At 41.8% G+C, this 230686-nt stretch carries 203 protein-coding genes, 1 tRNA gene and 1 pseudogene (2 of these 205 running past the window's edge); 101 read left to right on the top strand and 104 right to left on the bottom strand.

Annotation, left to right across the window (positions count from 1 at the left end; translation table 11 throughout):
- The 3 genes from GSQ19_RS13470 to GSQ19_RS13480 form a co-directional block, all read left to right on the top strand.
- Nucleotides 1–91: the 3' portion of an AMIN domain-containing protein gene (locus GSQ19_RS13470; RefSeq protein ID WP_011318447.1), read on the top strand. 620 nt of this gene lie to the left of the window's left edge; the window shows 91 of its 711 coding nt (coding positions 621–711); its start codon lies off the left edge, out of view; the stop codon is at nt 89–91.
- Between the two features lie 86 nt (nt 92–177).
- Nucleotides 178–1389: an RNA-guided endonuclease InsQ/TnpB family protein gene (locus GSQ19_RS13475; protein ID WP_011318448.1), complete on the top strand. Its 1212-nt coding sequence runs from the start codon at nt 178–180 to the stop codon at nt 1387–1389.
- 202 nt (nt 1390–1591) lie between these two features.
- A complete protein-coding gene (locus GSQ19_RS13480; RefSeq protein ID WP_011318449.1) occupies nt 1592–3994 on the top strand; it encodes a beta strand repeat-containing protein in 2403 nt (800 codons plus the stop codon).
- A 404-nt stretch (nt 3995–4398) separates the two neighbouring features.
- Here GSQ19_RS13480 and GSQ19_RS13485 read toward each other — a convergent pair whose 3' ends face one another.
- From GSQ19_RS13485 to GSQ19_RS13510, 6 genes are all read right to left on the bottom strand, one after another.
- Nucleotides 4399–5514: an LptF/LptG family permease gene (locus GSQ19_RS13485; protein ID WP_041456100.1), complete on the bottom strand. Its 1116-nt coding sequence runs from the start codon at nt 5512–5514 to the stop codon at nt 4399–4401.
- 171 nt (nt 5515–5685) lie between these two features.
- Entirely contained in the window at nt 5686–6414 is a 729-nt protein-coding gene (gene lptB, locus GSQ19_RS13490) for an LPS export ABC transporter ATP-binding protein (RefSeq protein WP_011318451.1), read from the bottom strand.
- Between the two features lie 28 nt (nt 6415–6442).
- Entirely contained in the window at nt 6443–6940 is a 498-nt protein-coding gene (locus GSQ19_RS13495; RefSeq protein WP_011318452.1) for an LptA/OstA family protein, read from the bottom strand.
- 288 nt (nt 6941–7228) lie between these two features.
- Nucleotides 7229–7621: a DUF309 domain-containing protein gene (locus GSQ19_RS13500; protein WP_041456102.1), complete on the bottom strand. Its 393-nt coding sequence runs from the start codon at nt 7619–7621 to the stop codon at nt 7229–7231.
- Entirely contained in the window at nt 7618–7983 is a 366-nt protein-coding gene (locus GSQ19_RS13505; protein ID WP_011318454.1) for a ferredoxin thioredoxin reductase catalytic beta subunit, read from the bottom strand. The genes GSQ19_RS13500 and GSQ19_RS13505 overlap by 4 nt, the downstream gene beginning before the upstream one ends.
- A gap of 220 nt (nt 7984–8203) precedes the next feature.
- Entirely contained in the window at nt 8204–9364 is a 1161-nt protein-coding gene (locus tag GSQ19_RS13510) for a DUF58 domain-containing protein (RefSeq protein WP_011318455.1), read from the bottom strand.
- A 152-nt stretch (nt 9365–9516) separates the two neighbouring features.
- On the opposite strand from GSQ19_RS13510, the gene pgsA reads away from it, so the two are divergent.
- Nucleotides 9517–10035 (top strand): CDP-diacylglycerol--glycerol-3-phosphate 3-phosphatidyltransferase, encoded by a 519-nt coding sequence (gene pgsA / locus GSQ19_RS13515; RefSeq protein WP_011318456.1) that lies wholly within the window; start codon nt 9517–9519, stop codon nt 10033–10035.
- 221 nt (nt 10036–10256) lie between these two features.
- Here the strand turns inward: pgsA and GSQ19_RS13520 are convergent, their stop codons facing one another.
- From GSQ19_RS13520 to GSQ19_RS13550, 7 genes are all read right to left on the bottom strand, one after another.
- Nucleotides 10257–12065 (bottom strand): HTTM domain-containing protein, encoded by a 1809-nt coding sequence (locus GSQ19_RS13520; protein WP_011318457.1) that lies wholly within the window; start codon nt 12063–12065, stop codon nt 10257–10259.
- Nucleotides 12066–12215: 150 nt separating this feature from the next.
- Complete coding sequence (locus tag GSQ19_RS13525; RefSeq protein ID WP_011318458.1) at nt 12216–13157, bottom strand: hypothetical protein; 942 nt, start codon at nt 13155–13157, stop codon at nt 12216–12218.
- A gap of 8 nt (nt 13158–13165) precedes the next feature.
- Nucleotides 13166–14629, bottom strand: a complete 1464-nt coding sequence (locus GSQ19_RS13530) for an MBOAT family O-acyltransferase (RefSeq protein ID WP_011318459.1) — start codon at nt 14627–14629, stop codon at nt 13166–13168.
- Nucleotides 14630–14745: 116 nt separating this feature from the next.
- On the bottom strand, nt 14746–15132 hold the full coding sequence (locus GSQ19_RS13535) for an acyl carrier protein (protein ID WP_011318460.1): 387 nt from the start codon (nt 15130–15132) through the stop codon (nt 14746–14748).
- On the bottom strand, nt 15101–16909 hold the full coding sequence (locus tag GSQ19_RS13540) for an acyl-CoA dehydrogenase family protein (RefSeq protein WP_011318461.1): 1809 nt from the start codon (nt 16907–16909) through the stop codon (nt 15101–15103). The genes GSQ19_RS13535 and GSQ19_RS13540 overlap by 32 nt, the downstream gene beginning before the upstream one ends.
- Before the next feature lie 10 nt (nt 16910–16919).
- The gene (locus tag GSQ19_RS13545; protein WP_011318462.1) at nt 16920–18728 is read right to left on the bottom strand and encodes a fatty acyl-AMP ligase; all 1809 of its coding nucleotides are present in this window, start codon (nt 18726–18728) and stop codon (nt 16920–16922) included.
- Nucleotides 18729–19253: 525 nt separating this feature from the next.
- On the bottom strand, nt 19254–19589 hold the full coding sequence (locus GSQ19_RS13550) for a hypothetical protein (RefSeq protein WP_011318463.1): 336 nt from the start codon (nt 19587–19589) through the stop codon (nt 19254–19256).
- Between the two features lie 132 nt (nt 19590–19721).
- Here GSQ19_RS13550 and ygfZ point away from each other — a divergent pair, with 132 nt between their 5' ends.
- Nucleotides 19722–20705, top strand: coding sequence for a CAF17-like 4Fe-4S cluster assembly/insertion protein YgfZ (gene ygfZ / locus GSQ19_RS13555; RefSeq protein WP_011318464.1), 984 nt, complete (start codon nt 19722–19724; stop codon nt 20703–20705).
- Nucleotides 20706–20821: 116 nt separating this feature from the next.
- On the opposite strand, the gene GSQ19_RS13560 is transcribed toward ygfZ, so the two are convergent.
- Both GSQ19_RS13560 and GSQ19_RS13565 read right to left on the bottom strand, forming a co-directional pair.
- A complete protein-coding gene (locus tag GSQ19_RS13560; protein ID WP_011318465.1) occupies nt 20822–21496 on the bottom strand; it encodes a class I SAM-dependent methyltransferase in 675 nt (224 codons plus the stop codon).
- 172 nt (nt 21497–21668) lie between these two features.
- Nucleotides 21669–22541: an S-methyl-5'-thioadenosine phosphorylase gene (locus GSQ19_RS13565; protein WP_011318466.1), complete on the bottom strand. Its 873-nt coding sequence runs from the start codon at nt 22539–22541 to the stop codon at nt 21669–21671.
- A gap of 183 nt (nt 22542–22724) precedes the next feature.
- On the opposite strand from GSQ19_RS13565, the gene GSQ19_RS13570 reads away from it, so the two are divergent.
- The 5 genes from GSQ19_RS13570 to GSQ19_RS13590 all read left to right on the top strand — a co-directional run bounded on the left by GSQ19_RS13570 (nt 22725) and on the right by GSQ19_RS13590 (nt 28383).
- A complete protein-coding gene (locus GSQ19_RS13570; protein ID WP_011318467.1) occupies nt 22725–22928 on the top strand; it encodes a hypothetical protein in 204 nt (67 codons plus the stop codon).
- 618 nt (nt 22929–23546) lie between these two features.
- The gene (locus tag GSQ19_RS13575) at nt 23547–25436 is read left to right on the top strand and encodes a transketolase (protein ID WP_011318468.1); all 1890 of its coding nucleotides are present in this window, start codon (nt 23547–23549) and stop codon (nt 25434–25436) included.
- Nucleotides 25437–25552: 116 nt separating this feature from the next.
- Nucleotides 25553–26398 (top strand): DUF2382 domain-containing protein, encoded by an 846-nt coding sequence (locus tag GSQ19_RS13580; RefSeq protein WP_011318469.1) that lies wholly within the window; start codon nt 25553–25555, stop codon nt 26396–26398.
- Between the two features lie 365 nt (nt 26399–26763).
- A complete protein-coding gene (locus tag GSQ19_RS13585) occupies nt 26764–27699 on the top strand; it encodes a DUF2382 domain-containing protein (protein WP_011318470.1) in 936 nt (311 codons plus the stop codon).
- Between the two features lie 138 nt (nt 27700–27837).
- Nucleotides 27838–28383: a DUF2382 domain-containing protein gene (locus tag GSQ19_RS13590; RefSeq protein WP_011318471.1), complete on the top strand. Its 546-nt coding sequence runs from the start codon at nt 27838–27840 to the stop codon at nt 28381–28383.
- 214 nt (nt 28384–28597) lie between these two features.
- Here the strand turns inward: GSQ19_RS13590 and GSQ19_RS13595 are convergent, their stop codons facing one another.
- The 4 genes from GSQ19_RS13595 to GSQ19_RS13610 all read right to left on the bottom strand — a co-directional run bounded on the left by GSQ19_RS13595 (nt 28598) and on the right by GSQ19_RS13610 (nt 32185).
- A complete protein-coding gene (locus tag GSQ19_RS13595; RefSeq protein WP_011318472.1) occupies nt 28598–29605 on the bottom strand; it encodes a glutathione S-transferase family protein in 1008 nt (335 codons plus the stop codon).
- Between the two features lie 11 nt (nt 29606–29616).
- Nucleotides 29617–30297, bottom strand: coding sequence for a hypothetical protein (locus GSQ19_RS13600; protein WP_011318473.1), 681 nt, complete (start codon nt 30295–30297; stop codon nt 29617–29619).
- A 14-nt stretch (nt 30298–30311) separates the two neighbouring features.
- Nucleotides 30312–31409 (bottom strand): heat-inducible transcriptional repressor HrcA, encoded by a 1098-nt coding sequence (gene hrcA, locus GSQ19_RS13605; RefSeq protein WP_011318474.1) that lies wholly within the window; start codon nt 31407–31409, stop codon nt 30312–30314.
- 416 nt (nt 31410–31825) lie between these two features.
- Complete coding sequence (locus GSQ19_RS13610; RefSeq protein WP_011318475.1) at nt 31826–32185, bottom strand: rhodanese-like domain-containing protein; 360 nt, start codon at nt 32183–32185, stop codon at nt 31826–31828.
- A gap of 210 nt (nt 32186–32395) precedes the next feature.
- On the opposite strand from GSQ19_RS13610, the gene GSQ19_RS13615 reads away from it, so the two are divergent.
- The 5 genes from GSQ19_RS13615 to cysE all read left to right on the top strand — a co-directional run bounded on the left by GSQ19_RS13615 (nt 32396) and on the right by cysE (nt 37775).
- Nucleotides 32396–34051, top strand: a complete 1656-nt coding sequence (locus GSQ19_RS13615; RefSeq protein ID WP_011318476.1) for a DUF3352 domain-containing protein — start codon at nt 32396–32398, stop codon at nt 34049–34051.
- A gap of 315 nt (nt 34052–34366) precedes the next feature.
- Nucleotides 34367–34960 (top strand): Uma2 family endonuclease, encoded by a 594-nt coding sequence (locus GSQ19_RS13620; RefSeq protein WP_011318477.1) that lies wholly within the window; start codon nt 34367–34369, stop codon nt 34958–34960.
- A gap of 33 nt (nt 34961–34993) precedes the next feature.
- A complete protein-coding gene (locus GSQ19_RS13625) occupies nt 34994–36037 on the top strand; it encodes a WG repeat-containing protein (protein ID WP_011318478.1) in 1044 nt (347 codons plus the stop codon).
- Between the two features lie 370 nt (nt 36038–36407).
- Nucleotides 36408–36896: a hypothetical protein gene (locus GSQ19_RS13630; RefSeq protein ID WP_011318480.1), complete on the top strand. Its 489-nt coding sequence runs from the start codon at nt 36408–36410 to the stop codon at nt 36894–36896.
- A gap of 117 nt (nt 36897–37013) precedes the next feature.
- Nucleotides 37014–37775 carry a serine O-acetyltransferase gene (gene cysE, locus GSQ19_RS13635; RefSeq protein ID WP_011318481.1) on the top strand — a complete coding sequence of 254 codons (762 nt, stop codon included), beginning with the start codon at nt 37014–37016 and terminating at the stop codon, nt 37773–37775.
- Nucleotides 37776–38017: 242 nt separating this feature from the next.
- Here the strand turns inward: cysE and GSQ19_RS13640 are convergent, their stop codons facing one another.
- A complete protein-coding gene (locus GSQ19_RS13640) occupies nt 38018–38602 on the bottom strand; it encodes an Npun_F5749 family FMN-dependent PPOX-type flavoprotein (protein ID WP_011318482.1) in 585 nt (194 codons plus the stop codon).
- A gap of 394 nt (nt 38603–38996) precedes the next feature.
- Here GSQ19_RS13640 and nrdJ point away from each other — a divergent pair, with 394 nt between their 5' ends.
- The 16 genes from nrdJ (at nt 38997) to GSQ19_RS13720 (ending at nt 59651) form a co-directional block, all read left to right on the top strand.
- Nucleotides 38997–41294 carry a ribonucleoside-triphosphate reductase, adenosylcobalamin-dependent gene (nrdJ, locus tag GSQ19_RS13645; RefSeq protein ID WP_011318483.1) on the top strand — a complete coding sequence of 766 codons (2298 nt, stop codon included), beginning with the start codon at nt 38997–38999 and terminating at the stop codon, nt 41292–41294.
- A gap of 126 nt (nt 41295–41420) precedes the next feature.
- Complete coding sequence (locus tag GSQ19_RS13650; RefSeq protein ID WP_011318484.1) at nt 41421–41639, top strand: ssl0294 family protein; 219 nt, start codon at nt 41421–41423, stop codon at nt 41637–41639.
- A gap of 249 nt (nt 41640–41888) precedes the next feature.
- Nucleotides 41889–44450, top strand: coding sequence for a TonB-dependent receptor domain-containing protein (locus GSQ19_RS13655; protein ID WP_011318485.1), 2562 nt, complete (start codon nt 41889–41891; stop codon nt 44448–44450).
- A 66-nt stretch (nt 44451–44516) separates the two neighbouring features.
- Nucleotides 44517–45707, top strand: a complete 1191-nt coding sequence (locus GSQ19_RS13660) for an MFS transporter (RefSeq protein WP_011318486.1) — start codon at nt 44517–44519, stop codon at nt 45705–45707.
- 284 nt (nt 45708–45991) lie between these two features.
- Nucleotides 45992–47434 (top strand): cytochrome ubiquinol oxidase subunit I, encoded by a 1443-nt coding sequence (locus tag GSQ19_RS13665; RefSeq protein ID WP_011318487.1) that lies wholly within the window; start codon nt 45992–45994, stop codon nt 47432–47434.
- A gap of 238 nt (nt 47435–47672) precedes the next feature.
- The gene (gene cydB, locus GSQ19_RS13670; RefSeq protein WP_011318488.1) at nt 47673–48686 is read left to right on the top strand and encodes a cytochrome d ubiquinol oxidase subunit II; all 1014 of its coding nucleotides are present in this window, start codon (nt 47673–47675) and stop codon (nt 48684–48686) included.
- Between the two features lie 229 nt (nt 48687–48915).
- Nucleotides 48916–49161 (top strand): ATP-binding cassette domain-containing protein, encoded by a 246-nt coding sequence (locus GSQ19_RS13675; protein WP_185479682.1) that lies wholly within the window; start codon nt 48916–48918, stop codon nt 49159–49161.
- A 184-nt stretch (nt 49162–49345) separates the two neighbouring features.
- Complete coding sequence (locus GSQ19_RS13680; protein ID WP_011318489.1) at nt 49346–49846, top strand: hypothetical protein; 501 nt, start codon at nt 49346–49348, stop codon at nt 49844–49846.
- 263 nt (nt 49847–50109) lie between these two features.
- A complete protein-coding gene (locus tag GSQ19_RS13685) occupies nt 50110–50772 on the top strand; it encodes a tetratricopeptide repeat protein (RefSeq protein ID WP_158647765.1) in 663 nt (220 codons plus the stop codon).
- Nucleotides 50773–50819: 47 nt separating this feature from the next.
- The gene (locus GSQ19_RS13690; protein ID WP_153228376.1) at nt 50820–51026 is read left to right on the top strand and encodes a hypothetical protein; all 207 of its coding nucleotides are present in this window, start codon (nt 50820–50822) and stop codon (nt 51024–51026) included.
- 518 nt (nt 51027–51544) lie between these two features.
- Nucleotides 51545–51829, top strand: coding sequence for an RNA-binding regulator (rbp, locus tag GSQ19_RS13695; protein WP_010998162.1), 285 nt, complete (start codon nt 51545–51547; stop codon nt 51827–51829).
- Nucleotides 51830–52692: 863 nt separating this feature from the next.
- Complete coding sequence (fbp, locus tag GSQ19_RS13700) at nt 52693–53742, top strand: class 1 fructose-bisphosphatase (protein ID WP_011318491.1); 1050 nt, start codon at nt 52693–52695, stop codon at nt 53740–53742.
- A gap of 206 nt (nt 53743–53948) precedes the next feature.
- Nucleotides 53949–55094, top strand: coding sequence for a transaldolase (tal, locus tag GSQ19_RS13705; RefSeq protein WP_011318492.1), 1146 nt, complete (start codon nt 53949–53951; stop codon nt 55092–55094).
- Nucleotides 55095–55236: 142 nt separating this feature from the next.
- Nucleotides 55237–56766: a glucose-6-phosphate dehydrogenase gene (gene zwf / locus GSQ19_RS13710; protein ID WP_011318493.1), complete on the top strand. Its 1530-nt coding sequence runs from the start codon at nt 55237–55239 to the stop codon at nt 56764–56766.
- A gap of 157 nt (nt 56767–56923) precedes the next feature.
- Nucleotides 56924–58300 (top strand): glucose-6-phosphate dehydrogenase assembly protein OpcA, encoded by a 1377-nt coding sequence (opcA, locus tag GSQ19_RS13715; RefSeq protein WP_011318494.1) that lies wholly within the window; start codon nt 56924–56926, stop codon nt 58298–58300.
- 289 nt (nt 58301–58589) lie between these two features.
- On the top strand, nt 58590–59651 hold the full coding sequence (locus tag GSQ19_RS13720; protein WP_011318495.1) for an NF038130 family PEP-CTERM protein: 1062 nt from the start codon (nt 58590–58592) through the stop codon (nt 59649–59651).
- 202 nt (nt 59652–59853) lie between these two features.
- Here the strand turns inward: GSQ19_RS13720 and GSQ19_RS13725 are convergent, their stop codons facing one another.
- From GSQ19_RS13725 to GSQ19_RS13735, 3 genes are all read right to left on the bottom strand, one after another.
- Entirely contained in the window at nt 59854–61110 is a 1257-nt protein-coding gene (locus GSQ19_RS13725) for a DUF3086 domain-containing protein (protein ID WP_011318496.1), read from the bottom strand.
- A gap of 188 nt (nt 61111–61298) precedes the next feature.
- Nucleotides 61299–61685 carry a DUF3119 family protein gene (locus GSQ19_RS13730; protein WP_011318497.1) on the bottom strand — a complete coding sequence of 129 codons (387 nt, stop codon included), beginning with the start codon at nt 61683–61685 and terminating at the stop codon, nt 61299–61301.
- A 124-nt stretch (nt 61686–61809) separates the two neighbouring features.
- On the bottom strand, nt 61810–62601 hold the full coding sequence (locus GSQ19_RS13735; RefSeq protein ID WP_011318498.1) for an MlaE family lipid ABC transporter permease subunit: 792 nt from the start codon (nt 62599–62601) through the stop codon (nt 61810–61812).
- A 390-nt stretch (nt 62602–62991) separates the two neighbouring features.
- Between GSQ19_RS13735 and GSQ19_RS13740 the strand changes: the two genes are divergently transcribed.
- The 3 genes from GSQ19_RS13740 to aroH all read left to right on the top strand — a co-directional run bounded on the left by GSQ19_RS13740 (nt 62992) and on the right by aroH (nt 65297).
- Nucleotides 62992–63288 carry a hypothetical protein gene (locus GSQ19_RS13740; RefSeq protein ID WP_041456112.1) on the top strand — a complete coding sequence of 99 codons (297 nt, stop codon included), beginning with the start codon at nt 62992–62994 and terminating at the stop codon, nt 63286–63288.
- Nucleotides 63289–63949: 661 nt separating this feature from the next.
- Complete coding sequence (gene sppA / locus GSQ19_RS13745) at nt 63950–64771, top strand: signal peptide peptidase SppA (RefSeq protein ID WP_011318500.1); 822 nt, start codon at nt 63950–63952, stop codon at nt 64769–64771.
- A 112-nt stretch (nt 64772–64883) separates the two neighbouring features.
- The gene (gene aroH, locus GSQ19_RS13750) at nt 64884–65297 is read left to right on the top strand and encodes a chorismate mutase (protein WP_011318501.1); all 414 of its coding nucleotides are present in this window, start codon (nt 64884–64886) and stop codon (nt 65295–65297) included.
- A gap of 38 nt (nt 65298–65335) precedes the next feature.
- Here the strand turns inward: aroH and GSQ19_RS13755 are convergent, their stop codons facing one another.
- The 3 genes from GSQ19_RS13755 to crtR all read right to left on the bottom strand — a co-directional run bounded on the left by GSQ19_RS13755 (nt 65336) and on the right by crtR (nt 67711).
- Nucleotides 65336–66106, bottom strand: a complete 771-nt coding sequence (locus tag GSQ19_RS13755; protein ID WP_011318502.1) for an SDR family oxidoreductase — start codon at nt 66104–66106, stop codon at nt 65336–65338.
- Nucleotides 66107–66182: 76 nt separating this feature from the next.
- Nucleotides 66183–66773: a Crp/Fnr family transcriptional regulator gene (locus GSQ19_RS13760; protein ID WP_011318503.1), complete on the bottom strand. Its 591-nt coding sequence runs from the start codon at nt 66771–66773 to the stop codon at nt 66183–66185.
- Between the two features lie 17 nt (nt 66774–66790).
- The gene (gene crtR / locus GSQ19_RS13765; protein WP_011318504.1) at nt 66791–67711 is read right to left on the bottom strand and encodes a beta-carotene hydroxylase; all 921 of its coding nucleotides are present in this window, start codon (nt 67709–67711) and stop codon (nt 66791–66793) included.
- 488 nt (nt 67712–68199) lie between these two features.
- On the opposite strand from crtR, the gene pyk reads away from it, so the two are divergent.
- A complete protein-coding gene (gene pyk, locus GSQ19_RS13770) occupies nt 68200–69969 on the top strand; it encodes a pyruvate kinase (protein WP_011318505.1) in 1770 nt (589 codons plus the stop codon).
- 695 nt (nt 69970–70664) lie between these two features.
- On the opposite strand, the gene GSQ19_RS13775 is transcribed toward pyk, so the two are convergent.
- Nucleotides 70665–71363 (bottom strand): M23 family metallopeptidase, encoded by a 699-nt coding sequence (locus GSQ19_RS13775; RefSeq protein WP_011318506.1) that lies wholly within the window; start codon nt 71361–71363, stop codon nt 70665–70667.
- A gap of 555 nt (nt 71364–71918) precedes the next feature.
- Here GSQ19_RS13775 and GSQ19_RS13780 point away from each other — a divergent pair.
- On the top strand, nt 71919–72305 hold the full coding sequence (locus tag GSQ19_RS13780; RefSeq protein WP_011318507.1) for a hypothetical protein: 387 nt from the start codon (nt 71919–71921) through the stop codon (nt 72303–72305).
- A gap of 76 nt (nt 72306–72381) precedes the next feature.
- Here GSQ19_RS13780 and GSQ19_RS13785 read toward each other — a convergent pair whose 3' ends face one another.
- The 7 genes from GSQ19_RS13785 to GSQ19_RS13815 all read right to left on the bottom strand — a co-directional run bounded on the left by GSQ19_RS13785 (nt 72382) and on the right by GSQ19_RS13815 (nt 78877).
- On the bottom strand, nt 72382–72963 hold the full coding sequence (locus GSQ19_RS13785) for a hypothetical protein (protein WP_011318508.1): 582 nt from the start codon (nt 72961–72963) through the stop codon (nt 72382–72384).
- A 2-nt stretch (nt 72964–72965) separates the two neighbouring features.
- On the bottom strand, nt 72966–73340 hold the full coding sequence (locus tag GSQ19_RS13790; RefSeq protein WP_197992832.1) for a hypothetical protein: 375 nt from the start codon (nt 73338–73340) through the stop codon (nt 72966–72968).
- Nucleotides 73341–73411: 71 nt separating this feature from the next.
- Nucleotides 73412–74671, bottom strand: a complete 1260-nt coding sequence (locus GSQ19_RS13795) for a glycosyltransferase family protein (protein WP_011318510.1) — start codon at nt 74669–74671, stop codon at nt 73412–73414.
- Nucleotides 74672–74911: 240 nt separating this feature from the next.
- On the bottom strand, nt 74912–76402 hold the full coding sequence (locus tag GSQ19_RS13800; protein ID WP_011318511.1) for a protein kinase domain-containing protein: 1491 nt from the start codon (nt 76400–76402) through the stop codon (nt 74912–74914).
- Between the two features lie 103 nt (nt 76403–76505).
- On the bottom strand, nt 76506–77051 hold the full coding sequence (locus GSQ19_RS13805; protein ID WP_011318512.1) for a GIY-YIG nuclease family protein: 546 nt from the start codon (nt 77049–77051) through the stop codon (nt 76506–76508).
- A 148-nt stretch (nt 77052–77199) separates the two neighbouring features.
- The gene (locus GSQ19_RS13810) at nt 77200–78465 is read right to left on the bottom strand and encodes a glutamate-5-semialdehyde dehydrogenase (protein ID WP_011318513.1); all 1266 of its coding nucleotides are present in this window, start codon (nt 78463–78465) and stop codon (nt 77200–77202) included.
- A 4-nt stretch (nt 78466–78469) separates the two neighbouring features.
- Complete coding sequence (locus tag GSQ19_RS13815) at nt 78470–78877, bottom strand: hypothetical protein (RefSeq protein ID WP_010998134.1); 408 nt, start codon at nt 78875–78877, stop codon at nt 78470–78472.
- Between the two features lie 455 nt (nt 78878–79332).
- Here GSQ19_RS13815 and GSQ19_RS30260 point away from each other — a divergent pair, with 455 nt between their 5' ends.
- A complete protein-coding gene (locus GSQ19_RS30260; RefSeq protein ID WP_263435191.1) occupies nt 79333–79455 on the top strand; it encodes a hypothetical protein in 123 nt (40 codons plus the stop codon).
- Nucleotides 79456–79561: 106 nt separating this feature from the next.
- Here the strand turns inward: GSQ19_RS30260 and GSQ19_RS13820 are convergent.
- The 3 genes from GSQ19_RS13820 to psbZ form a co-directional block, all read right to left on the bottom strand.
- Nucleotides 79562–79633: transfer RNA gene (locus tag GSQ19_RS13820), tRNA-Gly, on the bottom strand.
- A gap of 235 nt (nt 79634–79868) precedes the next feature.
- Nucleotides 79869–80441 (bottom strand): 6,7-dimethyl-8-ribityllumazine synthase, encoded by a 573-nt coding sequence (ribH, locus tag GSQ19_RS13825; RefSeq protein ID WP_011318514.1) that lies wholly within the window; start codon nt 80439–80441, stop codon nt 79869–79871.
- Between the two features lie 195 nt (nt 80442–80636).
- On the bottom strand, nt 80637–80825 hold the full coding sequence (psbZ, locus tag GSQ19_RS13830; RefSeq protein WP_011318515.1) for a photosystem II reaction center protein PsbZ: 189 nt from the start codon (nt 80823–80825) through the stop codon (nt 80637–80639).
- A 254-nt stretch (nt 80826–81079) separates the two neighbouring features.
- Between psbZ and GSQ19_RS29735 the strand changes: the two genes are divergently transcribed.
- Nucleotides 81080–81268, top strand: a complete 189-nt coding sequence (locus tag GSQ19_RS29735) for a site-specific integrase (protein WP_197992833.1) — start codon at nt 81080–81082, stop codon at nt 81266–81268.
- An 87-nt stretch (nt 81269–81355) separates the two neighbouring features.
- Nucleotides 81356–84034 carry a hypothetical protein gene (locus GSQ19_RS13840; RefSeq protein ID WP_011318516.1) on the top strand — a complete coding sequence of 893 codons (2679 nt, stop codon included), beginning with the start codon at nt 81356–81358 and terminating at the stop codon, nt 84032–84034.
- Between the two features lie 90 nt (nt 84035–84124).
- Here the strand turns inward: GSQ19_RS13840 and GSQ19_RS13845 are convergent, their stop codons facing one another.
- Nucleotides 84125–84283 (bottom strand): type II toxin-antitoxin system RelE/ParE family toxin, encoded by a 159-nt coding sequence (locus tag GSQ19_RS13845; protein ID WP_197992839.1) that lies wholly within the window; start codon nt 84281–84283, stop codon nt 84125–84127.
- Nucleotides 84280–84537 carry a type II toxin-antitoxin system ParD family antitoxin gene (locus GSQ19_RS13850; RefSeq protein ID WP_011318517.1) on the bottom strand — a complete coding sequence of 86 codons (258 nt, stop codon included), beginning with the start codon at nt 84535–84537 and terminating at the stop codon, nt 84280–84282. The genes GSQ19_RS13845 and GSQ19_RS13850 overlap by 4 nt, the downstream gene beginning before the upstream one ends.
- Before the next feature lie 345 nt (nt 84538–84882).
- Here GSQ19_RS13850 and GSQ19_RS13855 point away from each other — a divergent pair, with 345 nt between their 5' ends.
- Nucleotides 84883–87597, top strand: coding sequence for a CBS domain-containing protein (locus GSQ19_RS13855; protein ID WP_011318518.1), 2715 nt, complete (start codon nt 84883–84885; stop codon nt 87595–87597).
- A 287-nt stretch (nt 87598–87884) separates the two neighbouring features.
- On the opposite strand, the gene sbcC is transcribed toward GSQ19_RS13855, so the two are convergent.
- Nucleotides 87885–90911, bottom strand: coding sequence for an exonuclease subunit SbcC (gene sbcC, locus GSQ19_RS13860; protein ID WP_011318519.1), 3027 nt, complete (start codon nt 90909–90911; stop codon nt 87885–87887).
- Between the two features lie 645 nt (nt 90912–91556).
- On the opposite strand from sbcC, the gene GSQ19_RS13865 reads away from it, so the two are divergent.
- From GSQ19_RS13865 to GSQ19_RS13875, 3 genes are all read left to right on the top strand, one after another.
- The gene (locus GSQ19_RS13865; protein WP_224311678.1) at nt 91557–93851 is read left to right on the top strand and encodes a PAS domain-containing hybrid sensor histidine kinase/response regulator; all 2295 of its coding nucleotides are present in this window, start codon (nt 91557–91559) and stop codon (nt 93849–93851) included.
- A 170-nt stretch (nt 93852–94021) separates the two neighbouring features.
- Nucleotides 94022–94717 carry a hypothetical protein gene (locus GSQ19_RS13870; protein ID WP_011318522.1) on the top strand — a complete coding sequence of 232 codons (696 nt, stop codon included), beginning with the start codon at nt 94022–94024 and terminating at the stop codon, nt 94715–94717.
- A gap of 335 nt (nt 94718–95052) precedes the next feature.
- Nucleotides 95053–96297, top strand: coding sequence for an S-layer homology domain-containing protein (locus GSQ19_RS13875; RefSeq protein ID WP_011318523.1), 1245 nt, complete (start codon nt 95053–95055; stop codon nt 96295–96297).
- Between the two features lie 48 nt (nt 96298–96345).
- Here GSQ19_RS13875 and GSQ19_RS13880 read toward each other — a convergent pair whose 3' ends face one another.
- Nucleotides 96346–97710, bottom strand: coding sequence for a GAF domain-containing sensor histidine kinase (locus tag GSQ19_RS13880; RefSeq protein WP_011318524.1), 1365 nt, complete (start codon nt 97708–97710; stop codon nt 96346–96348).
- 280 nt (nt 97711–97990) lie between these two features.
- Between GSQ19_RS13880 and GSQ19_RS13885 the strand changes: the two genes are divergently transcribed.
- Entirely contained in the window at nt 97991–98308 is a 318-nt protein-coding gene (locus tag GSQ19_RS13885; RefSeq protein ID WP_011318525.1) for a DUF3155 domain-containing protein, read from the top strand.
- A 522-nt stretch (nt 98309–98830) separates the two neighbouring features.
- On the opposite strand, the gene GSQ19_RS13890 is transcribed toward GSQ19_RS13885, so the two are convergent.
- Entirely contained in the window at nt 98831–99361 is a 531-nt protein-coding gene (locus GSQ19_RS13890; RefSeq protein WP_011318526.1) for a cofactor assembly of complex C subunit B, read from the bottom strand.
- 53 nt (nt 99362–99414) lie between these two features.
- Entirely contained in the window at nt 99415–99762 is a 348-nt protein-coding gene (locus tag GSQ19_RS13895) for a PadR family transcriptional regulator (protein ID WP_010998120.1), read from the bottom strand.
- A 798-nt stretch (nt 99763–100560) separates the two neighbouring features.
- On the opposite strand from GSQ19_RS13895, the gene GSQ19_RS13900 reads away from it, so the two are divergent.
- The 10 genes from GSQ19_RS13900 to rpsN all read left to right on the top strand — a co-directional run bounded on the left by GSQ19_RS13900 (nt 100561) and on the right by rpsN (nt 106646).
- Nucleotides 100561–101139 carry a DUF3611 family protein gene (locus GSQ19_RS13900; protein ID WP_011318527.1) on the top strand — a complete coding sequence of 193 codons (579 nt, stop codon included), beginning with the start codon at nt 100561–100563 and terminating at the stop codon, nt 101137–101139.
- 100 nt (nt 101140–101239) lie between these two features.
- On the top strand, nt 101240–102520 hold the full coding sequence (gene serS, locus GSQ19_RS13905; protein ID WP_011318528.1) for a serine--tRNA ligase: 1281 nt from the start codon (nt 101240–101242) through the stop codon (nt 102518–102520).
- A gap of 162 nt (nt 102521–102682) precedes the next feature.
- A complete protein-coding gene (locus GSQ19_RS13910) occupies nt 102683–102994 on the top strand; it encodes a DUF433 domain-containing protein (protein WP_011318529.1) in 312 nt (103 codons plus the stop codon).
- A complete protein-coding gene (locus GSQ19_RS13915) occupies nt 102995–103345 on the top strand; it encodes a DUF5615 family PIN-like protein (RefSeq protein ID WP_011318530.1) in 351 nt (116 codons plus the stop codon).
- 115 nt (nt 103346–103460) lie between these two features.
- Nucleotides 103461–103643 (top strand): hypothetical protein, encoded by a 183-nt coding sequence (locus GSQ19_RS13920; RefSeq protein WP_011318531.1) that lies wholly within the window; start codon nt 103461–103463, stop codon nt 103641–103643.
- Nucleotides 103644–103647: 4 nt separating this feature from the next.
- Nucleotides 103648–103893 carry a hypothetical protein gene (locus GSQ19_RS13925; RefSeq protein WP_011318532.1) on the top strand — a complete coding sequence of 82 codons (246 nt, stop codon included), beginning with the start codon at nt 103648–103650 and terminating at the stop codon, nt 103891–103893.
- On the top strand, nt 103886–104269 hold the full coding sequence (locus GSQ19_RS13930) for a type II toxin-antitoxin system VapC family toxin (protein WP_011318533.1): 384 nt from the start codon (nt 103886–103888) through the stop codon (nt 104267–104269). The genes GSQ19_RS13925 and GSQ19_RS13930 overlap by 8 nt, the downstream gene beginning before the upstream one ends.
- A 141-nt stretch (nt 104270–104410) precedes the next feature.
- A complete protein-coding gene (rseP, locus tag GSQ19_RS13935; RefSeq protein WP_011318534.1) occupies nt 104411–105505 on the top strand; it encodes an RIP metalloprotease RseP in 1095 nt (364 codons plus the stop codon).
- Complete coding sequence (gene nth / locus GSQ19_RS13940) at nt 105502–106173, top strand: endonuclease III (RefSeq protein ID WP_011318535.1); 672 nt, start codon at nt 105502–105504, stop codon at nt 106171–106173. The genes rseP and nth overlap by 4 nt, the downstream gene beginning before the upstream one ends.
- Before the next feature lie 170 nt (nt 106174–106343).
- Nucleotides 106344–106646 (top strand): 30S ribosomal protein S14, encoded by a 303-nt coding sequence (rpsN, locus tag GSQ19_RS13945; RefSeq protein WP_011318536.1) that lies wholly within the window; start codon nt 106344–106346, stop codon nt 106644–106646.
- A 55-nt stretch (nt 106647–106701) separates the two neighbouring features.
- On the opposite strand, the gene GSQ19_RS13950 is transcribed toward rpsN, so the two are convergent.
- Complete coding sequence (locus GSQ19_RS13950; protein ID WP_011318537.1) at nt 106702–107031, bottom strand: hypothetical protein; 330 nt, start codon at nt 107029–107031, stop codon at nt 106702–106704.
- Nucleotides 107032–107138: 107 nt separating this feature from the next.
- On the opposite strand from GSQ19_RS13950, the gene aat reads away from it, so the two are divergent.
- Nucleotides 107139–107714, top strand: a complete 576-nt coding sequence (gene aat / locus GSQ19_RS13955) for a leucyl/phenylalanyl-tRNA--protein transferase (RefSeq protein ID WP_011318538.1) — start codon at nt 107139–107141, stop codon at nt 107712–107714.
- Between the two features lie 150 nt (nt 107715–107864).
- Nucleotides 107865–108104 (top strand): hypothetical protein, encoded by a 240-nt coding sequence (locus GSQ19_RS13960; RefSeq protein WP_011318539.1) that lies wholly within the window; start codon nt 107865–107867, stop codon nt 108102–108104.
- Nucleotides 108105–108315: 211 nt separating this feature from the next.
- On the opposite strand, the gene GSQ19_RS13965 is transcribed toward GSQ19_RS13960, so the two are convergent.
- Nucleotides 108316–109173 (bottom strand): PD-(D/E)XK nuclease family protein, encoded by an 858-nt coding sequence (locus tag GSQ19_RS13965; RefSeq protein WP_011318540.1) that lies wholly within the window; start codon nt 109171–109173, stop codon nt 108316–108318.
- A gap of 105 nt (nt 109174–109278) precedes the next feature.
- On the opposite strand from GSQ19_RS13965, the gene GSQ19_RS13970 reads away from it, so the two are divergent.
- From GSQ19_RS13970 to GSQ19_RS13990, 5 genes are all read left to right on the top strand, one after another.
- The gene (locus GSQ19_RS13970) at nt 109279–110706 is read left to right on the top strand and encodes a phosphoglucomutase/phosphomannomutase family protein (protein ID WP_011318541.1); all 1428 of its coding nucleotides are present in this window, start codon (nt 109279–109281) and stop codon (nt 110704–110706) included.
- A gap of 60 nt (nt 110707–110766) precedes the next feature.
- Entirely contained in the window at nt 110767–111039 is a 273-nt protein-coding gene (locus tag GSQ19_RS13975) for a LapA family protein (RefSeq protein WP_041456704.1), read from the top strand.
- Between the two features lie 124 nt (nt 111040–111163).
- Nucleotides 111164–113143, top strand: a complete 1980-nt coding sequence (locus GSQ19_RS13980; protein WP_011318543.1) for a DUF262 domain-containing protein — start codon at nt 111164–111166, stop codon at nt 113141–113143.
- 64 nt (nt 113144–113207) lie between these two features.
- A complete protein-coding gene (locus GSQ19_RS13985; RefSeq protein ID WP_011318544.1) occupies nt 113208–113408 on the top strand; it encodes a type II toxin-antitoxin system HicB family antitoxin in 201 nt (66 codons plus the stop codon).
- A 9-nt stretch (nt 113409–113417) separates the two neighbouring features.
- Complete coding sequence (locus tag GSQ19_RS13990) at nt 113418–113648, top strand: DUF433 domain-containing protein (RefSeq protein WP_011318545.1); 231 nt, start codon at nt 113418–113420, stop codon at nt 113646–113648.
- 40 nt (nt 113649–113688) lie between these two features.
- Here GSQ19_RS13990 and GSQ19_RS13995 read toward each other — a convergent pair whose 3' ends face one another.
- The 6 genes from GSQ19_RS13995 to GSQ19_RS14020 all read right to left on the bottom strand — a co-directional run bounded on the left by GSQ19_RS13995 (nt 113689) and on the right by GSQ19_RS14020 (nt 121399).
- Nucleotides 113689–114369, bottom strand: coding sequence for a hypothetical protein (locus GSQ19_RS13995; RefSeq protein WP_011318546.1), 681 nt, complete (start codon nt 114367–114369; stop codon nt 113689–113691).
- A 259-nt stretch (nt 114370–114628) separates the two neighbouring features.
- Nucleotides 114629–115357, bottom strand: coding sequence for a Uma2 family endonuclease (locus GSQ19_RS14000; protein WP_185478750.1), 729 nt, complete (start codon nt 115355–115357; stop codon nt 114629–114631).
- A 433-nt stretch (nt 115358–115790) separates the two neighbouring features.
- A complete protein-coding gene (ndhD1, locus tag GSQ19_RS14005) occupies nt 115791–117368 on the bottom strand; it encodes a photosynthetic/respiratory NAD(P)H-quinone oxidoreductase subunit D1 (RefSeq protein ID WP_011318549.1) in 1578 nt (525 codons plus the stop codon).
- 262 nt (nt 117369–117630) lie between these two features.
- The gene (locus GSQ19_RS14010) at nt 117631–119721 is read right to left on the bottom strand and encodes an NAD(P)H-quinone oxidoreductase subunit 5 (RefSeq protein WP_011318550.1); all 2091 of its coding nucleotides are present in this window, start codon (nt 119719–119721) and stop codon (nt 117631–117633) included.
- Nucleotides 119722–119917: 196 nt separating this feature from the next.
- The gene (locus GSQ19_RS14015; RefSeq protein ID WP_011318551.1) at nt 119918–120304 is read right to left on the bottom strand and encodes a thioredoxin family protein; all 387 of its coding nucleotides are present in this window, start codon (nt 120302–120304) and stop codon (nt 119918–119920) included.
- A gap of 378 nt (nt 120305–120682) precedes the next feature.
- Nucleotides 120683–121399, bottom strand: coding sequence for an NnrU family protein (locus GSQ19_RS14020; protein WP_011318552.1), 717 nt, complete (start codon nt 121397–121399; stop codon nt 120683–120685).
- A 372-nt stretch (nt 121400–121771) separates the two neighbouring features.
- On the opposite strand from GSQ19_RS14020, the gene GSQ19_RS14025 reads away from it, so the two are divergent.
- Entirely contained in the window at nt 121772–122785 is a 1014-nt protein-coding gene (locus GSQ19_RS14025; RefSeq protein ID WP_011318553.1) for a LysR family transcriptional regulator, read from the top strand.
- A gap of 729 nt (nt 122786–123514) precedes the next feature.
- Here the strand turns inward: GSQ19_RS14025 and GSQ19_RS14030 are convergent.
- A complete protein-coding gene (locus tag GSQ19_RS14030) occupies nt 123515–124234 on the bottom strand; it encodes a Crp/Fnr family transcriptional regulator (protein WP_011318554.1) in 720 nt (239 codons plus the stop codon).
- 382 nt (nt 124235–124616) lie between these two features.
- Here GSQ19_RS14030 and GSQ19_RS14035 point away from each other — a divergent pair, with 382 nt between their 5' ends.
- Complete coding sequence (locus tag GSQ19_RS14035) at nt 124617–125420, top strand: DALR anticodon-binding domain-containing protein (RefSeq protein ID WP_224311680.1); 804 nt, start codon at nt 124617–124619, stop codon at nt 125418–125420.
- A gap of 338 nt (nt 125421–125758) precedes the next feature.
- Here the strand turns inward: GSQ19_RS14035 and GSQ19_RS14040 are convergent, their stop codons facing one another.
- The 8 genes from GSQ19_RS14040 to GSQ19_RS14075 form a co-directional block, all read right to left on the bottom strand.
- Nucleotides 125759–126574, bottom strand: a complete 816-nt coding sequence (locus GSQ19_RS14040) for a Cof-type HAD-IIB family hydrolase (protein ID WP_011318556.1) — start codon at nt 126572–126574, stop codon at nt 125759–125761.
- A gap of 65 nt (nt 126575–126639) precedes the next feature.
- The gene (locus tag GSQ19_RS14045) at nt 126640–127404 is read right to left on the bottom strand and encodes an energy-coupling factor ABC transporter ATP-binding protein (RefSeq protein WP_041456124.1); all 765 of its coding nucleotides are present in this window, start codon (nt 127402–127404) and stop codon (nt 126640–126642) included.
- Between the two features lie 42 nt (nt 127405–127446).
- Nucleotides 127447–128097, bottom strand: a complete 651-nt coding sequence (locus GSQ19_RS14050) for an energy-coupling factor transporter transmembrane component T family protein (protein ID WP_011318558.1) — start codon at nt 128095–128097, stop codon at nt 127447–127449.
- A complete protein-coding gene (locus GSQ19_RS14055; protein ID WP_011318559.1) occupies nt 128090–129010 on the bottom strand; it encodes an energy-coupling factor ABC transporter permease in 921 nt (306 codons plus the stop codon). Before GSQ19_RS14055 ends, GSQ19_RS14050 begins: the two co-directional genes overlap by 8 nt.
- A gap of 278 nt (nt 129011–129288) precedes the next feature.
- Nucleotides 129289–130113 carry an energy-coupling factor ABC transporter ATP-binding protein gene (locus tag GSQ19_RS14060; protein ID WP_011318560.1) on the bottom strand — a complete coding sequence of 275 codons (825 nt, stop codon included), beginning with the start codon at nt 130111–130113 and terminating at the stop codon, nt 129289–129291.
- 120 nt (nt 130114–130233) lie between these two features.
- Complete coding sequence (gene cbiQ / locus GSQ19_RS14065; RefSeq protein ID WP_011318561.1) at nt 130234–131034, bottom strand: cobalt ECF transporter T component CbiQ; 801 nt, start codon at nt 131032–131034, stop codon at nt 130234–130236.
- Nucleotides 131031–131333, bottom strand: coding sequence for an energy-coupling factor ABC transporter substrate-binding protein (locus GSQ19_RS14070; protein ID WP_011318562.1), 303 nt, complete (start codon nt 131331–131333; stop codon nt 131031–131033). The genes cbiQ and GSQ19_RS14070 overlap by 4 nt, the downstream gene beginning before the upstream one ends.
- Nucleotides 131320–132060 carry an energy-coupling factor ABC transporter permease gene (locus GSQ19_RS14075; RefSeq protein WP_185478952.1) on the bottom strand — a complete coding sequence of 247 codons (741 nt, stop codon included), beginning with the start codon at nt 132058–132060 and terminating at the stop codon, nt 131320–131322. The genes GSQ19_RS14070 and GSQ19_RS14075 overlap by 14 nt, the downstream gene beginning before the upstream one ends.
- A gap of 692 nt (nt 132061–132752) precedes the next feature.
- On the opposite strand from GSQ19_RS14075, the gene GSQ19_RS14080 reads away from it, so the two are divergent.
- The 4 genes from GSQ19_RS14080 to GSQ19_RS14095 all read left to right on the top strand — a co-directional run bounded on the left by GSQ19_RS14080 (nt 132753) and on the right by GSQ19_RS14095 (nt 136639).
- Complete coding sequence (locus GSQ19_RS14080; protein ID WP_011318564.1) at nt 132753–133769, top strand: multicopper oxidase domain-containing protein; 1017 nt, start codon at nt 132753–132755, stop codon at nt 133767–133769.
- Nucleotides 133770–133964: 195 nt separating this feature from the next.
- On the top strand, nt 133965–135002 hold the full coding sequence (locus GSQ19_RS14085; RefSeq protein ID WP_011318565.1) for a ComEA family DNA-binding protein: 1038 nt from the start codon (nt 133965–133967) through the stop codon (nt 135000–135002).
- Nucleotides 135003–135154: 152 nt separating this feature from the next.
- The gene (locus tag GSQ19_RS14090) at nt 135155–135589 is read left to right on the top strand and encodes a ferritin-like domain-containing protein (protein WP_011318566.1); all 435 of its coding nucleotides are present in this window, start codon (nt 135155–135157) and stop codon (nt 135587–135589) included.
- A gap of 102 nt (nt 135590–135691) precedes the next feature.
- On the top strand, nt 135692–136639 hold the full coding sequence (locus tag GSQ19_RS14095) for an FTR1 family iron permease (RefSeq protein ID WP_011318567.1): 948 nt from the start codon (nt 135692–135694) through the stop codon (nt 136637–136639).
- Between the two features lie 49 nt (nt 136640–136688).
- On the opposite strand, the gene GSQ19_RS14100 is transcribed toward GSQ19_RS14095, so the two are convergent.
- From GSQ19_RS14100 to GSQ19_RS14120, 5 genes are all read right to left on the bottom strand, one after another.
- The gene (locus tag GSQ19_RS14100; RefSeq protein WP_011318568.1) at nt 136689–137612 is read right to left on the bottom strand and encodes an ABC transporter substrate-binding protein; all 924 of its coding nucleotides are present in this window, start codon (nt 137610–137612) and stop codon (nt 136689–136691) included.
- Between the two features lie 754 nt (nt 137613–138366).
- The gene (locus GSQ19_RS14105) at nt 138367–139824 is read right to left on the bottom strand and encodes a dihydrolipoyl dehydrogenase family protein (protein ID WP_011318569.1); all 1458 of its coding nucleotides are present in this window, start codon (nt 139822–139824) and stop codon (nt 138367–138369) included.
- Between the two features lie 108 nt (nt 139825–139932).
- A complete protein-coding gene (cobD, locus tag GSQ19_RS14110) occupies nt 139933–141036 on the bottom strand; it encodes a threonine-phosphate decarboxylase CobD (protein WP_011318570.1) in 1104 nt (367 codons plus the stop codon).
- 26 nt (nt 141037–141062) lie between these two features.
- The gene (locus tag GSQ19_RS14115) at nt 141063–141347 is read right to left on the bottom strand and encodes an HU family DNA-binding protein (protein ID WP_010998076.1); all 285 of its coding nucleotides are present in this window, start codon (nt 141345–141347) and stop codon (nt 141063–141065) included.
- A gap of 547 nt (nt 141348–141894) precedes the next feature.
- On the bottom strand, nt 141895–143403 hold the full coding sequence (locus GSQ19_RS14120) for a cobyrinic acid a,c-diamide synthase CobB (RefSeq protein ID WP_011318571.1): 1509 nt from the start codon (nt 143401–143403) through the stop codon (nt 141895–141897).
- 212 nt (nt 143404–143615) lie between these two features.
- Between GSQ19_RS14120 and GSQ19_RS14125 the strand changes: the two genes are divergently transcribed.
- Nucleotides 143616–145841 (top strand): glycoside hydrolase family 10-like protein, encoded by a 2226-nt coding sequence (locus tag GSQ19_RS14125; protein ID WP_185478883.1) that lies wholly within the window; start codon nt 143616–143618, stop codon nt 145839–145841.
- 108 nt (nt 145842–145949) lie between these two features.
- Here the strand turns inward: GSQ19_RS14125 and GSQ19_RS14130 are convergent, their stop codons facing one another.
- The 3 genes from GSQ19_RS14130 to GSQ19_RS14140 all read right to left on the bottom strand — a co-directional run bounded on the left by GSQ19_RS14130 (nt 145950) and on the right by GSQ19_RS14140 (nt 151079).
- On the bottom strand, nt 145950–146645 hold the full coding sequence (locus GSQ19_RS14130) for a hypothetical protein (protein ID WP_011318573.1): 696 nt from the start codon (nt 146643–146645) through the stop codon (nt 145950–145952).
- Nucleotides 146646–146976: 331 nt separating this feature from the next.
- The gene (locus tag GSQ19_RS14135; RefSeq protein WP_011318574.1) at nt 146977–147648 is read right to left on the bottom strand and encodes a rhomboid family intramembrane serine protease; all 672 of its coding nucleotides are present in this window, start codon (nt 147646–147648) and stop codon (nt 146977–146979) included.
- Between the two features lie 311 nt (nt 147649–147959).
- Nucleotides 147960–151079 (bottom strand): plasmid replication protein, CyRepA1 family, encoded by a 3120-nt coding sequence (locus GSQ19_RS14140; RefSeq protein WP_011318575.1) that lies wholly within the window; start codon nt 151077–151079, stop codon nt 147960–147962.
- 500 nt (nt 151080–151579) lie between these two features.
- Here GSQ19_RS14140 and GSQ19_RS14145 point away from each other — a divergent pair, with 500 nt between their 5' ends.
- The 3 genes from GSQ19_RS14145 (at nt 151580) to GSQ19_RS14155 (ending at nt 153583) form a co-directional block, all read left to right on the top strand.
- Complete coding sequence (locus GSQ19_RS14145; RefSeq protein WP_011318576.1) at nt 151580–151891, top strand: penicillin acylase family protein; 312 nt, start codon at nt 151580–151582, stop codon at nt 151889–151891.
- A 509-nt stretch (nt 151892–152400) separates the two neighbouring features.
- Nucleotides 152401–152562, top strand: a complete 162-nt coding sequence (locus GSQ19_RS14150) for a DUF2256 domain-containing protein (protein ID WP_010998064.1) — start codon at nt 152401–152403, stop codon at nt 152560–152562.
- A gap of 64 nt (nt 152563–152626) precedes the next feature.
- Complete coding sequence (locus GSQ19_RS14155) at nt 152627–153583, top strand: isoaspartyl peptidase/L-asparaginase (protein WP_011318577.1); 957 nt, start codon at nt 152627–152629, stop codon at nt 153581–153583.
- A 140-nt stretch (nt 153584–153723) separates the two neighbouring features.
- On the opposite strand, the gene glmU is transcribed toward GSQ19_RS14155, so the two are convergent.
- The 3 genes from glmU to GSQ19_RS14170 form a co-directional block, all read right to left on the bottom strand.
- Nucleotides 153724–155079: a bifunctional UDP-N-acetylglucosamine diphosphorylase/glucosamine-1-phosphate N-acetyltransferase GlmU gene (gene glmU / locus GSQ19_RS14160; RefSeq protein ID WP_011318578.1), complete on the bottom strand. Its 1356-nt coding sequence runs from the start codon at nt 155077–155079 to the stop codon at nt 153724–153726.
- 121 nt (nt 155080–155200) lie between these two features.
- On the bottom strand, nt 155201–156445 hold the full coding sequence (locus tag GSQ19_RS14165) for a response regulator (RefSeq protein WP_011318579.1): 1245 nt from the start codon (nt 156443–156445) through the stop codon (nt 155201–155203).
- Nucleotides 156446–157063: 618 nt separating this feature from the next.
- Nucleotides 157064–157975, bottom strand: coding sequence for a tRNA (5-methylaminomethyl-2-thiouridine)(34)-methyltransferase MnmD (locus GSQ19_RS14170; protein WP_011318580.1), 912 nt, complete (start codon nt 157973–157975; stop codon nt 157064–157066).
- 98 nt (nt 157976–158073) lie between these two features.
- Here GSQ19_RS14170 and GSQ19_RS14175 point away from each other — a divergent pair, with 98 nt between their 5' ends.
- Nucleotides 158074–158892, top strand: a complete 819-nt coding sequence (locus tag GSQ19_RS14175; RefSeq protein ID WP_011318581.1) for a sulfurtransferase — start codon at nt 158074–158076, stop codon at nt 158890–158892.
- Nucleotides 158893–158938: 46 nt separating this feature from the next.
- Here the strand turns inward: GSQ19_RS14175 and GSQ19_RS14180 are convergent, their stop codons facing one another.
- Nucleotides 158939–160294, bottom strand: a complete 1356-nt coding sequence (locus GSQ19_RS14180) for a hypothetical protein (RefSeq protein WP_011318582.1) — start codon at nt 160292–160294, stop codon at nt 158939–158941.
- A 243-nt stretch (nt 160295–160537) separates the two neighbouring features.
- On the opposite strand from GSQ19_RS14180, the gene GSQ19_RS14185 reads away from it, so the two are divergent.
- Nucleotides 160538–161557 (top strand): FecR domain-containing protein, encoded by a 1020-nt coding sequence (locus tag GSQ19_RS14185; RefSeq protein WP_236577839.1) that lies wholly within the window; start codon nt 160538–160540, stop codon nt 161555–161557.
- 296 nt (nt 161558–161853) lie between these two features.
- Here the strand turns inward: GSQ19_RS14185 and GSQ19_RS14190 are convergent, their stop codons facing one another.
- Nucleotides 161854–163725, bottom strand: coding sequence for a hypothetical protein (locus GSQ19_RS14190; protein WP_011318584.1), 1872 nt, complete (start codon nt 163723–163725; stop codon nt 161854–161856).
- A 699-nt stretch (nt 163726–164424) separates the two neighbouring features.
- Here GSQ19_RS14190 and GSQ19_RS14195 point away from each other — a divergent pair.
- Both GSQ19_RS14195 and GSQ19_RS14200 read left to right on the top strand, forming a co-directional pair.
- On the top strand, nt 164425–165651 hold the full coding sequence (locus tag GSQ19_RS14195) for a succinate--CoA ligase subunit beta (RefSeq protein WP_011318585.1): 1227 nt from the start codon (nt 164425–164427) through the stop codon (nt 165649–165651).
- Between the two features lie 127 nt (nt 165652–165778).
- Nucleotides 165779–166660, top strand: a complete 882-nt coding sequence (locus GSQ19_RS14200; protein WP_011318586.1) for a succinate--CoA ligase subunit alpha — start codon at nt 165779–165781, stop codon at nt 166658–166660.
- On the opposite strand, the gene GSQ19_RS14205 is transcribed toward GSQ19_RS14200, so the two are convergent.
- From GSQ19_RS14205 to GSQ19_RS14215, 3 genes are all read right to left on the bottom strand, one after another.
- Nucleotides 166657–167538, bottom strand: coding sequence for an aspartoacylase (locus GSQ19_RS14205; protein WP_011318587.1), 882 nt, complete (start codon nt 167536–167538; stop codon nt 166657–166659). The genes GSQ19_RS14200 and GSQ19_RS14205 overlap by 4 nt on opposite strands.
- Nucleotides 167539–168020: 482 nt before the next feature.
- The gene (locus tag GSQ19_RS14210) at nt 168021–170084 is read right to left on the bottom strand and encodes a S9 family peptidase (RefSeq protein WP_041456129.1); all 2064 of its coding nucleotides are present in this window, start codon (nt 170082–170084) and stop codon (nt 168021–168023) included.
- A gap of 40 nt (nt 170085–170124) precedes the next feature.
- Complete coding sequence (locus GSQ19_RS14215; protein ID WP_011318589.1) at nt 170125–170883, bottom strand: hypothetical protein; 759 nt, start codon at nt 170881–170883, stop codon at nt 170125–170127.
- 272 nt (nt 170884–171155) lie between these two features.
- Between GSQ19_RS14215 and hemE the strand changes: the two genes are divergently transcribed.
- Both hemE and GSQ19_RS14225 read left to right on the top strand, forming a co-directional pair.
- Nucleotides 171156–172208 carry a uroporphyrinogen decarboxylase gene (gene hemE, locus GSQ19_RS14220; protein WP_011318590.1) on the top strand — a complete coding sequence of 351 codons (1053 nt, stop codon included), beginning with the start codon at nt 171156–171158 and terminating at the stop codon, nt 172206–172208.
- A gap of 225 nt (nt 172209–172433) precedes the next feature.
- Nucleotides 172434–173393 carry an NAD-dependent epimerase/dehydratase family protein gene (locus GSQ19_RS14225; protein ID WP_011318591.1) on the top strand — a complete coding sequence of 320 codons (960 nt, stop codon included), beginning with the start codon at nt 172434–172436 and terminating at the stop codon, nt 173391–173393.
- 8 nt (nt 173394–173401) lie between these two features.
- On the opposite strand, the gene GSQ19_RS14230 is transcribed toward GSQ19_RS14225, so the two are convergent.
- The 4 genes from GSQ19_RS14230 to GSQ19_RS14245 all read right to left on the bottom strand — a co-directional run bounded on the left by GSQ19_RS14230 (nt 173402) and on the right by GSQ19_RS14245 (nt 176195).
- Nucleotides 173402–173980: a Uma2 family endonuclease gene (locus GSQ19_RS14230; protein ID WP_011318592.1), complete on the bottom strand. Its 579-nt coding sequence runs from the start codon at nt 173978–173980 to the stop codon at nt 173402–173404.
- A gap of 83 nt (nt 173981–174063) precedes the next feature.
- Nucleotides 174064–174912, bottom strand: coding sequence for a sulfite exporter TauE/SafE family protein (locus GSQ19_RS14235; RefSeq protein ID WP_011318593.1), 849 nt, complete (start codon nt 174910–174912; stop codon nt 174064–174066).
- 2 nt (nt 174913–174914) lie between these two features.
- Entirely contained in the window at nt 174915–175448 is a 534-nt protein-coding gene (locus tag GSQ19_RS14240) for a rhodanese-like domain-containing protein (RefSeq protein WP_011318594.1), read from the bottom strand.
- Nucleotides 175449–175493: 45 nt separating this feature from the next.
- Entirely contained in the window at nt 175494–176195 is a 702-nt protein-coding gene (locus GSQ19_RS14245) for an MBL fold metallo-hydrolase (protein ID WP_011318595.1), read from the bottom strand.
- Nucleotides 176196–176316: 121 nt separating this feature from the next.
- Here GSQ19_RS14245 and GSQ19_RS14250 point away from each other — a divergent pair, with 121 nt between their 5' ends.
- A complete protein-coding gene (locus GSQ19_RS14250; protein WP_011318596.1) occupies nt 176317–176691 on the top strand; it encodes an ArsR/SmtB family transcription factor in 375 nt (124 codons plus the stop codon).
- Between the two features lie 225 nt (nt 176692–176916).
- Nucleotides 176917–178506: a B12-binding domain-containing radical SAM protein gene (locus tag GSQ19_RS14255; protein ID WP_011318597.1), complete on the top strand. Its 1590-nt coding sequence runs from the start codon at nt 176917–176919 to the stop codon at nt 178504–178506.
- A gap of 103 nt (nt 178507–178609) precedes the next feature.
- Here the strand turns inward: GSQ19_RS14255 and msrB are convergent, their stop codons facing one another.
- The gene (msrB, locus tag GSQ19_RS14260) at nt 178610–179104 is read right to left on the bottom strand and encodes a peptide-methionine (R)-S-oxide reductase MsrB (RefSeq protein ID WP_011318598.1); all 495 of its coding nucleotides are present in this window, start codon (nt 179102–179104) and stop codon (nt 178610–178612) included.
- 266 nt (nt 179105–179370) lie between these two features.
- On the bottom strand, nt 179371–180564 hold the full coding sequence (locus tag GSQ19_RS14265; protein ID WP_011318599.1) for a site-2 protease family protein: 1194 nt from the start codon (nt 180562–180564) through the stop codon (nt 179371–179373).
- A gap of 506 nt (nt 180565–181070) precedes the next feature.
- Here GSQ19_RS14265 and GSQ19_RS14270 point away from each other — a divergent pair.
- Nucleotides 181071–181565: an NUDIX hydrolase gene (locus GSQ19_RS14270; RefSeq protein ID WP_011318600.1), complete on the top strand. Its 495-nt coding sequence runs from the start codon at nt 181071–181073 to the stop codon at nt 181563–181565.
- A gap of 223 nt (nt 181566–181788) precedes the next feature.
- Nucleotides 181789–182616 carry an alpha/beta fold hydrolase gene (locus tag GSQ19_RS14275; RefSeq protein ID WP_011318601.1) on the top strand — a complete coding sequence of 276 codons (828 nt, stop codon included), beginning with the start codon at nt 181789–181791 and terminating at the stop codon, nt 182614–182616.
- Here the strand turns inward: GSQ19_RS14275 and GSQ19_RS14280 are convergent.
- Together GSQ19_RS14280 and GSQ19_RS14285 are read right to left on the bottom strand one after the other, a co-directional pair.
- On the bottom strand, nt 182604–183428 hold the full coding sequence (locus tag GSQ19_RS14280) for an SDR family oxidoreductase (protein ID WP_011318602.1): 825 nt from the start codon (nt 183426–183428) through the stop codon (nt 182604–182606). The two genes, GSQ19_RS14275 and GSQ19_RS14280, sit on opposite strands and share 13 nt — an antisense overlap.
- A gap of 93 nt (nt 183429–183521) precedes the next feature.
- On the bottom strand, nt 183522–184409 hold the full coding sequence (locus GSQ19_RS14285; protein WP_011318603.1) for a pantothenate kinase: 888 nt from the start codon (nt 184407–184409) through the stop codon (nt 183522–183524).
- 109 nt (nt 184410–184518) lie between these two features.
- Here GSQ19_RS14285 and GSQ19_RS14290 point away from each other — a divergent pair, with 109 nt between their 5' ends.
- From GSQ19_RS14290 to GSQ19_RS14300, 3 genes and pseudogenes are all read left to right on the top strand, one after another.
- Nucleotides 184519–186243 (top strand): diflavin flavoprotein, encoded by a 1725-nt coding sequence (locus GSQ19_RS14290; RefSeq protein ID WP_011318604.1) that lies wholly within the window; start codon nt 184519–184521, stop codon nt 186241–186243.
- 163 nt (nt 186244–186406) lie between these two features.
- A pseudogene (locus GSQ19_RS14295) lies at nt 186407–186556 on the top strand (DUF2887 domain-containing protein); the annotation flags it as partial.
- Between the two features lie 350 nt (nt 186557–186906).
- On the top strand, nt 186907–188619 hold the full coding sequence (locus GSQ19_RS14300; protein WP_011318605.1) for a diflavin flavoprotein: 1713 nt from the start codon (nt 186907–186909) through the stop codon (nt 188617–188619).
- A gap of 139 nt (nt 188620–188758) precedes the next feature.
- Here GSQ19_RS14300 and GSQ19_RS14305 read toward each other — a convergent pair whose 3' ends face one another.
- Nucleotides 188759–189502, bottom strand: coding sequence for a hypothetical protein (locus GSQ19_RS14305; protein ID WP_011318606.1), 744 nt, complete (start codon nt 189500–189502; stop codon nt 188759–188761).
- Nucleotides 189503–190098: 596 nt separating this feature from the next.
- On the opposite strand from GSQ19_RS14305, the gene GSQ19_RS29740 reads away from it, so the two are divergent.
- Nucleotides 190099–190263, top strand: coding sequence for a hypothetical protein (locus GSQ19_RS29740; RefSeq protein WP_010998029.1), 165 nt, complete (start codon nt 190099–190101; stop codon nt 190261–190263).
- A gap of 167 nt (nt 190264–190430) precedes the next feature.
- On the opposite strand, the gene argH is transcribed toward GSQ19_RS29740, so the two are convergent.
- The 6 genes from argH to trmD all read right to left on the bottom strand — a co-directional run bounded on the left by argH (nt 190431) and on the right by trmD (nt 196255).
- Nucleotides 190431–191816: an argininosuccinate lyase gene (gene argH / locus GSQ19_RS14310; protein ID WP_011318609.1), complete on the bottom strand. Its 1386-nt coding sequence runs from the start codon at nt 191814–191816 to the stop codon at nt 190431–190433.
- Between the two features lie 131 nt (nt 191817–191947).
- Nucleotides 191948–192154, bottom strand: a complete 207-nt coding sequence (locus tag GSQ19_RS14315) for a hypothetical protein (RefSeq protein WP_011318610.1) — start codon at nt 192152–192154, stop codon at nt 191948–191950.
- Between the two features lie 98 nt (nt 192155–192252).
- Nucleotides 192253–193041, bottom strand: a complete 789-nt coding sequence (gene larB / locus GSQ19_RS14320; RefSeq protein ID WP_011318611.1) for a nickel pincer cofactor biosynthesis protein LarB — start codon at nt 193039–193041, stop codon at nt 192253–192255.
- 88 nt (nt 193042–193129) lie between these two features.
- Nucleotides 193130–194917 carry an ABC transporter substrate-binding protein gene (locus tag GSQ19_RS14325; protein WP_011318612.1) on the bottom strand — a complete coding sequence of 596 codons (1788 nt, stop codon included), beginning with the start codon at nt 194915–194917 and terminating at the stop codon, nt 193130–193132.
- An 81-nt stretch (nt 194918–194998) separates the two neighbouring features.
- A complete protein-coding gene (gene ispF / locus GSQ19_RS14330; RefSeq protein WP_011318613.1) occupies nt 194999–195496 on the bottom strand; it encodes a 2-C-methyl-D-erythritol 2,4-cyclodiphosphate synthase in 498 nt (165 codons plus the stop codon).
- A gap of 24 nt (nt 195497–195520) precedes the next feature.
- On the bottom strand, nt 195521–196255 hold the full coding sequence (gene trmD / locus GSQ19_RS14335; protein WP_011318614.1) for a tRNA (guanosine(37)-N1)-methyltransferase TrmD: 735 nt from the start codon (nt 196253–196255) through the stop codon (nt 195521–195523).
- Between the two features lie 563 nt (nt 196256–196818).
- Between trmD and GSQ19_RS14340 the strand changes: the two genes are divergently transcribed.
- Together GSQ19_RS14340 and cphA are read left to right on the top strand one after the other, a co-directional pair.
- A complete protein-coding gene (locus tag GSQ19_RS14340; RefSeq protein WP_011318615.1) occupies nt 196819–197682 on the top strand; it encodes a cyanophycinase in 864 nt (287 codons plus the stop codon).
- Between the two features lie 172 nt (nt 197683–197854).
- Entirely contained in the window at nt 197855–200560 is a 2706-nt protein-coding gene (gene cphA / locus GSQ19_RS14345; RefSeq protein ID WP_011318616.1) for a cyanophycin synthetase, read from the top strand.
- A 70-nt stretch (nt 200561–200630) separates the two neighbouring features.
- Here cphA and tatA read toward each other — a convergent pair whose 3' ends face one another.
- Together tatA and GSQ19_RS14355 are read right to left on the bottom strand one after the other, a co-directional pair.
- Nucleotides 200631–200801 carry a twin-arginine translocase TatA/TatE family subunit gene (gene tatA / locus GSQ19_RS14350; RefSeq protein ID WP_011318617.1) on the bottom strand — a complete coding sequence of 57 codons (171 nt, stop codon included), beginning with the start codon at nt 200799–200801 and terminating at the stop codon, nt 200631–200633.
- Nucleotides 200802–201003: 202 nt separating this feature from the next.
- Nucleotides 201004–202395 carry a serine/threonine protein kinase gene (locus GSQ19_RS14355; RefSeq protein WP_041456135.1) on the bottom strand — a complete coding sequence of 464 codons (1392 nt, stop codon included), beginning with the start codon at nt 202393–202395 and terminating at the stop codon, nt 201004–201006.
- A gap of 76 nt (nt 202396–202471) precedes the next feature.
- Between GSQ19_RS14355 and cbiT the strand changes: the two genes are divergently transcribed.
- A complete protein-coding gene (gene cbiT / locus GSQ19_RS14360) occupies nt 202472–203074 on the top strand; it encodes a precorrin-6Y C5,15-methyltransferase subunit CbiT (protein WP_011318619.1) in 603 nt (200 codons plus the stop codon).
- A gap of 134 nt (nt 203075–203208) precedes the next feature.
- Nucleotides 203209–204096 (top strand): phosphatidate cytidylyltransferase, encoded by an 888-nt coding sequence (locus GSQ19_RS14365; protein ID WP_041456708.1) that lies wholly within the window; start codon nt 203209–203211, stop codon nt 204094–204096.
- A 93-nt stretch (nt 204097–204189) separates the two neighbouring features.
- Here GSQ19_RS14365 and GSQ19_RS14370 read toward each other — a convergent pair whose 3' ends face one another.
- Entirely contained in the window at nt 204190–204903 is a 714-nt protein-coding gene (locus GSQ19_RS14370; protein WP_011318621.1) for an LmeA family phospholipid-binding protein, read from the bottom strand.
- Between the two features lie 275 nt (nt 204904–205178).
- On the opposite strand from GSQ19_RS14370, the gene GSQ19_RS14375 reads away from it, so the two are divergent.
- The gene (locus tag GSQ19_RS14375; protein ID WP_041456710.1) at nt 205179–205967 is read left to right on the top strand and encodes a pseudouridine synthase; all 789 of its coding nucleotides are present in this window, start codon (nt 205179–205181) and stop codon (nt 205965–205967) included.
- A 78-nt stretch (nt 205968–206045) separates the two neighbouring features.
- Nucleotides 206046–206846: a helix-turn-helix domain-containing protein gene (locus GSQ19_RS14380; protein WP_011318623.1), complete on the top strand. Its 801-nt coding sequence runs from the start codon at nt 206046–206048 to the stop codon at nt 206844–206846.
- Nucleotides 206847–207066: 220 nt separating this feature from the next.
- On the opposite strand, the gene malQ is transcribed toward GSQ19_RS14380, so the two are convergent.
- Nucleotides 207067–208584, bottom strand: coding sequence for a 4-alpha-glucanotransferase (gene malQ, locus GSQ19_RS14385; RefSeq protein WP_011318624.1), 1518 nt, complete (start codon nt 208582–208584; stop codon nt 207067–207069).
- A gap of 202 nt (nt 208585–208786) precedes the next feature.
- On the opposite strand from malQ, the gene GSQ19_RS14390 reads away from it, so the two are divergent.
- Together GSQ19_RS14390 and GSQ19_RS14395 are read left to right on the top strand one after the other, a co-directional pair.
- Nucleotides 208787–209218: an NUDIX domain-containing protein gene (locus tag GSQ19_RS14390; RefSeq protein ID WP_011318625.1), complete on the top strand. Its 432-nt coding sequence runs from the start codon at nt 208787–208789 to the stop codon at nt 209216–209218.
- An 84-nt stretch (nt 209219–209302) separates the two neighbouring features.
- Nucleotides 209303–209701 carry a RidA family protein gene (locus GSQ19_RS14395; RefSeq protein ID WP_011318626.1) on the top strand — a complete coding sequence of 133 codons (399 nt, stop codon included), beginning with the start codon at nt 209303–209305 and terminating at the stop codon, nt 209699–209701.
- A 149-nt stretch (nt 209702–209850) separates the two neighbouring features.
- Here the strand turns inward: GSQ19_RS14395 and GSQ19_RS14400 are convergent, their stop codons facing one another.
- Together GSQ19_RS14400 and GSQ19_RS14405 are read right to left on the bottom strand one after the other, a co-directional pair.
- The gene (locus GSQ19_RS14400) at nt 209851–211260 is read right to left on the bottom strand and encodes an FAD-dependent oxidoreductase (protein WP_011318627.1); all 1410 of its coding nucleotides are present in this window, start codon (nt 211258–211260) and stop codon (nt 209851–209853) included.
- Nucleotides 211261–211341: 81 nt separating this feature from the next.
- Entirely contained in the window at nt 211342–212715 is a 1374-nt protein-coding gene (locus GSQ19_RS14405; RefSeq protein ID WP_011318628.1) for a cysteine desulfurase-like protein, read from the bottom strand.
- 160 nt (nt 212716–212875) lie between these two features.
- Between GSQ19_RS14405 and GSQ19_RS14410 the strand changes: the two genes are divergently transcribed.
- On the top strand, nt 212876–213919 hold the full coding sequence (locus tag GSQ19_RS14410) for an aromatic ring-hydroxylating dioxygenase subunit alpha (protein WP_011318629.1): 1044 nt from the start codon (nt 212876–212878) through the stop codon (nt 213917–213919).
- Here the strand turns inward: GSQ19_RS14410 and GSQ19_RS14415 are convergent.
- On the bottom strand, nt 213907–214155 hold the full coding sequence (locus GSQ19_RS14415; protein WP_011318630.1) for a hypothetical protein: 249 nt from the start codon (nt 214153–214155) through the stop codon (nt 213907–213909). The two genes, GSQ19_RS14410 and GSQ19_RS14415, sit on opposite strands and share 13 nt — an antisense overlap.
- A gap of 197 nt (nt 214156–214352) precedes the next feature.
- Entirely contained in the window at nt 214353–215564 is a 1212-nt protein-coding gene (locus GSQ19_RS14420; protein ID WP_011318631.1) for an RNA-guided endonuclease InsQ/TnpB family protein, read from the bottom strand.
- Between the two features lie 97 nt (nt 215565–215661).
- On the opposite strand from GSQ19_RS14420, the gene moaA reads away from it, so the two are divergent.
- Nucleotides 215662–216648: a GTP 3',8-cyclase MoaA gene (moaA, locus tag GSQ19_RS14425; protein ID WP_011318632.1), complete on the top strand. Its 987-nt coding sequence runs from the start codon at nt 215662–215664 to the stop codon at nt 216646–216648.
- Nucleotides 216649–216682: 34 nt separating this feature from the next.
- Nucleotides 216683–217351, top strand: a complete 669-nt coding sequence (locus GSQ19_RS14430) for a Uma2 family endonuclease (RefSeq protein ID WP_011318633.1) — start codon at nt 216683–216685, stop codon at nt 217349–217351.
- 64 nt (nt 217352–217415) lie between these two features.
- Here the strand turns inward: GSQ19_RS14430 and GSQ19_RS14435 are convergent, their stop codons facing one another.
- On the bottom strand, nt 217416–218606 hold the full coding sequence (locus tag GSQ19_RS14435) for a DNA double-strand break repair nuclease NurA (protein WP_011318634.1): 1191 nt from the start codon (nt 218604–218606) through the stop codon (nt 217416–217418).
- A 116-nt stretch (nt 218607–218722) separates the two neighbouring features.
- Nucleotides 218723–219508, bottom strand: coding sequence for an HAD family hydrolase (locus GSQ19_RS14440; RefSeq protein ID WP_011318635.1), 786 nt, complete (start codon nt 219506–219508; stop codon nt 218723–218725).
- 184 nt (nt 219509–219692) lie between these two features.
- Between GSQ19_RS14440 and hflX the strand changes: the two genes are divergently transcribed.
- The 3 genes from hflX to gshB all read left to right on the top strand — a co-directional run bounded on the left by hflX (nt 219693) and on the right by gshB (nt 222975).
- On the top strand, nt 219693–221432 hold the full coding sequence (hflX, locus tag GSQ19_RS14445) for a GTPase HflX (protein WP_185478754.1): 1740 nt from the start codon (nt 219693–219695) through the stop codon (nt 221430–221432).
- A 186-nt stretch (nt 221433–221618) separates the two neighbouring features.
- Nucleotides 221619–221879, top strand: coding sequence for a glutaredoxin 3 (gene grxC, locus GSQ19_RS14450; protein WP_011318637.1), 261 nt, complete (start codon nt 221619–221621; stop codon nt 221877–221879).
- Nucleotides 221880–222000: 121 nt separating this feature from the next.
- Nucleotides 222001–222975, top strand: a complete 975-nt coding sequence (gene gshB, locus GSQ19_RS14455) for a glutathione synthase (protein WP_011318638.1) — start codon at nt 222001–222003, stop codon at nt 222973–222975.
- Nucleotides 222976–223251: 276 nt separating this feature from the next.
- On the opposite strand, the gene ftsZ is transcribed toward gshB, so the two are convergent.
- From ftsZ to GSQ19_RS14470, 3 genes are all read right to left on the bottom strand, one after another.
- Nucleotides 223252–224538: a cell division protein FtsZ gene (ftsZ, locus tag GSQ19_RS14460; protein WP_011318639.1), complete on the bottom strand. Its 1287-nt coding sequence runs from the start codon at nt 224536–224538 to the stop codon at nt 223252–223254.
- A gap of 75 nt (nt 224539–224613) precedes the next feature.
- A complete protein-coding gene (locus tag GSQ19_RS14465; RefSeq protein ID WP_158647766.1) occupies nt 224614–224952 on the bottom strand; it encodes a hypothetical protein in 339 nt (112 codons plus the stop codon).
- 783 nt (nt 224953–225735) lie between these two features.
- The gene (locus GSQ19_RS14470) at nt 225736–226581 is read right to left on the bottom strand and encodes a cell division protein FtsQ/DivIB (protein ID WP_011318641.1); all 846 of its coding nucleotides are present in this window, start codon (nt 226579–226581) and stop codon (nt 225736–225738) included.
- A gap of 351 nt (nt 226582–226932) precedes the next feature.
- Here GSQ19_RS14470 and GSQ19_RS14475 point away from each other — a divergent pair, with 351 nt between their 5' ends.
- On the top strand, nt 226933–228264 hold the full coding sequence (locus GSQ19_RS14475; RefSeq protein ID WP_011318642.1) for an ATP-binding protein: 1332 nt from the start codon (nt 226933–226935) through the stop codon (nt 228262–228264).
- A 270-nt stretch (nt 228265–228534) separates the two neighbouring features.
- Nucleotides 228535–230686 carry the 5' portion of a WD40 domain-containing protein gene (locus GSQ19_RS14480; RefSeq protein WP_011318643.1) on the top strand. 2834 nt of this gene lie beyond the right edge of the window, so the window shows 2152 of its 4986 coding nt (coding positions 1–2152); its start codon is at nt 228535–228537; its stop codon lies off the right edge, out of view.

A 230686-nucleotide genomic window follows, 5' to 3' on the forward strand; every position in this document is an offset into this window, starting at 1 on the left:
CAACGCTAATTCTTCTAATCCTCCAGTCCCTACCCTACCTAACTATCCAGTGATTGAGTTTGGTCAACCTTTACCTAAGTTCCCTAACTGACCGAAAAGAATGGGATACAAGCCCCGTCCTTATAGGACGGCTTTAATTTGTGTTATGTTAGTTGCCGTAGATGTTTTCCACGTCAAATGGTAGTTCTAGAGTTTAAGGCTAAAGGGAAAACAACTCAATATGCAGCTATCAACGAAGCGATAAAAACTGCTCAATTTGTCCGCAACAAGTGTATCCGTTTTTGGATGGATAACCGAAGTGTCGGACAGAAAGATTTATATCGCTACAACACTGCGTTAAGAGCTGAATACTCCTTTGTCAAAGACTTAAACTCTCATGCCTGTCAGATAGGAGTAGAAAGAGCCTATAGCTCTATAGCTAGGTTCTACGACAACTGCAAGAAAGGCATTTCGGGGAAAAAGGGATATCCTAAGTTTAAGAAAAATAACCGTTCGGTGGAATATAAAACCTCTGGGTGGAAACTATCTCAAACAAGAAAACAGATCACCTTTACCGACAAAAAAGGAATTGGCAAGCTGAATCTCAAAGGAACCTGGGATTTAAACTTCTACCAATTAGAACAGATAAAACGGTTGAGGTTAGTACGTCGTGCAGACGGGTATTATGTGCAGTTTTTAGTTAGTGTAGACAACAAAGTAGAAACACAACCAACTGGTAAAACAATTGCCTTAGATGTTGGCTTAAAAGAATTCTACACAGACAGTAATGGACATAGTGAACCTAACCCAAGATTTTATCGCACAGGAGAAACACGTCTCAAGTTTCGACAAAGATGTGTTGCTCGTAAACACAAAGGCTCTATCAACCGTCAGAAGGCCATTAATAAATTAGGGCGAGTACACCTCAAAATAAGTAGACAACGTGAAGAACACGCTAAAAGAGTAGCGCGTTGCGTTATCCAGTCTCACGACTTGGTAGCCTATGAAGATTTGAGGATTAAGAATTTAGTGAAAAATCACTGTCTCGCTAAATCTATTAATGATGCTGGTTGGTATCAATTCAGAAAATGGTTGGAGTATTTCGGGGTGAAGTTTGGCAGAATCACTGTTGCGGTTAATCCTGCTTATACATCGCAAGAATGCTCTAACTGTGGTGCAGTAGTCAAAAAATCTCTATCAACAAGAACTCATGTTTGTGAATGTGGATTTGTGCTGGATAGAGATTGGAATGCTGCTATTAATATTCTGAAATTAGCCTTGAGTACGGTAGGGCATACCGGAACTTGGGTCATAGACCCGAACGCTTCAGGAGATTCGACCTCTACTCATGCTGGAGAAATCCTGTATGAGCAAGTTGGGTCTATGAATGAAGAATCTTCGCCCTTATAGGGCGGAGAGTGTCAACAATTAAGTAGTTATACAAAGCGATCGCCTTACAAAAATAATATCTAAAAATATTGCGCTACAAGTATATTAAAAATTGTAAAAATTACTAATATACTTGTAGTATGTGGTTTCTACTTACGTGGTATATTGATTCTGTCCGTACCCAAAATATTTGGGTAAAATTATTATAAGTCTATAAGTACGAATGGCAGAACCCAACAATACGCTAGCTCAAGCCACAAATCTAGGACGCATTCTTAACTCGCAAACCATCTCAGATTTTGTCGGAACTACGGATACTAATGATTTCTTCACCTTTAACCTGGGATCTCGTAGTAGCTTCAATCTAACTCTGAATGGTCTATCAGCAGATGCTGATGTGCAGTTGCTCGATAGCACTGGTGGATTGATTACTAGTTCTAGTAATGGTGGTAGCTTGTCTGAATCCATCACCCAAACCCTGAACACAGGCAACTACGCTATCCGGGTTTTCCAGTTTTCGGGTAACACCTCTTATAATCTCAATCTTTCGGCTTCACCTTTTGATTTTGCTGGTAACAGCACCGCCGCAGCGCGTGACATTGGCCCTGTTGGCGTTCAATCATTTTTCCAAGATGCGGTAACCAGCTCTGACACAACTGATTTCTACCGCTTGGCTATTAATCCTAACAGCAGCCTCAGCATCACATTAGATAACTTAGCGGCTGATGCTGATTTAAGCCTGCTCAACGCTAGTGGTACAGTCATCAGAAGTTCTAGCAACGGTGGCACTACCGCAGACTCAATTAGCTTGAGTGCGTCTGAAGTCAGAGCCAACGGCACTACTTATTTCGTGCGAGTGAATCAGTTTAGTGGCAACACTGCCTACAATCTGACCATAAACGGTAGTCTACCAGACTTAGCCGGCAATAGCACTGCTACTGCTCGCGATCTTGGAAACTTGAACGGTACTCAGGAGTTTATAGATTTAGTCAATAGCGCTGATACTAACGACTTCTATCGATTTACTGTTGGGCCTAATAGCAACTTAACTGCACGATTAGATAATCTAGCTGCCAATGCTAACCTACAAATATTAAATGCTACCGGCACAGTTATTGGTTCTTCATCTGCTGGAGGCACAGCAGCCGACCAAGTTACCCTGAATAATTTAGCTGGTGGTCTTTACTTTGCTAGAGTATTGCAATCCAGTGGAGATACTTCTTACAGATTAAATCTGTTTGCTACCCAACCAGACTTTGCTGGTAATACTACTGGAACTGCTCTCAACTTCGGCACACTCAATGGCACCAGAGTATTTAATGACGAGGTGAGACCCGGAGATATTAACGATTTCTACAGGTTTGATTTGACCGGTGGCAGCACCGTTAATTTGACACTAAATGGGTTAACAGCAGATGCAGATTTGCGCTTGTTAAATAGTGTTGGTACCGTCATTGCTAGTTCTCTTGGTCTTGGTACCATTGCTGAATCTATCAACACATTTTTATTAGCAGGAACCTACTTTGCCCAGGTTAGCTCCTTTAATAATGCTAGCACTCTCTACAACCTGAGTTTATCTTCCAACCTAGTCCCCACAGTTGACCTTGCTGGCAATACTCCTGGCACAGCCCGTAACATTGGCCCTGTTGGTGTTCAATCATTCTTCCGCGACAGAGTATCCAGCACAGACAGTAACGATTACTATCGCTTTACCATCAACCCCAACAGTGGACTCAACATCGTCTTAAATGGGCTAAGCGCTGATGCTGACTTGCAGCTATTGAGAGCCGATGGTACTACTCTTGTGAGAAGTTCCTCCAACTCTGGTACTACTGAAGATACGATTACTCTGACTGCTGCTGAAGTGAGAGCCAACGGCACTGAGTATGTTGTGCGGGTTAACTCCTTTAATGGTGCTAACACTGCCTATAATCTGAGTATCAACGGTAGCTTACCCGATGTTGCAGGCAACAGTACTGGTGCAGCTCGTAATCTTGGAAACTTGAACGGTCGTCAGGAGTTTATAGATTTCGTAAATGGCGCTGATACTAATGACTTCTATCAATTTACTGTTGGGCCTAATAGCAACCTGACTGCTCGGCTAGACAATCTAGCTGCTGATGCTGATATTGAAATACTGAATAGTGCTGGCACAGTCATTGGTTCTTCACGTCTTAGTGGTAATGCTGCCGACCAGGTTACTCTGAATAACTTAGCTGGTGGTCTTTACTTTGCTAGAATCTTGAGATTTGGAGATACGTCTTACAGATTGAATCTGTCTGCTACCCAACCAGACTTTGCTGGTAATACTCTTGCCACTGCGCTGAACTTTGGTGAACTCAATGGTAGTAGAACGTTCAATGACGATGTGACATCCACAGACCTGCGCGATCTCTATCGTTTTACTATAGGTAATACCAGCACTTTAAGTGTGAATCTCAGTGGATTAACAGCAGATGCGGATATTAGCCTATTAGATAGTGCGGGTACATTTATTGTTGGTTCCTCTAATGCTGGTACCAGTCCTGACTTCTTTACCAGAAGCTTGACACCTGGAACTTACTATGTATCAGTTGACAGATTTAGTGGTGATACTCTCTACAACTTGCGTTTAGTCGCGGCTTAACATCACAAACCGAGAGGTGGTTTCTTTCTCCCCTCTCCAGTGTCTATAAAAAACTTACGTCTAATGTTAATTAAATTGTGAAACTCTGGTTATTGGTTCAAAATCTAGAATTTTGAACCAGCTTCAAAACCACAATAGAACCAGTAACTCGTTTAATCAACATCAGGCGTAATTTTGAATTCGGAGCATAAAGCCTGCGGCATAGCTTCTCCTGTCGGGGAGGCTGCGCCAACGCTTAACACGTAGCGTCTCCCAGAGAAGCGACGTAAAGAATTTGCAGTGTGTGATGGTAAGGACTATTCAGGAGATCAAAAACATTGGCGATAATGTCGGCAGGCTTAGGCAATGCCTATGTGATTGTAAGGTTTGGAGAGGGGTTGTCAATCTCTCAAATTCTCGTTAGTTTAGCGTTGAGCAACCCGCACTAATAAGAAGATTCCTACTCCTAGTCCAATAAAGTTTGGTAGCCACGCGCCGATAAAGGGAGAAAAAACACCAGCTTGTCCTAAAGCGCCAGTGATAAAACCCAGTAAGTAGTAAGAAAAAATTACTATGACACTAATACCAAAACTAGTGCCTTTGCCTGTGCGTTGAGGTATGGTTCCCATCGCTGCACCTACCAAACCAAATACTACACAAACAAAAGGCAAAGCAAATTTTTGTTGGATTCTTACTTCCAGTTTACGAATTTTTTGGCGATCGCCACCAAGGCGTTCAATATTTAGCTGGTCTAAAGCTTGGGCAATATTCATTTCCCCATAATCGCGGCTTTGTTCTGCCAAACTTAAGGGTGTACGGGGTAGTTTGAGTTGTTGCTTTTCAAATCGGAGAATATTACGATAAGAGCGATCGGGTGCTACTAAATAAATGGTACCGTTATAAAAATCCCAGATGCTTTGTGCGCCGTTCCACTCAGCAGATTCTGCGACGACAATTTGATTTAAACCATCTGTTGAACGGTCGATGATAGTTAACCCTTTCATCTGTTTTCCGTCAAACTGGTCGGCATAAAACAGGCGGGTTAATATTCTGTTCTTTGTCCCATCTTTCTCTTGTATATCCCGATATTCAGGGTAAAAAATATTCTGTTGTTTGAGTTTGGGCTTATCTGATTTCAGGGCTTTGTCTAAAGTGAGAGTTGCTTGGTAATTTGCTGCTGGGGCAATTTGCTCGTTAAATAAAAATGTCAACCCTGTGACGACAAAACTCAACATTACCGCCGTCATCACCATGCGATAGACACTCACCCCACAACCACGCAAAGCAATCAACTCACTTTCGCTTGATAGACGACTATAAGTCATCAAAGTCGCCAACAGCGTAGACATGGGGAAAGCCAACACGATGAAATTAGGCAGTTTTAATAAGAAAACCTGCACCGCAATACTCACGGGTAGTCCAGACTCTACAACTCTTCTGACTAACTCAAATACAGCGTCAATCGTCACACCAATGGATGAAAAAGCCCCAACACCAAACAAAAATGTCGGCAGTAATTCGCTAGTCAAGTAGCGATCCATAATTGTAAAAGGCAGCAGCGAATGAAAGCTGTAAAAAGACGAGAGTTTCTTGGCTACCATAATTTGATTAGTCAGTTGTTAGAGACGCGATTCATCGCGTCTGTACAGTTGTTAGAGACGCAATTAATCAAGTCTGTACAGTTGTTAGAGACGTAATTAATCGCGTCTGTACTAAACCTGAAAATTATCACCTAAGTAATATTGACGGACAAGTGGATTATTGTACAGTTCATCAGCATTGCCGTAGGCCAGAATTTGCCCTTCACGGAGGATATAGGCGCGGTCGGTGATAGCTAAGGTTTCTCTAACATTATGGTCTGTAATTAAGATTCCCATGCCGCGATCGCGTAATTGTGCGACAATTTGTTGAATCTCGAAGACTGCGATCGGGTCAACACCAGCAAAGGGTTCATCCAAAAATAGAAATTTTGGACCTTCTCCCCCAGCCGCTAAAGCCCTTGCTAATTCCGTTCGTCGTCTTTCTCCCCCAGATAGTTGGATACCTTTACTTTTAGCAACTTTTTCTAAGCGGAACTCCCGCAGTAAAGTGTTGAGTCGTTTTGCCCACTCCCAACGCGGCACATTAGTTTGCTCAAACACCAAGAGAATATTATCTTGTACTGAAAGTTGGCGAAAAACGCTTGCTTCCTGAGCTAAATAGCCAATGCCCAATCTTGCCCTTTTGTGCATAGGTAAGCCAGTAATATCTAAACTATCTAGCCAAACTCGCCCCTGATTGGGTTTTTCTAAACCTGTAGCAATGTAGAACGTCGTCGTTTTACCAGCCCCATTGGGGCCTAGTAAACCAACTATTTCACCCTGAGCGACAGAAAGATTAACGCGATTGACAATTACTCTCTTGCCGTAAGACTTGTGAATATTTTCTAAAACAATTTTCACTATGCCTGTGTTGTCTTGTTGGTTGATGCTAATTGGAACGTCGTAATGCTGGTGTTGCGGGAGCCGGTGCGTTAGATTGGCTACCTTGCTCTGCATCATCCACCATATAAATGGATTCTACCTGGCGATTGGATTGGGGTAGGGCCACAAATCGCCCTTCATCAATCAAGTATGTTACCTTTTCTGCGCGGATACTATTGCCACCTTGCTGCAAAATATAGACATTACCACTAAAATCAATGCGGCGTTCCTTACTGAAATATTGTGCTTGAGCAGATGTCGCCTGAATTTGACGAGCTGGATACAACATCTGCACATTACCACGAGCAGTTATCACTTGATTTTTTGCATCGTATTCTTGAATATCAGAGCGAATCGTAAGCGGGCGATTTCCTCCTGGTGTTTGCGCTGTAACGCTCGATAATTGGTTAGGCAAGGCTACCGTACCTAATAAAGCCGCAGGTAGTAGCAAAGCTAATCCCAGACGGCGCATTTTCGACAGAGGTAATTTATAGCAGGGCATCATAGGAATTTAATATTCGGGATCTGGCTTGTATACTAATTATCTCAAGTACTTTCTCCTAAAATATAATCTCCTATCAGGAGTAGCATGAGATAGTCGCTAGCTGAAATCTTGACGCTACGTTAAAGTTTAAAGTTTCGTCGATATTCAGAGACGCGATTCATCGCGTCTGTACAATATAGATCCATTACTATAGAGATTCGTTGCGTCTGTTGTCTCTTCGCACACATAAAAAATTAGGGAAGAAGAAGTTTTTCGTTCCCCAAATTTTTATTACTATCATTTGATTAACTAATTATTTGTTACCGTAATTGTCGGTAATGACAGAGCGAGGCTTTCACTGAGATTGCTAGCGTTGATCTTGTCTGCACCCAGTTCTTGTAGTGTTTTTAACAAGCCCACGCTCTGGTTTAGTAACTCATCTACGTTAATATTGCCATAAACCGAAGGGTAACGTCGCAGGCGATTGCTGCCTTCCCCAAGCAAAATTACAGCTCCTCGCCAGTTGCGATTGCCCAAATGATAAAGACCCACAGCAATTTGTAAGATACCTTGATAGAAGGTTTTTTCTGGTTCGCTGGCTTCAATCCATAAGGCCTCTAAGGTGTCATGACAGGCGTAGAACTGTCCAGCGTTAAATTGTTCTACACCTTGCCAAAACTCGGTGGGCATGGTTTCACTCATGCCATACTGTCTCGTACTTCTTTAATAGTTTCCAGCGAAATTTCTTGTTTTTCACCAACAAAGTCGCTCTCCGGTGTGAGGAATAGCATACAATGGCATTCCTTACGCTCTCTCATTGGTACGCAAGGACAGTTCCAGTATGTAGCTTTTACTTCAGCTTCTTTGTCTTCGTAGTGGCGACAAGGACACAAAGGCGCGCCTAATTCGTCTTTATGCTTGGCTAATCCTTCAATCACGACTGCGGTCACAGATGGTTCAGAACAGAAGAAAGTGCCAGTGCGTTTGGCATATTGTTCTGAAAAATGGCGCATCGCCTCTAGACTTTTATCGCTGGATTTTGTGTTAGCTTCTGATGAAATCATGGGGATCGGCGGCTGATTATTTAAATATTTCTTTGCATTGTACCTCAGCCTCAGTAGAGTATTGCTGGGGATTTTTCCCCAAGTTTATTTTTGGGATATGATTTATATTTTTCAAACATGGCTATGGGGAGAAGGGATGGGATCAAAGAACTGCTAGGCATGAAAGATATTTCAATTGTCAGCATTCATTGAAATTTTGAATCGTTAAAATACAATTTCATCATAAATGTAAGGGCTGTTGTAACTGGAGTTGGAGGGGCTTTTCTTGCTCTAGAATGATGCCTGGGTAATCTTTGTTAATTACTACTTGTTCTTTGTGAGATGATATGTCTTGCCATAAGACCCACCGACTACCTTGAGGTAGACTAGAAAGATTAAGAGAGTTTTGGGTTAACCAAATCCAAGGTGAGTTTGGTGGTTCACAATTGGTAGCTTCTTCTAGAAATTTGGTTGCTGCTAGTGTTTCCAAAACGAGACGTTCTCCTTTGATTAACCCTGTCGATGCAGTCCAAATCTGCACTTGCAATTGTTGACGCTGTGCGTAAAAGTACAAAGATGCTGCGGTAATTACTGCTTGTTCAAAATTTTCTGCTGACCAATTACCAGCACTATCTAGGGCGATAATAATCTCCTGTCCACTGGTCACCATTTCTAACTCCCGTACCCGTAATTCTCCATAACGAGCGCTAGTCCGCCAGTGAATCAACCGGGTGGGGTCGCCAATACGATAGGGACGGAGCGATCGCACTAATCCAGATGAGGCTGTCTGCAATGGTTGACCACGATATTCACTCCTTTGGCTTTCTTCTTGTCCCAATTCATCAACTAAAGGACAAGTTGTTAAAGGTAATACCGTCGGATAGACGATGGCTGTGGCATCACACTGACGCTGACGACGACACCAAAACAATCCTAAAGGCGCACCCGTTCCCAATTCTACGGTATGCCAGCGATAGATGCCCCGGTTCTGGGTAGGTTGGTAGTGTACCCAACGGTAACTATCTTGACTAGCAATTGTTTCCACTCCTTGTTTGATGGGTTTACCTAAAACAAATGGTAATAGATCCTCAACTTGCAACAAACTTACGGATTGCTTAGTGGGATTGTGGATCTCCAATTCTAAAGTTAAGTCATCCCCAGCTGATACAGGTTGGATAGGATAGCGAGTTACAGATAGACCTGTGAGCGATCGCGGTGGTAAAACAGCTGCAATCCCTAATAATGCAAAACTAACACCGCTAATGGCATACAACCAGCCAGCCATTGTATTAATCGCTGCACCAAAAAAACAAACAGCAACTCCCACTAGTACCCAGCCGGTGTATGCAGGGGCGCTAGCACGGATTTCTAACCAGTCAGTGATGGGTTTAATGATTTTCATGTTTCTTTTTTAACCCAACACGGATAGAAATGGGGAGTAGGGACTAGGGAAGCAGAGGGTAAGAAATAATGACTATGGACTAATGACTGTTGACTAATGACTAACGACTATGGACTAATGACTAATTAATATAAACTTCCTCACCCGAATTCATGACTTTACCCAACTGGATTACCTTCTCTCGTCTTCTTGGTGTGCCATTTCTGCTGTATGGTTTGTACGACTCTACACCACAGGCTAGGTGGGTATGTGTGGCAATTTTTTTAGTTGCTGCTTTGACTGATTGGTTAGATGGTTATCTAGCGCGGAAACTTAACCAAGTTAGTGATTTGGGTAAATTTCTTGATCCATTGGTAGATAAGTTTTTAGTGTTAGCGCCGTTATTGGTGTTGGTGGAGTTAGGGAAAATTCCGGCTTGGGGAGTGTTTTTGATTTTAGCGCGGGAATTGGCGATCGCTGGTTGGCGCGTTAATCAAACGACAATTACAGGGGCGAATATTTGGGGTAAGTTGAAAACTGTGAGTCAGATAGTAGCGATCGCTCTTTTAATTGCACCGCTATCATCAGATTGGCAACAAGTATCCTTAATTGCCTTTTGGCTTTCTGTGGCTTTGACATTAATCTCTGGCGGAATTTATCTCTGGCCGCAAAAAGTCAGTCAGGCTTCCTAGAATATATAGCCGTAGCCAGATAGATTAGGACATCAATTCAAAATACCCTGCGGGAAGGCTACGCCAACAAAATTCAAAATCAACGCTTTCAAGTCCGTCAACCGTCAACGGTCAACAGTCAACAACTATAGTTCTTGTATATTCGTTTGAACATTGAGAATATCTGTAGTGTTGGTAATGGTAAAAACCAATTACCCATTACCAACCAAATAATTAATAAATTATTGAGAACAAGACTGTTGCCAAGTTTGTTTTTTCTCAACATTTTGCTGTTTACCTGGCGGTACAGTACGCTCACTCATGAAGTAAATATCAAAGCTTTTCAGACTTTGCCCATTAGTATGTTGAGCATTCCAAGTACGGCACAGATATTTTCCGTAGAATGGGTAGAGCTTTTTACCGATCGCCCGATTCAAATTAATAAAATATGTACGCCATTGCATATTTTGGTAAATGGCACTTCGTAAGCCCAAGTCTGGTTTATCCCAACTTAATGGACTTCCTCCCCGGAAAATATCCACCTCAGTTCCATCTTGCAAACGACCTGGAATTACGTGCCAACCGTCATCTCTGGGGGGTGCGGGTGCAAAGATACTCCAGGATTGGTCTAGGCGTGTAGCCCGGCCGATAAATTCTGTACTTTGCCAAACTTTGCGCTTGAAGGCATCAGGCGAGTAACTACTGATATTCCAGACAAAAGTGTACAACAGCAATAGCAGCGCCAAAATATTCAGAATCCGTGATGAGCGTATCTGTATTGGTTTAAATTTAAAGGGTTTGGTGAAATTACCTGCAATTTTGCGGTTAGAAGCAATTATTTCATAAAATTTTGTACCTACTGCCATGACTGGTTTCCATGTGAGTAGGGGAACCAGAAAGCGGAATATAGGGGAGAGACTAACGATGTAGGCTATTCCCTCAAATTTGAAATGTCGGTTTCCCTGCCAATCTTCCACTACCCAGGAATTGTAGGTTTGCATATCAGTATGGATATCTGGGTATTCTTGCGCCATCAGTAACGGCGTTCCTGGCAAAATCAGCAGTGTCCGTAAAAGATGCACTACTTTTTTACAAAAACCACAATCAGCATCGAAGTAAATCGTTAAGCCTTGACGTTCTGGTGTTTGTAGGCGCTTGTGCAGACCATTCCAAAAGGAACTGGGGAGGAAGGTTAACCAACTGAAGATGCTTAAGAATGGGAAAATCCCCAAGTTCAAAGTTAAGCCAAATCCTGCGTGCAGCAAGATGAAGGTAGTAACAGCACACATCCGAAAGAAGCTGTTACGGAAGGGAATAAACAGCAGTAAAGGCCCTACCCATTCCAGCACCAAGGTAACGTAGGTAAACAGGGTTAATAGTGGTGGAAAGTTGAGCAGGAAGTGGCCTAGAGGAGTGGTGTATTGGTCAAAACTGAGAGAATAGTAAACAGCACTACCATCAACCCAGACTGGGCTTTTGGTTTTGAAGGCGGCAGAGAATATATAAATAAAGCACTGCTGGCAAATTAAGGCAAAAGTAGCCCCAGAAACTATCCTTTCTGGTAACTTGCGAGTATTAGTATTCAAAGCGCTTTCAATGGAGTAACTAGCGCCCAGAGGTAGAAACATTGCCCAAAACATCAGCGCACGCAACACATCATCGGCGGCAAAAATCAGTGCCGGATTCCGGTTGTGGAGGGAGATAAGCAAAACCCAAGAGGCAATGGTGGCAATCCGCGTGCGATATCCCACTAGCATTAAAAGCGCCATCACAGCCGCAATGCCAAACAACACCTTCTGGAAGATGGGTTCGCCACTAATAGCGTGGAGTGACCAGTGCCAAGGTTTGCTGATGTCTGCTAGTAAGATGCGGGGCATAACGCCTGCATCGGTGTAGTGGGCAATGTAGTCGCTGAAACGAATGCCCAAATCAGTCAGAAGAATTAATGAGATACCGATACGAAAAGCCGCTAGCGATCGCAAATCCAGCCCAAATACATCATCTAGCTTTTTTGTCAATATGTTTCTAGATATTCCTTCATTTGCAGCCATAATTATAAAGTGTGGAGTTAAGAGTTATTGGTCAGAGACGCGATTAATCGCGTCTGTACAATTGTCAGAGATGGGATTAATCGCGTCTGTACAATTGTTAGAGATGCTATTAATTGCGCCTGTTGTCTCCCCTGCACCTCTGCCTGCGGCTTAATTACGAATAATCTTCAGGGCTTTGAGTTGTTCTACTAACTCTGTGGTGCGGGTGCGGCGACCTGGAGGATTGAGGTGATAGTGGGTGTCGGCAAACAAACTCGAATCTGTTTTTACGTTCAAGGTTTGTTTGTCGTAGAGTACAGGGGCAATTTCACCTAGTTTCTCCGCAGTTTTGCTGATGTTACTAAGGGTTTCGGTATCAGGACTGGCGTAAATCCATGAAAGACCAAGAACTAAGGTTGCGCCTTTGGCTTCGACTTCTTTTTTAAATTGGCGAATACGTCGTAAAGCGTGGGGAGAGACAGAATCTTTTATTTTTAGTTGCCACCAAGCTGACTTGAGGCGCTGTTTCATCACTGTGGGGTCTCCATTAGCAGTGATGGGGTCGGAGTAATAACCAGTGAAGCGGCCTTTTTCTACTAAATCTACAGATGACTTGGTGACAGCTTTCAACGTGGGAACACCAAGCAACATGATATCTTGGGCTAGTTGTTTGGCAGGAACACCCCCAAGTCCTGGCTTACCAATGGCTACACCAAACTGACCAGAGCGATCGCCAAATCCATCTTTATCATTTAATATGAGATACTCCGGTATGAGTACGACAATATCCCCTTTTTTAATGCTGTCTGCAACACTGGGGAGAATAACATCTAAGCCGACGGGGCCATCTGTGGCCATGTTGAGAGTCGAAATGCCTAATTGTTGCTGCATTAATCCGGCGTCTACGGTGTAGTGCGCCCCAGAACCCCCGACAATCAAAATCCTTTGGGGCGCTTGGACAACACTTGCGATCGCTTTTTTCTGCTCATACATCATCCTTAGCCAACTGAGTTCGCCCCCATAACGGGCATTGTATAAGTAACCGACACCCCAGGCTAAAGCGGCGATCGCCAACCAACTGTTAAGCTGTAGAAATTTTTTCAGAGCAGCCATATAATTCCTTAGAACTCAAAGTAGATAAAGGGCGATGGTGTATTCGCAGCTAGTAAGACGGTTAAAGCCAACAGCACCCGCGAAACCCAGGGGGAGAGTAACAAGTCATATTCACATTCCCGTTGTTGCCAGACTCCAATGTGTTCCATGAGTAACAAGGTGATGGCTAATGCTAGGGTAAAACCTAGTGCGATCGCTTCGTTACCACTGAAGAAGCTCATGGCTTCGCCAAGATTGGCTAGGGAATAAGTCCAAGGATTCAGGATTGTTTGCAACTTCTCCAATAGTCTTGGTGTCTTGGTTTCCATGAAAAACAGACATCCCAAGATTACTGAACCAAAGGTTAATGCCCAAGAAATAAACTGGGGCATGAGGAACCGTTGCTGTCCCACAAGTTTGTAAAAAGGTCGTCCGGCGTAACGTATAATTAATAACAATAGTCCGTGGTAAGCACCCCAGAAGACGAAGTTCCAGGCGGCTCCATGCCAGAATCCCGAAAGGGTGAAGGTGAGAAATAGATAAAATGGGGCCCACTGTTTGTTCTTACCCATGAGCGGCAAGAAGACATAATCCCGAAACCAAGTGCTGAGGGTGACGTGCCACCTACGCCAAAACTCGTTAATGCTTTGGGATGTGTAAGGAGCCAAAAAGTTAATAGTTAAGTTAACACCTAAAAATTTTGCTAAACCCAGAGCAATAAAACTATAGCCGCCGAAATCAAAGTAAATTTGTAATGTAAATAAGAAGGCAAAGAACCATACCAACCAAGGGTTTTGGGTTTGCTCTAATTTGATATAAGGTGAAATATTATCTGCTAGGACAAATTTCATGAATAGTCCTAGAGACAACCAGCGAAAGCCTGCTTCAAAGTTGTCGTATGTAAATTTAAAGCGGAATGACTCAATTTGGGGAAACAAATCACCCCGGCGTTCGATGGGGCCTGCTACTACTTGGGGGAAGAAGGAGACGAAATTAACGTAATCTAATGCGCCAATGGCACGTTTTTTGCGGCTGGTGTAAGAGTCAACAACAAACGCCACCATCTGGAAGGTGTAAAAAGATAAGCCTGGGGGGATGGAACCCATACCGGGAATACTCTTGGATTGCCAATTGGCGGCTAATCCTGGTACTAACAACCCTAAAACGTCTTCGACAAAAAAGTTGAGGTATTTGAAGTAAGCCAGGATGACAATATCTATAACTATGACAGTTGTGGCGATCGCTTTAGCTTTCCATCCCTGTTGACGCAACATCAACCACACCATGACGTAGTTGAAGATGATTTCACAAACAAAAATGGCAAAACTAGAACGAGAAGCGTTGACAAACAATAGCAAAGACATAGCCGCTAAGCCGATGGCATCAAAGGAACCTTTCCACAGGTTCAAGGACTTAGCAACATACCGGACTGTAAAGTAAGGGATGCTAAACAGCAACAGCACCCACCAGAAGGAAAACTCTGAGAAATTCAATTAACATCCCCCCATGAATAATTGATAATTACTAATTCGTAATTCGTAGTTGAGCCTGTAATTACGAATTACGAATTACATAGGCGTTAGCCTTGCCTTAGGGTATTACGAATTAATTAACTGCCACTGATTTTGTTCCACAAACCGCCCCAAGCTTTTTCTTTGGGGGCTTCTTCTTTGGGTTGATTGGCGACAGGTTCGGCCGTTGTTGTTTCCGCAGGTGTTACACCTACTTCGTTCACCAAATATTGAGAGGCTTTTTCAATGGTGGGGTAGTCCCAAAGTAAAGTGGGGGGTAGTTCTGCATCGAGCCAGTCTTCTAATTCACCAACGATGGTAACTGAATCAATGGAGTCTAGACCGTAGCGAGTCAAGGGTTCAGTTACTTTGATGGTTTGAGCTTTAATGCTCAGTTGTGTAGCAATCTGGTTAACTAACCACTCTTGGATGGTGTCAACGGCGTTATTAGTACTAGGCTTGGAGTTGGAGTCTTTGAGTTGCATCAGTCGTAGTCTCTTGTAGTTGAGGGTTTGCTAATTGAAAGGGAACGATGGAAAACATCCGATTGTCGGTATACAACCGGACTAACTCTTGGGCAACTGCTGTATCATCAATCCGCTCTGGTAAGGCTTTAGCTGGGCGGAAGGTCAACAGCAGTTTGCGTAGGCCGAGTGCCAACCACTCGCCATTACTAAAGAAGTCTCCCAAATGATGGCGGTTGTGAAGCCACATATGGACAGAGCTAGCAGCCGCGTGCAGGACGCAGTATTGTTTGGCTATGTCGAAGACTTCTGGCGCTTGCTCATGCCCAAACTGGAAGTTAGACTCTGTAATCTGATGATCAAGAGTATTTAATTCCTCCTGTACTATTTCGGTTAGTTGGATAATTTGCTGCAACACCTCCCCATTGAGGCTGGAGTCTGTCTTTAAATCAATTAGAGATGTCAGTGCTAAACCCAGTCCTTGGAGAACGTCGTCACCGCCTCGGTTGACTAGTTCCAACTTCTTACCATCAAAGGCGGGTAAGGGTTGGGTTAAGTCAAAGGTGGCTGCTAGACGGGCTTGTAAGTTTTCCTGGTTGCGTCCAGCATTTCTGACGCGGGACTTGGTAAGCTGACGTAGTTGCAGCAACAGGGCATGGAGGTTAACTACAGTACTGCCATCAAACATACTGATGATGGCGTTATCCCGCAGTACTTTTTGGAAAATGCCGTAGTCGTGTTCTTCACGCATATAAAAGCGTGAACCCAAAACGACGGAGACATTCTGCACGACTGTTTCTAGGGTCGTGGTGACGAAGTATTTCACCACTGCTGACCAAACGCTGATTTGCTCTGGCATGGTGTTAAAGCCACGAGCCACGCCGATGGTGGCACAGTCGCAAATCAGGATATCTAGAAACCCATCGGTTAAAGTGCGCTTGGGTTGGGGCATATCATAGACGGTCTTGCCGTATAGCTGTCGTCCCAAGGCAAATTTGAGGGTAGTCCGTAGGGCAGTATCAGCAGCCCCTTGGGAAAAGGCAGCACACAGGGCGCGGGTGATTTGGAAGCCTTTGAGTGCTAGTTCTAGTCCTGCTCCTTCTGCTCCCAAGCGCATAGATTCGGGGATGAAGCAGTTCTCAAATTTGATCCCACTCATATCCGAACCGCGCACGCCGTGGGTAAAGATTTTTGGTAGGTGGCTATAGTTGGCGGGGTCGATTTTGCTCTTTTCTACCATGAATAGGGATAAGCTACGCGCACCCCCTTCTTCGTCGGTTTTAGCTAGAACGAAGGTAACGCCGGAGATGGTGGCGCGGTTAATCGGCCATTTTTCACCGTTGAGGATGTAGCCGCCAGGAACTTTTGTTGCTCTCACATCACTGGCGAGTAAATCGCTACCGTGGGCTTTTTCTGAATAAGCCAGACACATAGCCCCGTTGGCATCTTTCATGAAGCTTGACAGGATGCGCTTCTGCTCGTCTGTGCCTGCCATCCATGTGAGGTATGACCAGAACATGGTAGTGAAGGCGATCGCTGCGGTTTGGTCACGGCGGGAAAGGACGCGCACAAAGGCGATAAACTCATCAAAGGAGGTAAATTCACCGCCGCATTCCGTGGGAATGTAATAGTGTTGGAGTTTCCAGTTGTAGAGCCAATTAATAATCTCGTGGGGAAACTCTTCTCGTTCGTCCAGGTCAATTACCTGTTTGAACGACATCACATTATTTGGATTAGTAGGGTCGCCCAAATCCTTTTCTAATGCTTCTGCAATCCAATATTGCTTGAGTGGCTGCATAATTTTCTCCTTAGTGAGTAACTTGCACCTTTTCCAGCAAAGAGTCTACCTCCCCTTGTAGTCGCCGATAGCTGGCGGTGTATTTGGGGTTTTCGCTCCAATCGGCTAAAACTTCCAACTCACCGGCGAGGAAACTGGCTTTGCAAGCGCGTCGTTGAATTTTGCCACTGGAGGTTTTGAGGACATTTCCAGGCTTGACAAGAACCACAGCATATGCTTGTAGCTCGTGGATTTCGGCGATCGCTTGCCGAATATTAGTCAATACCTCATCTGTGTTAAACTCTTCTTCTGGTTTGCGTTTGACTTCCTGTACAATCACCAGTTGTTCGACACCATCCACATCGATGGAAAAAGCTGCACCGTAGTCTGGGCGTAGGGCTGGGTGAATTTCCTGTACAGTCCATTCCAAGTCTTGGGGATAATGATTAGTCCCCCGGATAATGATTAAGTCTTTGATGCGTCCAGTGATGAACAATTCACCACCCTTGATAAAGCCCAAGTCACCTGTGCGGAGGAAGGAGACTTCATTATTTCCGGTAATCTTGGCACGGAAGGTACTTTCACTTTCCTGGGGGCGTTGCCAATAACCACCCGCTACACTGGGGTCTGCTACCCATACCTCGCCGACTTCATCCGCCGCGCAACGAGTTAAGGTATCTGGGTTGACTATAGCGACTTGCGTCTCACAAACTAGGCGACCGCATCCAGGGATAGCCCGGACTCCATCGTCCCAGGTAGTGGCTTCCACAATTTTGTTCTGCTCAATTTTGGTTTTTTCTACCAAACACAGAACAGGTGGTGTATTTCTAGGGCTGGTAGAAACCAACAGTGTATTTTCTGCCAATCCATAAGCGGGTGCAAAGGTTTCCCACTTGAACCCACTGGGGGCAAACTTCTCAAAAAACTCTTCTAAAACTCTAGGGTTAATCGGTTCGGCGGCGTTTCCTGCTGCTACCCAACTACTGAGATTTAAGGTAGCTAGTTGTGCATCGGTGACGCGACGAACACACTGTTCATAAGCAAAGTTAGGAGCCTGACTATGAGTACCGCGATAGCGAGAAATCGCTTGTAGCCAGCGTACAGGCTGTTTGATAAATGCCATTGGGGACATGACATAGCAAGGATGTCCGTTGTAAATGGGTACGGTCAAACCTTCTACTAGCCCATAATCGTGGAAATATGGCATCCAGGTGATGGAAACACTTTCAGCATCATAACCACAGGCTTTTTGTAGATAAGCGCAGTGGTGCATAATGTTGTGGTGGCTAATCATCACACCCTTTGGTGTGGAAGTCGAGCCTGATGTGTATTGCAAATATGCCAGGGTATCTGGGGTAATTTGCGGGTCTTGCCATTGGTCTGCTAGTTCTAAATCAATATCTTCACTGGCAAACCAAGTCATCTCTTCAAATTCGGGAAAGTCCAACTTGGCTGCTTGCAGAACACTCAAAAGGTGGTGGTTGGTGAAGACAAATTTAGCGTTGGCATCCTTAACAATTGCCCGTAACCGAGGCAAAGCCCGTTTCAATCTACCAGCATCAGGAGGGGGTGCTGGGATGGCGATGACTCCACCATAAAGACTGCCCAAAAATGCTGCCATTACGTCTAATCCCTGGGGGTAGAGCAGCAAAACACGCTCACCTTTAGCATTGTGTTTCTGCAATAATGCACCAATGGCACGGGCTAGATGATCCAATTCTGCGTATGTTAACTTTGGGCCTTCTGTTTTCCCGTCAATGAGAAACATATAGGCGAGGTTGTCCGGCTCATGAGTAGCACGAGCGCGTAGCAGTTCAACCAGGGTAGAGACGTTTGTCATTGGCAACTTCTTGGATAGTTAGGCAGTGAGTCATTTGACATGGCATCACATATCTTACTTTTCGCAGATGTGCTGCTTTCGGATATAGGCTTGCCAGGGATTTTTGTTACCTATTAATTCAGTAATATTGACACAATCATCTACTTATCGGAAGATATTACTCGGTGTTTTCACTAAAAAAATAAATTTACACTATAATCGCATCCGCAAATATGAGTAAGTGTAGATGAAGCAAAGTGCTGATTTTGTAAGCATTTACCATCTCTCTATTGATGTAGGGGGGAGGAGAGATTATAAATTTACTATGAAAATTGTTAATTACTTGGTATCCCTTTGCGTAAAGTCATGGTGAGTTGATGGGGGACTTTTGAACGCAGAGGGAAGGCAGCGCGTTGCAGTGGTTTCCCCTGTTGTAGCGACTGCCGTTGCGCTGAGGTTTGATGCTAGCTTGCGGAAATGGTGTACTTGGAAAGATGAGGGATAAATTGTTACTGTGTTACTCGGAAGTCCTCACTCCTAAGAATTTCAGGCGTTTTGAGAAACACTTTGGCGATAAAAGTAGCGCTTGTGTAGAATTACTGCGGCAAAGTTAGCTACTAAACAAGTGAGTGCTAAACCTAACAAAATATATGTGGGAGCCATGACCACGCCAATCTCGAACCATGTGTATACATGTAAAATCATCACTACTGCAAAAATACTAGCTAGGCTAACGGCTTGCCAAATTTGATGGGTTGGGCGACCTATGACAGCTAGGATAATTGTCAATAATGTGGCGAGTAAATTGGCTGGGACAAGAAACGCACAAATACCGATACAGTTGGCACGGGAGAACTCAGATAAAGCATGGAAATGGAGCATTCATTTTTGGGGATAACGTTAGCATCTAAAGGACAAAATATATTTTTAGATATGTCAACTGAAATTAGGATATATCTAAAGTAATTGCTTCTGTGGTTATTTAACATAAATTAAATTTAACGCTTGACTATCATGCCGACATCTGCAATAGACGGTAAAGACACAGCCGCTATCCAAGCCGCAACAGCAGAAGTTGCTGTATATGATCGCTCCACTTGGGGACTTATCCGTGTTTCTGATGATGACCGTTTGCGGTTTTTACACAATCAAAGTACTAATGATTTCCAGAGTCTAAAGCCAGGACAGGGCTGTGATACGGTGATGGTGACATCTACAGCCCGTACTATAGATTTGGTGAGTAGTTATGTTCTTGATGATGCAGTCATACTTTTAGTTTCCCCTAGTCGTCGGGAGTTTTTGCTACAATGGCTAGATCGCTATATCTTTTTTGCTGATAAGGTACAGTTAACTGATATTACTGAGGAAACTGCCACTTTTAGTATTATTGGGCCGGGTAGTGATGCTGTAGTGGAAAAATTGGGTGCGGGAGGAATTATCGGTCAACCCCAAGGTAATCATATTACTATCGATGGCGGTGCGATCGTTGCGGTGGGTAGTGGCTTGGCTTCTCCTGGATATACGTTGATTTTGCCAGTGTCCCAAAAACAGCAAGTATGGCAGCAAATTATCGATTCAGGGGCGGTAGAATTGAGCGATCGCGCTTGGGATACTTTACGCATATTACAAGGAAGACCAGCACCAGACTCAGAATTGACGGACGATTATAATCCTTTGGAAGTGGGTTTATGGCAGACTATTTCTTTTAACAAGGGTTGCTATATCGGGCAAGAAACCATCGCCAGATTAAATACATATAAAGGTGTCAAACAATATCTTTGGGGTATTCGTCTTAACGCTCCAACAGAAATTGGAGATACTATTACTATTGGTGATGAGAAAGTTGGTAAACTCACCAGTTATACAGAAACTCCTGATGGTTATTTTGGACTAGGTTACATTCGTAGTAAAGCTGGTGGTGTGGGCTTAAAAGTCCAGGTAGGAAACAGCGAGGGAGAAGTAATTGCTATCCCCTTTGTTTCTCATGAATACCCATAAATAGGGGTTTAGGGGTGCAAATGTTTAAAACCCTTACACCCTTACACCCTCATACCCTCACACCCTCACACCCTTACACCCAGCCTGGGTACGTAAGTTCTAGGAATGAGTAATTACTAATCGGTATAACCCCGCTTGAGTGCTAAAGTCAGTCCATCACCAATGGGGACTAAAGAAAGTGTTACCCTTTCGTCATCATGTAACTTTTGATTTAAAGCACGAATAATTCGGGTACTCTCATCTTGAATTTGAGGATCAGCAACTCTTCCAGACCATAAAACATTATCAATGGCAATTAAGCCTCCAGGACGGACTAATTGCAAGGCGCGTTCATAATAACCGTCATAATTTTCCTTATCTGCATCGATAAAGGCAAAATCAAATGTTCCTGCTTGTCCATCTGCCAACAGCGCATCTAATGTCAGCAAGGCTGGGGCTAGGCGCAAGTCGATTTTATCTGCAACTCCTGCTTGTTGCCAATAACGCCGAGCGATCGCCGTAAATTCTTCACTCACATCACAAGCAACAATCTTGCCATCATCAGGTAAAGCCAAGGCTACAGATAAGGAACTATAACCAGTAAACACACCAACTTCCAGGGTTTTCTTTGCTCCCAACAACTGTACCAACAGCCTCATAAACTGTCCTTGTTCCGGGGATATCTGCATTCTCCCATTGGGATGGTTGGCTGTTTCTTGACGCAGTTTCCAGAGAATTTCCGGTTCTCTAACAGAGTTAGTTAAAAGGTAATCGTAGAGTTGTTCATCAAGTCCAATAGTCTGTGCTGACATATGTAGTAAGGAAATTGTCGGTATATTTAGCTATACTATCGCTGAAATTCATTACTGGAGTAATGGTAAAGGGTACAGAAAAACCTATAGTGCGTAATTAATTATGTTTTCCATTACCCATTACCAATTACCAATCCCCATAAATATTATCAGTATCCCAACCGACAATATATTACAAATACTTTTGCAACAATAAGCCCAACTTTTCTTTTGTCGCCACAGGTGCTTTCTCTAAATTTGTCAAAATCGCATATTTCAAAGCCGAATGAGCCTCACTATGTGGGGGATTTTCACTCAAGCGCCGCACGGTTTCTTGAATAACTTTTTGAGCATTAACCGCATTGCGTAGTAAATTACCAATTACCATTTCCACGGTTACACTATCGTGGTCTGGATGCCAACAATCGTAATCTGTGACTAATGCCAAAGTTGCATAGGCAATTTCTGCTTCTCTAGCTAACTTGGCTTCTGGTAAATTGGTCATGCCGATGACTGTTGCACCCCAACTACGATATAGATTAGATTCTGCTTTGGTGGAAAATGCCGGGCCTTCCATGCAAATATACGTGCCACCTTTGTGGAGTGTGACATCTGGTAAATTTAAGGATGCGATCGCATCCGCTAAAACCCCAGCTAAATTTTTGCAAATCGGGTCGCCAAAGGCAATGTGAGCCACAATACCTTCACCAAAAAACGTCGAAATTCGATTTCTTGTCCTATCAATAAACTGATCTGGGACTACCATATCTAGTGGTTTAGCTTCTTCTTTCAAGGAACCCACGGCGCTAGCTGAAATTAAGTACTCCACACCCAATTGCTTCATAGCGTAAATATTGGCACGGAAGGGTAACTCTGTAGGTAACAGTGTATGATTACGACCATGCCGTGCTAAAAATGCTACTCTTGTTCCGTCTAATGTTCCCAAAATCAACGCATCAGAGGGCGAACCAAAAGGCGTTTCGATTTGTACTTCTTCTACATCTTTCAGGGCTTCCATTTTGTAGAGACCACTACCACCAATAATCCCAATCTGTGCGTGAGCCATGATTCTTTACCTGTTGCTTACGGAACTGCCCAGTTATTGTACCTAAAAGGCGAGTATCAGAGGAGGCATAAAGCTGATAACTATTGAGCATTTGCTATTCCGTGTGCCTACTCATGTCAGACTTTACAGAAAATTGTTATTCTCTTGGAATAAATTTAAAAAACATAAATTTTGGTGAGGAATATGCAAATTACTAGCCCCTCAACCCAAATCAATTTAGAAACAGTTTTTGAGCGCATTTTTACTATTGGTAGAATCTCACGCCGAGATCAGCAGTTATTAATGTCTACACTGCTCTCCAAAGAAGGTTTAAGCGAAGGTGAACAACAGCAAATTAGCCGAGTGTTTACAGCTTTGCAAAACGGATTACTCAAAGTCGTAGATTAACGATGAAAGGATTTGGGACTTATACCAATTCTCTATGAAGTTGCACCAAATAAATGATGTAGAGACGTTGCATACAACGTCTCTACAGTCCAAAATAAAGCAAATCTTCATTAAAAAACGGTATTAGAGACAAGAAAATTCAGCCGGAACGCACCGTCTCACGGATGGTGTGTTAGGCGCGAGTATGGTTATTTCGTGACCAATCATCTGGGAAATCAGCACCTAACACACCCTGCCACAATAATTTTATTTTTGCTTTATAAATAACCTCTTATATCTGTTAATTTTCTATCACTTTTGAGAGAAAGAATGATTATTCCATTAGAAAGAAGTAATTAATCTTTTAAATCTCTAGAGTGAACTAAATAACACTAATGTCTTGGTTCAATACAAATTGACTATAGAATTCATACTTTCATTTATGAAATATATTTAGGGTGGGCATTGCATACCCTAAAGAACTGATAGGACTTACGCAACTGGCACATTTTTAGAGTGCGTCAGATTGGAGTATTTCGTAATTGTCAAAAGATGTTTGGCATCTGACGCACCCTACAAGAACCGTTAGCTGTCAACAAACTATACAAGTGACTATGTAATTTAAAAGCATCATAGCTTATGACTACCCAAGAGCAACTACACCAATGGCATGAATTAGCGCAACAATTGCGAATAGATAGTATTCGCGCCACAACCGTCGCTGGTTCAGGCCACCCCACTTCTTCCATGTCCTCTGCCGATTTAATGGCGGTGTTATTAACTAATTATCTTCACTACGATTTTGACAATCCACATCACCCTAATAACGATCGCTTTATTCTCTCTAAAGGACACGCTGCACCCTTACTTTACGCCATGTATAAAGCGGCTGGGGTCATCACCGATGAGGAATTAATGTCATTGCGGCAAATGGGTAGCCGTCTGGAAGGTCATCCCACCCCAGTATTACCTTGGGTGGATGTGGCGACTGGTTCCTTAGGGCAAGGATTACCCATCGGTGTGGGGTTGGGTTTAGCTGGGAAGTATTTAGACCAGCTACCTTATAACGTCTGGGTGTTGTTAGGTGACAGTGAAACAGCCGAAGGTTCTGTGTGGGAAGCCTTCGACCATGCCGCACACTACACCCTAGACAATCTCATTGCCATTATCGATGTCAACCGCCTTGGTCAACGGGGTCAGACAGAATTAGGGTGGAATACTCAAGCCTATGCTAATCGTGCCAAGGCTTTTGGTTGGCAAGCCATAGAAATAGATGGTCACAATTTGACGGAGATTGACCAAGCCTTTAGTGCGGCGATTAGTATTAACGATCGCCCCACCGTCATTATTGCCCGTACCAAGAAAGGTAAAGGTGTAGCGTCTTTGGAAGATTTGGGCGGGTGGCATGGCAAAGCTTTAAAGCCTGATGCAGCAAAACAAGCGATCGCTGAGTTAGGTGGTGAACGTCACATTACTATTCAAGTAGCCCAACCTGAACCAGGACAACCCACATTACTCCACCCCCAGCCCTTGCAACTACCCACTTATAAACAAGGTGCAGAAGTTGCCACACGTCGCGCTTATGGTGACGCTCTCAAAGCCTTAGGCGCAGCGCAACCCGATGTTGTTGCCCTAGATGCAGAGGTGAGCAATTCCACTTACACCGAAGATTTTGCCGAAGCCTACCCAGAAAGATACTTTGAAATGTACATTGCCGAACAGCAAATGGTTGCAGCTGCTGTTGGCTTGCAAGTACGTCAGTATAAACCTTTTGCTGCGACCTTCGCCGCCTTCTTAACTCGTGCCTACGACTTTGTGAGGATGGCAGCCATCTCTCGCGCCAATATTAAATTAGTTGGTTCCCATGCGGGTGTATCCATTGGTCAAGACGGCCCTTCACAAATGGCATTGGAAGACTTAGCAGCCTTTCGGGCTGTGGGGAATAGTACCGTACTTTACCCTTGTGATGCCAATCAAACAGCGAAACTAGTAGAGCAGATGAGCGATCGCCAGGGTATTGTTTATCTCCGCACCACCAGAGAAAATACACCAGTTATCTACGGAATCGAAGAAGAGTTTTCCATCGGTGGTAGTAAAGTTATTCGTAGCTCTGACCAAGACCAAGCTACCATCATTGGTGCAGGTATAACTTTACACGAAGCCATCAAAGCAGGCGATCGCCTCAAAAACGAAGGCATTACAGTACGCATCATCGATGCGTACTCCGTTAAACCCATTGACGTACAAACCCTGCATCAAGCAGCCAATGACACAGAAGGCAATTTAGTAGTCGTCGAAGACCATTGGCAGGAAGGCGGATTAGGTGCAGCCGTGTTGGATGCCTTTGCAGGTATTGGGGATCTCCCTAGCTACGATGGCCCCCCACTGCAACTAATTAAGTTAGCAGTTCATCATATGCCTGGTTCCGGTACGCCAGAAGAATTACTCCATGCAGCCAACATTGATGCTGATGCCATTGTAGAAGCCGTGAAATCTCAAGTCAGACATCTTATTGGTACCAGAGTTTAAATAGATGATTAATAAAATCTCTCAACTGACTTCAGTCGTCAGCCAGAGGGAAACAAGACTAAAGCTTTTTACGCTGATAGATAGATTATTCTATCTTGCACAATTGGTAACAGTTTATGCCTCTTTATAAACTTGAAGAATTCGACCCTAACTACAGAGAAACCTTTGGTGGTGATGACGTTAAAGCTTTAGAACTCTATACCCAAAGTGGAGTGAGAGTTGGAGCGATCGCTGATGTCTTAGTTGATAATGAAGGACGCTTTCGTTATCTAGTAATTGACACTCATATTGATGATTCAATTAACAAAAAAATCTTACTACCAATTGGTCTGTCCCAGATCAATTATCCAGCAAGGCGTGTTTATGTTGACGGACTGAGCAAAGAACAAGTAGAACATTTACCTGAATATCACGACAATATTGCAGTTAATGAAGAATACGAAGAAAAAGTACGCGGTATATTTCGTCCACAGACTAGTAATTTAACTTATGACCGTCAGACATACGACTACCAGCAAGAACCAGCTTTATATAATTTGAATGAGCAATATCATCAAACTTTCAGGCTTTACGAAGAAAGATTAATTGCTAACAAGCATCGTGTTAAAACCGGTGAAGTAGCTGTTGGTAAACACATTGAAACAGAAAACGCACGGGTGGCTGTGCCTATTCAAAGAGAACGTGTAGTGATTGAAAGAGCCGCACCAACATCACCAGATACGATAGTAGATCCAAAAGAAGTTAAGTTTCAACAAGGGGAAGTGGCGCGCATTGAATTGTACGAAGAAACCCCGGAAATTCGGAAAGAAGCTTTTGTCCGGGAAGAAGTCCGGGTAAGAAAAGTAGTAGAAAGTGATACCGTTGAAGCCCAAGATGTAATTCGTCGGGAAGAGTTAGATATTGATACTGCTGGTAATTTACTTGTCAATGAAACTAATGTAGAAAAGCATGAAAATGTTTGAAAAATTAGTTAAAGGGCAGGTAATACGTGCTTGCTTTCTGGAATAGAATTATGGTGGGCAATGCCCACCTACACATATTTTAAAAATTAAATAGTATTCCTATCAGCACTTACGCAAGTGTCACAAAAAATAATTTTTTTGTTTGTAGTAAGTTCTACCCTGCGGGAACTCTCCGCGAACAGCCCTTATTTTGAGTACTAAATTCCTCACTACAAACTTAAAATAATATGCCAGTTGCGTACCTACCCATATTACTTTTGATTTTTATTTAAAAAATGACTTCATTCGCTAGAAAGAGGTTATTTAAACAATAAATATTTAGGTTAGTAATTAGGAGACATTTTATATATTTGAGGTGGAATCACATGGTACTTTACAAGTTAGCTGATTTTGATCCTAATTATCAAGACTCCTTTCAAGGTAACGACATTAAAGGACTTGGAGTCTACACAGAAAGAAGCGATGAAAAAATTGGTACTGTCAATGACGTTTTAGTGGATGATGAAGGACACTTCCGCTATTTAATTGTTGACTTAGGTTTTTGGATTTTTGGTAAAAAAGTATTACTGCCAGTCGGTCGTTCTCGCATCGATTATGGTGCTGGTCGTGTTTATGCAATTGGGATGACCAGAGACCAAGCTGAAAATTTACCTGAATTCAATGACCGTTTAGCTGTTGATTACGATTATGAAGAACGGGTGCGTGGAGTATATCGTAATCCCAGTTACGCTAATACAAACGTAGACAGACCCACTTCTTTGGAAGCATCCACACCTCTGGAAAGTAGAACACCTCTAGAAGCTTCTACACCTTTAGACACAAGCTATCAAACAACTACGCCAGCAACACCCACTCATACCCGCGACACTTACAATTACGAACAAGATCCGACTTTGTTCGGACTCAATGAGCAAGATCATCAAACTCTGAGACTTTATGAAGAACGGCTAATTGCCAATAAACGCCGTCAAAAAACTGGTGAAGTAGCTGTTGGTAAGCACGTAGAAACGGAAACTGCACGGGTTGCAGTACCAGTGGAAAGAGAACGCGTTGTGATTGAACGTGTTACACCAGCAGATGCTGGTGCTGCTGTTGCACCTGGTACGGCTGATTTCCGTGAAGGCGAAGTTGCTCGCGTAGAACTTCATGAAGAAACCCCCGACATTCGCAAAGAGGCTTTTGTACGTGAAGAAGTCAGAGTTCAAAAAGTTGTCGAACATGACACTGTGGAAGCTCAAGAAAAAATCCGTCGTGAAGAATTAGACGTGAATGCTCCCGGTCTTCCCATTGAAGAACGTTAGTTGTCCATCAATAGAGTTATTAGATAATGACTAATAACTCGTCTTAATGCAGTACAGGTAAGGCTTTTTATCATCAATATTGGCTTTACCTGTACTTGTAATAAACCTAGCTAGATATAAGTTTTAAAAGTAAATTATATGCCTGATGATTTAGCCGCAAAAATACCAATTCACCAACAAATAACTGATAATTCAACTGAGCAAAACAATCACCATATCATTGAGGAAGAAAAGAACATTCGCTTATTGGAAGAAAAGCTGATAGTTGATATTCATAGGCAGAAAATTGGTGAAGTCGTTGTTCGTAAGGTAATCGAAACTCAGATGGTGCAAGTTCCTGTGCGGCGCGAAAAGCTGATTGTGGAACAAATAGGCCCAGAACACAAACAACTTGCAGAGATCGATTTAAGCCAAGGAGAGATGAGCGGTATTGAATTAGCTCACAATGCTAGTCATGAATTACCAAGTTGGAATGGTGGTTTAACTGTGAGTGGCAGCTTTAGCTCTCCTAAAATTGCTAGTTTATTATTAAATGCGATCGCTCTAGAACGCAAACACGGTTGTCAACAGGTGCGAGTCTCCATTGTGGTGGAAGACGAAGAACACCAAAAAAAATACCAAGAGTGGTTTGATCGTTGTTCTCATGGTCAGTTACCAAAACACGAAAAGTCGGCTGATATCTAGTCAATTTTGAGTGCATGACGTATTACCAGACTCCTCATCCCCTTGTGGGTGAGGAATTTTAACTTACTTTACTCAAGTTGTGGCGTGGCGATCGCTCGGTTTTAATAAGTAACAGGACTTACGTAACTAGCACAATAGTAGGGTGCGTCAGATACGGAAAATCCTCTAATGTGTACGAAATTATTAGGGCTGACGCACCCTACAGTTACTCTGACTATGACACTTGCGTAAGTCCTAAGTAAGCCATATCTGGCCCAGAGGGAATAATACCTCCAGGGTTCAAAGGAAATAGATTCCCATAATAGTCCCGTTTGATGCTTTCTAAATCACAGGTGCTAGCAACGCCTTCTAGTTGATACAGTTCGCGCAGATATGCGCCTAAATTTTTATAATCTTGTATTCTGCGGCGATTACATTTAAATAAGCCGTAATAAACAATGTCAAAACGGAACAATGTTGTAAATAGACGCACATCAGCTAAAGTGACTTGACCACCACAAAGGTAGCGACTATTGGCAAGTGCAACCTCAATCTCATCCAAGGTGGTGAATAATTCATCACAGGCTTTGTCATAAGCCTCTTGGGTTTGGGCAAAACCGCAACGATATACGCCGTTATTGACATTGGCGTAAATCTTCCCGTTCCACCAGTCAATTTTTTGTTTTAGTTCTTCAGGATAAAGATTCAGCGTGGGATTCTTCGCAAACTCATTAAATTCAGAGTTCAGCATCACGATAATGTCTGCACTCTCGTTATTGACAATAGTTTTTGTTTCTTTATCCCACAATACTGGCACAGTAGAGCGTCCACTATAGCCAGGTTCCGCTAAGGCATATAATTCAGCTAAAGTCTGACAACCTTCCTCTGGAGTGTTGAACACCCAGCCACCTGAATCGGGAGAGGGAACAACAATAGATACCGAAATTGCATCCTCTAGTCCTTTCAACGCCCGAACAACTAGCGTGCGGTGCGCCCAAGGACAACCCAAACCAACATAGAGAGTGTAACGTCCTGCGGCTGGTTGGTAGGGGCTATCTCCCCCAGTTTTGACAGAATTCCTAAACTGGCTAGCAGGACGAATATATTCTCCTGATTGATTACGGGGGGCAAGTTTTGACATCATGATCTGCCAAAGGGTTGTCCACACAAACTTACCCAACCCAATAATCAATTTAGGTGGTAGCGACTTGCCTTTTTTCTGAGTCTTATTGATACTAGTCATGATTAAATCGCCTAACTTGCTACCTTTTGCGGCTGACTAGATATTACAGCTACACTTGCTTCTGGTAGTGGTGGACGCAAGCACAAATAAAGCAACGGGCCAAATAGAGGAATCAAAGCAAATAACCAAAATAACTGCGGTTTTTGCCAACCGCGCCGCGCCATATCATCCCTTAACAAGGCAGGAAATAATAACGAAAGTAGGCAAAAATCTAGGCTCATGATATGGATAAAGCGGTTAGTTTTCCATTCGTGAACAAAGTTGCTCCAATCTCCTTGCTGTAGACCATAGGCGACTAAAATACCGGCGACTATGGTGAGAATCACACCAGTCACACGAGAATCTAATAGTTTAATTAAGGTGTTCTTTGTCCCTGGAAAATGGGGATTGGGTTCTCGCAAAGTTAGATAAGGTAACAGTGCAAAAATACCTACACCAAATGAAGCGGTAGTGAATAACCAAGCTGGGATTTTTTGCCCTCTACCATCAATAAACATGATGGCGCTGTAAATCATAGGCCAGATACCCATGAGGCTGAATAAGGCGATGATTAGGGGATTTATACCTTGCCATTGACCGATAGACAAGTTTTTGATTAGCTCGAATGTATCGGGTTGATCGGGAGGAGCAAGGACAAAAGCATAAAATGTAAACCCTAACCACAGCACCCCAAAGGCAATTTTTCTGACCATGATTTTGTCTAAATTTAACTGAAGGCTTCTGAGAGGTAATCCGCCGCCGCCGCTACAACTGCGATCGCACTTTCGTAATCTAGGCGTGTCGGCCCCAAAACTCCCACACTACCCAACGGGACTCCTCCCCGGCGATAGGTAGAAGAAATTAAGGAGCAGGTGCGTATCGGTTCTAGGGGGTTTTCTGCGCCGATACGCACTGTTACCTTGGATTTGTGCGTATCTTCTAACTCTGGTTCCTCAAATATTAGTCGCCACAGTTGTTCTTGTTCTTCTTCCAATAGTTGTATAATCGTTTTCACTTGCTGAAGCTGGGAGAATTCTGGTTGACGTAACACTTCTGCCAAACCCCGTACCATAATTTGAGTTGCAGCCGGCGCAGCACTGCGGTGGGCTAGTTCTGCTACAGAATTTTTCAGAAACTCTCCATAACTTTGAAATTCCCGATCTAATTGACTCCAATCTAGGGTGCTGATTTCTAACAGACTCCGCCCCCGTAAGTGACTATTTAGGAAGTTAGAAACAATCTGCAATTCCCTGTCAATTACTTCTGGGTCGGGTTTTGTTTCGCTCCTGGCTGGGGGTAAATCCATCAGCTTCGAGTGGGTTTCATAACTATCCGTCACCAAAATCAGCATGATTCGTCCCGTTTCTATCTGCACTAATTGCAAATGTCTGACTGATGCTGTGTTGGTTTGAGGCATCGTAATCAAGCTAATACACCCACTCAAGCTAGCTAAAATTTGGGCGGCTCCTTGCAACAGTATCTCCAGACTCCAGTCTTCCCATTGCAAATGCTGTTGTAGGGCTGATTCTACCTCTTTTGCTAACACTTCTGTTCGTGTGGTGTCTCGTAGAGAGGGGGTAATTAACTGGTCAACATAAATGCGATAACCTGAGTCAGAAGGTACTCGTCCAGCAGATGTATGCGGTTGGTACAATAACCCAGATTTCTCTAGTACGCCCATTACATTGCGAATTGTGGCAGAACTAACGCCCAAGTCGTATTCTTCGACCAAAGCTTTTGAACCAACAGGCTCTGCTGTAGCTATGTAATGACGTACCGTTGCCCAAAGTATATGCTGTTGTCGATTAGTCAACTGGACTTGCATAGGGATATGTTTGACGGAAGGCAAATGCTAAGTAGATTTTGAAAAATTGTGAAATTTTAAAGCAAAAATTAATAATAGTTAATTAGCAACGCAAAATATATATTTCTATTGTAATAACTATTATTAAACTTCTGTGTTTGCCATTTTTTGGGTTGGCTGATGAAACAAAAAAATTGATGTAATATTATTTAATTTTCTCAGTATTTTTGCATATACAACCTAGAAAAATTGTATTGTAAGATACGTATTTTTATGGTTGATATATATACTGATGATGCTAGCTAAGTGTAGGTTGCACCTAACTAGATTGAGCTTCATTTCTGCAATCTCAAACTCCGAGAATTTTGTCAACAATAGCACAAATAAGCTGGAGTTTAGTATTCCAGCTTGAGATAATTTAATGAGCTAATAAGCCGCTAATACTGGGGAATTGAGGAGTCAACTAGAAGAGAGTAGGCAGCAATACCACCAGCAATATTTTTGACATTGGTGAATCCCTGAGATACTAACCACTGACACATCTGAGCAGAACGGACACCGTGGTGACATAATACAAGGGTTTCTGCTTCTGGATTAAACATAGTTGGGACTTTTTCTGACCACTGAGCATATTCACTCAGAGGTAAGTTGACAAAGCCATGAATTTGGGCGATCGCTAACTCTTGCGGTTCCCGTACATCTATTAACTGAATATTTGCATCTTCATTAGCAAGATATACAGCTAATTCATTTACACTAATTTGAGTCATTGGTTGCCCAGAAGTATTCCCAGTCATGAGGTTTTAGTAAACAATCCTATATTATTTATGTTGACAGAAAAGGGGAAGAGTGGGGAGTAGGGAGCAGGGGAAGCAGGAAGAGAAGTCGCAAGGAGGGTTTCCCTCCGGGCGAACTTCGGGGAAGCAGGGGGGAAAGAGAAAACTATTGGCAACTGACAACTGTACAGACGCGATTAATCGCGTCTCTAACAACTGACAAAATAACTAATGAACACACAACGCTCATTTTCTGGTTTTATTATTGCTGGGGCGATCGCTTTGATTGTAGCGGCGATCGCAGGCTTTTACTGGTTCTTTGCTAAAAGTCCGGTTAATATTGTCGCGTCTAATTCTCAACCTAATGCAGCCGTATTTATATCGAAGCTCGCTCCTGTAACAGTTTCATTGCTGGCGAACCCTGATAAGTTACAATCTTTCGACAGTTCAGGCGAAATATCTAAGCTCAAAACTAGCTTATTGGCTAAGAGTGGCATAGATTACAAACAAGACATTCAACCTTGGCTAAAAGATGAAATTACATTGGCTGTCACTACCCTAGATATTGACCGTGACCCGGAGAACGGTAGACAGCCAGGCTATCTGATGGCGCTAGCCACTAGCAAACCAGAGAAAAGCCAGGAATTTCTGCAATTATTGTTTTCCAAACGGGTGTTAGCCGGAGCGAACTTAGCAACGGAAGAATATCAAGGCGCAAAGGTTATCTATGACAGTTCGCTACCAGAGTCCGACTCTCTGGCTGGTGCAGTAATTGATAACTTTGTGTTATTCGCTAACAATCCTAAAGTATTGCGTGATGCTATTAATAATGTCCAGGCTCCAGACTTAAATTTACTGAGTTCTTCCCAATACCAAAAATCTATCAAACAAATACCTAAGGGTTCTTTAGCCACGGCTTTTCTCAATCTCCCTCTAGTGGCACAATGGCAAGGGTTAGATTTACCAGAACCAACCTACGATAGCGAAATCGTCGCTTTCATTTTAAATCCTCAGGGAATCTTGGCAGAAACCAGCTTCTTCACTTCATCAGAAATTGTGCCAACATCACCCCCATTATCTAAACCTGTAGGCGCATTACGATATATTCCCGCATCAGCAGGGCTGGTCATTTCTGGTTCCCACTTAGATAACTTGGGTGACGGCGATTTAGCCAAACTCTGGACACAAGCAAAAACCGCTATCTCTGGTTCCGGAACAGATATAATTTCCCGACTGGTGCAACCATTAACTGATGTGCAGAAAAGTCGGGGTATCAATTTAAGACAAGATATATTTAGCTGGGTACAGGGAGAATACGCCGTTGCACTAATCCCCCGTGCTGGACAAAGCATTCCTGACTGGGTTTTTGTGACAGAAAAGTCAGAAAATGTACCAGAAGCTATTGGGCGTTTAGATGCGATCGCCTCATCTCAAGGACTCAGTACTAATACAATTCAACTGGACAAGCAAACAGTCGTCGCCTGGACAGAATTAACCACTGCAACTCAAAAAGCTGATGGCAAAAACAAACCATCATTTACAGTAGAAGCCAAGGTAAAAGGGGTACATACAACCTTAGGCAATTATGAAATTTTCACCTCTGACCTAGCAACCATTTATGAGGTTTTTACGGACAAGGACAAATCTTTAATCAATAATCGCAACTTCCAAGATAGTATCGCTACCATTCCCCAACCAAATCAAGGTTATGTCTATCTGGACTGGTCAAAAAGTCAAAACTTAGTAGAGCAGCAAATACCCATACTTAAGCTCATAGAATTAGTAGGAAAACCATTCTTTGAGAATTTGCGATCGCTCACCTTCAGTAGTTACGGTAATGAGCCTGGAACGCTTAAAGGCAGTATTTTATTCCAAATTGATCATTGATTTAGTCAAGCGATTGCACCTAATGAAGAGTCAGCGATCGCTTGGTTACAAGGGGAGCTAGAAAAGTCCAGCCATTTACCGAGTCAGACAAAAGCTTTTATAATATTACTAATCCCAGTGGCTAAGAATATTAAATTTGTTAAATATTTGTTCCATTTACAAACAAATTGCTCAGGCTACTGACTCATTCTTGATTAAGCTTAATTTTTATACAAAAAATTCAATAATTTTAAAATTTTTACATAGATCAAAAATGGAAATTTCAGTCTTTACCTAAATAAAATTTTTGTCTAACCTATTCTACTAGCAATAACTATGACACTTCAAATCTTAAATAAAAACACCACTATTTCAGAACAGAGATTTCTCCTACCAGGTCATTATACCTGGGAAGAATTAGAGACAATAGAAACTTTAACCGCAGATGCAGCAGGTTTGCGAATAACTTATCTTGATGGGTGCATTGAATTTATGACTCTTGGTGAACAACACGAAATGATTAAAACCATTCTGGGTTTTTTACTAGAATTATACTCTTGTGAAATAGGTATCAATCTTATTCCAGTAGGTAGTGCTACGCGACGGGCAAAAGAAAAAAGTGCATCCTTTGAACCTGATGAATCTTATTACATCGGAGAAAAAAAAGAAAATCCCGACTTAGCAATTGAAGTCAATATTACCAGTGGCAGTATTGATAAACTAGAAAAATACAAGCGGTTCAATATTACTGAAGTTTGGTTTTGGGAAAACAATCAATTACTATTATATCATCTCAAAAATGAGAATTATGAGCAAATCGCTCAAAGTGAATTATTCCCGAATTTAGATATAGAATTATTGGTAAGCTGTGTTTTAATGCCTTCAATTATTGATGCAAGAAAACAATTTTTACAAGAGATGAGTCAATAAATATAATATTACTAAAATATTTGCATATCAATAATGCAGAAATATATTTGTCTTTTTCTCTATTTGACGGTGATAAATGAGCTAATTGGGATTTATCATCCAAAAGTACAAGCATTAAGTATCATTGTTGGACAAAAGCCAACCCCTAATCAATCATTAGCATCTCGGCGTGTGACAAGTCCACTTTTTCGTATTCTTAAAAATGGCAAGTATGGTTTTATTGACAAAACCGGAAAAATAGTTATTGAGCCGCAATTTGATTTAGCCTGGGGCTTTATCGACGAGCGATCGCAGATTCAAATTGATGATAAATATGGATATATTGACACTACTGGTAAACAGATTATACCTCCACAGTTTCAATTAGCTTTTGCTTTCTCCAACAGACTCGCTTTAGTATTAATTGATTATAAATATGGCTACATTAACCCTAACGGAAAATTAGTTATCCAACCTCAATTTGAGGAAGCTTTAGCTTTTAGGAACGGTCTGGCAGCAGTTAAAGTTGATGATAAGTGGGGTTATATAGACTTTAGTGGCAAATTAGTCATTCAGCCACAATATGATAAAGCTCTACACTTTAACGAAGGATTAGCAGCAATTCAAATCAAGAATAAATGGGGTTATATAAACTCTCAAGGACATATAGTTGTACAACCAAATTTTGAGGAAGCCTTACCTTTTTCCCAAGGCTTAGCAGCAGTTAAAATTGGTAGTAAATACGGTTACATTAATACATCTGCTAAGCTTGTTATCCCACCAGAATTTGATGATGTGTGGGAATTTACATTGAACTTATCAGGTGTAAAAATCGGTGAAAAATGGGGTTATATCAATCCTCATGGTGAGATAGTAATTGCTGCTGAATTTAATAGAGTCACAAAATTTGCTGAAGGATTAGCAGCCGTCAAAATTGATAATAAGTACGGCTACATTGATACTCAAGGTAGGATGGTAATCCAGCCAAAGTTTGACTTGGCTTTGAGTTTTACAAATGAACTGGCTTTGGTATATGTTGATGGCAAGCCTGGCTATATCAATAAAACAGGAGAGTTTATCTGGAATCCCAGCAATTAATCAAAATGTGAAACATACCTCTTTTTTTAATGGTTTTCACTTTTCTGAGTGAAGTTTCCCTCATCAGCATTTATCAAGCAAAGAATATACTCTAATAAAAATGGTGTGAAAACTTGTAATCTTTATGAAAGAAATATAATTGATACTAACAGTAAATACGTGATACCAATTTGCCAAAAGAATGTGACAGATACATACTCCCAAACCTCTATCCTGTTTGGCTTTCCTAATTTTGAATTTTGAATTGGTATAATTTGTGCCACATTCAAAGGTTTCACAAACTGTTTATATTTTTCCGAAACTTTTTCAATAGAATATGTATATATCAGTACCAAACTAAACTATTATTAGAGCCTGTTGGAGGGCTGCTATGAAGTATTGTCGCCCTCGACTTCAGTGGCGAGGCGGTTGCCTGTTGGCTATAGTCACTACCGTTATTACTACACCTGTCATCGCCCAGACGGCTAATTTTGCCACACTTCACCTATCACCAGGGTTTGAACCGGCAAAGGGGAAGGTTTCCGGTTATACAGGTGGCTCTTATTCATTGTCTGCTATTAGTAACCGCGATCGCTCAAGAAAACCCTGCATTGGCTTTGCTGACCCTAAGCCGGATCACATAATGGTTTTGGAAAAGGACTTTCCGCGCCTAAAATTATTTATCAATAGTGGCGGGAAAGATACTACCCTATTAATTCAAGGGCCAGACGACACCACAATTCGCTGTGGTGACGATACAGGAAAGAGTAAAGACGCTAGTATTGACGATATCAACTGGAAAACTGGAACATATCGAATTTGGATAGGTAAATTCCACTCTGGAGTCAAAACTAACTACACTTTGACTGTACAGCAATAAGTTGGGAGCAGGGGAGACAACATTTACTTTATCCCCAGTACCCAATACCCAATACCCAATCCCTATTAAAGATATTATGGGATAGTACCTTGTTATGCTTTCCGAGGGTGCTATCTCGTGCTATCTATACTGCGTGCTGACTTTCGTATCATCTTTGAACGTGACCCGGCTGCTCGTAATTTGCTGGAAGTCTTGTTTTGTTACCCTGGTTTGCAGGCCTTATTATTCCATCGGGTAGCTAACTGGCTGTATCGTCTTGGGTTACCATTTATTCCCCGCTTAATTTCTCACATAGCTCGGTTTTTGACAGGTATTGAAATTCACCCTGGTGCCACAATTGGACGAGGTGTATTTATTGACCACGGTATGGGTGTGGTTATTGGTGAAACTGCGATCGTGGGAGACTATGCTTTGATTTATCAAGGTGTCACCCTTGGGGGAACGGGTAAAGAAAGCGGTAAACGCCACCCTACCTTAGGCGAAAACGTTGTTGTTGGTGCTGGTGCTAAGGTACTGGGCAATCTTCAAATCGGAAATAACGTCCGCATTGGTGCTGGGTCTGTTGTCCTTAGGGATGTACCCGCCAATTGTACTGTTGTAGGTATTCCTGGGCGCATTGTTTATCGTTCTGGTGGAAGAGTTGACCCCCTAGAACATAACAATTTACCAGACTCGGAAGCTCAAGCAATTCGTGCTTTGGTTGACCGCATTGAATCGCTAGAACAACAAATACAAGCCTTACAAAATAATCAATCTGCTGCTAAAGTTCCGGTTTTGGTTGCTGCAAGTTCACAAGAAGCAGAGATATCCCACGATTCCCAGTGGTGCAACCTCAGAGATAAGGCAATTCAAGAGTTTCTAGATGGTGCCGGCATTTAACAATTCCAGGACTTACGCAGTGTTACTAATTTTCTGGCTTTTTTGTCAATAGTCAATAGTCAAAATCAGGGTTTTTTGGTTCAGTACGTGAGTCCTAAATTAAAAATAGCCTATGGCAAGGCTGCGCCAACAAGCTCCCGCTAATTGTCTTTTGAAACCCTTACACCCTTACACCCCTATACCCTTACACCCGGTCTCAACAGACAGTGTGCGTAATTCCTATTAGGGTTCAGCACTCCCCATTACGGGTTAATGGCTTGGATAGTCCACTCTTGGTTATGATCACGACGATAAAGGTAACGGTTTTGTGGTTCACCTCGTAATTCCAAATGGTCTATCTGGGTGGGTTCTAATACTAGTAGGCAAAAATTAGGTACTGGTTGCTGGGGATTTGGTGGCGGTGGGTTAAAGGCTGCCTGATCCTCATCTCTTGGTTGACTGGGGCGAGGCCAAGCAAACTGCAAGCGTGCAGCATCACTCAGTTCTTGCCAAGTGCCAATCCGGGCTGGTTGGAGATGAGGATGAGATTCATCACTTGTCACTAAAGTTAATTGTCCTGTGATGCGAAACTGCTCTCTGGTATTGGGAAAATACCAACAAGCTTCTGCCCAAGGTTGTTGCTGAATTTGGTCGATTTTCTCACTACGAGCATCGGTAATAAATTTTAATTGGTTGGTATCTGCCAAAAAACCGCGAAATACAATAGTCCGATTAGCCGGATGACCGTTTGCTTTGACTGTGGCTAATTGTAAGTAGCGGGAGTAAACCAAGCTGCGGTTACGATGGAGGGCATGGGCGATCGCGCTTCGCCAAGGAGCTAGAGACATATTAAATAATTGGTAATTCGTAATTTATATTACTCTTTTCCTTTGTTAATTAAGTTTGATGGCAATCAGCTAATGTCAGATTTACCGTAAGGTGTGTGATTTTGCCTTATTTTAGATTGATATATATTGCTTATTACTAAAATTTGTTATTTGAATGGAAGTAGAGATTAAGTTAAATTTTCCCTATCGCCTATCATTTTCACTCTTTATTACTGTTGATAATTACAACTCAGTATATAAACTTTCTGGGTAGGAAAAGTTATTATACACCATAAACTTATGTGGCAATTTGTACAGCACTGGCCTAGCGTAAAGTGGCAAATTTTTCAATCTTTTATCCTCAATCTACTTGGCGTATAGTCGTAATCTGTTAACAAGCAACAAGACTTGATTTATGGTTCGTGAGCTTGAGAGAAAACGTCAGAGTGCAAGGTTTCCTGAATCTGCCCCAGCTGCCAATCCGGTATTTTTTAGAACCTATAGCCGCCGTACAGAAGCGGGGTTAAGGGAAACGTGGGATGAGGTATGCGATCGCACTCTCAAAGATTTAATCGAATTAGGTAAGCTGAGTCCAGAAGAAGTAGCAATTTTAGACAAGACACAGCGTAATTTAACGGCTTTACCCAGTGGACGCTGGTTGTGGGTGGGCGGTACAGATTGGATCAATAAATCCAAAAACTTCTCCGGTGCGTATAACTGCACATCCACCAACCTCCAAGACTGGAAAGCCTTCGGGTTGATGATGAACCTAGCGATGATGGGCTGTGGCACGGGAGCTGTCATCGAACCGGAATATATTAATCAACTGCCACCCATTCGTAATCGCCTGAATATCATTGTTAAAGGGGAAATTGGTACTACTCCTAAACATTTACGTCGTGAATATACACAAACCCATATAGAAGGCAATAGCGCTACTATCTACGTTGGAGATAGTCGGGAGGGTTGGGTTGAATCCTATCAAGCCCTTTTGGAACTATCCACAGATGAAAGATTTACTGATGAAGTACAAGTATTCGTTGATGTTAGCGACGTGCGCCAATCCGGGGAAACCCTCAACGGCTTTGGTGGTGTTGCCAATCCTGTAAAATTACCTGGACTTTATCAGCGTTGTGCCGCCATTCTCAACAAAGCCTTAGGCAGAAAATTAAATTCTGTAGAGTGCTGTCTGTTGATTGACGAAGGCGCTGTAACAATTGTTGCAGGCAACATCAGAAGAAGCGCAGGCATGAGACAGTTCATATCCGATGACCAATTAGGGGCAACTGCCAAAGATAACTTATGGCAGCAAGATGAAAACGGCAGATGGCGCATTGATCCTGAGCGTGATTCTTTGCGGATGGCGAACCACACCAGAGTCTTTCACCGCAAGCCCACATTAGAAGAGTGCGTTGATGCTGTACGTAAACAATACTACAGTGGTGAAGGGGCGATTCAATGGGCTGGTGAAGCTGTAGCTAGAGCCAATATTGATTTGCTACCGACACAAGCTTTGAAAGTAGAGTTCCTCAAGGCTTACGAACAGGGAACTGCTAAACAATGGTTGCAAAAACGACACCCTCATTTTGATGAAAAAGAACTAGAACACCGTTTGGCTCGTTATGGTTTAAATCCGTGCGGAGAAATAATAGGTAGTAATTTTCACTGTAATTTGTCGGAAATACACTTAAATCAAATTGACCCATTTAATTACAAAGAACAAGAGGAGGCCTTCACTGCTGGGGCTTTATCTGTAGCAACACTGTTAAATCATCAATTCCCAGAACCGCGCTATCAATATAGTCGGGAACTAGACCCCATTGTCGGTGTTTCTTTCACTGGTTTATTTGATTTCTTTGTCCATGCTTTTGGTGCAGAGTGGCTGCAATGGTGGGAGGAAGGAAGACCAGCAACGCCCCAAGGATTGGCATTTAAACACCAGGAAGAGAAATATCTTAGTTCTTGGCGCGAGATTGTGCAGCGTGTTGTCTGGGATTATTGCGATCGCCACAACATTAAGCGTCCAAATCGCTGTACCACCGTCCAACCTAGTGGTACAAAGTCTTTATTAACTGGTGCAAGTCCCGGTTGGCATCCACCTAAAGCCCAAAGATTTATTCGTCGGATTACATTCCGCAAAAATGATCCAGTGGCTTTGGCTTGTATTGACTACGGTTACAACGTTATACCTTCCCAGTCAGACAAGGATGAACAGGGTAATTTGCTGAACGATCCGTTAGATCCACGGGTAAGCGAATGGTTAGTAGAAATCCCCGTAGCTGTATCTTGGGCGGATATACCAGGGGCTGATACCATCGACATCAGCAAATTTAATGCGATCGCCCAAATGGATTTCTATATGCAGGTGCAGAAATTCTACGTCACCCACAACACATCTGCAACCATCGAGGTGCGAGAACACGAAGTTGAAACCTTAGGCACGCAAATCTGGCAAGCCATTCAAAATGATGAAGGCTACATTAGTGCAGCACTCCTCGCCAGATTCGATGACCACCAAACCTTCCCCCGTCTCCCATTTGAGCCAATCTCAAAAGAACAGTATGAGCAGATGGTGGCAGAGGTGATACAACGGCGCAAAACAGATGATTTTTACGCCGTCTTAAGTCGCTACGATTTCGGCGATTTGATGGAAGTCGGCCCAGCAGGTTGTGACTCTGATAAGTGCATGATGCCTGAACAAAGTCCGAATTAATTCCAGAGTCAATAGTCAATAGTCAACAGTAATGACTATTGACTTCTCTGAAAACCTACCTGGAATTTACACGTTAAGATTAATGAAGATTTGATATTTTTACACCAACTATCAGGAGAAATTTAAATGTTCATTGATGAACTGTCACCAATATTCAAACAATTAGTCCAACATCCAGCCTCATTTTTGGGTGGATTTGCCTCTGGGGTGTTGAGACTCAACTTAGCTGATGATCCTGTTAAAAGCTGGCTGGATAAGCAAAGAGGCGTTAACAGTTACTCTTTTCCCGTAACTGAAGCCCATAATGGCAAAGCCAGTGGCCCTCAGTCAATATCGATTGATTAGGGACTGGGGACTGGGGAGAATAAATATAGCGAATACACACACACAACTCCCCACGCCCCGTTCTTATTAGAAATTCCTCTGATCCCCAGATATACGGAAACTAATGTATTCATAGTCTCAGATAGAAATATTGATAGTCTTTGACAGATTGTCTTTTGACAAGCCTACTCCATGAAGTAAACAATCTTACTGAAAGTCTGGAGGCGGAACACTTAAGAGTTGCGTTCTCAGTCTTGCGGTGTGGTTTTTGTGGAGTGTGGGGCAGCCTTGAAACTAAATCAGTATATCTATCTAGGTATAGCAAGTACGATTTGCTTGCTGATAACCCAGAAAGCAAATGCACAAGAGAAGCCGATAAACACAAAGGATATTGGATTAATTACAAATATTCCTCAACTCAGTGATATTCAGCGTCCAGCAACGAGTGTTAAAGATTGGCTAGCACAGTCAGCACCAACCCCTCCACAAATCAAGATTACTGGTGTGCGAATCAATCGTACAGACGATAATTTCGAGCTAATTCTCGAAACTCCAGATGGAGAAATATCTGCACCAGAAACTCTTCAAGAAGGCAATATATTTATTGCAGATATCCCCAATGCAATACTAGCTTTACCAGAAGGAAAGGTATTTCGGGAAGACACACCAGTTGATGGTATTTCTTATGTGACGGTAACACAGGAGGAATCTAACAACACGGTGCGTGTAACGATCTCATCCCCAGGAAATCTACCACCAATCCAGGTGGTGAATCAATCCAATAATTTAACGATCGCCCTTACTCCTACTCCTACTTCCCCAGACATTGAATTGATAGTAACCGCCCAAAAACGCCCCGAAGACGCGCAAGATGTCCCCCTTAGCTTGACGGTAATTCCTCAACAAGAAATCGAAGACGCTCAAATTCGTTCTTTCCAAGATATCGCCAACAACACACCCAACTTTAGTTTTCTCCCCACCACTGCGGGGAGTGCTGATTTTAGTTACTACAGTGTGCGGGGGTTAAATAACTTTAACTTTTTAGCCAATCAAGACACCGTTGGCTTTTACATTGATGATGTTCCCTTCGATTATGGCGGCTTTTTAGATGTTGGTTTGATTGATTTAGAACGGGTAGAAGTTTTGCGAGGCCCCCAAAGCACCCTCTATGGTAGAAGTAGTCCGGCTGGGGTGGTGAATGTAATTTCTCGCCCACCAAGTAATCAGCCAGAGATGCGAATTAGCGCCCTTTACGGTAGCTACAACAACCGGGAATTGCAATTATCCCTCAGTGATGCCATTATTCCCGATAAACTGGCATTTCGACTAGCAGGCGCATACAACGCACGAGATGGCGTATTTGACAATATCTTTCTGAATAAGCCAATCGGAGAGCGATCGCAACTCACAGGACGCGCTCAAATTCTCTGGACACCCACACCAGAGTGGAATATATCGTTTAACGCCTATGCCAGTGACAACGATAATGGCAATCCTACCTTTTCTCGACAAAACGCACAAAACCCTTTTCAAGTTTCCCAAGAAGTTGATGGTTTCAATCGCCTCAGCACTAATACCCAGGCGCTAAAAATTAGCTACAACGGCAATGGATTTCGGGCTACGTCTATTACCAGCAGGCGATTTAGCAATCAAAATACCTTGGTGGGTGACAATTTCCCCGGTGATTTGCTACAGCAAATTATTGGTATCAATTCGACCCTGTGGTCACAGGAATTTCGCCTCCAATCCCCTGAAAGTGCCGACCGTTTGCGGTGGTTGCTTGGTGGATATTACGAGTCACGGAATTTTAATGTTCTAGATGACACCTTTAAATATACTGATGCTGGTGCAGTAGCCTTTGGCGTACCAGCCCCAGGAAGCGATCGCGTTTCCGCAGAACAAAATCGTCAAACCTACGCCATATTTGGACAAATTGACTACAAACCAATTGCACCACTAACTTTGTTTGCAGGTTGGCGCTATGAAACTGCTGACGCTGAACTCGACCGTCGCCGTGTTTTTGTCAATCCTGATGGTACAGTCAATCCACCCACCGCAGAAGTACGCAATGCTACCCTTAATAGTGACGCATTTATCCCCCGCTTTGGCTTACAGTATCGCTTCAATCCCAATTTAATGGCTTACGCCACAATAGCTAAAGGCTACAGACCAAGTGGATTTAACTACCGTGCAGATACAGAAGATACACGCCGATTTCAAGAAGAAACCACCTGGACTTACGAAGTAGGCTTAAAATCTTCTTGGTTAGATGACCGACTGAGTGCAAATCTATCTATTTTTCAAAGCGATGTTGATAACTACCAAGTGCTGCTGACCGATGATTTTGGCTTTTTTAGAAACGTTACCAATGCAAATGTCAAAGTCACAGGTTTAGAATTTGAACTCAAAGCCAAGCCTTTACAAGGACTAGATTTAATTGCTGGTATTGGCTACGTGGACAGCAAATTTAAAAACTATAGAAATCCTTTCACAAATGGAGACTTTAGCAATAACCGCGTTCCTTTCGCACCGGAATTAACCTACAATTTAGCCGTTCAATATCGTAGTCCCGGTGGTATTTTTGCCCGTGCAGAATTGCGCGGTTATGGAATAACTTACTTTGATGATGCTAACCAAGTGAAGCAAGACCCCTATGCACTAGTAAATGCCCGGATTGGTTATGAGGGCGAAAAATATGGCATTTATCTATATGCAAATAACTTGTTTGATACTCGTTATATTACCTCTGGTTTCCTATTCCCACCACCTAATGTAACTGCGGGATTTGGCGACCCGGTAACTTATGGTGTGCGAGTAAGTGCGAGTTTTTAATCTTGATTTTGGAGGCGACAGTAAACATTATTTCTGTCGCCATTTTGCCCTTTTCTAAGTGCTAATATGTTTCCTAAACTGATTTTACTCGCCACACTTTATATCTGTCAGTTTATCCCGACGACATTCTTTATTCAAGCATTACCCGTTTTCATGCGACAACAAAAAATGTCGCTGGATTTGATTGGATTTCTAGGTTTATTAATTCTACCATCAGGATTAAAATTTCTTTGGTCTCCATTCATTGACCGCTACCGTTTAGGCAAACTAGGGCATTATCGCGGTTGGATTATTTGCTTTCAGTTATTGTTGATTTCAACCATGTTAGTAACGGCTTTTCTGGACATTCAAGATAATTTAAACGCATTACTAACTTGTATGTTTCTAGCATCTTTATTTTCAGCAAGTCAAGATATTGCTACTGATGCGTTGGCAGTCAATTTACTCGAACCTCAAGAACGTGGATTAGGGAATGCAATTCAATCTGGAGGGAATATTTTCGGCGCAATTCTTGGTGGTGGGGTAATGCTCATTCTCCTAGATAAAATTGGCTGGCGATATAGTTTAATTACTATGTCGATATTTATGCTGGTAAACTTAGTTCCCATATTAATTTATAGAGAAAAAAGTCAGCATCAACTAGAAAATTCAACCTTTTTTAGGTCATACTTTCAACCATTTGCTAGCTTTTTATCACGTCCAAAAGCATTACCTTGGCTTTTTATTGTCCTGCTATATATGATGGGTGATAGTGTAACTAGTCTGATGATTCGCCCACTTTTGGTAGATAGGGGTTTGTCTTTACCAGATATTGGTTGGATTTTAGGAATAGTGAGCTATAGCGCCCGTATTTTTAGTGCCTTGATTGCCGGCTTAGTAATTGTCAAATTAGGGAGGGCAAAATCTCTAATTATATTTGGACTAATAGCAGCCCTGACAACACTTCTATATGTTATTCCTGCCATTGGTATGAGTAGTTTAATTGTACTTTATACAGTTTGTATTGTAGTTAATTCAACCCAAAGTATGGCATATACTGCGTTACTCAGTGCCATGATGGATAGATGTGAAAAAAATACAGCCGCTACTGATTACACAATTCAAGTTTCTGTAATGTTTTTAGGTGGAATTGCTGCCACAGTCTTGAGCGGAATGTTGGCAAGTACAATGGGTTACAGTTTTATATTTATAATTAGTACAGTAGTAAGTTTGTTAAGTGTATTTTTGATTACGAATAAATATGGAGTTACTTCTTGAAGCTGTCTAACTTATACCGTTTCTTAATGAAGATGTGCTTGATTCTGAACTGTAGAGACGTTGCATGAAACGTCTCTACATCATTGATTGGGTGCAACTTCATAGAGAATTGATATTGCTCTTACAATAATTCAAATACTCCCCTAATCCTTGTTAATACAGTAAATTAGCGATCGCTCTTTGAGAAAAACTTTCTGGTTGACTGAGAAATGTTCTGTTACCATGCGACTGCGAACCCAAGATGCTACGCAGGTCAAGATTTAAACGAATTCAGAGGTTAGTTCATGAACTTTCTATCGGACACCGTTGCTTTATCGCGGATGCAGTTTGCATTGACGGCGATTTTTCATATGCTATGGCCTGTTCTCACCACTGGGATGGGGATTTATCTGGTTATTGTTGAAGGAATGTGGTTAAAAACACGCCATCCTGATTACTACCACCATGCCCGTTTCTGGGCCAAGCTGTATGTGTTGAATTTCGGGATTGGTGTAGCATCTGGCTTACCAATGGAGTTTCAATTTGGTACGAACTGGGCCCCATTTTCCGAAGCGGTAGGCGACTTTTTTGGCAGTATTTTAGGCTTTGAGGCTTCGATGGCATTTATGCTAGAAGCCGGATTTCTGGGTATTATGCTGTTTGGCTGGGAACGGGTAAACCCAGTGATTCACTATTTTGCCACGATTATGGTTGCTTTTGGTGCAAACCTATCTACCTTCTGGATTTTAGCGGCAAACTCTTGGTTGCAGACCCCAGCCGGTGGGGAAATAGTAAATGGGAAGTTTGTTGTTGATGATTACTTTCAGGCAATTTTAAATCCCTTCATGGTCAACAGTGTCTCTCATATGTTTTTGGGAACACTGGAAACTTCTCTGTTTGTGATTGGGGGAATTAGCGCCTGGTATATTCTCAACAACCGTCATCAAGCTTTCTTTGCGCGATCGCTCAAAATTGTCTTAGCAACAGCGATCGCTGTCACCCCATTACAAATCTATGTCGGACACCTCAGCGCTGAACAGGTAGCTGACTATCAGCCTACAAAACTCGCAGCGATGGAAGCTAAGTGGGAAACCTCTCCAGCCGGACAGCCTGCGCCCTGGAGTGTAGTTGCATTACCCAATAATCAGACTGAGCAAAATGACTGGGAAATCTCAATTCCCAACGGCTTAGGCTACATTTTGGAATTCAAAAAAAATCTGTCTAAACCCGTTCTGGGACTGAAAGAGTGGAAACCTGAAGATCGCCCCCGGATGGTGGGGTTGATTTATTACTCCTTCCGCATCATGAGTGGTATCGGCTTTTTCTTGGCTGGCTTGATGGGTATCAGTGTGATTCAATGGTTGCGGGGTAAACTTTCACCAGAAGCGATCGCCGGGCAAAAATGGCTACTGCGAATCTGGATTTTAGCAGCTCCATTGGGCTATATTGCTGTAGAGTCAGGCTGGATTGTGCGCTGTGTCGGACGGCAGCCCTGGGTAGTTTATGGGAAAATTCGCACAGCAGATGGCGTTTCCCACCTACCGGCGACTGAGGTTTTAACATCCTTGCTCATTTTTGCCGGAATTTATACAGCCCTGTTTATTTGTGCTTTATTCTTTGGTAGTCGGATTATTCGTCAAGGCCCCAATTTGGAGCTTCCGGTTCCAGGTATTGACACCAAACCAGGCGTAGAAACTACTCCGGCTGAATTTGTTCCCGATCAACGTCCTGTGGAAGCACAGCAGTGAAAAAGCAGAGGTGCAGAGGTGCAGGGGAGAGAAACCACACTACACCAAGCGCCTCTTTACCTAGTTGATAGTGGGTGCAGAGGTGCAGGGGAGCAGAGGAGAGAAACCACCCACACTTCGTCAAGCGGTAGTTGAGCGCAGTCGAAACGAGCGTGCGGACGCTGCGCCATCGCCAGGGACAAGGCTTTGAACCTGATCTTTTTCGTAAATCAAATAGGTAAAACAATTCAGTAATTATATGGAGAATTTAGAACACTTTTTAGCCCAGGTATGGTTTGTCATCTTGGCTCTGTTTTTGTTTCTCTACGTCATGTTAGACGGGTTTGATTTAGGCGTAGGTATTCTGTCCCTAACCAGTTCCAATGAGGAGCGACGGGACATTTTAATGACGAGTTTGGGTAATATTTGGGATGCCAATGAAACCTGGTTGGTGTTGATGGGGGGTGCGCTGTTTGGGGCATTTCCCCTGGCTTATGGCACCATTTTGAATGCTCTCTACATTCCCATTTTTGGCATGATATTTGGCTTGATTTTTCGGGCTGTGGCCTTTGAATTTCGAGAGCATTCGACAAACAAAGTATTTTGGAATATAGCCTTTGGAGTTGGGAGTTTCATGGCGGCGCTGTTTCAAGGATTTGCCTTGGGGAGCATTTTAGAAGGCATTAAGGTGGATGAATCAGGTCACTTTATCGGTAGTATGTGGGATTGGCTCGATTGGCGATCGCTCTTAGTTGCCTTGACATTGATTCAAGGTTATGTATTGATTGGCTCTACCTATCTCATATTAAAAACTGAGGGAGAACTGCAAACATCCCATTACCGCACAGCAAAAATCGCTGCTTGGACAACTCTTATCGGTGCAATCTTAATCACCATCGCCACCCCTGTTGTGTATGAAAATGCCAGGGCAAAGTTATTTCACCAACCAGAAGTATATCTATTTTCACTCATTCCTGTGTTAGGTGTGCTGCTGATTGGGTTATTGATTCAAAGCCTGAACCGCAAAGCAGAAACCACTCCTTTAGTTTGGACAGTGCTGCTTTTTCTACTTACCTTTGTAGGTTTGGGATTAGTTGTTTTTCCCTATATCATCCCTCCAGGTATTACCATTTATCAAGCAGCCGCAGCACCTAGCGCGTTAGTGTTCATGATTATCTTCATTGGATTTTTGATTCCCATTATGTTGTTCTACAACATCTACAATTACATTGTGTTTCGCGGGAAAGTTATAGGTACACATTATGGAGAATAGGTAACACCAATTTAAGCCATAATTGTTGATTTTTGTCCAAATTCCCAGATCGTAGTAAATTCGGTTTTAACTATTATTGCTAATGGGTTACGAGTAGGCGATTGTCCTCCGCACAGCGTCTCCTAGAGAAGACGTACAGCAGGCGATCGCTTCATTGTACTATTTCTGGAGAAGTTTGAATAGTGAGGATAATGGAGGGTGGAAATTTAAACGCAGAGGTACGCAGGGTGTGACTATAATTGCAGCATTGCACGATTTGAATTTAGCTGCTAGTTATTGCGATCGCATTTATGTTGTCCATCATGGCACAATCAAAGCAGTAGGAACGCCTCAAAACTTACTGCAACCTAGTTTAATTCGGGAGGTATTTGGTGTAGGTTCAACAGTGGAAATCGACCAAAGTAATGGTAAATTACACATCGGCTTTTTTTTAGATACGAAAATAGAGAGCAAGAGGAATTTTCTTACTTCTTGAATCTTGCTACTTTATCTATATTTTTTTATCAGGTAAGTCTCCTTGTCAATTGGGTTTGAGATGCGTTAACCCTAACAGTAGACATCGTTATAATATTATCAAAATAAAGTAATTTCACGGAAGAATATACTTAAAAAGTATTTTAAGCTTGAGAAATAAAATTGTTTGTTACTTTCACGCAACCATGCTCAAATACTCAAATTTGCTGTTAGCAATCATAGGGATTTTCTGCATATTTAATTACTCAGAAATACAATCTACTCAAGCTCAAGCACCAGCAAAAGCTAAGCTGACTTACAAAGAGAAATTTGATCGACATACCAGTTTTGTAGATGAAAACTGTGTGCGTCCAGAAAAGCGTAGATTCGAGGGTCTAGAATATGAACTGTGCCGGATGGAAGATATTCACACCAGAGTTAGCATGGAAGGGCCAGAGGGGGAAAATGGACCAACTGCTTACTTCTATGGCGGTAAACTATTTGCGTTTAGAGATACTGGTAGTGGTCAAGCCTGGATGTTTCAAGACGGAAAATTAATTGCGGAAGTGGAAGTGGGCTTTGTTGCCCCAGAATACAATAAAATCACAACTCGATTTCCCCCTAAAATCCGTCAGGAATATACTGCTCGATCAATAGAGTCTACCCGAAATATGCTGAAGGTTTTTGGCTCTAATTTTAATCTGTAAAAATAGTTCGTAAAAAGTTTTTAGTATTTAGAAAATGCAACATAATGGTTTCGATTTTATCAACATCAAGTAATTGCAATTGACAATCGATAAATTACGTAAGATTGACCATGCACAAAACACAGTATTCCCTAATCTAGCTACCCAATGCTAGGAATACTCATTTTACATACCATCTCAAATATCAAAATTGTGGAGAAATGATGATACCAAAAACATATAGATTCATCGTACCAAGCTGCTTAGGAATTTCAACCATACTGATGTTACTAAACACAGGTGTAAATCAAAAAGCGATCGCCAATACTTCCTCACAGAATATATCTCCGGTAATCGTTTCCCAGGCTCAAACAACGACTGACCCGTTGGTAGAACTGGGCATTACAAGGCAAGAACTCGAAAAAGCTCTTGCTGAATCCGATGAAGCGATTAAGCTCAATCCTAATGATGTAGATGCTTATTTAGGTCGGGCAATGATTCGTCATTTCTCAAAAGACTACGCAGGTGCAATTTCTGATTACGAGCAAGCTATCAAACTCCGACCACGACCAAAGGACGTTTCTGTATATTCCAATAGCGGCAAAGCTCACGCTGAATTAGGCGACCACAAAAGTGCGATCGCAAAATATAACACAGCCCTCAAAATCGATCCAAATGGAGTTTTTAGTTTATTTATCTACAATGATAGGGGTCTTTCCTATCTGGCTTTAGGGGATACTAAAAGTGCGATCGCAGACTTTAATCAAGCAATTCAACTCGCTCCTGAATCCGCAGACTCCTACTATAATCGAGGTCTTGCTCAACGTCGTTTAGGTCAAAAGCAAGCCGCTATTGCTGATTTTCAAAAAGCAGCAAAATTCTATCAAGCAAATAACAAAACTGAGGAATATAAAAGGACTTTGAAGCAATTAGAAGAGCTTCAGTAAAGAACTGTCCATAACTAGTACCCCAAGACAAAAGTAAAAAGCACAAAGTGGACGGTGTCGGTTTCCGTCACGTCTCACTTTACAAGGAGGAAAAAATATCTCTAGAGCGAAGGATGGGGCGGTGGTTTGGGATTAATATATGTGGCGATCGCACCAATGGTATGACCAAGGAATTCACCGTTCCTTCATATCTGCGGACTGATGCAGCCTTATTTTACCGCAGCGATCGCTCAATTCTTCCACACGCTACTTAATTACAGATGAGATCATATCTGCGTGCTACTACAACAGTAGTGACGGAAAAGTAACATTTAAAACCATTACAGGCCAAACAGGAGGCTACCAAGTTATTAACCCCTGATTATCGCTCTTTTGTGAACTTGGAAGCGATCGCCCCCCACATCACAATTATAAAATCTTCATTACGGAACCAATAGATAAAAATATTTTTTCTCTAACCCTGATTGAATAACCAAATGATAAACGAGGTTTTCCGGCTTTTGTTTCTCATTAATCAAACATATAAGACTTGCTAATTTTATTTGCGAGATATTGTAAAATCTCTCACTTTGAAAATTATCATGATCAGTTATTATATGAGCGTATGCCTTAGTTCAGTCGCAGGGCAGGTTTAGTTGGAGTGAATGCCAGCAACAATTATTGCTGCACAACAACATTTACCCTCTGTAACTAAAAAAGACTATGCAATATTTGCTGAAGACTTTTTTATAGCTGAACTAGCCTCTCTTTGTTAAGAATTACGTGATCCCACATGACTATCTACGTTGGAAATCTCTCATACCGCGCCACCGAAGCAGACTTAAAAGCCGTATTTGCAGACTACGGTGAGGTCAAAAGAGTTGTATTACCTACAGACCGTGAAACCGGTCGGATGCGTGGTTTTGCCTTTGTTGAAATGAATGAAGATGCCCAAGAAGATGCAGCTATCACCGAATTAGATGGCGCAGAATGGATGGGTCGTCAACTGAGAGTCAATAAGGCTAAACCGCGAGAAGATGACCGACGAGGTAGTTGGGGTAAAAAACAAGATTATTAATCAAGAATAGCCACAAACAGAAGCAAAATTTATTCTGTTTGTCAACACACATAAGGCTGATCAGTTACAACGCTTTTAAATTACATACTGACTTGTATGGTTTGTTGACATTTGACGGTTATACCAATTCAATTAATGATTGCAACACATCATTGGGTGAAGACGCGATTTATCGCGTCTCTACGGATGGTTTATTTGTCGCATTCTTTTTTTACATTGATATTAACTGTCAATAACCAACACGAAAAGATGTGCAAGTTAAAGCAAAGGTAGCTTATTCGCTGGAAATATCTCGCACAATGGAATAAAAATTCAATAATAAATCCGACTAGTGGTGATTTCCCCAAAAATTATCCTACTAGCCGGATTTTCTTTACCTCCGGGACTTCCAGGTAAAAAAATATCCAAAATTTAGGGTGCGCTACTTATGAGGAAACTTAGCTGTACCAAGAAATTATTCATACTGACGCACCCTACTAACCGTCAATTTGGCATAATTTATTTTTTGGTGTTCCCTTAAATGATCTACATCTAATGCAAAAGGGTTATAAGAATGAACCTTTCAATTAAAAGTAATTGATGCCCACCTTACAAAACTCGTCGTCATATTGATGCAAGATGTTAACAGTCGTACTTAAGATGCCAATCGAGTAGATAACACAAAATAATAAGTACACTTACTCAGCCTTATGCTTCTACTTGCCGCAACTCTCCCCAGCTTAGCAAGCGTAAAATCTCGATTTCTTTAGTTTATCTAAAATCACATCTAGGTTATCAAATTACCTTTCTAAGATAGAAGCAGCAACTATGTGTTGCCGCGCAAACTTGATCCAACTAACAGCAGTCACAAGAAAGTACATAACATGGCTAAAGCCTCAGAATCCTTGGATTTGTCTGTCAACGAGTCTACAGACAAAGCTCTAGACCGCGACTGTACAACCTTATCCCGTCACGTCCTCCAACAACTCCAAAGTTTTTCCGCAGATGCACAAGATTTAAGTGCGCTGATGAACCGGATTGCTTTAGCTGGTAAATTAGTTGCCCGTCGCCTTAGCCGCGCTGGTTTAATGGAAGGGGTTCTCGGATTTACTGGGGAGGTGAACGTACAAGGGGAATCCGTCAAAAAGATGGATGTCTATGCCAATGACGTGTTTATCTCCGTTTTTAAGCAAAGCGGCTTAGTTTGTCGTCTTGCATCTGAGGAAATGGATGAACCATACTACATTCCCGAAAATTGCCCCGTAGGTCGTTATACCTTACTGTACGACCCCATAGATGGTTCCTCAAACACAGATACCAATCTCAGTTTGGGTTCCATTTTCTCCATCCGTCAACAGGAAGGTGATGATAGTGATGGTCAGGCTAAAGACCTCCTCACCAATGGACGCAAGCAAATTGCGGCGGGTTACATTTTATATGGGCCTAGCACGATGCTAGTTTATACAATGGGTAAGGGAGTTCACTCATTTACCCTTGACCCCAGTTTAGGAGAATTCATCCTCAGTGAAGAAAATATCCGCATTCCCGACCACGGCGCAGTTTACAGCGTGAATGAAGGTAACTTCTGGCAATGGGAAGAATCAATGCGGGAATATATCCGCTATGTTCACCGTACAGAAGGCTACACTGCTCGTTATAGTGGTGCGATGGTGAGTGATATCCATAGAATCTTGGTACAAGGTGGTGTGTTTCTCTACCCAGGGACAGTTCAAAACCCTGAAGGTAAATTACGGTTGTTGTATGAATCTGCTCCCCTAGCCTTTTTAATTCAACAAGCTGGTGGTCGGGCAACTACGGGATTAGTAGATATCTTAGATGTTGTACCGAAAAAACTACATCAACGTACACCTCTGATTATTGGCAGTAAAGAAGACGTAGCCAAGGTTGAATCATTTATTCAGAATGGTCATTAAGAGCCAGGGAGTAGGGAGCAGAGGAATAAATTTTTACTCATAACTCAGCACTCAGCACTTTCTCAGCTAAATGTGAGAGATTATCTCAGCTGGCCGATGTAATAAGTGAGAGACAAAGCAAAAATGCAAAAGTAACCATCAATACTTTGATGTGTTTTGTCGAAGTCACTTAAAACATCTTTTACGGGGTGAAACAAACTGTAGCTATGGCCACCAATCATTTATTGGAGATTAAAAATTACGGTCAAAGTATCTGGATGGATAACTTGAACCGTGACATTATTCAATCGGGTGAACTCAAAAATCTAGTTGAAAATCAAGGGATTTGTGGGATTACCTCTAATCCAGCGATTTTTGAAAAGGCGATCGCCGATAATGTCATTTATGATGCTGATATCGAAGCTGGTGTGCGTGTGGGATTACCCACATACAAAATTTACGAATCCCTAATTTTTGCAGATATCCGTAACGCCTGTGATATCTTACGCCCTGTATATGAAGCCTCGAATAAATTAGACGGTTATGTGAGTATCGAAGTACCACCGACCATTGCCCATGATACACAAGCGACAATTAACGAAGCCCGCCGTTATTATCAAGAAATTGGGCGGGAAAATGTGATGATTAAAATCCCCGGTACTGAAGCCGGGTTACCAGCTGTAGAACAGGTAATAGCTGAGGGCATTAACGTTAACGTTACCCTGCTATTCTCGGTTCAAAGCTATATCAACACAGCTTGGGCATATATTCGGGGTTTAGAAAAACGCCTAGCCGAGGGTAAGGACATCAGCCAAATTGCTTCTGTTGCTAGCTTCTTCCTCAGTCGCATTGATAGCAACATTGACGGAAAAATTGATGCCAAACTAGCCCGTGGCATTGATGATATTAGTTTAGAAGCAAAACTGGTGGCTGTAAAAGGTAAAGTAGCGATCGCCAATGCCAAAATTGCTTATCAAGAATACAAAAAAATTATTGAGAGCGATAGATGGCAAGCCCTAGCAGCCAAAGGGGCAAAAGTGCAAAGATTATTATGGGCTAGCACCAGCACCAAAGACCCCAACTACAGCGATGTCATGTATGTCGATGAGTTAATTGGCCCCGATACCGTCAACACCTTACCACCAGCAACAATTACCGCTTGTGCCGACCATTGTGAAGTCGCTAGCCGTGTAGAAACAGGAGTTGCAGAAGCCTACCAATTGATCGAAAGCCTCAAAGACCCAGACATCAACATCGATATTAATGCCGTGATGGACGAATTGTTAATCGAAGGCATTAACAAATTTGTCCAACCCTTCCAGTCCCTTATGAACTCTTTAGAGGGCAAAGTCAAGCTATTGTCACCAGTATAGGGACTGGGGATTAAGAAGAGGCAGGGGGGCAGGGAGTAGGGAGCAGGGGAGAAAACATTTACCTGATCCCAATCCCCAATCCCCAGTACCCAGTCCCCAGTACCCCACGTCCCAAACCTCCATCTAAAATCCCAAAACTGTTATGGTTAGTCTCCTGGAAAATCCCTTGCGCGTTGGTCTGCAACAACAAGGGATGCCCGAACCCCAAATTATAGTCATCTTTGGCGCTTCTGGTGATCTTACCTGGCGCAAACTCGTCCCCGCACTTTACAAATTGCGCCGGGAACGACGCATTCCCCCAGAAACTACCATTGTTGGTGTAGCCCGTCGGGAATGGAGCCACGAATACTTCCGCGAACAAATGCAAAAAGGCATGGAAGAGGCTCATAGCAGTGTCGAACTTGGAGAACTATGGCAAGATTTCTCTCAAGGTCTGTTCTACTGCCCTGGAGATATAGATAACCCGGAAAGTTATCAAAAACTCAAGAATTTGTTAAGCGAATTAGACGAGAAACGAGGTACACGGGGAAACCGGATGTTTTACCTCTCCGTCGCCCCTAACTTCTTCCCTGAAGCCATCAGGCAACTAGGGGGAGCAGGAATGCTAGACGACCCCTACAAACATCGTCTAGTAATTGAAAAACCCTTTGGTCGAGATTTGGCATCAGCCCAAAGCCTCAATGCAGTTGTGCAGAAGTATTGCAAAGAAAACCAAGTCTACCGCATTGACCACTACTTGGGTAAAGAAACAGTTCAAAACTTGTTGGTATTCCGCTTCGCCAATGCCATTTTTGAACCCTTGTGGAATCGTCACTTTGTTGACCACGTACAAATTACCGTCGCAGAAACCGTAGGCGTGGAAGACCGAGCTGGTTATTACGAAAAAGCCGGTGCACTGCGGGATATGTTGCAGAACCACTTGATGCAGCTTTATTGCCTCACAGCAATGGAAGCACCAAACTCAATGGATGCCGATAGTATCCGTACAGAAAAAGTCAAAGTGTTACAAGCTACCCGTCTAGCTGATGTACACAACCTGTCACGTTCAGCTATACGTGGACAATACAGCGCTGGCTGGATGAAAGGTCAACAAGTTCCTGGGTATCGGACAGAACCAGGAGTTGATCCCAATTCCTCCACACCTACTTATGTAGGTATGAAGTTTTTAGTTGACAACTGGCGTTGGCAAGGTGTTCCTTTTTACCTGCGTACTGGCAAACGGATGCCGAAAAAAGTCAGTGAGATTTCTATCCACTTCCGCGATGTACCTTCTCGGATGTTCCAATCAGCCGCGCAACAAAGAAACGCGAACATTTTAGCCATGCGGATTCAGCCAAACGAAGGTATTTCCTTGCGTTTTGATGTGAAAATGCCAGGAGCAGAATTCCGCACCCGTTCCGTAGATATGGATTTCAGCTATGGTTCCTTTGGGATTGAAGCTACTTCTGACGCTTACGATCGCCTATTCTTAGATTGTATGATGGGCGACCAAACATTATTCACCAGAGCCGACGAAGTAGAAGCAGCTTGGCAAGTAGTCACCCCCGCCCTTTCTGTTTGGGACTTACCCACAGACCCAGCCACCATTCCCCAGTACGAAGCCGGAACCTGGGAACCAGCAGAAGCAGAATTTCTGATTAACCAAGATGGTCGTCGCTGGCGCAGACTTTAATTAGTCATTAGGCATTAGTCATTTGTCATTTGTCCTTGGTCATTAGTCATTAGTCATTAGATTAAGAACAGATGATTACTTGACAACTGACAACTGACAACTGGCAACTAACAACTAACAACTAACAACTGACAATTGACAACTAACCAAATTGACTATGACTTCCCAAGCTCCTACCATTTTCTCACTCCAAGCCCCGAAGGACATTTCGCTGAACGAAATCGAAGCGGAACTTAATCAAATTTGGCAAAGCTACGGCATCACCGGCGAAGATGGCGCATTACCTGCGGCTACTCGTGCTACTACATTTACTCTAGTAGTATATGAACCAGAAGAAACCCAATATCTGTTGGCTTCTTTAGGATTCTACAACGGGCCAATTGATGGCATCTTAGGCCCACAGACAGAAACCGCACTACGACAAGTACAAATCAAGTACGCACTCCCAGAAACCGGCACAGCTACACCGGAAACTCTGGCTAAACTGCGAGAAGAATTTGTCAAACGCCAAGGCAATTCTGCTAATGGTGAGACTAATGGCAGTACTTCCTATAGTTACAGCAGCACCAGCCCCAGAATTGCTGATGAAATCGCCCTCCGTAATCCTTGCCGGATTATTGCCCTGTTTCCCATTGTTGGCGAAGATGAAGGGGTAAAGGCTCAAGTTTCTGCCTACTGCCCAATTCAAAAACAATCTTCCAGTACACTCATCTGCTGTGAGTACATTACTCTCAGTGGTACACCAGCAGCATTGGAAAGAATTGGCGGGATGATTCCCGCATTGTTGATTGGTGGGTTGCCAAAATTCCTCTGGTGGAAGGCTACACCAGACCCCAACAACATTTTATTTAAACGCTTGGCCGCAGTTTGCAACAATGTGATTGTTGATTCTTGCAACTTCAACGAGCCAGAAAGCGATTTACTCAGCCTGCAAAAGTTAGTAGAAACAGGCGTACCTCTAGCTGATTTAAACTGGCGTAGGCTGGCTGCATGGCAAGAGTTGACAGCTGAAGCTTACGATTCTCCCGACCGTCGCGCCGCTTTGGGAGACATTGACCGGGTGACAATTGATTACGAAAAAGGTAACCCAGCCCAAGCATTGTTATTTTTGGGATGGTTAGCGAGTCGTTTGGAATGGCAACCCATTTCCTATCAAAAGGATAGCGGAGACTATGATATTACTCGCATTCACTTTGTTAACCAAGACCAAAAGCGAGTAGAAGCTGAATTGGCAGGGGTTCCAGTTGCGGATGTGGGTGATATTGTGGGCGATTTAATTGCCTTGCGCCTCAGTTCAACCAATCCCCAAGCCAATTGCGGTACAGTCATCTGCTCAGAAACTGGCGGTTGTATGCGGATGGAAACCCACGGTGGCGCTCAAGCCGCAGGTCTATTTCAACAAGTGAGTTCCTTATCGGAACAAAAGGCAGAAGCTTTACTCAGTCAACAGGTACAACGCTGGGGACGTGAGTCACTGTTTGAAGAAAGTTTGGCTTTAATTGGGCAAGTATTTCAGTTAGGCATTAAGAATTAAGCCTGACTAAAAACAAGGAAGATTTCAACACTCTACATCTAGAGTTTGTATGGCTGAATTAAACCCCGGTTTCTTCAAAAAAACCGGGGTTTTGAGTTGAAAATTTATTTGCGTATAAACACTAAATACTGTCAGTAGAAACGCCATTTTTCTTAAGCCAAAAAGCATCATATGTTCACTTCTGTTTTACCTAATAAAAACGGATGAAAATTACAATGGCTGATGAAAGGGTTAATTTGTGGTAACTCAATAGATTCTTGACGCAATATCAAAAATTCAAAAGATATTTATGACCTTAACTATCAAAAAGTTATTAGTTGGTGCAACAGCAGCAGCAAGCATGACTGCAATTACTACCACTCCATCTTTTGCTGGCAATCTCGCTAAACCTACTGATATTCAATTCACTACCAACGGTGTTAATAACACGGATGCAAATAAACCTAATATCAATACCTGGACTTATGGTGCTGCACAATCTGATAACACTGGTATTGGTGGTGTGAACCGAAGAGTTTTAAATGATTTTACAAATAAAGGCAACATCAATAAAGCGATCGCTGCTTTGACAGATAACGATAGTACTACTAACGTCGAACTATTTACAGATGGTGAAGTGGTCAAAGACCATGTGGGCTTCACTGCTAATTTGGGCAAGAATACTCTCAAGGTAGAAAGTGTCACCAAAGATGATTGGGCTGACGGTACATTAGCAACAGCGTGGTTAAAAGGCTTTGGCAATGCTTATGGTGGATTAATGTCCCGTATTCCCACAACTGCTAATTCTAATCTGCTCCAAGATTTTAATAGTAACTTTGATTCTTTAATTACTGCTCTCAAAACTACAGGCTTTAACTCGGCTGGCGATGCGAATATCGGGGATATTACTTTAAATCAAAAAACTGGTGAGTTGAAAGTTGATTTGGTTGGACACTTGGATGTATCGGGAAGATATGTAGATACCCGAAGAACAGTTAACAATCGTAATAACTCAAATTATCTACAATCATCACCTGATCGAGCTCGCAACTCTACAGGAAACGCAATCTTTGACGCGATGTTGTTTAATTTAGCCAAAACAGCATTTCTCACAAATACACCATTTCAAATTAGTGAAATTGCCAAAATCACTTTTAATGATAAGGTAGATTACGCCTTTGGCTTTAGTGCGATTGATTCTGGGGCAATTGCAGGCGATCGCAATAAGACCAATGATAAAACATCCCACACTGGTATCTATTCTTGGAGCCAAACTTACGCAGTTGTACCCGAACCTTCTGGATTATTTGGGTTATTTACTGTTGGTAGTTTAATAATTGCTTCACGAAGCAAGTGCAGGAAAAACGCATAGGTTTTAGAATTCAAGTTTCTGCTATGGCTGGGGACTGGGTAAAAAGTCTTTTTGTGTCTAGGTTGTATCATCTATTGATGTCTTAACACTACTGGCGACAGCTATAACTCTAAGAAGTTGATTTTGTCAACTTCTCACACACTGAATTAAATGAACCCCGGTTTTCTTAAGAAAACCGGGGTTTTAAATTTAAGCTGGGTTGTTAAAAATCATCCTCAGTATTTCTCATGAGTTTCGGGTCGGGAGCAAAAGCTAACCATAGAGGAAATTGTAATAATGCCAAACTAATTTGCTCCTCGGAATCATCAATGAGAATCAAAGGTAACTGATTTGCTTTCACGAAACGGTCTGCTTTCTGGGCTAAAGCATCTGGCGCTTCAAATAATACAACACCTCTATCTGGGCCAAAATCTGGGCGACCGATGCCGAGACAGTCTTGTAAACCTCGCCGCCATTCACCTAGACGTTCTGGCGTATTAGCTAAAACTAGAGTACGGACGCGATCGCCATATAATTTATGTAATATCGAAATTGCTGCCGAAGCAATCAAAATATTCTGCAAACGGCTACCCATCGTCCGCAAAGCACCCCGTCCCCCTTGGTTGAAAAACCAGTTGGCGACTCGTTCGGCGTGGACTGGTTCAAAGGTGCGTCTCAGTTGCCAAGCCGGGCCGTAATAATCAGGTTTGTTACGATACTGATCAATTAGGCGGCGAATTTGTTTGGTCGTGTCTTGAAACTGCTGTTGAGCAAACTGTGGTGTCCCTGCTTGAGGTTCGGCGGGTTTAGTTTCTTTGACTGGTGCTTTTTCTCTTTCAACAACGGCTGGGACTAATTGCAGTTGTTCGGCTGAAGCTGCCAAATCTTGTAAACTACCTGCTAGATAGTCTTTAAAACCTTGTACCCGGATTGCCAAGTCTTGAGATGCACCTGCAAAAGTAGTTCGCATCTCATTGCGGATGCGCTCTTGGCGGCGTTCTAGCTGTTCTACAGAAATTTGCAGTGCTTGTTTGCGCTGTTCTAGTTGTGCTAGCGACTCTTGCACAATTCTTCCCAGTGCGGTTTGAGTTTCGCTTACTTGCCCTTGCAGGATTTTGTAAGCAGCTTGCAGATTAGCTATTTCTTCTGTGAGTGCAGCTTCAGTACGTTGTAGTTCCGCGATGCGTTGTTCTGCTTCTGTGTATAAGGGATTATTTGGTAATTCTGAACCCAATAATGTAGTTTCTGTTTCTAACTGCTGAACCAAATCATCCGTTGATTCCGCCGTTAAATTGTCTGTAGAATTTGCCAATTCTTCATTAGAGACTGATAGCGGCTCAACCAAAAGAGTTTGCCCTTCGATGTCCAGAACTGACTCTTCAGATGAGTTTTCTGGATTTTCCAGCTTAGGGTTTTCTTGTTGTATTTGCTCCAACCACTCATCAATCGGTTCTGGAGTTTGAGATTCGTCAGGGTTCATAAACTACAGTGCAATTCCTAAGATGCAAATAATATAGCTTTCAAAAATATACTGTTGAGTTGCCCGAAAATTTCTAATTTCCCAGTTTAACTTGAAATTGGGACGGTTGAAGGTTGACAGTTGACCGTTGACTGTACGAGTAAAAATTCTTACTCCTGCCCCTTATCTTACTCAACTGCCATATCTTTCTAAATACGGGGACAACGCTCTTCTAAACAAGCTTTGAGGGTTTTGGGGTCAAATAAAATCGGCAAAAAGTGAATGCTGCTAATTTCTTTAAAGTAAAACAATATGGGAAATCTATCCCAAAAAATTCGCCAGTTTTGCCATTCTCGGAAGGGGAAGCGACGAATTAGTTTCTCACCTCTGTAGAGGTCAAAGTCCGTGGCGGTAAACTGCACACGCAAGCTGACTGTTTGGAATAAAAGAAATAAACCCAAAAAGGCAAACACAATTCCCACCCAAGGTTGTACCAACAGTAGTGGAATAGCCGAAATTACCAACACTACAGGGATATTGTAACTAGGTTTAAGTTCCACCGTTGCTGTGGAGTTAGGTGCAGTTGAACTGGTCACAGTTTCTCATCCTGGTTTAGTAGACACTTCTCTTATTTTAGGAGTTTAGTCAATAGTCATTGGTCATCAGGGGAGACGTTGTGTACGTCTGTACATTAGTTTTCCCCCTGCCCACGCCCTATCCTTATAACCCTTGCTGGAATGCACCACCAGTTCCTTGAAACATTACCCAGGACAAGAAAAAGTTGCTCACGAAGATAATTAATAAGGCCGTAACAACAGCAGTTGTAGTTGATTGTCCTACTCCTTTAGCTCCGCCTGTGGTTGTCAAACCCCAACTACAGCCAATAATGGCGATTAACACACCAAAGCAGCACGCCTTAATCATGGCGCTACAAATATCCCAGACTTCCAGCAGGTTACGGGCGGAATCTAAAAATACTGTGTCGGAGATTCCATACATATTTGTGGCGATGATTAGTCCCCCCAAAATTCCTGTGACTAAGGACAAGAGGGTTAAAATTGGCAGCATGAGAAAACAAGCCAGCAGACGGGGTATGACTAAATAGTCAATTGGGTCAGTTTTTAACATCAACATGGCATCGATTTGTTCTGTTACCCGCATTGTGCCAATTTCTGCGGCAAAGGCAGAACCCACACGTCCTGCTAATATCACGGCTGTGAGTACTGGTGATAATTCCCGCGTCAATGCTACTGCTAATACTCCGCCGACAAGATTACCTGCGCCAAAATTAATGAACTCCCGTGCTACCTGAATGGTAAACACTGCACCTACGAAAACTGCTGTTAATAGGGCAATAAATAACGAATCTGGCCCTACGGCTGCCATTTGTTCTCTGGTGTTGCGCCAGTGGATTTTACCCCTCAAGAGGTGAACTATAGCTTGTCCACCCAGAAATATTGCCGCCAGCAATCGCTGACTCCATGTTCCTAAGCTGGATTTGGATGTGGTCATTAGTTATTAGTCATTTCCATCATTGGAGACGTTACACTACAACGTCTGTACATAGTCCATAGTCAACAGTCAATAGTCCATAGTCAACAGTTATCTTGTGGGAAATATTAACTTTGCTTAATGATTTTCTCAGGAAATATAGCTTTGCATGAACACGTTACACATCGCTATACATGGATATTTTGCAGTATAAACTCTATTTAATCAGGCTTTTTTCGCTTTTTATCTTGTTTTACGGTCTTACGCACTGGTGTAACAAGTAACTAATTAATTTAATGAAAACTTAAGATTTTTGACAACTTGTCTGTTGGGAAGCGATCGCACGTATTGTAGAAAGAGGACACATAGTTGCTCGGCTATTGTTCACTTTAGTCTCGGAGTTTGTCTGAAATGACTATTTTTACAAATTTTCTCCGTTCTCTGGTGCTGACGATTATTTTTAGCTTTGTCGCTCCCTTATGTTTAATCGGTGGTGTGCTACTTTTTCTATCTTTAGGTGGCTATGTTCCCCTTGTGGGAGGCTTAACTACGGCGATCGCTGACGGAATCTTTAATTTCCTGATCATTTTCGGTAGTGGCTCTGCTCTACACGGGATTTTAGTTATTGGTCTGACTTGTAGTTTTGTTGGCGCACTGTTCGATACTTACGTTTACTACCGATATCAAATTTTAAGGTTAGATTCCTAAGTCATCAAAACTCAATACTGATAGTTTCCAGGTTATGAAGGTGAATTTAACTGTTACTTCCACACCTACTAGAAATATTGTAAATTTTAAATTTAACAAATATTAATAATAAATTATTTAATAGCTAAACTTATAGTAACGTTTGAATTCAAGAATGTACAAGCGAAATCAAGCAAGCTTATCCTGATAGCAAAGAAACTGTAACTCATCTCTACCGCAACATCTGATGATTTACGGCGCTTCTGACTTAGGTGAAATACACTTTGTCATGAAAGAGAGTCGATATTAGAGTGTTCTTGATCAACAAAAACTACTATCTTAATTAATAATTAAATGCTGAGCAATTAGGCTTAGAGATAGTTCAATCTTGCTTGCTCTAATTTAATCTGCATAAAGGTACAGATTTTAGATGAGATTAATTAAGTATCAATAATCTAAGTAGAATTTATAGGTTTTTTAACTGGAATTATGAGACTGACTGTGACTGAAATCTAAACCCTGTGGAATTAACAATAGCAAAGAAACAAGCACACAAAACTTAAAAAATTCATTAAAATTCGTAAGGGTCTCATGGCTGCTTGTTTTTTTTGACAAATCAGAGTTAGGACATCTGACCACTAGACAATTTATATTTAGATCATTACGAGGTTTCTATTTGCTCATGGTTTGGCCTTTTAAGTCAAAGTTTCGTAAACAAATCGCTCGCATTGAAATCACAGGTGCGATCGCCAGTGGGACGCGCAAAAGAGTGCTAGAAGCTTTAAAAACTGTTGAAGAAAAAAAGTTTCCCGCATTACTGCTACGCATTGACAGCCCCGGCGGTACAGTCGGAGACTCCCAAGAAATCTACAGCGCCTTAAAGCGGTTACGGGAAAAAATCAAAATTGTTGCTAGTTTTGGTAATATCTCTGCTTCTGGTGGTGTTTACATCGGGATGGGAGCAGAACACATCATGGCTAACCCTGGAACAATCACAGGTAGCATCGGTGTAATTTTGCGTGGGAACAACCTAGAACGCTTGTTAGACAAAGTTGGTGTATCTTTCAAGGTAATTAAATCTGGGCCTTACAAAGATATCTTGTCATTTGACCGCGAACTAACTGAACCAGAACAAGACATATTGCAGGAGTTGATTGACACAAGTTACCAGCAGTTTGTCCAAACAGTAGCCGAGGGTAGGTCTTTAGCCGTAGAGAAAGTTAAAAGTTTTGCTGATGGACGGATTTTTACTGGACAGCAAGCTTTAGAATTAGGAGTAGTAGACCGCTTGGGAACCGAAGAAGAAGCCCGTCGCTGGACAGCAGAATTAGTCGGTCTTGATCCTGAGAAGACACCTTGCTATACCCTAGAAGAACGAAAACCCCTATTAAGTAGAGTTTTACCAGGGAGCCGTAAGGGTTACTCAAGGCTAGGTGCAAGTATAGATTGGCTAGAGTTTGAAATGTCTACCAGTGGTTTACCACTGTGGTTATATAGACCTTAAATTGTCGATAGTCAGTAGTCATTAGTCATTGGCAAAAGTAAGAAGTGACAACTGACAACTGACAACTAACAACTAACAACTAACAACTGAACTAATCAAGGAGGACTTTGGCGTGGAGTGGCGATTGCGTGCAATTCGTGGAGCAACAACCGTTTCGGAAAATACTGTGGAAGCAATTCGAGAGGCGGTGAGTGAACTGCTAGACGAACTGGAAGGGCGAAATCAACTCCAGCCACAAGATATGATTAGTGTGACATTCTCTGTAACCCGTGATTTGGATGCGACTTTTCCAGCAGCGATCGCTAGACCCCGGCCGGGTTGGGATAATGTAGCTATGTTAGATGTACAGCAAATGCACGTTGAAGGTAGTTTACAGCGCTGTATCCGTTTCTTAATCCACGCTTATCTACCTACCTCTACTCCCATTAATCACATTTATTTGCGCGAAGCTCGGAAACTGCGCCCTGATTGGAGTTTACCCCAGGCGCTACAAGCACCGCAGCAAATAGTAGAGTCAAGAGTTTAATTGAAATGATGAGAAAACCTGGCTCGCGCCCAATTAAGTTAAACTCCTGGGCGCAGAATTTTCTCAGCTATTTGGGGGAACCATCGTTGTAGGAAAAACAGCAGTTTGGTTTTACCGATTCGCATTTCATAGCGATCGCTTATGAAATCATGCCAAAATTCATTTACCAGTGCATCAGGGGAAATCTTCCCTTTACCCCGTCCTTGAGTCATGGGTGTATCAACTAAGGGCGCGATAATTTCAAATACTTTAATAGATGTGGCTTCGAGTTGCCAGCGCAAGGCTTTAGTGGCAATATGTATCCCTGCTTTACTACCACAGTAGACAGGCGCGCTTTCTTTGGGAACTAATCCTAAGCCAGAGGAAACATTGATGATTGCGGCTTCGGGCTTATTCAGCAGATGGGGTAACATCAGTTTAATCAATTGCAATGGCGCAATTAAATTAGTGCGTAATTCTGCCTCGATTAACTCTGGCATGATTTCTGGATTCACAAATTCGTAGTTATATTGAATGCCGGCATTGTTGATCAGGATATTCACATTTGGGTAACGATTGACTAGCTTTTGCAAGACATTTAAATCCTGTAAATCAGCAACTTCAGTGAGAATTTCCGGCCATAATGCCTTTACACCAGCTAATTTTTCAGCATTCCGTCCAGTGATTATCACTGTATTTTGCGCTTGCAGAAATTTGTGTGCTAGTGCCAAACCAATTCCTGATGCACCTCCAGTAATTAAAACTGTGTTACCCTGGGTTGAAATTTTAGATTTCTTCTTGTAAGCCGGATGTAATACTTTTTTCACCATTGCCAGTTTAGTAAGCGCATTTCAGAACATCTTCTTTAGATGTAATCTGAAGCAATGGTGAAGTCATTAACTTATGTTAATCAGGGTGGAAATTTTTCCGAATTCGGCTAAGAGAAACAGGTGAAATACCTAGATAAGAGGCAATGTGATACTGCTTGACTCTATGATCTAGATGAGGATATTCCGCCAGAAACTTTTGGTATCTGGTCGTGGCATCATCTAGAAGTAACTCTGCTTCGCGTTTTTCTTTTTTAAGATACAATGCTTCTAGAAATTTATGCTTAATTGTCTGCCAACATGAATGTCCTGCACATAATTGGGTGAACTTGTCATAGTCGGCAACTAATAATAATGAGTCTTCTAAAGCTTCAATAGAAAATTGAGCAGGCTGTTTTAAAATCAGCGCACTGTAGGCAGCAACAAAATGTTTTTCTGGGCAAAATGATTTTATGAATTCTGTACCCGATGAATTTACGTAGTAGAGACGTAAGATTCCGGAAATAACGAATCCAATTTGCCAGGGTATGTCACCCGCCTGAATGAAAAACTCTCCAGCAGTTAAAGGTAGTGGGTAAAAAGTTTGGTTTAACTTTTGAATTTCATCTGCTGGAATCTCTGCGAAGTTTTGCAGAACAGTATTGAGTTGAAGATAGGCGGGGGTGGACATACAAAGTGGCGATCGCGCTATGCCTCTAGATTATTACTTGAAATTTTTCCTTCTTTGTGATGGTGAAATCTGATCCCTAAAAAGATGTCATAAACAAATTCAAAAAAGTCTTTTTTCTGCAACAATCCTGATGTTTGATAACAGCCTTTCTCATCTAACAATGGCTTCATTACATAATAAGCTGGCTGATAGTTATACCAGGGGATGGAAGGCCATAAATGATGAATTAGGTGGTAGTTCTGTCCCATGATTAAGATGTTGAGCAACTTTCCAGGGTAGACACGGGCATTTTTCCAGCGATCGCGTTCTACAAAAGGACGATGGGGCAGATAATCAAAAAATAGTCCTAGAGCTATACCAACTATAAATGCGGGGATAAACCAAAAATTGAGAATGTAGCCCAGGAAATGGTATTGAACGGAAATGTAAACAATTGTAATGACAATTAAGCGACTGATAAACCACTCCAGCAGTTCATATTTGCGCCACAGCTTCCTTTGAAAGAAAAATACCTCATGGTACAAAAACCGCACAGCGATTAACCACAGTGGCCCACCTGTAGAGACGTAATGATCAGGATCATCTTTGGGGTGGTTAACATGGGCGTGATGCTGCAAATGTACCCGTGTAAAGACTGGAAAAGCAAAAGCTAATATCAAAGCGCTGCCATGACCTAACATGGCATTAATTATCCGATTCCGGTGGGCAGATTGATGACAAGCATCGTGAATGACTGTCCCGGCACAATGTAAAGCTAAGGTATTTGTGCTGAAGCATAGCCAATGAGGCCATTGCCAAAGCCAATAACCAAAGTTCGACAAAACTAACATAGCCACCGATGCCGAAAATAAAAGCATCGTGGGGTTAAAATCACCAGGAGGCGCTAAAAATTCCTTTGGTGGGATTTTTGGTAACTGCTGTGCCTCCAATGAGAGCATTTGTATCTCCTTTGTGATCAAACATTACAAATATACGACAAATATTAGAGGATAATAAACTTTTGTAATGTTTTGTATAGGGAGATTTATCAAAAACCTATGCTGATAAGCAGATGAATAGCGCTATGATTCCAGACAAGACCCAAGTATTTTGGGATTTACCCATGAACACAAGAAATCAATGGTTGAGGTAAGGGGTGCAGAAGAGTAGTTTACCAAAACCCTTACAGCCATTTTCCATGAAAATTCTTGCTGTGTAGAACTTGTCTTTGCTGATCAATAGGGTGTGCTATCCGTATCACGAATAATTTTGATGTAAGAAACCTCCTCCACGGGAGGATGGAACCCAGATTAGTGTACGATATCTAGTCTATCTCACAGTTCCATAACATCTCCCATAGTTTGAGTCACGGATATAACAGTGACTGAAAACTAAATGCCCCTTAATTTACTATGACTCACTAGATAGCTCCCTAGAATCAGCCCCTATGCAATTAAGAGATTCTGTACGCCGGACAAAAATCGTCGCTACAATTGGCCCTGCCACTAGTAGCCCCGAAATGCTGAAAGCCATCATTGAAGCGGGTGCAACAACGCTGCGACTCAACTTTTCCCACGGTTCCCACGCCGACCATCAGCGTAGTATTCGCCTAATTCGGCAAACCGCTTTTGAACTAAATCAGCCAGTGGCAATTCTCCAAGATTTGCAAGGGCCAAAAATTCGCTTAGGAAAATTTGAAAACGGGTCTATAGTTTTAGCTAAAGGCGATCGCTTCACTTTAACAAATCGTCCAGTTGTTGGTACGCAGGAAATTAGCTGTGTCACCTACGATTACTTGGCTGATGAAGTCCCTGTAGGTGCAAAAATCCTCCTTGATGATGGCCGTGTAGAAATGGTGGTGGAGGATATTAACCGCGACAAAGGGGATTTACATTGTCGGGTGACTGTAGCAGGTAAGTTATCTAATAACAAAGGTGTTAACTTTCCTGGCGTATATCTCTCAATTAAAGCTATGACCGACAAAGATCGTGAGGATCTGATGTTTGGTCTAGACCAAGGTGTTGATTGGGTAGCACTTTCCTTTGTCCGTAATCCCCAAGACATCATTGAAATTAAAGAGCTAATTTCCAGCACTGGTAAACAAGTGCCAGTAGTTGCCAAAATAGAAAAGCATGAAGCGATCGAACAAATGGAAGCAGTTCTCGCTTTATGTGATGGCGTAATGGTGGCCAGAGGCGATTTAGGTGTAGAACTACCAGCAGAAGATGTCCCCGTATTACAAAAACGCTTAATTGCGACAGCAAACCGCTTGGGGATTCCCATCATCACCGCTACCCAGATGTTAGATAGCATGGTGAGCAATCCCCGTCCCACCCGCGCGGAAGTTTCCGACGTAGCCAATGCCATTCTTGATGGTACAGATGCGGTAATGCTCTCCAATGAAACGGCTGTGGGTAGCTACCCAGTGGAAGCGGTGGCGACAATGGCAAGAATCGCCGAACGCATCGAGCAGGAAGAAGCTATGGCTAGTAAATTACGCCAAATGCGAGATAACCGCCGTTCTATCCCCAACGCCATCAGCCAAGCTGTAGGTCAAATTGCTGAACAGTTGGGAGCAGCAGCAATTATGACTCTGACCCAAACAGGGGCGACTGCACGCAACGTTTCCAAGTTCCGCCCCCAAACACCAATCTTAGCGGTAACACCCCACGTCAACGTAGCTCGTCAGCTACAAATGGTATGGGGTGTAAAACCTTTGTTGGTATTAGAATTACCTTCCACTGGTCAAACATTCCAAGCCGCCATTAACGTCGCCCAGGAGCATAGTTTACTGTTTGAAGGCGATTTAGTCGTGATGACAGCCGGGACACTCCAAGGGGTATCTGGCTCAACGGACTTGATTAAAGTTGAAGTGGTGACAGCAGTTCTAGGTCAGGGAATTGGTCTAGGACAGGGTTTGGTAAGCGGTTGTGCTAGGGTTGCTCACACCGGTATGGATGTGGGGAACTTTAACTCCGGTGATATTTTGGTTGCACCCCGCACAGGCGCAGATTTTGTCGAGGCGATTCGCAAAGCAGGCGGGATTATTACAGAAGATGAAAGTTTAACCAGTCATGCGGCGGTGATTGGTTTACGCCTGGGTGTACCAGTAATTGTAGGTGTGAAGAAAGCCACGCAAGTTATTCGTGATGGAGCAATTCTGACTCTGGATTTGCAACGAGGTTTAGTTTATTCCGGTGCTGTCGGAACTCCTTAATTCACTATCTTTGGATATGGGTGTAGGGGTGTAAATGTCAATGTTTAAAACCTTTACACCCTTATACCAACTCTCTATGAAGTTGCGCCAAATAAGTAGAGACGTTTCATGAAACGTCTCTACAGTAAAGAATAAAGTGCATCTATGGCTACGCCAGACAAGCTACATCAAGAAACAGTATTACACCCATTCTTAACAGAAAACCTTGGTGCTTAAGCCCTAATAGCTACATCATTAGCAACTTGAATTATAAGAATCATATTTGATTTTTGAAAATATTTAAGTATCTGTAGGGTGGGCAATGCCCACCCTACGTATATTTCAGAAATCAAATACTAGTCCTATATATAGATTTTTCCTCAGTTAACAAACCTCTCAACTATTTTACGTAATGCTGTTTACAGCATTTCCATAGGCTAATGACTTATTAGTAAATTAATCCTTTGTGTAAGAGAATGGGGAGAGTATTTTGAATAAAAATATCATCAGTTTTATTAGTTTTATTGTTGCTATCATTTTCAGTGTTGGAGCTATAATTTTGATTCAATCACTGAATATACCTGCCTTTATAACTCTCAGCGTTTCTGTATTAAGTAGTTGTTTTTTGATAATTTTTATTTTTATACATAATCTCATATCTCAATGGAAATAATCTGGCACTTTTTTAGCCTTGCTACGCCACTACTTAATATTTACTAATAGCCAAAATTAGGAGTGTTGTTTGACTCTTGAATAATGACTTGTGATTGCTGAGTATTGACGTTTGCACGCCCTCTAGCAATTTGTTGCTGGGAAAACATTTCTCGTAAAACCATTGCTGGATCTACATAATTGTTAGCGTATTTCAATCCCCAGTGCAGGTGCGGCCCTGTGGTGCGTCCAGTCATCCCGACTCTACCTATCCTTGCTCCGGTGGGTATGGTTTGACCTTCCCAAATTTGAATCCCACCTGGGCGGTCAATTAAGAAGCGGCGACCGTTTGCGGTGTCTACATAACCTTCCATGTGGCAATAAGTATGTTCCCATTGGCCTGACTTAATGACTATATGTGTACCACAGGCTGTGCGATCGCCTACTTTAATCACTGTACCAGCCCACCAATTGCGAATATAACTACCTTGGGGCGCAGCAATATCTAAGCCACTATGAAATTCCCAGCTATCTCCACCAGTCGCAGAACGGCGATAGCCAAAAGCAGATGTGTAAGCTTGAAAGTTTTCTACTGGGAAGGAAGCGGATAACCAACCACTGCTTCTGGCTGTTTTGTTTGATCTTGTCTCTCTCGCTATAACAACTTCTGCCTTAGGGAATAAAGCTATAAAGCTAAAAATATTCAGTCCTAAGGCTAATAGTGTGGCTCCAGAAAATGCTAATCTCTCTTGCCTATTAATCATCTTTATTCCTCAGACCACTCAATAATGTTTGTATCTAATTACCGTGAAGCTCTTGTAAATAAATTGGGAAAAATAATCAAAAATTTTAAATTAATTACATTGTCAAAATATGGTTTTTATGGTTATTGAGAATTGATATTTACGTATGTACTTAAGTATTACTACTGCTTCAGTCAAACAGCTTACGACATAAAGCTTTAGCCTGTCAAATTTATCTTAAGCGCCACCATCAGGGAGGGTTATTAGCAATCAAATGACCATACGATTAGGATAAATGTCTAGATTATAGAGAAAGATTATGGTTGTACTTACGTATGTATTTGATGAGCCTGAAACTTGTAGCGAAATAAACAATTAATTCTGATGATAATTTTCAACTCAGTATTCCTAGACATGAGTTAATTCAGAGAATTCCGTCAATCGAATGACGACTCACCTCAAAAGATAGTTGCCAAGTATTCAAAATATTGTTAGCGTTTATGCTTAAAATTGCTGAATATGTCGATTGACATTAGCTTAAGTGTCGATCCGACCACTTGCAGGACTCCTCAAGCCATGCTGACTGAAATTTTACCTTTTCGTTTTGAGTTGAACACAATTGCGATCGCCGGCGCTAGTCTGTGGTCTTTGGCGCTATATCTAGGTTTTTCCCCGTTGAGTGAATGGGTAATCGAGCAACTTAACCGTTGGTTTAACTTTGCCGAGCGATCGCTGTATACTAGCCAAACGGAATTTGAAAAAACGCGCAAAGCCAGAGAAGCTCAAAATTCCTTTTATGCCTCACTTTTCAGCATTGTGCCATTTCTGGTAATTGGCGCTTTATGCAATTGGGGAGTGGAAATTAGCTTAGGACGTAGTTGGGCTATTAGTATAGGTATCCTTGCTTGTATGGGTTGTGGGATCTACGAACTAGGACGACGTGACGGACAATCTTCGGATTAATAAAGTGAATTCGTGAAACCTTAGCCATGATGAGAGAACAGAGTTTCTCTATCATCATGGCTACCAAATCCAAGGTTTACCAAGATTGTTCCAGAACTTTTTTCAACGGAGATTTAATATCATAAGAGCGTGCCTTGTCTCTCACCATTACTTCAATCACTGCATAAGCTAAATCGTGGAAAAATGCTTTAGAAGAGCCTATTTCACCAAAAGCACCCCATTTAAAAGAAATCTCCCCAGAGCCAAATAAGTTGCTAATACCACTTTCTTGCAGCTTTAATTTTGCACCATCTGCAACACGATCAGCGTACTCTTCATGTATACCAACTCTAACTACATCTAACGATGACGCAAGAGTATTGTTGAGTTGACGCTCTAATTCAGTGGAGATACTAACCTTTAATACTAACTTGCCAGAGTGGTTGGGTTCAAAAATAGCGCCTAAGCAGCCATACAAAAATCTAGCGCCTAAAGGTGCTAATATTTCCATCATTACTGATCTTTGAGAAAACAAACCAATTTTTGCGTTATCTAGTATTGTTTCTATCCTTTCATCCACTACAGGATAGAAAATAGGCCGATAATCACCAGGAAGATAAAAGGGTTCATCCTGCCAAATACGTGCTTTTCCAGTTAGGCCTAAATCGAGCGCTTTCATAGTTAATCAATTCCCCAAGCTTTTCGCCAATTTCTATTGAAATCATCAGGATAAGCCTTAATTACTTCAGGATGATACAAGCTGTAGGGTGAAACACCATAATATTTTATTGCCATAGGATGAGCCGTATACCAATCATAGCCTTCTTCCATGAGTGCCGCTTCTTTGAGTTCATGAAAATAAAAACTAGCATCAGCACCAGAAATTTTATGTGAGCTATTGAAAGCGTTCTGAAGCCTCTCAATCATTTTTTGGTTTGGTAAGAAATAATCAAACTTACTTACGTGTTTCCTAATGATTTCCAACTTTTCAAGCTCTACATCATATTCTTGGTCAGTTAAGTTTCCTAGAAAATTTGCATCAGGATTTGCAGACAAAAATTGACTCGCTTTTACCTAAATACATGACAATCTTTTCAGTATAGACATAAAGTATCACCCTGAAAAATTCAAAAACTGTCTATCTCTTCTTTTACCAAGTTTGCTAACTTCTGGGCTGCTCCGCTTTCACCTCGAACAAGGCGGAGTTTCCCTTGCATCTGTGCCAATTTCTCTGGATGATTTAGCAAATCTAAAACCATTTCCCCAACTTCTTGCGGCTGGAGTTTACCTACAAGTTCTGGGACTATTTCTTCCTGCGCCCAAATATTTGGCCATGCTAATAAACCTTTGCGTCTGAGAAATAGCCAGTTAATTATCTTGGCAAAAGTCGAACCCACACCAGGTAAATTTGCCAATAATCCTGGTAAACCGTCCCAAGAACGCATCGCATCAAGTTGCTGTGTAGGGAGTAAAACTATCATGGGTACGCCTAAAGCCCCTAATTCAGCTGTGTTAGCTCCCACTGTGGTTAAACAGAGACTACAGTTAGATAATAATTCATAAGCAGGATTTTCTTGCCATAACTCCACACCTAAGCCATTATCTGTTTTTAAAATAGAGCGCTGGTGATTGTTATCTGAGGAAATCAAGGAAGCGCCAGAAAAGTTAAAGGTTTTTAAAAATGGGTTTTTTTGGGAATCGGCAAAACTAGCCAAGGTTTCTAAATCCAAAGTCGGGGCGACGGGAATCACAAACTTTGTTTGGGGCATTTTGCTGTGGATATACTCACTAATACTCAGCATTAATGGGATGCCTTGGGTTAATTTTGCTGCTTTTGACCCTGGTAAAATGCCTACGATTGGGGTGTGGGGTCTGGGGTGTAGGGAGTTGGGGAGTTGGGAGTTGGCTTCTAGCATTAAATCGCCGACAACTGTGAATTTATGGGCGTATTTAGGGGATGCTTTGGCTGCAACTATGGGTTTCATGACTCCGAAACGGTCAATTAAATTATGCCAACGGGCTTCCCATTCGGCGTAAACGACTGTGCGATAGTTCAGTTTTTTGCCGATGACTACAGGAAAAAACTGGTCACCTCCCAGGAAAATAACTACGCCTTTGCTTCGCCAATCCCAATTGTCAACAGTTTTCCCCCAGAGCAAAAATTGCCAAAAATGCTCTGCTGATTGTACCCGGTCTACTTCTGGATAGGAAAGTGCGATCGCCGCTTCTTTGCCACTAGCATTAGGACATGGTGACAAAATTACAGAAATCCTGACTTGAACACGGTCATCACCAAGTTTTTCACGTAAAGCTTTAACTACAGGACGTACCCAGGTTGTTACCTCACCAGGCCCATTGGAAAGAATAAGAATATCTACTGGATTCATAAGTTAATAGTTAAAATCACACCAACATCTCCAAATTTATCGTAAATTCAAGGGTTTAAGACCCCTATGTCTACACGTAGTATCGGTTGGAGTTGGGTATTTAAACCCCAACTCCAACTGTCTTGAATTTTGAATTTTGAATTTTGAATTTTGAATTATTAACGATACTTATTCTTACTTTTTCACCAACTTTGGCAACAATTAAAACAAATTAAAAAATCTCTAGAAGCTGCTAACTAATTACTTAAAATGTCTCAAATTATAACGTTTTTGGTATGCGGCAATATAATCTACATTTCGTTGCTCTAGTCTTGTTAGCAATTTTAGAGGAAATTCTTTAGGGGAATATATGGGGTTATACCAAGGTTGATTATTAAAGTAATCTTGTAAACCTGGATTATCAAAACGGCGACCATGACGAGCAAACACGGTATTACGCATAATATCTAGAGTGTAACCATCTTTACCATCTAAATCTGCATCGGTCACAGCCTGTTGGGAAAGCCACAAATAGTTATTGTTATTGATGTTTACATCTATTGGCGCAGATGTGATGGAGGGGACGGGTGAAGGGTCAACCTGTTGTTGAGGGGATGGGACAATAGTTTGTGTAGTAACTGGCGATTGGGTAACTTCAGGAGTTGCGTTACTTACTGGTGTTTCTGTTATTGAATTGACTGGAGATGTGTTGTTATTTTCGGCTACAGGTTGGGGTGTCCTGGTAAATGCTAGTCCGACAATTACCGATGCACCGATTAATCCGCCTGCAATCAAACTACCAAAGAGAATACCTTTTTGATTATTACCTGTAACATTTGCTGGGGGTGCTACGGAAACGGTCGGCTGTGGTGGTGCAGATACTACTGGTGGTGGTGCAAAATACGGTTGTGTAGGGGGAATGGGACTACTGATACTTTGTAAATTATCTAACATGGCTCTAGCGGTGGCATAGCGATCGCGTGGATGGTAGGCGATCGCTTTATCCAGTACACTAGCTAAAACCGGATTAATCTGACTGGCGTACTGTCGCCACATAATTTCCCCAGTCTGGGAGTCTATATCTAATGTTTGTGGCTGTCTCCCAGTTAATAAATAAATGGCTGTGAGACCTAAACTATACAAATCGCTAGAATAAACAGGTCTTCCAGCTGCTTGTTCACTGGGCATATATCCGGGTGTACCAATGACAATGGAACTGGTAGGATTACCTTGGGAGTTGACGACTGTTCCCATTGATTCCCGTACAGCACCAAAATCAATCAGTACAGGTTTACCGTCACGATGACGCAGAATAATGTTATCTGGTTTGATATCACGATGGACAATGTGTTTAGAATGGACGTATTCCAAAACAGGTAACAGATTTACCAGAAGTTCTTGAATCGCACTTTCAGTAAATAACCCTTGTTGTTGCAGTCTGGCTGTTAGTGTATCCCCTTCAACCCATTCCTGCACTAAATAAAATTGCCCATCGGCGGAAAAATAAGCATATAATGCCGGAATTTGTTCGGTTGCACCACCTAATTCCTCTAAAATTGCTGCTTCCCTTTGGAACCTTTCCTGTACTAGCTGGTAAATCTGAGGATTGTTTTGAATCGGTCGTAATTGTTTGACCACACACCGCCGCTTAGAAGGCATATAGGTATCTTCAGCTAGATAGGTTTCACCAAACCCCCCAGCACCCAATGTGCGGATAACTTGATAGCGATCGTTTAACAGCTGTATGGTCATGGCATACTTCAGAGACTAGCTAGTCTAATATAGGCGTTGTCAGTCGTCATTTGTCCATAGTCAAAATTTATTTTCTCTTGTTTACCTTGTTTCCAGGCAAGTTTTATTTTAAATCTAGTAAACCTTCTTCTTTTAATTTAGGATTAAAACGCAATTGCGTTTTTAAGCCACGTAATTCTAAAGATGCTAAAATTTCTGTCTCTACTCGTCGAGCTACATTTTTAATAATTTTCATTTGTGTGAGTTCATCATTAGTAGGTTTGTGATAATTCGCCTGTTCTTCCTCTGTCATGAATTTTTTCACATCTACAGGCTGTGTCCATATTTCTTTCTGTTCTCCATTCCCCGCAGGCGTAGTTCCGTTTTCGGCTATCCAAGCCTTTTCAATATTTTCTAAAACAGTCCGACTGGGACGTTCAATCGTTTGAATTTTCACCCAGTAGCAATGTTGCATCTGACGGACTAAATGCTGTCTCAAACTTAAATAAACGTCACGAGAATATCCCACAAACTGCAAGGTTTTTTCCTGGTCAAAGATTGCGTATACTCCTATTTTTTCTTGATAATTTTCTGGTAATTGCCCATTTTCATCAATATAGGGAATATATTCGAGGTTGACTAAATTAGGAATATTAATTTCGGTTGTCATAAATTTGTTAGGTTAATTTTTTTTAAACCCAGGATATTTCTACAGGGGTACTCGATCAACTTATCATGACCTGCGATCGCCTCCTATGGCCATCGTTAAAAGACAGGGAAGCAGAGGGAAAAACAACCTAATTACCCATTACCTAACCTTAAAACCTCCCATTCCCCTGAATAATGTGTTTGAGGGTAGTCAAAGTTTCTAGGCTGATAAACCCCCGACGATGACCTTTTTGATTCGACATCCCTAAAAACACAGAATCACCCCGTGAAGGGTTACGGGAGAAGCGTGGGGATGTGTTGATATAGGTGGAGGCGCTGTTAACTCCTAAGGCGAATTGGCGACTTTCTTGATAGGATTCAGTGGCGATAGAATCAGCATGACCGCTACTGTATTGATTGATCCAGGCGATCGCTCCATCCAAACTATCTACCAGTTTAAATGCTACTGTCTTAGTTAAATAAGCGTTGCCCCATTCGTTATCTTTTGCTAACTGCAATTGGGGAAAGGCTTCTACTAGTTCCCCGTCACCTTTAATCTCAAATCCTTTCTCTTTCAGGCTATTCCACAAAACAGCTAAAGATGAAGGCATAGCTTGACGATGAATTAAGACTTTCTCGATAGCGTTGACGGGATCTGGTTCACTTTCGTGGCTATCGAGAATCATCCACCGTACCATGTCTAAGCTGCTATTTAACGACCAGTAGAGGTAACAGTTACCCATTGCTGACTTTAACACCGGGCAAGTTGCCTGGCGTACTACTTGCTGCACTAAGCTGGAACGTCCGTAGGGAATTACCAAGTTGATATATTGGTCTTGGGTGATTAAATCCCGCAGGGAACCGCCATGTTCTGTAGTGACAAGTTCTATACAGCCTGATGGTAGTCCGACTTCGACAATTGCGTGTTGTAATGCTTCCACGATCGCCGCATTAGAATGACTAGCTTCTGTGCTACCCTTGAGGATAATACTATTGCCAGTTTTAATACACAAACCTGCGGCGATCGCTCCTAAATCGGGAAAAGCTTCATAAATAAATCCAATTACTCCCAAAGGCATTAACTGAGAATAACTCTGAGAATCTTCTGGCTGATAGTCGGCGTTTCTCACCCGACGCAATGGGTCTGATATTTCTCCCAACCTTTGCAGAATTTCTACTGTAATCTCTAACCTGGTGGGAGTTAATTTCAACCAGTCTAAAATTAGTTCTGGCACTGCCATTTCTCGACTAGCTTCTAGATCCAAGGTATTGGCTTCTAAAATGTCGTCAAATGCGTTTTCTAGCGCCTGTGCCATTGCCAAAACAGCGCGACTACGATCTATTCCCTTAGTAGTACCTAACTTCAGGGACGCTTGAAAAGCGCGTTTGGCGCTTTTCATAGGTTCGGGACAATCATCTAAAGCTGCAACGGTCATTGAGTTATCGTCTGTAAGTAAGCCAGACCATGAGTGCTGGCAAAATAGCCAACAATACTGCCACCATTGCCCAAGCGATGATACTAGAACCATTGGCCAGTCGCAGTGCTAATGGTAGCCATATAATCACTAGCACGAAAATAATGCCCAAGGCTATAGGTAAATAGCTTTCTCGCAATTTTGGGTGGACAACTTGCCAACTATTCCCTGTCCAACGCCAAGCACGTTTGTAGGGATAGGTGGTGGAAAGCTGTTCTAATACATGGCCATTATCTTCTACAACAAAGATTTGCTGACAGCGATCGCAACCAAATGCCTCTGTCAGTGTAATCGGTACTAACCGCCCTCGGCGACGGCAAGGACACGGGTATTCGGTATTGAAATCGATTTTTTCGGGTTTTTTAGATTGCACAAGCGTTTTCAGCAATTTAAAATTCAAAATTTAAAATTAAGAACCCCATACATGACAAGTGATCAGGATTGTATGAGTGTGGGTATTAAAACCACGTTAACTTCTTGTTTAAAATTTCTGCATTTTCCTATCTAAAATTAGGATTTACGCACCCAGATTGTCTGTTGAGACTGGGTGTGAGGGGTTAAGGGTGTAGGGGTGTAATTGATTAGACATTGATAGTGCAGGCATAAAGGGTACATTTTAAGCTTACGTGGCGAACTCCCTGAAAACAATCCATTGAACTTATGCTTAACTGATGGGTTCTGCTTTTCCTGGGGAACGCTGCACGAATAGCGATCGCTATCCTTTGTTTGAAGATAGACGGGATCACTCATTCATTTCATTCTTTGGCATCATCTCTCAAATAAAGGATGATCCTGTGAGTAAAAAGCTCCGACTGTCTTTTCTGAGCTATGGACGCAGAACCACAAGAGGCGATGGCCAGAAAAATATCTTCAGTTTCCCTAACTCTCCCTCGAAGTTTTCGGGCTAATTATGCACCTGATAATAAGACTATCCACCTAGCTGGTAACTAGTGTAGTATAACCCCTATAAAAGAATGGTTGACTTACACACTAATGATTGTAGGCACTACCAAGCTACGGCTTTTGAGTCTTAAAAATACTTTTGCGTTTTTTCAAAAGCGGGTAACGCGATTCGAACGCGCGACATTCACCTTGGCAAGGTGACGCTCTACCACTGAGCTATACCCGCAAACTTCACTATATTTAAATATGCCAGATTAATTTTTATTTGTCAACTGTTTAAACTTATAAATTTTGCTAGCTGAGGGCTGGAGACAAATTAATAGGACTTACGCACCGAGGTTGTCTGTTGAGACTGGGTGTAGGGGTGTAAGGGTATAAGGGTGTAGGGGTTTTAAATTGACAGCCCTACACTCTTGTCCAAACCCTTGATTTTTTGTTTTCATGCGTAAGTCCTGACTTTTTTACACTTCTTCAGACTCTGCGGTCAATTTACCGATGCTGGCATTGGGAAACGCGGCTGGTAAGGATTGGGTTTGGGTGTAAGAATCTGTAACGTTAGAACGCAATTGGCGCATAAGGCTAGCCATTTCTAGCGCATTCATGGCATAGTCCCAACCATGATTAGCTTTAATACCTGCTCTTTCTAAAGCTTGCTGCATGGTATCTACTGTCAAAATCCCAAAAATTACAGGTACCCCTGTCTGGAAACTAGCAGCCGCAATCCCTTTAGATACTTCTGCGGAGACATAATCAAAATGGGGAGTTTGTCCGCGAATCACAGCACCAAGACAGATTATTGCATCATAACGATGGGTGAGAGCTAGTTGACGAGCAACAAGAGGTACTTCAAAACTTCCAGGAACCCAAACATAGTCCACTTGATTCCCGTGGGGATCGGGATCTACACCGTGGCGTTTTAAGCAATCTTGACATCCTGCTAGTAATTTTGTGGTTACAAGGTCATTGAACCGACCAATCACTATCGCTAAACGCAAAGGTTCTGTTTGAGTAAAAGTTCCCTCGAAAACTGCCATGACTCTACCTGGAATCTAATATACTTCTTGTCAATATACATTTCTTCTCTAAATATTGAAGAGCAGGAGAACACAATTTAGGTAGGGGAAACAAGAAAAAATGGGTAATTTTTCTTGGATCTTGTACCTGTGTTGGTGGCTCTCCTGCCCCTGTAGTGTCGATATTATTTATTTTGGCTAAGACAAAGTACTTGTCTAGACCACAAAAAAGTTTAACAACCCGACTAAAAGCACCAAGGCAATCCAAACACCAGAACCAAGCCAAAGGAGCTTTTTAGATTCAACCCAGCTTTGTGGTGTGGCATAAGCAACAGGCACGCCCACAACTAGAACAAAAGACACCAACACAAGTGATATCAACGCAAATTGGAATATTATGGTCATTTTGACTTCTCCCAAGACAGCGAAATACTAAAGAAAGTACTAAAAATAGAATATCGTAACTGGCGACACCGACAGTTTTTCCTTAATTGTAAGCTACCAGAAATTGGGTCACTATGGACTAGTGACCATAGTCAATACTTTCGGGGTGTAATGCCCTAGATGGTTGAAAGGACGAAGGTTAACGGCAACAGACAAGGCAAAATACTAAGCTAAGAGGAATTACAGCGATTTTTCACCGAGGGATTCTTTACCTCATGCGATCGCAAGAAGGAGGGCGGTTAAGCGATCGCGCACTGTTTGGCATCTGCCTGTTTACTGGTTGTCGCGTATCAGAAGCGTTGGCTCTCAACATGACTGATATCAAATCAGGAACCATCACTTTCCGAAAATGTACCACGAAAGGCAAGTACAAAACACGGATTGTAGATATTCCACTCGTTTAGGCGAACAGCCCTCACGCAGATGTCTAGCACGGGAATATCTTTGAGGACTATTCAGGAAATTTAATTAGTAGATAAAAAAGAAAAATAATGCTAGGTAAAATTGATTGGTTTGGTGGCTTTAATAATAAAACAAATAAATTTAATCATTTTGGTTATATTACTCCATTGGAGGGAGTAAGTACAAAAGATATTCGTATCGAGCGAGACGATGTTCCATTAGATATACAAAAAATTATAGAGGGTAATAAAGGAAGGGGAGTTTATGTTCAGTTTGATATTGATTCAAAACGTAATCTAGCAATTAACCTAAAAGTGCCAACTTTTATTGGTGCTATTAAGAGGTCTGAACTTTCGGGACATTGGCAGATTACCTATAATGATAATTGTAAACTTCATTTCAGAAGTAGGACTCACTATCAAAGCGAAAGCATTGTTGCTTTCAGCATTAAAGAAATCAAGGATAGAGAGGCTATGGAAATGGCTGAAATATTGGGAAAAGACCAAGAAATAAAATATAAACAAGTCCCATTCTTATTAAAAATAATTAATGATATAAGAGAAATTGACACTGATGAAAGAATAGTTGAAAAATATGCTAATAGTAATATATTTGTATTATTTAAAATATTTATTATTGAATATTTGTTAGCTTTACCATTGGAGATGGCTGAAATTTTTATTGTTAACAAACTAAAATATTTAAATGATGAGCAACAAGATTTTGTTATTAAGGAAATTGCAACAAAACTACCAAACCTTCTAATTGGCTCTTCAACCCTACGTTCGTACTTAAAATTGGATTCTTATAGTAAAAATAGTTATATTTTATTCATAAATGAACATATTAATCTAGTAGAAGGGAATTTCAAAATAGAATTGATATATGAACTAGTTAAAAAAGTAGAACAAGCAAACGAAAGAGAACGTAATATCTATTGGCAGCAAGTGGAATATCTACGAGATAATTTAGATTATAAAAACTTTCTCTGGCATATTGCTCCAACAGCAAGGAAAATTCCAATAATTGCTGAATATACATTATCTATAGCAGAAGATGCTGCTGAAAAGGTAGTTCTTGAACATCTTGAGCAATTTAATAAGCAAGAGCAAGATAAATTGATTAATGAACTTATTAAAAAATCACCCAATGTTATCTTAGTTTCTTCTAAGCTGCGCTCTTATTTAAAACTTACAGAAGACGATTTCAATAGCTATGGTATTTTTATTAACAATTATCTTAATAGCGTAAATGATGACTTATTTAACGAATTAATAAATGAATTAATTGAAAAAGTAGAACAAGCAAACGAAAGAGAACGTAATATCTATTGGCAACAAATTGAATATCTACAACATAATTTAGATTATAAAAACTTTCTCTGGCATATTGCGCCAACAGCAAAGAAAGAAGCAATTATTCAACAGCGTTGTAAAACATTTTTTGACATTATCTCTCGGTTTCAATATAGCAATTATCCTTACGAAAGATATATTTCTCATGATTGGCGCGAACTATATCATTTAAACCAGTCAGATAAATTGTTAATACAGAAATGGGATGCTAGTGTAAATTTCAATGAAATTACAGCAGCGAAAATGATTTCAGCACGCGGTGCTGAAAAATTAGTAATTCAATTTTATCAAGCTTTAGATCATCAGGTAGAAGATATTTCAATTCATCAAGTTACTCAACAAAGTATAGAGTGGAAATTGGGTGATATTAGATTAGATTTCAAATATTTACTTGATGTTAAAAATAGTAGAATAAGTGTTAATTCTAATTCTTATTCAGAATTTTGTGTTCCGAAATTCAAAGAATCCCGTGGTAATAATGTTAAAATCGTTGGTGTTTTATCCCCATATCTTCAAAAAAAATATATGTATGGGAAAGTAAAAGCCAAATTTCGTGTTGAAAATCCTAAAGTATTAGGTGCTTTTGATAAAGCCAAGCTGAGTGAATTAGAAACCATATTTAGTGACCGATTTATAAGTATAAATATGCCGAGAGGGTCTGATACCAATAAATACTTGCCCCCTTGGCTGTTTGATTATGATGAGCGTTTTTATAAGCAACAGTGTGAAATTTTAACAGAATTACAAAATTTATGTGATCAAGATATACCAAGTTGGGAAGATATATCACTAGTTACTCAAGAGTTTATACCTTTATTTATAGCTGCAAAACGTCGATTACCACAGACTTGGGTTAATAATTTACCCCAATGGCAAGTCAATTTCATAAATTACTTGATTAATCTTCCTACAGAACGAATTACTTTGCCATATTTATTCATGTCTATCTTGAGACATTTTTTATTAATGCTTGCTTACCAAGGAAGTGATTATAGTCCCCAACAATATTTAGAGCTTATATACACAGACACGACACGAAATAATCCACTCACACTATACGACCCTTTAAACATTATCAGAGATTTTTTTGATACATTACAAATTCTTTGGAATAATCGTCAAGCATCACGACTAGATGAATTCAAAATATTTAAATTTTCTGGTCAAGGATTACTGCAAGGTCAACGTGCAGCATCAGATAAGCTAACAACAATTTTGGCATATTGTGGTGGATGGGTAGATGAAAAGGGAAAATGTGGATATAGACCATTAGTAATTGGTAGAGAGCCAAATTGTCCTACTTGCGGTCGTCTCGTCTGTCATAAATGTAATTATTGTAGTAACGGTTGTTCTGCTTATACTGCAAGAAAAAGTAATCAAAATATTAATAACTGGGGTATTGATATAGGGTAGCCATCGAGATACATTGAAATTTATGTTTGGCTAAATATGTTTGGCCTTTATTATTCATCTGTGAATAAAGATTCTAAATCTCGATAACCACTAGTAACACCAACTATTAGGGAAATTAGCTAATAATTTACACTTGGCGCAAATGTTATCAAAAAGCTTAGAGGCGGCTTTTGGGTTACTCCGAGCAATATATTCACGAATTTCATCTAAATCTTCAATTGCTGCCTCTGAAAGTGAATAATTATTCATTCAGAAGACTCCTCGGCAATTAAACGAATTTTTTCTTGTAACCTAGCAAACACAACTTCGCCATCAGTTACTTGTCCTGCTGCAATTTGTTCAGTTCCTACAGCAATTTTTTGGCGTAATTCTTCAAGTCTCTGCTCTCTTTCTTGTAGCAGTTTAAAGGCTTCATTGATGACATCATCAGCACTGGCGAATCTACCACTTTCTAACTGTGCCTGAATAAATTGCTCTAGTTCTGGTTTAATTTGGATATACATATCGACTAAGAATTTTGGTGTTTAAGTTTTTGGACAATTTATAAAATTAAACCTTTTTGATTCGGATTTGATACTATTTTAGTACCAAAACAATACTGATAAAGCCACAAGCACACACAGCATGGTTAATAGCCTGGAGCTTTGCTTTTATATAAAAAATTAGGTGTATGAAAGTACGGTGACTGCCATTACGATCGCTAGTCTTGAACTAACAGCAGTTTTTAGTGCTGAAACTAATGAAGTACCATGAACTAAAGCATCTGCTCATAGTGCTGTGTGAGAGTATGTCAGATATTCTTCCAGAAAACCAAATAGCATAGAATGTAGAGCCGCCAAAAGTTAAACATGGATTTAATTCTTTGCCACACAACAGCTGATTTTGATACATTGGGCGCAGCCGTAGGACTAACTTGCCTATTACCTGGAAGCAAGATTGTGTTGACTGGGGGCGCGCATCCACCTGTGCGAGATTTTTTGGCGTTACACCGAGATGAGTATCCTTTAATTGAAAGGCGTTCGGTAAATCCTGAGAAAATTCGATCGCTCACTATAGTAGATGCCCAACAACGCGATCGCCTGGGTAAGCCTGCTGAGTGGTTAGATTTACCTCAAGTTCAGAAAATTACGGTCTACGACCACCACACGGGACAAACATCAGATATCCCTGCAACTCAGTTACATATTGCCTCGGTGGGGGCAACTACAACCCTGATTGCGGAGGAATTACAACGGCAGCAAATCACTCTCAATCCTGCCCAAGCAACGGTGATGGCTTTGGGTATTCATGTAGATACGGGTTCCCTTACCTACGACCAATCAACTCCCAGGGATGCCTTAGCTTTAGCTTGGTTGATGGTACAGGGTGCTAGTTTATCTGTAATTGCCAATTACCGTGACCCTGGTTTATCCCCCCAATTGCAGCGACTATTAACGGAAGCGTTGGAAAAATTAGAATATCTTTGCTTGCGTGGTTATACTATCGCTTGGGTGACTTTAACAACAGATGGTTATGTCCCTGGGTTGTCAAGTCTAGCCTCACAGCTCATAGAGTTAACAGAAATTGATGCTTTGCTGTTGGCAAATGAACACCCATCAAATAAAGATGATTCCCGTTTTACAGTAATTGGGCGATCGCAAATTCCGGGTCTGCATCTAGACCAATTATTTCAACCCTTGGGCGGTGGTGGTCATTCCCAAGCAGCATCACTAAATTTACGTGGTGTTGATACCCAAGATATCCTCCAACAACTGCTCAAAGGTATCAAGGCGGCTATTCCTCATCCCCCCACAGCCAGGGATTTGATGTCTTCCCCTGTCCGCACAATTCGCCCGGAAACTACAATTGCCGAAGCACAGCGCATTTTATTACGCTACGGACACTCTGGTTTATCTGTGGTTAATCCCCAAGGGCAATTGGTGGGGATTATTTCCCGTCGTGATTTGGATATCGCCCTACATCACGGATTTAGTCATGCGCCAGTTAAAGGTTACATGACCACTGATTTAAAAACCATCACCCCAGATACAACGTTGCCACAAATTGAGTCGCTGATGGTGACCTATGATATCGGTCGCTTGCCAGTATTGGCAAATGAGCAGTTAGTGGGTATCGTCACTCGTACCGATGTTCTACGGGAACTGCATCAAAATATTGCTGTAGGTGGTAGCGGGAATTTAAGCCAATTCCGAGACATGGGTACTGAGTTGAAAACTTCCCTCAGCCATGAATTGCGATCGCGTCTGACTCCCCAACTCTGGCAATTACTCACCACTGCTTCCCAAGCTGCCGAGGAAAGGGGTTGGCATTTGTATTTAGTTGGTGGTGCGGTGCGGGACTTGCTGTTGGCAGAAGCAGCCGCCGGCACGCTCATGATCACAGATATAGATTTGGTAGTTGATGGCTTCCACAAATCAGCCGATGTGGGTGCAGGTGTGGAACTAGCAAAGGCACTGCAAGAAATTTACCCAGCCGCCCGTTTAGAAATCCACGGTGCTTTTCAAACGGCTGCTTTGTTGTGGCACAAAGACCCAGAATTAGATTCTTTGTGGGTAGATATTGCCACCGCCAGAACCGAATTTTATCCTTACCCCGCCGCCAATCCCGAAGTTGAAGCCAGTTCCATTCGCCAAGATTTATATCGCCGTGACTTTACCATCAACGCCCTCGCCCTGCGCCTCACCTCTCCCCGTGCTGGTGATTTACTCGATTTCTTTGGCGGTTTATTAGACTTAAAAGCCAAGCAAATCCGCGTCCTACACGCCAATAGCTTTATCGAAGACCCCACCCGGATTTATCGCGGTGTGCGCTTTGCGGTGCGTTTTGGATTTGCTATTGAACCACGCACCGAAGAATATATCCGCTATGCCATCAACAGTGGCGTTTACGATCGCACTGCCCAAAACAATACCAAAACCCCAGCCCTGCAAACTCGACTCAAAACTGAACTCAAGCACATCTTAGAAGCCCCTTACTGGCGATCGGCTTTGCAACTACTCGATGACTTAGGGGCATTGCACTGCATCCATCCCACCCTGAGTTTAAATAGTGAACTCATACACCAACTACGTCTACTAGAACGTTGTTTGCGGCGATTTGACCCCCAACAAAACCTAATTCCTTGGCAAATGCGCTTAGAAGCCATTATTGCCCACCTAGCACCAATGTATCGGGGTAAAGTCGCCAAAAATCTGCAATTACAGGAAGATAGCATTCAGCATTTGCAAAACCTCGCTGTTGCCCAAGCTGAGATTGTACAATCTCTATCTGAATATCAGCGCCCCAGCCAAGTAGTTCAGCTACTACGCAAGTATAATTTAGAAATACTAATTTTGATTGCTTTACAAAGCCAGCGCCCCATCAGGCGGCAAATCTGGCAATACTTAACAGTCTGGGCTAACGTTCAACCGATTCTAAACGGTAATGACCTCAAGAAGTTAGGGTATAAACCGGGGCCACAATATCGACAAATGCTAGATGATTTACTAGCTAAAACTTTAGATGGAAATATTACAAATCAAGTAGAAGCCCAAGAGTTTTTAGCCCAGCAGTATCATAAATAACAATTCAAAATACCCTACGGGAAGCTAAAGCTACAAAATTCAAAAATAAAATTGGGCAACCTCCGCGTTGAAAAATATTAGTTATGTATCAATACAGTTCAGTTAGCGTTAAAAAACTGATTTGGTGTAGGTTGGGTTGAGGAACGTAGGCGCAGCCTTCTCGTAGAGTAACCCAATTCTTGCCACTTTGTTGGGTTTCGCTATCGCTCTACCCAACCTACAATTATCCTTAACTTTTCACCCAATCCCCAATCCCCAGTCCCCAATCCCCAGTCCCCAGCCATACCTTAAGTTAACAACCGAATCCTCGACCCCTGTTGCGTTTTATCTACCTCAATTCTGGCTTGAAACGCCTCCTTAAGGTGGGGCATATGGGTAACAGTGAGGATGCAGGCGAAATCGTTAGCGATCGCATTAATGGCAGCAATGAGGCGATCGCATCCTTCCGCATCTTGTGTACCAAAACCTTCGTCTACAATCAATAGTTGCAATGCGGCTCCGGCTCTTTGGGCTAATAGTTTCGCTAAGGCTAAACGAATCGCAAAGTTAATTCTAAAAGCTTCCCCACCGGAGTAGGTTTCATAAGCTCTTGTACCTCTGGCATCGGCAATGAGAATATCTAAGGTATCTATGAGTTTGGCATTTTTCTTGGTAGATTTACTGCCCTTTCCTGCTCTTTGAGTAATAAATTGTACGTGCAGTTGATTCGCACTCAGCCTGGATAAAAGTTGATTTGTCTCGGCTTCTAGTTGGGGCAACACGTTCTCAATCATCAAAGCTTGGATACCATTTTTACCAAACGCCTGGGCTAATTCCTGATATACCCGGTATTGCTGCTTGCAAGTTTGGTATTGTTGCTGCTGCTCCTCATATTGAGTTTGCAGTGTTTCCAACTGATGGGCTAACTGTTCTAAACGTCCTAACTGGGTGATTTGTTCGTCTAGTTGTCGCCGTCTTGTGGCTAACTGTTGTTCTAAAGCTTGAATTTGCTCCCTGGGGTTAGCGGCTTGGGCTAACTGCTCCACAAGGCTATCGATTTGGGTGGCGAGTTGTTGTCTTTCCTGCAATCTGGCAAGTTTAGAGACTTCCAAATCTTGCAATCTGCCCTGGAGTTGGGGATACTGTTGCTGGGCTGATAACAGCTGCTGGTAACGCAACTGCCAAGCTTGGGACTGGCGCACCGCGAGACGTAGGTTGTTATGCTGCTCAGAACTATAACCAAGTTCTGCGATTTGCTCCTCAAGGGCTGCGATTTGTTGAGCATCTTCCGAATCAGTTTGCTCCTGCTGGATTCTGGTTTGTAGTTGGGTAATTTGAGCTTGTAATTCTGGTTTACGGGCTGCTAATGTCGCCAGGCGTTTGCTAGCATCCTTGATTTGCCCTTGCTTAATTTCTGCCCATCGCCACCGTTCCACTTCGCTACGAGCCAGGGCATGGTCTTGCTCATTGTAATTTAATTGTTGCAGATATTGTTCTAATTGCCGCAATTCAGCTTGTTGATCAAGGGCAAAATCACCAACTTGCAGCGATCGCTCTAAGTGTTGTTTTTCGGCTGCCAATTGTTGTAATTGTTGTTCAGCATCGCTGGTAGATTGCAGTTGGGCAGCTAATTGTCCTCGTTGTTCTCGTAACGCATCGTAAGCATTTAATTTCTGGGATATTTCCCGATATTCCTGCCTTAATACCTGAATTTCTCTATCGGAAACTGCCATCTGCTCACGAAACACCCACAATTGCCCCTCGGTTTCCTTATACTCATCTTTGGTTTTATCTACTACCCGATTCCAATGATGTTCATCTAAAGGACGTTCGCACAAAGGACAGATAGCATCGGGGGTGCGGAGCATTTGCAATTTCTGCTCCATTTCTCCCAATAATCTTTCATATTCCCGTTGTTGGGCTTGCAGACGTTCTATAAAATTCCGTCTTTCGTGGCCTTTTTCCTGCACCCGTTGCAAATAAACCCGGTCTTTCTCCATTTGATCAATTTGCATCGCCACTTCCATGACCGCTTGTTGCAGTTGGGGTTGGCGTTGGGAGGCTCGTTGCAATTGATTCTCTGTGGCTTGTAGTTGTTCGAGCCTGGCGACTAACCCCGCATGAACCCGGTCTAAATGGCTTTGTAGATGTTGGCGCTGTTGCAACAAAGGGGAAACCTGCATTTGCAGTTCATCTAGGTGCGCTAAATGGCGACGGGCGGCGGCGAGTTGGGCTAAGGCGGCTTCTATTTCCCCGGATTTGCTCAAGGTGTGCTGAATTTCTTGTTCTTGTTGCTTTAAGGCTTCCAATTGTCCTTGGACTTGTTGGAGTTGTCTTTCCAGTTCGTGAATTTGTTTAGTTAACTGTTGCTGCTTTTGTTGGCGTAGGGCTGTGGCGCGGGTATGTTCGTCAAACTTGACAGCAAATACTTCTTCTTGGGATTGCAGACTTTGGTAATGGCTGTAGCCGTTTTGAATCTCTGCTTCCCGGTGCAAGATAGCTTCTAACTCAGCTAACTGTGTTTTGACTGCTGACTGTTCTTGTTGGAGGCGATCGCTATCTTGTGTAAGATTTTGGTATTGTTGCCTCACAAAATTTAACTGCTGTTCGCTATTTTGCCTCTGGTGTTGAATCACCTGCAAACTCTGCAATTGAATCGTCTCAAAGGCTTGTACCTGTTGCAGTTGGTTAATTTCCGCTTCTAATTCTGCCCGTTGGGCTTTGGTGTTTTCCCGTTGTTGTAACTGAGTTTTAATTGACTCCAAAGAACGTTCTAATTCTTCCGCCCTCACTTTAAATTGACGCGATGAATCTTTGGCTCGTTCTTCCAACTCATCATATTGGTTTAGTTTCAACAACTCCGCCAAAATTTCCTTGCGTTCACTGGGACGCTTGAGCATAAATTCATCTGCTCTTCCTTGACGTAGGTAAGCAGAGTTAATAAAAGTCTCATAATCAAGCTTGATGTGTTCTAAAATCAAATCCTGGGTGGCGCGGACACCTTTACCAGTAATTGCCCGGAAGCCAGAGGGTGTTTCGATTTGAAATTCCAAAATCCCCGATGCACCCCGAATTCTACTGCGAATTACGCGATATTTTTGCTGATTATTTTGAAAAGTAAAATCAACCCTAACTTCTTTTTCACCAGAATTGATCACATCATCTTCCACCGCCGCACGACTTTCACCCCATAGCGCCCATGTGATGGCTTCCAGGAGAGACGATTTACCTGCTCCATTGGCACCACAAATACAAGCCGTATGCAAACCACGAAAATCTAAAGTTGCATCACGGTAACTCAGAAAATTTTTTAGGACAAGTTGTACTGGAATCATTGAGGCTATAGCGCCACATCTACATTTTATTAACTAGCAGTACAGATGCACTCTTGTTAGTTTAACTAGGTAAATATCAGGTTTCTAGTTTTAAAGTCCGTAATTTTACGAAAATTAACATTATTCTGAGTAAGTTTTTCTGATTTTGCAAAATATTTTCCTTATACACAGAGAAAAAGAGAAATCAGTTATGACTTAAGCACCCAGTTTGTCTGTTGAGACTGGGTGTAAGGGGGTAAGGGTATAGGGGTGTAAATATTTAAAACCCCTACACCCCTACACCCCTGCACCCTTGATTTTTAGTTTTCAGATATAAGTCCCATCACTAAAAGGCTATTTTCTCTTTTCCCAATTAATAAAAGTACGGCAATAATAAAAGAATGTTTATCATCAACGTTCTCACAACTCTGACACCATTTCATTTTTTGGACGATACAAATACATCGGTAGGAGTGTATAGCTCTAAATGCCTCCAACATATCCAATATGTATCAGAATTTTGGTGAAACGGGATGATACCAGCCATTAGTCAGTCGCTAAAATAAGCTTTTTGAAATTGACTAGTCTGGCTTGTGAAGACACTGATACATTATGAAGTTGAGCATAGAACAAAGTTAGATTTCTCTTTATTACCCTGGCAAGTCTATGTTGCTCCACAAAAGACAAATTGTGTTAGTTTTGGCTTGGCTAGTGCTGATTTTTACTCAGGCAATAGCTATATACCAGGGTGAGCCTTATATTTCTTCTTGCTTTCCCATATCTAAATTAGCGATCGCGCTCACCTTTTGGCTAGAACTAATTGCCATCATCTTGACAGGTATTGCTTTTATCCTCACAGCAACCCGGCGAGATGTTACTGAACATCCGCAGACAAAAGACGAACTGTGTACTCACCAGCAAGAGTTATCCATGCTACCAGAATTTACCGACGGTATTACAGCTTTTAAACAAACACAAGCAGCCCTACAAAGTAATCAAAATTTAATGCACACAGTTATAGAAAATCTTCCCAATGGTGGTGTTTTCCTGTTTGACCAAAATTTACGCTTCATCTTGGCAGCAGGCTTAGGGTTAGGGGTGGTAGGAATTACGAAAGCTGATATAGAAGGTAAAACCATTTGGGAAGCACTCCCCCCAGAAACTTCTTCTGAGGTTGAGTTACCTTATCGCCAAGCATTTGCCGGGATCAGCTCTCGTTTTGAAGCACCCTATGGACACCGCGTTTATGAAGTCCATGTTTTACCTGTGAGGAACGATGATGGTGAGATTTTTGCTGGAATGACCATTACCCAAGAAATCACAGAGCGTAAACAATCTGAATTAGCTTTGCAAGATGCCCTACAACTGTTAAATCTACACATAGATACTACTCCTTTGGCAGTGGTGCAATGGGATTGCCACCTATGCGTTACCCGTTGGTCATCTACTGCCGAAAAAATCTTTGGCTGGCGGACAGAGGAAGTAATCGGAAAATACTTTCAAGATTTGCACATGGTCTATGAGGAAGATATGACAGCAGTTGCAGAGGCGAGCAATCGCCTCCTCAGTGGCCAAGAATCGCAAATTATCCAATACAATCGCAACTATACTAAAGACTCTAGAGTTATTTATTGCGAGTGGTACAACTCTAGCATTACTAATGAAGCAGGTAGTGTCACCTCTGTACTGTCACTAGTATTAGATGTAACAGAGCGCATACAAGCAGAAAAAGCATTACGCCAAAGCGAATTAATGGTAATTGAAGAGCGGGCGCAAGCTTTAGAAAGAGAACGGGCAGCTCGTATAGAACTGGAAAGAGCCAGTCGCATGAAAGATGAATTTTTAGCGATAGTTTCCCATGAATTGCGATCGCCCCTCAATGGTATTTTAGGTTGGTCGCGCCTGCTCCGCACCCGCAAACTGTCACCAGAAAAGATTGAACAAGCTTTAGAATCAATTGAGCGCAATGCTCAAGCCCAAACTCAATTAATTGAAGACTTACTCGATATTTCGCGGATTATTCGCGGTAACATTCGCTTACTTGTACGCCCCACAAAATTGATTCCCGTAATTCAAGCAGCACTAGATACTGTTCGCCCAATTGCCAATACCAAATCAATCCAAATTATATCTCGCCTGAATTTTGATATTGGTTTAGTTTCTGCCGACCCAGAACGTTTACAGCAAGTGATTTGGAACTTACTTTCCAATGCAGTCAAGTTTACTCCTGAAGGCGGACGGGTAGAAATTTGCCTAGAACAAGTAGAGACTAATGTGCAGATTCGGGTAACTGACACAGGTAAAGGCATTAGTCCTGAGTTTTTACCTTATGTATTTGACCGTTTCCGCCAAGCAGATGCTACCACAACCAGAAATCAAGGGGGACTAGGTTTAGGTCTGGCGATCGTGCGTAATCTCGTTGAGCTTCACAATGGTACAGTTTCAGTTGCTAGCCCAGGAGAAGGACAAGGAGCGACATTTACGGTCCAACTACCACTCTTACCAAGTTACTCCACAGTCACCCCAGAAGAACCCTTGCTTCAACGACAGACAACCTGGGATGCTAAAGTCCAAATCAGAGGACTAAAAATTTTAGCAGTTGATGATGAACCAGATACTAGAGAATTTCTCAAAACTGCCTTAGAACAATACGGAGCAATTGTGACAACCGCAGCCTCCACCAGTGAAGCCTTAAAACTGTTGCAATTAGTGAAGCCTGATGTGCTACTAAGTGATATTGGGATGCCAAATGAAGATGGCTACGCTCTAATTCGGCAAATTCGAGCGCTATCATCAGAACAAGGGGGAAATGTCCCAGCTGCCGCCCTGACCGCTTACACCAGACAAAGCGATCGCCTCCTTGCCCTAACCGCCGGATTTCAAATTCATATATCCAAACCAATTGAGCCAATCCAGTTATTAAAAATTGTTGCCACCCTGGCTGGCAACAACTCGAATTGAAAGAAAGCCGCAGAGGAATTAAAATTCCTCACCCACAAAGGGATGAGAAATCTGGTAATGGGTAATAGTCCTATTACTTATTACCTATTACCTATTACCTATTAGAAGTAAGAAACAATCTCAGTAAAACCTCGTCAAGAAATACATAATCACAGAAACCCAAAACTATTATGACTCGCTTGAATCACTGGAAATCTGGAGCTGCCGCACTCATGGCATTAACAGTCACAACAGGAACCGTTGCCCCCATCATTGCCTTTGCACCGGCTGCTAATGCCCAATTAATTGGTCAAACTCGGAGAGTTTCTATTCCTGCTGGAGTGACTTTTCCTGTTACCTACGATAAAGAGCAAGTAGTTGTTAGTCGTGGAGAAACTATATCTTTAACTCTAAAAATAGCTAACAATATTATCGACAATAACAGGAACGTTTTGATTCCTGCGGGAACTGAAGTTGTGGGACAACTAGAACCCGTATATTTCAACGGTAATTTCTCCCAAGACAGAAATGACCAAAGTAATGTCAGAGGTGTAAGGTTCGTCGCCAGAGAATTAATATTTCCTTCTGGTAATAGACAGTCAATCAGCGCCAATTCTCAAACTGTTACTAGACTAGAAAAAATTAGCAGAAATGACTCTGGCAAAATCTTAACTGATGCTGCTATTGGTGCAGGTGCTGCCACAGCAATTTCTTTGATTACAGGTAATCGCCGAATTGAAATTTTAGAACCTGTAGGTGGTGCAGCAGCAGGCGCTTTAGCTAGTGTATTACTACGCAAGAAAGAAGCTGAAGTCTTTGTGGTCAGACCCCAACAAGATTTGCGACTAGCCCTGAGTTCTAACTTGACAGTGGATGTTTTCCGCTAGTTAGTTTCCTGAAGATTTAATAGTGAATTTCATCATTCCTCTTTTAGCGATCGCCCCTTGAATTATATGTAGGCGATCGCTTAATTTTTGCTCCCAAAATTCATTTTTCAGTTACATCAGCCGCCAAATAAATGAAGATATAGGCTGGCTAATCATAAATCACCAGTAATAGCACTATTCCTAAATATCTAATACTTGTGATATAGCTATTTTGATTATTTTTACTTGTGACGAACTCATCCATTTTTATACAGAAAAACAGAAACTTTTTAGTTATTAATACGGTCTAACTAATTAACAAGACAAACAAATAATTGAGTAGGTTAAGAAACTGTATGTTTAATTTAACTCGTTGGCAATCTGGCACATCTGCACTCATGGCTTTGAGCATCACAGCAGGAACTGTTGCACCTTTTTTAGTAGCATCTCCATCTTTCGCTCAAACTACTTTTTCTGATGTTTCCTCGAACTACTGGGCTGCACAGTTTATTCAACAATTGTCCCAGCGAGGCATTATTGCTGGCTTCCCTGATGGTTCATTCCGTCCAGAAGAACCAGTAACTCGCGCTCAATTTGCGGCGATGGTCAATAAAGCTTTTCAAAAAGCACCAGAACGGCAGGCAATTAATTTTGTTGATGTCCCCAGCAACTATTGGGCATCTAGCGCCATTCGGCAAGCCTATACCATTGGTTTCCTCTCAGGATACCCAGGCAATCGTTTTGAGCCTAACCAAGCTATTCCCCGCCAGCAGGTTTTGGTTTCCCTCGCCAACGGTCTGGAATATATTCCCAGTGGTAACGTTGAAAGTACTCTGCAATACTTTAACGATGCTGTTAACGTTGCTGGCTATGCTCGTAGCCCCATAGCCGCCGCCACTGAGCAAAAAATCGTGGTGAATTATCCCAACGTCAACTTTTTAAATCCCACAGCAACAGCTACAAGGGCGCAAGTAGCAGCTTTTATCTACCAAGCGTTAGTTAGTTCTAATCAAGCCTCAGCAATCACCTCGCCCTATATTGTGGCTACTCAAGCTAATACTCCCAGAATACCTACTTCTGCGACCATTCCTCAAGGGACTGTGATTTCAGTGAAGTACGACAAGGCAGAGAAAATTCTCGTAACAAAGGATGAAACTGCACCTTTGACCCTTACCGTAGACGAAAACGTAGTTACTCAAGCCGGTACTGTGGTAATTCCGGCTGGTAGCCAGGTAGTCGGGGAACTGAAACCGGCTCAAGGCGGTTCCCAATTCGTGGCTCAAAAACTCGTTTTAACTACAGGTCAAGAGTATCAACTGAATGCAACCTCAGAAGTCATTAACAAAACCGAAACTGTCAGAAAGGGTGCTAGCACAGGCACAATTATTAAGAATACCGTCCTTGGTGCAGGTGCCGCCGCCGCCGTTTCTGCTGTCACAGGCGATCGCGCGATCGCTACCGAAGAAGTTTTAGGCGGTGCTGCAATTGGCGGATTAATAGGCTTGTTTTTCGGCAGAAATAGTGTTGACTTAATCGCTATCGACCCAGACACCGATTTACAAATGACCATTAACCAAAGCCTACTGGTTTCATTGAGATAGTCCACCCCTGCTTGTAATTCCTAATTAATAACAACACTAATTTATTAATTACGAATTACTTTGACTCATCGGTAACCAAATAATAAACGTTGTTCCTGGTGTATTAGGTGAAGTTAATTTGGAGTTAATTGCCGGGCTGAAAATTTCAATTTCGCCCTGCATTTGCTCAATTAATTGTTTAGCGATCGCCAATCCTAAGCCTGTACCAGGAATTTCTGTTTGGGCTTGTACACCTCGGTAATGTCTTTCACCTAAATGGGCTAAATCTTCTTGAGGAATACCAGGGCCATTATCACTAATGGCAATTCCTTGAAAATTCAGTTTTTCTTGCCCGGCTTGAATATAAATCTTGCCACCTTGGGGTGTGTATTTTAAGGCATTATCAATGATATTAGTCAACACTTCTTGCAAAGCTTTAATATTTACCCTGACTAATGGTAAATCTTGAGAAATATCTGCTTTCAACTTGATATGTCGGTCTTGAGCGATCGCTTTGGCTGACATGAGTAATGGTGTTAATAAATCAATTACAGCACAATCAGTTAATTGCTCTCCCGTCCCCGGTAATAATAACGCTGGTTTGGCTTCTTTTTGGACGGTGGCTTCGACAAATCCCTCTTTTTCTGGTAAAACTAACCTAGATAAATCTGCCTCTGTCCAATCAATGACTTGCTCAAATTTTTGTAGCAATTCCTTGAGGCGATCGCTCTCCCTAACAATATTCTCGCCCACATCTCGATTTGGATCACCAGGGCGCAATCTTTTCAAGAGAAGTTTACCAAAAGTCCGTAAGGCAGTTAAGGGATTCCGAAACTGATGTAATAAATTATCGAGTAAATCTTGCTGTTGTTCTTGCAGAATTTGTTGTTGATGCAGTTGGTGTTGCAACCATGCTCGACGCTGATCCAAAATACAAGCGATCGCCAGTGTTTGTCCGACTTTCTGCACTTGGCTTTGCTCTTGTTCGTTCCAGGGGCGATCGTCTCTACTTGTCACCAATAATCCCATCATCACCCCCTCATGCACCAGAGGTAAGACTATTTGGCGTTTATCTAACAAGTAATCATCACCAAAAGGCGATGACGTTCCACCTACTGTAGGCGCTCTCCCCGACTCTGGTGTTTCTTCGGCTGGCGCTACAGCCAATAATTTCCCCTGTTGTTGAGGTAGCAACAGCATATCACCCACTTGTAATTGTTTACGTGCATTCACCTCAGCAATCTCTTCTCCTGGCAGTATAACTGCTGTCTCTGGATAAGCAACCACAGGAATCAGTTTCGCCTCCCCTGTCGGCGACTCTATCAATTCTTGGGTTAGATAAACTACACTTAAAGAAGCTCCTAGCCCTTGGGTAAGTAGTGCTATTTGCTCTCGACATAGAGCCACAAAATCTGAACTGGCAGATATTAACATTTTTCAGCTCTTGCTCAGGATCACGGTTTTTGAGGGAAGATAAGAGAAGATACTTTATTTTCCTCAGTTATTTAATAAAGCTTAACTAAATCTTTCGAGTAATGGTTTTTCTCAAGGAGTGATGTACCAATTAGCTTTTGATTTATCTACCGTCAATAGTAATATCTTTGTTGTATCTAAAGTTTAAAAACTATTGATCTTTTGAACTAGAACTTATATAATTACGACGGATTTTGTAGCTATCACTACAATCTATAGCTTGAAAGAGGAGGAAAATAGGTTGGCAAGGAGACGTAAAAGAAAAAGTCGTCGTCGCCAGGAAGGACGACGTATTTTAGAACACGTACCTCAATACAGCATCGAAAGCGGTGAAGAGAAACCCGTGACAGCAGCCAGAAAATTTATTCAAGCTGAAGGTATCTTGCCACCGGCGTTGCTACTCGTAAAGCGAAACGAACACACTACAGACCGTTATTTTTGGGCAGAGAAAGGGCTGTTTGGCGCTCAATACGTCGAGGAAAATCATTTCTTGTTTCCCAGCCTGCGGGTACTTGAATCTCCCGCAGGGGCAGAACCAGTGGCGGTAGGCAGTCGCTGATTCATAGATGATAATCTTACGTGTTGAATACAGCTTCTGACAATCATTTAACTGGCAAAAGTGTGCAGTTTATGCAAAATTTCCATTTTTTTTAAGTTTGTCACTAACTTGCCAGTAGAGCTAGTCCAAGTAATTGGAGAATTAACCCTCAAAAGACTAATTTAGTTTGCCTGGGTTGGCTAGTCTCATGATGCAGAAGAGAATCATGATAGAGCAGAAAACACCCAGAAGCGAGAGTTGAACTTTGCTCTCCTCCTGTGAATTTTTCAGAAAACTCTGTCAAGATACACGCTTTTCCCTGCGATTTGCGGTCGTAGGGAAAAAGAACACTAGTACAAAAGGCGATAGGTAAAAAGCAAAGGGCGAAACATAGAGTGATATCAATTCAAAATTTTGGAGGATTGATGGTGCTTTGTGTTTGATTCTGTCATTTAGTACTAGTGATTCTCCCGATTTTTTCTCTTAAATATCCATTTCCCAAAAAATAGACATACAGTTTGCATCTACACACTCAACTACTAATTATTCATTAGGCTTTAAAGGTAGTGCTTTTTGTAGCTCAAGTAGTTCATCACGATGAGCAACAACGGTTATTTTACTAAATAATTGCGGCTGATTAGCCAAAGATTCTAGTTTCAGCACAACTTTTTCTAGCCTACCTGCTTTTTTCCAATAAAAAAGGCCACTCAAAGGCGCAAATAATACCAAGCCCAGAAAAATATTACCGAATCTAGGGAACAACAAAGCGAAAACCAAAGACAAACAGACTAGACCAGCAGATGCTAGCAGCGTGAGAAACACTGCTAAAAATATGCTGGGTTTCACGAACCCTTCAAAAGTCACTTGGTTTTTTTCATGGTCTACTTCTGCCACTCGGTAAGACCGAGAGCGAAAATACTCTTGTAATTGCGGCATTAAAACGCTTTCTTCTTGCTCGGAAATCAATTGCATCATTTCTGTACGGTCTTTAGTCGATGCCCGAATGAAGAAGAGCAAACCAACCGCCAGTAACAAGGTGAGTAAGAACGTTGATGGCAGAATAGCAGTATCCATAACTAAATTATTAATGTTTAACAGGAGGAGATTTATTCATTATTAATTATTGGTTAATTTGTCCTCACATAAATGTAATTTTGCCAAAGCCGGGCTAAATCTTCCGCTTGATGTTGCCATTCTGGAGAAACTTGGTACATTCGCCTGGGGCGACCTCTCCCTTCCAACTTCTTCCAATACCCAGTAATTGCCCTATTGTCTTCCAGAAATTTGATGGCACTATAAAGTACAGTATCTGAGAGCCGATAGGTAGGGTGTTCAGTTTCTAGTTGCTGAATTAATTCAGTTCCGTAGGATTCACCTTGTAGTAAAACATACAGAATGTAACAAATTGCTACTTCCTGGCAGAGGTAAGTTGGCGGAGGATTTTCAAAGAATTGATATATATCCTCAATTTTCATAAGTTCGTGGATGGCTAAAAGTATCACTTACGGTGGAAGCTACGGGTTTTTCATCAGTATAGGGCGCTACTTCTAAAAAGTAAGTATATAGCGCTACCTGGAGAAAATTTACCCAGTGTAAACAAGTAATGATGAACTACCTTGTGAACAGTAAAAGTCACAAGCAAAAGTTTGAGTCACGCAAAGAATTGCGCCTCTATCTAGCTTTAATTAGTGTTGTGAGGAGTTGCCTAGACAGTGGTTTTGCCACTATCTAGGTGTCAAGTAATGCCGAGATGGTTTAGAACTGCTGAAACGTAAGATGCTATCGAAGAAATTTTACAGGTAAAATGCCGTTTTGTCTGTAACTCTGTAAAAGTTAATAAATAGTTTATTTGGTAATGATTGCATTGCTGAAGGTAAATCTGTGTTTATCAAACTCTTACACCAGTACGAATAAAAAAGCTGCTAGGGGCTAAATAAAGGATTTTCTGCTTATGCAGATGGCTTTACAGTCCCTCGGTTCACAGCATTGTTTACTCCTTTGGGTTTGCTAATTACAGTAAAAACCCACAAGCAAATATTAAAAATAACAGGGTGAGGAAGTATGAGAAAAATAACTTTTAAATAGTGTTTTTTTCCTCCGTAGGCAGCATTTTTTTACACCAATACTTTACTGGTGGAACAAGTGTGATTTTAAAAACTAACAAATTTTTGGCACAGTATGGCAGAAATAAAGATAGTATTTTAAGCAGCACACAGCCAAGATTGTGGATGTTTTATTTGCATTTTGTACTAGCCAGTTGGTGAGCAAGCAGTATGTCACGAAACCCCGATGCTCCATCATCTTCTTCTAATCTCCGGACAATTGCCCAGACGTTCCGTATGACAGGCTGGATTAGTTTCTGGATTCAGCTAGTACTAGGCGTTATTTCTGGCATCATTGTGCTATTGTTTGGCATTTTTAGCCAAAGGGCAGGTAGCCCTAATAATAATCCGGGGACTGGCTTTGGGGTGTTTTTAGCGATTTGTGGATTAGTAGTGCTGGGTGGAGGTATTTATTTAGCCTTCCGTTACACCAGAATTGGGAATCAATTGCTATCCTCCAACCCCAGTAATCGTCCTCGGAAAGTGGAAACAGTGCAAGTATTACGTTTAGGACTGTGGATAAATTTAGGTGGGACTCTAGTGACATTGTTGGGAGCGCAGGCGATCGTGGGTACACTAGTAGCTAGGTCAATATCTCCCCAAGCTGTCACTACCCAATTATTTGACCCTACCCGCATCATTAGTGGTCTAGATATGTTGGTAGTTCAGGCGAACATCAATACAGTCTCAGCCCACTTTGCTGGGCTGGTTAGCTCATTGTGGCTACTCAATCGCATCAACAAATCTTAAACAAGATTTTAGTATTTGCCTTTCCTGTCATGGCAAGACAAAATCGGTATATGCTGATGTGTTGGCAAGAAGATACTAGGCGAAAGATTGAGAAAAATTTGTGCTGGATATTAAGCAAATAAGGGAAAATCCCCAACTAATTCAGGAAAGGTTGAATAGCCGCAGTGGTACCTATGACATTCAACCTATATTACAGTTAGATAAGCAACAACGGGAGTTGGAAGCGACCCGCAGTCAAATCCAAGCCCGGAGTAACGAAATTGGTAAAATTGTCGGACAAAAGATTAAATCGGGTATTAATCCTCAAGACCCGGAAATCCAAGCTTTGCGGGATGAGGGAAACTCCATTAAAGCCCAATTGAGTGAACTAGAACCAAGAGAAAAAGAACTCAAGGCGGAAATTGAGCAACTTATACTCGCACTCCCTAATTTACCCAGTGACTCTACACCGATAGGTAAAAGTGAGGAAGAAAATGTAGAGGTAAGGCGTTGGGGTGATGAATATCTACCCCAGAACCCGAATATTATCCCCCATTGGGAAATCGGCGAAAAGCTGGGTATCCTCAATTTTGAGCGTGCTGTCAAAGTTGCCCAAAGTCGCTTTGTCAACTTGATAGGGGCTGGTGCGGCGTTGGAGCGGGCATTAATTAACTTTATGCTGAAAACGCAAACCGTAGCTGGCTATGTAGAAGTTAGTCCACCCTTGTTAGTCAATACTGATTCTTTAACAGGAACAGGTCAATTACCGAAGTTTGCGGAAGAAAGCTTTAAGTGTGCTGATGATGAATTGTGGTTAATTCCCACAGCAGAAGTTCCTGTTACTAACCTTTATCGGGGTGAAATTCTGGCGGCGGAAAATTTACCCATTTATCACTGTGCTTATACTCCCTGTTTTCGTCGGGAAGCAGGAAGTTATGGAAGAGATATGCGGGGTTTAATTCGCCTGCATCAATTCAATAAAGTAGAGTTGGTGAAAGTTGTTCATCCCAGCACTTCTTTTGATGAATTAGAAAAATTGGTGGGGAATGCCGAAGCAATTTTACAGGCTTTAAAATTACCTTACCGGGTGATTAATCTTTGTACTGGTGATTTAGGTTTTGGGGCAACGAAAACCTATGATTTAGAAGTATGGCTACCATCTTCTGGTAAGTATCGAGAGATTTCTAGTTGTTCTAATTGCTTTGATTTCCAAGCGCGGCGAGCCGATATTCGCTTTAAGGAAGCGGGTAAAAAAGGGACGCAGTTCGTCCATACCCTCAACGGTTCTGGCTTGGCTGTGGGGCGAACTATGGCAGCTATTTTGGAGAATTATCAGCAACCAGATGGGACAATTTTGATACCGGAGGTTTTGCAGGTTTATTTGGGTAGGGAAGTTTTGTAATACGGATACAAAGCACTCTCAGGTTTTCAGATTTGGCGTAATTTTTTACGAATAACCTCCATATAATCACTTCAAGAGAGATTATATGGAGATATTGATACTGTTACTAGAATAATAGCAATTATTGATGTAAAATATGAGGATATACTTATATGAAATAATATGTTAACTCTGAGTTATCCACATATAGAAAAAAGTGACAATCAACCTGCAAGATTACAGCGTTTGCCTAGAATTAGAGTAGCCCAAATTGTTATGGATTATCTTGCCTATGGCTGGTCAGTAGAAGAAATGTGTCGTCAACATCCTCACTTAACCCATGCCGAGGCTCATGCTGCTATGGGTTATTACTTTGATCACCAACAAGAAATTGATCAAGAAATCCAAGAGGAATGGGAACAAGTAAAAGGAATTATAAAACAATCAGCACAGACTCCATTTTACAGCAGAATGAAAGCAAAAGGACTGTTGTAAGTGGCTATTGCTTTATACATGGATGTTCATGTGCCTCAAGCTATCACATCACAGCTGCGTCGTCGGGGTGTAGATGTGTTAACTGCTGTTGATGATGAAACACAAGAATTTCCTGATGATAAATTATTGCAGAGAGCAGCAGAGATTAAACGAGTCTTGTTTACCCAAGATATTCGTTTTCGAGTCTTAGCAGAAACTTGGCAAATAGAAGGAAAAAACTTTTCAGGATTGATTTTTGGGCATCAACTTGGTGGCACAATTGGTCAATTCGTTAAAGATTTAGAATTTATTGCCAAGGTTTCAGAGATTGATGAATGGATAAATGTAATTGAATATATTCCTTTCAGATAATTTTAATAATTACATATTGAAGATTGCGATCGCCAGTTAGGGTGGTGAGTGGGAGTTAGCGATCGCCTCAACTATAATTTAAGAAAGCGCAAAGGTTAATCAAATCCTGATTGCTATGTTAAAAAGTTACGAAGCGATTTATGAAAATGGTCAAATAAAATGGGTTTCGGAACAACTCCAAGTTAATACTGCTCGTGTCATTGTTACCTTTATAGAAGAAATTTTACCATCAAAGAAACGCCGCACTGTCCCTGAATCTATTGGTGGCAAAGGTAAGACATTGGGAGATATTGTTTAGTTTTATGACGAAAAACTTAGAAATAATTGTCACAATTACCACAAATGGCAAGTTGTTAATTAATGATCCTGTAGACTTGCCTGTGGGAGAATATCGTGCTGTTCTAGTATTAGAAGATCAACCAATCCAAGATAGTGTTCAAACTTCTGTTCAGAATGCTCAGGCTCTTTTTAGAAAATATATTCCTGCTAGTAGACATCTTTCTCAAGAATTGATTGAGGAGCGAAAATTGGAGAGTTTGAGTGAGTGAATTTGTTCTCGATGCCTCTGCTGTTTTAGCGTTGCTTAATCAAGAAACTGGCAGCGAAGAAATTTTGCAGTTGATTGACAATGCAGCAATTAGTACTGTCAACCTATCCGAAGTTATAGCAAAGCTGGCAGAAGCCGGAATTCCTGAAGACGAGATTAAGCAGATTCTCTTTCATCTCAATCTTGAGGTGATTCTTTTTAACCAAGAACAAGCATTGAAGGCGGGAATGATGCGTCCAGCTACTAAATCGATTGGGCTATCATTTGAAGATCGGGCTTGTCTGGCTTTAGGTGTTATTCTCAACCAGCCTGTTATCACAACTGATCGTTTGTGGAGTAACCTGAATTTGGGAATTGAGATTCGAGTAGTACGTTAGCGCATTGATGTAGATGCTCATAGATAACCCTATACCCAAATTAGGCATAGTTTCCTACTGTAGGATGTTTTGAGTCTCTGCGTCCGTTCCCTAACTACTACAATAAAAATATATATCGGAATATTTTGATTAATTTGCTCTATGTCAGTTTTAGCAGCGATCGCAGTCTTGGCGGTATTAATCTTGGTACACGAGTTGGGGCATTTTGTCGCCGCACGTTCTCAAGGTATTCATGTGAACCGCTTTTCGTTAGGATTTGGGCCTGTTCTGTGGAAGTACCAAGGTGCGGAAACTGAGTATGCTATCCGGGCTTTTCCCTTGGGTGGATTTGTCGGCTTTCCCGATGATGACCCCGATAGCGATATTCCCCCCAATGACCCGAATTTGCTGCGTAACCGTCCTATTTTAGATCGGGCGATCGTTATCAGTGCAGGTGTCATCGCTAATTTAATTTTTGCTTATATGCTGCTGGTAGCCCAGGTGGGCTTTGTTGGTATTGGACAAGCCAGTCAGCCAGGGGTTTCCATCCAACAGTTAGCGCCAGAGGTGAGTGCTGTTGCTACTAATGCTGGACTGAAACCAGGAGATGTAATTCTCTCCGCTAATCAAAAAGAATTTGGCACTTCCTTACAAGAAATAGAGGCTTTAAGAGACATCATTAAGAATAGCCCTGGTAAGTCTATTCAACTCCAGGTTGCGCGTGGAGACGAAAGGCTATCAGTTAATGTTATCCCCGAAGCCAAACCAGCCGGGGGAAGTATCGGGATTGGTCTGGCACCTAACGGCAAAGTAGAACGCCGTCCAGTTAGTCTGGACAAAGCTTTCAGCGTTGGCGCTAGCGAATTTCAACGCATTGTTGTCATGACCTTTAAAGGCTTTGGACAACTAATTACTAATTTTGGTGAAACAGCAGGTCAAGTCGCAGGCCCCATCAAGATTGTGGAAATTGGCGCTAACATTGCCCAAAACGATACAGCTAGTTTATTCTTCTTTGCTGCTTTAATTAGCATTAACTTAGCAATCATCAATATTTTGCCACTTCCCGCTTTGGACGGTGGACAATTAGCGTTTTTACTGATTGAAGGTTTGCGAGGGAAGCCTTTACCCAACCGAATTCAAGAAGGTGTAATGCAGACTGGTCTAGTATTACTCTTAGGGCTGGGAATTTTTCTGATTGTGAAAGAAACCACCCAGTTAACTACCCAATTGGAGTGGGTGCAGAAATTGTTCCAGTGAGTACTACTACCCGTAAATCACCTTCTAAAAAGCAACGGGCGTTAGAAGTTCTCTCTCGCCTGAAGCGTCTTTATCCCGATGCCACCTGCTCCTTAAATTACACCACAACAGTACAGTTGCTGGTGGCAACTATTCTCTCAGCCCAGTGTACGGATGAGCGAGTCAATCTAGTTACACCAGCTTTATTTAGCCGCTTTCCTGATGCGCCTAGTCTAGCGAATGCGGATTTAACAGAGTTAGAAAACTTGGTACGTTCCACAGGGTTTTATCGCAATAAAGCCAAAAATATTCAAGCCGCCTGTCGCATGATTGTTAGTGAGTATAACTCTGTGGTTCCCAACACAATGGAACAGTTGCTTAAACTGCCTGGTGTGGCGAGAAAAACGGCAAATGTGGTTTTAGCTCATGCCTATGGTATCAATGCTGGGGTGACAGTAGATACCCATGTGAAGCGCCTCAGCCAACGCTTAGGTTTAACTAAATATCCAGACCCCGTTCACATTGAACAGGATTTAATGAAATTACTGCCCCAACCAGATTGGGAAAATTGGTCAATTCGGCTAATTTATCACGGTCGCGCTGTCTGTAAAGCCCGTTCTCCTGTATGTGAGGCTTGCGAATTGGCGGATTTATGTCCGTCTGTCACGAAAACAATTATTGTTGGGTAGTACCGCAAGGCGGAAGTCATTAGTCATTAGTTACTTCCCCTATACCCTTACACCCCTATACCCCCAACCCCTTGATTTTACTTTTCATCAGTAAGTCACACAAAAATAGAGGCGATTAGCCTTTAGTAAATGTAGAATGGAAAATGCTGTCAAAATTGTTGAATTAATTTATGGCAAAAAAGAGTATGATTGAGCGCGAGAAAAAACGCGCTAAGTTGGTAGAAAAGTATTCTGCAAAGCGGGAAGCTCTGTTAGAGGAGTTCAGAACTACAGAATCTCCTCTAGAGAAGTTAGAAATTCACCGACAAATCCAACAGCTACCCCGTAACAGTGCGCCTAATCGTCGCCGTAACCGTTGCTGGGTGACTGGTCGTCCTAGAGGTGTTTATCGTGACTTTGGGCTATCTCGGAACGTCCTGCGGGAATGGGCGCACGAAGGTCTTTTACCTGGAGTTGTTAAGTCTAGCTGGTAGTCAACGGTCAACGGTCAACAGTTTTATACTATTGACTATTGACTATGGACTGGCTTTATTGCCCACAACAATGGTCTATACCTAGACTCTCTAAGAGTAGATCGCTGACGGCGTTGGCGATCGCAAACTCTCCATAAAAGCTTTTAGAAAAATCAAAGGCCTGCATCTCTGTGACAATAGCAATCACCAGAGAACCAAGGTCATTCTCGCCTTCCATCCTTTGGCGAACAAAGATTTGTGCAGCACGTTGAGCAATTTTTTGGTTAACTGCTTCGGGAATAAATTCTCTATCGAGCCAGCTTAGTAAAGACTCCTGCAACCATTGACCTTCAAGGTTAGGATTTGCGGCTGGTGGTAGGGTGATAGGTGGTATCGGTTGTGTCATCTGTTTTTCACCGCAGAGGAATATTATGGAGAGTGCAGAGGAGCGCCAAGTATGAGTAACAACATCAGAGCGCGTTCCTCTGATATTTTTTATTTGTAGTTTTATCTATGCAATATGATATCGCCTCTATTATTCAAGGCTACGCTCAAGGCTATTTTCTCATGGCTGACGACAATGATTGCCTGGGATGGTATGGAAGCCGCGATCGCACTTTGATTCCCTTAGATGAGCGATTTCGCTATCCTAAGTCTTTACAGCGTGTTTTAAACCAAGAAAGGTTTACAGTGGCAATTAACCGCGATTTTGCAGCTGTAGTGGCTGGTTGTGCTAACAGAGAAAGTACTTGGATTTCTCAGGAATTGCAAGAAATTTACTGGCTACTACACCAGACGGGTTACGCCTACAGTTTTGAAACATGGCAAGGTGAAGAACTAGCAGGCGGGATTTTAGGTATTGTCATTGGCGGTGCTTTTATAGGCGAATCGATGTTTTACCGCATTCCCGAAGGCTCTAAAGTAGCGATGGTAAAATTAGTAGAAAGATTACGCCAAAGGGAATTTGTTATGTTTGACGCGCAAATGATGAATCCCCACCTAGAAAGATTCGGCGCTTACCGTATTAAAGATAAAGAATATAAAACTCTACTAGAAAAAGCACTGCTAAGTTCTAGTACTCTAATTTAGCTGAACTGAGGTGAATTCAGCAATTACCAATTACCCATTACCCATTATTAATTACCCATTACCCCTGTACTTTTTTCTACGCTTTTGGATGGATGAATGACTGTATACGGTTAAGTAGAAATTAATTATAAACTTACTGAGGGTGAATCAATGACTACAGATAATGGACATTCTCAAGAACCTATTAGCAACTTAGAGTATGACTTTCTCACCGTGCTGCAAAACAAAGCTGAAGCAGTCAGAGCTTATGAAACTTATATAGAAGATGCACAAGCTGCTAACTCTCAACCTTGTGTTGATTTATTCCAAAAACTTCGTCAATCTGAGATCGAGCAAGCACAAGAAATTCGTCATCATCTGCAAGAAGTAATGCAGCACGGTAAGATGTAAAATTCAATGGTAATAGGTAATAGGTAATAGGTAATAGGTAATAGGTGAATTGTCGATTACTTATTACTATTCATAAAAATTAGTAGGGTGGGCATTGCCCACCTTATCAATATCAATTTTCTATGAAGTTGCATCAAATAAATGATCTAGAGACGTTGCATACAACATCTCTACAGTACAGAATAAAGTGCATTTTAATCAAGAAACAGTATCAGCTATTATTTTTAATAATTGGTAATGATTGAAATTGAGACGCTTGAACTGAAAAATCACAAATTGATTGAAATGGACAAAAACGGCAGTGATAACCAGGATTGGGTGGAAATATTTCGCTAAAATCACTAGTTTCTTCCTGATATTTTTGTACATCATCCTGGTGTTTTTTGGCTATATTGATTAACTCAAATTTCAAATCTTCTAATTCATTTCTTTTAAGGCTAATTAACTCTGATTCTTGTCCGAGTTCTAAATTATAAAATGAGGCGACAGCTTCTTTACCTGGGTAAAGGTAATTAGCAGCTAATAAATAAACGAAAGCTTGTCTTTTATCAAAAGCTGCTTTACCAGTTTTGAAATCTAAAATATGCAGGGTGTGATGGTTATCAGACTCGATAAAGACGCAATCCATCGCTGCATATAAGCGAAAACGGTCATCTTTCTGTTCGATTAAAATTGGCTTGGGAAAACCTTCATCACCGCGAGTCAATTGCAGAATTTTTTTACCTAATAATAACGGTGCATTGTAGTATTTTTTCAAAATTTGCAACACCCGTTGTTGAACTTGCATTGTGGAGTTGCTTAGTTTCAACAACTGTGCCACTTGTTCAACTCCATCGGAACGGGTTAACAAATGTCGATTATGATGAAATTCATAAACACCTTTTTGGGCTAGTATCCCAATGCGCTGAGGTGGAGTAGCATTCCCTAGCAGTGCTTTGACTTGTGGTTCGTTTTGACGCGCCTTGATAAACCCCCGTCTCATCTGGCAATGCCAACGTTCTTGCCCCACAGCAGGGGCAACTAAAGACCAGAGGTGATAACTAACAAAAAGTCGATCGGGGGTTGACATTGGTCAAGAGCAGTGAGAAAAAATACGGTGAAGGATGCTTGCGACTACGCACGCTTTGCGGGAAGCTTCCTATAGTGGTCAAATAGATGGGGGACAGTAGCAAACATGAGCGCTAGTAGCAATTCCAGCAAGATAAAATTTGGTACTGATGGATGGAGAGGCATTATTGCCGATGACTTCACTTTTCCCAATGTGCGAAAAGTGACAAGAGCGATCGCCAGTTATCTGGAAACAGCCTACACGAAAGATAGACCAGTTCTGATTGCCTACGATACTCGTTTTTTAGCTGATCAGTTTGCCCAGACAGCAGCTCAAGTCTTGGCTGACTTGGGCTGGAATGTCAAAATCACTGATCGGGATTGCCCCACACCAGTAATTGCCTATAATGCCCGTCACCTGAATTCGGCTGGGGCATTGATGTTTACGGCTAGTCATAATCCAGCACCTTATTGTGGAATTAAATATATCCCTGATTATGCTGGGCCTGCCACTCCAGAAATTACTGATACTATTGTGGCAAATATTGAAAGTGCATCGGATGAATTGCCAAGTGGCAAGCCATCGGGGTCAATTTCTACTTTTGATCCCAAACCAGACTATCTCCAGTTTATTTACACATTGTTAGATGTAGAAAAAATTAAAAGCGCCCAACTTAAAGTCAAGTATGATGCGTTATATTCTACATCCCGTGGCTATTTAGATGAAGTATTGATAGAAAGTGGCACTCAATTAGAAAGTTTCCACACTTGGCGGGATGTCCTATTTGGCGGGGGAATGCCTGAACCAAAAGGAGAACAGCTAGTGGAATTAGTCGAAGCTGTCCGCCGAGATCATGCAGATTTGGGACTAGCGACAGATGGCGATAGCGATCGCTTTGGCATTGTAGATGAGTTAGGTAACGTCCTCACCCCCAATACTGTGCTGTTAGTCTTGGCGCGTCATTTAATCAAAAATAAAGGCAAAACAGGGGCGATTGTCCGTACTGTGGCTACAACTCACCTGCTGGATAATTTCGCCGCTAAATACGGTTTGACGATTTATGAGACAGCCGTAGGTTTTAAATACATTGGGGAAAAAATGCGGGAAACTGCCGTGCTGATTGGTGGTGAAGAATCAGGCGGTTTAAGCATTATTGGTCATATTCCCGAAAAAGACGGCGTTTTAGCTGATATGCTGATTGCCGAAGCGATCGCCTATGAAGGTAAGCCCCTCAGTCAATTGGTGAAGGAAGCGATCGCCGAAGCTGATGGCCCCTTGTATAACAACCGTCTTGACCTACACTTAACAGAAGCTCATAAAGTCGCCGTCATCGACTCCTTTACAAAAAATCCTCCTTCCGAGGTAGCCGGGATTAAAGTTAAGGAAGTTGGACGTAAGGACGGGATTAAGCTGTATTTAGAAGAAGGTAGCTGGGTGTTGCTGCGTCCCTCTGGTACAGAACCTTTGGTACGTGTTTACCTAGAAACCAACTCTCCTGAAAAACTCAGCAAACTAGAGCAAGAGTTAGAGAGTACGATCGCTAAGTTAGGATAAGAATCTCAAGCGCAGATGAACGCCTGTGTTCATCTGCGTGTATTTGTGGTTCGTGGTTTTATGAAAACTTTGGCACCTTTTTTCACATCTTTAGTTGTAGCAGTTTGGGTAGTGGCGATCGCCATTATTTCCGTCCAAAATTTCGAGCCAGTATCTTTAAAATTCTTAACATTCCAATCAATTAAAATCCCATTTGGTATAGTGCTGGCTTTTAGTGCTGGTGTGGGATTTGTTGGTGTGGCTATTCTACAGCCACTCTGGGGTCTTTCCGGTTCGGGTAACTCTCGTTTAGAAGAAGACGCAGAATTTTTCGTTGATGATGAAGATTTTTAACGATAGAAAATGAGTATGATTTGATTATTTTGCAGAATATTACATACTAATATTCTGGTTGATTTTGGGAATTATAACTCTACATTAAGGATTTATCCCAAAAGCGACACAGGAGGCATCATCGATGAAAGCTTCAGAAACTAAGTTACAGCAGATTATTGAAGGAGCAAAACAGTACCTTGTGCCTTTATTCCAACGACCTTACAGTTGGGACAAAGTTCAGTGGGAAGCATTATGGAGTGACATTGTCGAACTATATACGATGGATGCGCCGCACCCTCACTTCATGGGATCTATTGTGACTATGCCAACCCAAGCTGTACCTGAAGGAGTAAGCAAATTCCTGCTGATTGATGGTCAACAACGATTAACAACAATATTTATTATCCTCTCAGCTTTGCGAGATAGAGCTAAGGAATTAGAGTTAAAACTAGCTGAAGAAATTAATCAAACTCTTTTAGTAAATCCTTTTAAAGAAGGATCAGATTATTACAAATTAGAACTAACTAGGTTAAAGTCAGATCGTGAAGCATTTCATCATATTATTAATTCGGAATCACATATTAGTAGTGGGATTTCGCAATGTTATCTTTTCTTTCAAAAAAAAATTATCCATAGTGGACTAGAACTTCAAAGAATAAAAAAAGTTATTTGTAGTAAACTTTCTCTGGTAAGTATTGTACTAGACTTAGATGATAATCCCTATCTGGTTTTTGAAAGCTTGAATGCTAAAGGAATGCCTCTTACACAAGCTGATTTAATTCGTAACTATTTATTTATGAGAATTGATATCAGTAATCAAGAATCAGTCTATACTGATTACTGGAAACCTATGCAGGAAATATTAAAAAATAATTTAACAGATTTTATTCGTCACTATCTTAATAAAAGTGGATTTGATGTCAAACAGAGTGAGATTTATTTTGCAACCAAAGAACGAATTAGTAAAAGTGATTCTCTATCTTATTTGAAGGATTTATATATATTTGCAGAATACTATGCTAGGCTCTTAGAACCTCAACGAGAACTCAATGAAAATATCAGAAAACATTTATACCGTCTTAATCGTTTAGACATTGCCACTGTATATCCTTTTCTTCTTAACTGCTACGATGATTGGGTTCAATCTAAAATTACCGAAGAAGAGTTTATTTCAATTTTAAAAATTATTGAAAATTTTTTGATACGACGTTTTATATGTAATGTTCAAACAAGAGGATTAAATAGAATATTTGCATTACTTTACTCAGAGGTTAGCAAAAGATCGAGTTTGGCTTCTGATGATTTTATCAAGCGTTTGAAATTAAGTCTTCAGAGCCGTAATTATCCGAAAGACGCAGAGTTTAAAGCTAGGTTAATTGATGTAAAGCTATATGGAGGTAATCGCTCTGAAAAGACAAAGCTTATTCTTGAATCAATTGAGGAATCTTTTAAACATAAGGAAAAAGTGTCTTTCGATGAACTTTCTATTGAACATATTATGCCACAAACTCTTAATGAATGGTGGCAAAAAAGTTTAGGAGAAGATTGGGCTATAACTCATGAATTATATTTGCATTCTTTAGGAAATCTCACACTTACTGCATATAATCCTGAACTTTCCAATAATGATTTTCTATACAAAAAAACTCACTATAAGAATAGCCATTTAGAGTTAAATAAATATTTTCACCATAAAGAATTTTGGCGAAGAGAGGATATTGAAGCACGAGCAGAATATCTTGCTGAACGCGCTTTACAAATTTGGGATTATTTTGGCGAAGAGGAAGTAAATCCGTCGGAATCTAGTATTTTGACTGGTACTACTCCCAAATTACTGCATATATTTGGTCAAGAATATTCCGTTAAAAGCTGGCGGGATGTTTTAGAAACGACTTTAAATACACTTTCTGATTTAGAGCCTGAGAAATTTAAAGAGATAATGCAGCAATTTCCTAGATTTATAGGAATTGATGAAAAAGATTTTCGTAGTACCCGCAAACTTAAAAATGGAGTTTTTATTGAAGTTAATTTATCAGCTAAAGATATTGGTGCTTTCTGTAGGAAAGCAATAGAAACAACAGAGTTATCAAGTGAGGAATGGTATGTTGAAACGGTCACTTAGCTTGACGATCGCACTCAAACTAAAGCTAAAATAATGAAGCGTAGTCTTGTAAAAATGATGAGTAATGAAAATTAAAGCAGTTATCTGGCAAGAAGATGATGTATGGTGTGGTTCTGTACCAGCTTTACCAGGATGTCACACTTGGGCAGATAGCTACGAACATCTATTAGAAATGTTACAAGATGCGATTCAAGGCTGGCTGGAAGTTGCTAGTGAACGAGAAGAGCTTGAACCAGAGCAACAGATTATTGAACTATCACTATGAAATCAGATTATGACCGTAAATTACCACAATATTATTACCATTGAACCAGGAAAAAGAGGCGGTAAACCTTGTATTCGGGGAATGCGAATAACTGTGTATGATGTGTTATCTTATCTTGCTTCTGGTATGACATACGAGGAAATACTTGATGATTTTCCTTATTTAACGCAAGAAGATATTTTAGCTTGCCTTAGCTATGCAGCCGATAGAGAAAGGCAAATGCTTACTATACCAGCATGAAATTACTTTTTGACCATAATCTCTCACCTCGATTAGTAGATCAATTGGCGGTTAGTTGTAGCTTGAGATAATTGATAAAATCTAGCAGTTCTGTTTCAGAAAGTTGATAGCGCGATCGCTTGCCATACTTTTGCTGTAAAAATTCTCTTCCCTGCTCTGGACTCCAATTTAATTGAGATAAATATGTATCAGTTTGAGCGATAAAACCTTCACGATGCTTAGATGAAGTAAAATCTTGATTAACATTTTGAATATTATTAATTTTTAGACTAACTTTCTGCCCTAAAGCTTGCCAATCTGTTTCTTTATGTCCATCCCAGCTAACACCTACAGCACGGTAAGTTAGTGGGTTATAGATTGTACAAAATACAATTGTTTTATCCCCAGGACTAACAGCAATGGTTAGAGGGTGACGCAATTGCTCGCAGGTCAAAACATCAAGTGAAAGTAACAAACTTTTAGCAAAGTAAGATTCGCTTCCCGAACGTACAACATACGGCTTATCTGCCAAAATATGTAAGTCAGTTTTTTCCTTTTCTCCATGAGAAGTTTCAACTTTTTTATCAATTTCAATTCCTGTAATTAAGCCTGTCAAAGCTTTGTCATAAATGGGAATTGGCTTTGTATCATCTGAAAGCGTATACCAACAGTGATCATGTTCTTTACTAACAAAAACATATTGAGGCTTGGGGATAGAGCCGAACCCTAATTTTACATTCATACCTGATTTAAATAAATGTGTCGTCAAGCGCTGAGCTTGTTATTTATATAGTTCCCCAATTCTCAAATCAATTAACATCAAATATATTGCATTAGCAAACTTAATCGAAGTGGATTATGGTCAAATTAAAACTCACGCACAGATAAAATCTGATGCGTGAGTATAAGCTTACTTGAAGTATTTGACCAGGAAATTATTAAATGCGATGTTCTACGAACGACAAGAGGTCATAGCCGAAAACAATCCATTTACAGTTTTTTTAATTTCCAGCCATTGTTTCTGGCTCAAAACCCAAGGTTTTTAATCTTTCTGTCAAAATATGGACTTGTTCTTCTGCTTCTAAACGTCGTTGTGATTCAAAATTTGCCCGTTGTTCTGCATCCAAAATACGTTCCTCTGGGGTAAGCAACCTTTCCCCTTTTTCGTTATACCAATACAACCACTCCCGCGCTATACCTTGATAAATGCCACGTTCTCTTCCAATTCCTAAACCAATTTCTGGTAGCCAAATTGGATCTCCTGACATGAGGATATATTCCCCATCTTCTAACCGATACACTTCCAGAGGAGATTTCTTGCGTCGAAAAGGGTTGTACACAACGTAGTACAAAATTCCTAATTCTTTTGCATAGAGTTCTTTTTTGCTGCTATATTCTCCTAAATGTTTCGGGGAAGCAACCTCCACCACTAAAACAGGTGGCTTTTGTTCTTCCCACAATACATAACTCAGGCGTAAGTCCCCATCAATAAAACGCTTAACCTCTATGCTGAGAAAACCATCTGGTACAATGGCAGATTTTTTAGGGTCATAGTATATGCCCATATTTACACCAAAGTACCAATCCCAACGATCTGACCACACTAAAGCTAGTGTTGACTTTAACAAGCTAGGAATTAAATCTTGTAGTTCATTATCCACAGGCGTATCATCAGAATCGGGTAACTCTTCAGACGATGGTAAACAGTGTAACGGGTTGTAGTTTAACATAAGTCGCATTACCTATTCCTAATTTTCTATAGGATTGATTATCAAAAACAAATTGATTTATTTTCTAATTGTCTTTGTGATAGGGGACTAATACTTGATTTTTGAAATATAGGTAGGGGAGCCACTGCGCCCTTACGGGTTTCCCTGCTTAGAGCAAGTGGCGTTGGGTAATGCCCACCAAAACCATGAGCCGGTGGGTATTGCCCACCCTACAGATACTGAAAATTTTATGTGCAAGTGCAGGCTACGCCAACAGAAATCGAATCGGATTCCTATAGAGATTTTAGAGTTAGCTTCAGCACTCAAGTGTGTTAATAAATTTAAATTATTTATCAACAGTAATGTCTACAACAATACTTCCTTGCGTGGTAAAAAAAGAGCAGGTACACAACCCGCTCCTTCAAGAATATAAGTAGAAATGATGAAGCACCAGTTAATTACCAATTACTGGCGCACTTAAGGAAACTTTTGGTGCTTCTGGTTTTTCCTGTGCCAAAGTCGGGACAGAATCACGTAACCTTGCTGTCAGTTGTACAGTTGTAGCGTCGTACATCTGAGTTAGTAGCTTGGGATAGAAACCAATACCAATAATTGGCACTAGTAGACAAGCAATGACAAATACTTCGCGGGGTTCAGCATCTATGAGTTGCTGATGAGAAACTAATTCTTCGTTTTCTTTACCGTAGAAAATTTCCCGCAGCATTGACAGAAGATAAATTGGAGTTAAAATTACCCCAACTGCCATAAGGAATACCACGATGACCTTAAATGTGGAGCTATAAGCATCGCTGGTAGCAAAGCCGACGAATACCATTAATTCTGCTACGAAGCCACTCATTCCCGGCAATGCTAAAGAAGCCATTGAACAAGCTGTGAACATAGCGAAAATTTTGGGCATTCGCTTACCGACACCGCCCATCTCATCTAACATCAGGGTATGTGTCCGGTCATAAGTCGCACCGACGAGGAAGAATAAACTTGCCCCGATTAAACCGTGGGAGACCATTTGTAACACTGCTCCACTCAAACCCAAATCGGTGAAGGAAGCAAACCCGATAATCACAAAGCCCATATGGGAAATTGAGGAGTAAGCGATCTTCCGCTTGAGGTTACGCTGGGCAAAGGATGTTAAGGCAGCGTAGATGATGTTAACTACCCCCAAGACAACCAGCACAGGTGCGAAATAAGCATGGGCATCGGGTAAAATGCCAGCGTTCATCCGAATCAGGGCATAACCACCCATTTTCAGCAGAATACCTGCCAGTAACATATGCGCGGGGGCTGTAGCTTCGCCGTGGGCATCTGGCAACCAAGTATGTAGGGGAATGATGGGTAATTTGATGGCGTAGGCAATCAGGAAGCCAGCATATAGCAACAATTGGAAATTTAAGGCGTAATCTTTGAGAGCGAGCGATCGCATATCAAAGGTGACATTATCGCCATAAAAGGCCATTGTCAAAGCGGCTAATAAAATAAACAGCGAACCACCAGCCGTGTACAAAATAAATTTGGTGGCTGCGTACTGCCGCTTTTTACCTCCCCAAATTGCCAGCAACAAGTAAACGGGGATTAACTCCAACTCCCACACCAGGAAAAACAGTAGGAGATCCTGAACGGCAAATACGGCGATTTGACCGCCATACATAGCCAGGAGCAAAAAGTAAAATAGCCTGGGCTTTAAGGTCACAGGCCAGGCTGCTAAGGTGGCTAGGGTGGTGATGAATCCAGTCAAAATAATCAGGGGCATAGACAAGCCGTCTGCGCCCACAGACCAGTTCAAATCCAGTTGCGGTACCCAAGGGTAACTCTCCACCAACTGTAAATCGGGATTGGCGAAGTCGTAACTGGTATAAAACGCGTAAACAATCAGGGCAAAATCAATCAACCCTACGATGAGGGCATACCAACGGATGGTTTTGCCGTCTTTATCGGGAATGATGGGAATCAGTAGTGACGCGGCTATCGGTAGTAAAATAATCGTCGTCAGCCACGGAAAATTAGCTGTATTCATCACAATTCTTCTGCTATTAAATTCATGTTTGCCAATAAGCCACTAGCTTATTAACTAGCAGCTTTTTGACGATTTGGCATTGATTGTTAGGTTGATTTAAACAACATAAAGAAAGATGAAGGCGGGTTAAGCTATACCCAGTCCTTCATCCCCATACAATATACTTCTTGCCCAATCATTAACCGTTTAGTTAGCAGAAGTTTAGTTTTTAGCACCAGGGTGCTGAGTAAAAACATAGTTCAGCTTTAACTCAGCACAAAAGTTAGGTGACACCGAAAACGATAACTAAGCCCAAAACAGCCCCGAATACGATGAGGGCATAGAATTGAACTCGACCGTTTTCGAGATATTTTAGACCTTCGCCACTAACCAAGGTGAAAAAGCCTGTCAAGTTGACAGCACCATCAACAACCCGGAAGTCCACTTCCATAACTTGTCTAGCGAGGCGACGCAAACCAAGCACAAATACACGGTGGTAAATGTCATCGAAATACCATTTATTAAGTGATAGTTCGTAGAGTGGCTTAATTTTAGCAGCGATCGCCGCCGGGTCGATTTTACGCTGCAAATACATCAGCGAAGCCAAGGTAATCCCAATCAAGGAAACACCGACTGAACCACCAGCCATGATGTAAAACTCATTAGGATCAAATTCAGCCGCTTTTTCCAGTACTTCAGCCAAGCTTTCTGTGGGCGAAAAAATAAACCGTTCAAAGTAATTGTTGTAGGGTGTACCTACCAAACCAATCAACATTGAAGGTATAGCCAAAATCAGCAATGGCAGAGTCATTGTCCAAGGTGATTCATGGGGAGAACTACTGTGATGACCGTGACCATCATGATGACCACCAGTAGCAGCTAATTCTCCTTTTTTCATTGCCCCAGGGCCAAAAACCGGTGCGGGTTCTGCTGACTCTAGTTCCAGAAGGATTGTTTTAGCTTTGAGGAGCTTGTCCTTAATTTTCTCGTCATTCCCCCGGAATTTGCCTTCAAATGTCGAGAAATACATTCTAAACATATAAAAAGCGGTAATCCCAGCAGTCATCCAGCCAATAAACCACAGCAATGGGTTAGCGGCATAAGCAGCACCGAGAATTTCATCTTTTGACCAGAAACCAGCAAAGGGAGGAATCCCCGAAATAGCCAAGCAACCAATCAAAAATGTCAATCCGGTGGCAGGCATATACTTCCGCAGGCCACCCATTAAGCGCATATCCTGTGCTAAAGCCGGGTCATGACCAACAACAGCTTCCATGCCATGAATGACGGAACCAGAACCCAAGAACAACATCGCTTTGAAATAAGCGTGGGTCATTAGGTGGAATAATCCCGCACTGTAAGCCCCTACGCCCATCGCCATCACCATGTAACCCAATTGGGAGATAGTGGAGTAAGCCAAGCCCTTTTTGATGTCGTTTTGGGTAATTGCAATAGTCGCACCCAAAAATGCTGTTAATGCCCCAGTGAAAGCAATCACGTTCATCGCTGCGGGAACGTGTTCAAAAACGGGGTACATCCGGGCAATTAGGAATACACCAGCCGCCACCATCGTTGCCGCGTGGATTAAGGCAGAAATGGGGGTGGGGCCTTCCATCGCGTCTGGTAGCCAGACATGGAGGGGGAATTGGGCAGATTTAGCAACTGGGCCGAGGAAGACTAAAATTGCAAACAGTACAGCCAGGAAATTGCTGATAGAACCTGTTTGGACGAGTTCGGCTAGGCGATCGCCCATCACGTTAAACTCGAAGCTGCCTGTTGCCCAAAATAGCCCCAGAATACCCAGCAGTAGACCAAAGTCACCTACACGGTTGGTGACAAACGCTTTTTGGGCTGCATCTGCGGCTGATTTGCGATCGTACCAGAAGCCAACCAGCAAGTAAGAACACATCCCCACTAGTTCCCAGAAAATATAAATCTGGACTAGATTAGGGCTGACTACTAGACCCAACATTGAGGAGCCAAATAGGCTGAGATAGGCATAAAACCTAACGTAGCCTGGGTCATGAGCCATGTAACCATCCGTGTAAACCATGACTAGCACAGCTACCGATGTTACAATCACCAGCATCAGGGATGTGAGATTGTCGATAGTGTAGCCCATAGTCAGGTGAAAATTGCCTGCTGCCGCCCATTCTAGGGTGCGGAGATAAGTTGGGTGTCCTTGGAGTTGACTCCACAGCAAGGTCAACGACAGACCCAGGGCCGCGCCCATGAGGGAAATGATCAACACAGCGTTTAGCTGCCGCAGGCGGTTTGTCGTTTGATTGAACGAAATTAAGCCAAGACCGACCAACATTGCTCCCAACAGAGGCAATACTGGGATTAGCCAGGCATATTGATAGATTACTTCCATCACTGACGTGTACTTTTAGGATTCTTGACTAAATTGTCGGAACTGTTAATAATTGTGACACACACCCTTGAGGATAAAATACCCCACCCAATAACAATTGAGTGGGGTATTAAGCATGGTTTTAGATTTGGGGACTGGAGACTGGGAATTGGGTCAAATTTTCCCCAATTCCCAAGACTTAACACCCAATTTCTTATCACGCTGTCCGACATTCTAAGTCTGCCGTTTTAGAGCTACTGTAGGCTTTAGGGCGGTTGGTATAACTGAGTCTGATTTCTTCCAACGCCAATCGTAAGTCATCTCTGCCGCGAAACCCTTCTAGACGATGGCGAATGATCCCATTTTCAATCAAAAGTAACGTGGGCAAAGACTTTAAACGATAAGTGTTAGAAAGTTTGAAATTCTCGTCAGCGTTCACCCCAACTAGTTTAATTTGTTCGCCGCATTGAGATTGAAATTGTAATAACAAAGGGTGGATAATGCGACACAACCCACACCAGGGTGCTTCAAAATTTACTAAAACCGGAACCGGAGATTCTAAAACTTCTTGAGTAAATGTCCGCTCACTAACCGACAACACCATGACGCCTCTAGAGTTATAGGGTTTTACTATCAAACTAGCTATCAGCAGAAGAAGTTAGCAAGCTAGTTAATGTTTTATAGCAGCTATATTTCAGTACCGCCTTTGACTGCGGTAAAAAAGCCAGCAGATTCTAAAAACCAATTTTAAGCTTTGGTCATGCCGATCGCTTCTACTGGAAAGAGTATTTTGGCTACTTTGCCGGATACTCTCCAAGAGATTTGATTGCTCGGCAATGTGCCACTATAAAAATTGCAAAACGGATCAACAGACCCCCACTAACAGCTGTTTCAATTTATCCTACATTGATTTGGTAGCAATTGATAAGTGGAAATTTTCCTTGAGTTAGTATTTTCTTCTGATAGTGGGGATCATGTGAAACTACCAGTTTAACCTACTAGTTGCTACAAACAACAGGGGGTGCGCCCACCAAAGTAAAGCGACAAAAATACCAACTCCTAAATATGCAGGGCGGATAAATTCTTCCCACTTGATAGATTGACGACCATCAATAATTGCGGCAAAGGGAATGATTGAGGTGCGCTGTTTCACAATTTCAAAAGCTTCGCCGTAACGCTTGCTCAAACGGCGATCGCCATGCCAAACTCCAAATAAATGGTGCAAAATCAGCCCAAAAGAAGTCACAAGGGTAAAGCTTGTACCTAACCATAGAGTATGGGCAATACACCAAATTACCTGTCCTACCATTTGGGGATGACGGGTAATCCGAATAATTCCTGTTTCATACAAGTGTACTTGGGGCTTTTGAATAGCCGCAATTTCTAGTAGATTGAAGGTGGCAGGATACAAAAACAAAAATGAAATAGCTGATAATACCCAAACTACAGCCTGTACTCCTGGTACATTCTGTACCTGCCAAAGTTGCAACCCGTCGTAACGGTGATTAAAGAAGTAAATAATCAATATGACAGCCAACGGTAGACTGACTAATGCAAAAAAAATGCGATAAAGCCTTGGCCCAATGTACTTTTCTGCCCAAGGTCGTAACGCAGCGCCGCCACTGTGGGCGATCGCAAAAGTTAATTGTAACCCCAGCATGACAAAATGACTCGGAGTCAACCAAGGATTCAGCATCATAGATACAGGTGAAGTAATTTAAAGAAAAGTTAATTCCATACAACCAATACCACAAAGTATTCAACAGGAGACTTTCAACAAGATTGTTGTGGTACTGTCTTTTTCTATTCCCGCCTCCAAGTTATAAGATGCAATAAATCATGCTCAGTAGCGCTACGCAGAATTTAAAATTCAAAATTCCTCTGGGAACGTTGGCCGGTGTCGGTTTCCGTCTCGCCCAATTTTTACAAAATTCAAAAAGCTTATATTTTAAGCTTTCCCTGATTTAGAATTGAGTATTTTATTCACGCCGTCGTGTACTAATAGTTGCAAAGCTATAAAACATGATTTATTGCTAACGTTGCTCCTTTCAAAGTTCGTGGGTTGAGCCTTATGTCTGACCTTCCTTTCACTTTAGATCAGTTACGCATTCTCAAAGCGATCGCCGTAGAAGGGAGCTTCAAACGCGCCGCTGATAGTCTTTATGTCTCCCAACCTGCCGTGAGTTTGCAAGTGCAGAATTTAGAACGGCAGTTGGATGTCCCTTTATTTGACCGTGGCGGCCGTCGCGCACAATTAACCGAAGCAGGACATCTACTATTGAATTACGGTGAAAAAATTCTCAGTTTGTGCCAAGAAACTTGCCGCGCTATTGAGGATTTACAAAATCTCCAAGGAGGTACTTTAATTGTTGGTGCTTCTCAAACTACTGGAACATACCTGCTGCCGAAAATGATTGGGATGTTCCGACAGAAGTACCCTGATGTGGCAGTACAACTGCACGTCCATTCGACTCGGCGCACAGCTTGGAGTGTGGCTAACGGGCAAGTGGATTTGGCAATTATCGGGGGGGAAATTCCTGGGGAACTGACGGAGTCTTTGGAAATTATTCCCTATGCCGAAGATGAACTGGCCCTTATTCTCCCAGTGTTTCACCCCTTTACCAAACAGGAAACAATTCAAAAAGAAGATTTATACAAACTACAATTCATTACTTTAGATTCTCAATCAACAATACGCAAAGTTATCGATCAAGTCCTATCTCGCAGTGAGATTGATACTAGGCGGTTTAAGATTGAAATGGAGTTAAATTCCATTGAGGCGATTAAAAATGCTGTACAGTCGGGTTTAGGTGCAGCTTTTGTTTCCACTAGTGCGATCGCTAAAGAATTACAGATGGGTGTACTCCACTGCACCCCCATTGATGGCGTAGTCATCAAACGGACACTGTGGCTAATTTTCAATCCTAATCGTTACAGATCCAAAGCAGCAGAAGCTTTTAGCCAAGAGATATTACCGCAGTTCGCCACTCCTGACTGGAATCAAGATGTGTTAAAACTGGTGCAAAAAAAACTAGTGGTAAATGTACTAGATGCAGCCATCCCCAATACTTCCGATGATGGCTAACATTTGGTCATTCGTGAGGCAAAGTAATCTTCTCCTCAACAGAAATGCTGGCGCTACGGGATTTTTCCTTGTTGGCGCTAGCCTACTCTACGACAATACCTGACAGCGAACCCCCAGGGTATGACTTAAGGTAGGGACATGAATATGCTACGTGGCGCTGATCACTCCCATAGAACGCAATACCCACGTTCTGGAGTCCAACAAGCCCTCTCCTTAGCTATCTGGTGTAATTAGTTTAGGGGATCAAGCGATCGCAATGCTCTAGTTCAGCTTGTTAAATTAGTTACCGCTTGCTACTCTCGCATTGGATTTGACTTCGAGCCAGTCAGATAATCAGTACTTAAAGTGATAGAAAATCACACATCCCGTAGATGAGTTCTTCGATGTTGACGTTGCCCGTGGCTTTTGCTGCAAACCGAAGGGAGATAAATTACTCAATATTGAGAAATCATCTTATTCCCTAAATGTCTCTGTCCTAATAGATAAAAAATAAGCATTGAAGCTTTTAAACAAAAACTTGCCCGATTACACAATCTGTTTGTGGTGGTCAAACAGATTGATGAGACTGAGCAGTAAGCGAGTGTTGCTGGCGACGACTTACTGCTGACTGATCGGGGGTAGGAACTGATAAGCGGAGCTTGACCGTTAAAATGTACCAAAATCTGCTATTGCTGGTTGGCAGAGTGGTAGTTCCCAACCGTAGATGCCCTATAAACAGTCAATTAAGCTTTAGCTAGCTCTGTTGATTGACTCTGCTGGCAAACAAATCAAGTTATCCCCTTGAGTAAGGATTAAGCCACGCTGACGTAACTTACCCATTAAACGAGTCACGGTTACACGAGTTGAACCAATGGCACTACCAATTTGAGCATGGGTAAGGGGGAAAGGCAGACAATAACCACGAATGACATCGGGATCAGTTTCGCTCATGGCTGGTTCTCCATATTCCTCAATCAGTAGGGTGAGGAATCCTAAGAGTCTGTCAATTGTACGCCGTTGTCCCAAGGCACTAAGCCACAGCAACTTACGCTGGTGTTGGTATCTGAAAGCATCCATCACTTCACGACGGAAGTGAGGCCAGTTGTCTAGATCGTGCCAATACATCCACAGTACGGCGGTTTGATCAACGTGAGCGTAGGACTGGAGTGTGAATGGAGACTGAGCCACAATTTCAAACGGCTGTCCCGCGCCCACAAATCCCAAGAAAGCTTCTTCTGGGGTTCTGTTGATCCGTCGAGAAGTCAATTGACTTGCAGTAGCACTAACCTGGGCGGTTCCTACCATGCGGATCGCACCTCTCTGCACTAAATAAAGCAACCCAGGTCTTGCTGGAATGCGCTCATCTTTGCTAAAGGTACGGCAGCGATAGTGTTCTTGAGCCCAGTCAAGAATGCGTTGCCAAGTCAAAAAAGGGCGTGATGCCTCAGAAAAGGAGGATGGAGATTGCATAGGTAACAAAGAGCGTTCGGCTGAAGACAAAGACGTAATAAAAAGGTGCAAGGAGTGTCTTTGTGTTTTTTGAGGTAGGCTTAACGCCTAACAGCGTCAGCCATCCAAAAAGCAGAGGGCTATTTGCGCTCTACTATTTTGTTATACTTCCTACTGTACAATGATGGTAGTAAAGTTTACATATTATTCATCGAATATTTATCAAATTTTATGCTATTCTCATTTTTCTTCGACAGAAATAATATTCTACCCTATGGCAGATGACAACTTATCAGGTATTTTATGAAACTTAGCCTCTCATAAAAACTAAGTGTATCATCCTCTACTAGTAAGTAAAAATACGGCAATTAGACAGTTACTATACAGCTACTTACTGGTAGTTGTGGATAGCTTTAACTCTCATCAGGAACAGCAAAGCACAATAAAAGCGGAAATTCCTCTATATAAAGGTAGAGATAGCCAACGAATTTTATATATTTGCGGAGTAGCTCTGCGACTGGCAAAATCTCATAATCGAGATCCAATGGAGATAGCCAGTGTTATTACTTCCCGATTATTAGATATATGTAAAGAAAACTTATTGGTGCGGATTGTTGATCCAGGTTGGATTCATCTAGAATTGGCTGACTCTTTGTTAGCAGCTTGGTTGCAAAATCTTTCACTGGGGGGTTTAGGAGACGATAGGGACACAAAAGAAAATGAGAGATTTGTCACTATTCACCCTTCTCGTTTGTTTGCAATGCAGTATGCTCATGCACGTTGTTGTTCGTTAATATTACTGGCTCAACGTGGAGGATTAATTCTATTTAGGGAACCATTACCAGATAACTGGCAAGAGCTGGCGCTGGGTAGTTTAGCATCAACGATGCAAATACCTTGGTTGAATGGTGAGGCAAAAATTCGCCTCAATCACCCAGCAGAAAGCTGTTTAATTTCTGAGTTAATACAAGTAGTAGATAGTTTGATATTTCCTCATGATGATAAGGTTATGAACTGGGAAAAATTAGGGTCAGATTTAAGCCAAGCTTTTGGCACTTTTTGGAGCCAGTGCCGTATTTGGGGGGAAGTCAAAACTACTTTGCCAGAAGTCACTCAAGCCAGACTGGGACTAATTTTGGCTACTCAGACGGTATTCAGATTTTTACTAGTAACCAAGTTGGGGAGTGTTGCGCCTCTTGAGCTTTAGATTTGGAAGTGTTTGGGCGTAATTTTTGTCTAAATCCTGTTATTCAAAGAGACAATAAAAACTTTTATAACTAGGTATTGACGCATTACCTAATGTCGGATATATTAGCTGGTGTGTGAGGAGCGAACCAGCAAGAACACCGAGACGAAACACGGCCAGTCGTCGGTGTTCTTTCTGATCTATAGGGATTTTTCGTAGGTGAGTTTGTCTATAATCCCTGCGCTATTTCAAAATTTAACTTTTTTAGAATCTAAACAACAAAAGAAATTTTCAGTTTCTACATTCTGTATTCTGTGGAAATATTAATTCTACACTTTACAAAAATTAATCAAGTAGGCTTACGAAAGTAGAAATTTCTCAATTGCGACAGCAGCTCCATCCTCTTCGACAGTGGGGGCTACCCATTGAGCGATCGCCTGTACTCCTGTGGGGGCGTTCCCCATAGCGATCCCAATACCGGCGTATTCCAGCATTTCCAGATCATTGAAGTTATCACCAATGCACATAACCTCGTGGCTTTGTATTCCCAGCAATTCTTCGGCTAGGTAGCGCACAGCATTGCCTTTGTTGACAAAGGGATTAGTTGCTTCAAAGAAAGTGGCGACGGATGTGGTGAGATAAAGTTCAGCTGGTGTGTATTGTAGGCGCAAACTGCCCAAGAGGTTGTTGATTACCTCTGTGTCATCGCACAAGGCTAAAATTTTTGTGGGTGCATTAGTTAAAGTTTGGCGCAAATCACCTACCGCAATGGGGGTAATACCAGAACGTTGTGCGTAAGTTGCAGTCTCTTGGGTGACTTCGCGCACGTAGAGCTGATCATTAATGTAGAAGTGGATAGATAAAAGCGATCGCCACTGTGGCTGTTCAAAATAATCTAATAATTGTTCAGCCGTCTTTCTATCTACAGGTAGATGTTGATGGATTTTTTGGTCAGATGGGTCTTGAATCCAGGCTCCTTGATAAGCGGCTAGGGGCAAAGTAGAGTTAATATCTTGATGAAAGCGGAGTGCCGAACGATACATCCTGCCGGTAGCGATCGCCACGGGAATACCTCTGGCTTGAACTGCGGCGATCGCTTCCTTAACATATGGGCTGACGGCGTTCGACTCTCCCGAAATGGTGCCATCTATGTCTAATACGAGTAGTTTAATCATTTAGTCAGTTGTCAGTTGTCATTAGTTCTTTGCCCTGCTTCTTATCTGCTTGCCTCATGACTAATTTACCAGTCTATTGGCAAACCCAACTGCTCTAAAATTTCTCCATTTTGCAATAGTGGCTGAATTTCGTTGTCTACTTGAATGCGTCCATTGGATAGTACTAGGGCGCGTTGAGTAACTTTTCCTAGCCAATGTAGTTCATGGGAAGCTATTAACATGACTTGCACTGGCAAATTTAATAGAACTCTTGCTAAGTGTCTTCGCCATGCTGGATCAAGTCCAGTAGTAGGTTCATCTAAAATTAAAATAGCAGGCTCTAGTGCCAAAATAGCAGCCAGGGCGGCAAGTCTTCTTTGTCCACCAGAAAGCTCGTGTGCTGAACGGTTAGCATAGGCTTCTAGACCGAAATCCGCTAATAAATGCCGTGCTTGATCCCGTGCTATTGGGGCTGGTACACCATAGTTAAGGGGGCCAAAGGTAATATCTTCTAAGATGGTGGGCATAAATAATTGGTCATTGGCATCTTGAAAGCCAAAGCCAATGTATCGCCTTACCTCAGGTAAAGTCTGGGGTTCTAAGGAGATATCGTTAATCCAGATTTTGCCTGATTGCGGTTGTTTGATGCCAATGAGGTTTTCTAATAAGGTACTTTTACCAGAACCGGTTGCACCCATCAACGCTACGCGATCGCCGGCATTTAATGTAAAAGAAATATTGTGCAGAACTGGTTCTTGGTGAGGATAAGCGTAAACCAAGTTCTGTACCCGGACAACAGCTTGATGGGAATTACGGCTGGAAGAGTGGGGGTGAGGAGTCAGAGATTTCAAAATTTATTACTCTCTATTTTGGGGAATTGGGGAGAAGGGGGATTAAAGATAGGAGGTGAAGGTAAAAAAAGCAGCGATCGCCCAAGCAAATATCAGGGCAAACCGTTCTTTGGCTTTAAAAGTAAAATCTATGGGTAACTGACCGTTATAACCGCGAATTACCATTGCGGCATAGACTCTTTCTGCTCTTTCCAAGCTACGGATATACAAAGTGCCAATCATGGCGGAACTAGCGTAGCGTAACCAGCCACCTGCACCTTTTAGTCCTCGTAATTGGGCGCTACGCTGCATACGTGTTACTTCTGAAAGCAAAATTTCTAAATATTGCCCAGTCAAAAGTAAATTTTCTTTTAATGCGCTGGGTACGGGTAAACTTTTCAGGGCGATGCCAAAACTGTGGGGTGGTAGGGTTAACAGAAAGCTATTCATGGCGATTAAACATACGAGAGAGCGAATCAGTAAAAAACTCGCTCTTTCCCATCCCAAGGGCAATGCTACTACTGATAAGAAGACTAATTCTGTACCTACCAATCCTCCTAATTTGGGTAGGGATACACGCAATACTGCTACCCAAATTAAGGCGATCGCAGCATAAGCACTCAACCAGTACCAAGCGTGATGCTTGAGTAAGGCTGTCCCGACAACAATCACCAAGGATAGATGTAAGCGTAACGGCAAAGCCATTTTAAGCATTCTTTGGTCTCACTACTTTGGCAATTCCAAAGGCAGCAGCAAAGCACACCGCAGCCCCCAAAAGTCCGGCGATACTTGTTCCAATTGCTCCTAAACCCTCAATACCATAGTCTGCTAATGGTGTCGGTACAGATATTCTGACTTCTTCACCTAGTTTGATAAATCCTAAGTCTTCTGCCACTCTTTCTAAGCCATCAGGCCAAGCTGAGGCGAGCAATGACAATGCACCAGCGACTAAGACTATGGTAACAACAGGTACTAACCAACCGCGAAATTCTTGTTGTTCTCCTGGTAACAAATCTGGTCTGGCTTTGGCTAGATAAGTTAATACGCCGCCAGTAATTAAGCCTTCACCAATGCCAATTAAAATATGAATACCTGTCATAGCAGGTACAACAGCTATGGATGCAGTCCCAGAAAGGACTAACTCAATCGCACAGGCGATCGCTGCTACTACGACACTCACGGCAGCCGCTATACCAGCCGCTAAAGGTAAACGTGCTTTAGAGCCGCCAAATAATCTTTGCAAAGTTTGGGTTAACATCCAGCCTACCCAAACGCCAATGAATGCCATGTTCAGAATATTGGCTCCCAAGGCTGTGATCCCACCATCAGCAAACAGCACGGCTTGGATAATTAAGACTGTGGCAATGCACAATGAGCCAGCCCAAGGGCTACCTAAAACAATCGCGGCTAAAGTACCGCCAAGCAAGTGACCACTGGTTCCCCCCGCTACTGGGAAATTAATCATTTGGGCAGCAAAAATAAAAGCAGTCGTTAAACCGAGAATGGGGGCGCGACGAATACCAAAAGCTGTTTGCGATCGCCCACTAGCAAACAACAGTCCCGCCAAACTTACCAAACCCGTTGCGCCTGCGACTGGCACAGACACAAATCCATCAGGAATATGCATGATTCGCCCCGTAACTAACGTGTTATTTCACACAATAAAAATAATCTCATTCAGGCATCAAACTAATAAAAAACACTATTTTTCTTTTGTTTTCAATGCCCTATTGGGGGATTTTATAATGATACTTGGGATATATTGACAATAAAAAAATCATCAAATATTGTACTTATTTAGCAAGTTATTACATTTTATTTAATTAGGGTTAATTGGATATTAATTTAAAAAAATATGTTAATAATCCGGTTTCCTAATTTTTCTGGAAGCTGGGAATTGGACTGTTAACAAAAAAGCTGCAATATCCTCTGCCGGAAATTTTCTGAATTATGCTCTTTAGTCGCTAGTTCTTCTGTGATGAAAATTTCATATATGGGTGGTAGTCCTAACTCTATACTTTCAAGGATTTCCCTTTGAGAAAAAATATTTTCTGGTTTTCCCTCTAAAATAAGCCTTCCTGCATCCATCACAAAAATCCAGTCTGACCAGCAATAAACTAAGTCCAAGTCATGACTAGCCATGAGTATTGTGGTTCCAGATTGATAAATTTTATTGAGCATGGCCATTAAGTTACGGCTTTGCGGTCTGTCGAGATAGGCTGTTGGCTCATCTAGTAAGAGTAACTCTGGTCTTAAAACCATGACATCAGCTAAAGAGACACGTTTTTTTTGTCCTAAACTCAGGTGATGTACCGGTCTTTCGGCTAATTCTGTTAGTTCAAATTCTACTAAAGCTTGGGTAACTCGTTGTTGAATATCTGCTATTGGTAATCCTAAATTACATAAGCCATAAGAAATATCTTCTTCAACAGTAGAGGCTACTAATTGTTGCTCTGGATTTTGAAAGACTAGTCCAACTTTCTGGCGTAGTTGTATAAGTGTTTTACGGTCATATTGTAGTGCCTTTTCCTGCCAATACACACAACCTTGCTGTGGTTTATATAAACCGTTCGCTAAAGAGAATAGAGTAGTTTTACCGCAACCATTTCTGCCAATTAAGGCACATCTTTTTCCTTGGGGAATTTGTAGTGTGATGCCATTGAGTACTGATTGTTGTGTACCTGGATATGTATAATGTATTTGTTCAAACGCGAGTAATGACTGCTGCATTATCTACAACTTGAGAGAATTTAAATTTAGAATCAGTAAACATTGGTTTAAATGCTTATATTTGGGTTATTTTATATTAATGAAGACAAGTTCTGGGTTAGTAAATTGTGGGGATTTTATTTACTTGATAAGATGAAGATTCCATTCTAAAATTATCAATAAAAAGCATCCAATGATTGCTTCTGTCGCATAGCGTTTAGATAAGCGATAACGACAAGGATGCCAAACTTGAAATTCCCCATTAAAGCCTCTTGATACCAAGCTCAAGGATATTTGTTGATACTTTTCTAGGGTGCGTTGAAACAATTGACTAATCAACAACGATAAGCTTTTCATACTCAGACTAAAGGTGGAGTAACCACTACGAGCTTGTTGAGCAGTCCATAAGTCTGAGGCTGTATTTAATAGAACGAAAATAAATCGGTACATTAATAATAATAAATCTGTGAGCAGTACAGGGAATCCATAACGCCGTAAAGTTTGTAGTAAGTCTGTAAAGGGGATAGTTAACATGACGAAATATAAGCAAGAAATAGAGGCGATCGCTCGTGTGAAAATCTGCCACACTTGTTCAAGTCCATGCTGACTAATATATAAATAATAAAAGCCAGTATTTAACCCATATATGGCATCATTCTGCACTAAATTTAACTGAGAAATTCCTACTCCATTAATTGCCAAAGCAGGTAAACTAGTTAACCAGAAAAAACCTGCGACATAAATTAACTTCAAATAAACCTTGGCGGGAATACCTGCATAAAATATCGTCCAAATACTCATCCAAATAGCAATTAATATTTGTACCAGTGGATGGGCAAAAGCTGTGATAATGAGTAAGGCGATCGCCAACAACAATTTCTGCTCTGGTGCTAATCGCCGCAATTTATTAGTATAAGCCAGGGTATCTATTTGTAAGGTCATTCCTTATTCCTTTGCTGTTGGGAACGTCCCTTATATAAACCAACTGCATAACCAATAATCCCCGCGCCTAAAGCAGCTTGTGAACTGAATAATAAGCTTTCCACTTCACCACTTGGTGGTTCAAATAAAGGTTTAAACCAAGGTTCATATCCAGGCTTCACCTCACTAATGACTTTTTCAGCTTGGCCATCTGCACCTGTAAATTCTGCACCCCGCACAAAGATTAAAGGTAATATTGCTAAAGCGATGACTCCGCCTATCAATAACCAATTACTAATACCTGGTTTAGATTGATTCATGGCTTTGAGGTTCCCTTTGGATTAATTTCAGCAGTTGGAGTTCTTGCGGTGAATAGGATTGTAGCCAGTTCCATACTAAGACAGTCAATAATCCTTCACTAATGGCTAGAGGGATTTGAGTAATGGCAAAAATACCAGCAAATTTGGCGAATGAGGCGATAAATCCGCCCACTGGTGCGGGAAAGGCTAAGGCTAGTTGGACGGAAGTAATAATGTAGGTTAGCAAATCTGCTAAGGTGGCTGCTAAAAAGATGGCGATTCTTTGCTTACCAGTTAACTGGATTGTCAGATGATATATCCAATAGGCGGCAAATGGGCCAGCGATCGCCATTGAAAAAGCGTTTGCACCCAAGGTTGTTAAACCACCGTGGGCCAGCAACAATGCTTGAAACAACAATACTAGACTACCCAAAACAGACATCGCCAAAGGCCCGAACAGCACAGCCCCTAAGCCTGTACCTGTCGGGTGAGAACAACTACCCGTCACAGAGGGCAATTTCAAAGCGGATAATACGAAAGTAAAAGCCCCCGCCAATGCTAACAATAATTTTAGTTCTGGGTTGGCTTTGGTGATGCGGGTGAGCGATCGCACTCCTAAAACCATAAACGGTAAAGCTACTAACCACCAAAAAGCTGCCCATCCTGCTGGTAGGTAGCCCTCCATAATGTGCATCGCATAAGCTGGCGCAGATGAACTAACAATGATATAAAAGCTCAGAATCCCCATGAGGATGAGGGAAGCGCGTTTCGATGTGAGAATCATTCTCGGCACACTTTATACCTGGAAAATATGTTTCATCGCAATAGTCTAAACCAGCTTATACCCTAGCTAACAATTCACAAGTAAAAATTAAAAATTCAAGACAATTACTAACATCATTAATCTTTGTTTGCTTGTTTAATAAGTGCATTAAAGTTTACTATCTATTTTTTATTGTGCTGATATATCTGTAGTGTCTACTTTAGCTTTATAGTCATGTCAAGGCGCTAAAGGTATCAAATTAACACTCAAAATTATTGTGATACTTCTATTTTTTTATACATTTAAATCAGTGATTAAACTTACTTAAGACACTTAATCAAAGTTTTTCTTTATTACTGTAGCCACAGATTTACTTCAACCTTCAAAAGTTTCTAGTAAGCACTTTAACACTTCCATAGACGATGGAATTGAAGTGATGATACTATGCACCATTGAAAAAGCTTTACATAACAAGGGTTTTGGAGTGTGTATCTGTCAAATTCTTTTTTCAGATTGCTATGGCTACAAAAATCTTTGGGGAATTATAGTTGGAGTTTTGCCGAATAAATTCTCACAACTTCTTGAGAATTATTGACAGTAAATCTTATGTCCTATAGGATACACAATGACAGTTGCAAATAATTAGCAACTTTGATTTAGTGCTGTGGTTGAATTTCATGCCCAATAATTTTACGCTGGGTAAAAAAGAATTTTGGAGTCGTCGTCAATTGCTCAAGCTGGGGTTGGGTAGTGTTGGCGTGGCTGGTGCAGCTGCGCTTTGGCAGACATTGAACTCACAAAATAAGTCTATCGTCAGAGTGCCGCAAGTGGAAATGGATGCAGCTGACAATGTTGCTCAACCCATGCGGATGTTGAGAGAATTTGATTATGGGACGCTCAAGCAAGAAAATGGGCGGACTATTCGAGAATTCCAGTTAACTGCCGGTACTTCAGTTATTCAACTCAATAGTGCTGTATCTTACAACATCTGGGATCTTAATGGTCGCATACCGGGGCCGACACTCAGGGCAAAACAAGGCGATCGCATCCGGGTATTATTTCACAACCAAGCTGGACATTCCCATTCTTTACATTTTCATGGGGTTCATCCAGCCGAAATGGATGGTGTCCGTCCCGTGAGTAATAATAGTGCCACCATTTATGAGTTTGATGCTGAACCTTATGGGGTTCATTTATACCACTGCCATATTGAACCTGTTACCCGTCACATCGCCAAAGGTTTATATGGAATGTTTATCATTGATCCGCCGACACCCCGTCCCCCGGCTGATGAGATCGTGCTGGTGATGGCTGGCTATGACGTGGATGATAATAACCATAATGATTTTTACGCCTTCAACGGACTACCGCATCACTATATGCACAATCCGATTCAGATTTACCAAAATCAATTGATTCGGCTGTATGTCCTCAATATCATTGAATATGACCCAGCTGTAACCTTTCATCTCCATGCCAACTTCTTTGATGTCTATCGTTATGGCATGAGTATGAAGGCGAGTGAGAAAACTGATGTAATCACGATGGGAGTTGCAGAACGGCACATTTTAGAGTTTGCGTTTCGCTATCCAGGTAAGTATATGTTCCATCCTCATCAAGATGCGATCGCTGAAAATGGTTGTATGGGTCAATTTGAAGTTGTTGCTAATAATAATCAAAATCATTCTACTTGATGCAGTTGTTAGCTACACCAGAGAATTGAGATAATTTTTAAAATTTAACTTAAATATTTTCCTAATTAGTTGATAATTAATTGCACTTGTGATAAATCATCATAATACCTATTGCAAAACTATATCAGATTTTATTTTAAGCAATAGCTGAAAAATCTAGTAATTTATGGGTTGTTATCACCTTTAGGAATCAAAATGGTTAAATCTCGCTATATCTGTTTGGCTGTTGCAGCTTGCGTCATTGTTTCCCTGAGTTCTTGTACTGGAGGTACACCAACAGCCGAAAATTCACAGCCAGCGAATAGTAATTCTGCTACCCAAACGACGGAAGCTGTCAACCATAGCAGTCATGGTAGTAAAGCCAAAATTAATATCAATACTGCTATCTTGTCAGAATTGGATAAGTTTGAGTCCAAGTTAGGTGTACCCGCATTATCCAACAAAATTCAAGGCAGTCGTCCCTACGGTAGTCCAGAGGATTTAGTTAGCAAGAAAGTGATTACTCAAGAACAGTTCGACCAAATTAAAGAGATGGTGACTGTGCAAGAAGTGGTGTTAACGGGTGAAGCCAAAGATGTTGACTACATGACCAAATTGGGTTTGATGAAGGGACATCTTTTGGTAGCGCAAGAATTACTAGATCAAAATCAGCCAAAACAGGCAGAACCTCATATAGGACACCCTGTTGAAGAGATTTATGTTGATGTAGAAGAGCAGCTGAATGAGCGCAAAGTTAAAGAATTTAAGACCACTTTGGTTAGTTTGCAAGATTTAGTCAAATCTAAACCAAAGGATGCCAAGGTAAAAACTGATTTTACCGCTTCTGTGGAGTCAGTTGATGGAGCGATCGCCACTTTACCAGCAGCACAACGCAGCAAACCCGGATTTGTCCTACAGGTGATTAACGGCTTGTTGGATGCAGCTAACTCCGAATATGGGGCGGCGATCGCAGATGGTAAAATTGCGGCAGCGATCGAATATCAAGATTCTCGTGGTTTTATTGTCTACGCCAACGAATTGTATCAAGGAATTTCCCCTCAAGTAGCGCCAGCCAACCCAGAAGCAGACAAAGCCATTAACGCTAGTCTTACAGAACTGATAAAAGTCTGGCCAGCAGCCATTCCACCAGCGACACCAGTAAAAACTCCCGAAGAAGTTACAAAACTGGTAAAAACCATTGAGCTAAACTCGCAAAAAGTTATCGACCAATCAAGCACTCAGGCACAAAAATAGCCCAAGGACTCGCTTGGAGGCGGAAACCGAGAAGTTTAAAATGGATAAGAAGTGAGATAACTGTTAAAAGTTAAAAGTGAACATTATTTAGACTTTTAACACCTGTACCCTTTTACTCATGACGCTCCATTCGTAATTGTAATCAACCACTCATGCAAGAGCTTGACCAAAATAAGGCCATTGACCTACTCAACGCCATCATGGAATTTGAACTCGCTGGCGTAGTGCGCTATACACATTATTCCTTGATGGTAACCGGCCCTAATCGCCTTCCCATAGTTGCTTTTTTCAAAGCACAAGCCAGTGAATCTCTACTTCATGCCCAACAAGTGGGAGAAATTCTCACAGGATTAGATGGACATCCCACCCTGAGAATTGCCCCAATGGAAGAAACCTACAAGCATTCAGTCAAGGATATCCTACAAGAAAGCTTGAACCATGAGAGAAAAGCACTGGAAATGTATAAATCTTTGTTAGATACTGTAGCCAATGCCAGTATTTATCTAGAAGAATTTGCCCGCAGCATGATTGGACAAGAAGAGTTACACAATCTCGAATTGAAAAAAATGCTACGAGATTTTATCTAATAGTCAATAGTCAGTAGTCATTTGTCAGTTGCTATGAAAATAAATCATTTACAACTGACCACTGATTACTGATAACTGACCACTGACAACAAACAACTGATTATGAACTTTAGTACTGCTCTACCTACTTTTGTTATTACACTCCGAGAAGGAGTAGAAGCCGCCTTAGTTGTTGGTATTGTCTTAGCTTTGCTCAAAAAGGCTAAACAATCCCGTCTCAACCCTTGGGTGTATGCTGGTGTCGCCGTTGGTATCGTTATCAGTGCGCTAATTGGTGTGCTATTCACTTGGGTAATTAAAGCAGTTGGAGCCGCTAATCCTCAATACACGGTGGTAGTGGAACCGATGTTAGAAGGCGTGTTTAGTGTGTTGGCGATCGCTATGCTCAGTTGGATGCTAATCTGGATGACAAAGCAAGCCAGATTCATGAAAGCGCAAGTCGAAGGAGCTGTTACAGACGCACTTACCCAAAACTCAAATGCTGGCTGGGGTGTTTTTAGCTTAATTCTCGTTGCCGTTGTCCGTGAAGGTTTTGAAACAGTATTATTCATCGCCGCCAATTTTCAGCAAGGACTTATACCGACAATAGGCGCTCTGGCGGGTTTGGCAACAGCAACAGCTATTGGTGTACTTTTATTTAAATTAGGCGTTAAAATTGATATCCGCCAATTCTTCCAAGTGATGGGCGTTTTATTAGTATTAATTGTTGCCGGATTAGTTGTTTCCGCCTTAAAACATTTTGACGATGCTGTAGCCAACTTAGCTCTTAGCAGCCGCGCCTCAGAAAATCTTTGTTTTTATTACCAACATTTTACTAAAATTCACTCTTGTATTTTAGGGCCTCTGGTTTGGAATACTGAGCAAATATTACCCGATGAACAGTTTCCTGGTGTAATTCTCAAGTCCTTATTTGGCTACAGACAACACCTGTATATTGTAGAAGCAGTGGGATATCTCTTATTTTTAGTAACTGTTGGTGGTTTGTATTTCCGCAGTTTAACTGGCGGTTCCCCCAAATCTAGTAAAAAGATATCAGTTGCCCAAAGATAAAAACAGAGATTAACCCCCGACTTTCTATAAAAGCTGGAAAATTAAACTTTTACCCCAACAAATCTTTTTTAATCTGCTCACAAGCCTGCTTTATCGCATCTATACTACCCGGATTCACCAACCCATAATAGTCAAAAACATAGACTCGATTATTCTTAGTCGCGGGTAGTTTTTGCCAAAAACTCTCTTTTTTGAAGGAAGCTAAAACTTCTGTTTTTGAACCACCTTGAGGAGGGGTAATCAGAACAACCGCTTCTGGATTAGCTTCTAAAACTTTCTCAGCCGAAAGAGTTACATAACCAGCAATTGGGCTTTTTCCTTGCAGTTCTGCTGCTAAATTTTTTACTTGGAATTTTTCTAGTAAATCCCCAGCCCAACTATTCTTATTTGGAGCTAAAATTGGTTGACTACTAACCAGAACTAAAATAGGGGTATTTGTTCCTGGCCTATCCGCTAGAAAACTTTGATAACGTTCTAACAAAGGTTGGGGATTAACATCAATTAACTGAGCCAGTTTTGCTGTAATCTCTTCCAACGACTTCCATGTATTTACTTGAGTAAGTAAGGTGGGAATACCTAATTGTTGGAGTCTTTGAATTGGCTGATTAGAAAAACCTTCTGCACCAATAACTAAATCAGGCTTAAGTGCCACAATTTTTTCCAAATTGGGAGGACTTTGACCTTCGCTGATACGAGGTATATCTTGGAAACGGGGGTCATTTTTAAATAATGAACTACCAGCAATACCTACAAGCTTTGTTTTATCCAGTTGAAAAATGATATCTGTGGTTAGAGAAGAGAGTGTAACAACTCTTTTGGCGGATAATTTTGCTAATTCTTGAGATGGAGTATTAGTTGTTGTAATACTTTGCGTAGCTTGTGCTTGTGGCTGCCGAGTATTTGTAGTATTACACGCAGTTAAAATTATGCTCAATAAAATTGCAAAAGTAGATAATATCCAGCGACGGAGCATATAATATTTCCTTTTTGACTACAGATATAATTATCAGCCAGTTATCAGCTCTGAAAATCCAATTTGATTATTGAAAGGGCGTTGCTGATTGGTATTTAAGTATCTGTAGGGTGGGCAATGCTCACCGTATCATAGTTGTGGTGGGCATTGCCCAACGCCACTTTCGTGACTGCCGGGAAACCCCGAAGTTCTGATGCCTGCGGCGGGCTGCGCCAACGGAAGAAACCTCTGCCCAGACTTCTCTTCGTCCAACGTAGTAGCTCCTCTACGTATATTCGGAAATCAAATACTAGTCTTATGGTTATATAGCAGTCCTAAATCATAGGTCTGTGTTGACAACCAATCACGTAATACTGCCATATTACAAATATAAAAAAGCGAGTATAGGCACTAGTCAATGTCTTTAAAAATAAATTCTGATGACTATGCTACTCGCTGTGATATATACAAGGTTTTTGAGAAAAGCTTTACTTAATATATAGTAAGAAACCGAAAATTAGATGTTAGATAGATAACAAATTATTATTTTCTTGAAATTTTGTTAAGTATGATTTTTTACTTTATCGATAGAGGATGACAGTTGAGTGTTTTCAGCATCATGATAAGGGGACACCCAAAAATAAATTATTCCAAATTTACGGTTAGTAGGGCGCGTCAGTACGAATAATTGTTTATAAAGCTAGGTTTTCTCGCTCTGACGCATCCTAATATTTTGGATATTTTTTATCTGCGAGTCCCTAAGAGGAGCAAACATTCACAAATTCCAGTTACGGCGCAGATAAAAGAAACCCTCTAACCAGTCTTGCCAAACTGTGTTGCTGTTGAACCTCTGTTGGCTGAAGTTTCGTGCTGTTTGTTCTAAAATTTCAGAGAAACTCGGATAGACAACAGATAAATTACCTAAGTGTTTCACCGGAATGTTTTGGGACATTGCCAAAGCAATGAGATTAATTAACTCTCTGGCTTCCGTACCAAATATAGTAGCTCCTAAAATTTTGCCGTTGCGTAGCACAACTAATTTACAAATACCCGTAATTTCATTTCTCAGTTGGGCTGCTGCTATGGATTTATAGTAATGCCGTAAAACTATAACTTCTTGTTGACTAAATTGATGTTTTGCTTGAATATCTGTCAAACCAACCTGCGCTAAGACTGGATAGGATAGTATCGCCCAAGGAATGTTTTGGTAATTAACTTGCCATCTGGGAAAAAACAGAGCATTGTTCAAAGCAATTCGGGCTTCGTGATTAGCTATGTTAGGGAAATCGTAACCACCGATAACATCACCACAAGCATAAATTCTGTGATTGGTGGTTTGTAGTTTGTCATTGACTAGTAAACGATGTTGATGCCATTTCACTCCTACTTCTGGCAAATTGAAAGATTCAATATTTGGTTTGTGTCCAATTGCTATGAGAATCTCATCAGTTTCAATGGCTTTTTCTCCTGCCTGAACCCATTTTTTATTGTCGATTCGTTTGACTTGTGTCACCATTTTTTGAGTCAGGACGCGCACACCATCGACTTCTAACTGTGCTTGAAGGAACTGAGCAATTTCTGGGTCAAGCTGAGGTAGCAGATGAGGAGATTTAACTACCAAAGTGATATTACAACCCAGTCTTGCTAGAGTTTGTGATATTTCGATGCTTTGAGGAGTACCACCAATAATTACCCAATTGTGGGGTAGTTCAGAAAATTGAGAATGTTGTTTGTATAAATATTGCCAAATATTTGCTGGTGTCAGGTAGTCGGTAGTTTGCAGTCCTTCAATTTTGGGGATTGCTGGTAGGGAACCACTGGCGAGTAGGTAAGTGCGTCCGCGTAGTAGGCGATGAGTTACGGCAAATGCTAAATGGGGTGAGCTTTGGAATTGTCCACTGTCAACAATGACATCGACTCCTTGGGCTGACAAGTGAGCAAGAGACATTTGTTCTTGGACGTTAGCGGCAATGCCTTGAGCCGAAGACAATGCTAAGGAAATTTGGCACTTTTCGGAAGTATCAACGTGTACAGCATCGATGCCACAGCTAGCCAAATTGTGCAAATTTTGGGTTAGGTTGGCAATTTCCCCTATAGCTTGGTGAATAATCAAACTATTATTTTGCTGAGATTCCACCAATGCCACTTTCGCCCCCATTTGGGTGGCAGTGAGGGCGGCATAGCGTCCTGTGAGACTGCCGCCAATAATCACGACATCGTAATCAATAGTCATTAGTCATTGGTCAGTAGTCAGTGGTCAGTGGTCAGTGGTCAGTAGTCAGTGGTCAGTGGTCAGTGGTCAGTGGTCAGTGGTCAGTAGTCAGTGGTCAGTGGTCAGTGGTCAGTGGTCAAGAGAGTTTTGGGCTATTGTCTTTAGTGCTTTTGTTAAGCGTTGATTGTCGGTGTGAGAACGGACGGCGAGGCGGAAAAAACGATCGCCTAGTTCTTTAAAGCTAAGACAATCACGGATTAAAATCTGGTGCTGCTGGAGTAATTTTTGCTGTAATTCTAAACTCGATTGTTGTGTTTCCACTAGCAAGAAGTTAGCAGCACTGGCTTGGGGTGTTAATCCTGGAATGGCGGTTAGGCCTTGGAATAGTTCCTCTCTTGCAGGTGGTAGCCATTGCCAAGTTTGTACTTGGAATTCTCGATCCTCAAGGGCAGCTATCGCCGCCGCCGCCGCCAAAGTATTGACAGGCCAGGGGTCACGCCATAATTGCCATTTTTGCAGACGATCAGGGTGAGCGATCGCATATCCTAATCTCAGCCCTGGGAGACTGTAGAATTTTGTCAGCGATCGCAATATCACTAGGTTAGGATATTCTGCCACCACTGGAATCAGGCTTTGTTCCTCATCAGGAGGGACAAAATCCATAAATGCTTCATCCACCACCACCAAAGCAAATTGTTCCAGCAGAGGTAAAATCGCCTCTCTTGTGAATAGCTTGCCTGTTGGGTTGTGGGGATTGTTGAGTAACAAAGCATAGTTAGTGCTGAGTCCTGAGTGCTGGGTGTGAAGTTGCGTTAAGTGACATTCTGTACCCAATACTCGTGACTCAACACTAACAAGGGGAAACTCCAGTACTCTAGCGTGGTACGCCCTTAAGGTGCGGTAGTAATCGCCAAAGGCTGGAGTTATTAAAACTGTTGCGGCTAATTGAGCTAATTCCCTACCTGCGAGAGTAAGTAATTCTGCTGAACCATTGCCCGGCAGAATCCACTCTAAAGGTAATTGATGGAAATGACCTAGAGCCAGTCTCAGTTCACTGTAATCAGGATCTGGATAGTGCCTGAGATTACTAATTTGTGACTGAATAGCAGCGATCGCACTTTGAGGCGGCCCCAACGGGCTGATGCTAGCAGAAAAATCTACAATCGCATCCGCAGGACAGCCAGCCAACGCTGCTGCCCAAGCTAAATTTCCCCCGTGATCTGGTTGCCGCATCAAATTCAGATTCCTAATACTAGAACCTATGCTTTTGGGGGTGCTACTTTTTCTCTGAATAATTTACCGGCAGAGAAAGCAGGAACCCTGGTCGCTGGAATTTCCATCTTTTCGTTAGTTTTGGGGTTACGACCTTCACGAGCTTTACGTTCCCGTGATTCAAAAGAGCCAAATCCTACCAGCGTGACTTTATCGCCAGAAGAGACAGCTTCAATAATCGTTTCCAAAGCAGCTGTTAAGACGGCATCAGCTTGTTTTTTAGTAACACTAGCTTTTTCAGCTACGGCATCAACCAATTCACCTTTGTTCATTTGGAACTCCTTAATGTTTACTGGATATTCAGTACAGTTGCACTTTGTCGCATCTTTACTGAAGTCTCTGTTTGGAGAGATACAAAAGTCATCCTTTGGGAGTATATATACTCAAAATGGCTGTACATCCCATCGGCTCTACTTTTCAATGAATCATTCTAAGGTGTTGTAGCCAGAAGTGGATAGATGAAACCATTAATTTATATGGATTTCGGCATTTTTTTTATTTTTTAGGTCATTGTTGCACTCAAAACCACCCCAAAAGTAGGAAAAAATACCTAGTAAATACCCTTGTGGCTAGGGAAACTTCGACTAAAAAACGTCGCCAATCATCTAAATTTAAAATGCAAAATTTTAAATTTTAAATTTCAGAAAGCTAGATTTAATCTGAGTTTGCGGGTTTAAAGTTGTCATCCCCTTTGTGCAAATTGCGATGACAGGGTAGGTTACTCAAATACTGAATGTTAAATTGTGTTAACAAAATTAATCTCTGCCGCCTTTAATCAGGGTTATTTGGCGATCGCCAAGCCCTGTCATCACCTATTATTTAGTGCATATGTACTAAATTCTTGGTTTCGCCGAAATAGGCACACTGCTGAATAAACCGTCGGGGAATTTCTCCACTCTCTCCCCAATGGAGATGAACATAAGAGGCGTGGATGTTTTTCGGGAAACCCCATCCTTCACAACCCGTATTTTCTGGGCAATCATAGCGGTAAGTTTCAAATAAGGGCTGAGGGGGCGCTGTAATCAAGCGTGAGCGATGAAACTCGTGTCCATAAATGTGAGTACCTGCGTTCACTAACAAGCCATCCTGCAAGGCTACAGCACGGCGATATCCCAAAGTTAAACGTCCACCCATTGCTGCAGATGTAGGTAACACTCCCACCATCGGCCAAGATTGCCCTTCAAAATCGACAATTTGCTCACACAGATACATCAATCCCCCACACTCAGCAATCGTAGGCATTCCTGCGAGAATAGCTTGTTTCACCGCATCACGGGCGCGGCTATTTGCGGCTAGCTGTGGGGCAAACACTTCTGGAAAACCGCCACCAAAATACATTCCCTGCACACCCGATGGTAGTTCCCCATCCGTTAAAGGACTCCAGAAAACCAGTTCCGCCCCCAACTGCTGCAACAAATCAAGATTGTCTTGGTAATAGAAATTAAAAGCGCGATCGCGGGCAACGGCGATTTTAGGGGGATTGGGGATTGGGGATTGGGGATTGGGGACTAGGGATTGGGGACTAGGGATTGGGGATTGGGGACTGGGCGAAAATCTTGCAGTCAGTTCTCCCCCTGCCTCCCCTGCCCCCTGTCCCCTGCCCCCTGCCCCGCTTACTTGCAACAGAGGTAATAAACTTTGCCAATCGAAACAAGCATCGCCTAAATCAGCAAGACGATTAATGACAGCATCTAACTCTTGTAATTCGGCAGTGGGGATTAAACCGAGATGGCGATCGGGAATGGCAATGTCATCTTGACGGCGTAGCACACCGAGTATAGGTAATTGCAGAGGTTTTAGGGCATCTTGGAGGAGAGAGAGATGGCGATCGCTGCCCACGCGATTTAACACCACCCCAGCAATTTTAATACGGGTATCAAAAGAGCGGTAACCGTGGGCGATCGCTGCCACAGAACCAGACAAGCGACTACAATCAATCACCAAAACCACAGGCAAATCTAAAAGCCGTGCCACATGAGCAGTACTAGCAAAGTCACTGATACCAGTAGTCGATTGTCCGTTATGGTCAACAACTGACAACTGACCAATTCCATCAAACAACCCCATCACCCCCTCAACCAGAGCATATTCACTCTCTTGGTGATGACGAGCAAAACAATCCTGAACGTAAGCTTCTGAAGTCAAAACTGGGTCTAAATTGCGGCAAGCACGACCAGTCACATAGCTGTGAAACATCGGGTCAATATAGTCTGGCCCGACTTTGAACGACTGTACTATGGCACTACGCCGACATAAAGATGCTAAAAGGGTGAGTGTGACTGTTGTCTTGCCCACCCCGCTACGTTCCCCAGCAATCACTAAAGCCATAACAAAATAGAAGTCTTTAAATCTTAGAAGAGTAGTATATCGTCCTAGCTAAAATTCGGACTTGGCACTACTTAGTCATTATTTGCGTCAAGTTCATCGTTAGGACTTGCCTAAATATTCAAGTCCTGACTAAAACCTATGTAGTGCAGCAATATATGGATTGTTGCCTTGAATCAAAAAATTCCCCATTAAGCATCAATTTTGAGCCAGTAATGCCAATTGAATTCCAACCCCAAAGCATTCGAGTTAACACTTGGTTAACTAAGTTATTATCCATACCCAAAAAATTGCTTTTTGTTCTTCAAGGTTGGCGGTCAATTAAGCGACTTTTTCCAGTCTTGTTTGCACTGTCATTTACTACAGTACTATTACTACAAAACCTCACGCCAGCAACGGCGCAAATATCCCCATCACCACGACAAGAAATTCGGGGAGTTTGGCTAACAAATAATGACTTTGACATACTCAGAAATCGCGCTAAAGTGCAGGACACACTGACTCAATTGCGGCGGTTGAATTTTAATACAATTTATCCCGTTGTTTGGAACGATGGCTATACCAAGTATCCCAGTGCTGTCACCCAACGGATGGGCATCCCTTATTTCTTTCGAGGCACAGAAGGGCAAGACGTAATTGCAGACATTATTAGTCAAGCTCGTAGTCAAGGCTTACTAGCTATACCTTGGTTCGAGTTTGGTTTTATGGCTCCCTTAACTTCCGAACTAGCATCCCAGCATCCAGATTGGCTGACACAAAAGCAGGATGGAACCCAAACCTCAATTTCTGCGGCGGGTGAAGTAGCCTGGCTGAATCCCTTCCACCCAGAAGTACAGCAGTTTATTACTGACCTGGTAGTAGAAATCATTACCAAATACAACGCTGATGGGATTCAATTTGATGACCACATGAGTTTACCCGTTGATTTTGGCTATGACAAATACACAATTAATCTCTACAGACAGGAAACTGGGAATCCGCCGCCGCCTAATCCTCAAGCCCAAGCATGGATAAAATGGCGGGCAGATAAAATCACCGCTTTCATGGTGCAACTCAATCAAGCTGTGAAAGCCAGAAAACCCAATGCCATTTTTGCCGTTTCGCCCAATTACTATGACTTTGCATACAAGTTGCAATTACAAGATTGGCTCAACTGGGTCAGGTTAGGTGTTGTAGATGAGTTAGTAGTCCAGGTTTACCGGAATGATTTGCAAAGTTTTAATAGTAAACTCATCACTCCAGAAATTCTCGAAACACAACAGTTAATACCTACTGGTATAGGTATTATGACTGGCTTGAGAAATCGCCAAGTTTCCATGTCACAAATTCAGTCGCAAGTCAGGGCGGCTCAAGAACGTGGCTTAGGAGCGGTCTTTTTCTACTACGAAAGCCTTTGGGACTATGCACCAGAGCCAGTGGCGCAACGACAGGCTGCTTTTCAACAACTGTTTCCCAATCCGGCTAGGCGTGATACTTCTCAAATCACAGCCCGAAAACCGAGTTTTAATACTATCTCAGTTCCCTTATATACAAAAGGTTCTGTTGGGCAACGAGAGCGGGGTTATTTTCTCGAAGTAGCAGTGGCTGGTGGTCAGCCAAGGCGTGTTCTGATGGATACAGGCTCTGGGGGGCTGAGAGTGCCTAGAGAGTTTTTAGGCAATGCCCCTATCAATAGAACTGGTCAGATAGTCAGAGAGGTGCTAAACGATGGCACTATCCTCGAAGGAGAGTTAGTTTACACAAGTATGCGTATGGGGTTAATTGCCACTGAAGAACCTGTGCCGGTGCAAATCGTCACCAGTCGCCAATGTGTAGCCCAAAAACCTAATTGCTCTGCCAGGGGTAACACACCGTTCTCTGGTATTATCGGTGTCAACTATGCAGAACGCTCACTGCCTTACAATCCTTTGAGAAAACTACCAGGGAATTTAAGTAACGGATTTATTATTGCAGGCGATCGCACTAGTGGTAACAGTAGCCTCATCCTGGGTTTAACAGCACAGAATCGGGGAGGATTTAATCTAGCTTCCCTGACTCAACAACCCGCAATGAATAGTATTCCAGGAAATAGATGGGACTCTAGGCTCAATGGAGTTTGTTTAACTATTTCTGGCAGTGCCATGAAAAATACCTGTAATGCCAAAATGCTAGCGGATACTGGCGTAATCAGTAGTTTTATTGACTTTAAGTCTGCTTCCCTCATGGGTAAACTCAAACCCGGCAGGTTAAGCCCAAACAACACGCTCAAGTTATCCATTCCCCGCATACTTGACTACAGCCTCGCCCCAGGCAATCGCAACGGGTTTAATGTATGGAATCTCAATGTTTCACCACAGCTAGATCAAGCTATGGTTGTGAATAGTGGCATAGCACTGTTCGACCGATACAATGTACTTTTTGACCCAGTGAATGGACAAGAAGGTTTCCGTCTTCGCAGTTAAGTTCAGATTTGGTAATTGGTAATTGGTAATAGGTAATTGGGTTCTACCATGACCAATTACCTATTACCAAAGACCAGAAATAATATAAGTTTTCAAACACAGATGCTACTATTCGTATGCCTTAGCAGGTACTCTAAAAGCTGCATACTTCCATTCATCACCCTCTAAATATTCAATTTTAAATTCGCCTTTAGTTAATAAAGTCAGATCCGGGAATTTGAGTATTCCATTTTCTCCTAATACAACACAGTCTCCATTACTAGAAGCAGGTTGACTAGAATTTGTACCTATTTGATTGATAATTTTGCGCTGCAATTCTTGATATTGTTGTTCTGTAATTAATTTGGAATCATACAATCTTTTAATCTCTCGTAGTTGGTTTTCTGTATCTGACCCGCCTTGGGTTTGAGTATTATTTATTTCACAAGAATCAGGCTTAAAGGCTATTTTCCTCACAGGATGATCCCACCATTTAGAAAACTGAGTTAACCAATTGGTGGTTCTTGTAGTGTGTATTACTCTTACTTGATTATCCCCAATTTCTAAACGTACCCAATCTGTAGACCTTTTTTGGATTAAACCACCAAATCCCCAAGTGATTACGCTACCGACTGAAACACCACTATCTGCTAAACGCAGTTTAATAACTCTAGGTGGTAGAGCCTGGGCAATTTCTGTACGTTTTTGATTTAAAGATGCAGAATTATTCACAATCCATCCACTATTTTTAGCTGTAGCAGAGGAAGAATTTACTACTATAGAATTAGCCAACAATACTACTGCTATCAAAATTTTTACTTTCATGAATTATTAATATTTCTTAGTTTGCATGACTTTATTCTCCTAGAAAGATTACAATATGCCAGCTAAAACAGCAATAACAAGTAGATACATCTCTTCTACCATCAGCATAGTAGTTTCTTATCAAGGTTATGTGATTGCGACCAATGAAACAATCGCATAAAAGAATAATCAAAAGCCCCAGATTTTGGATATAAGCTATGACTCTTTTCAATGACATATTCACTTGTATGGTTTGTTGAGCATTAACTGTCAACCGTCAGCAGTCAACAGTTAAAGCAAGGAGAGGTTAGACGAGGTTGATTTGCTAACACCCAATCCCCCATTTTTGCTATTAGTCCCGTCTAAACAAACCAAATATAGGGGCAAGAATTATGCCGAACACAAAACCACCAATGTGCGCCCAATAAGCGACCCCCCCTGTTTGTACACTCATGTTAGCGGCTGCTTGTAGGCTGACAAGACCGGATATAACATTTTGGACAAAGAAAATACCAATAATCACTAGGGCTGGAACACTGATTGTTGTCACAAAGAAACCTAAGAACACTAAAGTTGTCACCCTAGCTTGGGGAAAACGAATCAGATAAGCACCAAGAACCCCAGAAATGGCACCACTAGCACCTAAAGAAGGAATTGTGGAAGACATCCCAATAAACCACTGACACAAGGCGGCTAAAGCACCACAAGCCAAATAAAAAATTAAATATTTGAAATGTCCCAGGCGTTCTTCGATATTGTTACCGAAAACCCAAAGAAATACCATATTTGATATCAAGTGCCACCAACCGCCGTGTAAAAATTGTGAGGTGAATAACGTCGGCCATTCACCAGCTAAATTGGAGGTTAACTCTTGAGGGACTACTGCATACTGGCTGAAGAATTGATTTAACTGTGCATTAGATAGACTCACTTCGTGAAGAAAAACTAAAACGTTCATCCCAATTAAACCGTAGGTGAAATAGGGGGTAATTCGCGTCGGATTTTCGTCGTAGAGGGGAAACACTGGTGTTTTTCCTAATCATTGATAACTGCAATATAGCTTGAATGGTTAGCAGTTGTTTAGTCTAAGTAATTAGGCTTATGCAGCTAGCAAGACTGCTTTAGGGAAAAAAGCATGATACTAAACCTACTCCCTTGAGCTTCTCTTTCCCTACGTTCGTGCGGCGTGTCGTTCGCGTTAGCGTTGCGTAGCAAAGACAGGCAATGGGGGTTTCAACGCCTATCAACCTTTCGAGGAGAGGGGGGATCTTTAGTATCCTTCATGACTTTTCCAACATTCTCTAAAGGCTTATTTTATAAATGCTCTCTAAATCTCTAAAATAGGGAAACCATAGTAGAGATTACCGAATTTGTATTTTTCGCTTGTGGATTTTGGTTTGAGAGTACATTATATTTTTCGCGTCTCATATTATTGATTTGAGTGAGTATGACTTCATCTCGCTGTTGCCAAACTGGAAATATTTTTTGTCTATCATCATTAAATGTCTCCGAATCGATTTGATATATATCACCGACTCGCTTCAGCTTTAAACCCAACAAATTCATTAGACGGCTAAGAACCTTAATTGCTGTAATTCTTTCTTGGCAGCGAATAAAGTCAATGCCCAAAACTCTTTTAATATGTCTACTATGTTGAAAGACCACATCTTTGAGCCAAATTAAGTCAGAGGCATTTTCCGTAAATTCTCGTTCTATATCAATAAATTGGGGCATACCTAAGGCTCTCATTGCCTCAACTTCTAACGTATAGGTTTTCAAATCTGGCAGAAAAACTTTACCATTACCCCAGGATAATTGTTGATGCCATTCCTGTTGGTCTCTAATTTGAAAATACTCACTTTCATGGGTCAGGTAGTAGTGAATTAACAGTTGAGTATAATATCCTTGGTCATCTCTTAACTTGAGCGAAGGAGTGACAAAGATGCCATATCTTTGGCGGAGATTATATTTTTGAATTTGATTGCGTTCTTCATCAGTTAGAGAATGCTTGGCTGAAAGATGTTCATATTCTAAATAATCAATGTCTTTAGCAGCAGCTACATTATGGGCAGAAGTGAGTTGATTTTGCTGCTTAATTTTTTTAATTTGACGCTTGATTTCTTTACCTTTATGCCGCTTTTCTACCCAATCTTTCTGCACTTTGACAATTTCTAGAACTAATCTTTGGCGTTCTTTCAAATCACTTGGCTCTGTTGCGAGGAATGCCAAGCGTAAATCTCGAATAATATTATTGTGAACGGCATTACTCCGCAAGCGAATTTGATGCCCATCTGTAGTTAATCCTTCTTCCATCGATTGGCGATAGATACGAACAGAAGCATTTACTCTGGCGGATAATTTAGCCCATGTTCGTAAATGAATAGGGTCATAAACTAAGGGTAAATCTACATCTATTTTGTGTAATGGACTAAGCAAAGCTAGATTTTCTTTTTGATTCTCCTGATACCAATCGGATAGTAAACGATAATTGGTACTACCACTGCCAATTAAACCAATACCCCGTTTAGCACACCAGACAATTCTTGGTACATTATCCCTAACTCTCGCTAGGGCTTGTCGTGCTTCTGAGTCAGGAATTACTCCTTGAAAAATGCCATACACCCGGTCAAAGTGCTGCACATCAATACTAATACCTGTTCCTAAGCTAGGAGTCACAAACACATTACTATATTCGGTAATTTTCTGGTTAATAGCTGCAACGAAATCGACTGCTGCATGACCAGGAGTGTTAGTTGTGTGACTATTAACTACTAGGGTTTTGGGAAATTCGTATCGCAGTTTTTCTAAACGTTCTTTAAGATAACGTTCAATTGTTTCGCAGCTATAACGTCCGGAACGGCTATCAGTGGTGACGTAACATTTACGTCCTGCTAGCAAGTCTAATTCTAATTGCTGAATTAATGGTATGGGGTTAGGGGAATCATAAAAAGTTACTTCCCATCCTCGTTGTGGCTTCCATTGATTTATTAATACCCAAGGGGTGATTTTACAGCCAGATAAACCTTGTAAATATTCTAAAGATACGTCTGACAAATCAGCATCTTGGGCAATTACTAAGCCACCTGTTGATAAAACTAGAGAAATTAATTGTTGAAATAATTTTAAAATCTTGACACGTTTATGTTTACAAGTATTACTGTTGAGCAAATGCCACAAAGACTGCTCAACTTCATCGAGAATTATGATTGCACCTTGCCATTCTTCTGGGCGTAGTTTCCATATAGAATCAACGCATAAGCCTAAAGATGGTGTTTCTGTATTTTTTAGCCAATCACTATTTTTTGTTAAACCTTCTGTATGATTAATTCCCCATTGAATACCAATTTTTTCACATAAAAAACGTCCTAACTGAATCCTATGGGTAATTAATAATACAGATCTGTTAATATTTTTGGCTTGTTGGACAACCGCTTGTAATGATGTCGTTTTACCTGTACCTTTCGCTGATTTGACACCAACTAATCCAGAGCTAGGAAAGGGTATTTCTGCTAAATATGGAAGATTCACTGTTATGGCTGCTGGAATTGTTAGTTCGCTGTGCGGTTTGATTTGAGCAAGGTAAATTTCTAAATCTACACTTTGACGATAAACTTTTTCAAAAACACTTGCGCCTTTAGCAACAATTAACTCATCTACACCCTTTTCTAACCCTGGGAGTTCGATAACTTTTACAGGACATTTTCTTGCTTGGAATAAACAACCTAGTTGGGAAATGGCATTACTAACAGCTGCTATTTTTTTCTGTTGAGTTTCATAATCAAAGCAGATATAAAAAGTCCGCTTTATTGCCGTAAATACAGCTAAGTCAGGGATTAGCTGGCGGCTAGTGACTTTACCAAATTTATCTTTAACAACTCTATAACCACTGGTAATCCCCGGAATTGCGATCGCCGCATATCCCTGAGACAATAATGCTGCGGCTTTCTTGGCTCCCTCGCAAATGATGACTGGTATGTTGCGCTCCATTACCCATTGCCAAAAGCCTTCTGCTTCACCTTGGGAATTAATGGTGATATCTTCAGGAATCGGGAAATTGTAACGCCCTGAGACTTGTCTCCATATCGCTAATGTTACCCGCAGACAGAATATCCGCGTTGCTGTGCTGGGGGGATGTTCATATTTGATAGATTTGCCATTTTGATTCGTGCGCGGTTGATTTGGCTTAAAACATCCCCATTCCATACCTTGCCAATTGTTGAGAGGATCTAACCCAGAACACCACCAACCACCAGCCGTAACATGACTGTAAAGGTGTAACCAGCCACTTTTAACCATTCCCGTATTGGTGCGGGGTAGGTGTTCGGAAATTAATAGATGCTCATAGGCGCTTACGCCTTGGAGAGACTTAAAATTAAGCTGAGTCAAGTGTAATTCTATACCACTATCCTTGACTAATTCTTCCAGGTGTTGTGGGTGTAAATCTAGCAGACGCATGGGAAAACCGCGAACGGAATTAAGATGAATTTAAAACTTAGCACGCCTTGACTAGTTTGTTATGGAAGAAAATATGATAAATACTAGATATTTTTATTACACAGTCTTGTGAAATACATCGGTATAGGTGACAGTGGTTGATTTTGTCAGATCCCATTGCTCAAGTAATAAGTTTGTATTGTAATATTTGATGCTATTAATTTTTATAGTTCGGTAATATTTCCAGTTTACGTCAAATAGCATAGACTTATAAGCTTTGTCAATCAAAAGTTTTCTCATAATTGTAGATATAGATGGGTTACTCAAAGAATTTATTGTTTAATACAAAAAAATAAAGCTTCATACTTATGTCTATAAGTAAAACTCTAGTTGATTCACTTGATAAAATTATTTATGCCTAAGTATGTAGCAAAATTTTACGTAAGACATTTTACGAGAGATAAGGTAGCAAGCTGTATAGTGTCCCAGTGATTTGATTGATGCTGGGACAGCACCCAAACATGAAAAGCTTCAGAAAACTTAAGTTGTATCAGGGACTAAAAACTACCGTAATTCTTCTAGTGGTTTTGAGTATATTATTGTGGGGATTTTTATCTTACACTGTACAGCGTTCTCTTCCTCTAGAAAATGGAGCGATCGCTTTACCCTCAATCAAATCTGAAGTTACCATCAAACGCGACCAATGGGGAATCCCCCATATCTACGCCACCAATTCCCATGATTTATTCATGGCTCAAGGTTATATTCATGCACAAGACCGCTTTTGGCAAATGGATGCAGAAATGAAGGCTGATTTACAAGCGCAAACTTGAATATCACCCAATGCTTTGGCAACAGCAGACAGTAATAGCTAACACGGTGGCAAAATTACAACTCATTCCCCAATAAGTTATTAAGGGTTAGAGGTGATGGAAGAAATATTTTTATCCTTTTTTGAATTGTTAGTGGTAGTTAATCATTACCTAAATTTATCTATAGAGGAAGGCAATTGAGTCCAATACAGACCTAACCCCCAACCCCTTCCCTTGTAGGGAAGGGGAGTGGGACTCAAAGCCTCTCTCCTGCGAGGAGAGAGGTTTGGAGAGAGGTCAAAGTGTATTGCATACAAACGAGAAGCGCTATATAGAGTAATGCAAAAACCACATCAACTATTAAATAAACAGCCTATGTTAATATCTTGTTGAACTAGCGTCCCAAAACCAGTCTATAGGAGGACACACAACACAATTGTTCGCCAAGTGAATCCTCCTTTTGTAGCAATCTATGTATAATTATCTTCCACCACTCTTGGAAATCTAACACTAGTCAGTACGGTATTTATATGGCACGTACTCGTTCTAAATCTGACCTGCCTACAAAAATCTGTCCGGTATGTCAACGTCCCTTTACATGGCGGAAAAAATGGGAAGATTGCTGGGACGAGGTGAAATATTGCTCAGAACGATGTCGCCGCCGTCGTTCTGAGGCTAAAACTGGGGACTGAATCAGTTAACCGTCAACTGATACACCCAATATTCAAACTAAAACGCAAATAGTGCAGGGTATAAATGAAGTCACAGGTGCAACCAAAATTAATTATTCATGGGGGAGCAGGTAGTTCTCTCCACGGCAAAGGTGGATTAGAAGCAGTGCGCCAAACACTCCATGCAATAGTAGAGGAAGTCTACACCCTATTATTGTCAGGAGCGAATGCTTCTGTCGCAGTGGTGCGGGGTTGTCAACTGTTGGAAGATGAACCCCGCTTCAATGCTGGTACTGGTTCGGTGCTGCAATCTGATGGGCAAATCCGTATGAGTGCTTCCATCATGGATGGTGCATTAGGACGCTTTAGTGGTGTAATAAATGTTTCACGGGTAAAAAATCCGATTGAGTTAGCACAATTTTTACAAAATTCCCCAGACCGAGTGCTGTCAGATTACGGCTCGGCTGAATTAGCCAGGGAAATGCAAATTCCTAGCTATAACGCTTTAACTGAGCTGCGATTACAAGAATGGATACAAGAAAGACAAGATAATTTCAAAAGAACAATGGCTGGGGTAATAGCCGAACCAGAACTTTTGGAAACTAGTAATGCCGGACGTGGCACAATCGGCGTAGTAGCTTTAGATACCTATGGTAAACTAGCAGTTGGTACATCTACAGGTGGCAAAGGCTTTGAGCGCATTGGACGCGTCAGTGATTCTGCTATGCCAGCAGGTAATTATGCTACTAGTTATGCCGCCGTCAGCTGTACAGGCATCGGCGAAGATATTATTGATGAGTGCCTAGCCCCCAAGATTGTCATTCGTGTCACAGATGGATTGTCTCTGCAAGAGTCTATGCAGCGCTCCTTTGCCGAAGCACACGAAAATAAAAGAGATTTCGGAGCGATCGCCTTAGATGCCACCGGAGCGATCTCCTGGGGTAAAACTTGTGACATTATCCTCGCCGCCTTTCATGATGGCGAAAAAATTGGGGATACATTAGAACTCCCAGGTGGTACCCAGGTGGGTAGTATCAGTTAGGGATTGGGGACAAAAAAGTAAAAAGTAAAAAGGTTTTTTCTTTTGACTTTTGCCTTTTGACTTTTGCCTTGAATTGGGGACTTCTCCCCCTGCTCCCTGCCCCCTGCCCCCCTGCCTCCTGCTGCCCCCTACTCCCCTGCTCAAGATTCCCCACTCTTCTTCCGCCATCCCGGTTTTACCACCTGACGAGTCCGGGCTATTACTAAGGAATCATTCGGCACATCTTCTGTGATGGTTGAACCGGCAGCTACATAAACATCATCCCCCAATGTTACAGGGGCAACTAATACACTATTGGAACCAGTTTTCGTGCGATCGCCTATTTTTGTGCGATGCTTCTTCACACCATCGTAGTTGGCGGTGATTGTCCCTGCACCAATATTGACCTGTGTTCCCGCAGTCGCATCACCCAAATATGATAGATGCGCTACGTTAGTGCGATCGCCTAATTCTGTATTTTTCAACTCGACAAAATTACCAATACGGCAATTAGCACCCACTTGGGCATGACCGCGCAAATGGGCATAAGGGCCGATTTTAGCGCCATTTTGGATGGTACTATCTGTTATGACTGAATACTGAACAGTAACATTTGCCCCCAGCTGGCTATTTTCAATTAAACTTCCCGGCCCGATGCGGCTCCCTGTTTGAATGAATGTATTGCCCCGGAGGTGGGTTTGGGGTTCAATAATCACATCAGGCTGTAAGTCTACAGTGTCATCAATTGTGATGCTATTGGGGTCTATGAGAGTGACACCAGCCATCATCCATTGTTCTTTGACTCGCCTTTGCAAAATTTCGTAGGCTGTAGCTAATTGCAGGCGATCGTTAATCCCCAAAATTTCTTGATAATCTTCTACGTCTACCGCCATCACCTGACCAACTTGGGTAACAGCATCTGTTAGGTAATATTCCTTTTGGGCGTTGTTTGCCTCCAGATGGGGTAATACTTGCGCTAAATTTTCCCAACGGAAGCAATAAATGCCGGCATTAATCCGGTGATTTTGCCTCTGGGCTGGAGAACAATCTTTGTCTTCAACAATTTGCTGCACAATATTGTTACCGTTACAAAAAACCCGTCCGTAGCCTTTAGGATTGGGTAGGTGAGATGTCAGGATAGTAGCGGCATTTTGATTTGTTTGGTGAGTTTGTAATAGCTGTTCTAAGGTCTGAGTGCGTAACAGTGGCACATCACCATTAAGTACTAGCAAATCCCCTGTGTAACCCTCAAGGTGGGGAAGCAATTGTTGGATCGCATGACCTGTTCCTAACTGCACAGTCTGCTCCACAAACTCCAGATGAAGAGACTGGAGACCTGTTTTAACTTGTTCAGCCTGATAACCGACAATGACGAGTCGCCGTGAAGGTGAAAGCGGTTCTACGCTGTCAATAACTCTTTCCACTAGCGATCGCCCACCCAAAGGGTGTAAAACTTTGGGTAAGTCCGATTTCATCCTTGTGCCGCGTCCTGCTGCTAGTATTGCTACGACTACCATAATTAGCTATTAGCTTTCAATAAATAGCGCTGTTGCGCTTGGTACTTTGAGATTTAGGCTCAAATCATACCAGCTAATGAGGGAGCATGGGGACTGGGGATAATTCCTGAATCAGCACTCACTATTCGGCACTTCCCAAATCCTTATGGTGTGAGAGAATAAATTCGGCAAACTGCTGCATCAATTTGGGATTACGCCATCCCATTTCAGTTTCATCAAGCATCATACACAATGCTTCTTCTGGAGTATAAGCTCTTTTGTAGGGACGTTCGCTAGTTAACGCATCATAAATATCAATAATTTGAAACACTTGGGCTAAGTAGGGAATTTCATCCCCTTTGAGTCCATCAGGGTAACCTGAACCATCCCAACGTTCGTGGTGATGACGAATAATGGGAACTACACCCTGCATACTGCGTAGAGGTTGACAGATTTTTTCCCCGATTAAAACGTGTTGCTTCATAATTACCCAATCTTCAGGGGTAAGTTTGCCTGTTTTTAGCAAGACTGCATCGGGAATCCCTACCTTACCGATATCGTGGAGATAGCCACCCCACATTAAATCTCGAATTTGGTGACGCGAAAGATTAAGGTACTCACCAAAGGCTTGTCCTAAGTTGACTAAGCGTTCGCAGTGGTCGCCCGTATTGGGATCACGGCTTTCAATAGCTCTAGCTATGGAAAATAGTACTTGTGCGGCATGGTCTAAATCTTCATTCAACCGCTTCTGTTGTACCAGTGATTTGACCCGCGCTACTAATTCTACTCGGTCAAAAGGTTTACTTAAGAAATCATCTGCACCTACTTCAATACCTCGGATGCGCGATCGCCTATCATTCAAGGCCGTGATAAAAATTACGGGGATCAATCGAGTATGTTCATCTTGCTTGAGTAATTGACATACTTCAAACCCATCCATTTCGGGCATCATTACATCGAGCAAGATCAGATCAGGTTGTTGTTGTCCCACCAGTTTTATCGCCGTAGCACCGCTATCTGCCTCAATTACTGCGTAGCCTTCCATACCCAACAGGGCAGCAGCCGTCATCCGACTAGCACTGTGATCATCCACTACTAAAATTTTTGGTGATTCTGCATCAAAGCCTTTCACTTGAGAAATTTGGGCTTGTAAATTTCCAGAGATTAAAGAGTTGTAACCAGAATTAATCCCACAGGTCAACCAAGTAGTAGTTTGTGTGTTTTCACTAACCAGAAAATCTTCTTTGGACAATGCGAAGGAACTATCTTTGGCGTTTTGTAATCCGGAAACGCGATTTGAACTAATACTATTTAATTTGTTTGGGGGGTCTGACCCACTAACGTTATGTTCAGTAGAGGTTGTATTATCACCACTCCTTTTAATCACAGAAGTACCCCAATCGTTTAAAAAATTAATAGCGCCCGACTTCAAACCAAACTCCGTAGCCGAATATATCCAGCCGACTTTTCAAAAGTTTTATGTCCTATGTAAAGCTGACTGTTTAAGTTAACACACCTGATTTTTTTTGCGATGTCAAAAGGCAAAAATTGTACTGAAAATAATTCTTCTACTAACTTCCCTATTTCTAACTCCAGTATGATGAATACTCGCAAATGTTAAATCAGGTTTTTTACTGATATTTATTAACATAATAGCGCCAGAAAAAATCATAATTGTTCAATCCATATACAGGTTGGGAGGTTTGAGTTTCTTTGCTTCTATTTAGCTGGTACAAAATCGGTGTTTATTTTCTTTCAGAGCATTAAGCAAATCATCACATAATTTCAATTCACAGGTAAAATCGTATATTACAATACATAAATTATACAAACTTAATATTCATGCCTCAATTTATTTAGGAAAATTTGGAAATCTTGTTGAAATTTTTACATTTGTTCTCAGTAAATATTTTGAAACTATGACTATTTAAGTATTAATACTGAATAGACACTCCTAAATACATTAGAAGCAACTGGGCATAATTTACGGGGAATTACTCAGAGCTTATATCTCAGGACTCATTACTGATCGCGGTAAACACCGTTTCCGCCAACGTGATGTAGGTTCCAGCGAACTTGCTTGTTGTTCTTGTCGTCGGCGCGCCACGATCACATCAGCAGGATCATTAAGTTTTGGATCGCGGTAAGGAATTGCTGCACGAGTTAAAAGGTGTTCCTCCTCTGCTTGAGAAAGGGGAGGAAGTATTGAGTGGATGTTGCATTCAAAGCTTTGAGGATGCGCTGCAACAGTACCAGGCGATCGCCTACCAACTGGTGGAGTCGAACCTATATGCAATCCTGCCATTAACAGTGCTGTACGTACCGCAGCCGCACAAGAATAAGTTGCTAACAAGCCACTCTCGTGTAAACACAGTGCTACTTGTTGAATAAATTCCACACTCCATAATTGTGGACACTGGGGAGGTGAAAAGGGGTCTAAAAAAATAGCATCAGCTTGAAAATTTAAATGATTTACTTCACGAATAGCGTTTCTAGCATCGCCAATTATAAGTTTTGCCTTGAGGCGATCTGTTTGCACCTGTTGTTCAAAAGCTAACCTAGTCAAAATATCTGTGTATGGGTAGTTCCAGTTATCGAATAACTGATGCTCAATAGCTGCTTGGGGTACAGAGAGATTCATTTCTAAAGCAATTAATTCAACAGCACAATTAGGATTCACTTCCCAAATTGTCTCCAAGGCTGCGGCTGTGTTGTATCCTAGTCCATAACAAATATCTAATAAGCGCAAAACTGGTTGGTGAGCAGCTATAGCCAACTGAGTCGGACTGACAAACTTGAAAAAACTTTCCTGTTTGGCTCCGAAATGACTGTGGAAAGCCTCATTAAATTCTTGGGAGAAAAAGGTAAAAGAACCGTCTCCTGTGGGCTGGGGTATAAATTTTTGCAATTCCGACATGAGTAGATAAACGTTAATATTTATAGTTTAGATAAAGCAGGAGACTATACTTCAACACTGCTCAGTAGACAGGATATTTTTTAGTGGAAAAGTCCCTTATGACGGATACTCAATTTGTTGTTTCATCGAGTTGGCTTTTGCAAAACCTTCACAATATCGATGTTGTGATTGTTGACTGTCGCTTTTCTCTAGCCGATCCACAGTTAGGAAAACAGCAGTACCAAACAAGTCATATAGAAGGAGCCTATTACCTCGACTTAAATTTGGATCTTTCCAGTCCTGTGGGTGAGCATGGTGGGAGACATCCTTTACCTAATCCGGATGAGCTAGCACAGAAGTTAGCAAGTATGGGGATAGAGTTTCAAAAAACTTTGGTTGTTGCTTATGATGATTCTCGCTTTGCTTTTGCTTCTCGTCTGTGGTGGTTATTGCGCTATTTAGGACATGAGCAAGTTGCGGTGCTAAATGGGGGATTTAGCCAATGGGAACAAGCTGGCTATCCTATTACTGATGTTATTCCTCAAGTTAAAACAGCTAACTTTGTGCCGCAAATACAAACACAACTGTTAGTAGATATTAATATTGTTAAAACTCGTAAAGATTTACCGCAGGTCGTTTTGGTCGATTCAAGAGAGAGCGATCGCTACCGAGGTGAACGAGAGCCAATTGATAAAATTGCAGGTCATATTCCTGGCGCAGTCAACTATCCTTGGATGGAAGTTACAGATAGTAGTGGCTACTCAATTCCCTTAACAGAACATCAACAAAGATGGCAAAATCTGGCGACAGCCGAAGAAATTTTAGTTTACTGTGGTTCGGGTGTAACAGCTTGTGTGAACCTACTCTCTTTAGAAGTAGCCGGGATTCATACAGGTAAACTGTATGCAGGTAGTTGGAGTGATTGGATTAGTTATTAGTTATTGGTCATTGGTCATTGGTGTACAACCTTTGAATTGACCAAATCTAAAATTCTCCAATTTTCAAATGATAGTTAATATTCAAAAACCAGCTTTCAAAATCAATATTACTTGCTGTAGAATCACCAAAACTAAAGCCAGTCTGAAGATTCAAGCTACTAGAACCGGATATACGGTAAATAATGCTGCCATATAAGCGATGATATTGATCGGTGCGATGAGCTACGCCTTGGCGATCGCGTTCTGTAAAGTCTGATAAGTTTAACTGATAGTTCAACCCAATCTTTAGAGGCTTTTGCAGGGAATAACTTAAAGATAACCAGAAGGAGTTCATGATCCGACTACGATCATCCGGATCAGCTAACTTCCAACTCAATTCGTAAAAGCTATCTAGGGTGAGTTTGTCGGTGAGAGGATCTCTTCTGCCTAAAGATAAATATAAAGAGTTCTCATTTAGAAAGCGATTCCCGGCTTGGAAGACATCGCTGTTTTTAGCATAAAAAAACTGTTGATTACTCCAACCGATTTCACCATACATTCGTTTGGAAAACTGTTGATAAATACCCAAGTTAAATGCTAACTGGTTGTAATTGTACTTTGTTTGATCTACATAACGAATCAAATTACCCTCAATCGATCCACTTAAATAAGTACTCTTTCCCAAGGGAAAATATGCTGAAGCGAGTCTCAATCCATAAAAAAACAACCCATCTTCTATCGGTGAAGTATCAGACGAAAAAACATTATCTGTATGAAAATAGCCTACATAAGCTTGTAACGAACCTATGGGTTTAAACTTATCTCTAGGTTTCTCTATCGGAGGTTGTGGCGGTTGTTCAATCGGTGCTGGTAATGTTCTCTCTCTCACCCTTAATCCTAATTCCCGGTAACTTTCCCCTTCCGAACTTGGCTGTTTTGCTTCCCGCAACCTTTGTCTTAGTCTCTCTAACCTTGCACCGTAATTTACTGGGGGTGAATTTAATAAAGGTTCCATCGGTTTCTGGTTAGGTTGAGGAACAAAGCCAGGTTGTCCTTCTAACTGAGGAGATTCATTATTTTGCTGACTAATACTATGATTAGGAAGTATGAAATCAGGTTCATCAGTGGGAATAACTTCAGGAGTTGGCGATTTTGCGGCTATGATATCTGATAGGATCTGTTGTCTAGATAAACTATCAAACCCATCTAACTGAGACAACGGCGAGTTAGTGCTAGTTTGGCATATCGTTGAATTTCTGTTTTCAATATAAAAATATTTTTCTTCGTTATCTATCTGATTATGACAATATAATCTATCAGACTGTTTAACCTTTGCTGCATCTGCTTTAATGCAAAAGCCGCTTCCGCTAATAGAAGCAACCAAGATCGTTAGTAAAAAATGTTGCCAGCCTTGAAGATACATCTTAATGAATCGATGTAAAGATGAATCTCAATATTACACTTAAATGTACACAATTTCATATTATATTTAGCAGATGAAAATGAGATATTTTATAGTCAAAACAAACTAGAATATAAAATTAACAAAATAATAATTTAAAAATTTAAGTTGGTTTTGCTGGGTTAGTTTCAGTTAAATTTTTTTAAATTCAAAATTATGCGCTTGAACCTTATCCCATTATTTTCCCTTGGATTATGCGGGGTGATGGTATTGATTTCGCCACCTCAGGTGAATGCCAATACTCCCTTAAATCGTGCTGAGGTTCAGAGCATTCGTAACTTTGTGCAATTAATTCAAAGAGCATCTAGAAATAAACGTCCAGCACAGAAATTGGATGCAATTATTCCAGGGGATGGACTATCAACTGGTCGAGCTTCTTTAGCAGACTTGCGTTTCAACGACGGTTCTCTGGCAAGGGTTGGAGAACAAGCAGTATTTCAATTTATGCCCAGGACGCGGAATTTTCGATTGTCTAATGGGACAGTATTACTACTAATTCCACCAGGAAGAGGACAAACACGTATTCAAACACCAAGCGCAACAGCCGCCATTCGTGGTTCGGCGCTATTCATTCGTTATGACCAAAAAACGGATACGACGATTATTGGTGCGCTGACAAATAGTGGGATAGCAGTGTCTAACAAGGACGCATCTCAAACTCAACCGCTAAAAGCAGGACAACTTTTAGTTCTTGTCAAAGGTGAAATTCAGAGTTTATATGATTTTGATCTACAAAATTTTTATGAAACAAGTGATTTGGCTGAGGGTTTAGATTTAACTGGCAAAAACTCTTCAGCAACACCAGACCCAGCTATTGCGGGTGTCAGAGCAGAAATTATGGCCGCGTTGGCAACACAGTCACCTCTCGTTGGTAAAGGGGTGATGGAAAACCCAGCTTTTTTAGAACTAAGTACTACTTCCTCTGAGGTAATAGATGAAGATACTGACGAAGATGATTTCATAACCGATAATTTTCTGGTTGATTCATTAGTAGAAACAGGAGAAATTTTGTTCCAAAATGCTCAACAACTTGGGGATAATGCTGATGGCAATCTAAATAATATCAATAATATACAACCAGACCCGCCTCTACCCGACAACCCAGACCCACCGCCACCACCACCAGACCCACCACCACCACCACCACCAGACCCACCACCGCCACCACCACCAGACCCACCACCGCCACCACCACCAGACCCACCACCACCACCACCGCCCTAACAAGTTGGGGAGGATATGGGGCTTATGCGCTGAAGTTGGAAATTTTGATTTCCACATAAAAGATCATTGCCCGGATTTCCCACCAATTCTTGCAACCTCAGTCCAAAGTCTGTAGGGGCAGGTTCAGCGATATGCTCGAATCATTCACGAGTCTTTTGCTCAACCCGCCTCTACTGTTTGTCATAAATGCGGGATTGGAGCATTTGAGTGCGTGAGTTCTGAGATATTAGGATAGGAGACTGGGAACTAGCACAAGCAAGCTAAACGCCCCGCCATCACTAAGGGCGCTCCAGCTACTATTCCCCTGGTGTTCGCATATAAATTACTTGATCTTGGACATTGTAAATAAACAGAGGCAAATTGGCATTTTCGCTAATTACTGTTAAAGCTTCTTGTAAGGTTTGCCAATGATTAGCAACGCCAATTGCAGCCTCAGAATCTTGAGTGTTGTTCTTGGAAACAGTACTTTGTAGTACCTGTTCATATTCAGGGGTAATTTTGACGATGATTCCTTTATCGTCTACGGTAAAGTTACAAATCCTAATTTCACTAGAGCAAGTTTTATTTAAGTCAGCACGGGTTTGCTGCCAACTATTATTTAAAATTAGTTTTTCTTGCGCCTGTTGCAGGGAAGCTGAATATGGTGTGATTAAACTCTGAGCTTGAGTGTAATACAAGCTATTGTTAGAAATTTGTTTAGCTGCCTGTAAAGCTTGTTGCCAGTAAATAACAGCTGCTTGCCATTCTTGTTTTTGCTCATAAGCTTTAGCTTGGCTGGCTATAACAAGAATTTGTTGGTAGCTTTTAGCTGCTAGTTGTTCGATGGTAACGCGATCGCGCGCTCTTGCAAGTTTAGGTTTATATTCTAGTAATAGTTGTTGTGCCTCTTGAGATGCTGGACTCGAAGGAGGTATAACATTCAAGGCATTAATTACTACTTGCCAAGTAGACTGCACCTTTTGCCAATCTTTCAAAGATTTGGCTGTTGTTTCCCACTTGTTGGCTACACTAGCCACGCCTTTCGCATCTGCTAACTTTTTCACCCACTTTTCTTGAGCGAGTAATTGCTGATTGATAGTTTGCAAATGAATCCGATATTTCAACAATTTTGGCTGTATCAGTCCATATAGTTCATGATTAGGGCTGATTGCTTCCAGGGGCGTTATCGCTTGTCGCCAAAGTTGTTGTCTAGCTTGTAATTCGCCTTGACTAGTAGCAGGAGTTTGCATTTTTTGCTCTGCAACTGAAGCCGCCTGCAAAGCTTTGTTGACTTGGCTAATTTTTTCGGAACGTCCAGACAGATTAGTTTTGAGTTCTGCTGCTTGTTGGTAATAAGATGACCAAGCAGGAATTACACCTAAGGCGGTGCTAGTTGTTTCTAACTGTTGTTGTAATGTTGTCAAGTCCTTTTCTGACCTAGCACGACTAATCAATTGGCGAAATTGAGTATTGAGTTGCTGGGCAGTTTGGAATTCTTGACACACAGACATCACACAAGGACGAGTCACTAGGTAAACACCACCACTACCTAAGAGAGAAATTCCCACCACAGTCCCTAACAAAATCTTTTTCAATGGACGCTGAGACGAGTTTGTTAATAAATCTGGTGTACCAGCTAGGGGGTCAAATACTTCTTCTTCGTCTTCGACGGCATCTGTTGTGGTTGAATAACTCAAAGGTAATGCTAAGGATGAAAAAGATGCTGCATCCTCGTCTTCTTGATCTTCATTATCTTGTGGAATGTCAGGGCTTTCCACCTGTCGGTATCCCTTCATAGTCAGGGAACGTTTAGCGTAAGGAAGTTTTTCCCCGACAATTCTCAGAAAACATTGGACTGGCTGATCCTGATAAGGTGGTAATGATTGCAGTGCTTCCTCAAGTACTGCAAAAATTTCTTGTGTATCAACTTTTACGCTAACTGGATGTTGAGCTAGGATCATTAACTCATCTTTGTTGACTGCACACTTAATCTGGAAAAATTCACCAGAGGGAACTTCGGCAAGAAATTGTTCTTGCAAAGTTCTGCTTAATAGCTGTAAATCTTCCTGCTGGACTGCTACTCTCATAGAGCCTTCCTGCTGGTCTTCTATAATATTTTCTGTATCGGTGAGAACCGAAAAAGAAGGGTGTTCGTTTGTTGAATACAGATGCACAGTGTAACCAACCATAACCGTAATATCTGATAGACCAACTTTTTAACACAACTTCTGAGTTTTCACCAAAAGAAAAATAATCCTCCAGGACTTAGTGCTATTAGTGTTTCAGAATGTTGATTATTAAATTTTATAATCTGAGTTGTAATAGAAATTACAATTCAAAAATGGGAATAATAAATTTTCTGGAAATTAAAACCGGGTATCAGGAGGAGGAATCTTATTGATAATTCTTTACTCCCCATTTTCAAGCTGATTTGATTGTGCAACTGTATATTTACTGATAGTATTAATTACTCCAGGTAGAAACAAGCTTATAGTATGTTGAGGAAGTTTTGTTCGCTTTAGCGTCTTTTTAGCAGAAAGTCATAGCTTGTTTGCTTGTAGAAGTATGGAGGCATGAGCCTTTCTATAGAGTACCTCTGACGTGAAAGTAGGGACTGGGCAATAGGGAGGGGTTAAAGTTTCTCACCTTCCAGAAAACAGGTCTAGAGCCTTTTGAGCGTTTGATGTTAATAAAAATAATTTTAAAATATCGTTTTAGGAGTTAATCCCAGAAATTAATTTGCTCCATGAAGGGAATTCGATAAAATTGATACGTAAAAAATCAGTTTTAATAGTGGGACAAGACTTGATTATGTGATGGAGGTGCGGTAAAAAATGGAAAATAGCACCAGAGAAATTTTCTAAACGTATAAATTAAGGTGCATAGCAATGGATTTATTGGAGTACCAAGTTAAAGAATGGTTTGGAGAAATAGGCATTCCTGTATTGCCATCCCAAAGAATTGACCATCCTACAGATTTAAAACGCTTAAAAATTCGCTACCCCATTGTGCTGAAATCACAGGTTCATGCGGGAGAGAGGGAAAAAGTCGGTGGTGTAAGAATGGTAGAAACCACAATCGACGCGATCGCAGCAGCTCAAACGATCTTTAATCTATCGATATGGGGTGAATTACCAGAAGTTCTGTTAGCAGAATCTAAGTATAATTCTCACCAAGAATTTTATTTGGCTGTAGTTTTAGATACTGCTGTTTGTCGTCCAGTACTTTTAGGTTCCACAGAAGCGGATATTGATTTAGAGTTAGCTGATCAAAAAATGCAGTATGTGGTGGTCGAGCAAGAATTTTCGCCTTTTTATGCTCGTAGGTTGGCTTTAAAGATGGGTCTGCAAGGTACGCTGATGCAGTCGGTCAGCACAGTGTTAGAAAAAATGTACCAGTTATTCGTGCAGAAAGACCTGGATTTAGTAGAAATAAATCCTCTGGGTGTCAACCTTGCTGGTGAGGTGATGGCTCTTAATGGTAAAGTTGGAGTCAACGAAAGGGCTATTGGGCGACATCCAGAAATTGCCGCAATGGCAGCCAAAATAATCCCTCGTCATTATGATAAAAGTTTTAGTAATGGGCGTGACTGGAATAATTTAGAAAAACAACGCAGAATTGGTATTTTAGGTAATGGTACTGGTTCTATCTTGGCGACCTATGATTTAGTTGCTAGTGGGGGTGGTAAACCAGGAATTTGTCTGAATCTACGCCACGCAGCAATTACTGATCTGTCACCAACTAAATTTGGCGATCGCCTCACCAAAGGTCTAAATACCTTGGCTGCTGACAAAAATACTCAAGTGATCTTGATTAACTTGCTAGGAAGTATTCCTCAACCAGAAGAAGCAGCACAAGCGATCGCTCAATTCATACAACAGAACAAAGGTGAATATCCACCATCAATTGCCAAGTCTAATGGTAAAAACCTTAGTCAACATCAGTCACCACAATTAGTCATTCGTCTAGCCGGTTCGGAGTTGAATGCAGCTAAGGAGGTTTTAGCGGCTTTACAAACCCATGAAGAGGGACTGATATTAGTAGAAGACTTAGACGAAGCAGTTGCAACCGCAGTTCGTTTGACTAAATCACACGCGTATAAAAAAGTTTCCTGAGTGGATGAATTATCAGTGCATAACAGGGTGTTGAGCAGCTTCCTGAATGCTGAGTTAAGAGGATATCATTAATTCGTAGTTCCCCTTGGGTCTGTGCTACCTTTCCCCAATTCCCATCCCTCACCTTATGAACTTAACGCCAGATAGTAAAGTTATTATTCAAGGCTTCCATGAATTCATTTCGGAGAATCATATTGCCCAGATGAAAGCCTATGGTACAAATTTGGTAGCCGGTGTTCAGCCTGGATACGGTGGACAGGAACTTTATCATCTGCCTGTTTTTGATTTGGTTGAGGAGGTAGTAGGGCAATTTGGCAGTATTGACACCACAATTATCTGTGTACACCCTTATCAAGTACTAGATGCGGCCTTAGAGGCGATCGCCTCTCATATCCGACAAATTATTATTATTTCTGCTGGTGTGCCACCTTTGGATATGGTGGAATTACTCCGCAAAGCTGAAGCCGGTGAAACTCTGGTAGTCGGTCCCAACAGTCCCGGAATCATTGTCCCAGGAAAAATCCTCTTGGGTACTCAACCAAGTGAATTTTACACACCTGGAGTAGTAGGTATTGTTAGCCGTAGCAGTACTTTGACTTATGAAGTGGCGCGAGAATTAACTCAAGCTGGCTGGGGACAATCAATTAGTGTGAGCATTGGTAGTGATGCGATTGTCGGTTCATCATTTCTGCAATGGTTACAAATTCTCGATGAGGATGAAACGACTGAGGCGATCGTTTTAGTCGGACAACCAGGTGGGGGTAGTGAAGAAGCAGCCGCACGATACATTACCGAAGCAATTGATAAACCAGTAATTGCTTATATCGCCGGCAGACAAGCACCACCGGGAAAAACTTGGCGACAAACTGGCACTTTAGCGACTGTTGTCGGTCGTCCACCTAATTTTGGCACTGCTCAAAGTAAAATAACAGCTTTTGAAGCAGCCGAAGTTCCTGTTGCGGAACGTCCTTCTTTGATTCCCCAATTATTAAAAAAGGCAATTCATTAATCAAAATTTATGAGTTGCTTTTCGGTGAACAGCATGGCAATTCCTTTCTCATAATAGGCGGCTTCGTTGATAAATATGGGGTAAACTATCGATGTACCTTCGTAGGCGATCGCTTTACCGTCTAAGGTTAAAAACAAAGGATCACCAGGATTTAGAGGTGCATAATCTCGAAATTGAATATCTGGATGAATCATCGCTTGAATGTCACCATTTCCATTTCTGGGGTAGTCAATAGTACCTGTAAATTTATAGAGAGATAGTAAATTATTGATTTTGGGAATATTGCCTTGATTATATTTTTCTACATAATCCAAAATCGTATATATTAATTGTTCAGTTTTTTGGAATAATTCAGCATTTAAGACACCTTGAGCTACTGCACCTACCTCAATCACAAAACCCAGTTTATTAAGAGAGCGCAGAAAATTGCTACCCTTTTCAGGGATAGTATAGCAAACCTTTACTAAAGGATTAATTTCACTTAAATAAGCACATAGCTTTAATAAAAATGGGTCTTGATTACCTAAAATAATACTCAATCCCATATTTGCAGTTGTACTGTGTAAATCAATAACTACATCTACTTTGGGTTGATTCTCTTCTCCTAAAACTCCGGCTATTTGTTTCGCCCTGATGTCTTCATAACTAGAAAGATTTGGATTTTGTAAACTTTCAGTTAAAAAGCAACGATTTAAATCTTTTTCAATGTAGCGCTTACCAGCCTCGAAAGCTTTGGGATTACCTAGTATTGTTAAGGTTTCAAAGCTAGGTTTTTGGATTACTTCAGGAAACTGTTGAAACTTTTTAACCAGGAATGCGCCTGTAAATTCATTCCCGTGAGTACCACCAATAATAGCAACACGATTGATTTTATTCATAGATGGGTTATATCAATTCAAAATTCAAAATTCAAAATTCAAAATTAAGAAAACAAAAATTGCTGGAAAATTCTAGTACCGCTAGCCATAATTCAGAATAAATACAGCATAAACATTTTGTTAACGTGAGTTCGACAAGTCTTTTTTGACCTCTCCCCCAACCCCTCTCTCTTGAAAAGTTCTGAGCGGAGGAAACCTCCGCTCAGACTTTTCGCTCCGACGCGGAGAGGGGAGTGAAGACAATGACATATCTACCAAAAATAAAGGTTTTAACGCCTCTCTCCTTGCAGGGGAGAGGTTTGGAGAGGGGTTTTTCCAACCCTCTAACTCACGTTTTGTTAATTGGGAATAAATGTTTCTCTCGAATACAAGTCGTAGCCATACAGACAAAACCCGCGCAGGCGGGTTTAAAAAGCTTGATTTTTTTGTTAATCCACCTGCGTAGACTGAGTTTGTGTCATAGCCCTTGTTCTCAGCCCCATCTACAACCCCAAACGATCCAAAATAAAAGCATACTCAAAAGCAAGTTCTCGTAGGCTTTCATAACGTCCAGATGCGCCACTATGACCCGCATCCATGTTAGTTTTCAACAACAGAACATGATCATCTGTTTTGAGTTCTCGCAGTTTGGCTGTCCATTTGGCTGGTTCCCAATATTTAACGCGAGAATCATTTAAGCCAGCAGTAATTAACAAATGGGGATAATCTTTGGCTGCGACATTATCGTAGGGTGAGTAAGATTTCATATACTCATAGTAGACTTTATCGTTAGGATTACCCCATTCTTCCCACTCCATTGCTGATAAGGGCAAAGATGTATCTAAAATTGTTGTCACTACATCTACAAAAGGTACATCGGCAACTACAACTTTAAACAATTCGGGACGCAAATTAATCACCGCTCCCATCAATAAACCACCTGCACTACCGCCTGTAATAGCTAGGCGATCGCTTGTTGTCCAACCTTCGTTGATTAAATACTCAGCACAGGCGATAAAATCTGTAAAGGTGTTCTTTTTCTGTAAAAATTTGCCATCTTCATACCACTTGCGCCCCATTTCTTCACCACCTCGAATGTGGGCAATAGCAAACACTATACCCCGGTCTAGCAATGCTAGTCTAGCTGATGAAAACGATGCCGGATAAGATGCACCATAGGCTCCATAACCTGTCAGCAGTAAAGGATTTTTCCCATCTTTTTCAATCCCTTTTTTGTACACAATTGATATGGGAATTTGTGTACCATCTTTAGCAGTAGCAAGTAACCACTCACTCTGATATTGATTTTTGTCATAGTCTCCCAGAACTTCTGTCTGTTTTTTTAACTCCTGCTCGTGGGTTTCCATATCATAATCAAACACAGATGGCGGTGTAATCAAAGAAGTGTAATTAAACCGCAAAATATTAGTATTAAATTCCGGGTTATTCCCTTCATAAAACTGGTAAGTTGGTTCTGGGAAAATAATATTACTTTCACTACCTGTAGATATATTTTGTACTCTAGCAGTTTGTAAGCCATCTTTTCTTTCATAGATGACTAAGTGATTAATAAACAGGCTAACTCCAGATAACAGCACATCTTCACGGTGGGGAATAACAGTTTGCCAATTCTCCTTGGATGGCATAGTTAGGGGAGTTCTTACTAATTTAAAGTTTGTAGCAGCTTTATTTGTGACTATATAAAAGTAATCACTATGATGCTCAACGTCATATTCTACTCCAGGTTCCCGTGGATAAATTATCTGAAAGTTACTCTCAGGATTATTGGCATCTAAATAGTGAACTTCTGTAGTGATGCTGCTTTGCAAAGTCATCAATATATATGCTTGACTGCGGGTCTTCCCTACATATAAAGCATAAGCATGATCTGGTTCATGGTAGATTAATTGATCTTGTGTAGGTGGTGTTCCTAAAGTGTGCTTAAAAAGCTGGTAAGGACGATTCGCCGCATCAATTTTTGTATAAAATGATGTTTGATTATCATTACACCAACAAAAAGAAAAATAAGTATCAGCAATAGTTTCTGGATATAACTCACGGTTTGTTAAGTCAAGAAATAAAAGCGTATATTGCTCGGAACCACTGGTGTCATAGGAATAGGCTAGTATTTGATGATTGGGGCTAATAGCAAATATGCCTAATTCAAAAAAATCGTGTCCGGCAGCTAACTCATTCTCGTCTAAAAGTACTTCTTCTGGAGCATCTAAATTGCCTTCTTTTCGACAATGAATTCTATAATCTTTGCCGGCTTCAGTTCGAGAATAATAATAATAATTATCCTTGCGATATGGTACGGATAAATCAGTTTCCTTGATCCGTGAGAGCATTTCATTATAAAGAGTTTTTTGCAGCGTTTCTGTGTGCTGCATCATGACTTTTGTATATGAATTTTCTGCTTCTAGATATGCCACTACCTTTGGATTATCTATATCGCGCATCCAAAAGTAATTATCTACTCGGCGATCGCCATGCAATTCTAAAACTTGGGGCTGTTTATCCGCAATGGGTGGCGTGATTTGATTTTGCGAAATCTTGTCCTTATTCATCATATATGCAACCTGTACTCTAGATCCAGCAAATAGCCACTTAAGATGAGCTAGTAATTCCGATTTTCCGATGTGATTTTCTTCTTAAACTACATAAGCCAATTGCCGGGATAATTCCTAGAATAATAGCGGTAAATCCTTGTTGACTCCAATACAATATAGGAGTTCGGTAATTTTCGGGAAATAAATTTTGCCCCAAAGAAAGCAACCAAACTAACAAACTAATACACAGGAAAGAAATGGAAGGAAACAAAGTCCACCACCAAGATTTAGTCGTATAACGTCTTAAAACTAACCATTGAAACAATCCCAGCCAAATTCCGGAAAAAATGTATAAAAATGTTGACAAAAAAGCCAATATAACGGTTATTTCTAAGGTTAAACTTTCCTTGAGGGAAGTTGCAATAGATGAAATATAATTAGCCCAACCACTCGCCACACTATGGGCAATCAACCAACCTATGCTGGTAGCCAGTAGCCACAAGCGTCCAGAAATATAACGGCGGATAACTAAAGCTTGATCGGCAGCAAAAACTACAGCAAACACAACATTACTTAGCAATTTTACCCAAAAACTCCAGGTTTCTGGTGCAGAGGCAAAAGCATTCGGCAGGCTTTCCCAGAAAACTTTTTCTAAAGCGATACTGGCAATACCACCTACAACCCAGCCCATAATAGTCATCACGGTAAATTGCAGAAAGAATATCCGACGTTGGGAACGTGGTATCAATAACTTACTTACGTAAGAATTAGTGTTAGCTGATGCAACACGAGGTGAGCTATGAAAATTGGTTGGCATATTAAGTTTAGTAAAGCTATGAAAAAAGGCAAAAGTTAAAAGACAGAGGACAGAATTTGACTAAAGATGTTTATAACTCAACTACTGAATTTCCCTTTTATCAGCGTTTTCAAGTTATTTTGACTCAAGCAAAAAAAGCAATACTAAACCGCAAATTTATTTCCCACCTCCTGCTTCCTGCCTCCTGCCCCCTACCTCCCTTCGATAAAGCGTAATCCCAGAATGATAAGCTAAACAGTGACATAAAAAAGTGACTTAGGATGAAGTGTTAAATGGGTGTTACTTCAACGGCTCCTCACCTTTTGCGGGCTGCTCGTGGTGAAATTGTAGATCGTCCCCCTGTATGGATGATGCGCCAAGCAGGACGATACATGAAAGCATATCGGGATTTAAGGGAAAAGTATCCTTCATTTCGCGATCGCTCTGAAATTCCAGAGGTAGCGATTGAAGTTTCCCTACAACCTTGGAAAGCTTTCCAGCCAGACGGAGTAATTTTATTTTCCGATATTGTCACCCCCTTGCCAGGCTTAGGGATTGAAATGGACATTGCGGAAGGTAAAGGCCCCATCATTCATGCGCCCATTCGCACTCAAGCACAAATTGAACAACTGCGTCCCTTAGAACCAGAAGCAGCTTTACCGTTCATTAAAACCATATTGCAGGCTTTACGCCAAGAAGTGGGTCATCAATCAACGGTATTAGGCTTTGTAGGTGCGCCTTGGACGCTAGCCGCCTATGCTGTGGAGGGTAAAGGTTCCAAAACCTACTCCATCATCAAAAATCTGGCATTCTCAGAACCAGCGATTCTGCATCAACTGTTAACTAAATTAGCAGATGCGATCGCCATTTATGCTCGTTACCAAATCGACTCCGGCGCACAAGTAGTACAAATGTTCGATTCTTGGGCAGGACAACTCAGCCCCCAAGATTATGACACCTTTGCCCTACCCTATCAGCAGCGAGTATTCCAGCAAATCAAGCAAACCCATCCTGATACACCCTTGATTTTGCTAGTCAGTGGTAGCGCCGGCGTACTAGAACGCATGGGACAATCTGGTGCGGATATTGTCACCGTCGATTGGACAGTAGACATGGCTGATGCTAGAGCCAGATTAGGCAAACAGATGAAAGTACAGGGCAATCTTGACCCCGGTGTACTTTATGCCTCTAAACAGTTTATCCGCGATCGCATCATCGATACCGTTCGCAAAGCTGGTAACTGGGGTCATATTCTCAACCTTGGACACGGTGTACTACCAGACACACCAGAAGAAAACGTCGCCTTCTTCTTTGAAACAGCCAAGCAACTAAATGTTTTGGTGTAGTCAGTTGTCAGCTGACAGTTGACAGTTGACGATGGTCAGTTGTTAACTGTCAGTTGACAAATTCTCTTAATTTCCTCTCTGCGCCCACCGAAGTTTGCTCAACGGGGGGAACCCCCGCACCGCAACTTCTCTCTGCGTCTCTGCGTGAACAAATCACACTTAGGAACTTACCATATTTATTAGTTGTCAATTTATCACTACAACTAATAACCAAACTTTTAACACATGACCAAAAAAAGAATTTTTGTGACCGGTGCTAGTGGATGTATAGGTCACTATATTAGCGAAACCTTAATTCAAGAAACAGATTACGAACTATATTTACTAGTCAGAAACCCCAGTAAATTACAAGTTGATACTCAGATTCGTCCAGGTATCACTGTCTTACAGGGTGATATGCAGAATATTAGTCAATTTGCTGATTTATTATCCACAATTGATATAGCAGTCCTCACCGCAACCGCTTGGGGTGGTGAGCAAACCTTTGATATTAATGTATCTAAAACTATAGAGTTACTTAACCTATTAGATCCCGACCGTTGTCAACAAGTTATTTATTTTTCTACAGCCAGCGTTTTAGATAGTCACAATCAACCACTTAAAGAAGCTGGGGAAATTGGCACAGATTATATCCGGTCTAAATATGAATGCTTACATAAAATATCAGAATTAGGTATTGCCTCTAAAATCACCACAGTTTTTCCCACATTAGTTTTAGGTGGTGATAGCAAAAAACCTTACTCCCATCTCACATCAGGTATCCCCGAAGTTACCAAGTATGTTAATTTAATCCGCTTTTTACAAGCCGATGGTAGTTTCCACTTTATCCACGGCAAAGATATTGCCAGCGTAGTTAAATATTTAATAGTCAATCCTCCTCAAGAAAATACATCACGTAGATTAGTATTAGGACAAAAGCGTTTAACTGCTAACCAAGCAATAGAAGAAGTTTGCACCTATCTAGGCAAAAAGATTTCCTTCCGTATTCCCCTATCTTTGTCATTGGCAAATCTCATTATTGCCGTCTTTCGCATTCAGATGGCAGACTGGGATAGATTTTGTATGAACTATCGCCATTTCACCTATGACACAGTGATTAATCCTGATAGTTTTGGCTTGCCAAATTACTGTGCAACGATGAGTGATGTCTTAAAAATTAGCGGTGTTGATAGTTCTCACCAGTAATTTTCAATCTATGCAAAAATGGGCTGTAAATTTAAAATAAAACCAGGAAGAACATTTTCCCCGGATAAACTTGTAGGAGACTGTAATACCTCTGCTGCTTGATAAGGACGATAAATTATCACTAGTTTATCTTTGGGGTGAATTAACCAACCAAGCTGTAAACCATTTGCTAAATATTCCAGCATTTTGGCTTGAGTATCTTCTACATCATCAGTTTCCGAAACCAACTCCACTGCAAAATCTGGACACAAGGGAAGATATTTTTTCCTTTGTTGTGGAGTGAGAATATCCCATCTTTCCATCTTGACCCAAGAAGCATCAGGAGAACGAGTTGCACCATTGGGAAGTTTAAAACCAGTGGAAGAATCAAAAGCTTTGCCTAAATTATTCTGACTGTTCCACAACCATAGTTGACCCAACAAATCAAAATTACGGTTTCCTGTTTCCCCCCCAGTGGGTGACATAATGACCAATTCCCCTTCCGCAGTTAATTCCAAACGCAACTCTTGATTTACAGCCACAATTTGTTCAAATTCCTCATCCGTAAATTTAAGATGAGGCGGTAACTGTAATGTTAAAGCAGTCATAATTCATTCCACCCTACTAAAATTCGGCGTTGCGGCAAACCCAGATGCAGTCAACAAGGAAGATTTAGCCCTCTACCTCTACTTTAAAAAGTATCGTCAATAAATGCCTGCTTTTGTAAGCTAACTTTTGCTGATGCTGCCGACTTTGGTGAAAATACGCCACGGTTTTGAAATAATACAAATGCTGCTACTGCTAGCAGAAAATAGCCAAAACTCTTTTGCAATCTAGCCGCAGGAACAAACCTAGTCAAATACGCACCAAGCAAAGTCCCACCGCTAGCAGCGAGTATAAAACTAAATATGAGGTTCCAATCTAGGGTGATGTGTCCCAGATAACCAAGAAATCCAGCGATCGCATTCATGGCGATAATGAATAAAGATGTGCCAATTGCTGCCTTCATCGGTAATTTAGCAAGTAACACCAAAGCTGGAATAATCGCAAACCCACCACCAACACCAACTAACCCCGTCAAACCACCAACGATAATTCCCTCACTCATCAACCACAACCAGCAATGTTTACAGACTGGTGGCGGGTAAGGTAACTCATCATAAGTTGTTTTAGTCCCCATACTGCGCTGAATCATGATGACACTAGCCACCAACATCAACAACCCAAACAGCAACATCTGTATGGTATCGGTAATAAATGGCAGAGTTGCCAACCTAGCACCGAAAAAAGCCCCTAACATTGTCGCCGCACCAAAAATATAGGCAGTTTTCCACTGGATATTTCCTGCACGCCAGTGGGAGATACTTCCTAATAAACTAACTGTACCAACAATTACCAGAGTCATAGCGATCGCATTTTTTGGGGCAATTCCCATGACATATACCAACACAGGTAAAGCCAGCACCGAACCACCCCCACCTAGTAACCCCAAACTAATGCCAATACCAACGGCGAGAAGATGACCAATTATCCAAGTCATATTTACGCCATCCGACGGTTATAAGGTAGTTTCGCCAGTAAGTTACCCATTGCACAGGTATTTGTCACCCCAGCAAACACCAACCCCCCGCCAACAAACCCACTCAAAATTAAGAACCAAGGTGAGACAAACGCACCTAAAACTGTTCCTAGAAAGACTAAGGAACCTGCAACAATTTGCACTTGTCGCATCAAGCTAATAGGGGCGCTGAGGTTAACTTTCGTGGGTAAACCTGCGGCTTTCCAGGTCGGTAGCCCGCCTTGGAGTTGATAAACGTTGCTAACACCCGCATCTATCAATTTCTGCACAGCTTGATGGGAACGATTCCCTGAACGACAATATAAAACGATGTTTTCACACTGGGGTGTTACTTGGTCAGCCGTGAAATTAGATAAAGGAAGTAGCTTTGCATCAGGAATATGTTCGGCTGCATACTCCGCCGCTTCGCGCACATCAATTAATAGAACTGTATTTTCCTCTATCCATTGCTTAAGCGTGATGGCATCGATTTCCGTCAAGTTTTTAGTGTTTGTCATTGTTTTAATTCCTGGTCAAAAATACTAATTTCTAAACCCTGATACTCAAGAAGAAGTCATCGCTACATCTCCGCAGCGCTGGTTTGCTGGCACAGCTTCCATAATTTTTCGTGGGTTTGGCAGATTTAAATTACCCATCAACTCGATAAATTCTGAACGACTGCGCCCAACCAATCGCAGATTAAACTTTTTTTCTTCGCCAATTGTGGACACTGTTTGTCCGTGATAATCGTGACCTGGATAAACGAGTGTCGAATCAGGAAGCGTCCAGAGGTTTTTGGTAATACTGTCGTAAAGTGCTGCTGCACTACCACTTTGAAAATCCGTGCGTCCACAGCCACGAATCAGCAGGGAATCTCCTGTGAGTAAGTGGGTTTTATTGACCAAATAAGCCAAGTGACTATCCGTGTGTCCTGGTGTAGCAATAGCTTCAATGACAATTGACCCGAATTGCAGCACGTCACCAGGCTGCATTTTTTTGTTAGCACAGGCGGCATTTGCACCAAAAGGCACAATGTTCTCACATCCTATTTTTTCACGCAGTTTCCCCGCACCCGTGATGTGGTCAGCGTGGATATGTGTTTCCAAACAGTAGCCTAGTGTCAAATCCAGTTCTGTCAATAACTTCTGGTCACGTTCGACTTGTTCAAGCACTGGGTCAACGAAAGCAGCAGTTTTAGTTTCCAAGTCTGCAATCAAATAAGTATAAGTGCTGGTTTCTGGGTCAAAAAGTTGCCGGAATAACATAGCTTTTGATGAGTAACGTCTCGTTTTTTCCACTATACTACTATATAGTAATATAATATTTATGTTTTATAATGCTTTAAGATAAATTGTCAAGAAAAACTATACTGAATTGCTCTTAAGTATGCTCGAATCGTCACCAACTGCACTTGCACCGGTAGCTGATTATTTCAAGGTATTGTCTGAAGTAAGTCGCTTACAAGTATTGTGTGCGCTTAAATCTGGTGCAAAAAATGTGACCGAAATTATAGAAATTACCCAACTCAAACAAGCTAATGTTTCCAAACACCTACAAATTTTGGCGCAGACTGGTATTATCAAGCGCCAACCCCAAGGGGTGAGTGTCTTTTATGAAATTGCTGACCCCATAATTTTTGAATTGTGTGAGTTGGTTTGTCAGCGATTGGCACTGCAATTATCAGAAAAATCGCAGCAACTCAAACAACTGGAAAATAGTGCATTAGGACTAAAAGATGGAATAACCGCACAGCGCGGCTGATACTTGATACATATCATGTGTTTTTAGTCAAGTATGCCTAAATTGAATTTTGCCATCTTCATGGAACACCACCCTGTGAGATCAAGTCCAATACGTAGTGTATTGTTTGAATAATTGCCAAGCAAAAGCATTAACGGTAAACTGAAGCCAATTTAGAAAATAAGTTAATAAGTAATTATTTTTGTTAGCGTGGGATTACAATCACAGCGTGAGGATTGATACAAGATGCGAATTCTACTAGTTTATCCAGTATTTCCAAAAACTTTTTGGTCATACGAAAAAATTCTAGCCTTAGTTGATCGCAAGGTGTTGTTACCACCCTTGGGTTTAGTAACAGTAGCAGCGATTCTGCCCCAGGAATGGGAATTTAAGCTGGTAGACCGCAATATCCGTCCAGTCACAGAGGAAGAATGGGCTTGGGCAGATATCGTTATTTTCTCAGCGATGATTGTCCAAAAACAAGATTTACTTGAGCAAATTCAAGAAGCAAAACAACGCGGTAAATTAGTCGCCGTAGGCGGCCCCTATCCCACCTCCACACCTTCTGATGTGCAGAACGTCGGGGCAGATTTCCTCATTCTTGATGAAGGGGAAATCACCCTGCCCATGTTTGTGGAAGCAGTGCAACGGGGAGAAACATCTGGGACTTTCCGCACCGCAGAAAAGCCAGATGTGACAAGCACACCCGTACCCCGTTTTGATTTACTAGAACTGGATGCCTATGACATGATGTCGGTGCAGTTCTCGCGCGGGTGTCCCTTTCAGTGCGAATTTTGTGACATCATTGTTCTCTACGGACGCAAACCACGCACCAAAACTCCAGCACAGTTGTTGGCAGAGTTAGATTACCTATATGAATTAGGCTGGCGGCGTGGTGTGTTCATGGTAGATGACAACTTTATTGGTAACAAGCGTAATGTGAAATTGTTACTGAAAGAGTTGAAAGTCTGGATGGCTGAACATCAATATCCCTTTAAATTTGATACAGAGGCTTCCGTTGACCTAGCGCAAGACCAAGAAATGCTGGATTTAATGGTCGAGTCTGGCTTCTCTGCGGTCTTTTTGGGAATTGAGACACCAGATGAAGATAGCTTACAACTAACCAAAAAATTCCAAAATACCCGCAGTTCCCTAACAGATGCAGTGCAAACCATCATTAAAGCTGGATTGCGCCCAATGGCTGGGTTTATCATCGGTTTTGATGGTGAAAAAGCAGGTGCAGGCGATCGCATCGTCCGTTTTGCTGAACAAGCCGGTATTCCCTCTACCACCTTCGCTATGTTGCAAGCCTTACCCAACACAGCATTATGGCATCGCCTGAAGAAGGAAGGACGACTACGGGAAAACAAAGAAAGTAACATCAACCAAACAACGTTGATGAACTTTATCCCCACCCGTCCCCTAGAAGATATTGCCAGGGAATATATAGAAGCCTTTTGTACTCTATACGACCCAGTAAAATACTTAGACCGCACCTATCGTTGTTTCCTTATGTTGGGTGCGCCCCGTTACAAAACACCATTCAAAATGCCAGAGTTGGTAGTCATTAAAGCCTTGTTAATCGTTATTTGGCGACAAGGTGTCAAACGAGAAACCCGTTGGAAGTTCTGGCATCACTTGTTTAGCATCCTCAAGCATAACCCTGGAGTGGTTGAACATTATATTTCCGCTTGCGCCCACAATGAGCATTTTCTAGAATATCGCCAAATTGTGCGCGACGAAATTGAAAAACAACTAGCTGAATATTTAGCCCAAGGTGCTGAGAAACCATACGTTGTCCCTGTAGAGACAAAAGCTGAAGCAGTAGTTAGTTAAATAGATAGAAAATAGTAAGCGATCGCTTTCTAATTATCACAGATTAGAAGGCGATCGCTTTCATCTTTAATTTGACCTAAGACTAATCTTGCTTTTGCGTCCCTTAGGCAGGCTCAAACTTTAACGATACACCATTCATACAGTAGCGCTTACCTGTGGGTGCAGGGCCATCATCAAACACATGACCTAAATGTCCGCCACAACGACTGCAATGTACTTCCACCCTAGTCATAAAAAACGATCTATCGGTAGTAGTGCCAATTGCACCTTCAATAGGTGTAAAGAAACTAGGCCAGCCAGTACCACTGTTAAATTTAGTATCGGATGTAAACAAGGGCTGTCCGCAACCAGCGCAAACATAAGTTCCCTCACTATATTCCTTATCGAGTGAACTAGTGAAAGCACGTTCAGTTCCATGTTTCCGCAACACACGAAACTGTTCTGGGGTTAATATTGTTTGCCATTCTTGTTCAGATTTGGCGATTTCAAACTTGGTATTAGAAGCTGCCATAATGCTTGACCTTTGGAAAATATAAGGTGGTAACAAAGCTGTGCCAACTAATGCAGCACTAGTTTGTAAAAAATAGCGTTTTTTCATATGCGCCGGATAGTTTTAATCAATCATCAATATTAGAGACCATAGGTGATAGAAAGCAGAGAAGAGGATTAAAAATTGCTTGGTGTAGGTGTTTTATGATGGGCAACTTCTATGATTATGAGTTTTTAGGGAGTTAGGGCAGTTTCCTGAACGGGAAAACTGCACGTATACAATAATTTTACATTACTTAACATAGCTTTCCCAGCTTGAAAAAGGGTGTATGGGAAAGATATCTTTCATTGGGACTGCTTTCTCCATGACACTACCTAATTAATAGACTTGGCAATTACCCCCAATTGCAGCCCCGGCGGATAACTACCTTCTTCTTTGATACGCTTAATTTCTGCGTCAGTCATACGCAAACCTAATTTTTGTGCCAATGCGCTGACAATATCTCCCCGGTCAATTATTCCCGCAACAGCGCCAGCCGGAGTAAGTACGGTGACACGGGGTAACTGTTCATTTTCTAGCTTGTTGATGACTTCAGCGATGACAGTGGATTCTGCAACTGTAGGTATTTCTGTGAGGGGATGGGCGATGCTGTGGAGAGTTTGAGTTTCCCATGCGCTTCTTTCCACCAGGCGTAAATCCTCAATGGCGACCATACCGCGATAACGACCATCGGAAGCAGCAAAATAAACTTCTGGGTTGGTAGTTGCCAATAGGTAGGAATCAGCAAAGGAACGTAAGGTCTGGTCGGCATCAATGACACGAAAATCACGAGTCATGGCATCAGCAGCCGTTACCTTTAGCAAGGTTTCTTGTAATGTGGTTACGCGGTCGTAGCTGTTGGCATTGCGAACCCCAAACCAACCTAACAGCACAATCCACAAGCCTGTAACTAATTCTCTAGTAAAGAAATCTACAGCAAAACCTAAGGCGATCGCACCATAACCTAAAATTTGTCCGGCTTTGGCTGCCCAATGTACTGCTTGAAAACGGTCTCCGGTAATTTGCCAGAGTGCAGCCTTCAACACTTGACCCCCATCTAAAGGTAAGCCGGGAATTAGGTTAAATAAGGCAACAATTAGGTTAATTCGTGCCAAATCAGCCACCATCAGACTAACCGGGCTACTATCAGATACAACAGTACTCCCCAACCGTAAGAGTAAAAATAAGCCAATACTCACCAAAGGCCCAGCAATGGCTACTTGAAACGCTTTACCCGGAGTTTTGGATTCTTCCTCAATGGCGGCAATCCCACCAAACAAAAATAAGGTAATAGAGTTAACTTTAATCCCTTGCGATCGCGCTGCCAAACTATGACCTAACTCATGCAATAACACCGAACCAAATAGCAACAACGCCATAATTAGTCCAGCCGTCCATGCTGTCGCCGTTCCCCATTCTTGATAAGCCACACCAAAGTTCAGTGTTGCTAAGCCCAAAATTACAAACCACAAAGGATCTAAAAATAGGGGAATACCAAATAAAGACCCGATTCTCCAATTTGTCTGCATCACATTGTCCTGAAACTAAATATTTTTAGTGAATACATCACATATACTATGTGTGTTTTTTTGTATAGGATTTTTCTATTTTCTTCATACTAGTAGACGACGTAAACTTACAACTATCTACCAATAGGAGTAACAAAATCAGCAGTTACTCATGTAGTTGCCCCAGATTCTAGAATAGACAATGTCACCTAATTGATCATGCAAAAAATAGAAAAATACAAGTTCTCAGCTATGAGTTACATCAGTTTTAATCTATGGCGATCGCCTCATACTGTTACTCTTGAATGTGGCTGATGTATAGCCAAATACAGTAAATCTATTTGTAACTAAAAAGAATGCTTGATTCCTTAAAAGTTGATATCTTATTAGGAATGTAGTTAAAATATATTTGCCACGCACTAACATATATTTTCATTATATATTATAATGCAAAACTAAACTCTTAATGAGTTGAGTTTGTGTGAGTGGTAGACGGTTAAAAAAACTCAACCATACATATTTTTAGATTGAACGTTATTACTTTTTTTAAATCACCAATCCAATCCACACGTAGTTTGTGGCGTATTGGACAAACAGTATTGGGTATTATATTCCGTCATCCCATCACAGGAACCAGTATCATCCCAATACTATCCGATGGTCGGATTGTATTAATTCGTAGACGAGACGATGGTTTATGGGCATTGCCTGGGGGTATGGTGGACTGGGGAGAAGACATTCCGACGACAGTCCGCCGCGAGCTATTGGAGGAAACAGGGCTAGAATTAACAAAAATTAGGCGTTTGGTAGGAGTTTACTCTTCACCAGACCGAGACCCTAGAATCCATTCGATTTGTGTTGTGGTTGAAGCCGAAGTAGAAGGGAAAATGGATATTCAGGATACCTTAGAAGTCATGGAAATCAAGGCTTTTACCCCTGGTTCCCTACCCCAAGGGCCAATGTCTCATGACCATACTCGACAACTACAGGATTACTTAAACGGATTAACAACCCTAGCATAAAAACTTATGTGAAATTTTAGGTGAAAATTAGCGATTGAAGATAAAGTCTGAATATTCTAGGACTTACGCACTGAACCAAAAAACCCTTCTGAGGGTGGTCAATAGTCCACAGTCCAAAAACCTTGATTTTGACTATTGACTACTGACTATTGACAAAAAAGCCAGAAAATTAGTAACACTGCGTAAGTCCTATATTCTAAAGAAAGATAAACAACACATTAAAATGGATACGCTATTACGTAACGCCCGGAGAAAACTATCTCAAGGGCTATTATTCTGGCGTGAAGCTGGTGAGGGGATTCCTGTAGTTTTGTTACATGGTGCTTGGTATGAAAGTAGCCAATGGGTGGAAGTCATGGAATCACTTTCACAGAATTTTCATTGCTTTGCACCAGATTTATTAGGTTTTGGAGAATCAGAAAAACCCAATATTCATTACTCAATTGATTTACAAGTAGAGTGCATAGCTGAGTTTTTCCAAGCTTTAAAGCTAGAAAAAGTCTATTTATTGGGAGATTCACTAGGTGCTTGGATTGCAGCTAGTTATGCCTTAAAGTATCCAGAACAAGTGTATGGGTTAGTTTTGTTAGCACCGGAGGGTGTGCAGATAGAGGGGCAATCACAAAATTGCCAGAAAATGCGGCGGTTGAGCAAGCGATCGCCATTATTATTTAAAATAATGCGATCGCTCAGTTTTTTAACTAAGATTTTTGGGCTAGACAAGAAGATAGAGCAAGATTGGCAAACACGGCAAAAATTACTGCAAAATCCTACAGCCGCCCAGTTATTGTTTCAACGCCAGCAACCAGAAATCGAAGCAGAACTACTGCAAAGCTATCTATCTAAATTAGAAATCCCAGTACTAGTTTTGCAAGGTGGCAAAGATAAGCCAGATGCCCTAGCTAGAAGTCAGTTTTATACTAAACTGATTCCTCAAGCAGAATTAAAAATTATTGCTCATGGTGAAAGCAATTTACCAGAATCCTGTGTTGGGATTGTAGCTGGAGAAATTCGGGAGTTTATAACTAATTCCCCGTCCTATCCCTGCTGAATTTCCAAAGGACACATCGAGTCCATAATGGAAGCGCCACCATCCACATGAATTATTTGACCTGTAATAAAGCTAGCTTCCTGCATACATAAGAGCATAGCTGCATTAGCAATGTCATCTGGAGTTCCCACCCGTTTCATGGGTGTCCATCCACTCTCATGCCAATTTTGTGTGGCTTCCTGTGCTGCTGTTGGTAAAGAACGCAAGACTCCTCCTTCCAAGGGGTTTGGTTCACCAAAGATAACTCCAGGGCTAATGCCATTAACAGTAATACCACGGGAACCAAGGGCAACGGCAAAATAGCGACAAAGCGATTCTAGCGCAGCTTTAGCCGTTCCCATTGCCATCCAAGGCTGCCAGCTACCAGTACGCCCACTTGGTGAATAGGTGATGGCGATGATTCTGCCTCCATCTCGCATCAGACTGGCAGCTTGTTGAGTTCCCAATAGGAAGGCCTGTGCTTGAGAATCTATCGCCGCACGCCAGTGGTCTAATGTCATCTTCATTGGAGAATGGTAGAAAGTTGCTAAGTCTGGTCTGGCGCAGTTGACGAAGATATCTAGACTGCCGAATTTATCCTTAACCTGACTAAACATCCGATTAATATCTTGAGGCTGTAAAATGTCGGCTTGCACAATAAAGCCTTCTCCACCTCGTTCTCGTACTTGTACTAGGGTATTTTCCGCCGCTTCATCATTTTTGTGGTAGTGAATAGCTACTTTCACCCCATGTTCGGCTAGTTTTAAGGTGATTGCTCTACCGATACCGCGTGAGCCTCCGGTAACTAATACGTGTTTACCGTTAAGCGACATCTCAAAACCTCACGTACATGACAATAACTTTAATCTAGTACGTAATAGAGGTGGATATGATTTACCAATGATGATAATACCTTAAATTTTCTGTTAAGCAACACCTGCCACGATTGTTTGCATACCCCAAAAAATCATGTTTGGTTCCACTATTAAACGCCCTGCTAGCTCAGGATATAGAGCTTGGAGGTAATTTAATAGTAAGATGCGATCGCCTCCTTTAATTGCCACCTTCCCATCAGGAAACAAAGACAACCACTCTTCCGTAAAATCCCTGATTCCCGCTATTAGGGTATAAATCACACCGCTTTGGATTGCTTCTGCTGTATTCAGCGCAAAATGTGGAGGTAAAGATTTAATCTCTGCCATCTCTACTTGCGGTAATTGTTCAGTTTTTTGACCTAAACTCGCAAATTGTAAACCCACCCCCGGCAAAATCGCCCCACCAACCAAATTCCGTTCACCATCCGCCGCCGTAAAAGTTAGCGCTGTCCCCGCATCAATTACCAACATCGGAAAACCCCAACTCATTCCCGCCCCCCACAAAGCCAAAGCCCGGTCAATTCCCAAGGTAGGATATGTATTGTTAAGAGGTATCTGGTCTAAAGTAATTACGCGAACATTAGGGTAACTTTGCCAAAGTGCAGTTTGCTTAGGAACAACGGAGGCGATGAACAGGGGTAGAGGGTGAGACAGCTCGGTCTTGGGGGTTTCCCCCATTAGCGACTGCGAACCCGAAGGGCAGGGGGCAGGGGGCAGGGGGGGAAATGTAGAGGAAGATATTCCCTTTTCCCCAGTTCCCAACTCCCAGTTTGTCTCACCGTTACCTAACTGCTGTATAACTGACTCAGGTAGATATTCTGTATCCCATGTAAACTTAAGGGATTCGCCCATGAATAAAGCCCAATGTAGCCGGGAATTACCGATTTCCAAGGCTAGCCACTGATTTTCTACGTGTTTTGGAAACTGCTGTGATATCACTTTTTTATATTTTTTAAGTTATCTATAGGTTTTTTAATAAAAATTTACAAATATTCCGTGTCACAATAAGACTAGGGGAATAAATACTCATTGTGTAAAGGAGAGAGTTATGGTAGCACTCACCGAAAAAACTGAAAAACGGCTCACCATACAGACTGCGGAAATTGCTCAAGATACCACAGCAATTCGCTCTCTAGATTGGGAACGCGATCGCTTTGATATTGAGTTTGGTCTGCAAAATGGTACTACTTATAACTCATTTCTCATACGCGGTGAGCAGATAGCCTTAGTTGATACTTCCCATGAAAAGTTTCGTAAACTTTATTTTGATACCCTGACAGGGTTAATTAATCCCACAGATATCAACTATTTGATTGTCAGTCATACCGAGCCAGACCACAGTGGCTTAGTCAAAGATTTGTTACAGATGGCTCCAGATATTACAGTCGTCGCCTCAAAAGTTGCCATCCAGTTTCTCGAAGATTTAGTACATCAACCATTTAAGCGGAAAATCGTTAAGAACGGCGATCGCTTAGATTTAGGTAACGGTCACGAATTTGAGTTTGTCATTGCCCCCAATTTACACTGGCCAGACACCATCTTTAGTTTTGACCACAAAACCCAAACCCTATACACCTGCGACGCTTTCGGAATGCACTACTGTTCCGATATTGTCTTTGATGAAGACTTAAAAACCATAGAACCAGACTTTCATTACTATTATGAATGCCTGATGGGGCCAAATGCGCGATCGGTACTATCTGCCCTCAAGCGCATGGGAGAATTGCCAAGCGTGAAAATGATTGCCACTGGTCACGGGCCACTACTCTACCATAACGTCGAGGAACTCACCGGACGTTATCGCACTTGGAGCCAAAACCAAAGCAAAGCAGAAACCAGCATAGGTGTATTTTACGTTTCCGAGTATGGCTATAGCGATCGCCTAGCCCAAGGAATTATTAACGGTATTAGCAAAACTGGTGTCGGTGTAGAAGTTGTAGACTTGGGTTCAGCAGTAGATTTACAAGAATTACGCGAACTAGTTGGGCGTTGTGCTGGACTGGTAATTGGGATGTCTCCGGCTGCTAGTGCAGCTAGTATTCAAGGCGCACTCAGCACCATTTTAGGGTCTGCCAACGAAAAACAAGCCGTAGGTATATTTGAAACCGGTGGCGGCGATGATGAACCCATAGACCCGCTATTAAGCAAATTCCGTAACCTGGGCTTAACAACCGCCTTCCCCGCCATTCGCATTAAACAAACACCCACGGAAAACACCTACAAACTGTGTGAAGAAGCAGGCACAGATTTGGGACAATGGGTAACACGCGATCGCAGCATCAAAGCCATGAAATCCTTGGGTGCTGACCTAGATAAAGCACTAGGAAGACTGAGTGGCGGCTTATATATCATCACAGCCAAAAAAGGCGACGTTTCCAGCGCCATGTTAGCCTCATGGGTAAATCAAGCCAGCTTCAAACCATTAGGATTTTCCATTGCCGTAGCCAAGGATAGAGCTATTGAATCACTAATGCAAGTAGGCGATCGTTTCGTCTTAAATGTATTAGAAGAAGGCAATTATCAGCCACTCATGCGCCACTTCTTAAAACGATTCGCCCCTGGTGCAGACCGTTTTGAAGGAGTCAAAACCCAGCCCGCCGAAAACGGCGCACCCATCCTCGGCGACGCTTTAGCATACATGGAATGCGAAGTAGTCAGCCGTATGGACTGCGGCGACCACTGGGCAGTATACAGCACAGTCTACGCCGGACGCGTTTCCAAACCCGAATCTCTAACAGCAGTCCACCACCGCAAGGTAGGAAATCATTATTAGTGAAACGCGACTCCATTTATTGCGCTTCAAGTGTCAGTTGTTAGTCGTCAGTTGTCAGTTGTGGAAATGATCTGGTCTAATACCCCAATCCCTAACGGGTGGTTTTTACATATCTTTGCTACTGACTACTGACCACTGACAAAACTCTATCCCCTTGTGAGTAGAGTTTTTATATCATCGCTTTTTTACCGAGTCGCTAACCTATTTGTACCGTAATCAGTATCAATATGATGACTGGTATTGTGTGGTAATTTTTCCAACTCGCAATCTGGAACCAAGGGACACAATCACTCATCGCATATTTTTAAACAGCGCACTCTATAATTACCCAAATCGGTAAAGATTCGTTCTCTACAATTGACTGACTAAACAACCGCCAAGAGCGATCGCTCCCTCAAATCAAAACTCCGGTACTGGAATAGTTATAAAATGTTAGAAGTGAGGCTAGCGAACAGGGAATAAGCGAGCAATTGCCAAATATCTGGAATTATTACCCTGCCACAAGGCTACTCTTCTACCAGAAGCGAACATTATCTTATCCATAGTAAATACCGAAAATTCAATCAAACCAATTAGGCTTTAATTGTAAATGTGTAGTTATTTGTAGCAATTGCTGTTTAATTGCTCAAAAATGTTTAAAAACAAAGAAATTATTTAAAAACTATGTCAGAAACCAAACCAAGAGACGTGCAAGTCCTACCTATTGGTACAGATACAACTGTAATGCGATCGCGCAGTTGGACAAGATTAAGATTTGAAATTGAGTACGCTTTAGCTAAGGGAACCACGGCTAACTCTTATTTAATCCAAGGTAATAAGCTAGCGCTGATTGACCCTCCAGGGGAAACCTTCACACAGATTTATCTGGATGCGTTGCAAAAACGACTAGATGTCACAGAAATCGATTATGTTATTCTCGGTCACGTTAACCCCAACCGGGCCGCGACCTTAAAAGCTTTACTAGAAATAGCACCGCAAATTACCTTTGTCTGTTCTAATCCAGGGGCGATTAATTTGCGCGGGGTGCTAGAAAACCCGGATTTACCAATACTGATTATGCGGGGTGAGGAAACCCTCGATTTAGGGAAAGGACATGATTTACAATTCATCCCCACACCTAACCCCCGCTACGCCGATGAATTGTGTACCTACGACCCCCAAACCGAAATTATCTATACAGATAAGCTATTTGGGGCGCACATTTGCGGAGACCAAGTATTTGATGAAGGTTGGGAAGCAATCAACGAAGACCGCCGTTACTATTATGATTGCTTGATGGCTCCCCATGCCCGACAAGTGGAAACAGCCTTAGATAAACTTGCAGATTTCCCGGCGCGAGTGTACGCCACTGGTCACGGCCCCTTGGTGCGTTACGGCTTAATTGAACTTACCCACGCCTACCGCGAATGGAGTCAACAACAAACTTCTGCTGACTTGACAGTAGCTCTAATTTATGCTTCAGCTTATGGCAACACAGCTACTTTAGCCCAGGCGATCGCTCGTGGCATTACCAAAGCCGGTGTTGCGGTAGAATCAATTAACTGTGAATTTGCCGACCCAGAAGAAATTAGTGCAGCCGTAGAAAAATCTGCTGGTTTTGTTATGGGTTCTCCTACCCTTGGTGGTCATGCACCCACACCAGTGCAAACAGCTTTAGGTATTGTCTTATCCACCGCTACTAATAATAAATTAGCTGGTGTGTTTGGTTCCTTTGGTTGGAGTGGTGAAGCCGTTGATTTAATTGAAGGTAAGCTCAAAGATGCCGGTTATAGGTTTGGTTTTGACTCCATCCGCGTCAAGTTCAAACCCAACGAAGTCACCTTGCAAATGTGCGAAGAAGCCGGAACCGACTTTGCCCAAGCCTTGAAGAAAGCCAGGAAAGTCCGGACTCAAAGTGTACCAGCCACAAATGTAGAACAAGCCGTAGGACGAATAGTCGGGTCACTTTGCGTTGTTACCGCCAAGCAAGGGGAAGTATCCAGCGCCATGTTAGCCTCTTGGGTTGCCCAAGCCAGCTTTAATCCTCCCGGCTTAACCATTGCCGTAGCCAAAGACCGTGCAGTAGAAACCCTGACCCATACCGGGAATAAATTTGTTCTCAATGTTTTAAAAGAGGGAAATCACCTGGGATTGATGAAACACTTCCTCAAACCCTTTAGCCCTGCACAAGATAGATTTGCTGATGTGGCGACAGCAGAGGCTGAAAACGGTAGTCCTATACTGAAAGATGCTTTAGCATATTTGGAATGTTCAGTCCAAAACCGCATGGAATCAGGTGACCACTGGCTAGTTTATGCAACTGTAGAGAATGGCAAAGTCCTAAATCAGGACGGTGTTACAGCCGTGCATCATCGCAAATCAGGTAACCATTATTAAAGACTGTTTTAATTACTTTTTGGGTTGAACTATGCAGTGTTAATGAAGAGAGAAACACTGTAATTTATATTGCGAAAAAAAGGTGATACAACCCTGACAACGAAATCAAACCTACAGTTCGTAACTACGAATTATCAACTCAGCTACAGTTAACTGCTGAAGCTGAACTTACGCTTCTTAAATCGGGTGCGAATACAACTGTGTATTTAAAAGGTGATGCACCAGAACAATTCATGTGAGTTTTATCACGCCGACGGGGAGACCACCAGGAATCTGCCTTTATAGTCAGATTTGTGCCATTCCATGACAGGCTAGTAACCGCTAAAGAGTTACTTTTGCCATCACTCGGCTTTTTAGCAGATAAATAACTTGCCGAGGTAACACTACCATTGCTGGGATTAATCCGAGCGATTACCGCCACTTTTGCACCGCCACCGCTACCATAGCTAGTCAACCAACCTTGAGTAGCAAAGCGACGAAAATCGTTACCTGTTTGAGTACCTGTGGAAGTGAAAACACCATATAGATTACTTCCTCCATCCCAATACAGTCCGTAGCCTGTACCGTCGTCTCCTGTGGTTTCATAGTCACTACGACACCATGTTTTGAACCCATTATCAAAACGGATAATCCGTGGGTCTTTGTTGTTGGATGATACTTGCTGATAACCGATGTAAATATTGGTCAGGCCTATCGTTACTTTAGGGCCATTTTTAGCCTTGATACTCGCCTCAGAGTCATTGCAGGTAAAGGTCACAGCCTTACCGACAGATGATTTGATAGTCGTTTGGGCAATGGCTGAAGGAATCGCTAAATCAGCTGCTAAGAATGCGGCTGAAGATAAGACAGCCAGATACTTTGACCAATGGCGATATTTAATCATTGAACCTGTCCTAATTATTTTCAAAAAAGAATTTAAGAGTCAGGAGCCATAAGTAGACAGATAGTCTGTCGCCGCCAGCTATCCTAACTCTTATGGATTCGGAGTGTAAAATAAGACCTTAACATAATTTTCACAAAAGGCAAACTTTTTTATAAATTGCTTTTTTGTATTGATGTGTAAGCTTTTTAAAACGCTTATATATGATTTTACACAGTATTTACACTTAAATGCTTTACAGGCTGTACTTGAGTGTTGATAGTTTTATCTCAGTAATTGATTCCTCTTATACCCTGCTTTTTTATCCTAAATTCAAGGGTTGCAATCCCCGACTCCAACTGTCTTTAATGCGCGAATTTTGCGGAAAGTTCTGTAGGAGGGGTTTCCCGCCGTAGGAAACTTTTCAAGACGAATTTTGAATTTTGAATTGTTAAGGCTAGTTGCCATTGACACAATCAAATTAAATGGGGTAGGATTGTATGCTGTTCAAAGATTTATGACAGCTAAACTAGGCCAGAGCTTTATCAATAACGTTAGTGGCTGATATTCTCTAAAAAATGCCTAGCAGCCATTTTTTGTTGTTTATTAACGAGGTGAATATGGCAAAGCGCCGTAACCCGAAAAAAGAAAAGGCGCTACGGAACCAGGCATACGCCAGAAAGTTTCGTAAACGGACTACAACCGGAAGAATGCAAAGAAGGTTCCAGCAAAGAACACCTAAGAGTGAGGAAGAAGAAGGCGCAGCAGCAGTTGATGCTGAATAATTCGTCTATTCAGATTTTGATTCTTTAAGTGTTTTATTTTTTAGGGTGTACGTCTTGTACACCCTTGTTTTTTAGGCTTTGTGTGTTAGTTGTCAGTTGTCAGTTGTCAGTTGTCAGTTGTCAGTTGTGTTTGGATCTAGGCTAATAATCCCTGCACCCTTACACCCCTACTCTCCAATTTCCTCACGCGCCGCACTGACGGCTTTACTCACCTGGGCAAAACCAGTACCACCGTAACTGTTACGTGCAGCTACAACTTGACGAGGGGAGATGGCTTCATAAATATCGGTGGCAAATGCTGGATGTATTTCTTGCCATTCTTCTAAGGTCAAATCTTTTAAAAGTTTGCCAGCAGCAATACTGGTTTTGACGACTTTACCCACGATATTATAAGCTTCGCGGAAGGGAACGCCCCTGGCTGCTAGATAATCTGCGACATCGGTAGCGTTAGAGAAATCTTGTGTGACAGCTTCAGCTAGGCGCTGAGTCCGGAATTCCAAACCCTCCTGTAGCAAGATTGTCATGGCTTCCAGGCAAGCCTTAACTGTGTTAACGCTGTCAAATAAACCTTCTTTGTCTTCTTGTAGGTCTTTGTTATAGGCCAGAGGTAATCCTTTCATGATTACCAACATTGCTTGGAGATGACCAAATACACGCCCAGTTTTTCCCCTGACTAATTCTGGTACGTCGGGGTTTTTCTTTTGAGGCATAATGCTGGAACCTGTTGCACAGCTATCTTTGAGGGTGACAAAGCGGAATTCTTCTGATGCCCAAAGAATAATTTCTTCAGAAAGACGGCTCAGGTGAACCATAATCAAACTAGCCGCACACAAAAATTCAATGGCAAAATCGCGATCGCTCACTCCATCCAAGCTATTCTCGTAAATACGCTCAAACTGCAACAGTTTGGCTGTGTAGTGGCGGTCAATGGGAAAGGTAGTCCCAGCTAAAGCACCACACCCCAAGGGCGAAATATTCACCCGGCGATAAACATCACCCAAGCGTTCCCAGTCCCGTTGTGCCATGTGGAAATAAGCCAACAAGTGATGAGCTAAACTCACAGGCTGAGCGCGTTGTAGGTGAGTGTAACCAGGAATGAGAGTTTCAACGTTTTGTTCAGCTATATCTAGTAAGACCCTCTGAAATTCCCGTAATTGGGTTTTGATTTGCGAAATTTGGTCACGTAGGTAAAGTCTTGTATCCGTACCTACTTGATCGTTACGCGATCGCGCAGTATGTAATTTCTTACCTACATCTCCAACAATCTCTGTTAACCGTCGCTCCACTGCAAAATGGACATCTTCCGCATCGATACCAGGCTGAAATTTACCCTGGCGATATTCTTCACGAATTTGTTCTAAACCTGCAACTAGTTGTTCTCCTTCTGCCGGCGAAATAATCCCCGTATGCGCCAACATTTGGGCATGAGCTTGAGAGCCTGTAAGGTCGTATTCTATTAATTCTATGTCAAAGCTTATACTGGCATTAAAAAGAGCGATCGCTGGATGTAGAGCCGATTCAAATCGCTGACTCCAAGTTTGTTTTTCAGTCATAAATACAAAGGGACTGGGGATTAGGGACTGGGGACTAGGGATTGGGTAAATTTTCTTTCTCCTGCTCCCTAACCTTTCAGCTTACTATTTATCGTTATTCCCTACTCCCTACCCCCTAGCCCTCACCATTGTCAACCGTACTTAGTCAGATTACGAAAAATATAGCCAATCACTAAACCAATCAACAGCGCCCAGACTTGACCTGTCTGGACAAAATGATTCCAGGTTTTTTGGATCTGACCAACAACGTTAGGATCGGTCACATTCTGCGCCAGTATAGGGAAATTTACAGAAAAATACCCAACAGTCTCAAATATTAAATCGTTAAAGTAGTTCATCTGAGGTAACTAAGGTAAAGCCTAGAGATTAGAGGTTAAGAACTAGGGAAATTACCCAGTCCCCAATCCCCAATTTCCAATTACCTTGATGTCATAACTCAAGATTCTAGCGATGCCAACCGCAATTTCTCTGCTGTCCGCAAAATTTGCCCAGCCAACACGGCTGCACCAAAACCATTATCTATATTGACTACTCCTACACCCGCAGCACATGAATTGAGCATTGTCAATAAAGGTGCTAAACCGCCAAAACTAGCACCATAACCCACACTAGTAGGTACAGCGATTACAGGACAATTAGCCAAACCAGCCACCACACTGGGTAACGCGCCTTCCATTCCCGCAACGACAATTAACACTGATGCTGATTCAATCAGATGGCGATTACTCAGCAAGCGATGAATCCCGGCGACACCTACATCCCAAAGACGCTGTACACGAAAACCAGATAGTTCGGCTGTCACGGCTGCTTCCTCAGCCACGGGTAAGTCAGCAGTACCCGCAGAAAGAATACTGATAATCCCTGCAAACCGTGGTTCGATAGTCGGGGGAGTGATAGCGCAAATTTTTGCCAACTCGTAGTAACGTAAATCTCTAATTTTCGGTTGCAATAGAGTATAAACGCCTGGTTCAATGCGGGTAGCCATTACTACCGGATTGCGCTGACGCATCACCTCCATAATCTGCACAATTTGTTCTGGTGTTTTACCTAGCCCCCAAATTACTTCCGGGAAACCAGTTCTCAGATGACGGTGATGATCAATTTTGGCAAACTCACCCACAGGTTCATAGGCTAGGTCTTTGAGAGAGTTTAAAGCCTTATCTGGGGTAACTTTACCATTGGCAACCGCCTCTAGGAGCGATCGCAAAGCTTCAGGTTGAGTCACGGTAATTTTGGGTAATGTGGTGATGGGTAATGGGTAATGGGTAATGGGTAAAAGTTTTCTTACTTACCAATTACCCATTACCAGTTACCTACTTAACTATTTTGATTTCGTACAAGTTCCAGAATGCGCCGCCTAGTGCTGAGAAGCGAATACCTGCAAAGCGATCGCGTACTGCGGATAATGAATATGGATTTACCAAGTAAATGAATGGTAAATTCTCTTGAGTGATTTTTTGGGTTTCGGCATAGATTGTTTTACGTTTGGTTTCGTCCAACTCCCTAGCACCTTGAATGTATAGTTGACCAATTTTCGCTTCCCACGGTGCTACTTCCCAACCTGTGATGGGTTTTTGTCCTGCTTGGGGCTTTTGGTTAAACATATGTAATCCCCCTTCGGGATTCCAGACGTTAGCACCATCATTCGGTTCTAAACCGCCAGTCAAACCCAGCATAGAAGCTTCCCAATCTAAAGTATTCGCCAGCTTGTCTGTATAAGTATTCCATGCCAAGGGTGTAAAATCTACCTGTATGCCGATTTTGCTCAAGTCCTGTTTAATTTGCGAACCCATGGCCTCACGAATCTTGTTACCAGCATTCGTCAGCAGTGTAAAGCGGACTCGATTACCGTCAGAGTCTAACAACTGATTTTGAGCATTATATTTAAAGCCCGCTTTCAATAATAATTGCTTGGCTTTTTCTAAGTTGTAATCGTAAACCTTTAACCCTTCTTTGGGCGACAAATAATAAGGACTCTGCACAGAAATTGGTGAATCTTGCGTTTGACCCAAACCCCGATAAATATTATTAATCATCGTTTGGCGGTCAACTGCATAAGCCACAGCTTGGCGAAATTCTACCGTATTAAACCAACGAGACTTTACTGGATCAACCAGTGGTTTACCGTCTCTTTGACCCTTATTCAAGTTAAATAATATAAAAGTTGTCCCAGCCGCCGGGCCGCCATTATATATCTTGAAATTGCCTTGCTTTTCTTGCACCTTCAGCAGAGAAAAATAGTCTGGGGAAACACCAATACTATCCAAACCACCAGAGCGAAACTGGAGTAACGAGGTATCTGTTGATTCGACAATTTGCCACACTAATCGTTCAATATAAGGTTGAGCTTCACCTTTAGGCCCTTTACGCCAATAGTAAGGATTACGTCGGAAAACTACACGTTCACTGGTGTCATAACGCTCCAATTTGTACAAACCATTCCCGACGATTTGGTCTGGTGGTGTATCTACCCCCCATTTTTGCAGAAACTTAGGCTTACCCTCACTATCTTTGGTTTGTATAGATTCTCGCAGTGCATGGGCTGGTAAGATTGCCGCACTCGTCGCACTACGTAAAAAAGGCGCAAACGGTTCGGGAACAGCAAACTCAACTCGACGACTATCAACTTTTCTCACAGTTGGCAGTTTCCGACTTTCACCAATCCTCATAATATCTCTAACATCTGTAGGAATGGCTTCGTTAAAGTAAATGTCATTGTAAGTAAATACAACATCATCTACAGTTAGTGGTTGCCCATCCGACCACTTTAAACCCTCACGGAGAGTAAAAACAATTTTTAATTTATCATCAGAAATTGTCCAAGATTCTGCTAAAGCTGGTTCCACTTCACCAGTATCATAATTTTCGCTGATTAATCCCTCATAAATCAAACCAAAAACATTAGGTGATTCCGAACTTAAAGGATAGTTAAAAGTTTTAGGATCACTGAGAATACTAGTTACTAATTGCGGGATTTGAGCAGCCGAACTTTTAAAATTCGATGGGTTACAAGCTGCAACTGTAACTGCTGTAAATGCAGCCAAAATTATGAGTATCCAAAAACGCTTAATTAAGGAAATGAGATTATTTGTATATGGCATAAATTTAGATGCACTAATAGTTGATTTAATATTTTATCTATGTTGCATTTTTGCCTGCATTCTCCATCTTCCAATTTTGAGTTAATTAACCGGATCAGAACTTACCAACAAGACAACAGCATAAGCACAAATACCCTCTTCTCGTCCCACAGGGCCTAATTTTTCATTAGTTGTAGCTTTGACACCAATTTGATTTGGTTCTAATTGCAAAACATTGGCTAGTTTGTCACGCATAGTTTTAATGTGTGGTTTCAACTTTGGCCGTTCTGCAACTACTACCGAGTCAATGTTACCTATACGCCAACCTTGAGCGCGAATTAACTCATTGACCTGATTTAACAAAACTAAACTATCTGCCCCAGCCCATTGGGGATCAGTCGGGGGGAAATAATGACCAATATCTCCCAAAGATAATGCCCCCAACATGGCATCCATAATGGCATGAGTGAGGACATCCGCATCACTATGTCCCAATAAACCCAGTTCATGGGGAATATGGACACCACCTAAAATCAAAGCGCGATCGCTCACTAATCTGTGAATATCGTAGCCGTTACCAATTCTTATACTCATAGTCATTAGTCATTAGTCATTAGTCAGTTGTTATTTCTCCCCCTGCTCCCTGCTCCCCTGCTCCCTGCTCCCCGGCTTCTTCTCTTGTTGCCATTTTTCTAGCAAATCAGGGCGGCGATCGCTGGTTCTTTTAATCTGTTGTTCATAGCGCCATTGGGAAATGGCGGCGTGATTTCCAGATAACAAGACATCAGGGACTTTCCAGCCGCGAAAGTTTGCCGGACGGGTGTACTGGGGATAATCTAATAAACCCTCCTCAAAACTTTCCGCAGTCAAGGATTCTGTTTTGGCCACAGTTCCAGGTAACAATCGCACCACTCCGTTAATTAATGCCATTGCCGGAATTTCTCCCCCCGTGAGGATGAAATCCCCCAAAGATACCTCACGAGTAACTAAATGTAATACCCTATCATCTACCCCTTCGTAATGCCCACAAATTACTACTAATTGCTCATAATTGCTGACCAATTCTCGTAATAGCGGCTGATCAATTGTTTGACCTTGGGGACTCATCAAAATAACTTCTCGGCGCTCTAAAATCGGCAGCGACTCTACAGCACTAAAAATCGGTTCTGGTTTCATCAACATCCCTACACCGCCACCATAAGGCTCGTCATCTACCTTGCGGTGTTTATCTGTAGTGAAATCTCTAGGATTTACCAAATTCACTTGGGCAATTTGTTTGGCAAGAGCTTTACCCAGCAGGCCGGAACTAAGAACTGAGGTAAAACAGTCAGGAAAAAGTGTAACTATATCAAAACGCACAGTAATTCGTATTCGAGAACACTAATCTTAGATTTGAATGACTATCAAACACAAGATGCTTATACAGGGTAAAAGTACAGATAGGCTTTCACAATAGTATCTAAAAGTACTAGAACTGTTGCTTTTTCTTGGGATCAAAAGTTTTTCTAATTACTTAATTTATGTTTAAATATTGTGACAACTACCATTTAAATAAATAATCTAACCAGGTTAACAACTTACAGGATGCGTCGAGCCAGCCTCAGAAAATGTGTGTAATGACCTGCTCACTCCTATCCCAGATGGGAAAACTAATTCCTAGCGCCAGAGGGGAACCTGAACCCCAAGCACTAACGAGCCAGTCTGGAAAAAGTGGACAGGTGAAGAACAAGGCGCTGGCTTTGGGGACACGGGACATACAAATCATGAGGCTTTGTGTGTATATGTTGCAGTGTCCTCAGGAAAAAAGCAAAGTGCGAACATCATCAGGCTCCTAAACCTTGTTAAATTCACACGCCATTCGCCACAAGTCGGGAAACCCGTCCACAGCGATGGCTCCTAAAGTTGTTGACAGGAGAAACACAATGCCGCAATTACAAGCTAAATCGCTGGAAATGAGGACACCCCAAGCAACTAAGACCGCCGTTCTCGTAATCGGAGGCGCAGAAGATAAAGTTCATGGACGTGAAATCCTGAGAACTTTTTTTGGACGAGCTGGTGCAAGCAAAGCCTATATTACAATTATTCCATCTGCCTCCCGCGAACCTGCAATTATTGGTGGACGGTATATTCGCATTTTTGAAGAAATGGGTGCTGAAAAGGTCGAAATTTTAGACATCCGTGAACGAGAACAATGCGAATCTTCACAGGTAAGGGCATCCCTCGAAGCCTGTAGTGGTGTTTTCTTAACCGGAGGAGACCAACTGCGCCTGTGTGGTGTATTGTCTGATACGCCAGTAATGGAAATAATCCGACAGCGAGTGAGAGGCGGGCAACTAACTCTGGCAGGCACAAGTGCTGGGGCAGCAGTGATGGGGCATCACATGATTGCTGGCGGCGGTAGTGGTGAAACACCTAATCGTTCCCTGGTGGATATGGCAACAGGTTTGGGATTAATTCCCGAAGTGATTGTTGATCAACATTTCCACAACCGCAATCGGATGGGTCGCCTCATTAGTGCGGTCGCTGCTCACCCCGATAGACTAGGTATTGGCATTGATGAAGATACTTGTGCTGTATTTGAACGCGATGGTTGGCTCCAAGTCTTGGGTAAAGGCAGCGTCACCATTGTCGATCCCACCGAACTCACCCACACCAACGAACCCCACGTTGGCGCTAACGAACCTTTAACCGTGCATAACTTACGTCTGCATATCCTCAGTTATGGCGATCGCTTCCATCTGTACCAAAGGACTGTATTGCCTGCGGTACACCGGATCTCCAGCTGACGGAATAGAGTACCTGAGGTTAGACTGAATTGATCTTTAATTTATTTCCTGCTGTAGAAAAATCAGAGGAATACCATGTAAAAAGATAAAAACTGTTTTTCATGAACAGTTTAGCGATCAATTCCAGTAAGAAACTAGAATTTTGGTTCCGAATCTCCATCTACCTATTCCCATGAGAATCCTCAAGATCCAGACCTTACGCGGCCCAAACTACTGGAGCATTCGACGCCACAAACTGATCGTCATGCGCCTCGATTTGGAAACCCTTGCCGAGACGCCATCAAATGAAATCCCCGGATTTTATGAAGGATTAGTAGAGGCGCTGCCAAGTCTGGAAGGTCATTATTGCTCGCCCGGCTGTCATGGTGGTTTTTTGATGAGAGTGCGAGAAGGCACCATGATGGGTCATATCGTGGAACACGTAGCCCTAGAACTCCAAGAATTAGCTGGAATGCACGTGGGCTTTGGTCGTACCCGTGAAACTGCCACACCTGGAATTTATCAGGTAGTAATCGAGTATTTAAACGAGGAAGCGGGACGCTATGCTGGACGAGCAGCTGTCAGGTTGTGCCAAAGCATTGTAGATCGCGGTCGATACCCCAAGGCAGAACTAGAGCAAGATATACAAGACCTGAAAGATTTATGGCGTGATGCTTCCCTGGGTCCCTCCACCGAAGCAATTGTCAAAGAAGCCGAGAAACGTGGTATCCCTTGGATGCAGCTGAGCGCACGCTTTTTGATTCAACTAGGCTATGGCGTGAATCATAAGCGGATGCAGGCCACCATGACCGATAAAACGGGTATTTTAGGCGTAGAACTAGCTTGCGATAAAGAAGCAACCAAACGCATCTTAGCCGCATCTGGTGTGCCGGTACCCAGGGGTACAGTGATTAATTTCTTGGATGATTTGGAAGAAGCCATCGAATATGTTGGCGGTTATCCGATTGTCATCAAGCCCCTAGATGGCAATCATGGACGCGGTATTACAATCGATATTAGAAGTTGGGAAGAAGCTGAAGCCGCTTACGAAGCAGCGAGACAAGTTTCCCGGTCAATCATTGTTGAGCGATATTACGTTGGGCGCGACCACAGAGTACTAGTGGTAGATGGTAAAGTCGTGGCCGTTGCCGAACGTGTACCAGCTCATGTGATTGGTAACGGTCGCTCCACCATCGCCGAACTAATAGAGGAAATCAACCAAGACCCCAACCGTGGCGACGGACACGATAAAGTCCTCACTAAAATAGAACTAGACCGTACCAGTTACCAACTACTCGAAAGGGCAGGTTACACACTCAACAGCGTGCCACCAAAAGGCACGATTTGTTATTTAAGGGCAACCGCCAACCTGAGTACAGGTGGTACTGCTGTAGACAGGACAGACGAAATTCACCCAGAAAACATCTGGTTAGCCCAAAGAGTAGTCAAGATTATCGGTTTGGACATCGCCGGACTCGATATCGTCACTACCGACATTAGCCGCCCCTTGAGGGAATTAGACGGTGTAATTGTCGAAGTCAACGCTGCGCCGGGCTTTAGAATGCACGTAGCTCCTAGCCAAGGCATTCCCCGCAACGTTGCCGGCGCAGTGATGGATATGCTCTTCCCCAACGAACAGTCCGGCCGCATTCCCATCCTCAGTGTTACCGGCACTAACGGTAAAACCACCACTACCCGCCTGCTGGCACACATTTATAAGCAAACCGGAAAAGTAGTAGGCTATACAACTACTGATGGAACATATATCGGTGATTACTTAGTTGAATCTGGTGATAACACTGGGCCTCAAAGCGCTCACGTCATCTTACAAGACCCAACCGTCGAGGTTGCAGTTTTGGAAACAGCCCGTGGCGGTATTTTGCGCTCTGGCTTAGGCTTTGAGTCTGCTAATGTGGGTGTGGTGTTAAATGTGGCGGCAGATCACTTAGGAATTGGTGACATTGACACTATTGATCAGTTGGCTAACCTGAAAAGCGTGGTGGCGGAATCTGTGTATCCTGATGGCTATGCAGTACTCAACGCCGACGATCGCCGCGTTGCTGCAATGGCAGAAAAAACCAAAGCCAATATCGCTTACTTCACCATGAATCCCGACTCGGAACTGGTGCGGAAACATATCCAGAAGGGCGGAGTTGCAGCAGTCTATGAAAATGGCTATCTGTCAATCGTCAAAGGCGATTGGACACACCGCATCGAAAGGGCAGAACAAATCCCCTTGACAATGGGTGGACGCGCACCATTTATGATCGCTAACGCCTTAGCCGCGAGTTTGGCAGCTTTTGTACAGAACGTCTCCATTGAGCAAATTCGTGCTGGCTTAAGAACCTTCCGGGCTTCCGTGAGTCAAACCCCAGGACGGATGAACTTATTCAATTTGGGCAACTACCACGCCTTAGTTGACTATGCTCACAACCCAGCTAGTTACGAAGCTGTAGGCGCATTTGTACGTAACTGGACAAGTGGACAACGTATTGGTGTAGTCGGTGGGCCTGGCGATCGCCGGGACGAAGATTTTGTCACCTTAGGCAAACTAGCCGCCGAGATTTTTGATTACATCATTGTCAAAGAAGACGACGATACTAGAGGTAGACCAAGGGGTTCAGCCTCTGCATTGATAACCAAAGGCATCACCCAAGTTAAGCCAGATGCTCGTTATGAGTCCATTCTGGATGAAACACAAGCAATTAACAAGGGCTTGGATATGGCTCCCGCGAACGGTTTGGTGGTCATCCTACCGGAAAGCGTTAGCCGTGCTATTAAGTTAATTAAACTGCGTGGATTAGTCAAAGAGGAGATACAGCAACAAAATCCCTCGACAACCGTTATAGATAACCAAAATGGCGTAGCATCTTCTTCTGTAATTAATACTTTGCTGTAGTCGATAGTAGAGATGTGGTCATTCCCATCTCCACTATTGACCGTTGCTGAATCTTCTTAATTGGAATTTCTTATTTTTCTTCTTCCGGGTTGGTATCCTCACTAGGAGTTTTCAACTCCTCTTTAAAACCTCTCAAGGTTTTACCTAGTGCGCTTCCCAGTTCGGGAATTTTTTTTGGGCCGAATATGACAACGGCCACGACGACAATGATTGCGATTTCCGGCCATCCTAGTCCAAACATAATTATTATTCCTCCTTAATTAACTATAAAGCTAAGGCTGAAACTCTTGAGATTGCTTTGGAGAGATTGAGTTTGCAGTGGAAAAGGCGATGGCGTTCCGCAAAATCCTTGCGTAAGTCCTATATTTTCACAGTTGATATGGATTCTAGAGACATAGAAATTTATGCAATCGGAGCGAGAGGGGATGTTTATAAATAGAGATTCATTCTCGCTGGATGGGGATATTTAACCAATCGCTTAATTCTTGGGCTAGCCATTCTAGTTCTGTTTCTGATTGAATGGCTGTGTTAGTTCCCAGTTGATATTTCTGCACTCCAGCCCAAATCTCTAATTGTGCTGGTACTTGAGTTTTAGCACCTTCAGAATCTTTTGTTAAATGTCTGGATATGTAAACTAATTTGGTAATACTTTCTTTTGATGCAGGGCGAGGACGATGGAATTTCCAACCAAATAATTCATGGGTGAAAGTAATTTGTTCTCTATTCAAGCGTAGCCGATTACGCCCCAATAGACTGAGGAGAAAAGTGGAAGCCATAAAATAGCCAGCACCCCAAAAAGGCAGGGAAAATAAAGCAAAGGGGATGTTTACTGGGAAAGGCGCTGAGAGTGCGCCTATTGTCCAAAATAAGATGAAAGAATTCCAGGCGATCGCAAATAGTCCCATAAATACCATCGATGGCTGAAAACCAACGGGGGGAATCAATATTTCTAGAGAATCTGCATCTTTAGTTAGTTGAATTTTGCTCCACTTTGGTTTACCAATAACTAACTGACTATGAGTGAGAAGATGTGAACTTTCTAATGCTTTGAGCGCTTGCTGTGCTGAACTGAAGCGTCTTTCTACACTGGGTTCAGTCATCGTCTTTAACCAAGCCGTCAAACCCGGACTGAGGTTAGCTACTGACTCAAATTGGATACGAAAATCTTTTTGGGGTAAATCTGCTGGGTGAGTACCTGTTACCAAATAAATTAATGTTGCCCCTAAACTATAAAGGTCAGACGCTGTGACTGTACGTCCACCAAATTGTTCTGGGGGCATATATCCATAGGTTCCTACTACAGTCCTTGTCCCACCTTCTGTACCCAAAGCCGTCTGTACAGAACCAAAATCTACTAGATACACTTGACCGACATGATTACCAGAACGCTCTCCTAACAAAATATTGCTAGGCTTAATATCACGGTGAATAACAGGCGGATACAACCCATGTAGATATATGAGAATCTCTAAAATTGCTGTGGCTATTTGTTTAATATCAGATTCACTAAAACTACGCCCAGATTGTAAGTATTGCTCTAAAGTTTGGGCTGAGATATAACTCTGTACAAGGGCAAACCCTTTGATAGTAGGGGAATTTACCTCAAAATAGTCCAAATATTGCGGAATATGGGGATGAGATAAAGACTTGAGAGTTTCAGCTTCACGCTCAAACAGCTTGAGATCATCCCACTCAAAGTCACTGCTAAAAGCCAGCAGCTTGACAATTACTAATTCACCAGTGACAACATTTTTAGCGAGTAATGTCCGCCGTCCTGCTTTTTTTCCTAATAGCTGTTGAATCTCGTAGCGAGTGTTGAAAATTTCTCCAAGCATAATCATTGCTTATAACGCTACGTTTATAACTTGCCAAATTAAACAAACTAATACCCCTAATATATTGTATTGTTCTATGCCTTCCCAACTTTGGCCTTATGTTACCCCTGGTATCCCCGATGAATTCTTCGAGCATTTGCCGGGAATCCCCCTCACTCAGCGAGAAATTAGACTGTTGTTAATTTCTCAGCTACGTTTAGAACCTGACTCGGTTTTATGGGATATTGGGGCAGGGACAGGTACAATTCCTGTCGAAGTGGGGCTACTATGTCCAAAAGGACAGATTATTGCTGTGGAACGAGACGAAGAAGTCGCAAATTTAATTAAACGCAATTGCGATCGCTTTGATGTGAAAAATGTAGAAATAGTGGAAGGTAGCGCCCCCGAATGTCTACATAATATTAAAACTGCTCCTCATCGTGTCTGTATTGAGGGAGGAAGACCGATTCAAGAGATTTTACAAGCAGTCTGGCAATATTTACCATCATCAGGCAGAGTTATCGCCACAGCCTCTAACCTCGAAAGCTTGTATGCTATTTCTCAGAGCTTTTCTCAATTACAAGCGAGAAACATTGAAGTTGTTCAGTCCGCCGTCAATCGCTTAGAAACACGAGGATTTTCTCAAACCTTTGCCGCAGTTGATCCCATTTTTATCCTCAGTGGTGAGAAACTAGACTAGGGACTGGGGACTAGGAAGAGTAGATGAGAATGGAGAGTAGGGGGAGCAAAAGAGAAAACAAACCCCCAGTACCCAATCCCCAGTACCCAATCCCCATTACCCCTTATCCCCAGTACCCAACCCCGAATACTTCTATGCCTTGGTCTCGGATTATTAGTGGAATTGTTGCGATCGCCCTTGCTTTAGTTGCTGTCCTGTTGGGGGGTTGGTATTTCACCATCATGCTGGCGATTGTTGTTTTCTTAGGACAACAGGAATATTTTGATTTAGTTCGCACTAGAGGTATTTTGCCAGCTGCGAAAACCACTTTATTCCTTAGTCAAGTTTTACTAGTTACTTGTACTGTGGACAGCAATTTAGTTGATGCTGTCATGCCTATTGCAGGTACATTTATTTGCTTTTATTTACTATTTCAACCGAAAATGGCCACAATCGCCGATGTTTCGGCATCGATTATGGGGCTTTTTTATGTCGGGTACTTACCGAGTTATTGGGTGCGGTTGCGTTCAATTGGTACCACAGCCATCAGTAATTTACCTTTAGGGGGCTACTGGCCAGGAAGTTTGACAGATATTCTTGAAGAAAGAAATTTTGCCTCTCTACCCCAAGGTTTGAAAATCACAGTGCTGACATTTCTGTGCATCTGGGCAGCAGACATTGGTGCATATACTATTGGTAAATTCTTCGGCAAAACTCGTCTGTCTGATATCAGCCCGAAAAAAACAGTGGAAGGTGCTGTTTTTGGGATCAGTGCTAGTTTAGCAGTAGCTCTGGCTGGCGCTTACTACCTTCACTTACCCAAATTTCTTTTGACTGGAACAATTTTAGGCTTACTAATTGGCTTGGCTAGTCTTTTGGGCGATCTTACTGAGTCAATGCTAAAGCGTGATGCTGGTGTAAAGGACTCTGGACAATTGATCCCCGGTCATGGTGGCATTTTAGATCGCACAGATAGTTATATCTTCACTGCCCCTTTGGTTTACTATTTCGTCACGCTCATTTTGCCATTGCTTAGTCAATAGTTCAGTGGTCAGTGGTCAGTGGTCAGTGGTCAGTGGTCAGTTATCATTCTTCTTTACTTCCCTTGATCCCCCTGCCTCCTGCCCACTCTATAATCACGGATTAACATTAACTTGTCCGCGACAAAGCAACTGTCCAGGTGCAAGCTTCAGTTCTTGGATATCAACATCTGAGCCAAGATCCACATTGAGGGGATCGCTATTTTCTAATAGGGTGACTTGGTTTTGTTGAACTTGGATTTGCGATAACTGCAATTTTTGCCCACTGAGTAAGTCTAAGTGTAAGCAAATTTCCAGGGGTATAGGTTCACTTGCAGATGTTAGGATAGCATTCAGTTTGATCTGCTGATGATCCAGAATAATTTTTTGCCAAAGAATATGCTTGGATTTTGACCAATATTCTGGTAAAAGTTTATCCAGTACATCATTTAAAGCAGTCGATAATAGCCCAGATGAGAGGGAAGTATTCAAATCTGTCTCATCTATGATTAACTCACCACTTACGGGTACTACCTGTAATAATTGCAGGGGTTGACCTTTGAGTACTTGACCGATGTTAATTTGAATATTCTCTGCTGCAAGTTTAATTTGTGTAATATGGAGGTCTTGATAGATGGCATGACTGGCAAATATAGAAACCCAGGGAATACAACCGGAGAGAAGTTGGCGATCGCTGGCTTTTATTTCTACTTCCAGATCAGAGATTTGACTGACTTGCGATCGCAACCACAATTTTAAAGCTGTGGTCAACACGTTCGTAATAATGCGGATTTTGTTTAAACCTCTTTTTTGGGAATTATTCTCTGGCATTTAACCACTCTATAAATGCGTATTTGCTGGGTAATTAACCGAACTTTAAATAAGCCTTAACTGTAACATCTATGGCTAATATCTACAAAACGCCAAGATTATGATTGTTCTTTAGGCTCTCAAATTATCAACCGTAATTTATCGTAAATTCAAGGGTTTAAAACCCTCATCAAAAACAAGCAGTCTCAGTTGAGTGAATGACTGTTGCCCAAACTCTAGCTGTTTTGAATTTTGTAGCGCTTGTGTTTCCTGTAGGGTATTTTGAATTGTCAAATATGGAGGCTAGGTTACAAAAAGTTCTTGCTCAATGGGGTATCGCCTCTCGTCGGGAGGCAGAAGAAATGATACGGCGATCGCGTGTGCAGATAAATGGCACATTGGCTGAATTAGGTCAAAAAGTTAACCCAGAAAGGGATATAATTACAGTTGATGGCAAGTCAGTATCAGCTCAAAGGCATCACCGTCTAACGTACTTATTATTAAACAAACCCACCGGAGTAGTTTCTACTTGCTACGATCCACAGGGTAGAAAAACTGTGTTAGATTTATTGCCAGAAGAATTACGTAAGGGTTCGGGTCTTCACCCAGTTGGTCGCCTAGACGCATATTCTACAGGAGCATTAATACTGACCAATGATGGAGATTTGACATTTAAGCTGACTCATCCCAGTCATAATATTCCCAAGACTTATCAAATTTTAGTGAAAGGTCATCCCCCAGAAGCAGTGCTAAAAATGTGGCGGGAGGGTGTGCTGTTAGATGGGAGAAAAACCCGCAAAGCCAAGGTAAGCTTGCTAGAAAGTCTGGCAGAAAAAAGTCGTTTAGAAATCGTTTTGCAGGAGGGACGCAATCGCCAAATTCGCCGTGTAGCAGAACAATTAGGGTATCCAGTAATTAAATTACATCGTACGGCGATCGGTTCAATTCAATTACAAACATCAAAACAACCATTATTGCGTGCTGGGAATTACCGCATTCTTCGAGATGACGAGATTCGTAGTTTACAGGAACAGTTAAAACATATTCCTACGCAACGAATCAAAGTTCAAAACCCCCAACCGTAAAGATATTTAGTTATCAACTGTCAACTAACACTCAATCCTATTAAGAGATTCAGCTGAGGTAAGGAGTTTAGATAAGTCATGAAATGGCTAAAAAGAAAGCAAGATGAGCAACCGCAACTTTCGTTAGACCAACAAAGAGCCGACAAACTAGCCGAATTGGGCGCTCAATTATGGGCTTCCCGGCAAGAAAAGGGTTTATCTCTAGAAGAAATGGTCGCCATCACTAGAATCCCTCGGCGATTGTTGCAAGCAATTGAAGAAGGTAATCTCAACGATTTACCAGAACCAATATATATTCAAGGTTTGATTAGACAATTTGCTGATGCACTTGGCTTTAATGGTGTGGAATTTTCTAGCCAGTTCCCTGTTGTTTCCGAGCAAAAGAAACTTCAGCCTGTAGGCGAATCCCCATCGATTAGTTTATTACGTCCTATTCATCTTTACTTACTTTACATACTGGTTATCGTCTGCTCTGTTAGTGGCTTGTCGCAATTATTAAATAACGCTGCGTTGCGGGCGAACGATAATGAGAACACGCCACAGGTTAATCAAGAAACAGTAGCCGATTCCCAACAGAAGTTAATTAAAACTGAACCTGTAAGCGATCGCATCACCAAAGAGAAAAACAATCAATCAGTACAGATTGGTGTCACTCTCAAAGCATCATCATGGATTCGTGTCATAGCTGATGGGAAAACAGAATTTGAAGGAACTTTACCAGAAGGTACTCATCGAGTGTGGAAAGCGCAAGAACAACTAACAGTGAAAACCAATAACGCTGGTGGTGTGCTGATGAGTGTTAATCAGCAAGCAGCCAAAGAAATGGGAGAACTAGGTGAAGAGGAAGAAATTAAGATTGCAGCTCAACCTGAATTGTAGAAAGGGTATAAAGGTATGGGGGTATAGGGGTGTAGGTATTAAATCTACACCCCTACACCCTCAAACCGAATGTCACTAAGAAAACGTGAAACTCATGCTGTAACTGGGTATAGGGGTCAGAAGAAGAACAGTCTTGATAAGGTATCTTGACTTAATTATTAGTTTTTTCCTCTACACCCTTACACCCGGTCTCAACAAAAATCTGGGTGCGTGAGTCCTATTAGTTTCCCTGCTTACCTTGAGGGGCGCGACCGTAGAGTTTAGTGAGGATTTTTAAGCGATCGCTTAATTCGTCTTTTAATGTGGCGGAATCATAGCGCCACGCCCAATTTCCCTCAGCAATGCTAGGAAAATTCATTCGCGCCTCATTACCCAAGCCCAAAATATCTTGTAAGGGAATAATGGCTTGATTTGCTACAGAACTCAAAGCTAGGCGAATTAAATCCCAGTGGATACCTTCAGGGCTAACAGAACCCAAATAAAGTAATAGATTGTTTTTCTCGTAGTCGTTGGCTGTGTTAAACCAGCCTACGGTTGTATCATTATCATGAGTTCCCGTATAAACTACAAAATTACGGCTGTAGTTGAAAGGTAAAAATGGATTTCCAGGGTCAGAACCAAAAGCAAACTGCAAAACCTTCATCCCTGGAAATTCGTATTTGTCCCGTAACGCTTCCACCTCTGGAGTGATTACCCCCAAATCTTCGGCTAAAACAGGTAATTTCCCCAGTTTTTGCTTAATTGCATCGAATAGTTCTTCCCCTGGTGCTGTCACCCATTCACCATTCATAGCTGTTTCCTCACCTTGGGGTACAGTCCAGAAAGCCTCAAACCCTCGGAAATGGTCGATACGTATCACATCAACGTAATCCAGCATTGCCTCAAAACGCTGTACCCACCATTTAAAGTCTTGTTTTTGTAATTCCTCCCAGTTGTAAACCGGATTGCCCCACAACTGACCAGTAGCACTAAAATAATCTGGTGGGACACCCGCCATCAGCGCAACTTCCCCAGTTTCTTCATCAAGGCAAAATATATCGGGATTTGCCCAGACATCAGCACTATCATGGGCTACGTAAATCGGGATATCACCAATAATTTCGATCCCCTTCATATTGGCGTAACTTTTCAATTCTGACCACTGACGGAAAAATTCGTACTGAATGAACTTGTAATAAAAAATCTCATCCGTCAATTGACGCTGTACCTTCTCCAATACGTCTGCTTCTCGCTTTGCTAGTGCTGGTTCCCAAGTGTGCCAACTAGAGCTATCATTAGTATCCTTCAGAGCCATGAATAAGGCGTAATCATCTAGCCAATAGCCTTTAGTTTCACAAAACCCCGCGAACCCCTTTTGTTGCAGGGGTGATGCTTTAGTTTTGAAATTTTCACAAGCTTTTTTGAGGAGTTGAATCTTGATTGGTGCAGCCTGCTCAAAATCTACTTTTTCGTGGGGAAAATTTGGGAGATTGGCAAAATCTTCGTCAGATAGCAAACCTTCATCTAGTAATTTTTCTGGGCTAATCAGCAGATGATTCCCCGCCAAAGCTGAGTACGACATATAAGGAGAATTACCGTATCCAGTGGGGCCTAAGGGTAAGACTTGCCAATATTGTTGATAGCTTTTTTCCAGAAAATCAATAAATTTGTAAGCTTCTAAACCTAAGTCTCCAATGCCAAATCGGCTAGGAAACGAGGTAGGATGCAGTAGAACACCGCTTGATCTAATAAAAGGCATATTTTACTTCAAATACAGGAGGGAGCGATCGCCTACGGTGGGTCATAGCCAACCGCATCGAATTTATCACGCTAACGCCACCTTGGAAAGCTATCTGTAGATAGGAGAGTGGGGGAAACTAATGAGTAATAACAATTCTACAGACGTGATTAATCGCGTCTTTGACAACTGACTAATGACTAATGACTATTGACTATTGAAAATGAATTATAGAAATCCTACACCTACGGTTGATATCATCATTGAGTTGGTAGATAGACCACATAGACCGATAGTATTAATTGAGCGACATAATCAGCCTTTCGGTTGGGCGCTTCCTGGGGGTTTTGTGGATTATGGGGAAGCGGTGGAAGTAGCGGCGCGGCGGGAAGCGGAAGAAGAAACAGGTTTACAGGTGGAGTTAGTTGAACAGTTGTTAGTGTATTCTGATCCCAGCCGTGACCCGCGTCAGCACACAATTAGTATTGTATTTTTGGCAACAGCAACGGGAGAACCAAAAGCGGGGGATGATGCTAAAGGTGTAGGCGTTTTTGAGTCTTGGCTTGTACCTAGTAATTTATGTTTTGACCACGATCGCATTTTGCGGGATTATTGGCGTTATCGACATTATGGGATTCGTCCCAGGTTGGGCTAAACAAAGCGAAATTTGTCTGCAACCAATCGTCAAAAGCTGACACTGAGACTTCCAAATTCCCAAACTTAAGGCGTAATCATATCTATGGCTCATCAAGTTATCCGTACAGATAAAGCACCTGCACCAGTGGGACCTTATAATCAAGCGATCGCCGCTTCCGGTAAATTACTATTCTTAGCTGGACAAATTGCCCTTGATCCCAATACTGGTACAGTTGTGGGTGAGGGAGATGTAAAACAGCAAACAGAACAAGTATTCGCTAATATCCAAGCAATCTTACAAGCTGCTGGGATCAAATTTTCTAATGTGGTCAAGACAACTGTATTCCTAGCAGATATGAATGATTTTGCTGCGGTGAATGCAGTTTACGCCAAGTATTTTGAGGAAACCACCGCGCCGGCGCGTGCTTGTGTAGAGGTGTCACGCTTGCCAAAAGATGTATTGGTAGAAATTGAGTGTATTGCTGTGATTCCTGAAAGATAATTCAAAAATCCCCGACTTTTCCAAAAAATCGGGGATTTCAATCTTTGTTCTGATTTTAGTTATGCTTTTGGTGAGCGATCTTCATACCCTTATAGAACAACAGAAAAGGTAGGGCAGATCATATTCATGCTCAATAAATGGTTGATTCTTTAAGAAACCATTTCTGGTGTGTCAAAAATTTTAACTTGGTTTTTTGGTCTAAATAAAACTTGTGCCAAAACGCTTGGATGGAAAAATGCGGTTGGCGGCTTGAGAAAATGTATAACTTCTATGAAAACTTGGTAAACTTGGGGATTTTCACTAGCAGTCTGCATGACTTGATCAAGATACCAGTGCATCAATCGCGTGATTAAACTTGGTTTTCCTCCTTCAGTCGTTGACCAGCGAAAATCATCACTAGTAGCCATCATCCAAGGGACTTCGTTGATTTTAGCTAACTGCTTTTGAAAGCGCCGCGCCAAGCCTGTTAAATTTTTATGAGAACGCCATTGATTTTGTTGCCCAAGGCATTTATCCAAAGTTAAAGCACCTATAGTAGCAACGGTCATACCTTGACCATAGACAGGATTGAAGGCGCAAACAGCATCACCCAAAACGACAAAATTTTCTGGTAATTTGGTTAGCTGTTCATAGTGACACCAGCGATTTTCTGTACGCTGATAGCCATAAATCGGCGATATGGGCTGACCATGTTTAATGGCTTCGTAAACTACTGGACTTACTAGGCTTTGAGTAAATTCTAAAAAACCAGCTTCATCAGTAGGTGGGTAGTCTCGACCTACGCCTATGAGAGAGACCATCCAGCGATCGCCCTCGACTTGATAGAGTGTAGCACCCCTACTATGATTAGGAGCTTGAGGCATGACATACAAGGCTTTACAGTTTACAGCATCACTGCTCAATGACTCATATAAACGCGTAGCATACCCTAAAAAAGAATTAATCACAGTTTCTTTGGGCTTTTCATAACCCAAACTTTGCAACCATTCTGGTGTTTTAGAACTACGTCCTGAAGCATCTACTACTAATTGAGCCTGTAACTCTGCTTTAGAACCGCTGGCATCCTTAATTTGCACTCCAGTGACAGCAGTGTTATTCTCGTTACCCAATAAACTTGTAACTTGGGTCTTTTCGAGAAATTTTACAGAGTCATTATGAGTTAGACGCTGACGAAGCACACTTTCTAGAAGATTGCGACTGCAAGCACGGGTTGTAATCCCAGAAGGAAAACGAGGACTCCAACGACCCAATAAAAGCAACGGACAATCTGCTGTCCAATCCGTTAAAGGTGATCCCTTGTCTGCTAATTCGTCCTTCAAACCTGGAAATAGCTGTTCTAAAATGAGTTGCCCTTGGGTTAGTAGAACATGGCTTTGATGGGATTGGGGTACACCTTGACGGGCTGCTGGCGTTTCGGGATGGCGATCGCGTTCAATAACTGTTACTTGGTCAAAATGTTTGGTTAATACCTGTGCTGTTACCAAACCAGCTATACCACTACCAATAACAATGGCGCGAGTCTGATGGTTTTCAATCTTATCTATGTTGGATACATTCATAAAATCGATTTTTTCACAAGTAATCTTAAAATTACCTATTACCCACTAGCAATTACCAACCCCAAAAGAAATCACAAGTGTTTAAAGCGATATGGCACTGCCAATTTCTTTTAAAGCTTGCAGTAATTGTATAATCTCTTCCACAGAATTGTAGTGTACCAACCCCAGGCGCAATAAACCGCCATCATTTTCTATACCTAGTTTCTCAGTCAGATTCAAGGCATAGAAGTTACCATGCCAGGAGAAAATACCGCGATCGCCTAATGTCCTCGCAATGCTTTCTGGGCTTTTACCTTGGAGTCGAATTGCTACCGTTGGTGTCCGCCAAGCAAAGCGTTCTGGATCTGTGATGCCATATATAGTTAAGCCAGGAATTTCTAGCAACCCGGAAATTAGTTTATGGCTCAATTCTCTTTCGTATTGCTGAATCGCTGACATGGCTGCAACTAAAGCTGCCCGACGACTGTGATAAGCTGATGCCAATGTGGATGATGGTTGTTCTGGTGAAGTTAGAAACCGGGGACATTGGAAATGTTCCAAACCTTCCTTATCAGCCTCAATCAACGCCGAAACTAACTCTTGGTTAATTTTCGGGGAGACATGACAACCTAATTTTGCCAAATAGTTAATAGCCGCGACTAAACCCGCTAATCCTTCATGATTCAAGGTTCCGGTTTCCCAACGGGATGGGACTTCATTGGGTGCTGGTTTGACTTTATAAGGTTGCAGATTGGTAAGATGTTCCCGCTTACCATACAAAATCCCAACGTGGGGGCCGAAGAATTTGTATGCAGAACAGGCGAGAAAATCACACCCCAAAGCATGAACATTTATCGTTCCATGAGGGGCATAATGAACTGCATCGACAAACACCAAAGCGCCTACAGCATGGGCTAATTTGACAATAGCGGCAATATCGTTAATTGTCCCCACAGCATTGGAAGCATAAGTGACGGCTACTAACTTGGTGCGGGAATTGATTTGCTGCTCCAAATCATTCATATCTAAGGTGCAATCATCAACTTTGACATCCACATAACGAATAACTGCACCTTGTTCTGCCAATGCTTCCCAAGAGGAAACATTAGCCGAATGGTCAAGCCGTGTCACAATAATTTCATCACCTGGTTGCAGCGTCCGTCCAATAGCGCGACTCAAACTAAAGGTGAGCGTCGTCATATTAGCGCCGAACACCACCTCATCACTGTGACAACCCAAAAAATCAGCGATCGCCGTTCTTGCTGCAATAATTAAAGCATCCGTCCGCGCGCTAGTAGCAAAAGCCCCGTGAGCATTAGCATTTGACCTAACTAAATAGTCACTGATAGCATCTAAAACAGACCCAGGTACTTGTGTACCACCGGGGCCATCAAAAAATATAGCTGGTTGTCCGTTAATTTTTTGTGTAAGCGCCGGAAACTGCCCACGTATCCATTTCAAGTCTAAAGCTTCCATCTCAGACTCCTTATGATGGTGTTGACATACACCTTAGCTTAGTTGTAGTGGTGTAGGGGTGTGGGGGTGTAAGGGAATAGGGGTGTAAGAGAAGTAACTAATGACAACTGACAACTGACAACCGACAACTGACAACTGACAAATTTCAAAAAGGATATTTATGTCTTCTCTGTCCCAAGCTGTGTCTATTCATGATGTCCGTCAATTGGGTATTAACCTGAATCATTGGTATGTAGTTGCACGTAGTCAGGAAGTCACAAATAAACCTTTGGGAGTGACACTTTGGCATCAGGCGATCGCACTTTATCGAGATAGCGAAGGACAAATACACGCCCTAGAAGACCGTTGCCCACATCGCCAAGTTAAACTTAGTCACGGTCAAGTTATCGGCAATGAGTTGGAATGTGCTTATCATGGTTGGCGCTTGAATCATCATGGTGAATGTGCAGCCGTTCCATACTTAGCAGAGAATCAGAAACTACCAAACTGCAAAATTCGCCATTATCCAGTCAAAGAACAAGACGGTTTTATTTGGTTATTCCCTGGTGATGGAGAACCATCTATAGAGCCAATGGGTTTACCAGAGTGGGATCATTTAAATTACATTGCTAGTGTTGCCATTATTAATTGTCAGGCACATTATTCTTATTTAATTGAAAACCTGATGGATATGTATCATGGACATTTACATCAGGATTTACAAGCTTGGGCGCAAGCAGAATTACAAGATATTGAGGAAACCGATGAACGTGTAGATGCTCATTATCAAGCCCAAAGTTATTACAAAATAGATAAAATCTGGTCTATCTCCCAATTATTTTTCCCAGCTTTGCGCCGCTTACATCCTGAACCCCTTGATGTGAGTTACATTTATCCCCACTGGATGTCTACATTAGGAAAAGATTTTAAAATTTACTGTTTATTGTGTCCGATAAATGAGACACAAACCAAAGCTTATTTAATTCATTTCACATCTTTAAACGCTTTTTGGCGCTTGCACAAATTGCCTGTATGGTTTCGTCGCTTTGTCAAAGATAGTTTGTTTGGTGCAGCCCAGAAATTCCTCGATGGGTTGGTGGTTAAAGATGTGCAGATGATTGAAGAAGAACAGCAAGCTTATTTACAAAATCCCCAAAGGCGCAATTATGAGTTGAATCGGGCTTTAGTTAGCGTACAGAGGTTGATGAAAAATCAAGCATCATAAGGTTCCGAGATAATTTTGGCATTGAGCAGGGTAAAAATTCTATCAAGTTCTAATATTCCTGCCAATTCTGCATCTTCCTCTGAGGTTAGCAGTCCGGCTTTTTTCTTCTCAGACAATTCTTCTAGTCGAGATTGTAATTCTTCAGTAAATTTAAATAAATATATATTTCTAACTTGACTGAGTTTGATTCCAGATTCTACCCAGAATGAGGGTAGAACCATCATTCGAGTAATCATAAGCTTCTGTCTGGTTTAATTAGGCGGACTGGTGATATTGTAACAGCGAATTCTGCCTGCGTTACTTGAGTTATGAATATCGCAGTCCCATCTGACTTATGAAAAATATCACAGACTCTCATGTTCTAGAATCGAGCGATCGCACACAATAGAAATTGACATCCTCCCCGCCGTGAACGGTCGGGGATTCCTAAGCCTCACGACTTAGGTTTCTGTTTCTGTCCCTTTCGGCTACGCTCAAGGCAAGCCTTACGGGTTTTTTGCAACTGCCCTTGAGACTTAAGTCTGTCAGGTCTTATGTTCGCTCCACAGACTGAAACTGCGAGTCCCGCAGCCAAAATATTCTTACTGGCGTTGATGTCTCGGTCGTGGTGTGCCTGACATTTAGGGCAATCCCACTCTCGTACATTCAATGGCAGTTTTTCAACGATATGCCCACAATTGCCACATCGCTTAGAACTCGGAAACCATCGGTCAATCTTGATGAGAGTGCGACCATACCAATCGCACTTATACTCAAGTTGCCTGACCAACTCGCCCCAACTGGCATCACTAATTGAAAAAGCGAGTTTTTTGTTTTTAACCATATTCTTCACAGACAAATCTTCAACTGCGATCAATTGGTTTTCTCGAACCAGTCTGGTTGTCAATTTGTGAAGAAAATCATGACGAGCATCACTAACTTCTGTATGAACTTTAGCGACCTTCATCCTTGCTTTGTGACGATTGTTAGATCCTTTTTGTTTACGGCTCAAAGCTTTTTGCGCTTTACGCAATTTCGCTTTTTTTGCTTTAAAGCTTTTGGGATTACTAATCTTTTCGCCTGTACTCAATGCAACTAAGCTAGTGATACCCAAGTCAACGCCAACTTGAGTTAAAGATTCAGGTAATTTTTGAATTTCGACATCTACCAACATTGAAACAGTCCAGCGTCCAGAGGGCGATAGTTTTACCGTAATAGTAGATGGTTCTATACCTTGAGGTAGCTGTTGGCTCCAACGAATGTCTAACGCTGTAGGACTTTTAGCCAGAAATATTTGCCCATCTCTAAACTTAAACGCTGATGAAGTAAATTCAGCATTGCCACCATTATGCTTTTTCTTGAAGTTGGGGTATTTAGTCCGACCTGCAAAGAAGTTGCTAAATGCCGTTTGTAGATGTCGTAAACTTTGCTGTAATGGCACACTGCTAACGTCATTAAGAAATTGCAAGTCTTCTTGCTTCTTCCAACTAGTCAGCATTGCTGAAGTTTCAATGTACCCGACTCGTTCTTGATGCTCATACCATGCCTGCGTTCTTGCAGAAAGGGCAAGGTTGTAAACTAAACGAGTACATCCCATTGTTCTTCTGAGCAAGGTTTCTTGCTCAGGAGTTGGATAGAATCGGTACTTGAATGCTTTTTGTGTCATGCTTACATTTTACTAGACATTCTGTAAGAAATCCAAATTAATTAAATCCGTGCTACAAGCACGGGGTTTTAAACCCATTTTTCTGATAAAACCCACAATGAACCAGGTAGACTACCTCCGCATTAGCTTAATAGATCGCTGCAATTTCCGTTGTCAGTACTGTATGCCAGAGGGGTCAGAGTTAGACTATATCCTCAAGCAACAATTATTGACTGATGAGGAATTGCTCACTTTAGTTCAAGAAGTATTTATTCCTGTTGGTTTTAGACAATTTCGCTTAACTGGGGGAGAACCTTTATTACGCCCCCGTGTTGTGGATTTGGTCGGGGCGATCGCTTCTTTACCCCAAACCCAAGACCTCTCCATGACGACTAACGGCTTTTTACTCGCACCCATCGCCCAAAATCTCTACGATGCTGGTTTACGGCGCATCAATATCAGCTTAGATTCCCTCGATCCCCATATATTTGACCAGATTATCGGCAGTCATGGACGTTCTCGCTGGCAACAAGTTTGGGATGGTATTCAAGCTGCCCATCGTGTAGGCTTCGATCCATTGAAACTAAATGTAGTGGTAATTCCTGGTGTCAATGACCACGAAATTCTCGATTTAGCCGCCTTAACAATTGATAAACAATGGCACGTCCGGTTTATTGAATTTATGCCCATTGGTAACGGAGAGTTATTTGGCGATCGCGGTTGGGTATCTTCATCTCAATTACGCCAACAAATCCGCGATCGCTGGGGCTTGACAGATGCTCAAGTTCGTGGTTCTGGCCCGGCGGATGTCTTCCAAATCCCTGGAGCCAAAGGCACACTAGGATTTATCAGCCAAATGTCAGAATGTTTTTGCGATCGTTGTAACCGGATGCGTCTCAGTGCCGATGGCTGGTTACGCCCTTGCTTATTAAACGAAACAGGTCAACTCGATCTAAAAACATCTCTACGCTCTGGTGTGAGTATCCACCAGTTACGAGAACAGGTGAGACATTTATTAGCAATCAAGCCAGAAATTAACTATAAAGGGCGTGATTCAGGTACTACAGGAGCCTACAGCCGCACAATGTCACAAATCGGAGGGTAAGCAGAGATAATTTGATTAAACAGGAGAGATGATCATGGTCAACAGCCTTAAAGAACTAATTGATGAGCCAGAGTTGGGTCATAATGACGACCCAGAGGAACGCTTTATCAGCAGTGGAGTGAGTTGGGAAAACTATGAATCCCTACTAGCCAAACTAGAAAACAACTCTCATTACCGTGTTACTTACTTAGATGAAATATTAGAGATAGTGTCGCCATCAATCAGACATGAAAAAATCAAAACGAATTTAGGGATGCTATTAGAGCGTTTCTTTTACAGCAAGCGCCTTCGTTTTGTACCTCTGGGAAGTTCTACTTTTAAAAACAAAGCCAAAAAAGTAGGTGTAGAACCAGATGAGTCTTACTGCATAGGTGAAGAGAAAAAAGTACCCGACTTAGCCATAGAGGTAGTTGTTACTAGTGGCAGTATAAATAAACTAGAAATTTACCGAAGACTGGGAGTTACAGAAGTCTGGTTTTGGGAGAAAAACCAGTTTAAGTTGTACCATCTACGGAACAATTCCGACAACGAGCAAGCCACTGTTTACCCTGAAACTTATGGGTATGAACTGATAGTCACCAGTGAAATACTGCCAGAATTAGACATTTCTTTATTAGAGCAATGCCTTTCAATTTCAGATTCAATTCAAGCTGTTGATGAATTTGAGCAGGGTTTGAAAGCAGCCGAAGAACGAAACAAATAACCTTTTGAAGTGATGAGTTCCGCATCATAATTTCTACACCTACATCCCTAAACCCCGAATTTCTTCAAGCAATACTGCCTCGCTTCCTTGCTTCTTTGTAAGAAGTCCCGACATTTTTCAAGCCAGCTTTAATCATTTGTTTTTCCAGTAGGGCAAAGAAACGGGTTTTATCACTACCCCTGACTACTGCTTGATTATGTGCTTCGGCGATCGCCACTGGATAACCATATCCTTTCTGCACCTGTGCCAACATTAGCCCTAAAGCTTGGTCAAACATCTCTGTATCTTCAGCTACCCATGCAGGTACTTCTATCCGCGCAATTTCTGTACCAACATGGACGTAGCAAAAGTATATAGCTTGGTCTTCATAAAGGTCTAAAATCCGGGCATTACTCCGCCACAATGGCCCCCGTTGTCCGGGTTGTAATTGAGTTGTCCACAATGCCGTATCCCGCAAAGGGTCAAACACCTTGCATGGGACTTTTTCTAGTTGATTTGGGCAGTAACTAGCGCAATCGGGCGCAGGATGAGGACAGGCCATCAAACGTAAAAAATTCACCGCTTCCACATTACGAGAGGCGCTCACATAACCCATCAAAGGAATTTTGGCAGCACGCATTTGCTGCCAGGCTTCCAATATGGGGGGTAAAATGCAGTTACGTGCATCTACGGGTAACTGTTCCAAAAACCAGTAAATTAAGGAACCATCCACCATTGCCAGAGTAGGGGGAGATGAAGAAGCCCCCGTATCATGGACACTACAAGCCAACTCCGCTAAAACGATCGCCTCGCTAGCAGTGCGCCGGAAACTCATCCATTCTTCAGTCCTAATTCCCCACTGACGGGACGCATATAAATCTTCTGGACGGTAAAACACCTCTGGCAAACTGTCCAATATAGGGTAGCGATTTTGTCCGTAGTGTAAAACTACCCTACCGATATTCAACAGATAACAATAAGCAATTTCGTGGTGACTGGGGGCAATTTGCGAACCATCAGTAGCAATGACAGAATGCACCTTGGGAGGCGTGGGAATATCTAAGCAAGAGTTGAGCGGCTCCAGGGGTGTAGCATTAGCAAAGAGAATGCGATCGCGCCACTTTTCCTGACGTTCAATTAAATCTTGTTGACAATCAAAAGCTTTTTTCAGATTTTGCTGCGCCAATTCTAAACGCTGGCGACTAGCCACAGCCTCCAGTGATAGATGCTGACTTAAACCCTGCATTTGTCGCGCTAATTTCGTCAGGTCAAGCATATTTTAGTCATTGGTCAGTTGTCGGTTGTCAATAGTCAATAGTCAATAGTTATTCTTCTTTGCTACCTCTGCTCCCCTGCTCCCCTGCTCCCCTATACCCCTATACCCTTACACCCCTATACCCACCCAGGAAAATCTTTAGCGAACTGAGACAAGGATAACAGTTGAATTCGCGGATCGTTTTGGGCTGCTTTTCGCTCTGATTGGGTATTATAGCCCCAGTCTGCCAAGAAAAGCTTGACATCTTCAAGGTCTGTTTGCTGTTGAACTAATTGCAATGTTTTGATTCTGTCTTCTACAAACCATAAACTCACAGGTTTATGATCTGCTGCTTGAATTAACTCACGGAGAATTTCATACTTAGGACGCTTGACTTCTTTACCAAAAATTGAGTCTCGTGGTAAATCTACTCCTTCCTGATGCAACAACTGCTCTACAAAGCGTCCTTCTTTGGTAGTGACTATATATAACTTGACTTCACTGGCAACGGTGATTTTCAGTTTTTCAATTACACCCTGATAAAATCTATGCAGACTCAGCCAACCATCTAAATCATTAGCAATCCACTGATCACGCAAGGCATCTAATTTCGTCGCAATTTCTTTTGCTTGTAGCTTGTCATCTAACAAAATCTTGGGAGTAATGCTTGTCCATTCCTGAAGAATCTGGTCATCAGAATTTCCATCTACCAAAGCTTTAATTAAGACAGGCATTTCCCAGCCTGTTTCGATTACAGGCCGGAGTCGATAGAACCTCAAAGCCAAATCATCTGGTGGTATATCGTCAGCAGGCGACCAAAGTTGACAGTAGGTCCGCCAAGCTACTTCAAAGTATTCGATTAGTCCGTCGCAAATTACCCCATCAAAATCCAGGGCTAAAATTGTAGGATTACTTGCGGTCATTTTTCAGAAAATAAATACTGCTTTTGCCAGCTTAACTGATTCAGTATTGGTTTTTTGTAATCACAGAAGCGATCAGCCACCCATACACCCCCACACCCCTAAAAGATTGAGTTTCCACCCTTAGCACTGTTGTAAAATAGACAATAGATGGATTCGGGGGGCCAGTAAACTGGTCGAAACGCCTATAGAAACTATTTTCGGTAATCTTCAGGGTTTAAAGTCCAGTCAGCTGAAACAACTACAGCGACTGTACCACCAGCGCATACCAGGCGATCGCATCACTACGCCTGAGTTTTCCCAGCGTCTGGCAGCAATTAGCACGGAAATTAACCTACCTGTGTGTGCCTATGTCAACCGTCGCGGACAAGTGATTCGTGTTGGTGTAGGCACACCACGTCAAACGCAAATTCCGCCAATGGAATTGCCGCGTTATGGTGCAGAACGTCTGAGTGGTATTCGTTGCATTGCTACCCATCTTAAGACAGAACCGCCCAATGAAGCGGCGCTGACGGCGATGGCAATGCAGCGTTTAGATGCCTTAGTAGTGATAAATATTACCGGGACTGGCTTTACACGACGCGGTGGTGGAGCCACAGGATACGTTAAAGAAGCATACTTAGCGCACCTAGTCCCTCAAGATGCCCGTGCTTTGATTCCTAGTGCAGCGATCGCACCATTAAATAATGGTCAATCTACCAGTTGGACTATATCACCACCATTGGACTTAGATGATCTCGGACAGCAAGATTTCATCGACTTGGTGGAAGGGCTAGAAGCAGAGTTCCGTCGGGAGTTCATCGCCGAGGAAGTAGACGCTGATCATGACCGTGTATTGATCGTGGGTGTCATGACCGATAATATGTCACTCCAACAATTCCACGATACCTTGGTGGAATTGGCACGGTTAGTAGATACAGCCGGTGGAGATGTATTACAGACAGTGCAACAAAAGCGATCGCGCATTCATCCTCAAACCGTCATTGGTGAAGGTAAAGTCCAAGAAGTTGCCCTCACAGCCCAAACATTGGGATGTAACCTCGTCGTTTTTGACCGCGACCTCTCACCCTCCCAAATCCGCAACTTAGAAGCACAAATTGGTCTCCGCGTCGTTGACCGCACCGAAGTTATCTTAGATATCTTTGCTCAACGCGCCCAATCTCGCGCCGGTAAATTACAAGTTGAACTGGCGCAACTAGAATATATGCTGCCCAGACTCACCGGCAGAGGTCAAGCAATGTCTCGACTAGGGGGTGGTATTGGGACTCGTGGTCCTGGTGAAACCAAACTAGAAACCGAACGCCGGGCCATTCAAAAACGTATTTCTCGACTGCAACAAGAAGTTGACCAATTACAAGCCCACCGTTCACGGTTAAGACAACGGCGACAACATCGGGAAGTTCCTTCAGTAGCTTTAGTTGGTTATACCAACGCTGGTAAATCCACCTTATTAAATGCCTTGACCAATGCTGAAGTTTACACCGCAGACCAGTTATTCGCCACCCTTGACCCCACCACGCGCCGCCTAGTTATTCCCCATGCAGAAACTGGAGAACCCCAAGGAATTCTGATTACAGACACAGTAGGGTTTATCCACGAATTACCTGCATCATTAATGGATGCTTTCCGCGCCACCTTGGAAGAAGTAACAGAAGCCGATGCCTTACTACACCTAGTAGATTTATCTCATCCTGCGTGGTTGAGTCACATTCGCGCAGTCCGGGAAATATTGGCACAAATGCCAGTTACTCCCGGCCCAGCCTTGGTTGCTTTTAACAAAATCGACCAAGTCGATAGCACCACTCTAGCTTTAGCCCAAGAAGAGTTTCCTTTAGCCGTATTTATTTCTGCCAGTCAACGTTTGGGGTTAGAGACCTTGCGTCTGCGGCTAAGTCTCCTAATTCAATATGCTGTTGACTCTCAGTAAATATCTAGTTCTTTCCATGTGAAAAAGCAGGGGGAAATCTTCTCCCTGCTTCTTAATAAATCTCTTAATGTAAGTTAATCGGTATATTTCATACCAGCCAGCAAAAATACAGTTTATAACTACATTAAGCATCTACCATCAGTACCAAAGTTCTAAAATTAGTTATGAGATCATGTTGAGGACATTATGGCTGCCACAGTAGAAATTTACACTTGGAGAACTTGCCCTTTTTGCATTCGAGCGAAAAATCTGCTGAATAACAAGGGTGTTGAGTTTGTCGAATACAGCATTGATGGTGATGAGGAAGCGCGGGATAAAATGGCTCAGAGAGCTAATGGCAGACGCTCATTACCACAAATTTTCATCAACGATCGCCATGTAGGTGGTTGTGATGATATCCACGCTCTTGAACGTCAAGGCCAACTTGATGAGTTATTAGCAATCTAAATAATAGCCTTTAGATGCTGAAGCAATAGGATTACGCCTTTTTCCTCAATAGTATTTGTCAATCTGTCAGGATATCGGGGGATAATTTATCTGAGAATTTCCTGGCGTTGAGGCAAAAGGCGTGAAACTGGCTTTTATTATAGATCCCATCCATCAGTTAGACCCATGCCATGATACCAGCGTGGCGCTGATGGAAGCAGCGCAAATTTTAGGACATGAAGTTTGGGTAACTCAGGCTAATTGGTTGAGTGTAGTAGACAGCAAAGCTTGGGCTATATTGCAGCAGGTAGAACTTGTACCAGTGCAGTTGGTAGATGGACGATGGGTTGCAGCAAATCCTTGGTATAAATTAAATGCTCGTTCCCTCAATTCTTTGGAAACGATGGATGCTGTATTTATGCGGACAGATCCACCCGTAAACGATGCCTATCTTTACGCTACCTATGTTCTGGATTACGTTGACCAGCAGAAAACTTTGGTCATTAACAATCCCAATGGTATCCGTAAGGCAAATGAAAAAATGTATGCCCTGCAATTTACCAAGGCAATTCCCGAAACCATCGTCAGTGCAGATAAAGATTTTATCCGGCAATTTGTCGAAGCAAAAGGCGCTACTATCCTCAAACCCTTGGGTAACAAAGCTGGGGAAGGGATTTTATTTCTACAAGCAGGCGATCGCAATTTTAACTCTATCGTCGAACTCAGCACCCAGCAAGGCAGATTACCAGTAATGGTACAAACTTATCTATCAGAGGCCAAAGAGGGAGATAAGCGGATCATTTTACTTAATGGTGAACCCATTGGCGCTCTCAACCGTTTGGCAAGTGGCAGTGATTTTCGTAATAACATGGCCACTGGTGGAACGGTCGCAAAAACCGAAATTACCCCACGAGAACAAGAAATTTGCGGCGATTTGGCTGCAAATTTACGCCAAGATGGGTTAGTCTTTGTGGGTATTGATGTGATTGGTGGCTATCTCACAGAAGTTAACGTCACTAGCCCAACTGGGATACGGGAAATCGACCGACTAGATGGTACTCGCCTGGCTAATCAAGTAATTCAATGGGTGGAAAAAAACCTACAAATTCAAAATTAAAGACAGGTAATTACAGGAAAACTACATGAAGAGGACGTGAACATTTCTCTTTTCAGTCTCCCTCCTGTATATCACAAGTACACACTTGGGCTTAAAAGTCAACAAACTACCGCCCAAGTGTATTCTGTTTTTGAATAGTAGCAATTTATTTGTAACAGCAACAAGATTTACCGGAGGTAAAAAATATACCTCTGAACTTGAAAATTAGCAGTTTTTATACAGCATTTAGCCTGACTAGAGACTACAAATTTTAAATAATCTCAAATCTAAAACCGCTTAATTCTTTGGTGGCCGCCGTCTCTGGAGAAAATCAGGGATATCCAATCCAGATTTCTCTTTTGGTTCGGGAGTAGGTGCAGGGGAATTATTTGGTGGCGTTTGTGTGGGTGTCCGTCTTGGGGGAGCAGATACAACTCTCGCATTAGCAGCGTTTTGCTGGGGAGCAGCTTGTATTTCTCCAGTAAATCCAGTAGCAATAACGGTAATTCGCACCTCTCCTTGCAACCTATCATCAATCACAGCACCAAAAATAATGTTGGCGTTGGGATCAACTACTTCATAAATTGTTTCTGCGGCAGCATTTACTTCATGTAGAGTGAGGTCACTACCACCAGTGATGTTAAAAACAACACCTCTAGCACCTTCGATAGAACATTCTAGCAGTGGTGAGGATATAGCAGCGATCGCAGCTTCTCTGGCTCTAGATTTTCCTGAACTCACACCAATACCCATCAATGCTGATCCCGCATCCGCCATCACAGCCCGCACATCAGCAAAGTCTACATTTACCAACCCAGGAATAGTAATTATGTCAGAAATGCCTTGTACCCCTTGACGTAGTACATCATCTGCATAACGAAACGCTTCTTGGACTGGTGTTTGTTCTGGAATCACTTCCAATAATTTATTGTTAGGAATAATAATTAAAGTATCAACTCTACTTTTTAGCCCCTCAATTCCTTGTTCTGCTTGACTAGTCCGACGACGACCTTCAAAAACGAAAGGACGTGTCACCACCCCAACCGTAAGCGCGCCCATTTCCTTTGCCACTTCCGCAACAATTGGTGCAGCACCAGTACCAGTACCACCTCCCATCCCAGCGGTGATAAATACTAAATCAGCACCTTCTAAAGCTGTAGCAATTTCATCCCGTGATTCTTCAGCCGCTTTTTGACCAATTGCAGGATTACCACCTGCACCTAAACCTCGTGTGAGTTTCTGCCCGATCTGTAAACGACTAGGAGCGCCTGCTAGTGTCAAAGCTTGAGCATCAGTATTAATTGACCAAAACTCTACACCAGAGACATCAGATTCAATCATGCGGTTAACTGCATTACCACCACCACCGCCAACACCAATTACTTTGATATTGGCAACGCGCCCAGGAACAATCTCGCCAATCCGGTTATTTTCCACAGAAATCTTCTTGCTGTCGTTATTTTGTCCAAAATTCAGCCCAGAGTGATTGAAAGGGTTGCTTGAGTTCACTGCCAGTGAGAAACCTGGCTGTCCCAACGATTGGGAATTTCTATAGGTAAGCTCTTGGTTATTATCAAGTGTCATTGGATTCGGGAAGGTAGATAAACGACTTTTTTAGGTGTTACACATCTAGGAGTCAACTATATAAGTTTGACAGCACTAAAAATTTTGGCCCTGTTCTTGATTGTTATCACTACTGCCAACCTTAACAAGATTGTAAGTGTGAAAGTCTGCTATGAGACCAAACACCAACATTTGGACTGGGCTTTGCCTTACCTTAGATGTTGGATGAGCATACCCAGGAGATAGTGTTTGGCTCACCATAGGTGAATGCACAGCTAATTCTAGAGAAGTATACATACATTTACTTAAAATTGATCTGTATAACTTCCACAACTTATTAATATTTTCTCTACATGGCAATTTTTGCATAGTATACCCTTGGGATGCAGGAGACACAGCTAATACTTCTGTTGATGATTTTGATGAGTTATTCATCTGGTTACTAACTGTGTTTGTCTTCTGAGAAGAAGCTTTAAATACTGAACGCATTTTGTATATTTTGTTATTTATTTTATTGTCACCACTGAGAATTTGAGGTATTTACTCTGGGATAATTAGTTCTAACGGCTAACTCTATGCAATTAAACATACACTTAATAAAAATACAATAAATTAAATAACTCATAGTTCTCAGCAGTTCACCTCATGCGAGAAATATATGCTATTGCAAGTCTTCACTGCCTTAATAATATAGTTGATAGGTTTCAAAATTGGGGATAATTACAACTCTAACCATACAATTAGACTTTCCATAAGGCATCCCATTTAGATTTTGTTGGTGAAGCCGTTACCATCCCCTACATACACAAGTACCTATAGCTATGCCACACTGCGCCAACAGAAATCAAAGTAGGCTCCTATCTGTATTATTTATTTATGCACAAATCTAAAGATAACAAAGGAAGAAAAATTCGACTGATCAATTAATTTGTTACTTTTTGTGACCAAACAGAAACTTAATAGCGATACTATCTAAGGCTATCAAGCTGTCCAGCCGTCAAGTCAATCAATTTGAATATCTACTACAGACTGAACAATCACCACTGGAAACTTACTACACTGTGACAGCAACTGTCCAGAAATTATCTTTGTTCCTAAGTTCTGAGCTTCTGCAAGGGAGCTTTTTACAATTACTATGCAAAGCATAGAGCAAACAATAATATTTTTTTACAGAATAAAATAAAATTAATTAATATATAAGGAATTTTTGACACATTGTTATGGAGTTTGATTTTTAGTTGTCTCTTTATTTTGGATCATATGTACTAAAGGCGATTCAGGATTTTTTAGATCAATATAGTCTATCTCCGAAGGATTTAGTTTTGTATTGATGTGGCGTAATTGTGCTAATAAATTAATCTGATCAGCTAACTGAGTGCTTGTCGCACCAAGATAAACTCTTCCTAATTCAGTTTTCAAAATTAAGTTATTTGGGTCTTGGTAATCAATTTCCGTAATTTTTATGGAACTTTGGCTGACATAGGGATATAGTTTACTCCAGTAGGGAGCGTATTGTTCTGGTAGTCCAATTACCTTAAGGGTAGGGAGTTTGAATTGAGGATTCACTAGTGTATATTTTTCTAGAGGAATCCAAACTCCATTGGCATCAATTAAACCTGTGTTTGTTTGTTTGTTACTAGTACTATTAGATTGTTCTCTGCTCCTCTGAGCCACTGCGACAGGTATTCTTTCTTCGATTTCGATAATTAAACCTGGTGGAAAAAGACGACGACTGACAGTTGCTTGAGCAATGGTTGGTTGTTTCTTCAAAGAGTCAGCGATCGCCGCAGGTTGAATTCGCCATAAAGACTGAGGATAAGATAAAACCAGCAAAGACTTGATCGCTTCTTGCGACAGTAATTGATTGTCAGATTTCATCAACACTTGCTCAGGAGTTTTCAGTACCCATATTGGTTGGAGTGCGACCCAAAGCAACCCACCTGCCAGTCCACTAATGGCTATAGTTTGCCAAATAGCTTGAATAATTTTCATCTGACGTTGCCGACGTAATTTTTTACGACGTTGAGCTAATTCCTTTTGGCTAACCGACGCTATACCAGGCATCAATACCTCTTTTTTGGCTCCAAGTTAAATTCCTTCACTAGGCTTGTGTGTATTGGTTAATTTCAGCAGCGCTGCTGGAATTAACGAGCTAGTAACACTTTACAGCAAGCACATCAGAATCATGGCATAAGTTCCATATATCTTGCCAGAAAAAAGTTATCAAAAACAACAACATACCCTTGTGGTGACTGTTTCATCTTTACTATTTTGCTGTAAGTAGCCATGAAAAAAAAGTCACAGCATTTGTAGTTAATTCAAACAAAATTCAGCAATAGTACTTATACATAATCACTCCTATTGAGAGAAAATTAGTATATAAAAAGACAAAAAGACAAGCATCTACTATTTGGAATGGGAAATACAATTAATTTGTCACGCTTCTACAAGGCATGTAACCCTAGCTACACCTTAAACATGGGTGTGATGCTTGATCGCCAGTACTACATTGATTTTGCTAACGTACGTGGTTGCAAAATTGTGGAAGAACTGCAACGTACTATTAGCCGTATTTCTCCTGATGAACCCACCTGCCAACTATTTACAGGTCATATTGGTTGTGGAAAATCAACAGAATTACAACGCCTCAAGACAGAGTTAGAAACAGCAGGATTTCATGTAGTTTATTTCGAGTCTAGTCAAGACCTAGACATGGCAGATATTGACGTTAGTGATATTTTGTTGAGTGTAGCTCGTCAAGTCTGTGTGAGTTTGGAAGCCATTGGTATCAAACTTAAGCCTGGTTACTTTAATAACTTGTTTAAAGAAATAGGAGATTTTTTACAAGCTCCTATAGAGCTTTCTGGTGAGGCGGAGTTTTCTTTAGGAATTGCCAAAATTACCGCCAAAACTAAAGATAGCACCCAATTACGTAATCAACTCAGACAGTATTTGGAACCTCGCACTAATAACATTTTGCAAGCGATTAATGAGGAAATCTTAGAAAAAGCCGTAGAACAGCTAAAGCGGCGGGGTCAAAAAGGGTTAGTAGTAATCGTCGATAATTTAGATCGAGTAGATATGCGTCCTGTTGCCTCTGGACGGACACAACCAGAATATCTTTTTATTGACAGGGGCGAACAGTTACGTAGGCTCAAATGTCATGTAGTCTATACAATCCCCCTAGCATTAATTTTTTCCAGTGAGTATGAAACCCTCAAAAATCGCTTAGGTGGCGGTATTGCACCAAAGGTATTGCCAATGGTACTAGTTCGACAACGAGATGGTAGTGATTACGAACCAGGGATGTCACTCCTGCGTCAGCTAGTACTGGCAAGAGCCTTTCCAGAAGTTGCTAGTCAAGAAAGACAACAACTCATTACAGAGTTATTTGAGCAAACAGAAACCTTAGATCGTTTATGCCGTGTTAGTGGTGGTCACATTCGTAACTTATTAGGCCTACTATACAGTTGCCTCCAGCGACAAGATCCACCTTTTTCGAGAGATTGCTTGGAAGCGGTTATTAAAGATTACCGCGATGATTTGCTGTTGGCGATTGATGAATGTCAATGGGAATTATTGTTTGATGTCATGCAACAACAAAGTGTTAAGGGTGAATCTGATTATCAAAGTTTACTCAGAAGTATGTATTTGTTTGAATATCGTGATCCTGTGGGACGTTGGTTTGGCATTAGTCCAGCTCTGGCAGAGACAGAAAAGGTTTTAGCTTGGCGAGAATCGAAGTAAAACCAATAAAGTCCCAAATAATCCTGAATTCCCATTTAAATGAATCGGGAATTATGCGAATTTTTGAAAATTGAATGCCAAAGACTTAAAAAAGTATTACAGCATTTCCTTCTCTGCTGAGGTACTGAGTACACCACTAATAAAATTGGGCAATCTCTGCGCCACTCCGCGTTTAAAAACATTAGTTCTGTACCTCACTTCAACAGGAATCGCTATATCTGCTTTTTTAAGTTTTTATATGTAGTTTTTTATCTCCTATGATTAATAATCATGACTAACTGTGAACTTAAAACGGCGATCGCCAATAATAATGAGCATTCCTTACAAAGGTTAATTCGAGCAATTAATTTATCTAAGGGAGAATTTTCTCTCATTTTAGTTCGTTGTAACTACCAACAGTTACGAGAAGAAATGCGGGATAATCTTCGAGATTTAAGTAAAGATATCAATATTAGAGAAATATATGTTCAATCATCGATTAGTGCTTTACACACTACAATCACATCGCAACTATTTTTAGATAATCCCAGTGTTGCTAGCGATTGTTTACCATCAGCCTTAATGGTTTTTGGTTTAGAATCAGTAATTGCTCTTGAAGATTTATTAACTGGAATAAATCAGTCACGGGATATTTACGCAGCTAGTTTTCCTTTCCCTTTAATCTTGTGGTTACAAGATGAAGTGGCATCTTCACTTTCTCGGTTAGCTCCTGACTTTAAAAGCTGGGCTGCAACCACTATTAAATTCGAGATGCCCCAGGAAGATTTAATTGCTTTAATTACAAAACAGACAGAATCTCTATTTTCTAAAGTTTTAGAAGTAGGCGCAGAAAAGTTTATCTCTAATGATGCCCTTGATTTAGCACCGAAATCCCAACATCGTCACGAGATTGAATCAGCCCGTAATGATTTACTGCGTTCTTACAATATCAAATTAGAACCAGGATTAGAGGCTAGTCTGGAGTTTGTTTTAGGCAGAGATAAGTATGCTAATGATCAAATTAATAGTGCTTTAGCCCATTATCAAAGAAGCCTATCTCTATGGCAGCAAGAAGAAAAAAAGGAAAGTATAGAAAAGAAATATTTAGAACTGAACTACCAACAAAGACTTTGGCAAGCAATTATCTTATTCCACTTAGGTTTATGTTATCACCGGATGGCAGATTTACATCAGAGTGCTAATAGTGGCTATTGGCGACACGCACTATTGTGGTTTCAGCAATGCTTAGATGTGTTGGAAGAGAAGAAAAGACAAGATTTAGTAGCTAAATTTATTTTACCTGCGTGTGAGATGCTTTACCGCTTACAGCTTTGGGAAGATTTAAAGAAATTAGCTCAAAAGTCTTTATATCTACATAAGAGTTATGGCAATCAAGCCCAAATAGCACAAGATTATGGCTTTTTAGCAGCCGTAGCAGGTGCAAATAACGATTGGATACTAGCTCATGAATTAGCTAATACTGCATTAGATATTCTGGAGAAAGTAACAGGAACTCGACAGCATGAGAGTTGGTATCTTTTGTTGTTAGCCCGTTCACAAAGGCATTTAGGAGAATATGAAGAATCTATCAATAACTTAGAATGGGCAAGGGTTGTTTGTGAGCTACAATATGAGCCTTCTTTGTACTTGGAAATTTTAGAGGAATTGCGATCGCTCTATTTTATTGAGCGACATGAATATTTAGAAGCCTTTAAACTTAAGCAAGAAAAAATCCAAATTGAACATCAGTATGGTTTACGTGCTTTTATTGGTGCAAGTCAATTACAGGCACAACGTTACAAAATTAATTCAGTCTTAGAACCCCAAAGTATCCCCTTTATTCCAGAGGAAGTTGCCCAAGAAATATCTGCTTCTGGAAGACAACAAGATGTCAATCGTTTAATTGAAAGAATTACTCGTGCTGACTATAAACTCACAGTAGTTCATGGTCCATCAGGAGTTGGTAAAAGTTCACTGCTCAAAGCTGGTTTATTACCAGCTGTAAAGAATAAAGTGATTGGTGAGCGGATACCTCTACCTATTGTGTTATCTGCTTATACTGATTGGACAACCAGTTTGGGGCGAGGTTTTTATAATGTGTTAGCACCATTAGATATCTCAAGTTCCCTGGAATTTACTCCCGCTATTCTGCTAGAAAAGTTCCGCTCTGCAACTGCACGTAATCATACAATTATTATTATTTTTGATCAATTTGAAGAGTTCTTTTTCGTAAGTAGCTTTCAGCAAAAGTTAGAATTCTATCAGTTTTTTAGCGAATGTTTGAATATTGCATATTTAAAAATTATTATTTCCATCAGAGAAGATTATCTCCATTACTTATTAGATTTTGAGCGCTGGGATAAAACACAGCCAGATAGTTTCCATGATTTAGATGTCATTAACAAAAATATTTTAGATAAAGATATCCGCTACTTTCTGGGGA

This window comes from Trichormus variabilis 0441, assembly GCF_009856605.1.
Classification (GTDB): domain Bacteria; phylum Cyanobacteriota; class Cyanobacteriia; order Cyanobacteriales; family Nostocaceae; genus Trichormus; species Trichormus variabilis.

Excerpts from the sequence above, each read along its gene's own strand:
- GSQ19_RS14015 (WP_011318551.1), bottom strand. The coding sequence starts at position 120,304 with ATGGTGTTGTCGGTTAGTGAGCGGACATTTACTCAAGAAGTTTTAGAA.
- GSQ19_RS13665 (WP_011318487.1), top strand. The coding sequence starts at position 45,992 with ATGAACTTTCTATCGGACACCGTTGCTTTATCGCGGATGCAGTTTGCA.
- tatA (WP_011318617.1), bottom strand. The coding sequence starts at position 200,801 with ATGTTTGGACTAGGATGGCCGGAAATCGCAATCATTGTCGTCGTGGCC.
- GSQ19_RS13900 (WP_011318527.1), top strand. The coding sequence starts at position 100,561 with ATGTCACGAAACCCCGATGCTCCATCATCTTCTTCTAATCTCCGGACA.
- GSQ19_RS13585 (WP_011318470.1), top strand. The coding sequence starts at position 26,764 with ATGGTACTTTACAAGTTAGCTGATTTTGATCCTAATTATCAAGACTCC.
- GSQ19_RS13920 (WP_011318531.1), top strand. The coding sequence starts at position 103,461 with ATGTTAAAAAGTTACGAAGCGATTTATGAAAATGGTCAAATAAAATGG.
- GSQ19_RS13865 (WP_224311678.1), top strand. The coding sequence starts at position 91,557 with ATGTTGCTCCACAAAAGACAAATTGTGTTAGTTTTGGCTTGGCTAGTG.
- GSQ19_RS13620 (WP_011318477.1), top strand. The coding sequence starts at position 34,367 with ATGACACTTCAAATCTTAAATAAAAACACCACTATTTCAGAACAGAGA.
- GSQ19_RS14000 (WP_185478750.1), bottom strand. The coding sequence starts at position 115,357 with ATGTTAAACTACAACCCGTTACACTGTTTACCATCGTCTGAAGAGTTA.
- GSQ19_RS29735 (WP_197992833.1), top strand. The coding sequence starts at position 81,080 with ATGCGATCGCAAGAAGGAGGGCGGTTAAGCGATCGCGCACTGTTTGGC.
- GSQ19_RS14115 (WP_010998076.1), bottom strand. The coding sequence starts at position 141,347 with ATGAACAAAGGTGAATTGGTTGATGCCGTAGCTGAAAAAGCTAGTGTT.
- GSQ19_RS13505 (WP_011318454.1), bottom strand. The coding sequence starts at position 7,983 with ATGATTTCATCAGAAGCTAACACAAAATCCAGCGATAAAAGTCTAGAG.
- hrcA (WP_011318474.1), bottom strand. The coding sequence starts at position 31,409 with ATGCAAGTCCAGTTGACTAATCGACAACAGCATATACTTTGGGCAACG.
- GSQ19_RS13855 (WP_011318518.1), top strand. The coding sequence starts at position 84,883 with ATGGATTTAATTCTTTGCCACACAACAGCTGATTTTGATACATTGGGC.
- GSQ19_RS13590 (WP_011318471.1), top strand. The coding sequence starts at position 27,838 with ATGCCTGATGATTTAGCCGCAAAAATACCAATTCACCAACAAATAACT.
- GSQ19_RS14430 (WP_011318633.1), top strand. The coding sequence starts at position 216,683 with ATGGTCAACAGCCTTAAAGAACTAATTGATGAGCCAGAGTTGGGTCAT.
- GSQ19_RS13545 (WP_011318462.1), bottom strand. The coding sequence starts at position 18,728 with ATGACAAACGTCTCTACCCTGGTTGAACTGCTACGCGCTCGTGCTACT.
- GSQ19_RS14085 (WP_011318565.1), top strand. The coding sequence starts at position 133,965 with ATGGTTAAATCTCGCTATATCTGTTTGGCTGTTGCAGCTTGCGTCATT.
- tal (WP_011318492.1), top strand. The coding sequence starts at position 53,949 with ATGGCCACCAATCATTTATTGGAGATTAAAAATTACGGTCAAAGTATC.
- GSQ19_RS13495 (WP_011318452.1), bottom strand. The coding sequence starts at position 6,940 with ATGATGCCCTGCTATAAATTACCTCTGTCGAAAATGCGCCGTCTGGGA.
- cbiT (WP_011318619.1), top strand. The coding sequence starts at position 202,472 with ATGCCTTCCCAACTTTGGCCTTATGTTACCCCTGGTATCCCCGATGAA.
- GSQ19_RS13805 (WP_011318512.1), bottom strand. The coding sequence starts at position 77,051 with ATGACAACCGAAATTAATATTCCTAATTTAGTCAACCTCGAATATATT.
- GSQ19_RS13570 (WP_011318467.1), top strand. The coding sequence starts at position 22,725 with ATGCAAATTACTAGCCCCTCAACCCAAATCAATTTAGAAACAGTTTTT.
- GSQ19_RS13975 (WP_041456704.1), top strand. The coding sequence starts at position 110,767 with ATGAAAACTTTGGCACCTTTTTTCACATCTTTAGTTGTAGCAGTTTGG.
- GSQ19_RS14325 (WP_011318612.1), bottom strand. The coding sequence starts at position 194,917 with ATGCCATATACAAATAATCTCATTTCCTTAATTAAGCGTTTTTGGATA.
- ndhD1 (WP_011318549.1), bottom strand. The coding sequence starts at position 117,368 with ATGAATACAGCTAATTTTCCGTGGCTGACGACGATTATTTTACTACCG.
- GSQ19_RS14025 (WP_011318553.1), top strand. The coding sequence starts at position 121,772 with ATGTCTGACCTTCCTTTCACTTTAGATCAGTTACGCATTCTCAAAGCG.
- zwf (WP_011318493.1), top strand. The coding sequence starts at position 55,237 with ATGGTTAGTCTCCTGGAAAATCCCTTGCGCGTTGGTCTGCAACAACAA.
- GSQ19_RS14400 (WP_011318627.1), bottom strand. The coding sequence starts at position 211,260 with ATGAATGTATCCAACATAGATAAGATTGAAAACCATCAGACTCGCGCC.
- GSQ19_RS13595 (WP_011318472.1), bottom strand. The coding sequence starts at position 29,605 with ATGACTAGTATCAATAAGACTCAGAAAAAAGGCAAGTCGCTACCACCT.
- GSQ19_RS14150 (WP_010998064.1), top strand. The coding sequence starts at position 152,401 with ATGGCACGTACTCGTTCTAAATCTGACCTGCCTACAAAAATCTGTCCG.
- GSQ19_RS14140 (WP_011318575.1), bottom strand. The coding sequence starts at position 151,079 with ATGCGTCTGCTAGATTTACACCCACAACACCTGGAAGAATTAGTCAAG.
- GSQ19_RS14375 (WP_041456710.1), top strand. The coding sequence starts at position 205,179 with ATGGAGGCTAGGTTACAAAAAGTTCTTGCTCAATGGGGTATCGCCTCT.
- GSQ19_RS14010 (WP_011318550.1), bottom strand. The coding sequence starts at position 119,721 with ATGGAAGTAATCTATCAATATGCCTGGCTAATCCCAGTATTGCCTCTG.
- GSQ19_RS14145 (WP_011318576.1), top strand. The coding sequence starts at position 151,580 with ATGAAAAGCTTCAGAAAACTTAAGTTGTATCAGGGACTAAAAACTACC.
- GSQ19_RS13995 (WP_011318546.1), bottom strand. The coding sequence starts at position 114,369 with ATGAATGTAAAATTAGGGTTCGGCTCTATCCCCAAGCCTCAATATGTT.
- GSQ19_RS14195 (WP_011318585.1), top strand. The coding sequence starts at position 164,425 with ATGGATTTATTGGAGTACCAAGTTAAAGAATGGTTTGGAGAAATAGGC.
- cobD (WP_011318570.1), bottom strand. The coding sequence starts at position 141,036 with ATGCGGCAACCAGATCACGGGGGAAATTTAGCTTGGGCAGCAGCGTTG.
- GSQ19_RS14040 (WP_011318556.1), bottom strand. The coding sequence starts at position 126,574 with ATGATTAAACTACTCGTATTAGACATAGATGGCACCATTTCGGGAGAG.
- GSQ19_RS14315 (WP_011318610.1), bottom strand. The coding sequence starts at position 192,154 with ATGAACTACTTTAACGATTTAATATTTGAGACTGTTGGGTATTTTTCT.
- GSQ19_RS13500 (WP_041456102.1), bottom strand. The coding sequence starts at position 7,621 with ATGAGTGAAACCATGCCCACCGAGTTTTGGCAAGGTGTAGAACAATTT.
- GSQ19_RS13845 (WP_197992839.1), bottom strand. The coding sequence starts at position 84,283 with ATGAATAATTATTCACTTTCAGAGGCAGCAATTGAAGATTTAGATGAA.
- GSQ19_RS13910 (WP_011318529.1), top strand. The coding sequence starts at position 102,683 with ATGTTAACTCTGAGTTATCCACATATAGAAAAAAGTGACAATCAACCT.
- GSQ19_RS13985 (WP_011318544.1), top strand. The coding sequence starts at position 113,208 with ATGAAAATTAAAGCAGTTATCTGGCAAGAAGATGATGTATGGTGTGGT.
- GSQ19_RS13510 (WP_011318455.1), bottom strand. The coding sequence starts at position 9,364 with ATGAAAATCATTAAACCCATCACTGACTGGTTAGAAATCCGTGCTAGC.
- GSQ19_RS14235 (WP_011318593.1), bottom strand. The coding sequence starts at position 174,912 with ATGACTTGGATAATTGGTCATCTTCTCGCCGTTGGTATTGGCATTAGT.
- GSQ19_RS14055 (WP_011318559.1), bottom strand. The coding sequence starts at position 129,010 with ATGCATATTCCTGATGGATTTGTGTCTGTGCCAGTCGCAGGCGCAACG.
- rbp (WP_010998162.1), top strand. The coding sequence starts at position 51,545 with ATGACTATCTACGTTGGAAATCTCTCATACCGCGCCACCGAAGCAGAC.
- GSQ19_RS14230 (WP_011318592.1), bottom strand. The coding sequence starts at position 173,980 with ATGACTGCTTTAACATTACAGTTACCGCCTCATCTTAAATTTACGGAT.
- GSQ19_RS14170 (WP_011318580.1), bottom strand. The coding sequence starts at position 157,975 with ATGTCGGAATTGCAAAAATTTATACCCCAGCCCACAGGAGACGGTTCT.
- ispF (WP_011318613.1), bottom strand. The coding sequence starts at position 195,496 with ATGACTATGAGTATAAGAATTGGTAACGGCTACGATATTCACAGATTA.
- GSQ19_RS13725 (WP_011318496.1), bottom strand. The coding sequence starts at position 61,110 with ATGAACCCTGACGAATCTCAAACTCCAGAACCGATTGATGAGTGGTTG.
- GSQ19_RS14390 (WP_011318625.1), top strand. The coding sequence starts at position 208,787 with ATGAATTATAGAAATCCTACACCTACGGTTGATATCATCATTGAGTTG.
- GSQ19_RS14405 (WP_011318628.1), bottom strand. The coding sequence starts at position 212,715 with ATGGAAGCTTTAGACTTGAAATGGATACGTGGGCAGTTTCCGGCGCTT.
- GSQ19_RS13565 (WP_011318466.1), bottom strand. The coding sequence starts at position 22,541 with ATGGCTCACGCACAGATTGGGATTATTGGTGGTAGTGGTCTCTACAAA.
- GSQ19_RS13720 (WP_011318495.1), top strand. The coding sequence starts at position 58,590 with ATGACCTTAACTATCAAAAAGTTATTAGTTGGTGCAACAGCAGCAGCA.
- GSQ19_RS13535 (WP_011318460.1), bottom strand. The coding sequence starts at position 15,132 with ATGCAACTCAAAGACTCCAACTCCAAGCCTAGTACTAATAACGCCGTT.
- GSQ19_RS14370 (WP_011318621.1), bottom strand. The coding sequence starts at position 204,903 with ATGCCAGAGAATAATTCCCAAAAAAGAGGTTTAAACAAAATCCGCATT.
- GSQ19_RS14300 (WP_011318605.1), top strand. The coding sequence starts at position 186,907 with ATGTCAGAAACCAAACCAAGAGACGTGCAAGTCCTACCTATTGGTACA.
- GSQ19_RS13740 (WP_041456112.1), top strand. The coding sequence starts at position 62,992 with ATGACTATTTTTACAAATTTTCTCCGTTCTCTGGTGCTGACGATTATT.
- nrdJ (WP_011318483.1), top strand. The coding sequence starts at position 38,997 with ATGGTTCGTGAGCTTGAGAGAAAACGTCAGAGTGCAAGGTTTCCTGAA.
- GSQ19_RS14050 (WP_011318558.1), bottom strand. The coding sequence starts at position 128,097 with ATGCTTAAAATGGCTTTGCCGTTACGCTTACATCTATCCTTGGTGATT.
- GSQ19_RS13870 (WP_011318522.1), top strand. The coding sequence starts at position 94,022 with ATGACTCGCTTGAATCACTGGAAATCTGGAGCTGCCGCACTCATGGCA.
- GSQ19_RS13550 (WP_011318463.1), bottom strand. The coding sequence starts at position 19,589 with ATGCTCCATTTCCATGCTTTATCTGAGTTCTCCCGTGCCAACTGTATC.
- GSQ19_RS14155 (WP_011318577.1), top strand. The coding sequence starts at position 152,627 with ATGAAGTCACAGGTGCAACCAAAATTAATTATTCATGGGGGAGCAGGT.
- GSQ19_RS13685 (WP_158647765.1), top strand. The coding sequence starts at position 50,110 with ATGTTACTAAACACAGGTGTAAATCAAAAAGCGATCGCCAATACTTCC.
- GSQ19_RS14215 (WP_011318589.1), bottom strand. The coding sequence starts at position 170,883 with ATGCCAACCAATTTTCATAGCTCACCTCGTGTTGCATCAGCTAACACT.
- sppA (WP_011318500.1), top strand. The coding sequence starts at position 63,950 with ATGGTTTGGCCTTTTAAGTCAAAGTTTCGTAAACAAATCGCTCGCATT.
- GSQ19_RS13580 (WP_011318469.1), top strand. The coding sequence starts at position 25,553 with ATGCCTCTTTATAAACTTGAAGAATTCGACCCTAACTACAGAGAAACC.
- GSQ19_RS14305 (WP_011318606.1), bottom strand. The coding sequence starts at position 189,502 with ATGATTAAATATCGCCATTGGTCAAAGTATCTGGCTGTCTTATCTTCA.
- cphA (WP_011318616.1), top strand. The coding sequence starts at position 197,855 with ATGAGAATCCTCAAGATCCAGACCTTACGCGGCCCAAACTACTGGAGC.
- GSQ19_RS13625 (WP_011318478.1), top strand. The coding sequence starts at position 34,994 with ATGCAGAAATATATTTGTCTTTTTCTCTATTTGACGGTGATAAATGAG.
- GSQ19_RS14275 (WP_011318601.1), top strand. The coding sequence starts at position 181,789 with ATGGATACGCTATTACGTAACGCCCGGAGAAAACTATCTCAAGGGCTA.
- GSQ19_RS13735 (WP_011318498.1), bottom strand. The coding sequence starts at position 62,601 with ATGACCACATCCAAATCCAGCTTAGGAACATGGAGTCAGCGATTGCTG.
- GSQ19_RS13520 (WP_011318457.1), bottom strand. The coding sequence starts at position 12,065 with ATGGCTGCAAATGAAGGAATATCTAGAAACATATTGACAAAAAAGCTA.
- GSQ19_RS13650 (WP_011318484.1), top strand. The coding sequence starts at position 41,421 with ATGTTCATTGATGAACTGTCACCAATATTCAAACAATTAGTCCAACAT.
- GSQ19_RS13525 (WP_011318458.1), bottom strand. The coding sequence starts at position 13,157 with ATGGCTGCTCTGAAAAAATTTCTACAGCTTAACAGTTGGTTGGCGATC.
- GSQ19_RS13850 (WP_011318517.1), bottom strand. The coding sequence starts at position 84,537 with ATGTATATCCAAATTAAACCAGAACTAGAGCAATTTATTCAGGCACAG.
- psbZ (WP_011318515.1), bottom strand. The coding sequence starts at position 80,825 with ATGACCATAATATTCCAATTTGCGTTGATATCACTTGTGTTGGTGTCT.
- GSQ19_RS13890 (WP_011318526.1), bottom strand. The coding sequence starts at position 99,361 with ATGGATACTGCTATTCTGCCATCAACGTTCTTACTCACCTTGTTACTG.
- GSQ19_RS14190 (WP_011318584.1), bottom strand. The coding sequence starts at position 163,725 with ATGGTTGGTTACACTGTGCATCTGTATTCAACAAACGAACACCCTTCT.
- GSQ19_RS13485 (WP_041456100.1), bottom strand. The coding sequence starts at position 5,514 with ATGGATCGCTACTTGACTAGCGAATTACTGCCGACATTTTTGTTTGGT.
- ygfZ (WP_011318464.1), top strand. The coding sequence starts at position 19,722 with ATGCCGACATCTGCAATAGACGGTAAAGACACAGCCGCTATCCAAGCC.
- crtR (WP_011318504.1), bottom strand. The coding sequence starts at position 67,711 with ATGCTCTCATTGGAGGCACAGCAGTTACCAAAAATCCCACCAAAGGAA.
- GSQ19_RS14410 (WP_011318629.1), top strand. The coding sequence starts at position 212,876 with ATGTCTTCTCTGTCCCAAGCTGTGTCTATTCATGATGTCCGTCAATTG.
- GSQ19_RS14240 (WP_011318594.1), bottom strand. The coding sequence starts at position 175,448 with ATGACAAACACTAAAAACTTGACGGAAATCGATGCCATCACGCTTAAG.
- GSQ19_RS13760 (WP_011318503.1), bottom strand. The coding sequence starts at position 66,773 with ATGTCCACCCCCGCCTATCTTCAACTCAATACTGTTCTGCAAAACTTC.
- GSQ19_RS29740 (WP_010998029.1), top strand. The coding sequence starts at position 190,099 with ATGGCAAAGCGCCGTAACCCGAAAAAAGAAAAGGCGCTACGGAACCAG.
- GSQ19_RS14290 (WP_011318604.1), top strand. The coding sequence starts at position 184,519 with ATGGTAGCACTCACCGAAAAAACTGAAAAACGGCTCACCATACAGACT.
- GSQ19_RS14175 (WP_011318581.1), top strand. The coding sequence starts at position 158,074 with ATGACGGATACTCAATTTGTTGTTTCATCGAGTTGGCTTTTGCAAAAC.
- GSQ19_RS13615 (WP_011318476.1), top strand. The coding sequence starts at position 32,396 with ATGAACACACAACGCTCATTTTCTGGTTTTATTATTGCTGGGGCGATC.
- GSQ19_RS14440 (WP_011318635.1), bottom strand. The coding sequence starts at position 219,508 with ATGACCGCAAGTAATCCTACAATTTTAGCCCTGGATTTTGATGGGGTA.
- GSQ19_RS14185 (WP_236577839.1), top strand. The coding sequence starts at position 160,538 with ATGGTATTGATTTCGCCACCTCAGGTGAATGCCAATACTCCCTTAAAT.
- GSQ19_RS14210 (WP_041456129.1), bottom strand. The coding sequence starts at position 170,084 with ATGAATAAGGACAAGATTTCGCAAAATCAAATCACGCCACCCATTGCG.
- GSQ19_RS13560 (WP_011318465.1), bottom strand. The coding sequence starts at position 21,496 with ATGTCAGCACAGACTATTGGACTTGATGAACAACTCTACGATTACCTT.
- GSQ19_RS14080 (WP_011318564.1), top strand. The coding sequence starts at position 132,753 with ATGCCCAATAATTTTACGCTGGGTAAAAAAGAATTTTGGAGTCGTCGT.
- pyk (WP_011318505.1), top strand. The coding sequence starts at position 68,200 with ATGCAATTAAGAGATTCTGTACGCCGGACAAAAATCGTCGCTACAATT.
- opcA (WP_011318494.1), top strand. The coding sequence starts at position 56,924 with ATGACTTCCCAAGCTCCTACCATTTTCTCACTCCAAGCCCCGAAGGAC.
- GSQ19_RS14125 (WP_185478883.1), top strand. The coding sequence starts at position 143,616 with ATGCCAATTGAATTCCAACCCCAAAGCATTCGAGTTAACACTTGGTTA.
- fbp (WP_011318491.1), top strand. The coding sequence starts at position 52,693 with ATGGCTAAAGCCTCAGAATCCTTGGATTTGTCTGTCAACGAGTCTACA.
- cbiQ (WP_011318561.1), bottom strand. The coding sequence starts at position 131,034 with ATGACCTTACAAATAGATACCCTGGCTTATACTAATAAATTGCGGCGA.
- GSQ19_RS14120 (WP_011318571.1), bottom strand. The coding sequence starts at position 143,403 with ATGGCTTTAGTGATTGCTGGGGAACGTAGCGGGGTGGGCAAGACAACA.
- GSQ19_RS14130 (WP_011318573.1), bottom strand. The coding sequence starts at position 146,645 with ATGAAAGTAAAAATTTTGATAGCAGTAGTATTGTTGGCTAATTCTATA.
- GSQ19_RS14395 (WP_011318626.1), top strand. The coding sequence starts at position 209,303 with ATGGCTCATCAAGTTATCCGTACAGATAAAGCACCTGCACCAGTGGGA.
- msrB (WP_011318598.1), bottom strand. The coding sequence starts at position 179,104 with ATGAAAAAACGCTATTTTTTACAAACTAGTGCTGCATTAGTTGGCACA.
- GSQ19_RS13775 (WP_011318506.1), bottom strand. The coding sequence starts at position 71,363 with ATGATTAATAGGCAAGAGAGATTAGCATTTTCTGGAGCCACACTATTA.
- GSQ19_RS14465 (WP_158647766.1), bottom strand. The coding sequence starts at position 224,952 with ATGAATAACTCATCAAAATCATCAACAGAAGTATTAGCTGTGTCTCCT.
- GSQ19_RS14070 (WP_011318562.1), bottom strand. The coding sequence starts at position 131,333 with ATGAATCAATCTAAACCAGGTATTAGTAATTGGTTATTGATAGGCGGA.
- GSQ19_RS14100 (WP_011318568.1), bottom strand. The coding sequence starts at position 137,612 with ATGCTCCGTCGCTGGATATTATCTACTTTTGCAATTTTATTGAGCATA.
- ftsZ (WP_011318639.1), bottom strand. The coding sequence starts at position 224,538 with ATGACACTTGATAATAACCAAGAGCTTACCTATAGAAATTCCCAATCG.
- GSQ19_RS14075 (WP_185478952.1), bottom strand. The coding sequence starts at position 132,060 with ATGGGGATTCTGAGCTTTTATATCATTGTTAGTTCATCTGCGCCAGCT.
- GSQ19_RS14265 (WP_011318599.1), bottom strand. The coding sequence starts at position 180,564 with ATGCAGACAAATTGGAGAATCGGGTCTTTATTTGGTATTCCCCTATTT.
- rpsN (WP_011318536.1), top strand. The coding sequence starts at position 106,344 with ATGGCAAAAAAGAGTATGATTGAGCGCGAGAAAAAACGCGCTAAGTTG.
- ribH (WP_011318514.1), bottom strand. The coding sequence starts at position 80,441 with ATGGCAGTTTTCGAGGGAACTTTTACTCAAACAGAACCTTTGCGTTTA.
- GSQ19_RS13800 (WP_011318511.1), bottom strand. The coding sequence starts at position 76,402 with ATGACCATACAGCTGTTAAACGATCGCTATCAAGTTATCCGCACATTG.
- GSQ19_RS14200 (WP_011318586.1), top strand. The coding sequence starts at position 165,779 with ATGAACTTAACGCCAGATAGTAAAGTTATTATTCAAGGCTTCCATGAA.
- GSQ19_RS14380 (WP_011318623.1), top strand. The coding sequence starts at position 206,046 with ATGAAATGGCTAAAAAGAAAGCAAGATGAGCAACCGCAACTTTCGTTA.
- GSQ19_RS14340 (WP_011318615.1), top strand. The coding sequence starts at position 196,819 with ATGCCGCAATTACAAGCTAAATCGCTGGAAATGAGGACACCCCAAGCA.
- GSQ19_RS30260 (WP_263435191.1), top strand. The coding sequence starts at position 79,333 with ATGGACGCAGAACCACAAGAGGCGATGGCCAGAAAAATATCTTCAGTT.
- GSQ19_RS13660 (WP_011318486.1), top strand. The coding sequence starts at position 44,517 with ATGTTTCCTAAACTGATTTTACTCGCCACACTTTATATCTGTCAGTTT.
- glmU (WP_011318578.1), bottom strand. The coding sequence starts at position 155,079 with ATGGTAGTCGTAGCAATACTAGCAGCAGGACGCGGCACAAGGATGAAA.
- GSQ19_RS13630 (WP_011318480.1), top strand. The coding sequence starts at position 36,408 with ATGAAGTATTGTCGCCCTCGACTTCAGTGGCGAGGCGGTTGCCTGTTG.
- GSQ19_RS14435 (WP_011318634.1), bottom strand. The coding sequence starts at position 218,606 with ATGCTTGACCTGACGAAATTAGCGCGACAAATGCAGGGTTTAAGTCAG.
- GSQ19_RS13785 (WP_011318508.1), bottom strand. The coding sequence starts at position 72,963 with ATGAAAGCGCTCGATTTAGGCCTAACTGGAAAAGCACGTATTTGGCAG.
- moaA (WP_011318632.1), top strand. The coding sequence starts at position 215,662 with ATGAACCAGGTAGACTACCTCCGCATTAGCTTAATAGATCGCTGCAAT.
- pgsA (WP_011318456.1), top strand. The coding sequence starts at position 9,517 with ATGACTTTACCCAACTGGATTACCTTCTCTCGTCTTCTTGGTGTGCCA.
- GSQ19_RS14470 (WP_011318641.1), bottom strand. The coding sequence starts at position 226,581 with ATGCCTGGTATAGCGTCGGTTAGCCAAAAGGAATTAGCTCAACGTCGT.
- GSQ19_RS14420 (WP_011318631.1), bottom strand. The coding sequence starts at position 215,564 with ATGACACAAAAAGCATTCAAGTACCGATTCTATCCAACTCCTGAGCAA.
- GSQ19_RS13575 (WP_011318468.1), top strand. The coding sequence starts at position 23,547 with ATGACTACCCAAGAGCAACTACACCAATGGCATGAATTAGCGCAACAA.
- GSQ19_RS14205 (WP_011318587.1), bottom strand. The coding sequence starts at position 167,538 with ATGAATAAAATCAATCGTGTTGCTATTATTGGTGGTACTCACGGGAAT.
- rseP (WP_011318534.1), top strand. The coding sequence starts at position 104,411 with ATGTCAGTTTTAGCAGCGATCGCAGTCTTGGCGGTATTAATCTTGGTA.
- GSQ19_RS13840 (WP_011318516.1), top strand. The coding sequence starts at position 81,356 with ATGCTAGGTAAAATTGATTGGTTTGGTGGCTTTAATAATAAAACAAAT.
- GSQ19_RS14180 (WP_011318582.1), bottom strand. The coding sequence starts at position 160,294 with ATGTATCTTCAAGGCTGGCAACATTTTTTACTAACGATCTTGGTTGCT.
- GSQ19_RS14090 (WP_011318566.1), top strand. The coding sequence starts at position 135,155 with ATGCAAGAGCTTGACCAAAATAAGGCCATTGACCTACTCAACGCCATC.
- GSQ19_RS13600 (WP_011318473.1), bottom strand. The coding sequence starts at position 30,297 with ATGGTCAGAAAAATTGCCTTTGGGGTGCTGTGGTTAGGGTTTACATTT.
- GSQ19_RS13610 (WP_011318475.1), bottom strand. The coding sequence starts at position 32,185 with ATGACTGGGAATACTTCTGGGCAACCAATGACTCAAATTAGTGTAAAT.
- grxC (WP_011318637.1), top strand. The coding sequence starts at position 221,619 with ATGGCTGCCACAGTAGAAATTTACACTTGGAGAACTTGCCCTTTTTGC.
- GSQ19_RS13780 (WP_011318507.1), top strand. The coding sequence starts at position 71,919 with ATGCTGACTGAAATTTTACCTTTTCGTTTTGAGTTGAACACAATTGCG.
- GSQ19_RS13640 (WP_011318482.1), bottom strand. The coding sequence starts at position 38,602 with ATGTCTCTAGCTCCTTGGCGAAGCGCGATCGCCCATGCCCTCCATCGT.
- sbcC (WP_011318519.1), bottom strand. The coding sequence starts at position 90,911 with ATGATTCCAGTACAACTTGTCCTAAAAAATTTTCTGAGTTACCGTGAT.
- GSQ19_RS14355 (WP_041456135.1), bottom strand. The coding sequence starts at position 202,395 with ATGCTTGGAGAAATTTTCAACACTCGCTACGAGATTCAACAGCTATTA.
- GSQ19_RS14280 (WP_011318602.1), bottom strand. The coding sequence starts at position 183,428 with ATGTCGCTTAACGGTAAACACGTATTAGTTACCGGAGGCTCACGCGGT.
- GSQ19_RS13475 (WP_011318448.1), top strand. The coding sequence starts at position 178 with ATGGTAGTTCTAGAGTTTAAGGCTAAAGGGAAAACAACTCAATATGCA.
- GSQ19_RS13810 (WP_011318513.1), bottom strand. The coding sequence starts at position 78,465 with ATGACCGTTGCAGCTTTAGATGATTGTCCCGAACCTATGAAAAGCGCC.
- GSQ19_RS14105 (WP_011318569.1), bottom strand. The coding sequence starts at position 139,824 with ATGACTATTGATTACGATGTCGTGATTATTGGCGGCAGTCTCACAGGA.
- GSQ19_RS13960 (WP_011318539.1), top strand. The coding sequence starts at position 107,865 with ATGACTACAGATAATGGACATTCTCAAGAACCTATTAGCAACTTAGAG.
- GSQ19_RS14365 (WP_041456708.1), top strand. The coding sequence starts at position 203,209 with ATGCCTTGGTCTCGGATTATTAGTGGAATTGTTGCGATCGCCCTTGCT.
- argH (WP_011318609.1), bottom strand. The coding sequence starts at position 191,816 with ATGACTGAAAAACAAACTTGGAGTCAGCGATTTGAATCGGCTCTACAT.
- GSQ19_RS13965 (WP_011318540.1), bottom strand. The coding sequence starts at position 109,173 with ATGTCAACCCCCGATCGACTTTTTGTTAGTTATCACCTCTGGTCTTTA.
- aat (WP_011318538.1), top strand. The coding sequence starts at position 107,139 with ATGCAATATGATATCGCCTCTATTATTCAAGGCTACGCTCAAGGCTAT.
- GSQ19_RS14060 (WP_011318560.1), bottom strand. The coding sequence starts at position 130,113 with ATGCAGCAGTCATTACTCGCGTTTGAACAAATACATTATACATATCCA.
- GSQ19_RS14020 (WP_011318552.1), bottom strand. The coding sequence starts at position 121,399 with ATGATGCTGAATCCTTGGTTGACTCCGAGTCATTTTGTCATGCTGGGG.
- GSQ19_RS13680 (WP_011318489.1), top strand. The coding sequence starts at position 49,346 with ATGCTCAAATACTCAAATTTGCTGTTAGCAATCATAGGGATTTTCTGC.
- cydB (WP_011318488.1), top strand. The coding sequence starts at position 47,673 with ATGGAGAATTTAGAACACTTTTTAGCCCAGGTATGGTTTGTCATCTTG.
- GSQ19_RS14475 (WP_011318642.1), top strand. The coding sequence starts at position 226,933 with ATGGGAAATACAATTAATTTGTCACGCTTCTACAAGGCATGTAACCCT.
- GSQ19_RS13990 (WP_011318545.1), top strand. The coding sequence starts at position 113,418 with ATGACCGTAAATTACCACAATATTATTACCATTGAACCAGGAAAAAGA.
- GSQ19_RS13925 (WP_011318532.1), top strand. The coding sequence starts at position 103,648 with ATGACGAAAAACTTAGAAATAATTGTCACAATTACCACAAATGGCAAG.
- GSQ19_RS14245 (WP_011318595.1), bottom strand. The coding sequence starts at position 176,195 with ATGTTATTCCGGCAACTTTTTGACCCAGAAACCAGCACTTATACTTAT.
- GSQ19_RS13950 (WP_011318537.1), bottom strand. The coding sequence starts at position 107,031 with ATGACACAACCGATACCACCTATCACCCTACCACCAGCCGCAAATCCT.
- GSQ19_RS14255 (WP_011318597.1), top strand. The coding sequence starts at position 176,917 with ATGCGAATTCTACTAGTTTATCCAGTATTTCCAAAAACTTTTTGGTCA.
- GSQ19_RS13795 (WP_011318510.1), bottom strand. The coding sequence starts at position 74,671 with ATGAATCCAGTAGATATTCTTATTCTTTCCAATGGGCCTGGTGAGGTA.
- GSQ19_RS13875 (WP_011318523.1), top strand. The coding sequence starts at position 95,053 with ATGTTTAATTTAACTCGTTGGCAATCTGGCACATCTGCACTCATGGCT.
- GSQ19_RS13480 (WP_011318449.1), top strand. The coding sequence starts at position 1,592 with ATGGCAGAACCCAACAATACGCTAGCTCAAGCCACAAATCTAGGACGC.
- GSQ19_RS14225 (WP_011318591.1), top strand. The coding sequence starts at position 172,434 with ATGACCAAAAAAAGAATTTTTGTGACCGGTGCTAGTGGATGTATAGGT.
- GSQ19_RS13755 (WP_011318502.1), bottom strand. The coding sequence starts at position 66,106 with ATGGTGAAAAAAGTATTACATCCGGCTTACAAGAAGAAATCTAAAATT.
- GSQ19_RS13895 (WP_010998120.1), bottom strand. The coding sequence starts at position 99,762 with ATGAAAATTGAGGATATATATCAATTCTTTGAAAATCCTCCGCCAACT.
- GSQ19_RS13880 (WP_011318524.1), bottom strand. The coding sequence starts at position 97,710 with ATGTTAATATCTGCCAGTTCAGATTTTGTGGCTCTATGTCGAGAGCAA.
- hemE (WP_011318590.1), top strand. The coding sequence starts at position 171,156 with ATGGGTGTTACTTCAACGGCTCCTCACCTTTTGCGGGCTGCTCGTGGT.
- GSQ19_RS14095 (WP_011318567.1), top strand. The coding sequence starts at position 135,692 with ATGAACTTTAGTACTGCTCTACCTACTTTTGTTATTACACTCCGAGAA.
- GSQ19_RS13970 (WP_011318541.1), top strand. The coding sequence starts at position 109,279 with ATGAGCGCTAGTAGCAATTCCAGCAAGATAAAATTTGGTACTGATGGA.
- GSQ19_RS14415 (WP_011318630.1), bottom strand. The coding sequence starts at position 214,155 with ATGATTACTCGAATGATGGTTCTACCCTCATTCTGGGTAGAATCTGGA.
- GSQ19_RS13540 (WP_011318461.1), bottom strand. The coding sequence starts at position 16,909 with ATGCAGCCACTCAAGCAATATTGGATTGCAGAAGCATTAGAAAAGGAT.
- GSQ19_RS13980 (WP_011318543.1), top strand. The coding sequence starts at position 111,164 with ATGAAAGCTTCAGAAACTAAGTTACAGCAGATTATTGAAGGAGCAAAA.
- GSQ19_RS14250 (WP_011318596.1), top strand. The coding sequence starts at position 176,317 with ATGCTCGAATCGTCACCAACTGCACTTGCACCGGTAGCTGATTATTTC.
- GSQ19_RS14030 (WP_011318554.1), bottom strand. The coding sequence starts at position 124,234 with ATGCAATCTCCATCCTCCTTTTCTGAGGCATCACGCCCTTTTTTGACT.
- malQ (WP_011318624.1), bottom strand. The coding sequence starts at position 208,584 with ATGCCTTTTATTAGATCAAGCGGTGTTCTACTGCATCCTACCTCGTTT.